This window comes from Dactylosporangium sp. CA-092794, from assembly GCF_050948465.1.
In the GTDB taxonomy this organism is placed as follows: Bacteria; Actinomycetota; Actinomycetes; order Mycobacteriales; family Micromonosporaceae; genus Dactylosporangium.
Map to the genome: position 1 here is coordinate 2,920,716 of NZ_CP192044.1, position 230,686 is coordinate 3,151,401.

Sequence of the window (230,686 nt, forward strand, 5' to 3'; positions counted from 1 at the left end):
CCACGGCGCGGTCGCGTCGCCGTACGCGCTGATCAGCTATCCGGTGCTGCTCGTCCTGCTGCTCGTTCCCGTGGTGTACGCGCTGTTCGTCATCGGCGCCGCCGCCCGCGCGTACTGGCGGGACACCGGCGGTGGCCGGCTGCGCGTGCGCGGGCTGCGCTCGGCCCTGTGGCAGGCCGCTTCGCTGCGGTATCTGCGCGGCGGTGGCGGCGAGTGTTACTACCCGGAAGACGAGCGGCCGTCGCGGGCGCGCTGGTGGTTGCACATGTCCGTGGCGTACGGGTTCGGGTTGTGCACGGTGTCCACGCTGGCGGCGGCGGTCCTGCAGGATGTGCTGGACACGCCTCCGCCGTACCCGTGGCTGTCCGTGCCGGTGCTGACCGGTGTGGTGGGCGGTGTGGCGATGGTGGTCGGCTGCGTCGGGCTGATCGGGCTCAAGGCCCGTTCCTCCGAGCTGACGTCCTTCTCGGCCATGACGGTGAAGGACTACGGATTCCTGGCGGCGCTGGCGTACCTCGCCCTGACCGGCCTGGCCACGCTGCTGACCCGCGGCACCGCGGCGTACGGTCTGGTCTACCTCCTGCACCTCGCCTCGGTGCTGGTCGCCTTCGCCGCGACGCCGTACACGAAGTTCGTGCATATCGTCTACCGCCTGCTGGCGCTGGTGCGCGACAACATGGAGCGGGGGGCGAACGGGTAGATGTGGGCGTACCAGCTGTCCGGGCCGTGCCGCCTCGAGCGGGTCGACGTCGAGCGGCCGCTCGCCGAGGATCTGGCCGAGGACGAGGTCCTGCTCCGCACGCTGGCCGGCGGCGTCTGCGGCAGCGACCTGCCGAAGTTCCGCGGCGGCAAGGGTGCCGTCATCACCCCGGACGGAGGCTGGCAGGCGGGGCGCCCCGGCTTCCCGATGCACGAGGTGGTGGGGGAGGTCGTGGCATCGCGGCACCGCGCCGTCGCGGTCGGCAGCCGCGCGGTGGGGTGGGCGGTCCGGTCCGACGCCCTGGCCGAGTTCGTGACGACGGACGGCAATCAGCTGCAGGCCGTTCCGCCGGGCCTGCGGCCCGAGCAGGCGGTGCTCATCCAGTCACTGGCCTGCGTGTGGTACGCCGTCGAGGGGCTGCCGGTCGCGGGCGCTCGCGTCGCGGTCGTGGGCCTGGGCGCGATGGGGCTGCTCCTCGCCCGCATCCTCAAGGAGCGCGGCGCCGCCGAGGTGATCGGCGTCGATCCGGTGGATCGCACCCCGGTCGCGCACCTGTTCGGCCTCGACCGTGTGGTGGTCGCGCCGAGCGGCCCGTGGTCCGCCTCGCTCGCCGATCGGGACCGCCCGGCGATCGTCGTCGAGGCGGTGGGACATCAGGTCGGCACCTTGCAACACGCCATCGACGCGTGCGCGGTCGGCGGCCAGATCGTGTGCTTCGGCATTCCCGACGACGAGTACTACCCGCTGGACATGGAGCGGCTGATGCGCAAGAACCTGACGCTGTGCGGCCGGGTGACGCGACGACGCCGGGAGATGCTTGCCTGCGGCGCGCAGTACCTTCTGGACAGTCCCGAATTGTTCGAGAACCTGGTGACCCACGAGGTGCCGGTGGCGGACGTGCAGCGCGCGTTCACGCTCGCCCTCGACCCCGCAGCGCGGCTCAAAGTGGTCGTCCGGATGGGTTGACCTTGCTCTTTTCAGTGCTGCATACAGTCGCCTACCATCACATACAGCTGTCGGCAGAGCCCGGCGGCCTCGCTGCAAAGGGAGAGACAGCATGGACGACCCGACGAGCCCGAGGTTTCCCGGGTATGCGCAGTCACGTCCGGAGCGGGTCGAGGACCTGGTCGCCGCCGTCGAGAAGGCGGTCGGCCGAACGAGTGGCCGCGGTGCGCTCGGACCGATCGCGTCGGGCGCCCGGGTCCTGATCGTCACCTGGGACCACCAGGACCCGGAAATTCTGCAACTCATCAGCGAGGCCATGCTCCGGGCCGGCGCGGCGTCGGTCGACTCGGTCCGCTGGTCGCAGATGGGCCTGCCGGTCGGCCGGTACTCCGCCGCCGACGGATGGCGGGAGCTGTCCGAGATACGGATCGAGACCGTCGTCCGCGAGGGGGAGCGGGTCGAGCAGCGCGCGCTGAAGCGGTACCTCGAAGAGCACACCGGCTACACGACCGTCTACGCCGGCGACGCGGGCGAAGGGCACTACCGCATCTCCATCGGCGACGCGTTCAAGGCCAACTGGATGTACCACACGTTCGAGGAACTCGCCGCCCGGTACCCGAACATCCCGGGCGAGCTGCAGAGCCTGATCGAACGCAAGATGCTCACGCAGTTCGCCCGGGCCGAGGAGGTGCGGATCACCGACCCGGAAGGCACCGACATCGGCTGGACGGTGACCGCCGAAGAGGCCGAGCTGTGGGCGCGGGGCGCGTGGATTCCGTGGCACATGATCGGTTCGACCATCGAGGGAGTGCGGTTCGCGCTCGTCCGCCCGGCCTTCGGCGGCACGATCGCCAACAGCCTCGAGGGTTTCGAGCGCCACGCGGCGCGCAACTTTCCGACCGTGAACGGCGTCGTCGCCGGCACCGTGAACCACAGCGGCTTCATGCCGCACATCCGGGTGACTGTCGAAGAGGGACGGATCAGCAACGTCGAGGGCGGCGGCGAGTACGGCGAACGGTTGCGCGCGGTCATCGAGCGGTACAAGGACGTGCAGTACCCGGGCTATCCCAAGCCCGGATACCACTTCTTCAACGACGCCACGATCGGCAGCAACGTCAAGTGCTTCCGCAACGCCGAGACGTTGTGGAACACGGGGATCCCGTGGACCGGCCTCGGCGCCGAGCGCTACCGCGCCGGGGTGATCCACTTCGGCTTCGGTGCCGAGCACGAGGATCCCCGCTTCGTCGAGTTCGGCCGCAGCAACGGCGTTCCCGTGAAGCACATGCCGCACGTGCACGCGTACTTCGCGACCTACCGGATCAAGGACCGCGCGACCGGGCAGTGGTTCGACGTGGTCAAGGACGGCTGGCTGACCGTCCTCGACGACCCGGAGGTGCGGGCGCTGGCCGCCTCGCTCGGCGATGCCGAGGACCTGCTGTCCTACGACTGGGTGCCGACGATGCCCGGCATCAACTACGACGGCGACTACCACAAGGACTACGGCGCAGACCCGGTCGCGTGGGTCAAGCGAGACATCGCGGGCGAGTTCGCGAAGCGGGTGGAGTAGCGCCGCGCGCGACTGGCACGCGTACCTGACCGGCACGTCCCTGACCCGGCCGGTCCCGGCCGCCCGGGCGGTGGGCGCCCCGACCCGCGCATCTGAGTGCCGCTGCGGGCGCTGTTCGAGGCGCACCGCAGCGGCGCGGATCGCCGCGGACCTTTCCGGGTTCCGGGACTCGCGGGCCAAGCCCCGCGGGCTTACCGAAAAGCAGCAGTAACGTGGGGCCTGCACCTAGGGCGTCGCCGCGACGGTAGTGTATACATGGGTATGCAGTCATCGGGAGGTGGAGGTGGCACGGCGGTGAGTCCGACCAAGTGGGACCGAGAGGTCGACATCATCGTTGTCGGTGGGGGCAATGCCGGGCTTCCGGCGGCGATCGTCGCGCACGACAACGGGGCCGAAACGATCATCGTCGAGTCGAATGACTTCCTCGGCGGGCTGATGCGCGGCTCCGGTGGGTTCATGTTCTTCTGCTGCTCCCACGTGCAGGAGAGCCTCGGCATTGAGGATCGGATCGAGTGGGGCGTCGAAGACGAGATGATCCTCAGCGACTTTCGCGCGGTGCCCGAAATCGTCCGCGCCTACGTCGAGGAGGGCAGGCAGACCTGTCTGTGGCTGGAAGAACTCGGCCTGACGTGGGCGCAGGACGTGCGCGACGGTCAGTTCGGCACGGGGGTCCGCGGTGGTCGCAGCGTGCCCCGCACTCACGTCGCCGCGGTGTCGCCGCACGGTTACTACCCGGGAGGGGCCCCTCAGGGACAGAACGGCTACGCCGTGACGGTCGTGCTCGAGAAGGCGGTCGAGCAGCGCAAAATCCCCGTTCTGTACCGGCATCGGATGGTACAGCTGTACCGGGAACCCGACGGCCCGGTGGTCGGGATCAAGGCGACCACTCCCACCGGAGAGGTGAACATCCGCGCGCGGCGGTCGGTCATTCTGGCCAATGGCGGGGCCACCACCAACGAGCGGTTGGTCAAGGCCTTCGATCCTCGGCTGGTCAACGACGCGGTCTATTCCGACGGGTTGCCGTACATGACGGCGATGGGCGACGGCCTGATCGCCGCCCAGGACGTCGGCGCCGGCTTGAGCGACATGTCCTTCTTCTGCTACACACCGATCCGATACGGATCCCACTACTACAGCCTCTCCCTGTCGGCGATTGCGGGAGAGCAGAACATCGCGACGCGCACCGGAGTTACGATCAGCGCGATCAAGGGTGGGTACCAGCGGATCATTCTGGTGGCCAATGACGGCCGCAGGTACATCAACGAGGCCACGGCGGCGTACCGCAATCCGGCGTTGGCGCGTGATGTGGCCAGCCTGCCGCCGGCGGAGTACCCGGAAGAGCAGTTCATCCGCACCTTCCTCGGCCTGCCGAACCCGAAGAACGTCTGGGCGGTGGCGGACTCGGTGGGTGCACGGGAGATGAACTGGCCCATCGACGAGATCGCGGCCCCGGATCCCATGCACGGTCGCGCCCTCCACCCGGACAGCGTCGCCGTAGCCGCGACCATCGAGGAACTCGGCCAGCGAATCGGCGTCGACGTGACAAACATGATCGCCACGGTCCGCGACTACAACAAGTACGCGGAATCCGGCGAGGACCCCGAGTTCGGCAAGCCGGCCCCGTTCAGCCCCATCAGTACCGCACCGTTCTACGCGGTCAAGCTCAACATCATCCGGCACACGCCGTCGGGCGGGCTCAGGATCAACTCGAAGGGGCAGGTGCTCGATCGGTCGCACCTCTGGGACGGCCACGAGGCGCTGTCGATCGATGAGGAGAAGGTGATCCCGCACCTCTACGCGACCGGCGAAGTCGCGGCGTTCGTAGGCTTCCGCCGAGCACACCGCAAGACCGGCCCCATCCTTTCCATGGGGCGCATCAGTGGCAGGGCGGCCGCGGACGAACAGCCGCTCTGAGGAGCCGGTGTGCCGGGTTGCCCATCGGGACGCAACCCGACCACTCGGGTGCCTTCGGGGAGTCCGTCGAGATGGCGGGACTCCGGGTTTGCCATGATCCCGGAGACTTGTGGTACACGGGGGTACATCAGCATTCCGCGATCATGAAAAACCGTTGGTGTCGATGCGCGTGTGTGCATGATCACGGAGACTTCCGGTCCCTGTGCCGTGCCCCGCGGCGTGCAGCCGCACGACGGGTAGGACGTGATCGCCGACCGTTCCCCACCCCGGGGCGTTGGGACGCGCCGCCGGGCACCGCTTGGTCGCCGGCGGGCATGGCGGCCAGCGGTGCCGGTTCCCGCGCGGCGCTGGAACGGCGGTTGCGATCAACGGCGTCCACGACCTGTGGCGGTTGACCATCGCCGATCGCAGGCTGGTCCGCATAGGCAACGAACAGGGCGGCGGGACCGCCAGCGTTCAGCCCCGACGGCAGGCTGCGACCCGGGCGGCTGGGATGGCTGTATGGGCTATCCGCGCCTGCTGTCTGATAAATCCGGCTTGGCCAGGATGGCGATCACGTCGTTGCTGGTGAGGACCCCCAGCGGCCGGCGGTGGGGGTCGACGACGATGACCGCGTCCGTGCCGCAGTGACGCATCACCCGGGCCGCGGTTGCCACGGTCGCGTCCTGGTTGACCAGAGGTGGGACGGCGTCGCAGGTGGCGCCGACCGTGCGATCAAGAAACGCCGTCGGGTGGCTCACCCACTCGGCGGCCACCGTCCGGTCGGTGAGCAGGCCGACGCACTTTCCGGTCGGCTCCACGACGGCCAGGTGGCGGAGCCGGCGAGTGATCAGCATGGTCAGTGCCTCATCGAAGAGCGCGGTCGCGGCGACGGCCTGGACCGGGTGGGACATCACCATCGTGACCAGGACGTCGCGCAGGTCGCTGCGGTGCGCGAGCCCGGAGTCTGTACGCATGTCGTGCGGGCGGTCCGAGGACTGTCGGGTCGTGTGATGCATGACGACGCCCCCCTTTTCGATTACCTGCACTCACTGTGCGGCCGGGCCTGGACGGGCGCCAGAGCCGTTCGGCATCATCCCGTCGGGACGTCGGTCCGCCGATGTACGTGCGTGACGGCCGTCCGCACACGACAACGCCGGGGCCCTGGCTATATATCGGACGAACTTACAACCACGCTGCCCGGCTTGCTCCCATCGGTTCCAGAACAGTGGTGCCGAATCCCTGCGGAAGTGAGGAGAACTCGATCTGGTCGGTCATGCCTTGATAGGTGCCGAATGGAGTCTGGGCGGTGAACAGTTCGGGTGCGATGGCCGAGTGCTCCGGGACACTTCCAGCGGTGCTGGCGGCGAAGTTCTTGTCGAGGATCCCGAGCGAGATGAGCCACAGACAGACGCGGGTCAGTGAGACCTGGACGCGGTAGGACCCGCCCTCGGAGGCGCGGCGACGCAGCGCCTGCAGAACTCCGACGGTTCCGAACCAACCGACGATATTGTCGACGATCGGGAGCATCGGCGGCTGCTTGGGGTTCTCGAGCGTACCGCCGAGCGCGAAGATGCCGCTGACACAGGCGCCAATTTCGTCGAATCCCGGACGCGTGGCCCACGGTCCTTCGGCGCCGTGCAGGAGCACCTGCGCGTGAATCAGGCCGGAGTGCTGAGCGCAGACGTCGTCGGCTGTCAGCCCAGCCCTCTCCAAGTAACCAGGGTGGCGGTTGGAGAAGAAGACATCCGCTCCTTGGAGGAGCTCGTCCAGCTTGGCGCGGTCATTACCGGCGTCGGACAGATACGTCGATCGCATCCCAACCTGGGTGTCCCAGTAGAAGGGCTCGATCTCGCTGTCGTCCGGGCGCCACACGTTCAGGACTTCGGCTCCGAACGACGCCAGGTCCCGGCCGATCCCGGCGCCGGCAATGACATGACCCATGCCCAAGGCCCGGATGCCGGCCAGCGGCCTCGAGGCGCCGGTCGGCAGCGGCTGCGGATCCCCGTCAGCGATCTTGACGACGGAGATGAGCGGCATGTGCTGCAGCACCTGCTGATACTGCTGTTCCTGGAAGAACTCCTCGGTCGAACGCACCTTTGCGATGATGACGCCGGCGGCGGCCGCCGCCTCCTCGAGTTCGTCGGCGTCACGTCGCGCGATGGCTTTGTTGATCGACTCGCGGTTGTCCGCACAGTCGAGCAACGTCAGCGCCTTCTGGTGCAGCCCTGGATACACGTTGAGGGCGACCACGTGCCGACCGTCCCGGGTGGCGCGGAAGAAGGGTACTTCGCCGAACGGGTTGTACTTGTTCCACTTGAACGACGGCGGCCGTCCGTTGATCTGCTCCCAGAGTCCGTCCTGGAATCCCATGAACCGCTTGAACGCCTTCCGGACGTCGATGGCGATGTCCTGATCGCTGCCACCGCGTTCGCGCCAAATCGCCGAGGCGGCGACGCCCTTCGCGGCGAGTGCCACCGCGGCCGCATTCGCGAACAGAAACGGACTGTCAATCAGCGGATCCGTCCCGCCGTAGAAGTGAACCTTGCCGCCCGCGTCCGTGACTTTCAGACCGACCGCGTCCAACACGTCGCCGAGCACCGCGTCGAATGCGAAGTCAGTCGTGGTGAGCGGGTTGTCGACGCTGCGCCTGATCTGGTCGGTGAGATGGCTCTGGCTTGCCGGGTCCCGAGTCATGAGGTTCCTCACTGTGCGTCCGGTACGGATAGGCGAGAGTGGTTGAAGCGAGATTCTTTCACCGACGGGTCTGCCAATCTTGTGGCTTCGTGCCGTGATTTGGCCGGATATTGCTCCGAATCGGGTCCGAGCACCGGCCGACACCGCGCCGGCGTTGGGGTGAACGGCAGCAGGATCCGGCCGATCGCCGCACGTTCGTTCAAGCTCGGGGCGTACGCCATCCGCGACGATGGCGGTGCCCGGCCCGGAAGACATCGCCGGCGGTGAGGAGTCGCGGAGATGCGGGACCGGCCGGAGTCGCAGCTGTCGCGTGTCGTCTCGACGGTCATTGCCCAAGCCCTCCGCGGCGTCGGCCGGGCCTACTGGCTGCTCTGGCGCAGGCACACGTACCGCGGTTAGCCGGCCGGGCTGAGTTCCGCGCGGGCGATCCGGGCGAAGGTGTCGATCTCGGGCATGGTGCGGTGCCGGCTGTAGGCTAGGGCCACCACCCGCGTCGCGACGCCGGTCAGCGGGATGTAGCGGATGTCGGGGCGGCGGTAGTAGTCGGCCAGCCCAGCGGGTACCACGGCGAAGCCGAGCCCGGCCGCCACCGCCTCCAGGCTCTCCTCGATCACGCGCGGCAGGCGGAAGTTGGCGTCGTGCGCGTTGCCGTGCCACTCGGGCACGTCGTCGGGGGCCTGTAGGAGCGGGAACTTGGTCAGGGCCTCGATGTCGAGCGTGTCCGCACCGGCCAGCGGGTGGTCGGTCGACAGTGCGGCGATCCTCGGTTCGGGGAACAGCGGCACGACCTCCAGGGCCTTGGCCTGGATGGGCAGCCGGACGAAGCACACGTCGACTCGGCCGTCGAGCAGGTATTCGACCGGGTCGGTGAAGGACGTGAACAGTACGTCCACGATGACGCCGGGAACCAGTAACCTGAACCGCCGCACGATGTTGGTGACGATCACGCCCGGCATGAACCCGACGGTGAAATGGCTCTCCTCCCGCCCGGCGAGCCGGACCCGGCGCACCAGCGCGGTGGCGGCGGCGAGCATCGGGCGCGCGTCCTCCAGCAACTGCTGACCGGCCCGGGTGAGCGTGGTACCGACCGGACCGCGATCGAACAGCGACACCTCCACCTCGTCCTCGAGCGCCCGGATCTGGCGGCTCAGCGCCGGCTGCGTCATGTACAGCCGGGCGGCGGCCCGCATGAAGCTGAGTTCGTCGGCGACCGTGACGAAGTACCGCAAACGCCGCAAGTCAAGATCCATGGTGTCGATGCTGTCACTTCACGGTCCCCGATCGAGGCATCGCTGCAGGGCGGGTCGACGATTCTGCACGCAGGATCTATCGGCGGTGGGCGCCCGCCGTCACGGCGCGGTGCCGACTCGACAGCACGATCCGGCTGGTCCGGCGCACGTTCGTGCAAGCTAGCGCCCTCAGCCCGGTGGGACGCTGCGCCCGTGCCACATTCCGAGGTCGCCGAACTGGACACCTGGTTGTTGCCTCGCCACGAGCGACAGGACGCGGTGTGCGAGTTCGTCCACCGCGAGGTGATCCGCAACCGGATCGAACACCCAGGGACGATCTCCAGTCGGTGGATCGCCAGCAGCCTCGGCGCCGTGCGGATCACTCGCTTCTCGGCCGACGTTCCCTGCGGCAGCAGCCCGGGGATCTCTGCCCGCACGGCGCGGCACATCCGCGAGGACGACGGCAACGCGGTGATCCTGAAGGTTCAACGATCCGGCCGGTCGGTCGCCGAGCACGGCGGGCATTCCGCACGAGATGCTGGATCTGCGCCGGCACGATCTGGCCAGCCTCGCATTCCGCCCGGTGGGCCGCGACAACCCGATCGCGGACGTGGCGTCGGCCTTACTGGTCCAATTGGCCGCCGACGCGCGGCTGCGCGACGACCCGCACGCCGATCTGGCGATGAGCGCCGCGCTGGGTGTGGTCCGTGCCGCGCTGCTGTCGGAGCTTTCCCCCATGCGGGTGTCCGTCTCGGCCGGCGATGACCTCCGTCAGCGCATCGTCGGCTACGTCCGGGCCCGGCTCGACGACCCGGAGCTCTCACCGCAGCGTATGGCCGATGCGCACCACATCTCGCTCCGCCAGCTCTACACGGTGCTGTCCTGGATCGGCACCACCCCGGCCCGACTCGTGCGCCGGCTGCGCCTCGAGGCGGCCCGGGAGGAACTCGGCCGCGGGGTGGACCTGCCGGTCGCGGCGGTGGGGCGGCGCTGGGGATTCGTGGACCCGACGTCCTTCGGCCGGGTGTTCCGCCGTGAGTACGGCATGACGCCGATGGAGTACCGCCGCATGCATGCCGGGAACGGCACGGTTCGGCGCCCGTAGCGATGGCGTTGTACCCCGCGACAATCCGGCGCCGGCGATCGTGTGGCGCCGGCCAATGACGCCTGCCGCCCTAACCACAATCCTCTATGGGCGACGTATTCCTGGTCCATGCCTGGGCCCGGCCGCACTCATGCCGCCTTGGCATGGCGGTGGCCGGAATAGGCATTGGCGTGGCCGTGCCGGCGCGGCACAGAATCGGGCTGATCGATTTGGCAGGAGGCAGCGGCCTTGCGGGGCAACGATTGGCCGACATTCGACACGGGGTCCGGCGTCGCTTGTGTCCCGGTGCGTTTCACCGGTTCCAGCGGTCCCATGACGGGCGTGTTCCGACCCTGGTGGCGCGGCGCCAGCTCGGTGCCGGACTCGAGGCTTCCGGCACCACTCTGTGGCGGGGTTCCTGCACCGGTGGATCGAAGCCACTTGCGGCGCATCGCCGCTCGCTACGCAAGCGGTTTAGCCTCGCCGCTCTCGACGACGGCAAGCCTGTCCGGGTGATGCGGGTGTCCGTCCTGGATGGACGGTTGATCGGCTGGGCGGAATGCCGTGCTGGAAGCCGTCCGCGCGCCGGCTTCGGCATCGGTTGGCCGCCTGCTGCGCATGCTGCTCGTCCGTGGGTTGGTGCCGACGTTCGTAATTCGTCGATGTGAATGTCGAACCTGGTGTGTGTGCGCAGAATGGGGTTCCGATGAGCAATATTGGCCTGCTTGGACGTGACGAGAAGATTTCGGGGGTACCGTCCGCAGCGCTCGGAGCCGGTCGCGACATCGCCATCGAAAAGCTGGGCGCCTATCCGCCGACCGGCGCAGGCCCGCGTGTCGCCGACCGCCACGTGATCATCGTTTGCTCCGGCCACATCGACCACCTGGCGCCCCGGCCGGCGGTGGCCGCCGCCGACGAGCCGCTCCTGATCGGCGGATCCACGATCATTCCCGCGGGCGTGTTCTTCCGGTGGCGGTGCGCATTTCCGGCGCACCTGTGCATTACCGTCGCGCCGGCCGCGCTGGCGCGGGTTGTCGGCTACGCGGCCGGACCGGCACCGCGCGCACTGCGGGTCCGCGACGCGCTGATCGAGCAGATCGCATCCGTCTGCGATACCGAACTGCGCCGGCGCAGCCGTCATCCCGCCCAGGACATCGTGCTCGACCTCATGGCCGCGGCGCTGCTGGCCCACCTCGCCCGGGTCATGGGCGGACCGGATCGCGACCCGGGCGCCGGGGGTCAGGCGATGACCTCGGCACCCGTACGCCGCGCGCTGGACTACATCAACGCCCGTCCCACCGAGGCGCATCCGCTGGAACGGCTGGCGCAGGCCGCCGGGATCAGCCGGTCCCACTTCGCGCGGCAGTTCTCCGCCCAGGTCGGCATCAGCCCCGTCCGCTACAGCGAGAAGGTGCGCATCGCGTATGCGAAGGACCTCTTACGGGCGGGCAGCGTGCACATCGCAGCGGTGGCCACGGCCGTCGGCTTCTCCGACCAGAGCCACTTCGCGCGGCGCTTCCGGCAGGAGGTCGGGTGCACCCCGTCCGCCTACGCGCGCTGGCTGGGCGACTGATGGTCCGCGACGACAGCCAGCTGCGCGGCCTTTACGATGCCTACGGTCCCGTGCTGCTTCGGTTTCTGACCCGCATCACGTTCGGTGAGTGGCACACCGCGGAGGACCTGCTCCAGGAGACGCTGCTGCGGGCGTGGCGCCACCTCGACGTCCTGCCCGACGAGCGAGATCTGGTGCTGCCGTGGCTCTTCACCGTGGCGCGGCGCGTGGCCATCGACGCGGCCCGCAGCCGGCAGTCGCGGCCCAGGGAAGTGGGCACGGTCGATCTGACGCTGCTGCCCGAGCCGGGCGGCGACATCGTCGATGTGGCCGTCGCCCGGCACATCGTCCACGCGGCGCTGCCCAAGCTCAGCGAGGAGCACCGCAGCGTCATCATGGAGCTGTACTTCGGCGACGCCTCGACAACGGAGGCCGCCCGCCGTCTCGGCATCGCGCCCGGCACGGTCAAGTCCAGGGCCTTCTACGCGCTGCGGACACTGAGGGCGATCGTCGGGCCGGCCGAGGTGCCGTGACCGTCGTCCACATCGGACGCGAGCAGCGTGCGCAGGTCCGCGACCGTGGGCGCGGTCACCGCCCGCAGCCGGCCGGCCTGCCGGGTGACCGCGTCGTCGAGCACCTGCCGCGCGTAGCGGCCGTTGCCGAATGTGGCGTCCTTCGCCACCCGGTCGAACCGGGCCCGTAGCACCCGCCAGGCGTCCGGGTCGCACTCGTAGCCGGCGGCGTTGGCCAGTTCGGCGAAGATGGCGACCAGCTCCTCCGTGGTGTAGCTGACGAACTGGATGTGCCGGGAGAAGCGCGACGCGAGCCCCGGGTTCACCCCCAGGAAGCGGGCCATCTCGTCGTCGTAGCCGGCCACGATGACGGCCACCTCGTCGCGGTGGTCCTCCATCAGCTTGAGCAGCGTGTCCACCGCCTCCCGCCCGAAATCCTGGCCCGCGTCGGGCGGGGTCAGCGTGTATGCCTCGTCGATGAACAGCACTCCACCGCGGGCCCGCTCGAACACCTCCCTGGTGCGCTGGGCAGTGTGCCCGATGTACTCGCCGACCAGGTCTGCCCGGGCCACCTCGATCACCTGGCCCGAGGGCAGCGCACCCAGGGCGGCCAGCAGCTGGCCGTACATCCGCGCCACCGTGGTCTTGCCCGTGCCCGGTGGTCCGGTGAACACCAGATGCCGCGACACCGAGGGCGCCGGCAGTCCCGCCGCGACCCTGGCCCGCACCAGCACCAGCAGGTCGACTAGGCTCGCCACCTCCTGCTTGACCGCGGCCAGCCCGATCATCGAGTTCAGCTGCGACAGCAGCTTGTCCACATCGGACCGGCTGCGCGCGCCGCCCCGCTCCTCGTCCTGCTCGCGGACGTCCTCCGGCAGCAGCCGCGCCAGCTCCGCGCTGCCCGCCGCGCCGGCCGTCGACAGTCGCAGCGCCTGGCGCGAGACTAGTTCCTCGAACAGGCCGCGGGCCACCCGGGCGTTGCCGAACGTCTCCGTCCGCGGTATCCCGTCGAAGTGCTCCGCCAGGGCGACTCGAGTGTCGTACTCGAGCGCGTAGCTGTGCGTCCGGCACAGCCGCTCGACGATCGTGACCAGCTCAGCCGTGCTGTAGCTGTCGAACTGGATCGTCTTGGCGAACCGGGACGACAGGCCCGGGTTCCCGGCAAGCAGCCCCTGGATCTCCGCCGAGTAGCCGGCGATGATGACCACCGTCTCATCGCGGTGGTCCTCCATCAGCTTCACCAGCGTGTCCAGCGCTTCCCGGCCGAAGTCGTGGCCGACCGCGCCCTCCAGCGGGGCGAGCGCGTAGGCCTCATCGATGAACAGGACGCCGCCGATCGCCTCGGTGAACCTCTCGGTGGTCTTCACCGCGGTACCGCCGACATACTCCGAGACCAGGTCGGCGCGCGAGACCTCGACCAGCTGCCCGCTGGGTAGCACCTGCAGCGCGGCCAGCATCTTGCCGTAGAGGCGGGCGACGGTCGTCTTGCCGGTGCCGGGCGCGCCTGCGAAGACCAGGTGCCGGGAGATCGGCGGCACCGCCAGCCCGGCGGCGGCCCGGCGCCGGCTTACCCGGTGCAGTCCGATCAGCGCCGCGACCTCGCGCTTCACCGCCGTGAGGCCCACCAGCTCGTCGAGCTCGGCCTGCAACGCCGCCACCCGATCGGCCCCGGCGTCGCCGACCGGCTCCAGCGCATCGGACGCCGGGCCGTCGCGCGGCTCCGCCGCGGGCGCGTGGGCAGCGTCGCCGCGGTTGCGGCGCAGGGCGGTGTCGCCGCGGTTGCCGCGCAGGGCGGTGCCGGTGATGCGGACCGGCCGGGTGGTCTGCACGCGGATGCCCTCGCTGGCGTTGTCGAGCACCTCGCAGCCGACCACGGATCCGCTCGATCCGGCGGCGAAGCTGATGCCGGGCCCGGCGCACCCGTGCACGCGGCTGCGGCGCAGGGCGAGCTCGCCGTCCAGCCGCACGTCGATGCCGGTCTGCGTCGCGCCGGCGACGTCGGTGTTGTCCAGCTCCGCCGATCCTCCGCCGCCGACCTCCACGCCGACGGGGCCGCCGCGCACCGCCAGGTCGTCGGCGACGACCCGGCCCCGGTCGCGCACCGCGATGCCGGCGGTGCCGCAGTCGCGCAGCTCGACGCGGCGCAGGACGGCCCGCGCGCCGTCGGTCACCTCGATGCCGTAGCGGGCCGGTGCGGTGACGCTGACGCCGGTCAGCTCGGGCTGCGCCTCCGCGCGTACCAGGACGCCGGTGCCGGCCGCATCGATCCGGCCGGAACGCAGCAGGCCGCCGCCGGTTCCGGCATACTCCACCGCGACCGCACCGCCCCGCACGCGACAGCCGTCCACAGCGGGCGTCGCGGCGCCGACCAGGATCGCCGGGGCGGCCTCGCCATCGAGCTCGCAGTCCACGACGCTGCCGCCGCCGGACTCCAGGCGCAGCGCGGCGCCGGAGGTGGACGAGATCCGGCTGCGGGTGAGCATGGGCGCCGCCGCGGTGACGACCACGCCGTCGCCGGCCGTGGTCACGTCGCAGTCGTCGACGGTCAGCTCGCCGCCGTCGGCCCAGATCCCCGGGCCGGTGGTGTCCCGCACGATGGTCCGCGACACGGCGAGGGCCGCGTCCTTGTGGACCGTCAGCGCCGCACCCGCGACCGCGCTGAAGTCGCAGCCCTCCACCCGGCCGCGCCCGCCGTCCACGCACACGATGCCGGGCCCTTGTACGTCGCTCAGGGCCGACTCGCTGAGCACCGACTCGACGGCGGCGGTGAGCACGACGCCGGCCGTGGCGATGTCGCGCAGGTGGGTGCGGGCGACGGTGACGCGCGCGACGCCCTGCACCAGCAGGCCGGCGCCGGCGCCGTTGGTGATCACGCAGCCGTCGATGTCCAGCTGACCGTCGGCCGCGTGGATCGCGACGATGCCGCCGCCGTGGACCTCGCATCGCGCGAACTGCACCGAGCCGGCCGCGACCTGGACCGCCGGCATCTCCGGGTCGCCGCCGCGGATCGTCAGCCCATCGAGCCGCGCCGTGCCGCCGACGGCGAACACGGCCACACCGGCGCCGCCGTCGACGATCACGGTGCCGGGGCCCTCCTCGGCCATGACGGTCACGCCGGTCGCCAGCCGGAGCTGTTCGTGGTACGTCCCCGGCTGCACGACGACCGTACCGCCGGGCGCCACTCTGGCCAGTGCGGCGGATATCGACGGAAAGCAGTTCTGGTCGGTCAGGGACACCGACAGCAGTTGGTGGGTCACGTCGCTCCTTCTGGCTCGTTGAACCGGGCGCCGGCACGGTCGAGCCCCACCGCGTCGGGGGAGGCGTAGACGGCGAAGCGGGGCGGCAGGGCGGCCGCGTCGGCCCGCAACCGGCCGGACGCCCACTCCAGGTAGTCGCCGGCCGTCTGGACCTCCCCGGCCCGGTCGACCAGCAGCACGACGGGCGGGGCGTGGCCGGGTCGCAGCACGTCCACGACCCGGAACCGGCTGCCCGGCGGAAACAGCACGCGGGATCCCTCGCCGCAGTCACGGGCGCTGATCGAGAAGATGGCCAGGATGGCGGTGTACGGCCGGTCGGCGCGATCCGGCTGCTGTCCGGGCTCGGTGTCGGCGTCCACGAACCCAGGCTCGACGAGGCCGTCACCGGGCCGGTAGCCGTCCACGATGGACGGCTCGGCCGTGACCGCCCGGTACACCGTGCCGATCATCGGCGGCATCCGCGCCAGCCCGTAGTCCGCGCAGCGACCCACGACGGCGGCGACCGCCGGCGCGTCGCGGTCGGTCCCGCGCAGATGGCCGTTCACCGCTTTGCCCGCGCCGGCGAGGTATGCCCGCAACCCGACCAGCCCGGTGACCAGGTCGGCCGGCTGCCCCGCGGCGCGCAGGCCGGGCTGCTCCGCGAGCAGGCGGGCCACCGTACGCCCGTGGGCGTCGTAGCCGCCGGCGAGGGCCGCACGCAGGCCGTTGCGGTCGGCCGGGGTGTACCGGCCGACGGTTGTCCACGGGCCGGCGTCCAGCGCCGTGCCCACCGGTGCCGGCGCCGCCTCGGGGGAACGGGTTGCCGGCGTCGGCACCGGATCGGCCGCCCGGGCCGGCCGGCCCAGCAGGGCGGCGACCTCGGCCGGCAGCGGCGATGGGTGCCGCAGCGGACGCGGTTCGATGTCCGACGCGTGCCCGGTCTCGCCCGAGGGATCAGGCTCCTCCGGCTGCGACGCGTGGTCGCCGCGGGCGGTTCGGGTGCCGCCGGTCGCGACGACCGGGGGAGGCGTTACGTCCGGGGCGGGCGCGACCATGCCGCGCCGCCCGGACGCGACTGATTCGCCCGGGCCCAGCGTCACTTCGGCCGGGCCCAGCGTCACCAGACGGAACGGGAACGGCGCCCGCGCCAGGATCTCCTCGACTGCCGGGTCGGCCGCCGGGTCGTGGGTGACCAGGGTACACACGTCGGAGTCCGGCGAGACCGCCTCCGCCTCGGCGGCCACGTCCGGCGCACCGGCGCCCAGAGCGATCCACAGCCCCGCGGGAATCGCGACGACCGTGCCTGCCGGCCCCCACCACCGCCCGGCGGGCACCGACGCGGCCCAGGCGGGCGCCGGGTGCCACGGCGCGGCTTCGTGCACGGTGGCACCGTCGGCACAGCGCAGCCAGCTCGCCCCCCGCCCGGACACGGCGGTGGTGTAGGACGGCCCGACCACGAGCCGCCCGGCCGGAGCGATGACCTCACCACCTATCGCCGCGGACAGCGCCAGCACCCGCGCGGCGACGAGCTTCGCCTCATCCGGGACGCCGAACGTGAACAGCCGCACCCCCATTGCCGACCCGCCCAGCCGTTCGGCGAGGATGCCCGGCAGTACCCGGTAGAGATCCCGCCGTCGCGTCACGTCGGGCGTGCAGACAACCGCGGTCGTGGCGGGTTCGGCCGGCAGCCGCGCCGCCAGCCCCGACAGCGACGCCGTGTCACGCCGGTCGCGCAGCAACAGCGCACTGCCGACCGTCTCGACCACGATGCGCCCGCTCATCGCCCGCCCCCGCCGGGGTCTTCTGCCGGGTCGGCCCCGCCGACGCGGATGGACCAGCGGGCCGGCGGGACGTCTCCGCAGACGATGACGAGCGGCCGGGGTCGCGTGCCGAGGGCGCGGCGCACCTGGGCCAGCTCCGCCCGGGCTAAGGGGCCGGTGATGACAACCCGCCCGTCGGGGCCGCGCCGGGCGAGGGCATCGGCCAGGTCGTCGGCCACGGCACAGCCGGCGGGCAACGCCGTGCGCACCGCGCCGTCGAGCACGATAACCGTCGCACCCCCGGCCAGCAGCCGGCCCGACAGGGTGGCCACGTAGCGATCGCGCGGCCGGGCGGGTCCGCTGACCGTGAGGACGTCCGGCGCCGCGGCGAGGTCCGCCCACAGGTGCCAGCCGTCGTGGGCGCCTAGCACGAGCGGAAACCCCGGCGCGGCCGGGGTCTCATCCGCGGCGAGCCAGCCGTACGGCCGCGCGGCGCGGCAGCCGACGAGTCCGGCCGACAGCCGATCGCCGTTCGCGTGCAGCTCGGCTGTGAACACCGGCGAGATCACGTCCACCTCGATCCGCGGCCGCGCGATCCGCAGCGCAACTGCCGGCGACACCGGCGCGGCAGGCGCGGTGGGCGTAGGCGCAGGCACACCGGGAACGGGCGCGGCGAGAACGGGCGCGGCGAGAACGGGCGCGGCGAGAACGGGCGCGGGCACGCTGGGCGTGGGCGCGGTGGGCACCGCCGCGGCGGCCACAGCAGCCGGAGACAGCGGGATGATGGGCAGAGCCGCGACGGGGGCGGGTGAGGTCGGTATCGGTAGGGGCGCCGGCGGTGTCGTCGGGGTGGCGGCGCCCCGGTAGGTGCGGGTGAGACGTGCGGTGGGGGGCGCGGTCCGCTGCGGGCGTCGTTGCCGCCGGGACGATCCGACCAGCGCCAACCCCGACACCGCGACCACCGTGATGCCCGCCGCGATCGCCGCCGCCACCGGGATCGGCACCGCCGGCTGTCGTGGTGCGGCCGCAGCCGGTTGGTCGTCCTCCGCCGCGCTTGGTTTCGGTGGGGTGACCGCCGGCGGCGTCCCGGTGACGACCCTCGGGCCGTGCGCGTCGGGCGGCAGCAACAGGATCCAGCCCGGACGGAGGTCCGCCGGGTCGGTGAGCACGCCGCCGTCCGGCTGTAGCCGGCCGCGGTTGAGCTCGAATATTTCGCGGTACCGGTTGCCGTTGCCCAGCGTGTTCAGGGCAATGTCGTAGAGGTACTCCCGGCCGCCGTCGGGGGCGCGGCCCACGACGTAGTACTTCACCGGGTCCGCCCAGCCCGGTGCGGCGATGGCGACGCCGATCAGCGCCGCCGCCAGCACGCCGAATGCACGACGCGCGAACCGCCCGCAGGCCATGGCACCCCTCCGCACCGGTCGTGGTTCCGTCGAGCCCCTTACGCGCCTGTCGGCCGGTTGGTTCACGGCAATCTGCTGCGGGGCAGGCGAACGGCCGGACGTGGAGTGCCCGGCAAAGAGGAGACTTGTTCCTTCGGGCGGCGGATGCGGCTGGCCGGTGAACCGAACCGCGGCGCCGTCCGTGAAGGGGCCGGAATCCGTGGTGAAGGCTGGTGAGGATGTTCGTCGGTACCGTCAGGGCGGCGCTGCTGCTCGCCGTGCTCGTCCTGGTGCCGGCCGCTCCGGCGGGCGCGGCGCCGGTGACGCCCTCGTCGTCGGCCGCCGCGGGGAAGTACTGCGTCGTGGGCACCAACCCCGACGGCCGGCCCGAGTATCTGTTCCAGATCGCGGCGCGCACGCTCGGCGACGGCAACCGGTACCCGGAAATCATGCGGCTCAACGCGGGCCGCGCGCAGCCGGACGGCGGCCGGCTGACCGACGCGGTGGTGCTGCAGCCGGGCTGGATCCTGCTGCTCCCAGACGACGCGAGCGGTCCCGGCGTGCGGGTCGGGCCGCCGTCGCCTGCGCCGACCACGGCGCCGGCGGGGGACACCGGCGGCCAATGGCTCGTCACCGGTGGAGTGACCGCGGCCGCGCTGGTCCTCGCGGCCGCCGCGGTGTTCGCGTGGCGGCGCCGCACGCGAAGCCTGTACGCGGTGCTCGCCAGCGGCGACGCGCGGGTCGAGGTGCGGCTGAAGTCCCGGGACCGGCGGGCCTTCGCCTGGCTGGGGGCGGGCGAGGCCATGCGCGGCGCCCGGCTGCCCGTCTCGCTCGGCGAGCGCGGCGGGCGGCGCCTCGTGGCCGACCTGGCCCGCGCGCCGGGCGTCGTGACGGTACACGGGCCCGAGCTGGCAAGCCGGCGGTGGACGGCGCACGCCGTCGAACGGCTCGGGCCGGCGGCGGAGGTGGTGGTCGTGCGCGAGACGGTCGGGCGGCGGCCGCCGGCGGGCAGCACGCCCAGCCCGGCGCTGCCCCGCCTCGACGGGCGGGACCGGCCGCTCGTGGTGCTCTGCGACGGCTGGCGCGACGCGCGCGAGCTGGACTGGGCGTGGCAGCTCGGCGCCGCGCCGGGGACGGCGGTGGCGATCGCGATCGGTCCCGTGCTGCGGGGCACCTGGTCCGTGCGGGTCGACACCGCCGTTCCGACGGGCCGGGGTCAGTAGCCGAGGACCTCGAAGTCGTAGAGCGAGAAGGTGAGCTCCGCGACGCCGCGGGTGATGCACCACAGCCGCACGTAGCGGGCGGAGGTGACGGGGACCGCGATGTGGTCGCTGCCGCCGTTGCCGTTGGCGTCGGCGTAGATGTTCGTCCACGTGCTGTTGTCCGGCGAGGCCTGGATCACGTACCGCTTCGCGTAGCCGTCTTGCCAGCGCAATATCACACTGGTGACCGTGCGCGCGCTGCCCAGGTCGACCGCGATCCACTGGTTGTCGGCGAGCCGGCTGGCCCACCGCGTGTCGGTGTAGTCGGTGTCGAAGGCCCACTGCGGCTCCAGGCCGGCCTCCAGGACGCTGGAGGCGGTGCTGGGACGGTTGACCGACAGCTTCTCCGTCGGTTTGCGGGGCGCCTCCGACGTCGGCCCGGCCGGCGGGAGGGTCGTGGGCGGCGCGCCGGTGACCGGCGCGGCGGACAGGGAGACCGGCGGCCCGGCCGGGCTCGCGGCGCCCCGGCTCGACGGCCCGGCGCTCGGCGGGGCGGAGGAGGGCTCGGCGCTCCCCGCGGCGGAAGGTGGGGCAGAGGCGGCCACGGCGAGCACCGAGGGGCTCGGCGCCGAGCCGTTCAGCCCGGGCAGGCTCGCATACCACTCGGCGTAGTCGGCCACCTCGTCCACATAGGACCGCGCCGAGTCGGGGATCGTGCCCGTGGCGCGCACGGTGTCGAACGACGTGTTGTAGGCGGCCAGCGCCGTGCGCCACGGGTCGCCGCCCACGCCGGCCAGGCGCAGGTTGCCGACCAGGTCGCACATGGCGTGGGCGAGCGCCGTCGTGTTGGCCGCCTGATCGCCGCGGTTCGCATCGGGCCACGGCGCCCACCGCGTCCACACGGCCGGGGTGAGTCCGGCGATGCCCTCGCCGCCGTCGGCGTTGCGGGCGCCGGCGTCGAAGCGGGAGTTCACCATGATCTGGCCGGCCAGCCGGGCCGGCGTAAGCGCGGGGCACGACAGCGCCGCCGCGTTGATCTCGGCGATCGATGCGGCCGCCGGCACCCGGCCGGGGTGCCCGCCCTGCGCGGACGCGGCCCGCAAGCCGACGATGATGCCGGCGACACACACCGCCGGCAGGCCCCAGGCGATGACGCGACGGCCGGTGACGCCGCGATCTTGACAGAACTTCACGGCGCCACGCAATGCCGTGCGCCAGTTGGCGGCACTCACGGGATCTCCTTCGGTGTCGAGGTTCCCGCCCTTCACGGACGCGCGGCCGCAACGGTTCATAGGCGGCCCGGCCCGAAGCCCGGCTGAACCGGTTGCGGGCCGCCTTCGTAAACGCGGCGGACGCCCGCGAGGCGGGCAGGATTGCTGGGAGGCGGTCGGCGTGACGCGCATGCGGCAGCTGATGTACAGGGCGGTGGCGGTGACGGCGGTGGCATCGGCGACGGCGCTGCCGTGCGGTGTCGCGGCGGCGGACACGCACAAGGAGTACGTCAAGTATTACGTGACCGTCGCGACCTATCATGAGGCGCCGGAGAACATCGCCGAGATCGCCACCCGGTTCCTCGGCTCCGACGCGCGCGGCCAGAGCGTCGTCGACCTCAACGCCAACCGGATCCACCCCCAGGGCGGCGAAGCGCTCACCGCGGCGAGCCCGCTGGCCGACGGGACGGCCGTCGTCCTGCCCTGGGACGCCGCCGGCAGCGGCGTCCAGTACGGGCTGCTGCCCGCCCAAGGACAAAGCCGCGCACCGTCGCCGGGCGCGCCGGCCGCCGCGGCCGCCCGGCCGAGCGCTCCGGCGGCTCCCGTGCCCACAACGCCCGCGAGCCCGCCCGCCCCGGCCCAGCCCGGCCCGCCGCCCGCGGTCACCGCGAACTGCACGCCGCCGCCGGCCGTCGCGGGCGCCTCCGACTGGGCGCAACGCCGGCTGGCCGCCGACGCGGTGTGGAGCGTGAGCCGGGGCCGCGACGTGCTCGTCGCCGTGGTCGACTCGGGCGTGGACAGCACCACCGCCGCGCTGGCCGGGCACGTCATGGTCGGCGGCAACATCACCAGCGGCACCGAGCGCGGCGACATCGATTGTCTCGGCAGCGGTACCGCTATGGCCGGCCTGATCGCGGCGTCCCAGACGGACGGCCAGCCGGCCGGCGGCGTGGCGCCCGACGCGACCGTCCTGCCGTTGCGGATCGTCACCACCGGCTCCTCCGCGAAGCCGTCCGACATCGCGACGGCCATCGAGGTGGCGGTGTCGGCCGGCGCCCGCGTCATCGCCCTCGGCGGGTACGTCGACCCGGACGACCCGGCCGTCGCCGACGCCATCGCGAGCGCCCTGCGCCACGATGTGGTCGTCGTGGTGTCGGCGCCGGCCGACACCGGGCCGGCCACCCCCGCGTCCGCCCCCACCGGCACCGGCCCGAGCGCTTCCGGCCCGGCCGCGACCGACGGTCTGGTGCGGGTGGCCGGCGTCGACGAGCAGGGCCGTCCGACCGCCGCCTACCGCCCGGGCGGCGCCGACATCGCCGCACCGGGCTCCGACGTGGCCGTCGTGGCGGGCTCGGGCGCGCGGTCGGTCACCGGCACGCAGTATGCGGTCGCGCTCGTCGCGGGCACCGTCGCCCTCATCCGCTCGGCGCAGCCCGGACTGACCGCGCCCCAGGTCGCCGGCAAGATCCGCGACACCGCAGCCCCCGCCGGGCCGGGCCAGGACGCCGGCGCGCCGCGGCTGATCAACCCCCGGGCGGCGGTCACCGACGGTCTGCCACCGGTGGGTCGGCCGAAGCCCGCCAATCCGGTGTGGACCCTGGCCGTCGTCGGCGTCGTCGTGCTAATCCTGGTCGTCGCGGTGCTGCTGCTGATCCGGCTGCGCCGGCAGGCCGCCGCGCGGGACGACGACCCGCTCGCCGAGCCCGCCGGCGAGCCGCTGACGCCCGCCGGTCAGTAAGCCGGGGCGGCCGGATCACGGGGCGGACCACGCCAGCTGTACCAGGTGGCTGCCGCGCCGCGTGCACACCAGCGCGCGGCCCGGCGGCAGGATGCGCGGCTTCGCCCCGCCCAGCAGCGGCCCCTCCTGGGGAGCGCACGACAGCGCGAACTCCGGACTGTTGGTCTCGGAGACCCGCCGAATGACCGGGTCCATCGCCGAGCGGATCACGTTGGCCGCGCTGCGGGCCACCACGAGATGGAAGCCGATGTCCGTGCCCTGAGCCAGCAGCGGTACCAACGGCGACAACGGACTGTCCATCCCGGACAGCAGCTCGTAGTCGTCCACCAGGACATACAGCCGCGGACCGCTCCACCAGTCGCGCCGGCGTAGCTGCTCGGGGCTCACGTCGCTGCCGGGCAGCCGGGGGGTGAGGCCCGCCACCGCGTCCGCGACCGTGTCCTTGGTGGACGTCAGGGACACCGAGTAGCCGAGCCGGTATTCGGCGGGTACGGCGTCGAAGAGTTCCCGCCGGTAGTCGACGATCATGATGCGGACCTCGGTGGGCGTGAACCGCGCCGTCAGCGACCGGGCGATGTGCCGCAGCAGGCTCGTCTTGCCGCTCTGGCTGTCCCCGAGCACGCTCAGATGGGGCGTCTCGGCGAAGTCGTGCCAGGCCGGCGCGAGCCCGTGCTCGCTCAGGCCGAGCGCGATGCGCAGGTCGCCCTCCGGCTCCGGCAGCTCGGCGGCCTCGACGGTCGCGGGCAACGTGCGCACCGCCGGCGCCGGCGCGCCCGGCCAGAACCGCGCGACCAGCCCGGCGAGCTGCCGACCGGCCTCCGCCAGGTCCGGGCCGTCGCCGTACCGCCCAAGGCGCGGCATCCCGGCGAGGAAGTGCAGCTTGCCGGTGGTGAGCCCGCGGCCCGGCACGTGCGGCACGGTGGCCGCGAGCCGCATGTCGACCACCGAGTCGACCGGGTCGCCGAGGCGTAGCTCCAGCCGGGTGCCGATCTGGTCGCGCATGCCGTGGTGCACCTCCGACCAGCGCGACGTGCTCAGCATCAGGTGGACCCCGAAATTGAGTCCCCGCGCGGCGACCTGCCGGATCGCGAGCTCCAGCGTCTCGAACTCCTGGCGCATGGTGAACCATCCGTCGACCACCAGGAACACGTCGCCGTAGGGGTCGTCGGGCACCTCGCCGGCGGACCACAGCCGCCGGTACTGCGGCATCGCGTCGACGCCCAGCTCGACGAACATGCGCTCGCGCCGCGTGATCAGGTCGGTGATCTCGGCCACGGTGCGGGCCACCCGGTCGGTGTCGAGCCGGGTGGTGACCCCGCCGACGTGCGGCAACGCGGCCAGGGCGGCGAGCGCGCCCCCGCCGAAGTCCAGGCAGTAAAACTGCACGTCCCGGGGCGAGTGCGTGAGCGCGAGTGCGAGGATGAGCGTGCGCAGCAGCGTGCTCTTGCCGCTCTGCGGGCCTCCCGCCACACCGACGTGCCCGCCGACCCCGCCCAGGTCGACGCTGAGCAGGTCCCGGGCCTGCTCGAACGGCCGGTCGACAAAGCCGATCGGCACGACCAGCTGCCCGCTTCCCGGCCAGCCCGCGGCCCGCAGCCCGCCGGGGCCGGGCGCCAGCGTCGGCAGCAGCTCGTCGAGCGACGGCGACGCACCGAGCGGCGGAAGCCACACCTGGTGCGCGGGCGGCCCCTGCCCGACCAGCTGCGACACCGCCAGCGCCAGCACCGTCGACTGCGGCACCGGCGCATCCTCGACCGGCTCCGGCGCCGGGCCGGACGCCTCCACCGGCACGTGGGCGAGCGTGAACGGCGCGACCCGAAGGTCCACAGTGGTCTGCTGCGCCTGCCGGCGGCGGCGCCGGTACGGGCCGGAGACGTAAGCCGCCTTGAACCGGATGAGCGTCGATACGTCCGTCCGCAGGTATCCGTTGCCGGGCGACGGCGGCAGCTCGTAGGCGTCGGGGACGCCGATCACGGCCCGCGACTCCATCGCCGAGAAGGTGCGCAGGCCGATGCGGTACGACAGGTGCGACTCCAGCTGGCCCAGCCGGCCGTCGTCGATGCGCTGGCTGGCCAGCAGCAGGTGCACGCCGAGCGAGCGGCCCAGCCGGCCGATCATGACGAACAGGTCGATGAAGTCCCGGTGCGCGGACAGCAGCTCGCTGAACTCGTCGACGACCACGACCAGCGTCGGCAGCGGGTCCAGCGGGGCCCCGTGCGCCCGCGCCTGTTCGTAGTCCAAAGTGGAAGCGAATCCGCCCACCGCGCGCAGCAGCTCCTGGCGCCGCACCAGCTCGCCGCGCAGCGCGTCGCCCATCCGGCCCACCAGGGCCGCCTCGCCGGCGAGGTTGGTGATCAGCGCCGACGTGTGCGGCAGCGCGTCCAGCCCGAGGAACGTCGCACCGCCCTTGAAGTCGACGAGGACGAAGTTCAGCGTCTCGGAGGAGTGGGTGAGGGCCAGCGCGGTCACCAGCGTGCGCAGCAGCTCGCTCTTGCCCGAGCCGGTCGCCCCGATCAGCAGGCCGTGCGGGCCCATGCCGCCCAGCGCCGACTCCTTGAGGTCCAGCTCGACCGGCGCGCCCGAGACGTCGATGCCGATCGGCACCCGCAGCCGCTCCGACTGGCCGCGGGGCAGCCAGGCCCGGGCCAGGTCGAGTTGCTCGATGTCGGCGATGCCCAGCAGGGACGGCAGGTCGAAGTTGGCGGTGAGGCGATCGGGCGCCGCCTCGGAAACCACCGTGAGCCGATAGGGCGACAGGATCCGGGCCAGCGCCGCGGCCCGCCCGACGGTGAGCGCGTCGGCGGTGGCGAGCCGGCTGCGTACGTCGTGGCCGACGTGGTCGCGGCGCACCATCACCAGGTCGGTGTCCTCCACCTCCAGCCGCAGCGCCGAGCGGTTCGCCGGGTCCACCGTGCCGTCCAGGTCGATCAGCAGGCAGTTGCGGTACCCCGTCGTCATCAGCCGCGCCGCGCCCGGCATCCGGCCGCCGTCGCGGATGATCACGACGAACGGCTCGTCGGGCGTCGGCGCGGACGACTTCTCGAACCGCGAACGGCCGGTGAAGCCTTCACCGAGCTGCTGCTCGACGGCCTCGATGCTGTCGCCCGCCAGCCGTACCGGCCCGGCACCGTCAAGGCGCTGCGGATGCTGCACGTGCGGCAGCCACTTGGCGAAATCCCACTCGGCGGCTCCTTCCCCGGCCACACACAGCGCGATGAGCACCTCCTCGGGCGCGTGCATGGTCGCGATCTGCGCGATCATCGCCCGAACGAGCGCCCGGACCCGCGCCGGCTCGCCCGACAGCGAGATCTGCGGGAACCCGCGCAGGTACAACGCCACCGGCTGGTCGGCCACGGTGGTGTACGCCCGGATGAACCGCCGCAGCGCCAGCGCCGACACGGGCTCCAGGTCCTCCACCGGCTTGGTCTGCATCGGCGCGATCCGCACGGCCATGCGCTGCTCGGCCGCGCCGATTCGGACCTCCAGGAAGTCCGGGTGGCTGGCCCGCCGCTCCCAGCGCCGCGGGGTCGACGCCACCACCCACAGCGCGCCCGGCGCGGGGTGCCGCCACGCGTTGGCCTCGCGGTGGCGCTCGACCTGGCCGCGGATGCGCCGGCGTTGCTGCGACAGGTGGCGCAGGTAGTCGCGGCGCTCGCCGCGCAGCCTGCGCTTGCGGTCGCCGCCGCCGAACGCCATCTGGCCGGCGAACATCGCGCCGGTCGCGACGACGGTCATGCCGGCCATGAGGTACGTGGTCGCGGTACCGCGGGCCGGGCCCACGAACATCAGCGTCATCACGCCGGACATGAGCGCCATCGGCAGATAGGTGAGCGCCGACCGCATGCCGCCGCCCTGCACCTGCGGCAGCACCGGCGGCTCCTGCAGGGACAGCTCGCCGCTGGGCAGTTCGGGTCCGGTGCGCCGCGCCGGGCGACGGAACGGGACGGTACTCAGGACGGTCCTCCTCGTGACCGGTGGCCGGCTCGCCCCGCCACCGGCTGCTTTACGCACGGCGCGCCGAACCGGCTCACCGACGCCGGAGAAAAATTGACGGTGAACCGAGCCGCGCCGACATGCGTAAGGGGGGCATGTCATCGCCGGTTGCGGGCTCCTGCCGCCTGGTCGTGCGCGGGCCGAGCCAGGTCCTGGAGGTGGCCGTGCCCGCACAGGCGCTGGTCGCCGACCTGCTGCCGGTGCTCCTGACGCATCTCGGTGACGATGTCGCGGAACAGGGCCTCGATCACGGCGGATGGTGCCTGCAGCGCCTCGGTGGCGAGCCGCTCGACGAGGACCGCAGCGTCGCCGAGCACGAGCTGCACGACGGTGAGACGGTGTACCTGCGCCCGGCCTCCGAACGGTTGCCGGCAGTCCACTTCGACGACCTGGTCGACGGGCTGGCCACCGGCCTGCGGTCCCGCGCGGGGCTCTGGACGCCGGGCCTGGTGAGCTGGACGGCGGCCGGTCTGCTGCTCTACACGGTGGCGCTGGGCCTGCTCGTGCTTGCGCTGCCCGGGTCGGCGGCGACCGGTGCGCTCGCCGCGGCCGGCTCCGCCGTGGAGTGTCTGGTCCTCGCCCTGGTGGTCGCGCGGTCGGCCGACCCGCAGCGGCTGCTGTTCATCACCGGCGCGGGCGCGATCGCCTTCGCGGCGCTGGCCGGCTTCCGCGCCCCGGAGGCGACCGGCGCCCCGCCGCCCGGCCCGGTCCACGCGATCGACCTGCTGTGCGCCGCGGCTGCGGCGCTGGTCTGCGCCGCGCTCGTCGCCGCCGCCCAGGGCGGCGTGTCACCGCCGCTCGTCGCGGCCATGAGCGCGTCCGCCCTGACCGCCGGCGGCGCCGCGCTGACCGTGTTCACGACGCTCACCGTGGCGCAGGCGGCCGCGATCGTCGCCGTCGCGTCGACCGTGCTGGCCGAGGCCGTGCCACTGCTCGCGTTCCGCATGACCGGCCTGCGGCTCGTGCCGCTGCCGACCGGCGCCGAGGAACTGCAGCGCGACATCGATCCGGAGCCGGGCGACACGGTGCTGGCCGACGCGGCCCGCGTCGACCGGTACATGACCGCGCTCTCCGTCGGCGGCGCCGCGGTGAGCATCGTCGCGCTGGTGCTGACCGCGGGCGGCCCCGGCTGGGCGCCCGCCGTGCTGGTGGTGCTCGTCGCCTCAACCCGGCTGCTGTCCGCCCGCGCGATGACCAGCGCCTGGCACCGGCTGGCCGTCGCGGTACCCGCGTTTGCCGGTCTGACCGTCGTCGCGCTCGCCGCGGCCGCGGACGCGCCGCCGGCGGCGCGGGCCGGCGTTGTCGTGGTGGCCTTCCCGCTGGCCGCCATGCAGCTGCTGCGGCTGTCCCGCAGTGACCCGCAGCGCCGCGCGATGCCGCACTGGGGGCGCGCCGGCGACCTGCTGCAGTCGGCCACGATGATCGCGGTGTTCCCCGTCCTGCTCGCCGTGCTGGGCGTCTACGGCGACATGCTGGCGATCGGGGGCTGAGCGCCGTGCAGTCGCGCCGGGACCAGGTCGAGGCCTACTCGTACACGACGGGCCGGCTCAACGCCGCGCTCGTGTGCGGCGAGCCCGACACCGGCGAGCGCCCGCACCAGCGCGTCGTCGTGAGCGTCACGGCGAGCGTGCTCCTCGGGCTGCTCATCGCGGCCGGCTTCCTCATCTACGGCTTCGTCGTCCCCGGCGCGTCGACCGGCTGGCGCACCCCGGGCACGCTGGTGGTGGAGAAGGAGACCGGGGCCCGCTACCTGTTCGACGGCGTCGCGCTGCGGCCGGTGCTCAACTACACGTCCGCGCGGCTCGCCCTCGGCAAGGCACCCACGATCGCCTACGTGTCCGCGTCGGCCCTGCGCGGGCTGCCCGTCGGCGGTCCCGTGGGCATCGCCGGCGCGCCCGAGTCGCTGCCGGCTTCGGCCGCCGGCGACTACTGGACGGTGTGCGCACCGCCGGCCGGCGGAAAGTCCACGGTGGACACGACGCTGTCGATCGCGGCGCTTCCCGACCCGGCCGGGACGACCCCGCTGTCCGGCGACCGCGCGGTGCTTGTCAGCGCGAAGGACGGCACGCGGCACCTGATCTGGCGCGGGCGGCGGCACCGGATCGCCACGGACTGGGTGGCGCGGGTGCTCGGCTACGACGGCGACAGCCAGCCGGTCAGCGACACCTGGCTCGGGCTGGTTCCGCCCGGATCCGACCTGGCCGCGCCGTCGATCGCGGGCCTGGGCGAACCGGGGCCGCAGGTCGACGGCAAGCCCACCCGGATCGGCGAGATATTCGCCGCCCCGGCGGCCGGCGGTTCCCGTTTCTACGTGCTGCAACGCGACGGCCTCAGCCCGCTGAGCGACACCGCCTACCCGATCGTGGCGGGCGATCCGGCGGCAGCGGCGGCCCGGGGCGGCGGCACCGGACCCGTCGAGCTGAGCCCCGCCGCCAAGGTGAGCCTGCCCGTTTCCGCGGCGAGGGTACTGCCCGACGACCTCCCGCCGGTGCCGCCGATGATCGCGAACCCCGGCGCCGGGCAGGCGTGGTGCGTGCGGACGGCCGTGACGACCGGCCGGGCCGACATCGTCGCCGCCGCGCCCCCGCCCGTCGGCTCGCCCCAGCCCGGCGGCAACGCCGTCCTGCGCACATCCCGCACCGTGGCCGGGGTCTCCGTGGCGGCGGGCGCCGGCGGCCTGGTGTCGCCCGACGGCACCGGCACGGCCTACTCTGCCATCAGCGACGCGGGTGTGCGCTACCCGCTCGCCTCCCGGGATGTCCTGACCGCGCTGGGCTACACCCCGTCGTCCGCGCTGGTCGTGCCGCCTGCCCTGCTGGAGTTGCTGCCCGTCGGGCCGCTGCTCGACCCCGCGCGGGCCGCGGCGGGGTGAACCGCAAGCGACCGGCCGGTGGGGCCGGTTGGCAGTCAACGTCAGACGTGAGGAGCGGCAATGGCACAACAGATCCAAGTCGACGAGGCGAGTACCGCCGGTCTGCTCAACGCCTTCAACACGGCGATGGGCGACCAGCAGAGCGCCCATCAGGCCGCGAACGGCGCGCACTCCGAGCTGATGGGCGCCTGGCGCGCGAACTCCGCCACCATCTTCGGCGTGAACATGACCGAGTGGATGGCGGGCCTCAGCGAGGTCACCGCCGGGCTCGAGATGATCAGCGGGCAGATGAAGGGGTTCGCCCAGGACACCGACAACACCGAGGGCCAGAACCGGGCCGGCGCCGCCGGCAGTTGGGCGCTGTGACCCTCCCGAGCAATCCCACTCCGGCGCGTCCGGGCCGTCCGGATGCCGCTGCCGATCGAACGGTAGGTCAAGCATGGCAACGTACATGATGAATCCGGACGGCGCCTCCGACGTGGCGACGTCCCTGAAGGCGATCACCGAGCGGCTCGGCGAGTCGCTGCAGGCCCTCGGCTCTCAGGTGTCGGCCTTCAACCAGGCCAACGCCGGTAACGCCATCCAGAGCTACGACGAGGCGCATGCCACGTGGACCCGGGGGTACCTGCGGATGCACGCGGCGATCCAGAACGCCACCCCGATCCTCACCGGGATCGTGGACCGCACGGTCGCGACCGATCTGAGCGGTGCCCAACGGTTCGCGTCCCTGGCGTAGGCGCCGCGATGCCCGAGAAGATCGTGGTCGACGACCAGTTCCTCGACCAGTGCATGAACGTCATGACCGCGGTCGCGGCCCAGGTCCCGGGCGTGATCAGCGGATCGGGCGCGGGCGGCGGGTCGGTGGCGATGCCGCTCACCGCCTGCGACGTGACCGCCGGCGCGCCGTCCTTCAAGCCCGGCGCCGAGCTCAAGACCATGGTGAGCACCCGGGGCGCCGACGTCGGCAAGCGGCTCGTCGACCTCGCGCACACCCTGGAGGCGCGGGTCAACGGCGTGAAGAACTACCTGACGGACACCAACTCGACGGAGTCGCTCAACCAGGTCTCCGCGTCCGAGTTCACGCCGTACATGCAGACGTCCGGCGGCATGTGAACACCCGGCGGCGGCCGGACACCGGCCGCCGCCGGCCCATCGGTGAGGTGAGGGGGTGAGTGCGATGACCCAGCCGGCCGCGGCGCCCGGCACCCCGGGCTCCTGGAACTGGGAACAGACCATGCAGCAGGTGCTCGGTGCCGCCGCCATGGACCGCAATCAGGTCGCCGGGTCCGGCGCGCGCTGGTTCAGCTTCATCAAGCGGGACTCGTCGCCGGGCAGCGACGACCCGTGGAACGCGTCCACCCCCAACAAGAACCCCGGCAAGAACACGATCACCATCTACCGCAAGACGCCCGACGGCGACGGATACAACTTCCTGCTGGTGAAGGCCGTCGTGTCGTTCTACGAGGGCGACGAGGGCTCCCGGCCCTCGGACCACTGGCACGACTTCGAGAACAACACGATGGCGGTCACCGCCCCGTTCCCCGGCGTCAACCCGATCATCGACTACACGACGCTCGAGGCCGCGGCGGCCACGCTGCGCGCCGCCCGGCAGTGGATCGAGGCCAACGCGGCCACGGTCATGCAGGGCCTGGCCGAGCAGGTCGACACCGGATCGTCCGGCTTCGAGGGCTCGGCCGCCGACGCCTTCCACAACGCCGTGCGCAACCTGCAGCTGGACTTCACCACCCTGTCGGCCGACATGAACTTCTCCACGTCCTGGGCCGACCAGCTCGACGAGAGTGCGCGGCAGATCCGTGCCTTCGGGGAGACGGTGAACTCCGCCTGGCACGCCTACTACGACCCGCCCGACATCGATCCCGCCCAGATGATCCTCAGCGTCGCCACGCAGATCGAGCAGCAGGTCGACGCGCTCGACGCGACGCTGGGCGCCGGCAACGCCGTGGCGGCCGGCGACTCGTGGCCGATGAGCATCACCATCGGCGGCGAGACGCGCACCTTCGACTTCGCCCAGGCGGCCGGCTGGGACGGGCTCGACGCCTTCGTCAAGGGCCACTGGCTCAACGCGGTGACCCGGCTCGACGAGGCGGTGCGGCCCGCGGTCGCCAGCCTCGTCAACGCGTTCCAGGCCGCCACAGCCGCGATGGCGCTGGGCGTTTCCACCCCGCAGGAGATTCCGTTCACAACGCCCGGTGCCGCCGGCGCCGGCGGTCTCGATGGGCTCGGTGGCGGCGCGGGCGGTGGCCTGGACGGGCTCGGTGGCGGCGCGGGCGGTGGCCTGGACGGGCTCGGTGGCGGCGCGGGCGGTGGCCTGGACGGGCTCGGTGGCGGCGCGGGCGGTGGCCTGGACGGGCTTGGCGGTGGTGCGGGTGGTGGTCTCGATGGGCTCGGTGGTGGTGGTGCGGGTGGTGGTCTGGACGGGCTCGGTGGTGGTGGTGCGGGTGGTGGTCTGGACGGGCTCGGTGGCGGTGGTGCGGGCGGTGGTCTGGGCGGGCTGGGTGGTGGCGGCGCGGGCGGTGGTCTCGATGGGCTCGGTGGCGGCGGTGCCGGTGGTGCCGGTGGCGGGCTGGACGGGCTCGGCGGTGGTGCGGGTGGTGGCCTGGGCGGGTTCGGCGGTGGTGCGGGTGGTGGCCTGGGCGGGCTCGGCGCCGACGGCGGCGGTGGTGACGCGGGCGGCGGGTTCGGCGGATTCGGCGGCCTCGGGCCGATCGGGGGGCTCCCGGGCGGCGGCACGGCCTCGGGCGGCACGATCGGCCGCGGCACCGGCGCGCCGGGCGGGGCCGGTTCCGGGCTAGGCGGCCTGCTCGACCCCGGCGGGGCCGGATCCGGCGGCACGTTCGATCCCGGCGAGGAGCCTCTCACGCCGAAGCCGATCGGCGCCGCGGGCGGCGGACTGCTGTCCCCCTCGACGGGGCTGCCCTCCGGGGGGTCCTCGTCGGGCGCGGGCCTCGGCGCGCTCGGCCCGGGCGGCGTCCGGGCCGGCGGAGCCTCGGGCGTCGACAGCGCCCCGATGGGCAGCGGCGTCACGATGGGCCGGATCGGACCGTCCGGCGCGGCGGGGACGCCCGGCGGGGCCGCCGACGGCGCCGCGCTGAGATACCCCATCGCCGCGGCCGCCGAGGAGAAGGCCGCGACGGGCGGTTACCCGCCGTTCATGCCGCCGATGGGCGGCGCCATGGGCGGGGCCAAGGAACGAGAGCAGGAGCGCACGACGTGGCTGCAGGAGGACGAGGAGGTCTGGGGCACCGACCCGGACGCGGTGCCGGCGGTGATCGGCCGGGAGCCGCTGGACGGCCTTGACGTCGAGGGCGACCCGCGCTGGTACCGGGACCGCAGGGCACCGGCCCGGACCGACCAGGGCGGCGACCGCAACCGGCAGCGGCCGCGCTAGCGGCCCGCGACGCGAGAACGAGAGAGCGAGACACCGATGGCTGAATGGTTGTACGCGGACTCGGACCTGCTGAAGTCAACGGCGTTCCAGCCGTTCCAGGAGGCGCTGACGGCCGCCTACCGGCATTACCGCACCGGCGCGGACGCGGCCGTGCCGGTGGTGCAGGACCCGCGGCGATCGTGGAACTGATGGCGGAGTTCGCGGTGGACCGGGTCACGGCTCGGGGCTATGCCGTGGAGCTGGTGAAGCCGCGGTGAACCGGCCCGTGGTGCTGGACGCGGGTCCGCGCGGGAGCGAGCGTGACGCGGATGCCGTCCGCGCGGCCCGGGCCCGTCCGGTGGCCGGGCTGTTCGAGCTGGCGGTGGTGACCGCGCCCGACGGCGGGTTCGCCGCTGCGGGCGAGCCCGGGCGGTCGCTGAGCGCGACCGAGCTGGCCGCGATGGTGCGCGCCGGGGGCGGCGCGGCGCAGGACGTGCGGGTGCCGGCGGTGGCCGGCGAGCAGAACCTGCCGACGCTGACGGCCCTGGCCCGCGAGCTGGGCCGCGATGTGCTGGTCGGCCCGGCCGGCAGCGAGCTGCGCGCTGTCCCGGGCGCGGACGGCGACGATCCGGCGCTCGTCGATCCCGCGACGGGGCTGCCGGTCGACTGGATCGCGGTGCAGCCGTCGGGCGCCGTCGGCGCCGCGCCGACCTGGTTCCGGCTGGCCGGCGGGACGGTCCGGGCGCGCACCGGGGCGGTGGTGCTGCCGATGCCCGGCGGCGGGATCTCGTTCGCGACCCGGCCGGACTTCGTCACCCGGCGCGCGGCCGCCGCCGCGCTGGGTGCGGGGCCGGCCGGTGTCACGACGGTCGCCGTGGGCACCGAGGCTGGCGACTTCGTCGTGGGCGACTACGACGGCCGCGACCATCGCTGCGACGGCCGGGCGCTGGCGGCGGCGCTCGGCGAGCTCCCGCTCTACGGGACCGACCTGCGGGTGTGGCTCGACTGGCCCGGCGGCCCGCGCATGCGCCGGCGGCTGCGGCGCAACCTGACCGAGCTGGCCGAGGCGACCGGAGCCTCGGTCTGGGCGCCGGCCGAGGGAGGCCGGGTCACGGTGCTGCACGGCTGCCGGGACCTCGGCGTCGTCGACCCGGACGGCCGCCCCGGCCGATGGGAGCGGTTCGGCCCCACCCCGGCCGGCGGCGACGCCCCCGGCGGTGGCGGGGACGCCGCGGACGGCGGGCTCGAATCTGACGAGGACGGCCGGCTCGTGCCGGCCGGGGGCGTCGTGGTGACCAGCTATCCGGGCGTCGAGCTCGTCAGCGTCCCGCCGTGGCGGGAGCGGGAGTTCGCCCAGCGGCGGGAGGCGCCCGAGCGGGCGCCCGAGGGCGGGTTCCGGGCCGACCTCGGCGTGCTCGCCGACGGCCGGCTGGCGCTGCTCTACCACGACGGTTCACTCGTGGCGGCCGGGGGCCGGCAGCTCGCGCTGCTGCTGCGCCGGGCCGGCTGGCGCGGTGGCGAGCTGACCCTGGTGTCGGGCGTCGCCCCGGAGCGGCTGGCCGGCGCGCGGGAGCACGCCGCGCGCCTGGCCGAGGAGCTGGACTGCGCCGTCGTGCTGAGCCCCGTGCCGGCCGTGGCGGGCGACGACGTGGCCCGGGCGCTCGGGGCGGGCCGCCCGGCGGCGCGGCCGCGGCGGGGCGACGCCGCGCAGTCCGCCGCGGGCCGGCGGGGCGACGCCGCGGAGGCCGGCGAGGAGCCGCCGGTGCGGCTGCCGCTGTCCCGGTTCATCGACGGGCCGCGGCTCGGGCCGGCGGCCCGCAACGCGCCGCCGCCGGGCGTGCCGTGGCTGCCGGCCCAGCTGCAGATCAACGCCGAGGACTGCGAGCTGTTCGTCGAGTGCGCGACCGAGCCGGACCGGGCCGTCGCCGACGGGGTACCGTCGCCGCACCTGTTCCTCATCGCCCACCTCGACGGCGAGCGGCTGGCCGCCCGGACCGCCACGGCCCATCTCCTGCGGCTGCGCGTGCCCGCGGGCGCCGCGGTCGACGCGATGGCCTCCGACGCGGTCCCGCCCAGGGCGCTCGCGGCCGCGCTGCGCGAGCCCGACGCCTACCTGCTGCCGGCTGGCTGGCTCGACCGGTGCCGCGTCCTGGCCGGCTACCGGGCCGGCCCGGACGGCCGGCTGCTCGACGAGCGGACCTTCGACGCCGCCCCGGTCGTCATCCGCAGCCTCGGCGCGCGGCACGGCGTGCCGGGGCTGCCGGACGACGTCAAAGGCTGGCCGCACGGGCGGATGCGCCGGCGGGTGACACGGTACGTCGCCGTCCGCCCCGGCGCGCCGGACGGCCTCGGCGCCTGGCAGCCGCTGCACCACCGCCGCCCGGATCCCGCGCCCGGGCTCAGGGTGCTGGCCGTCCGGGTGGAGCGCGGCCGCGCGATCGACGTCGCCGCCACGCTCGGCGCGCTGCACGGGCTCGCCACGGTCCGCACCCGCCTGCCGCAGCTGATCGCCGACGGCGTCCGGCACCTGCTGCCGGCCGCCTCCTACCGATCGGCGGTCGTCGAGCACGAGTATCGCCACGACGGCGGCCGATGGCACCACAAACGGCCCGCGGGCGGGCTGACGCTGGACCGGTGGTCGCCGACGTGATGCGGCCATGCCCGGGCGACATGGAGACGGCGCGGATCGGCATTGGCGGGCGGGGCACCGGCGCGACGACGATCGACACGTCATGTTCGTGTCGAAAGGAAACCACGCACTCATGAGGAAACTGACCCGGCTCTGGGCGGTGGCGGTCGCCGCGGCCACGGCGACGGCGGTCCTCGGCGGTGGCGCCGTCTACGCGTCCGTCGCGCAGGGCCACCCGGCCGCCCGCCCGAAGCCGACCGTCGTGCTCGTGCACGGCGCCTTCGCCGACTCGTCCAGCTGGAGCGGCGAGATTCCCGCGCTGCGCAAGGCCGGCTACCCGGTCGTCGCGGTCGCGAACCCGCTGCGCGGCCTGCCGTCCGACAGCGCCTACCTGAGCAGCATCCTGGCCACGATCCAGGGCCCGATCGTGGTGGTCGGGCACTCGTACGCCGGGATGGTCATCAGCCAGGCCGCGGCGACCGCGCCGAACGTCAAGGCGCTGGTCTACGTGGCCGCGTTCATCCCGCAGGTCGGGGAGAGCGCCGGCGCGCTCAACACGAAGTTCCCCGGCTCGCAGCTGGTCGACGACAACTTCGTCGTCCGCGACGGGCCGCTGGGCACCGACATCTACCTCAAGCAGGACCGCTACGGCGAGGTCTACGCCGGCGGCCTGTCCGCGGCGGACATCCAGGTCGCCTCGGTCACCCAGCGGCCGATCACCGTCGCCGCGCTGACCGACCCGGCCACGGCCGCGGCCCCGGCGGCGACGCCCAAGTGGATGGTCGTCGCGCTCGACGACAACGCCGTGCCGACGCAGCTGCAGTTCTTCATGGCCAAGCGGGCCGGGGCGCGGATCACCACGGTGCACTCGGGGCACGACGTCCCGGCCACCAGCGCCCGCACCGTCGACCGGGTGATCCTCGAGGCGGCCTCCACCGTCCACTGAGGACGATGAGAGCGCTGAGGACGCAGCAACCCGCCGGAAGGCGGCCCGCTGGTAGCATTCGCGCCATGGATCTGGACCTTCGGCGACTGCGATACTTCGTCACGGTCGCCGACGAGCTCAGCTTCGTGCGGGCCGCCGACCGGCTGCACATGACGCAGCCGGCGCTGAGCCGTCAGATCCGCACGCTGGAGGACGAGATCGGCGTCGTCCTGTTCGACCGCGGCCCGGTGGGTACTGTCCTGACAAGGGCCGGCGCGCAGTTGCTGGAGGACGCCCGCCCGATGCTCGAGGGCGCCACCGAGCTGCTGCGCCGGGCCCGGCTCGCGGCCCGGCCCGACCGCCACTTCACCGTCGGGTTCATGCCCGGCGTGATCGTCACGCCGATCGTGCGGCGCTTCAAAGCGCTGGCCCCCGACATCGTCGTGGGCGTGCTGCACACGTCGATCACCGACCAGGTGGACTACCTGCTCGACGGCCGGGTCGACGTGTGCTTCGTGCGGCTGCCGATCCCGACCAACTCCATCGAGGTCGTGCCGCTGTTCCCCGAGCCCCGGGTCGCCGCCCTGGCCGCCGACCACCCGCTCGCCGAGGCCGATGTGCTCGACATCGAGGTGCTGGCGAAGTACCCACTCCTGCAGGACCCGCGGGACGTGCCGGAGTGGCGCGGCGATCCCCGCGACGCGGCCGGCTATCCGGTCGGGGGCGTCGAGGAGAGCCTCGAGGCGGTCGCGTCGGGCCATGGCTTCATCGTGCTCGCGGCCGGCATCGCCGGCTTCTACCGCCGCCCCGACATCCGCTACATCCCGCTCACCGGCGTGGCGCCCCGCATGGTCGCCCTGGCCTACGGCAAGCAGCGGGCCATGCCGGCCGTCGAGGCCTTCGCCCGCATCTCCCGCGAGGAGCTCGCCCCCGCGTCCTGACGGGCGCGGGCGCTTGAATAGGCCGGGCACCGCTTGCTCGACGTCCTCGGCCAGGCCGGTTGGATGCACGAGTGAGCGTACCGGCTCACCGGCGGGGAACTGGCGGTGAACCGCCCCGCGCCGACGTGCGTAAGGAGGGCATGGCACTGCCGGCTGCGGGCTCCTGCCGCCTCGTCGTGCGAGCCAGGTCGTCGAGATCGTCATGGAGATCGAGGCCAACCCGGAACGAGGAGTGACGCTTAAATGCCCGAATGGTTGTACGCGGACTCTGACCTGCTGCGGTCGACGGCTCTGCAGCCCTTCCAGGACGCGCTGTCGACGGCGCATGAACACTACACCTCGGGTGCAGACGCGGTGATGCCGGTGGTGCAAGGCCCGCGTTGCGCGGTTGACGAGTACGCGTTGCAGTACACCAACATGGTCCACGATTGGGTGGGGGCGATCCTGACCGGTCTCCGTGACCTCCCCGACTCGGATGGCGCAAAGGTCGACGAGTTCGGCGCGGACGTCGAGTCCACCGAGGCGCTCAACGGCGAAGACGCCAGGAGCTGGGACGTCGGCCGCGTCACCGGGGCCTGAGTCATGGGCGACATCGAGGCGTCGCGCGTGGTCGCAGGGATCCTGAAGTGGATTACGGGCGAGGAGTTCCCCGCGACGAGGGAGACTCACCTGTTCTCCTACGGCTCCACGCTGCAGTCCGCGGCAGGCAGCGTTGAGGCGGCCCATCCACACCTGGTCGACGGCGTCCGGCAGATCAGCTCAGGGGTCTCCGGCCAGGCACAGCACGCCTTCGTCGCATCAATGCAACCCTACGTCAACCACAACCCCGGCTACCTGCGGTCGGCGGCCACGTCGATGCGTCGCGCGGGGCGCGACATACGGGATCTGGGGACTCAGGTCCAGTACGTCAAGATGATGATCATCGCGACGATCGTCGAGCTGATGGCGGAGTTCGCCGCCGCCATGGCGTTCTCGTTCTTCAACCCCGGCCTGGCGATGCACTGGCTCGCGGCCCGGGTCGCGATGGTACGCCTCCTGGTGCGCACCTGGCTCGGCCGGCTGATCCTGCAGATCGCGCTGAACCAGATCATCGGCGTTGGCCTGCAAACGCTGATGGACGCGATCATCCAGCGGTTGCAGATCGACGGGGGCACCCGCGACCACTGGGACGGCCGGCTGAGCAGGCAGGCGGCCAGTGCGGGCGCGCTCGGTGGAGCCGTGGGCACGGGCCTCGGCATGGCCCTGGGCCGGGTGATAGGCCGCCACGGCGCCGAGGCCGGCGCCCGCGAGCTCGCGGACGCGATGCCGGCCGCACCCGTCGGGGCCGCCGGGTGGCGGCACGCGACCGAGGAGGTCGCGCAGGAGGTCGGCACCGAGTACCTGACCGAGGGGCTGTACGGCGCGATGACCGGCCAGGGCTGGTCGGTAGGCCTCGCCGCGGCGTCCTCCGGCCTGGTGTCCGGCGGGTTCAGCGCAGCCGGCAGCCGGCTCGGCGACGGGCTGCGCGGGACGACGCGCGGCAACGCGTCCGGCGCCGAGCAGAGCAGCGGGGCGGGGTCCTCCGGCCCGGCTGAGGAACCGCGCCGCGTGGCGCGGCCGTACACGTTCGCCGCATCCGGGTCGTCCAGTCCGATCGGTGTGGGCGACGGGGTGCGACCTCCCTGGTACTTCCGGCAATTCCGGTCGTTGGGCGACGGCGGCATCAGTGCGCCCCCGGCCACGGCGACCGGCCACGGCAGAGCTGCCGAGGAGCTGAATCGCTTCGCCGGCCAGGTTTCCGGATCGCTGGCCGGTAAGCACCAGGAACGCGCTCGGCAGTGGGTGGTCGCGCAGCTCTCCCAGAGCGACCCGCGCGAATGGGAGCGGCTGCTGCTGCGCGGCGCCCAGCTGAGCTTCGGGAACCATCGCGTCGACCTGCAGCTCGCCGTTGGCGAACTCACCCACCACCCGTCTTCGTATCACGAGCCGGACTATGAGGAGTACAAGAGCAAGTACGGCGACAGCACCGTTGCCCGGTCCATGGGACGGAGCCGCAGGCTGGGCCTGCAGGGGGTGCTGGACCCGTTGCTGTTCGTCGGCCACATGCCCCTTTCCCATGTCGGTCCGGCGCTGCGGGTGGGTGTGCTCGGTGAGCAGGTGGAGCACCACGGCACGGTCAACGAGGTGCAGTCGGGCAACCGGTTGCTGGCCAACCCGGTCCATGAGTTCCGGTCGGCGCTGGAGGCGACCGCGACCGTCACCGGGCCGGGTGGGGCAGGCGGGCCGTTCACGCTGAGCCTGCCGCAAGGCGACGGGCCGACCTTCAGCTTCCCGCAGGCGTTCACCACTACCGGGCCCGAACCACAACGGCAGCATCCGAACCTCGACGTGTCCAATCCGAACGCCCTGCACAGCGTCGACTACGCCATCAACGCGGTGCGGGTGAAACCGATCGTGAGCGAGGTGCGTGCGGCGCTCGGCAGCGCGGGTCTGCCGCAACCGTCGATCGACAAGCTGATCCGCGAGATGAGCGACGAGATCCTCAATGAGAAGACCCTGCGGGACCGCAGCCAGTATCTGCTGGGCGGCGGGCTGGCGTCGCAGTACTTCCATGACGGGCGGTCCGGGTTCGCCGGTCACATCGACATCAATGCACGGCTTGACCGGCTGCAGTACCTGGAGACGACTGCTGCGCCGATGAAGATCCGCAACGACATCGCGGACACCTTCACGATGAAGGACGGCTTTCAGCACACCGGGGGAGCCAGCGCCGCCGTCGTCGTCGATCTCGGCTTCCCGCGTGGCGACCACCTGGTGTCGCCGAGCATCGATGTGGTGTCCGTCCAGGCCGCCACATCCCACACGCGCACGACGCAGCTGCAGGGACAGGCGAAGACCGCCCTGATGCGCGAGGACCACATGGTCCGCTACGCCGGCACCTTCGAGGTGACGCTCGACCTTCGCTCGACCACCCACGGCGACCGGAGGATACGGGCGGAGGTGCAGGCCGAACTGGCCATGGGGGAGCAGCACGCGGCGCTGTTCGAGGAGGCGGCCCTCGCGCTGCCACGGCGTGCCGGCGGCAAGCAGCGGGCCACGCCGGCCAGCGGCCGGGTGCCCGTCCGGGCCACCACCGCACCGGGAATTCCCTTGCCCGTGCCGGACACCGCGACATCGATGGTCGTCCAGCCGTTTGCGGCGCCGCTGCGCCTCGATCCGCGCAAACCGATCCACACGCCGTCGGACCTGCTCCGCCTGTCCCGCGCATATCGCCCCGAGCCCTCCGCCGGACGGCGCACTCCACCCGGCTCCCTCCAGGGCAGACTTGTCCGGCCCTTCCGCGTGCTCGCGCACCGGGTGGCGCCGCTCAGGGTGACGTTGCCACAGGCCCGCCCGGGTCACCGGCCCGAAATCCGTCTACATCTGCTCGACGGCGCCCGGCAGACATCGGCCGTGCGGCGTCTGCTCGCCAAGGATCACGTCACGCGGGTTTCGGCCGAGGGCGCGGCCTCGTTCCGGATCGTCCGCGATGAGCGGCGGGCCGGCCGTACGCCGTTGGCCGTCGCGCGCCAGGTCGCGTCGGTGCTCCGGCACGGCAGGCGTGGCGACGTGCGGGTGACGAGAACCGGGGTACAGATCGATCAGCCCGGCACGCTGCGTTGGCTGCCGTTCTCGCGGTCGGGCGCCACCGGGCCATGGGACCTGTTGTCCTATGCCGAGCGAGGCCCGATCGAGGTCGAAGCGCCGCCCGAGTTCAACTGGAGCGCCGACCAGGGCCGGCAGCGTCTGTTCAACCATCCGAACGTCGTTGTGGTCGCTCCGGGCGCTGGCCGGACGGAATCAGGAGCGCTGTTCCGCTACGTGATCGAAGCCAACGGCGCCGTGGCCGGCGCACGATCGGTTGCCATCGCCGATTCCAGCGATCGGGCACCGGTCAGGTGGATCCCGAACCCGGCGTGGACGGACGTGCCCACCGAACCGGTGACCGACACCGGAGGCGAGGACGATCCGGCGCCGGAACCCACGTCGGGGCCGGTGGTGTGGCCCGAGGACCGGGAGCCGATCGTGCTGGCCGCGCGCAAAGGACTCGGCGCAGGTGTCGTCCGGGAGATCAGCGGCGCCGAGCTCCTGCTGCCCGCGATCGTCGAGAACCTCCACCATCAACTGCGGGTAGCCGGCGTCGGCGCGTCGTTGACCGCCCGCGACCTGGCACATCTGCATCGGGCGCTGGCCGTTCGCTTCTCCGTGCCGGGGCTGCGAGCCGGCTTTCGCGGCCTTGCCGCGGGCGGCAGCATCGACCACGTCTTCTCGTTCTCGGGCCGCACCTTCACCGTCGCCGTTGTCGCCGACCTGCTCGATCGCGTCGCGCCGCCGGTCGACGAGGAGGGCGTCTCCGTCGATGTCCAGGCGAAAGGCAGCGCGGGCGTCGACGTCGGGGAGCGCCGCTCGCGCCGGTTCGGCGGCGGCGGTGACCTGAGCACCCGGCTCGACGCGTCGACCGGGTTCGCGGTCGAGGTCAACGCGCCCAGGATCGAGGGCGGATGGTCGGTCGACAACCGTCACACGGCGAGCTCCGGGGTCAAGGAGTACAAGCGGCGCCGTACGGCCGGGACCGTCCGGCGGTTCGAGTACCACACCGCCTACACCGCCTCGGTGATCTCGCAGCATACCGACGGCCGGGTCAGAACGGCGTGGCGGCAGCGCTTCGACGGCCCGCAGGTGCGCACGGCCGTCATGGTCAGCGCGGCGTTCCTGCCGGAGCGGGGGTTCACCGAGGAGCAGGTCCGGGCGTTCGGCGCAGTGGAGACCCGGGACGGCGACCTTTCCGAAGCGGCCATCCACGAATGGGTGGGCGGTGACCGAGACCAGCCGGTGTTGTTCGACGCCGGCGACCTCAACGGGGTCTTCGTCACGGTGCACGGCACCAAGGCGCTCACCGATGAGATGGCGCGACTTGTCACCGAGCACAGCGGCGAAGATGTAGCCGCGGGCCGCCGCGACCTGTTCGTCACCGCGCTGCGGTCCCTGGTGAGCCTGAGTCCCGTGGCGCCACAATCCGGCGAGTCGATGCGCCGCCTCGGCCGGGCAATACGCCACGAGGACCGCGCCGGCCACAACGCCCGGCTCCGCGCGACGCTCAGCGGGCTCGCCGCGTCGCCGACCAGCCATGGCGTGCCCGAGCAGATCCTTCGCTCCGGGACACCGACGTTCCTCGACGCGAACATTCGCCGGCTGGCCAGCGCGGACGGATTGCGGATCCCCCTGCCGCCGACCCGCGATGGCCACCTGCACGCGTTGGTCGTCACGCTGCGGCCGGTCAATGTCGTTGCCACCGGCGACAGCACCGACGTGTCGCTCGAGCAGTACACCGAGGCCGACACCCGGTTCGTGACCGAGCGGGAAGCGGGCTGGGAATTCGCCGCCGAAGCCGGTCTGGGCGCTGTCGGGCGACTGGAGGGCCGGCAAGCCGAAGAGGCGCAGCAGGATCACGGCACGTCGAGCCGCAAGCTGGGCAGCCAGATCGGCGCGGGCGTCGGCGCCGGTATGCACCGGGCCTGGAAGCGGCAGACAAGCGAGCTGACGGGCGGCATCGACCTCAATCTCGCGACCTACCGCGGGCCGGAGCACCCGGCCCACACGTACACCGCGGACGGACTGTTCACGATCAAGTACGTGCGGTGGAAGCAGGGGGTCGTCCGCGGTACCCACTCTGTGTCCACCTCCGTGCGCCACGTCCGGATCGGGAGTGCGGTCGAGGCCACGCTGCCGCATCAGCGCGCCGTCGACCGCGGGCTGGTGGCCGCCGAGCCGGCCGCCGGCGCCGAGCCGGCCACGCTGCACGTCATCGATCCGGAACTGGCGTTGGGCATCGGGCAGCTCGAGCAGATCTCGGCCGCCGGTGTGCTGCCCGAGATCGTTGAGGAACTGCGGCGCCGGCAGGTCCTGCCGGACTTGCCCTACGACGAACAGGTGCCCTCCGACGTCATGTGGGCGCTGCAGGTGATGTTCTCCGAGGAGGCGATCCGGGCGCACTACGGCGCGGTGCGCAGCACGGGCCTCCACCTGGTCGTCAAGACCCCGGGGTGGGGTGGCGGTACCCTCCGCACCGGCATCCGGGTCGTCGCGCGGGAATCGGGTGACCTCACGTATCGACGCGCTCGTCCGGACGTGACGATCACTAGCGGCGGACAGCTCTTCGACCAGCGGACCGATGCCGAGATGCGGCACCAGGGCACCCGCTGGGACGTGCATCTGGGCGGCCGATGGGCCGACGTGAGCGGGGCGCGGCTGCCGCTGTCCGCACACATTGGCGGCGAGCGGGGCAGCGTCACCAAGACCGGCGAGAAGGCGACCAGCCGGATGATCGCCCGCGCGACGCCGAAGGACCAGTCCCAGGAATTCGCGGTCGACGTCCAGTACACCTGGGAGATATTCCAGACCCGCGACCTGGCCGAGATCCTGCGCCAGGCCGGCCGCCCGCTCGGGCTGCTGCCCCGCGCCGCGCGGATCCTCACCCGCGGCAGGAGTCGCCGGCTGTGGCGCAAGTACTTTCCGCCCGGCACCGCCCGTATCGGTCACGGCACCGTGGACGGCTGGGCCCGCCTCACTGTCCCGTCGCACCTAACCCAGCTGGACAGGCCCAGCGCCACGATGAGCCGGTCCGTCACGCCGGCGTTCGCACCGACGGTGCGGCACAGACATGGGAGTGCCCCCGAGCCGGGCACTGCGGCGGTCTTCGCCGCGGAGATCGGCGCCTATCTGCAGGCGCTGGCGATGCCCGAGTCGAAGCGGGTCGCCGCCTGGGTGCCGGCCGTCATGCGATCCGCGAGCCGATTCGACCAGTTCGACGTCACCCGTCCGTACGGTGCCGACCCGGGGATCGCCAACGACTCGGAGAAACTCATCTTCAGCACCGGCTACAGCCCGACCGGCACCGACCGGGTCGGGATCGAGTCGCTGCTGAACGAGCGAACGCTGCGCGCCAACCTCCAGCGCCTCGTCAACGGCTCTTATCCGTTGGCGAAGCTCGGCGGTGAGCCCGTCATGGTGCGGCTGACACCGACGAACGGGCGGTTCGTGAAGCGCGCCGAGTTCGGCAGCGTGCTCAACTTCCCTGAGACGAGCGTCGAGCCGGAGATTGAGCACGAGACGTACCGCGGCCACGGCATCGCCCTCGACGCGGCCTTCGGCGCCCATGCCGGCCAGCCGTTGCCGCACGCCTCGGAGCCCACCCTGTTGACCGGTGGCGCGCTGCCGACCTTCAGCCGGTTGGACCGGATCAGAGACGTCATCAGCTCCGCCGGCGACTACGTCGAGAGCAACCGCCAGCGCAGCGGAGAGTTCGACTACTACACCTTCGACGTCGAGTACACCGTGACCGGGCCCGAACTGACCATGACGGCTACCGTCGCGGAAGGGCTCAAGGGCGTGCTGCCGGCCTACCACAGCCAGCGGCTGGCCGAGGAGTTCCCGGACCTGATCGCGTCGCCGCCGGGTGTCCTGGCCGGTCAGAAGGTTCCGGCGGGCACGGGCCGGGCCTTCATCTCCGACGAGAAGCTGCCGATCAACCTGATCAACCCGGCGGCACCGTACTTCGCCCACGTGAGCGGTTCCGGGGACGAGGCCGTGTGGAACCCGAGCAGCGACGTCCACGAGGTGCCGTGGCAATTGTCCGGCGCCAGCGTCTACGTCGCCGCGGTACACGGCGAACCCGGCCGGGTCCTGCTGCCCGGTGCCGCCGGGCAGACGGACGCGCCGGGAACGACCGAGCCCGCGGGCCAGTCGGCGACGCGGCTCGGCCGGGCACTGCGCCGCCGGCCGAGCCTGCTGCGGCTCGACCAGGATGCGCCGATTGTGATGGTCGCCTGCGACGCCGCGACACCGGGCGACGACGGCGTGACCGTCGCGCAGCGGGTCGCGGACGAGACCCGCCGGGATGTCTGGGCGCCCACGGGGCAGGTTGTCCTCATCGGAGACGAGGACGTCTCCTTCGGTCTGCGCCCGCGCGCCGACGGGGCACGGGCCGAGTGGATCCGCTTCAGCCCCTCCTCCGGGCCGCACCGGGCAATGCAGAGCACCGGTCCGGCCGCGGCGGCTTCCGCATCCGCTGCGGCGACCGGCGGCGGCCTTCGACAGAAGGAACGGGTCTACTCGTTCACCTCCCGCGGTGGGCTCGTCGGACCGTCCTCCCCGACGGCCGGAACCGGCTACCTGGGGCCTACCGCCACCCACCCGCTGGCACCGGCAACGCCCGCGCCGCAACTCGGCGAGTGGGCGGCTGCGGCCGCGCCGGGATGGCCCCGCGAGTACCTGAACGCGAGCCTCTCGCTCGGCGACGCGATCGAGGTCGTCCCAGGCTCGGCCGATCAGGTCGCGGAGGCGGTACGCGCAGTCGTAGACCGCGCGGCGGGAGGTGGATCGATCAGTGGCCTCGACGAGTTGCTGCAGTCGCGCGTCTTCGACGATGTCGACGCGCTGCTCGGCCGTGGCGGGCACTATGAGATCCGGATCGGGGGCACCGTCCATGAGCTGCGGGTCCGGGTCACGCTGGGCCCGGTTCACGCGGTGAGCACAACCCCGGGCAACCACAACGACGTGTCCGTGTCCACCTCCGCCCGCAGCGCGGCGACGAAGACGGTCACCAGCGCACTGGATCTGAGCTTGACCGCCGGTTTGGGTGGGCTCGTCGGGCCGCCCACGGGGATCACCGGGACAGTCCGGGGCGTCGTCAGCGCGCGGGATCTCACCCACTCGGCCACGGCCGCGACGGTGACCCGGGAGGAACGCCGAGGGCGGGCCCCGGCCGTAGCGACCACCACCGTCGGGTCCACGGCGACCTACGACATCAGCCTGTGGCGCCGGCAAGGCGCGGAGGAACAGGGGGTGCAGGACAACGCCGGCCAGCTCTTGCAGAGACCGATCCAGCTCGACGTGCCGTCTTTCCCGCCGGTCGCCGGCCGAACGGCGACGACAGAGTTCCCCGCCGGAGCTGACACGCTACGCCGCCAATCGCACCTGCATATCCCGGAGGCGGTGGCGACACAGGAGCTTTGGACGCTGCTGCAAGCACAGCTCCCCGTCGGCCTGTTCGAGATCGGTACAACCAGCCGGCGGCGCTTGCTCGCCGTGGCCGACGCCCGCGCCATCAAGGCAAGCCTCGACCGATATGCCGGCGGCCTGCCCATCCCGGCCCTGCTGGATGAGCGTACCGGCGAACTCGCCGGGCCGTACGTCATCACCGCGGTCGCCGAGCGCTACACCGAGCACCTACCCGCCGCCGACGTCGAGTTCCGGATCGTGGATCACGGTGGGCATGACGTCAGCCACACGACCGGCGCGGGCCTGTCGCTCGGCGTCAGTGCGCGATTCGGCGTCTCGGCCGGTGCCAGCGGCGCGGGTGGTGGCGCGCAGGGCGTGTTCACGGTCGAAGGCGGCAGCCGGCGCGTGCAGACTGCCATGTTCGGTGGCGCCGGCGCGCGTACCCGCACCGTCGTCTACAAGGGACCGTCGGTGCTGCGCGAATATCAGATCCGCTGGACGCTGCGCCGGGAGGGAGGTGACGCGGAGTCGCGGTCGGAGGGCACCGACCGGGCCTACGTCCGATTGCCGGCCGCCGACATGACTACTCTTGCCGCGCCGGAGCAGTTGAGCGACGGCATGTCCCTGCTGCGGGGCCCGCTCGGCGACGGTGCCGTGGTGTCGGTCACCGGCCTGGAGCAGGTCAGGGATGCCGTGAAGGAAATCTTGCGCGCCCATCCGGGCCTCCTGCCCGACGCCACGCATTCGAGCCCCACCCGGGCCGGCCTCACCAGGGCCGCTCGGATGCGGTTGGCCGAGGCGCAACAGCGTGCGGACATCGTTGAGGCTGCGCTGTCCGAGCCCAACGTGCGCGGCATGGTCGACAGCCTGCTCGACACCGGCCTGTCGTTCACGCTCACGCAGTACGAGAAGTTCCGCGTCAGGCATTTTCGGGTCTCCGTCACCGCTCGGCGCACCGGTGGCCGGCTGACCGGGCAGTCCAGCACCGTGATGTTCCGGTCGAACAGCTCGGGTGACCGGCGGGCTGCGGCAGAGCTGGCCGCGGTTCGTCAGTTCCGGGTGGGTGCGCTGGTGGGATACATACGCACACTCCAGGCCCCGGACCGGACCACGCTCGGCACGATCGGTATCGACAGCAGTTACGGCTACACCGCCGACCGGCGCTCCAATCTGCAACTGCAGTCGAGCGAGGCGTCGCTGCTGGTGAGCACCCCCGGGGCGGCCAGCGGCTCGGACGGGCGCCCGGTCACCGCGCACGCCTACGACCTCGACGTCGAATTCGACGTCGAGGTCACCGGCCACACCCGGCCGCGCGCCTGGGCCCGTGGCCTGGCCCTGGGGCTGTTCGACACCTCGGCTGATCGACGGTGGCCGATTGGCCGGGACGCCGGACGCGGCCAGATCGAACCCTTCACCCGGACCGGGGCCGGAAATGGGACGTTGACGGTGTGGATGTCCACGGAATGGTCCCGGGTGGCCCGCGGTGAGCTCGTGGCGTCGCCCGGGCCGGGGACATCCGTCGAAGCCGCCGGGTCGGCGGTGCGCGCCGCTGCCCCGGTGCCGGCGTCGCAGGCGCCGGAACCCACACGGGCGCTGCTCGCACAGCTGCCGCTGCGGTTGCACGCGACCGCGGTGAGGGACATCGCGGCGCTGCGTAGCGAGGCGCTGCGCCTGTTCAATGAGACGCCGACGGGCCGCACGATGGTCCTGCCGGGGTCGCAGCTGGACGCCGAGCTCGACGCGTTTCTGCGGCCGGAGTACCTGGTCGGGCAGCTGACCTCGCTCATCCAGCCGGGGCAGATGACGGGTGCGATAACGTGGCGGGGGGTATTCCTCAACTATGAGGCGGACCTGTGGCTCAGCTTCACGCCCACCCGGCTGTATGACCCGGTGCTCATCTCGTCGGGCCTCGAGCACGCTCTCGTCGCGCGCTACACGCAAACGTTCCAATCCGGTGCCACGCATCGGCTCGGGGCCCGTCTGGCCGGCGTCAGCCAGCAGCAGCTCTCGCGGTATTACGGCGTCGCCGGGGGCGGTGTCGGCTTCACGACCGGGTGGGGGAGCCACCGGGACATCGCCCGCACCGCGTCGGTGGAACGCAACGTCACACAATCGGGTCCGTTCGTTGTGTACCGGGTCGACGGCGAATGGACGTTGACGGCCAGCACCAGGCGCGTGGGGGCCATGGACGTGTTCGCGGGTGCTGTCGAAACCCGCGGGAGCACGATCCCGATATCCGATGCGGTGCGCCTGGCGATCCCGCTGGCGGAGGTGCACGCGGCCAACGCCCGGGTCGAAGCGGCCAATCAGCGCCCGGATGGCGCGCCTGGTGACCGGCTCGACCCGCTGGAACTGCCCGCAGGAGCGGACCCGGATGGCAGCAAGGCCATCAGCGTCAGCGCGCCGGAGCAGCCGTGGCGGTCGCCGGAGCTGCCCGGCCTGGGCGCCGGATTCGTCGACCACATCGCCGATCCGTGGCCGATTCTGGCCCTACTGCACGACCGCCTCGACGAGGCCGGGATCACTATCGATCTCGACGGCCAGACGTCATTCACCGACACCATGGGCAACACCGCGCAGCTCATGGCGGTCTTCAGCCGGCGGGGCCTGGCCGGGTTCATCGACAGTGCGCTGGCCGGCGGCATCTTGCTCCGGCTGCACCGGCGCGGGCCACGGCCGTACACGCTCGGCGTGATCCGTACCACCGATGGGGTCTCCGTACGGATCCAGGCGATCCTGCGCGACGTCCGCGCTGTCGATGTCGTCGACGACGGCACCGCGAACGAATTCGGGATCCGGGACGTGATCCGGACGAGCGTCGATCGGACCCGGCAACGGGCATTCGAGGCCGAGGCGACCTACGTGCCGGCCGCCGATCGGGACGGCGTGGTCGCGGTCGGCCTCGGCCCGGGCGTGGCCATCGCGGGGCGCGCCGACACGGTCGACGCGACGTTCGAGACGCGCACTCGTGACCGGGTCGTCATCAGCGAGGGACCGACGGTGCGCTACACCGCTCAGCTTCAGGTGACCGCGACGGTGGTGTCGAGCCGAGTCCGCGATCGGATCGAGCCGGTCACTCAGGCGCTCGACATCGCTTTCCGGATGCCCGAATTGAACGTGCGGGTCACGCCCCCGCCGGAACGACCCGAACCGGAACATCCTGTGCGCCGGGAGATAGTGCCGGAGCGAGCCGCCGCGATCGAGTGGCAGGCGAGCGGGACGTCGCTGCCTGACGCGGCGGTCATCACGAGCTTCACGGGATCGTCTGCCGCCGAGGCGGCCGCGCTGGCCGCGCTGCGAGCGCAGGGCACCGCCGGCTCCGCGATACAACGATTGCGGCACGGGACGCCGATGGCCAGCGCCCGGGACCTGACCGAGGCATTCGTCCACGCGATGGTCAGCCCCGAGGCATCGATGGCCTTCTACCATGACATCGCCGATGGCGGCCACGTGGCGCAGATCGTGGGACCGGCGATGACCGCCGTCACGGTGATGTCTCTCGCGCGGTATGCGCGTCTCGACCCGCCGCGGCTGGTCCGCGTGGGTGCGACCACCAAATTCGACCACCCTCGCCAGGACGCGCGGGGCTCGACGACGACCACCGCTCGGCAGGGCGAGACCACCGGTCGCCTGGATCTGCGTGCGCAAGCGTCCGCCGACGTGCAGGAGACCGGACTCGGTGGAGTGCCCGCCCGCGTCGGTGCCACCGGTCGCGACACCCGGACCATCGAGGGTGCCGCGGCCCGGACGTCGAACCCTCGGCAGGGCCAAACCTCGTTCCTGTTCAGCTTCGACAGCACGGAGTTGTTCGTGGCCTCCCCTCACCACCGTACGGGCGAGCCGACCGCATACGAGGTCAGTCTGCGTGACGCGCTGATCGTCGAGGTCCCCGAGTCGGTCGCCCGTGCCGCCGGCTGGCTCGGCAGCGACAACCCCGAACGGGCGCAGGCCATCCGGTCGGTCGAGGCGGCGTGGCAGGACGCCTTGGCAAAACGCGTGCCGTGGCTGGAAGCCGGCGACGCGGAACGCGCGGCCGCACAGGAGACATACCTGGCCGCACGGCGGGAGGCCGAGAGGGCGACTGATGCGCTGGCCGCGTTGGACTCCGGCATCGCCGGGCCGGCGGGAGCGCCGGAAGCGGTCCCCTCCGCCGCCCCTGGGCCCTCGGCGATGGTCTCCTGGTCCACGCCCAGCGCTTGGCGGCCGGTGGCGAGGACCGAGCAGGGTGTGCGGCGGCTGGCCGATGAGCTGCATCGGCAGGTCCCACGGGGTGAGGGCGAGGAGTACTGCGTCGCGCTGATGGTCGCCGCGCGGGAGCGCCTGATCAGCAGGCCGTCGTTCGGCGGTGTGCCGGGCAGCCTGTTCGCCTTGGACGACTCGGCGACCGGACTGGGGTTGTGGTCGGGGTGGGGCAAGGCTTCGTCGTGGCCGCGGGTGCCCGGTTCGAGCGTGCTGCATGATCTGGTGGCGCAGGTGCCGGGGCGGATGGCATTTGTGCTGATGGACCGGGCGGGTGTCGTCGGACATGCGTTTGTGGCGGTGCACACCGAGCAAGGCGTGCTGGTGCTCGACCCCGCCGCGACGGATCCGATGATGCGCGTGCACGCGTTCGGCTCCGAGGCTGTGCGTCGAGTGCGCGGACTGGATTCCGGAGTGGCATGGCGCGCTCGTGTCTATAACGCGGACGGCAGCGTGGTGCCGGTGCCGGCGGGGTCGGTGGAGTCGGCGGATGCGGTGCTGCCGTTGCTGTCCGCGTCGGAGGGACGCTATGCGGGCTCCGGCATCGAGGACGAGGAGACCGTGCCCGTCTATCTGCCGGATCCCGAGGACCCGGACGTATTGCTCGGCGATCCGTTTGAGCACGACGGGGACATTCTGGCCGACGCCGAGGACGAGTCGTTCCGTATCGAGGTGGAGACGAAAGAATTTTACCGAGGGAATGTGGACGGTCTGCTCTATCGGACCCGGGATGCCGCAGCCGCTGCCGGCAACGAGGATCCGGAGGAGGAGACGCTCGCGATGATCGAGAGGGTGGGTGGCATCTTCTCGTATCACCCGCACGAGGTGGGGCGGCACGATCCGGAACGGGCGTTCGGGGCGTTCCGGGAGATGGCTGACCGCGCGAGCCGGCTCACCGCTCCCTCGGGGACCGGCCCCGCCGTCTCCTTGCCCGCCTTGTATGACGGGCTGCCGCTGAACTTCACCGAATTGGGTGAGGGCGCCCACGTGGGGCCCCGGCCGATCGGTGACTGGCCCGGGTCGCACTTCCACTTCACGCAGGGGGTGGTGCTGGAGGGCATGCGTGATTTTCTCGAGTTCGCCCGGGACAATGTGTGGCGCGACGAGTCGCACAACTACCGCACCAAGACACATCTCTCCGACGCGCTGGCCTTCGGCGATGATGTCGCCGCTCGGTTCCTGGAGTATGCCGAGACCGGCCGGCTGCCACAAGCCATGGATGCCCGGCGGCAACGCGCGGCGGTGATGGTGTCCGGGCATGCCGCGCTGCTGTACGGCAACGTCGCCGGGGCCGCACAGCACCGCGTGGACGGCGGGCTGGCCAAGGCTCACGTCGCAGTGCTGTCCCGGGTGGACTTCGCGCTCCTGCTGCGTGCGTTGCCGGAAGAGGCGCGCGTGTACCTTGCCCTCGATGCTGGGCACCTCCTCGACCGGTTCGAGCAGAGATTCCTCGGACGCCAGCCGAGCTTTCTCGCCGGACTGGCCGAACCGGGACGCGGACCTGCCCCGGCCGGCCTCCTGGACCTCGGAGTCGGTGTCCATCACCGATCACTGCGGGATTATCTGACGAGCGGGCTGGCGGACGACTTTCCGAACCCGTTGGGCCAGGACGATGCCTTCGGTGGCATGACGGTACTGCCGGGGCTGGACCTGAACGCCGGGGGGTTGCTGCTGCCGCACGTGGTTGTCGAGGTCCGTTCGCACGGCAGGCGGCACATGCCGGTCGCGGACGCCGAGCGTTACCACCGGGAGATCGCGGGCCGGGCGGCCGAACTCTACGACGCCGCCCTGCGCGTGGATCCCGATGTGACCTACGCCGATGCGGCCGCCTGGTCCGAGAATGACCGGACCGGCCTGGCCTCCGCCGGTCTGCACTGGCTCGGCGATGGAGCCGATCCGCCGCAGTGGGCGGCCTCGCTCGGCGAGACCGCGATGTCTCGCGACCGGCCGGTCGTGGTTGTCGAGATTTCCGATGGGAATGCCGCCCCGGCGCTGTCGTCGCTGCTGGCCCGCGATCCCGCGCTGGCTCGTCGTGCCGTGTTCGTGCTCCAGAGCGGATACGTCGACCTGTACCAGATCGCTCGGACGCAACGCTTGGTCACCATGTATCCGATCCGCACCGAACGCGAGGAGCGGCTGCGGCTGATATCGATGGGCAACGACGTTCATGACTTCCCGGATCTTCCGGATGTCGCGGTGACGCCCGACGTCCTGCGCCGCGCGTTCGACCGGGTCGACGATCAAGCCGGTCGCGTGCTCGCGGCGCGTGCGGCGGATGTTCCGGCGATGAGCGGCGCGCGTCGACCCGTGGCGATGACCGCGAACGGTATGCGGAGCCTGGCGGATCGGGTGCGTAGCCGGGTCCAGCGGGATGACGGTGACGAGTATTGCGTCGCGTTGATGGTTGCCGCGCGGGAGGAACTGTTCGCCGAGCCGTCGTTCGGTGGCGCGCACGGAGGCCGGTTCGCGTTGGACGACTCGGTGGTGGGTCTGGGGTTGTGGTCGGGGTGGGGCCGGGCGTTGTCGTGGCCGCGGGTGTCCGGCTGGACGGAGGTGCGCGCGTCGGTGACGCAGGTGCCAGGGCGGGTGGCGTTCGTGTTGATGGAGCGGGCGGGCACGGTCGGGCATGCCCTTGTGGTGGCGCACACGGAGCAAGGCGTGCTGGTGGTCGACCCCGCCGCGACGGATCCGATGCTGCGGGTGCACGCGTTCGGTTCGGAGGCTGCGGGTGAGATCGCGCGGGGGTTGCGTTCGGGGACGGCGTTGCGGGTCCGTCTGTATGAGGCGGATGGTCGTGCCGTGCCGTTGCCCGGACTGCTCGAGTCGGCGGATCCGGTGCTGCCGCTGCTGTTGCCGCCGGACACGCGTTTCGCGGGCTCCGGTGTCGAGGACGAGGAGACCGTGCTCGTCTATCTGCCCGATCCAGACGACCCGCAGGGGATTCTCGACGATCCTGACGAAGTTCGAACAGCGATTCTCGCCGAGAGCCCAGACCGGGCGTTCCACATCGAGGTGGAGACGAAGAGGTTCTACCGCGGCGGCGATGACGATCTTGTCTACCGAACCCGTGAGGCGGCGCTCGCTTCCGGCAATCGGTCGGTCACCGGGGAGAGGCTCGGAATGATCGAGCGGGTGGGTGGCATCTTCTCCTACCACCCGCACGAGGTGGGCCGGCACGACCCGGCTCCGGTGTTCGACGCGTTCCAGGCGATGGCCACCAGTGCGGAAGCTCTCAAGCCGGCAGGCAGCGGTCCCGTCGTCGCGATGCCGGTCCTGTATCGCGATCTGGGTCTGGAGTTCACCGAACTCGGCCGCACCGCCCGGGTGGGTCCGCGGCCGCTCGGCGACTGGCCCGGATCGCATTACCACTTCACGCAGGGGGTGGTGCTGGAGGGTATGCGGGAATTCCTGGAGTTCGCCCGGGACAACGTATGGCGGGACGAGTCGTACGGCTATCTGACCAAGACGCACCTGTCCGACGCGCTGGAATTCGGTGACGATGTCGCCGCACGGTTTCTGGAGTATGCCGAGACCGGTCGGTTGCCCCGTCGCGCTCGTGGCGCGGCAGGGCAACCGAGGGAGGTGAGTGCCGGACGGCGGCGCGCCGCGGCGATGGTGTCCGGGCATGCCGCGCTGCTCTACAGCAACGCGGCCGGCGCGGTGCAGCACCTCGTGGACCGGCGGCTCAACAAAGCAGAGGTCGCGGTGCTGTCCCGGGTAGATTTCCCCGATCAGCTGCGCGGGTTGCCGGACCTTGCGCGGGAGTATCTCGCCCGCGACGCCGAGAACCTTTTCGACCGGTTCGAAGCGAAGTTCCTGACCCGGGTGGCGGATCTCCCCACGAAGATCGAGCTTCCCCGCGGCTACGCCCCGAGGACGCTGCTGGACGTGTCCCTCAGGCGCGGCCGCGCCCGACTGAGGGACTACCTGATGGGCGGACTGGTGCAGGGCTATCCGGCCCCATCGAGCCAGAACGACGTCTTCGGCGGCGTGAATACGCTGGACGGGCTGGACCTGAACGACGGTGGGCTGCTGCTGCCGCATGCTGTTGTCGAGGTTCGTTCACACGGTCGGCGACACATGCCGGTCGCGGAGGCCAGGCGGTATCACGCGGAGGTGGCGGCCACGGCGGCGCGGCTGTACGACGCGGCCTTGGACGTGGACCCTGATGTGCAGTATTCCGACGCGGTGGCCTGGTCCGCGGATGACCGGACCGGCCCGTCTCCGGTCGGCCTGTACTGGGTCAGCGATGTCGGCGAGCCGTCGGAGTGGGCGAACGAGCTCGGTGACGCGGCCGAGTCTCGCGTGCGGGCGGTTGTGGTTGTCGACCACGCCGACGAAGACATCGCCGCCGCTCAGTTGGCGTCGTTGCTGGCCGACGAGCCGGCGCTGGCTCGCCGTGCGGTCTTCGTGTTCCAGAGCGGGTACGTCGGCCCGCACCGGATCTCGCGCGAGCACCGCCTGGCAACGCTCTACGCCATTCGGACCGAGACCGAGGATCGGCTGCGGCTGATCTCGATCGGAAACGACGTCCATGACTTTCCGGATGTCCACGATCTCCCGGATGTGGCGGTGACACCGGAAGTCCTGCACCGGGCGCTCGACCGGATCGACGATCTGGCCAAGCGCGCGATCCGCGAGCGCGCCGCGAACGTCGAGGTACCACACCTGGAGGCGCCGGTCGAAGTCCTGCGCAAATGGCCGGGGATATCGGCGATACGCGGTATACGCCGCTCGGCCGAGCTGGGGCGGATCGATCAGGCGGTGGAGAGCTGGCGCGCGAGCACGCTCGCCCGGCCGGACGACACCGCGGGTCACGCCTCCCGGCTCGACGACGTCCTGTCGGCGATCGCCGCCTGGCGGGAGCAGAAGCCGGGCGGCAGCGTCCGTTTGGAAGTCGTCGGACTGCTCGAGGACCAGGTCCGCCGTGAGCTGGCGCAGCTGCGCCGCGCCGACGCGGTCGTCGCCGCCGGAGTCCTGGACGATGCCGTCTCGGCCGCGGACATCGCCGCCGCGATCGATGGCCTCGAGCTTCCCTGGTCAAACGGTGACGTGCGCGCCGCCTATGGCGTGCTCCGCCTGCATCTGCCGCTGGGCCGCACGGTTCGGCTGGTCAGGCTGGGGGTGCGGGCGGCCGGTGAACCAGGGGCCGCCCGCACGTTGCGGGACCGGTTGCCCGACTTGTCGGCCGGCATGAACGGCCGATACCGCCTGGCGGACGGAGACCAGCTGCACGTCCTGGTCGAGTACGACGACTTCGCGCCGAGCGGAATGGCCGTCGCCGTGCCGCGAGAGAGCGCCGGAGCCGAGCTCACCATGGCCCTCCGGACGAGGCTGTGGCACCTCCTCGGCGTCGACGATCCGCCGCACGAGCGGACCCTGGACAGCCACCATCTGCTGCAGCTCGACCACGCTCACCGCGGTCAGGGGCCGCTACCCATCGTCGAGCGCACCGTGGTGAAGGAGCCCGAGGCCCCGGTCCTGGACATCCGCCGTCCGGTCGATCCGGACTCCGGCGTCGTCCAGGCATTTGCCGACGAGGTCGCGCGATATGCCTACGCCTCCGCGGTCAGCACCGATGCCCGCGTCCGCTTGGCTGTGCAGGGTCCTCCCGCGGAGCCGGTGGTCGCCAGGCTCGGCGAACTGCTCAGGCAACGTCTCGGGGGGATGACCGGCTTGATGGAAGGCCCGAACCGGTGGGAGCATGTGCCTTCGGCTTCAAGCGACTCGCTGGTGATCGCCGCGCTGCCGCGCGTCGCCTCGCAGCCGGCGTCGCCCGGTCTCGGGTCGTTCTTCGTCGATCTCGGCCGGGACGGGGCACTCGCCGGCGCATCCGCCGCTCGTCTGTCGGCGCGTCTCGCCGAGGCGGTCGCTGCGCTCACCCCGGCTCGCGGTGGGCCCATCGCACCGGTACAGGTCCAGATCGTCGTCTTCCAGGTGGGCGGGGACGCGGTTGATCAGGCAGCCGCCGGACGCTTCGTCGGCGCACTGCGCGACCGCGTCATCACGGAGTGGGCCTCGGCGGCAGCGACGATGGGGCCCGGAATGATCGGCCGGATGTCGATCGGTCGGCAGCACATCCGGATGAGCCTCCTGAATTCGCCCGTCCTGGCCGGATCGGCGAGCCCGGCGTGGGCGTCCCAGGTGGACGTCCGAGTGAGGGACATAGCGCGCGGCGCGGTGGTCCCGGCCGGCTCCGCGACGCCGTCGCGAGGGCCGGAGGCCGACGCCGAGGCGATCGTGGCAACGGGCCTGAGCCGGCTCTGGAACGATCGGCCGGCCGCGGCGACATTGGCCCAGTACGATGCCGCTGACGCCGCCGACGTGGTGGAACGGGTGGAGAGGCGACTCGCCGAATGGACCCGGAGGTTCGCGGCGCGCGGCCTCGCCGGTCCGTTCGCACCCCTGACCGCCCGGGTCGGTCAGCCGGCGGGCGGCGACGACGCGCAATCGCCGGGATGGTCCTTCCCGGAAGGCGGTGTCGTGCGCGCCGCCCACCCGCTCAGCCGTCGCCCGTTTCACGCGCGACTCCCGCTGGTCGGTGGTGAACTCGGCACGGCCGCGATCGCAGGCCTGGCCCGATACGCCGAGTGGGCGACCGCGCCGGAACGCATGCATCTGGTCGATCGCAACGGAGGGGACCGCCGCCCTCCGCGGTTTCATGTGGTCACCTATGCCATCGGTGGCGGGCCGGCGCGGCAATGGCGCGACGACGGCCTGCGGCTCGCGAACACGTCCGCCCAAGTGCTGGGCCAACTGCTGGACCGATCCTGGCCGACCGGGTCCGGCAGACCCGTCGTTCACGTGGAAACACTTGGTTTGGCGGCGCGTCTTCCCGCCGGGCCGGCCCGGCGGACGCAGTGGGGAGTGGCTGTCTGGCATGGGGGCCCGGCCGCCGATGGTGTCGCCGCGAGCGGCCCGCCGGACCCGGTCTATCGCGCGGACCGGGTGGGCGAGGTGCTCTGGCTGCGCCGCGGAACCGACGATACGACGGACGAGGAGATGATCGACGTGCTGCGGTCGGTTCAGCCCGGATCCGCCGACGTGGTGCTCGGCCGGCCGGGCCGGGAGCTCGACTTCGCCGATCTGCAGTCCTTACGACTGCGGATCGGCGAATACGCCGCCGAATACCCGCCGTCCACCATGACCGTGGTCCTGCTTTCGCCGCTCGTGGTGGACATCGGGCCGGCCGTAACCGACCTTTTCGGAGCCCTGGACGGGCGGGTGGTCGTGCCCACCTCCATGCCGATCCTCGTCGCCGGACGGCTGGTCGCCGACGACTGGATGCTGTACCAGCACGGAACCGGAGGTTCGTTCGGATCGGTCTTCCCGTCGCGTGCGATCCCGGTGGTCGCTGGCTTGCTGGGATCCGCGTCGGCATACCGCATCCATGACGCCGGCCGGGTCGTGCTGGTGGGTCCCGATGGCGGGGACGGCCCGCGCCGGCCGACGCTACCGCCAGGGACGCGCAGGGATTTCCTGAATCTTGGCGTGGGCGACGATGAGAGCGCACTGGTGGTGGCGGGCCAGCCGGACCCCGAGCTCGAGCGGTTGGTCCTGCGGATGTTGACCCAGATGATGCCCCAACCGGGCGAAACCCTTCGCGTCCGGGTGATCTGCGAGCAACTGCCCGGTGCGGAGTGGGTCGAGTACGTCCGCGCAGCGGGATACGTCGTGCAGTCGCTGAGCCGCGATGCCGCCCATTGACCCCGCCCGCGCCCCGGCGGTGCGCGGTCAGGGCGGCGCGGTCACAGGCCGAGCAGCGCCTGCTCGACGACCTCGGTCAGGGCCGGGTGGATGTAGAGCACGTCCTTCGCGACCTGGTCCACGGTGTTGCCCAGGGTCATGGCCTGGATCAGCGGCTGGATCAGCGTCGCCGCCTGCGGGCCGATGATGTGGGCGCCGAGGATGGTGCGCTCGGCCGGGTCGGCGAGGACCTTCACGAAGCCGGTCGTGTCCTCCAGCGCCCAGCCGTAGGCGGCGTCGGCATACCGCCGCACGCTCACGACGTGCTCGATGCCCCGGGCCCGGGCGTCCTGCTCGGTGAGGCCTACCGAGGCGATCTGCGGATCGGTGAAGACCGCGTGCGGCGCGGCTCGGTTGCCCAGCGTCCGCGTGTCGTGCGGATGCACCAGGTTGTGCCGGACCACCCGGACCTCCGCGTTGGCCATGTGCTTGAGCTGGAAATGGTTCGCCGCGTCGCCGAGCGCCCAGACGCCGGGCACCGACGTGCGGTATTCCGGGTCGGTGGCGATGTGGCCGTGCTGGTCCAGCGCCAGCCCGCCGGCGGCCGCGTCGAGCCGGTCGCTGTTGGGCCGGCGGCCCACGCACACCAGCAGCGTCTCCGCCTCGAGGACTTGAATCCCGGCCGGGCCGTCGACCGTCACCGCGACACCGGCGGCACCGGGGGAGACGGCGGTGACGGTGGCGTCGAGCAGCACCCGGTGCCGCTGGGCGGCCAGCTCGGTGTACCGCGCCGACACCTGCTCGTCCTCCGCCATGAGCAGCCGCTCGCCGCGCTGCACGATGGTCACCGGGCAGCCGAACGACTCGAACACGTGGCTCAGCTCCGCGGCGATGAACCCGCCGCCGATCACGATCATCGACGCCGGTAGCTCGTCGACGCGCAGGATCGTGTCCGAGGTGTGATACGGCACGGTGTCGAGGCCGGGGATCTCGGGCACCACCGGACGCGAGCCGGTGGCGACCACAAACGTGTCGGCCGTGATCTGTTCCTCGCCGATCTGCAGCACCTTCGGCGCGACGAAACGGGAGGGTTCGGTGTAGACGTCGATGCCGTTCTCGCGGCGGTACCGCACGGCCGCGTCGTGCAGCGGGTCGATCCGGCCGAAAATCCGCTCCTGGATGGCCTTCCAGTCGACCCGCTCCACGGTGGCGTGCACCCCGAGCCGGGCGGCGTTGCGGGCGCCGGCCGCCGCGTCGGCGGCGACGACCAGCATCTTGGTCGGGATGCAGCCGCGGTTGAGGCAGGTACCGCCGAAGCGGTCCTGCTCGACGATCGCCGTGCGGAGTTTGAGCAGCTCGCCGTCCGGCAGCATGTTGCCGCTGCCCGCACCGATGATCACCAGGTCGTAGTGCCGCACGATGTCCGCCCCTCCGTCAGGTCGAGTCGACCCTGCATCACGACTCGGGTGCCTGGCCAATGCCGATATTCCACCACGCCATGCCGGTCCGGCATGGCTCAGTAGCCGAGCGCCTCGAAGTCGTAGAGCGAGAATCCGAACTTGGTGCCGCGCACGTGGCAGCGCAGCCGGACGAAGTGCGCGGCGCTGGGCGGAACGGCGATGTGATCGTCCCCGCCGTTGCCGTTCGTGTCGGTGTAGATGGTCGTCCAGGCGGTACCCTCGACCGAAACCTGGACGTCATATGACTTCGCGTAGGCGTTCTCCCAGCGCAGGATCACGCTCGTGACCGTGTAGGTGCCGCCCAGGTCGACCCAGAGCCACTGGTTGTCGGCGTAGGCGCTGGCCCACCGGGTGCTGGTGTAGTTGGTGTCGAACGCCCACTGCGGCTCGGTCCCGGCCTCCTGGATGCTCGACGCCCGGGAGGGCCGGTTGACCGACAGCTTCTGTGTCGGACCCCGCGTCGGGGTGGTCGCGGGCGCCGCCGCCGCAGCGACCGACGACGGGCGAGCGCTGACAACCGCGGGCCGGGACGGCGAGGGGCCGGCGGTCGCGGGGCCGCGGCTCGCGTCGGCGAGCGCCGTCCTCCCGGCGGCGGCCGAGGCCGGACCCGGGACCGACGGGGACGGGCCGGGCGTGCCGTGTAGGTCGGTCAGGGCCCCGTACCAGTCGGCGTACGCGGCCACCTGGTTCACATACGCCCGCGCGGACGCGGGCACCTCCGCGGTGGCGATGACGTCGTCGAACGAGGTCCGGTAGGCGGCGAGGGCCATGCGCCACGGGTCGCCGCCGACCCCGGCCAGGCGCAGGTTGCCCACCAGGTCGCACATCTGGTGGGCCAGCGCCACGATGTTGGCCGCCTCGTCGCCCCGGTTGGCGTCCGGCCACGGCGCCCAGCGCGTGAACGCCGCGGAGTTGAGCCCGGCGATGCCCTCCCCGCCGCCGTTGCCGCGGGTCCGCGCGTCGAACCCGGAGTTGGCCATCACCTGGCCGGCCAGCCGGGCCGGCGTGAGTGCCGGGCAGGAGCCGGCCGCCGCCGCGATCGCCTCGGCCTGGCCGGGCGTCGGGACCCGCCCCGGGTGACCGCCCTCCGCCGAGGCCACGCTCAGCCCGATCACCGTGCCCGTCAGGCACAGCGCCGGCAGGCCCCAGGCGATCGCACGCCGGGTCCCGATCCTGCGGTTTCGGAAGGCGTCGTGCAGCCGACGCCACGGGTTGGTGCCGCTCACCGTGTCTCCTCGGGTCGATGTCCGTGCCCTTCACGAGCGCCGCGCGCGATCGGTTCAGTCCGGTCGGCGTGAACCGGTCTGCCCGCCACCGCGTAAGGGGGGTGCAATCAGGCCGCCCCGGAGAGGAGACACGGTGAGCGATCAGGTGGAGCAGGCTCTCGCGGAGTTCGAGGCGACCATGAAAGGGGTACGGGCGGCGCAGCGCGACCTGGAGGCGGTGCGGACCACGGTCACCGCCAAGAGCCGGGCCGTGACGGTCGTCGTCGACGCGGGGGGCGACGTCATGGAGGTCAGGTTCCCGACCCACGCCTTCCGCACGATGCCACCGGCCGAGCTCGGCCGGCTGCTGGTGGAAACCATCGCCGACGCGCGGACGCAGGCCCGTCGCGCGGCCGTCGCGGCGTTCGGCGAATTCCTGCCCGCGGGCGCGGCGGCGCATGGGCTCTTCGACGGCGGCGTCGACTTCGAGCGGGTCGTCGCCGAGGCCTACGAGCGGGCCGCCCAGCCGCTGCCGCTGGCCACCGACCCGGACCGGAGCGACGAAAGCTGAGATGAACCGGTCTGCCGGGCTCCACGTAAGGGGGGCGTGGCGACGTCGGACCGCAGGCTGCTCGACCGGCACGAGGAGCGTGGGGCGATCGACCGTGTGCTGGCCGGGGCGCGGGCCGGTGCCGGCGGCGTGCTGGTGCTGCGGGGGGAGCTGGGGATCGGCCGGACCGCGCTGCTGGAGCACGCGGTCGGGCGGGCCGCCGGCATGCACGTCGTCCGGCTGGCCGGTATCGAGTCGGAGACGGAGCTCGACTTCGCCGCGCTGCACCGGCTGCTGACCCCGTTCGCCGCCGAACTCGACCGGCTGCCCGCGGACCGGCACGACGCCCTGCGGGCCGCCTTCGGCCTGATCGCCGCCCCGAGCCCCGACCGGTGCGTGGTCGGCCTCGCCGTGCGCGCCGCGCTCACCGACGCGGCGGCGGACCGGCCACTGCTGGTGGTGGTGGACGACGCGCACTGGCTCGACCGGGCCACGACAGAGTCGCTCGCTTTTCTGGTACGCCGGCTGACGACCGAACCGATCGCGTTCCTGATCGCCGTGCGTGAGCCGGCCATGCGCGGCCGGCCCCTGGACGGTCTGCCCGACATCCGGCTGCGCGGCCTGCCCGAGCGCGACGCGCACCGGCTGCTGGCGTCGGTCGCCGGCGGCCCGCCGCACCAGCGCGTCGCCCGGCGGATCGTCGCGGAGGCCGGCGGCAACCCCCTGGCGCTCGTCGAGTTCGGCCGGCGGCTCGTCGGCGACCGGCCCGCGCCCGCGCGGGGGCCGCTGCCGATCAGCGGCCGGCTCCAGCGGCAGTTCCTGCGCCGGATGGGCGCGCTGCCGCCCGACACCCGCACGCTGCTGCTGCTCGCCGCGGCCGAGCCCGAGGGCGGCCCGGCCCTGCTGCCCGGCGCGGCCGCCCGGCTCGGCCTCGGCCCCGGCGCGGCCGGCCCGGCCGAGGCCGCCGGGCTGCTGGCGGGCGGCGAGACCGTCGCGTTCCGCCACCCGCTGGCCCGCTCGGCGATCTACCACGGCGCGTCTCCCCACGACCGCCGGCGCGTGCACGCCGCCCTGGCCGCCGTCGTCGACCCCTGGCAGGACCCGGACCGCTACGCCTGGCACCTGGCCGCGGCCACCGCCGGGCCCGACGAGCGGGTGGCGGCCGAGCTCGCCCGCTCGGCGGCGCAGGCCCGGGGGCGCGGCGACCACCCGGCCGAGGCGGCGCTGCTCACCCGGGCCGCCGAGCTGACGCCCGACGAGACCCGGCGCGCGGGCCGGCTGCTCGACGGCGCCGTCGCCGAGCTGTCGGCGGGCGCGCCGGTGCGCGCGGAGGCGCTGCTGGACCGGGCCGACCCGGCGGTGGCGGGGCCGCCGGGACGGGTCCGGATCGTAGAGCTACGGGCCGCCGTCAGCCTGGCCCGGGGCCGGTTCGACGAGGCGCCGGCGGCGCTGCTGCGGGCCGCCCGGCAGATCGGGGCCGCCGATCCCGCGCGGGCGCGGCGCACCCTGCTGGACGCCATGTACGCCGGGATCGTGGCCGGCACCGGCGCCCTGCCCGACATCGCCGCGGCGGCCCGGAGCCGCCCCGTCGCCGCGCCGTCGCCGCCGACCGTCGAGGACCTGCTGCTGTGCGGCTTCGCGACGCGGCTGACGGTCGGCTACCGGGCGGCCGTCGCGGACCTGCGCGAGGCCGTCGCGCGGCTGACCACCGGCCCCGGCATGGGTTCGGACATCGGCTCGGGCATGGGCTCGGGCATCGGTTCGGGCGCCGGCGGCCCGGCGCCCCGGCTCCTGGCGATGGGCGGCTGGGCCGCCGGCGAGCTGATGGACGACGAGGCGCAGCGGGCGCTCGCGATCCGCCGGCTCGCGGCCGGCTGGGACGAGCCACCCGGCGCCGCGGCGGCCGGACTCGGCGGCGGGTCCGGCCGGGACCTGCTGGTGCTCGCCTGGCACGGGCGGGAGGCCGAGACCCGGGCGGCGGCCGCGGAGCCGGTCACCGGGCTCGGCGGCACCGTCGCGCGGTGCGCGCTGACCATTCTCGAGCTGGGCCTGGGCCGCTATCAGGCGGCGCTGACGGCCGCCCTGGAGGTGTACCGGGACGACGCCGTGTGCTTCGGCACGCTCGTCCTGCCCGATCTGGTGGAGGCCGCCGCCCGCGCCGGGGACCGCGCCGCGGCCGGGTCGGCCCTGGAACGCTTCGCCGGCCGGGCCCACGCCGCCGGGACACCGCTGGCGGCCGGGCTGCTCGCCCGCTCCCGCGCGCTGCTGGCCGGCGCCGCCGACGCCGAGGGCCTCTACCGGGAGGCGATCGAGCACCTGGGGGACGGGGCGGCCCAGCTGGCCCGGGCCCACCTGCTCTACGGCGAGTGGCTGCGCCGCCGGCGCCGTCGCCGCGACGCCCGCGAGCAGTTGCGCACCGCCCGGGACATGTTCGGCGCGCTGTGGTTCGAGGCCTTCGAGCGGCGGGCGCACAGCGAGCTGCTGGCCACCGGCGAGCAGGTCAGCAAGCGCACCGGCGCGGCCACCGAGCGGCTCACGCCGCAGGAGGCGCAGGTCGCGCGGCTGGTCGTGGACGGCTTCGCCAACCGCCAGATCGCGGCCCAGCTCTTCATCAGCCTCAACACCGTCGAGTATCACCTGCAGAAGGTCTACCGCAAGGTCGGCGTGACCTCCCGCACGCAGCTCGTCCACGCCGTGCTCGACGAGCCCGCCGCGGCGCCGTCCTGGGGTGTTCGGTGATTCGAGCGGTCCGCCGCGCGCTTTAGCTTTGCCTCGCGGCGACCTCGGGCCGCGACCGGGAGGTTGGGCAGCGATGGCGGACGACGAAGACCCGGCGACGCCGCCGGCCGCGCGGGTGCCACCGGGCGTGGTGTTCCGCTGGGCCGCCGCCGGCACGTGCGGCGTGCTCCTGGTGCTGCTGGCCGCATACGGCGTCTACATCGTGCGCACCATTCTCGTGATCGTGGTGCTGGCCCTGTTCCTGTCGGTCAGCCTCGATCCGCTGGTGCGCTGGCTGATGCGGCGGGGGATGCCGCGCTCGAGCGCCGTCGCGGTCGTCTTCGGGGCCCTGGTCCTGCTGACCGCGGCGTTCATCTGGTCGGTCGTGCCGCCGATCATCGACCAGGGCAACCGGCTCGTCCACGACCTGCCCGGGTATCTGCAGCAGCTGTCGGACGACTCCAAGGCGGTCCGGGAGGTCACCGACCGCTACCACCTGACGGACCGGCTGACCGGGCTGGCCGAGGGCCTGCCGGGCATGCTCGCCGGCGGCGCGGTCGGCTTCTTCCAGCAGTTCATCGGCACCCTGGCATCCGCCGGCACGGTGCTGGTCCTGACGATGTACTTCATGGCCGACATGCCGCGCCTGCGCCGGTATCTGATCAGGTCGTTCCCGCGCCGGCGGCGCGGCCGGGTCGGCGAGATCGTGGACATCATGGTCGACAAGGTCGGCGGCTACATGATCGGTAATCTCACCATCTCCGCCTTCGCCGGCGGCGCGAGCTTTCTGTGCCTGGAACTGCTGCGGGTCCCGTTCGCGCTGCCGCTGGCCGTGACGGTGGCGATCGCCGATCTCATCCCGATGATCGGCGCGACGCTCGGCGCGACCGTGTGCGTCCTCGTCTCGCTGCTCACCGTGGGGCTGTGGCCGAAGAGCATCGTCCTGGTCGCCTTCTTCATCCTGTACCAACCGGTGGAAAACTATCTGCTCGTCCCGCGGATCTTCCGCAACACCGTCGACATGCCCTCGGCCGCGGTGCTGCTGGTCGCCCTGCTCGGCGGGAGCCTGCTCGGCCTGGCCGGCGCGGTCATGGCGATCCCGATCGCCGCGACGATCAAGGTGGCCATGTCCCCGACGATCGTGGCCCTCGAAGCGGACGCGGAACCGGATGAACGGGAAGCGGAAGCGGTCCGCGCCGGTCCCGCGGGCTGATCCCGAGGAGGCCGGCGACTGGGCATCTCCGGGATGCGACGCGGCGGCCGCCCTGCCGAGACTGCCCGGTATGCTTCCACTTTCCGATGGCATGCCGGCCCGGCGCTTTCCGGTCGTCAATGTCGCAATCGTCGCCGCGAATTTCATCGTGTGGTTCTTCTACGAGATCCCGGATCTCGACGGGGCGGTCAGCCACGCGTCGTTCTACCCGTGTGCGGTGGTCCGGGCCTGCCACAGCCCTGAGCCGTGGGGCATCAGCTGGTTGACGGCGATGTTTCTGCACGGCAGCTGGGACCACATCCTCGGCAACATGCTGTTTCTGGTCATCTTCGGCAAGAACGTCGAAGACGCCTTCGGCCGCCTCGGTTACCTGGCCTTCTATCTGGCCGGAGGGCTCGTCGCGAGCGCGACCCAGACGGTGATGACGCTGCTGGCCGGCTCGGCGGCCGACGCCCAGGTGCCCAACCTCGGCGCGAGCGGGGCGATCGCGGCCGTCCTGGGCGCCTACGTCGTGCTCTACCCGAGGTCGCAGGTGCGGGGGCTGTTCGGCATCTTCCCGGCCCGGCTGTCGGCGTGGGTCTTCTTCGGCGCCTGGTTCCTGTACCAGCTCATCGAGGCGAACTTCGGCCTGTTCAGCGCGCCGGCCCACGGCGGCGGCGTGGCCTTCTTCGCCCACGTCGGCGGCTTCCTGTTCGGCTTCCTGCTCGTCCTGCGCCGCCGCCGCGGCGCCGCCGAGGACGTGCCGCGCGGCGCCCCCGCCTGAGCTCAGCGGGGGGCCTGTTCCACGAGGTGGCGATGCATGCGGCCCGCCCTCGGCGAGGTTCCGCCGCTGCGGGCGGCGGTGCGGGGCGCATCGCCCTCCACCGCCACCCGGCAGCGAATCAGCCGGCGGCCTCGGCCGCCGTGTCGGCGTCGGCCCGGGAGAGCACGGCGTCGAGGACCGCGTACTCGGCCTCCTCGATCGCCGAGTAGGCGAACTCGATCGCGAAGTCCGCGTAGTCCTCGGCGTCCTCCGCGTCGCGCTCGGCCACGTTGGCATCGTGGCGGGCCTTGCGCGCGTCGATGCGGGAGCGCACCTCGGCGAGGTGCGCGGACCACGACTCACGCAGGCCGGTGGCCGCCGCATCGGCCCGCTCGGTGGCCGCCGCCGAGTCCGTGCGGAGCTTGTCCGCCGCCGCCTGGGTCTGCTGGCGGGCCTGTGCGACGATCTGCTCGAGCCGGTCCCGGGCCTCGGTCTTGGCCTCCGCGACGTGGTCCTCGGCCTGCTTGGCCCGCACGGACAGCCGGGACAGGTCATCCGACAGTGCCATGACAGCCTCCTCAATTCAGCGTGGGTACGGACGTAACGGCCATCAACGTAGGGAGCGGCGACGGACCCCGGCATCCCGGAAATCCCTAGTCACGCCGCCGCGACACGGCCGGAACGCGCCGCGACTAAGGAATTCGGTGATTCGACGGCCCGTCGCCGTTCCTAGGGTGATGCGGGCGGCTTCAACCGACAGCGCAAGGAGTGTTCCCGATGTCTCTGTCATCCTCATTGCTGTGGCGAGGGCTGATCGCCATCGTCATCGGCGTCGTCTCGGTCGCCTGGCCCGGCATCACCGTCGGCGCGTTCGTCATCCTGTTCGCCGTGTATGCGTTCATGGCGGCCGCCATGGAGACGCTGCGCGCCTTCAGCAGCACCCGGGTCGGCCCGGTCTTCGGCTACCTGCTGCTGGCCGTGCTGTCGCTCATCGCCGGGATCGTCGCGCTGGCCTGGCCCGGCATCACCGCCCTCGTGCTGGTCGTGTGGGTCGGGAGCTGGGCGGTCATCACCGGTGTCGTCGAGGTGGCGCTCGGGTTCCGCCGGGGCGAGTCGGCCGGCGAGCGCACGATGTGGGCGATCACCGGGCTGGTGTCGCTGGGCTTCGGCATCGTGCTGTTCATCCGGCCCGACATCGGCGCGGTGTCGCTGGCCACGGTCTTCGGTCTGTTCAGCATCTTCTACGGCACCTCGGCGGTGGTCCTGTCCACGCAGACCCGCAAGGTGGAGGCGGCCGCCAACAAGCTCATCGACTCCGCGGCCTGAACCTGAACGGGCCTGCCTCCCGGCTCACGCCGCGGGAGGCCGGCCGCGCAGCACGACGACCGAGCGCGGGCGGACCGCGAGCCGGTCGCCGGCGGCGCCGAGACCGGGCCCGTCCTCGGCGCCGCCGTGGCCGGACGGCTCGTAGGTGTCGAGCACCGGCTCCCAGGCCTGGCCCGCGCGGGCCGCCGGCAGGACGAAGTCCAGCGGCTCCCACCAGGCGTTGAACAGCAGCAGGAAGTCGTCGTCGACGAGCGGCACGCCGTCGGCGCCGGCATCGGGGTCGTCGGCCCCGTCGAGATACACGGCGACGCATCGGGCGCCCGGGTCGCGCCAGTCCTCGGCCGTCATCGCCGTCCCCGCCGGGGTGTACCATCGCAGCGCGTCGGCCTCGGCTCCGGCCAGGAAGCGCCGCCGGCGAAACACCGGGTGCTCGCGGCGCAGCCGGATCAGCGCGCGGGTGAAGCCCAGCAGCCGCCGGTCCGGCGCGGACCAGTCGAACCAGGTGAGCTCGTTGTCCTGGCAGTACGCGTTGTTGTTGCCGCGCTGCGTCCGGCAGATCTCGTCGCCGCCGAGCAGCAGCGGTACCCCGCAGGACAGCAGCAGCGTGGCGAGGATCGCCCGGCGCTGCCGGTCGCGCAGTTCCACCACGGCTGGGTCGGTGCTGGGCCCTTCGGCGCCGCAGTTCCACGAGCGGTTGTCGTCGGTGCCGTCCCGGTTGTCGTCGCCGTTGGCCTCGTTGTGCTTGCGGTCGTAGGACACCAGGTCGGTCAGCGTGAATCCATCGTGGACGGTCACGAAGTTGACCGACGCGGTGGGGCGCCGGCCGCCGGCCCGGTAGAGGTCCGCCGATCCGGCGAACCGGGTGGCGAACTCGCCGATCAGCCCGTCGTGGCTGCGCCAGAAGTCGCGCATCGTGTCGCGGTACCGCCCGTTCCATTCGCTCCACAGTGGAGGGAACCGGCCGAGGTCGTAGCTGTCCATCGCTCCGACGTCCCACGGCTCGGCGATGAGCTTCGCGCGGGAGACCACCGGGTCCTGCGCCACCAGGTCGAAGAAGGCCGACAGCCGGTCGAAGCCGCCCTCCTGGCGGGCCAGCGTCGGGGCCAGGTCGAAGCGGAAGCCGTCGACGCCCATCTCGGTGAGCCAGTACCGCAGCGAGTCCATGATGAGCTGCAGGGTGACCGGGCTGGCCGCGTTGAGCGAGTTGCCGGTGCCGGTGGTGTCGACGTACCGGCGCGGGTCGGCCGGGTCGAGGCGGTAGTAGGCCGGGTTGTGCAGCCCGCGGTGGCACAGCGTGGGGCCGAGGTGGTCGCCCTCCGCGGTGTGGTTGAACACCACGTCGAGGATGACCTCGATGCCGGCGGCGTGCAGGGTGCCGACCATGGCGCGGAACTCGGCGACCTGCCCGCCGGGCCGCCCGGCGCGCACCGCGGCCGAGTAGCCGGCGTGCGGCGCGAAGTAGCCGATGGTGTTGTACCCCCAGTAGTTGGTGAGGCCCCGCCCGGGCAGGAACGCCTCCGGGACGCTCTGGTGCACCGGCAGCAGCTCCACCGCGGTCACGCCGAGATCGACCAGGTGGCCGAGCGCGGCGTCGTGCGCCAGCCCGGCGTAGGTGCCCCGCAGGTGCGCCGGCACGCCCGGATGGGCCGCGGTGAAGCCCTTCACGTGGACCTCGTAGATGACCGAGTCGGCATACGAGTGCCGCGGCCGCGCCTCGGGCCGGCCGGCCGGCAGGTCCACCACGAGGCTGCGCGGCATGTGCGCGGCCGAGTCGAGCGGGCTGGGCGCGCCGGGGTCGTCGGCCGCGTGGCCCAGCAGTTCGGGCCCGAAGCGCACGGCGCCGTGGAAGGCCCGCGCGTAGGGGTCCAGCAGCAGCTTGGCCGGGTTGCAGCGCATCCCCCGGCCGGGGTCGTAGGGGCCGGTGACCCGGTAGCCGTAGGCCTGGCCCGGACCGACCCCCGGCACGAATCCGTGCCACGTCTCGCCGTCCCGCTCGCGCAGCGGCAGCCGCGTCTCGGTGCCGTCGGCGTCGAACAGGCACAGCAGCACGCCGTCGGCGGCCGACACGACGGCGAAGTTGGTCCCCTCCGGGCCGGGCGTGGCGCCGAGGGGAGCGTCGGTGCCGGGGCGTACCGCCGGGATCGCCGGGGCCGCGGTCACGCCGGGTCCGGCCCGTGCAGGATGTCGTCGATCGACGGCACCAGCCCGTGACGGCGCCGGATGACGTCGGCCACGAGCCCCGTCCATCCGGTCTGGTGTGCCGCGCCCAGCCCGGCGGCGTCGTCGCCGTGGAAGTACTCGTGGAACATGAGGTTGTCCTTCCAGTTCGGGTCGCGCTGCAGCCGCTCGACCCCGCCGAAGCAGGGCCGCCGGCCGTCCGGGCCCACGGTGAAGATCGACACCAGCCGGGCCCGCAGGTCGGCGGCGACCGCGTCAAGGGTCAGCTCGCGGCCCGAGCCGGTCGGGTATTCGACCGTCAGGTCCGCGCCGAAGAAGCGGTGGTAGCGCTCGAGTGCGCCGATCGCGAGGTAGTTCAGCGGGAACCACACCGGCCCCCGCCAGTTGGAGTTGCCCCCGAACATGGCGGTGGTCGACTCGGCGGGCTCGTAGTCGACGGTGGCCCGCACGCCCTGCACCTCGACCGTGTAGGGGTGGTCGCGGTGGAACGCCGACAGCGACCGCAGGCCGTGCGGCGACAGGAACTCGCCGGGGTCAAGGAGTGTGCGCAGCAGCCGCGTGACCCGCTCGACGCCGACGGCGCTCACCAGCAGCCGCCGGCGGCCGGGCTCGCCGCGCAGGACGCCCGCCTCGGCGAGCTTCTCCGGGTCGAGCAGCCCGTGCCGGTCGAGGAACGCGGCGAACTGCTTGCCCGCGGCGATCGCCGGGTCCACCATCCGCTCGTCGACGACGGCGACCGCGAGCATCGGGATGATGCCGACCATCGAGTGCACCTTCACCGGCACGGAGGCGCCGCCGGGGGCGACGATCCGGTCGTAGAAGAGCCCGTCGGCCTCGTCCCACATGCCCTGCTGGTCCATGGCCTGGCGGATGCCGGCGAAGTGTTCGAGAAACTTCAGCGCCAGGTCGAATCCGGGCCGCTGCCCGCTGCGGTGCAGGATCACCGCCATCGTCGTCATCGCCAGCGCGTAGCCGGCCATCCAGCCGGTCGCGTCGGCCTGCTCCAGGCTGCCGGCGACCGGCAGGTGCGATCGGTCCAGCGGGCCGATGTTGTCCAGGCCGAGGAAGCCGCCCTCGAAGACGTTGGAGCCGTCGGCGTCCTCGCGGTTGATCCACCAGGTGAAGTTCACCAGCAGCTTGTCGAAGACCCGGGCCAGGAAGTCGATGTCGCGCCCGCCGTCGATGGCGAACACCTCCAGCGCCGCCCACGCCTGCACCGGCGGGTTGACGTCGCCGAAGTCCCACTCGTAGGCGGGCAGGGCGCCGTTGGGGTGCTGGAACCACTCGCGGCAGATCAGCAGGATCTGGTCCTTGGCGAAGGCCGGGTCGACATGGGCCAGGGCCACGCAGTGGAACGCGAGGTCCCAGGCCGCGAACCACGGATACTCCCACTTGTCGGGCATCGACATGATGTCGAAGGCGTCGAAGCTGCGCCACCGCGCGTTGCGCCCGCCTCGCCGGGCGTCCGGCGGCGCCGGGAGCCCGTCGTCGCCGTCGAGCCAGCGGGCCACGTCGAAGTGATAGAACTGCTTGCTCCACAGCAGGCCGGCGAACGCCTGGCGCATCACCGCCGCCTCGTCGGCGGACGCGCCGACGGGGGTGAGGCCGGCGTAGAACGCGTCGGCCTCCGCGCGGCGGGCCGCCATGACCCGGTCGAAGTCCGGCCCCAGCGCCGCCTCGCGGTCCGGGCCCGAGCCGGCCGGCCGCAGCCGCAGGCGCACCTCGGCCGTCGCGCCCGGCGCGACCTCCAGGCGATACCAGGCCGCGCACTTGGTGCCCCGGCCCTGCGGGTTGACGGTGGCCGTGCCCGACACCACGTGGTCGTTGATGCCGTCCTTCGGGTAGGGCGCACCCCCCACCCCGTAGAGGCGACGCGTATTGGTCTCGTTGTCGCAGAACAGCAGCGTCGGGTCCGACCCGGCGAGCAGCTCCAGCTCGCCCAGGCGCGGGTGGGCGACGGCGACGGTCGCGGGCCCGGCCGCGGAGAGCTCCGGCTTGCCGGCCTCCGGTTGCCAGGCCCAGGTGTTGCGGAACCACGCGGTCGGCAGGGCGTGCAGGACCTGCGGGTCGGGGCCGGCGTTGGTGACCCGCACCGACACCAGCAGGTCCGACGGGCTCGCCTTCGCGTAGCACACCTCGACGATCCAATACCGGTCCTCGTCGAAGGCGCCGGTGTCGAGCAATTCGTACTCCGGATCGTGCCGGCCCCGCCGCCCGTTCTCGGCCACCAGGTCGCCATATGGGAAGGCGCCCTGGGGATAGTGGTACCGCCACCGGTTCCAGGCGTGGCTGGGCACGGCATCGAGGTACCACCAATAATCCTTGACATCCTCGCCGTGGTTGCCCTCCGGGCCGGTCAGCCCGAACGGCCGTTCCTTCAGGATCGGGTCGTGCCCGTTCCACAGCGCGAGCGCCAGGCACAGCCGCTGCTCGCGATCGCTGAACCCGGCCAGCCCGTCCTCGCCCCACCGGTAGGCCCGCGACCGGGCGTGGTCGTGCGGCAGGTAGCTCCAGGCCTCGCCGCCGGCGCTGTAGTCCTCCCGGACCGTGCCCCACTGGCGCTCGCTCAGATACGGGCCCCACTGAGACCAGGCGGCGTCCTGCGGATCGACCGGCGGGAGTGGTGGCACATCGTGTCCCTTCGTCAGGCGGGCCCGCTGCCACCGTGGCGCCGCCGCCCGGCCCGTCGCATCACGGAAAACCCTAGTCCCCGCCGCGCGCCTTGGCCTCGCTGATCCGCGTGGATAGCCTGGTCACGGCGACGGAAGTAGCCCGCGCCGGCTTGGGGTGAAAGCGTGCTGGTGGGTCGGGAGAGTGAGTCGGACGCCCTCGACCGGATGCTGGCCGGCGTGCGCGCCGGCGGCAGCGGCGTGCTGGTGCTGCGGGGCGAGGCCGGCATCGGCAAGACGGCCCTGCTGGACCGGGTCGCCGAGCGGGCCGCCGGCTTGCGCGTGGCCCGGGTGGCCGGGGTCGAGTCCGAGATGGACCTCGGCTTCGCCGGCCTGCACCAGCTGCTCGCCCCCTTCCTCGACGGCATGCAACGGCTGCCGGCCGCCCGGCGCGATGCCCTCGGCGCCGCGTTCGGGCTGGCCGGCGCCGCGCCGGACCGGTTCCTGGTCGGCCTGGCCACGCTGGCGCTGCTGGGCGAGGCCGCGGCCGGCTCCGGCGTGCTCTGCGTGATCGACGACGCGCAGTGGCTCGACCGGGTCTCATGCGACACGCTGGGCTTCGTGGCCCGGCGGCTGCGCTCGGACGGGCTCGGCATGGTGTTCGCGGTCCGCGACGACGAGCCGCGCGCGGACCCCCTCGACGGGCTGCCCGAGCTGGTCGTCGGCGCCCTGCCCGACGCCGCCGCGCTGGAGCTGCTCGCCGCGTCGGCCGGCCACCCCGTCGCCCCGCGGGTCGGCGCCCGGATCGTCGCCGAGACGGGCGGCAACCCCCTGGCGCTGCGCGAGTTCGGCGCCGAGCTCACCGCCGCCGAGGCATCTGGCGCGGTACCGCTCACCGAGCCGCTGCGATTCTCGCGCCGCCTGCAGGAGCGCTACCGGTCCCGGGTGCGGGCCCTGCCCCGGGCCGCCCGGCTGTTCCTGGTGCTGGCCGCCGCCGACCGCACGGGCGAGCCGGGCCGGATCTGGCGGGCCGCCGCGAAGCTCGGCATCGACCCGGAGGCCGAGCCCGTGCCCGCGACGGACCGGCTGCTGACCTGGGAGCCGAGGATCCGGTTCCGGCATCCGCTGATGCGCTCGGCCGCCTACTACGCGGCACCGGCCGCGGCCCGGCGGCGGGCCCACGAGGCCCTGGCCGCCGTCATCGACCCCCGGCTGGACCCGGACCGGCGGGCCTGGCACCTGGCCGCTGCCGCGTCCGGCCCCGACGAGGACGTCGCCGCCGAGCTGGCCCGCGCCGCCGACCGGGCCCGCGGGCGCGGCGCCTGGGCCGGCGCCGCCGCCTTCCTGGAGCGGGCGGCCGCCCTCACCCCCGACCCGGCCCGGCGGGCGGAGCGTCTCCTCGACGCGGCCGACGTCCGCTGGATGGCCGGCGACGCCGTGGCGGTGCGCGCCCTGCTCCGCGCGGCGACGTCCGAGCCGGCGGACTCCGGGGCCCGGGCCCGGGTTCGGCGGCTGGAGGGCCTCACCTTGTTTGCGGCGGGCAAGTTCGCCGCCGCCACGCCGGTCCTGTTCGACGCCGCGGCGCGGCTCGGCCCCCACGACGCCCGCCTGGCTTGGGACACCACACTCGACGCGGTCAACGCGGCCTACTGCGCCGGCCCGGCCCGGGCCCGGCGCCTGCTGCGGCGGCTGCCGGCGCCGGACCAGCCGGGCCTGCTGCCCCTGGCAACGGCCGCGCCGCTGCTCTACGACGACGCCGCCCGGCGCGAGCTGGAGGACGCCGGGGTGCCCGGGCTGCGCGCCCGCGGCGCGCTCGCCACCCTGCTGGGCGCCCTGCTCGCGCTGGCCGGCATCCAGGTGCAGGAGGGGCGGCTGGCCGACGCCGAGGCGACCGTCGCCGAGGGCCGGGCACTGAGCGAGGCCGCCGGCCTCCGGGCCTACCTGGGCCTCTTCGCCGTCGTCGACCTGGAGATTCTGGCCTGGCGCGGCGAGGAAGCGGCGGCCCGGGCGCTCGGCGCGCGGCTGATCCGCGACCTGACCGCCGCCGGCCACGGCCTCGGCGCCCACCTGGCCCGCGGCGCGCTGGCGCGGCTGGAGGCGGGCCTGGGCAACTACGCCGCGGTGGGCCCCGTCGCGCCGGACCACGACACCGTCCTCGCCCTGGTGGAGGCCCAGGCGCGGGGCGGCCGCGCCGCCCTGGAGGCCCTCGCGCCCCTGGCGGTCGCCGCGGGCACGCCCGCCGCCCTGGGCCGGCTCGCCCTCGGCCGCGCCCTGGCCGCCGCCGACCAGGCGGCCGAGGCCCACTACCGGCTGGCCGTCGGGCACCTGCGGGCCGCTCGGCACACCCCGATGCTGGCCCGCGCGCACCAGCTCTACGGCGAGTGGCTGCGCCGCCAGCGCCGCCGCCGCGAGGCCCGCGAACAGCTCGACACCGCCTGCCGGCTGCTCGCCGACCTGGGCCTGGCCGCCCTGGCCGAGCGGGCCCGGGCCGAGCTGCGGGCCACCGGCGCCCGCGCGCCCAAGCGCTCCGTCGACACCCGCGACGCGCTCACCGCGCAGGAGGCCCGGATCGCCCGGATGGCAGGGGAGGGTGCCACCAACGCCGAGATCGCGGCCCGCCTGTTCATCAGCCCCAGCACGGTCGAATACCACCTGCGCAAGGTGTTCCGCAAGCTCGGCGTCACCAGCCGGGTCCGGCTCGCGCTCGCCCTGCGGGACCGGCCGGGGAGCCCGCCGGCGGCGGGCGGTGCCGTTGGTCGGTGAATCCCCGGGCCTCGACGGGCGAAAGCGGCAGATCCAGGCCGCAGCCGAGCGGCAGACCGCACCGTCCCCTACCGGGCGACGACGACCTTCCCGATTGCCGGCCCCTTCTCCACGAGGGCGTGTGCCGTCCGCAGCGTCCGTGCGTCGAATCCGGTGAGGTGGGTCGCCATCGTCGTGCGGAGGCGTCCCGCGTCGACCAAGGCGGCGACCTTGTCCAGGACGTCCTGCCGGGCGACGCCGTCCGGGATGCGCTCCAGCGGGCGGGTGAACATGAGTTCCCAGTGCCAGGCGACGCGGGCGGTGACCTGTGGCGCGACTCCGGGCGTCCCTCGCCGGCGGCGTGCCCGCTCGTTGCCGAAGGGCTTGAGCACCGTCGCGTTCGCGTCGCTGAGCCCGCGTGCGTGGGGGGTGAAGATCCAGTCGATCCCGTCCGGGGCGGCGTTGTCGACTTGTTCCACCAGGCCGAGGCGCGAGTCGACGATCGCGTCGGTACCCAGGGCGCTCACCCACGCCGCCTCCTGGTCACTTGACGCGGTCGCGATCGTGCGGACGAGGGGCAGGAGTGTGCGGGCGAGCTGGATCATGATGGAACCGACGCCGCCGGACGCTCCCACCATGAGGATCGTCCCGGTGGAGGTGCCGGTGAGGTGGAGGCGGTCGAACAGCGCCTCCCACGCGGTGATGGCGGTCATCGGCATGGCGGCCGCCTCCGCCCAGGACAGCGTGACGGGTTTCAGCCCGACGTTGCGTTCGTCGACAAGCTGGTAGTCGGCGTTGCTCCCCGGGCGGTTGACCTCGCCCACCCACCACACGCGGTCTCCCGCCTTGAACCTCGTCACGTCGGGTCCGACCGCCACGACCGTGCCCGAACCCTCGCCGCCGAGGATGAGGCCTTCGGGCGTGGGCAGGCGGTGGGTGCGGGCCCGGACGTCGACGGATGTGACGGAGACTGCTTCGACGCGGACCAGCACGTCGCGGCCGGCCGTCACGGGCGCCGGAACCCGAGCTTCTACGAGCGACCTCGGGTCTGACGGCGGTAGGCCCTGGTAGCGGACGATGGCGCGCACGAGGTCTCTCCTTTGTCGAACTCCCGCCGACGGTAGGGGTGGCGGCGCCGCCCGTCTTGAACATCGCTGCAGGCGTTCCTTGACCGGGAGTGCAATTCACGTGGCCGGTACCGTGCAGACATGAGAACGCGTGGCTTCCGTGAGAGCGTGGCGCATGCATGATTGAGCCCATGGTCGAGACATCAGCCGCGACGCCGGCGGTCAGCCCGCGAAACCGGGCTTGACCGGCAAAGATGCGGTTCACACTTGACGGCGTGCCCCGTGCGGACCGAGGCGACGCACTCGCACAGCGGTTCGCGACCGGCGCGGTGCCCCTCGCGGTCCGATTCCAGGGCGTCCCGACCGTGGACGTCGAGATCGACGCGGGCACCTTCGGCGCGGACGTTCACTCCATAGACGTGCGCATCGACTCGAGTCCGCTCGAACTGCGACACACCCAGGTGTCACCCGATGCGGCTCCCGCACAACTGGTCCTGGTCATGCAGAGCCATGGTTCGTCGAGGTTCGAACAGCAAGGGTGGCAGCTTTCCGCCGGGCCGGGCGAGATCTTCCTCGCGACGACGGAGTTCGCGCTGACGGCCTCCGCGGCCGGGAAGCGCAGCTGGATGAGCCTGACGATCCCCTACGACGATCTGCATCTCCCGCGTGCCGTGATCCGCGACGCGCTGGGCCGGCGACTGGGCGCGGACCATCCGGTCGCGCCCGTTGCCGCCCGCTACCTGCGCGACCTGCCGATCGACGGCTCGGCCCCGGGCGTCCTTCCGGCCTTTCGCGATCCTACGGTCGCCCTGATCCGCGCTCTCGTGGCGACGACCGCCGGCGATGAGTTCCGCGCCCGCGAGCCGCTCGGCGAGACGATCTTCGACCGGGCGATGGCCTACGTACGCCTGCACGCGACCCAACCCGGCCTCACGCCCGACCATGTCGCGACGGCCCTCGGCATCTCGAAGCGATACCTGTACCTGATCCTTGCCCGCCATCAGGTCTCGCTGAGCGACACGGTCCGCGACCTGCGCCTTTCCGCAGCGAAACGGATGCTGTGTTCCACGACGCTCACCGTCAGCGCGGTCGCGCACGCCGTCGGGTTCGCCGACCACGCGCACTTCACACGTACCTTCCGCCGGGTCTACGGCCGGACACCCAGCGACTGGCGCCGGGCCCGGCCGGACGCCGGCGCCGGGAGCTAGCATCACAACGTGGACGTTGACCTGCGCCGCCTCCGCTATTTCCTGGAGGTCGCCGATCAGCTGAGTTTCGTGCAGGCCGCCGCGAAGCTGTACATCACCCAGCCTGCCCTGAGCCGCCACATCGCGACGCTCGAGTCCGATCTGGGCGTGTCGCTCTTCCACCGGTCGAGGAACGGCACGACGCTCACGCCACAAGGCGCGGCGCTGGTGGACAACGCCCGCACCCTGCTGCGCAACGCCGCCGACTTCGAGCGGCAGGCACGCCTGCTGGGCCGATCACCGGTACGCTTCGTGGTCGGCTTCATGCCGGGCGTCGACGCCGGCGCGTTGATAGCCGAGTTCGCCCGAACCTATCCCGAGGTCGATGTAACCCCCATCTTCACCTCCACGACAACGCAGGCGCCCTTCCTCATCGACGGTCGTGCTGACATCGTGTTCTGCCGCCCGCCCATCGCGGTGGAGGGCGCCCGGATCATCGACCTCTTTCAGGAACCTCTCGTCGCGGCGGTACCGCGGGACCATCCGTTCGCCGCCGAGCACAGCCTGTCGACCGTCGATCTTGAAGCCGCCGGCGAGCCGATCCACGGCCGCGCCGGCAGCGGCCTGCCGGGAAGCGGCGCCGGGTTCGACGATCTCGAGCCGCAGGAAGCGATCATGGCCGTCGCCGCCGGGCTCGGGCTCGCGATACTGCCCGCGGGCGTCGCGGCGTTCTATTCGGATCCCGGTGTCTGCTACATCCCGGTGCCGGACGCCGTGCCGCAGTACGTGTCGCTCGCCTACCTCCCGGATCGTGCGATGCCGCACACGACGGCGTTCGCCGACCTGTGCCGAGCCGCGCTCGAGCCGCGCGTTCGCCTCCTGCCGGACCTGCTCGCCGACGGTGTCCGGGCGACCGGCCAGACTCCGTAGGACGCTGCGCCGCGGCGGGCGGGCCAGGTCGCGAACGACCCGGCCCGCCCCTTTCACACGACGAGCACGCCCGCGGCCTCGGTGATCGCCTGGACGACCGCGTCCGGGCGCGCGGCGGGCACGTCGTGGCCGCTGTCGGCGGTGATCACGGTCGCGCCCGCCCGCGCGGCGAGGAACAACTGAAGCTCGGTCGGGACGGCGTGGTCCTTGCTCGCCACGACCTGCCACGAGGGGAGCTTGCGGACGGGGGCAGCCGTCAGCGCGCCACCCAACGCCTCCGCCGTGATGGGACGCTGGGCGCCGGCGGCGACCTCGACACCCTCGGGCGACACGCCCCCGGCGTAGACCTCCCCGAATCGGTCGGCGCGGATGTACAGGTCGGTCCTGCCGTCGGCGGTCGGCCGGGCGATCAGGTTGTCGGGGGTGAGCAGGGAACCCTCGAACTTCGCATTCAGCTCGCCCGAGCTCTCACCCACCTCCGGGATGAACGCGGCAACGTACACGAGCGCCTGAGTACCCGCGTCGTCGGCGGCCGCTCGCGTGATGACGGAACCCGCGTACGAGTGCCCGACGAGAATCTTCGGGCCGTCGATGGTGGCGAGGACGCTCGTCACGTAGGCGGCGTCACTCTCCAGATCGCGCAGGGGGTTGGCCACGGCGATCACCGGGAACCCGCGCGAGGTGAGTTCGCGGGTCACCTCGGCCCAACTGGTGGAGTCGGCGAACGCCCCGTGCACGAGGACCACCGTGGGAAGCCCGCCGGTGCGGGCGCTGTCGAAACCGGTCATTGGTGCTCTGCCTCCGTCTGGGAAATGCCGTCCGCCTGGGCCCAAGCGATTCCTCTGCAATGCTGTCGTACGCCGTGGCCGGTGCTCCAATGCCGATTGCCCGGGTGCGCATGCCTTTCGCTTATGACCCCCGCCGGGGCGCAGGATCCGGCGCGACGCGGGTGAGGATGTTGCTCCACAGGCGCTCGAGGCTGGGCAGTCCGCCCGCGGTGGAGCTGAACAGCGTCGCATCCCCGACGACGAGGTCACCGGCGAACACGCCCGCGCGGGACTGCAGCAGCGCGTCGAAGGTGCCGCCGGCGTTCCGCATGAACGGATGCGGCGGGACCGCCGGGTCCAGGCGCTGACGGGCGAGGACCGACAGGTCGCGGACGGCGTCGCCGCGGCGCTCGAGATGGGGCAGGTGCGCATGGAGATTGAACGTCAGGACGCCGTCGAGCAACCCCAGCCGGTCCTCCTGCCGGTTGACGAGGACGGGGGAGGGCGAACCGTCCGGCTCGGCCGAAGGACGCAGACCGAAGCGGTTTTCGACGGGCACGCCGAGCGCGCCGAGCAGTGACCTCGCGAACCCGCCGAATCGTTGCTCGGGAGGAATCGTCCGGTCGCCGTGGTGGCGGAACTCTCCTTCGGGTGCGTCGCCGATGTCGTGGTGCGGAGCGACGAACAGCAGCCTTCCGGGTACGTCCAGGAAAGCCGCCACCGCCGCGGCCTCCTCCGCCGTGACCGTCTGGGCGGTGCGCACGGTGTCGAAGCTGATGATCACGAGAGTGTCGACGTCGTCAGCGAGCACCCGGGACACCGGCGTCACCACGCCGGCGTCGTCGACACGCTCGAACTCGGTGACCGGCCGGCCGCTCGCGGCGGCGGCCCGCGAGACGAAGCCGGCGAAATTGCTCCGCAGCACGTGATCGATGAAACCGGCTATGCCTTGGTCGTACCGTGCCGTGTCGGCCAGCTCGAGGTAACGCGGGTACAGCATCCGCCGGCTCTCGAACAATGCCGGGAAGCGGTTCTCGATCGTCCCCAGCGGCGCACCCGTCTCGCCGGGCCGGCTCCACGCGTAGTAGACGGCGATCCGTCGCCCGTCGGCTGACGTGCGTGGCCGGCCTGGGTCGTCCTCCGGGCCGGGCCCGTCGGTTTCCGCACGCTCCGGACTATTGCGCATAGGATCCCTCGGCGAGCCATTGCAAGGCGCGGAGTCCGGGCATGAAGAAGTATTCCCCGCCGCGGGCCCGGACGAAGGTGGGCGAAACACCGAGAATGGTGCCGGCAGTGGTTTCCGGGGAGATGGGCAGATATTGCTCACTCATGCTGCGTTGCCTCCCGACCTCGAAAACAAGATCACTGATGTGAACGTATTTGACCGTGGGGCGGTGCGCTAATGCCGTCTGGGCATCGCGGTGACCAGAATCGGCATGTGCCGGGTGCACCGGGAGGCTCCCTCAGGATCAGTGTCGGGGGCACGGACGGAGCCGCCGAGCGACGAACGGCGGACGGATAACCGTTCGGTCCTGATTGCACTGGCTGAACGTATGACCTTCGCAGCATAGCCGATGCTCGATGTGCTGCTCGGGGCCCTGGGTCGACCGGTGGCTACCGCATTCATGGACGTTCGTCAACCCGTTGTCCGGCTGCGGGGGCTGGCCTACCTTAACTGCAGCTTCGACACGGGGGAGGCTGCTGTGGCGCTGTTGCGCGATCGTTCGCATGGATGGGCGCGTTGGCGGGTGGCCGTCGGTACCGTCGCCGTGGTGGCCGCGAGCCTGCTCGTGGCGCTGCCGGCGGCCGGCCCGGCGTATGCCGCCCCGGCCAAGGCGCCGGTAAAGGCCCCGGCGAAGCCGGCGTGTCCGCCCGATCGGCCGGACGAGGTCTCCGCGGCCGTTGCGGCGAAACTGTGCGGCGGACGCGTCGAGGTGACCGGCCTTCGTTCGGAGACCACCCAGGTGTGGGCCAACGCCGACGGGACGATGACGGCGGAACAGCACCTCGCGCCTGTGCGGTTCCGCCAGGCCGGGCAGTGGGTGCCGATCGACGTGACGCTGGCGAAGCAGCCGGACGGATCGGTAGCGCCCAAGGCACACCCGGGTGGGCTGCGCCTGTCCGGCTCGGCGAGTGGCGACGATGAACACGACGTGGTCGTTATGGGTACGGGCGACCAGCAGACCGCGGTCGGCTGGCGTGGTCGGCTGCCCGAGCCGGTGCTCGCGGGACCGACCGCCACCTACGCTGAGGTCCTGCCGGGCGTGGACCTGGTCGTCACGGTGCATCGGACAGGTTATGAGCAGTCGTTCGTCGCGAAGGACCGCGCCGCTCTGGCCCGGATCGGGCGGCTCACGCTGCCGATGCGGACCGGCGCGCTGACCGCGGTGCCCGACGCCGCGGGCGGTCTGGCGTTGCGGGACAAGAACGGCCGGCAGGCCGCGCGGACGCATCCGGCCGAGATGTGGGACGCGGTCGTGGCGCCGAACTCGCTCGAGCACGTGCGGCGGGCACCGGTCGGCATGACCGTCAAGACCGCGGGTGCGGGCCGGGCCAGCCTGGAGCTCGTGCCGGACGCGGCGTTCCTGGCCCGGTCGGATCTGCAGTTCCCGGTGACGGTCGACCCGCCCGCCTCGATCGGCGCGGCGTTCGACACGTTCGTCCAGACGGGATACACGTCCGACCAGTCGGGCGTGGACGAACTCAAGCTCGGCTATGCCGACGACGGCGGCACGTGGACGGCACGGTCGTACCTGAAGTTCGACACCTCCGGCGTCTGGGACCAGGGGGTGCTCAACGCGACGCTGAACCTGTGGGAGTGGCACTCGTGGTCGTGCACCGCGGCGTCGTGGGAGGCGCGCCGCTCGGATCCGCCGAGCACAGGCACGCGATGGACGGCGCAGCCCGGTTGGTACGAGACGCTGGGCACCTCGAGCCAGACCAAGGGGTACAGCTCCTCGTGCAACGACGGTTGGGTCGGCATCGAACTGACCCCCGGTTTCCAGTCCGCAGCCACCAACCACTGGTCGAACTTGAGCGTGGTACTGAAAGCGGTCAACGAGACCAACCACAACGGCTGGAAGCGATTCGACTCCACCGAGGGCACGCACGACCCGTACGTGACGCTGACCTACAACAGCCCGCCGTCGGTTCCCTCCGACCTCGCGGTCGCGCCGTGCTACACCTCGTGCGGCAGCGGCGCCGCGAGTTCGTCGCTGCGCCCGACCCTGTCGGCGAAGCTGGCCGACGTCAACGCCGGGGACAGCCTCAGCGCGCAGTTCGAGGTGTGGAACGCCGGCCACTCCACGCTGATCGCGGCGTCCGGCACGCGATCCGGCGGGCCGAGCGGCAGCACCGCGACGTGGCAGGTCGGCACCGACCTGACCAACGGCACGGGCTACGAGTGGCGTGTGCGGGCCAGCGACGGCCGCAACTTCAGCGCCTGGTCGTCGTGGACGGCGATCACGGTGGACACGGTCAAGCCGGGCGTGCCGTTCGTCTCGGCGAACCTGTACCTCAACGACGGCCAGCCGCACGGCGGCGCCAACGTCCCCGGCACGTTCACGTTCACGCCGGCCGGCGGTACGGCCGACCTGGCGGCGTTCGTCTACCAGCTCGACACCGACACGGCGCAGACCACGGTGGCGGCCACCGCCGCGTTGACGGTGACGGCCACGCCGCCGAGCGACGGGCACCGCAGCATGACCGTCTGGGCGAAGGACCGTGCCGGCAACCTGTCCAACCCCAACGTGTACGCGTTTCAGGTCGGCTCCGCCGCCCTCGCGCAGCCGCTGCCCGGAGCGAACATCATCAAGCGCACCAAGCTGGCGGTGGACTCGGTCGTGCCCCAGTACACCCGCGCCTACTTCGAGTACCGGCGCGGTCCGGGCGGCGCGGTCCTGCCGGTACCGTCGGCGAACCTCACCAGCGCCACCGGCGGGCCGATCACGGCGACGGCGAGCAGCCCGGTCGACTGGACCGCCATCGGCGGATACGCCATCTGGAACGCCACGGACACACTCGGTCTCGTCGGCGGCGCCGTGGAGGTCCGCGCCCAGCTGTACACGGCGACCGGAACCACCCCCGCGTACGCGACCGCATGGGTGCGGGTGACCGTCGATCCCAACGGCGACGGCTCGGCCACCACCGACGTCGGTCCTGGCTCGGCGAACCTGCTCACCGGTGACTACTCGCTCTCGTCCACCGATGCCGACGACCTGGGACTGAACGTCAGCCGCACGGCGTCGTCCCGGTCGGCGTCCGACGGGTGGCTGCCGATGGGCGAGCGGCTGACGCCGAACCAGCAGCAGGTGTCGACCGACACGGCCGGGTTCATCGTGCCCGGCACGTCCGGCGGCGCCCGGGTGACCAGCCTCGGCCAGGGCGAGACCACGCCCGTCGCCGCGCTCGAGATCACACCGACCCTGTCCACCAGCAACGACACGTACATCGCCGTGGGCGGCGACAACGGCGGCCTGCGGCTGGGCATGCAGCCCGGCAAGACGTACCGGATGACCGGCTGGATCTACGTGCCCGGCTCGACCGGCCTCGTGCCCGGCTTCACCAGCCGGAGCCTGCGCATCGTCGGCTTCACCAACGTCGGCGGCGTGTACACCGAGGTCGCCTCGGCCAAGGCCGGATACACCGACGCGTGGCAGCAGCTGTCGGTCGACCTGTTCGTGCCGTCCGGGGCCACCGAGGCGTTCTTCCGGCTGTACAACGGCATGCAGGGCGGCTCGGGCAAGAAGGTCTACTGGGACCACCTGTCGGTCACCGAGATCGTGGCGCCGTTCGGCCCGTCGTGGCGGGGCAGCGCCAGCGGCGGCGCCGCCGACGTCGACTACACCACCATCGCGTTCCCCGAGGCCTCGCTGGCGCAGGTCAACCTGATCGGCGGCGGCTGGGTCACGTTTTCCAAGAACGCCGACGGCGTCACCTACACGCCGGAGCCGGGCTCGGAGGGACTGATCCTGTCGAAGGTCGACGCGTCGACGTTCCGCCTCACCGAGCTCGACGGCACGGTCAGCGAGTTCGTCCAGCAGGGCGCGGTCTTCGCCGTCACGTCCACGTGGACGCCGGAATCCAACACCACCGCCCGCTACGTGTACGACACCACCGACAACCGCGTGCTGCTCAAGAAGGTGATCAACCCGGTCGAGCCGGGTGTGGACGACGCCAACCACTGCACCACCGCCACCCCGGCCCGCGGCTGCGAGGTCCTGGAGTACATCTACGCCACGGCGACCACGCCCGGGCTGAGTCAGACGGTGTTCGGCGACGTCACCGACCACCTCAGCGGGGTGCGGCTCTGGACATGGGATCCGGTCGGCGCCGCCGAGACCGCGGTGGAGACCGCTCACTACGCCTACGACAACCAGGGCCGGCTCCGCGAGGTGTGGGACCCGCGGATCTCACCGGTGCTCAAGACGGCTTACGACTACGACGGTGGTGGCCGGGTCACGAAGGTCACCGTGCCGGGGCAACTGCCGCACATGTTCGACTACGGCGCGCCGGACGCCGATCCGGGCGCACTGATCCGCTGGGACTTCGACGAGGGCAGCGGCGCCACGGTCGCCGACGCCTCGGGCCACGGCCGTGCCGGCACGCTGAGCGGCGGCGCCGGCTGGGGTCAGGCCAACGATCCGGCCTACGGCAGCGACCGCGCCACGGCGATGTCGATGAGCACCGGGCAGCAGGTGGCGGCTTCCGGCTCGGTCGTCAACACGACCCAGTCGTTCACCGTCTCCGCCTGGGTCAACCTGACCAACGACACCGCCAACCGCACCGCGGTGTCGCAGGACGGCAACCGCACGAGCGGCTTCTTCCTCAACTACGTCCAGGCCCTCAACCGCTGGAGCTTCTCGCAGGTCACCGGCGACAACGACAGTGCGACCGCGGTCCGCGCGACGTCGACCAACCCACCGGTCCTGGGCCAGTGGACCCACCTGACCGGGGTGTACGACGCCACGGCCGGTGAGATGCGCCTGTACGTCAACGGCGTGCTCCAGTCGGCCGTGTCACGTCCCGCCAACTGGTCGGCCACCGGCGCGTTCGTCGTGGGTCGCGCCAAATGGGCCGGCGCGGCCACCAACCTCTGGTCGGGTGGCATCGACGACGTGCGCGCCTACCAGAAGGTGCTCACGCCGGACCAGGTCGCGACCCTCGCCGGCGACGAGAACCCCGGCCGGCTCCTGCGCGTGCGCCGGGCCGCGCTGATGGAGGGCAGCAAGACCGTCACCGACGGCGAGGTCGCCACCAACCTCGTCTACCACGTGCCGCTGTCCCAGAGCGCCGGCGGGCCGTACAACCTGGGCGCCGTCACTATCGGCTCCTGGGGCCAGCAGGACCTGCCCACCGACGCGACCGCCGTGTTCGGTACGGAGGGCGTGCCGTCGGTCAACAGCGCGACGGCGACGGCACCCGGCCCGAACGGATACCCCTACGCCGACGTGCACTACCTCAACGCGGGCGGGCTGGAGGTGAACACCGCCGCACCCGGCGGCCACATCGACACCACGGAGTACGACAAGTTCGGCAACGTCGTGCGCGACCTCCAGGCGAGCGACCGCGAGCTGGCCCTCGGCACGCTGCCGAACGCCGGCGAGCACCTGGCGAGCCTCGGACTGTCCTCGATGGACACCGCCGCCCGGGCCATGGCGTTGTCCACGCTGAACACGTACAGCAGCGACGGCACCGACCTGCTCGACGTGCTCGGCCCCACCGTCAGCATGGTCCTCGAGCACGACCTCGCCGACCCCGGCGGCGCGCGACCGACGCTGACCGCCGGCTCGATCGTCATCGGCCGCGCGCACACCGTCAATGTGTACGACGAGGGCAAGCCCGACGGCGCGACGTACCACCTCGTCACGACCACGACGACCGGCGGGCGGGTGACCGGATACCCGGATGCCGACACCCGTGTCACCAAGAACGGCTACGGCGCCGAGAAGGGCGGCACCAGCGGCTGGAGCCTGAAGAAGGCGACGTCCGTCAACGTGGACGCGGTGGCCGGCGGGGCCAACCTCACCTCGTTCACCGTCTACGACAGTGCGGGACGTACGACCGAGTCCTGGACGGTGGGCGCGAACGGTTCGGACGCGCGCACCACGCGGTCGATCTTCTACACCGCCGGCGCCAACGCGGCCGACAGCGCCTGCGGCGGCAAGCCGGAGTGGGCGGGGGAGCTGTGCGTCAGCCTGGCCGCCGGCCAGATCACCGGCCAGCGCGCGGACATGTCCTCGGCGCTGCCGGTCAAGCGGATCGAGTCGTACAGCAGGTACGGCACGGTCGCGCAGGTGCTGGAGACGGCCGACGGACACACCCGCCGGACGACCCGCACGTTCGACGACGCCGACCGGGTGCGGACGGCCGGTGTGGTGTCCGACGTCGGAACGGCCGTGCCGATCGTGACGACGAACTACGACGCGAGCAACGGCCAGGTCGCTTCCACGACGTTCGGCGGTGCGACGCTCACCCGCGAACAGGACCTGCTCGGCCGTCAGGTCACCTACAGCGACGCCGACGGCGGCACCACCCGCTACACGTTCGACCGCCACGACCGGCCGATCCGCGTCGAGGACAACACCGCGGTCACGACCCTCACCTACGACCTGAGCATCGAGCCGCGCGGCTTCCTGACCAGCCTCACCGACTCCGTCGCCGGCACCTTCACCGCCGGCTACTCACCCGACGGTCAGGTGATCCAGGTCGGCTACCCGGGCGGCCTCACCCGCCGCGACGTCCTGGACGCCTCGTTCAACCCGCGGCAGCGCAGCTACACCCGCGACAGCGACGGCACGGTCGTCTTCGCCGAGTCGGTCGTGGAGAACACGCAGAGCCAGCGGGTCCAGCACACCTACACCGGGGGCTCGAAGACCTACGCGTACGACCGGCTGGGCCGGCTCACCTCGGTGTCGCAAGTGGACGCCGCCGCCACCTGCACGACCCGGGAGTACACCTACGACCAGCGCACCAACCGCAGCGCCAAGAACGTCTACGCGCCGGCAGCCGACGGCTCCTGCCGCACCGGCACGCCGGACGGCACCGAGAACCACACCTACGACAGCGCCGACCGGTTGACCGACACGGGCTACGTCTACGACGCGTTCGGCCGCGTCACGGCACAGCCGGACGGGCTGCAGAACACGTACTTCGTCAACGACCTCGTGGCCTCACAACAGCTCGGCGACACCCGGCAGTCCTGGACGGCGTATCCGGACCAGCGCCTCCGCGCGGCCACCAGGGAGGTCCTGGCGTCCGGTTCGTGGACCTCGGCGCCGCCGATCGTCAACCACTACGGTGACGACACCGACCGTCCCCGGTGGATCACCGACAGCGGGACCGGTGAGGTCTCCCGGAACGTCTCGGGGGTCGACGGCGAACTGGCCGCGGTGACGTCGGCGACGGGTGATGTCAGCCTCAAGCTGACCGACCTGCACGGCGACGTGGTGGTCTCCATCGACACCGCGCTCACCACGCCGGAGATCTACTCCTACGACGAGTTCGGCGTCGCGGCGCCGGGCACGGCCGCGCCGCGCTACGGCTGGCTCGGCGGTGCGCTGCGCTCCGCGGAGGCTCTCGACGGCGTCATCCTGATGGGTGTCCGGCTCTACGCGCCGTCGCTGGGCCGGTTCCTCCAGGTCGACCCGCAGCCCGGCGGCAGCGCCAACGCCTACGACTACTGCGCCGGCGATCCGGTCAACTGTTCCGACCTCGACGGCCGCTGGCCCAACTGGGTGAAGAAGGTCGGCAACGGCGTCAAGGCGGCCGCGTCGTGGACCTACAACCACGCCAGCGACATCGGCACGGTCGTCGGCACGGTCTCGCTGTTCCTGCCACCGCCCGCGAACGTCATCGGCGGTGCCATCGCCATCGGGTTCAGCGCCGTCGGCGCGTACCGGGATGCCCGGCAGGGCAACTGGGGCAACTTCGCGCTGGGTGTCGCGGGTGCCATCCCCGGTGTCGGCGCCTTCGCGAAGGGCGTGCGGGCGTACAAGGCCGGAAAGACCTTCCTCGGCGCATCCCGCGCTATCGGCAGGTACGCGCCGCGGGCCGGCTCGAAGGCGTGGAAGATGAAGAACCTCGTCCGGCCGATGCGGAAGGCCCGCAGTGCGGCCGCTCGGGCGAACCGCGCACTGCGGCCATGGGAGCGGACCGCCAACGCCTTCGGCGCCTTCGACGCCGGCCGGATGGGCTGCAAGTACTGGTCGAGTTGCCGGAAGCGGGTGCCGTACTCGAAGCACTGGCTGTAGCAAGGCAAAGGCGGTACAAAGGTAGCCGTGGATCGTCGGCTGGGCGGGGCGGGCGCGTTCGACCTCGGATCGTGGATCACGAGGGCGCTCGCCCGCCCCATGGCCGCGTTCGCCGGCGACTCACCCGACGAGCTGGTGGCGAAGGTCCGCGCCCCCGGCGACACCGTCCGGGACCTCGGCATCAGCAGCGTGATTCGAGCGGTGGCGTGGCTGTTCGCCGGGGTCATCTGCCTGGGTCTCGGCGTCGTCGCGATGGCGGTCGAGGACGCGGTGGCGGGCCGGGAATCCGACGTCGTCGGACCGTATGCCTGGCCGCCGATGGCGCTCTGCCTCATCGCCGGAGTCCTGAACGCGGGCCGGGCCGGCGTGGCGTGGTACGTGAGCGAGGACCGCTGGCGCCGCGCAGGCGGCGCGCTGCGCTGGCTGGTGACGCCGGGCAACCGCGACGTGCTGCTAGCCGTTGCGCTGATCCTGATCGGCGTAGCGGTGGCCAACGCGTAACCGTGGCCCTGTCCTTTCGAGGCGGCGGGCCGCATGCCTCGGCCAGTGACGGGCCGAACGCGGCCGACGGCGGAGGAGCCATTGCGACACGCAGCGTGATGCGATGCAGGCGACACGCCGACACACCATCTGGTGTTTCCAATTCTCAGTGAATCCCATATATGGTGTTGCCCGCAGCTGGTTCGGCCGGCCCTCCGGGGGCGGCCGTGGCAACAGGGAACCCGGTGTGAGTCCGGGACTGCCCCGCAGCGGTGAGTGGGAACGAAAGCCGTCAACGAAGCACTGGACCGCGAGGTCTGGGAAGCGACGGCCGGTAGGCGACCAGCCATGGTCATGCCCACGAGTCCGAAGACCTGCCAGCGCACCGCACGCCAACCGGTGTGCGGTGGTCGGAGGCCGCGCGGGACGGCCGACGCCATCGACCGGGCGTTGCCGCCTGGTGGCGTCCCCCTGCGCGCTCGTCCGACGTCGGTCAGCGGGTGAGGAGGGGGAAACACATGACGGTCACGCACGAGCAGGTCACACCCGGCACGGGGGCACCGGAGCAGCGCCGGCACGCGATGCAGGTCCGCAAACGCAACGGCGACCTGGAGCCGGTCGACGTGAACAAGATCGTCAAGGCGGTCGAGCGGTGGGTCGGCGATCTCGACGAGATCGACCCGCTGCGGGTGGCCACCAAGACGATCAGCGGCCTCTACGACGGCGCCACCACCGCCGAGCTGGACAAGCTGTCGATCCAGACCGCGGCCGAGCTGATCGGGGAGGAGCCGCAGTACTCCCGCCTCGCCGCCCGCCTCCTCGCCGCGTTCGTGGACAAGGAGGTCCGCGGGCAGGGCGTCGCCAGCTTCAGCCAGTCCATCCGGTACGGCCACCAGCAGGGCCTGATCGGCGACGACACGGCCGCGTTCGTGGCCCGCAACGCCCGCAAGCTCGACGACGCCGTCGACCCCGACGCCGATCTGCGCTTCGAGTACTTCGGGCTGCGCACCGTCGCCGACCGCTACCTGCTGCGGCACCCCGTGACGCGGCTGGTCGTGGAGACGCCGCAGTACTGGCTGCTGCGGGTCGCCTGCGGGCTGTCGCAGACGCCGGGCGAGGCGATCGGGTTCTACCGGCTGATGTCGTGCCTGGCGTACCTGCCGAGTTCGCCGACGCTGTTCAACTCGGGCACCCGGCACACCCAGATGTCCTCGTGTTTCCTGGTCGACTCGCCGCGCGACGAGCTGGACTCGATCTACGAGCGGTACCACCAGGTGGCGAAGCTGTCGAAGTTCTCCGGCGGGATCGGGATCTCATGGTCGCGGGTGCGCGGGCGGGGAGCGCTGATCCGCGGCACGAACGGCAAGTCGAACGGGATCGTGCCGTTTCTCAAGACCCTCGACGCCGGTGTGGCAGCGGTGAACCAGGGCGGGCGGCGCAAGGGCGCGGCCTGTGTGTATCTGGAGCCGTGGCACCCGGACATCGAGGAGTTCCTGGAGCTGCGGGACAACACGGGCGAGGAGTCCCGGCGCACGCACAACCTGAACCTGGCGAACTGGATCCCGGACGAGTTCATGCGCCGGGTCGAGGCCGACGGCGACTGGTCGCTCATCGACCCGTCCGACGCCCCCGACCTGCCGGACCTGTACGGCGAGGCGTTCGACGCGGCGTACCGGGCCGCGGAGAAGCAGGCGGTGCGGACGGTCAAGGCGCGGGAGTTGTACGGCCGGATGATGCGCACCCTGGCCCAGACCGGCAACGGCTGGATGACGTTCAAGGACCGGGCCAACGCGCTGTCCAACCAGACCGGGGCGCCGGGCAACACGATCCACCTGTCGAACCTGTGCACCGAGATCCTCGAGGTCAACCGCGACGACGAGACCGCGGTGTGCAACCTGGGCTCGATCAACCTGGGCGGGCACGTCACCGCCGACGGCGTCGACTGGGAGCGGCTGCGCGACACCGTGCGCACCGCCGTGGTGTTCCTCGACCGGGTGATCGACATCAACTACTACCCGTCGGCGCAGGCGGCCGCGTCGAACCCGCGCTGGCGGCCGGTCGGGCTCGGGCTGATGGGCCTGCAGGACGCGTTCTTCACCCTGCGGCTGCCGTTCGACTCGGCCGGGGCGCGGGAGCTGTCCACCCGCGTGCAGGAGGAGATCTTCCTGACCGCGCTGGAGACCTCCGCCGGCCTGGCCGAGCGGTTCGGGCCGCACCCGGCCTTCGCCGAGACCCGCGCCGCCCGCGGCGAGCTGCATCCGGATCTGTGGGGCGCCGAGCTGTCGCAGCCGGACCGGTGGGCGGCGGTGCGCGGGCGGGTCGCCGAGCACGGGCTGCGCAACTCGCTGCTGGTCGCGATCGCCCCCACCGCGACGATCGCCTCGATCGCGGGCTGCTACGAGTGCATCGAGCCGCAGGTGTCCAACCTGTTCAAGCGCGAGACGATGTCCGGGGAGTTCCTGCAGATCAACTCGTACCTCGTCCGCGAGCTCAAGACCCGCGGGCTGTGGACCGCCCCGATCCGCGAGCGCATCAAACGGGCCGAGGGCTCGGTGCGGGACCTCGCCGAACTGCCGGCCGACGTGCGGGAGCTGTTCCGCACGGCGTGGGAGTTGCCGCAGCGCTCGCTGATCGACCTGGCCGCGGCGCGGGCTCCGTTCATCGACCAGTCGCAGTCGCTGAACCTGTTCCTGAGCGCCCCGACGATCGGCAAGCTCTCCTCGATGTACCTGCACGCCTGGAAATCCGGGCTGAAGACCACCTACTACCTGCGATCCCGGCCGGCCACCCGCATTCAGCAGGCCACCGTATCCATCTCCGCGCCGGCCGTCTCCGCTCTCGTCGCTCCCGCGGAGGCCGTCGCGTGCTCCCTGGAGAACCCCGAGTCGTGCGAGGCGTGCCAGTGAGCCTCCTCGACCCCGGCCTGGACCTGACCCTGCGGCCGATGCGGTACCCGCGGTTCTTCGACCGGTTCAAGGACGCGATCAAGAACACGTGGACGGTCGAGGAGGTCGACCTGCATTCCGACCTCGCCGACCTGCCCAAGCTGTCCCCGGCCGAGCGGCACCTCGTGTCGCGGCTGGTCGCGTTCTTCGCCACCGGCGACACCATCGTCGCCAACAATCTCGTGCTCAACCTGTACCAGCACGTGAACTCCCCGGAAGGCCGGCTCTACCTGTCCCGGCAGCTGTTCGAGGAGGCCGTCCACGTCCAGTTCTACCTGAATCTGCTCGACACCTACGTGCCGGACGATGCCGAGCGGTTCGCCGCGTTCGCCGCGGTGGAGAACATCCCGTCGATCCGGCGCAAGGCGGAGTTCTGCTTCACGTGGATCGACTCGGTCTTCGCGTTGCGGGAGCTCAAGACCCGCGAGGACCGGCGGGCGTTCCTGCTCAACCTGATCTGCTTCGCCGCGTGCATCGAGGGCCTGTTCTTCTACGGCGCCTTCGCCTACGTCTACTACCTGCGCTCCCGCGGCCTGCTGCACGGCCTCGCCTCGGGCACCAACTGGGTGTTCCGCGACGAGTCGATGCACATGGCCTTCGCCTTCGACGTCGTCGACACCGTCCGCGCGGAGGAGCCGGAACTGTTCGACGAGCGGATGGAGGAGCAGGTCCGGCGGATGCTGGCCGAGGCCGTGGAGTGCGAGGTCCAGTTCGCCGAGGACCTGCTCGGCCAGGGCGTGTCCGGGATGTCGCTGGGCGACATGCGGGAGTATCTGCAGCATGTGGCCGACCGCCGGCTGGCCCTGCTGGGCATCGCGACGATGTACGGCAGCAAGAATCCGTTCGCGTTCATGGAACTGCAGGACGTACAGGAGCTGTCGAACTTCTTCGAGCGGCGGGTCTCGGCCTACCAGGTGGGCGTGACCGGCACGGTCAGCTTCGACGACGACTTCTGACCGGCGGTGTGCTGCTGTCCGGCCCGGCCCCGCCGTGCCGGACAGCAGCGACGTCCGCACAGGCACAGCCGGCCGGGCCGGCGACGAGCACGCCATCCCGTACTGCGGGCGCCGCAGGTGGACAGCGCCGCCGGGCCGCTACGATGAACGGCAGTGCTGGTTCGCCTGTCCCGCGAGGGCCGGGCGTCGTAAGAGGGAACCCGGTGCGAGACCGGGACTGCCCCGCAGCGGTGAGTGGGAACGACCGCCGTCAACGAAGCACTGGGTCGCAAGACCTGGGAAGCGACGGCCAGTAGGTGACCTCCGGGTCGCGCCCGCGAGTCCGAAGACCTGCCCGCACCGCGCACACCGACCGGTGTGCGCCGCCGACGACCCCTCGGGAGGGTCAGGGCGGAAGCCGGTGCTTCCTCCCTGGGTGTCGTCGGGCACTTCGAGGGAAGGACCCTTTTGGTGAGCACTGCATTCGGGCAGAGCACCGTCCTGGGCTATCCGCGCATCGGCGGGAACCGGGAGCTCAAACAGGCCGTCGAGGCGTACTGGGCCGGCAAGGTCGACGCCGGCGCGCTGGCGCGGACCACCGCCGGGTTGCGGGCCGGGGTGTGGCAGACGCTGCGCGACGCCGGGCTGGGCGCGATCCCGTCCAACACGTTCTCCTACTACGACCACGTCCTCGACACCGCCGTCGCGGTCGGCGCGATCCCGGCCCGGTTCGCCCGGCTCGGCCTGTCCGAGCTCGACACGTACTTCGCGATGGCCCGCGGCGTGGACGCCGAACCGGCCCTGGAACTGACGAAGTGGTTCGACACCAACTACCACTACCTGGTGCCGGAGATCGGCCCGGACACCGTCTTCGCCGCCAACCCGGTCAAGGCGCTGGGCGAGGTCGCCGAGGCGAGTGCCTTGGGCATCGCCACCCGGCCGGTGCTGGTCGGCCCGGCCACGTTCCTGCTGCTGGCGAAAGGGGAGGACCCGTTCGCCCGGCTCGACGACCTGGTCGAGGTGTACGCGCAGATCCTCGCCGTGCTGGCCGTCTCGGGCGTGGCCTGGGTGCAGCTGGACGAGCCGGCCTACGCCGCCGATCGCACGCCGGAGGAGATCGACGGGCTGCGCCGGGCGTACACCCGCCTCGGCGAGCTGACCGACCGGCCGAAGCTCTTCGTCGCGACCTACTTCGGCGAGCTCGGCGACGCCCTGCCCGCGCTGCTGGCCACCCCGGTCGAGGCGATCGGCCTGGACCTGGTCGCCGGGCCCGGCAACCTGGACCGGCTCGCCGCCGCCAGGTCCCTGGCCGGCAAGACGATCGTGGCCGGGCTGGTCGACGGGCACAACATCTGGCGCACCGATCTGCGCGCCGCCGCCGCGCTCGGTGGCCGGGTCGCCGAGCTCGCCGACCACGTCGCCGTGTCCACCTCCTGCTCCCTGCTGCACGTGCCGGTCGACCTGGCCGCGGAGACCGGGCTCGACCCGCGGCTGGCCGAGCGGCTCGCGTTCGCCCGGCAGAAGGTCGACGAGGTGATCCTGCTCGGCCGGGCCGTCCGCGACCGCATCGCCGACCTGCCCGCGCCGCTCCCGCCCGCCCCGGCCGCCTGGCGCAACGACCAGGTCCGGGCCCGCCTGGCCGGCCTCACCCCGCAGGACCGGCAGCGCACCGGCTACGCGGCCCGGGCCGCCGCCCAGCAGCAACGGCTCGGCCTGCCGGAGCTGCCGACCACCACGATCGGCTCGTTCCCGCAGACCGCCGAGCTGCGCCAGGCCCGCGCCGCGCTGCGCGCCGGGAGCCTCGACCAGGCCGGTTACGTCGAGCGGATGCGCGCCGAGGTGGAGCACGTCATCCGGCTGCAGGAGGAACTCGGCCTGGACGTGCTGGTGCACGGCGAGCCCGAGCGCAACGACATGGTCCAGTACTTCGGCGAGCAACTCGACGGGTTCGCCGCCACCGAGCACGGCTGGGTGCAGTCCTATGGCTCCCGCTGCGTGCGCCCGCCGATCATCCACGGCGACGTGGCCCGGCCCCGGCCGATGACGGTCGAGTGGTCCACCTACGCGCAGTCGCTGACCGCCAAACCGGTCAAGGGCATGCTCACCGGCCCGGTCACCATCCTGGCCTGGTCGTTCGTGCGCACCGACCAGCCCCTCGCCGACACCGCCGACCAGGTCGCCCTCGCCCTGCGCGACGAGTGCCGCGACCTGGAGGCGGCCGGGATCCCGGTCATCCAGGTCGACGAACCGGCCCTGCGGGAGACGCTGCCGCTGCGCACGGCAGCCCAGAAGGTGTACCTGGACTGGGCGGTCGGCGCGTTCCGGCTGGCCACCAGCGGCGTCGCCGACGACACCCAGATCCACACCCACCTGTGCTACTCCGAGTTCGGCGAGGTCATCACCGCGATCGACGCCCTCGACGCCGACGTGACCAGCATCGAGGCGTCCCGCTCGAAGATGGAGATCCTCGCCGACCTGGCCGCGATCGGTTACTCCCGCGGGGTCGGGCCGGGCGTGTGGGACATCCACTCCCCGCGGGTGCCGTCCCACGACGAGGTGGCCGAGGCGCTGCGCCGCGCGGTCGCCGCCGTCCCGGCCCGACGGCTGTGGGTCAACCCCGACTGCGGCCTCAAGACCCGCGGGTACACCGAGGTCGAGGCGTCCCTGCGGCACCTCGTCGCGGCCGCCGCCGAGGTCCGCGGCTGATCCTTGCCACGCCGGGTGGTCGCCTCCGCGCGGCCCCCGGCGCCTGACCTGGCAGTGACCACGATGTGTGTCGCCGCAACGACTGCCGCACCGGGCCGGGCGGGCCGATCCGGATGATGAATCATGGTGCTCAGACCGCCGCGGGATCGGCCGGTCGCCGGTCCGGAACAACCGCGATCTTTAGACGATGGTGACTCAGCCGGGCGGGCCACAACGGTTCGTCCGGCCACGTCGGACCCCGGAATGGACCGGCCGAAATCCTGGTTAATTTCGTCTTGCCGGCTCCTAGACTCGCAGCGTCCGCGACGGGAGGAGGAGCGATGCCGACACGCTTGCAGGACGACCGTTTCCGACGACTCCTGCGCAAGAGCGTGGTGTTGCTGCCGATCTACTTCGCAGTATTGGCGATGCTGTTGTATCTCGTGGCGCAGAACGTGCGCACGGCGATAGCCGGCGCGGCCGCCATGTCCGCCCTGGCTGTTGTCGCCGGCGCGGTTCACGCCTGGGGAATTTACTCGGCGCGGCTGGTCCGGTCGCGGCTGCTGCGGGCGCTCCTCACCCTCTGGGGCCTCATTCCCGGGCTTGCCGCCGTAATCCTTCTGCTCGTCTTCGGAATGGGCCCTGCGGTGACGATTGTCGTGGGTCTCGCGGTGGCCGTCGTCGGATCCGCCGCCTATCGCCCGATGCTCCGACGCGTCCGCCAAGACCAGTTGTTCGGTCCGGTGGTACCCGAAAGCCTCAGCGACGCGGAGCTGATCCGGCTCGCGTCTGCCCGTCCGGTGTACCGGCGCGGTATCGATCCCTACCGGTACGTGGTGGCGCGGATCAACTACGCCCGGGCCTTGATCATGCTGGCCATGCGGGAGAGCGACTACGACCGGGTCACCGAGGCGCTGCCGATCCTGCGGCAGGTGATCGAAGACGCGCGGCTGATGCCGGCGCTGGCCCTCGATGCTGCCGACGATCTGGTCAATGCCGAAAGTACGTTGGCCGAGCGGTCGCGTGACGGCCGTCGCTACGCCCAAGCGGTGGACCTGTACGCACGGCTGGTCACCGAGGTTGGCGCGAATGCGGTGCAGCGGGCTCGGCTGCACTACCACCGCGCCGGGTACGACCTCTTCGTTCTCCGTGGCGCCTCGGAGGAGTTCGAGACCGTGGGACCAGCTGACTCGGACGCTGCGCGGCGCACTACAGTCCGAGCGGCCGCGGCGTATGAGGGGTTGCTGCGGAACAGTCATGCCGCGATCGACCTCGTCCCGCATGGGACGGACGCGCACGCCGAGTACCTTATGGCCCTGGGCAATGCGCTGGTGGTGGCCTCCGCTGTGCAGGAGGACACCAGCGACGAAGGTATCGCGTTGATCCGCCAGTCGCTGGCGATGCGGACGCCGTACCGGCGCAGTCGTCGGAATTATGGTCGGCTGATGCTGGCCGGATGTCTCCTGATGCGGGTCGACCTGCGTATCGCGGATCCGGCCAGGAGGGAGGAACTCTTGGCGGCTCTCGCGGAGATCGAACAAATCGCCTGGGCGTTGGTGAAGGCGGGCGACCTGTACGAGGTGCGGGCGCGGTGGCTGCTGGCCGAGGTCGCGGTGCGCCGCGACCGCCTGCGGTGAAGCTGCCGTGGCGCCGTGGCGGCCGCGGCAGTGCGGCTGACCATTTCCGGGCGGCGTTCCGCGCGGGCATGTCGAGCTCGACGTTCAGCCTGACCCAGCTGGCGGCGGGTTATCAGGCGTGGGCCGAGCAGCACGGTTCCGCGCAGGAGCAGGCGGAAGCCGCTTGGCTGGTGGTTGTCGGCGCGGCGCGAGACTCGGCGCACCGCCGGCTGCCAGCGGATCGCGACCGTTTGCTTGCCACGGCCCAGTCCTCCGCCGCTGAGGCGGGACTCTTCTTCAGCAGCACCCGACCCGAGCGGTTCGAGGACGCGGTGGTCGCCCTGGAACACTCCCGGGCGGTCGTCCTGACCCGGCAGCTGGGGCATCTCGAACCGGCAACCAGAGATCTGCTGCTGCAGCGCGGCGACCGCCCGCTGCTCAACGCGTATCTCGCCGCCTTGCGTCGGCGCGGTGATGCGCTGCGCCGCCAGTACCGCGACCAACCCGAGGCGGAATTCGCGATCCGGCGCGGTGATGCGGCGTACGGCACGGGCACGCTGTCCCCTTTGGAGCAGGCGCAGGCCGAACTGGTGGGGCTGATTCGCCGCATCCAGGACGCGGTCGGCGACGAGCACTTTCTCGACATTCCCAAGTACGCCTCGATCCAGGCGGCCGCCCGATACGAGCCGCTGCTGTACATCGCGACGACGGCGTCCGGCGGATATGCCTTGCTGGTGCCCGCCACCGGCCGTCCAGAGTTCATTCCGTTGCCGTCGCTCACCGACGATTGGCTCCATGCGCACGCCGAAGCGCATGTCGACCCAGAGCCCTGTATCAATGACCTGGCGGAAGCGCTCGGGCCGGCGCTCCGCTCGGTTCCTGCGGCGGGCATCGCACTCATCCCGATCGGTGGCCTCGCCGCACTTCCGGTGCACGCAGCCGTGCTGCAGGCGACCGCGCAGCGACCAGCCGGGCCGCTCGCCCCCCGCTACCTGCCCAATGCCCGCTTCAGGCAGATCGCAGCGCCGAGAACGGACGGGGGCACACTCATCATCGGGGTCGGCGTGGCGCCGGGTGTACCTCCGCTGCCACGCGCCGCCGCCGAAGCGCGATACCTACAGGCCCGCTTCGGCGGCGTGGTGGTTCCCTCGCCCACGACGGCTTCGGTGCTGCAGGGACTCGGCACGGCGGACCTCGTGCACTTCATCTGCCACGGACTGAGCCGGATCGACGACCCGCTGGCCGGGGGACTGGCGCTGACGGACGGGCTGCTCAGCGTACAGATGATGATGGCCCAGCCCCCGTTGCGCAGTCAGTTGGTGCTCATCGCGGCCTGCGAGGTCGCCCAGTCCGGCCGCAGGTTGCCCGACGAGGTCGTCGGCCTGCCCTCCGCCCTGCTGCAAGCCGGCGCGTCGGCGGTGGTGTCAGCGCTGTGGCCCGTTGACGACGCCATGGCCTTCACGCTGCACCGGCGCGTGCGTGAGCTGCTTCGTGCCGGCCGGCGACCGGCCGTCGCACTGGCCCAGGCCCAGCTCTGGCTTCGCGTGGCGAGCCGCGAGGAGCTCCAAGCGTTGTACCCCGACCTGCACCGACCTCGCCGAGCCGCCGCGAACCCGCGTATCGCGGCCGGTCGGGCGGCCGACATTCCGTACCGCGCCAGCCGGCACTGGGCGGCGTTCACGTACACCGGACTGTGAGGAGAGACGCATGGACTACGTCGCGCTCCGCGTCGAGTTGGATCACCTCGGCGACCAGGAAACCGATCGACTCGCCGCCGAAGCGGCCAGGTACGACATCGATATTGACGATTTGCCGACGGAGATGGCTGTCGACCGCATCAGGATCGTGGTCTCGACGTTGCTCGCGTTGCTCATTCGTCGTCTTGGGCCGGAACCGGACCAGCCGAGCCAGCTCTGGGGGCTGCTGCGCCGGCCGATCGAGAGCCGGTCCGGGGACGTCGGGGTGCTGGACGAGGAGACGCGAGTGACATTCGTCTGGGATCAACAGGCTCGCAGAGACTCCAAGCATGCTATTGCGGCCATGGTCCAAACGGGTCAGGCGATCGCCGAGATGCGCCGTGGCGCCGTTCTGCGGTGGAGCTCGGACCGGCGCGGCTGGACCAGCTCGGACCAGCCGACCATCGTGATCCTGACTGCGCTTCCACTGGAGTACGAGGCGGTCCGTCGGTACTTGCCGGGCACCGTTATCAGGTCCGTCCATCCGGCCGGAACCGTCTTCGAGATAGCGGCGATCGCGGAACCGTGGCGGCTGGCGCTGAGCTTCGTCGGTCGCGGCGGCTACGGAACCGCCGTCTACGCGGAGCGGGCCATTGCCGCCTTCGCACCGTCGGCCGTCTTGTTCGTCGGGATCGCCGGCGCACTCCGGGAAGACCTTCGGCTGGGCGACGTCGTCATCGGCACCCACGTCCATCCATTCCAGATCGGCCGGGAGGAAGACGGCGGATTCAAGCCCCAACCGCGCACCTGGGCGGCATCGGCGGCCCTCGTCCAGCAGGCCAACCAGGTCCTGCAGGACGGTGCGTGGCGCAGCGGCCTTTCGTCCACCGGCGCGCGGGCGCCGCGCGCCGTGCTCGCGCCACTCGCGGCCGGGGAGATCGTTCTGAATGCGAAGAAGTCGCCGAGTGCCCGTGTGCTCCGCGAGCAATACTCCGACGCCGCCGCGGTCGAGATGGAGAGTGCCGGGCTCGCCGCCGCGGTCGAGCGCAACCCGCTTGTCCATGCGTTGCCGATCCGCGGGCTGAGCGACTACGCCGACGGGAACAAGGACCTCACCGACCGCGATGGCCGCAACCAACCGCGCGCCGCCGAACATGCCGCTTCCTTCGCGTACGCCCTGGTGCAGGCCATAGTCACGGCAGGGGCCAAGCTGTAGGCGAGGATCGGCGTCCAGCACGGCGTAGGCGACGGACCGCTCCTCATGCGTCAGAACGAGGGTGTAACTCGGTCAAGGAGAGGCACGTAGGCTCGCAACTATGGACCAGGTGAGACAGGTCGTCACCGAACAGCTCGTCGAGGGTCGCCGGCCGGCCGGTCAGGTCATCGCCTCTGATTGCTGGAACGCCTCGGTAGGACGGCCGATCAGTCAAGCGGGTCCCAGTGTCCGGCGTACCGCAGCAGCGAGCGCGCCAGGTCCGGATGTGCGGCCGCCCAGGCGGTGTCGAACAGGAACCATTGCTGGAAGCCGAACGGCTCGTTGCAGTGCATCGCCAGTTGGGCGAGGTGCTCGGCGACCTGGAGCAGGGACGCGTCGGGGTTTCGCGCATGGGTACACTCGCCGGCCTCGATCAGTTCGACGGCCTCACGGTGCACGGCGGCGTGCGCGTCTGGCATGCCCCGCGGCCACGGGGTGTCGTTGAGGTTGAAGCCCGGCCAGTGGTTGCACCGCCGCAGCGCCGGCTCGATGGTGGTTTCGTCCGGCGCGACGAGCGCCCGCAGCACGAGCAGTTCCTCCGGCCAGTCGTCGCCGGGGCCGGCGGTGCGCAGGTGACCGGCCACGCCCGGCAGGTCGACGCCGGGGAACGCGAGCGGCGCCAGGCGGGCCAGGGTCCTGCCGTCGTAGTGGGTGAGGAACACCGCGTACGTCGTCGCGTCGCCGCGACCGGCCGGTGTCGCGACGGTCACCGCGCAGCCCGGGTCGAACGCCGCCGGCGCGCCCGCGTCGCCGGGCAGCGGCCAGGAGTGCAGCGGGTAGGCGAGCCCTCGTAATGCGTCCGGTAGACGAAGAGCACGCCCGCGACAGTACGTCACGGCGTGGTAGAAGCGGGCGGACCCGATGGCACCGCGATGTCGATGCCCAGTTCCTCTCGAAGCTCTCGAGCAAGTGCCGCGCCACGCAGTTCCCCGGGCTCTTCGTGCCCGCCGTGTGGCACGGTACAGGGCACACTGACTGGTGTGAGGCGCATTCTGGCGTACGCCGTAGCCGCGGTCGTGCACGTGCTGTCCATCGGATGCCTGGTGTTCGGCGCATGGCTGTGCACACGAGACTTCCCTGCTGTCTGGCTGCTGCCCGGCGTCGTGGTGCTCGCGCTCGGTGGGTTGACGATCCCGCGTCCGCCGGCCATGCCGAAGCACGCTGTCCGGCTCTCCCGCGTCGAGTCGCCCGAACTGCACGCCCTCGTCGAGCGGGTCTGCGCCGCGCTCGGTGTACGCCGGCCGCGGGTCGTGGCCGCCGACGATCGCTTCGACGCCACCAGCGGCGTTGCGGGGCTGCTGCGCCGGCGGTACCTCGTCATCGGCGCACCGCTCTGGGCGTCCCTCGACGCGCGGGGGCGTGTGGCGCTGCTCGCGCTGGAGCTGGGCCGCTTCGCCCCGGGCGATCCGAGCCGCTCGCCCGTCACCGGGTGGGTGGACCACAGTCTCGCCGAGCTGGAGAGCATCCTGGAGCCGCAGCGCGACAAGTCGCTGCGCGCGCTGCAGGACCCGGCGGTCCTCACCGCGATGGCCATCCGGGGCGCCGGCCCGGCCGCTGGGGACCAGTCGCTCGTCTGGATCGTCGAGCTGCTGCTGTTTCCGGTCACGTGGGTGCTGCGTGGCGCGGTGGCGCTGCTGCGCCGCGCCTATCTCGCGCTGCTGCGCCCGGACACGATCCGGGCCGTACACGCCGCCGACGCCACCGCGGCGCGGGTCGCCGGCTCGGCCGCGGTCGCCGAGGTACTCCTCACCCGGTGGCTGACGCCGTCGATCGTCACCGTGCTGCGCCGCGACGCCAGGGCCGGCGACCACGCGGGCGCTGCCGCCTGGGCGCACCGGCGGGAGCCGGTGCTGCCGCTCGTGGCGGCCTGGCCGGCGCTCGCCGCCGAGGTCCGCGCCGCCCACCCCGTGGCGCCCGCCGGCGGCGACGGTGGCGCGGGCGAGTACCCGCCCTCGCTCGGCCAGCGGATGGCGGCGCTGACCCCGGCGGAGCCGGGCGAGCTCGACCTGGACCCGTCTGGCACCGACGCCGAGCTGGAGCCGGTCTACCGGCGCATCGTCGGCGACCTCAGGGCCGGCTGAGCGGGGCTACCACGCGCGGTGCCCGGGCTACGGTGCCGGCCATCGACGGACGCTCTGAGACGCGGACCGCCGACGAGCATCGATCAGCTGCATGGCCGTCGACGGCACGCGTCGGCGGCGGCGAAGACGTCCTTGACGTGTAGTGGGAGCTCGTCGGCCAGGAGCTTCGCGGCGCCGAGGGCCTCAGCGGCCCCGCGTCGGCAGCCGGACGCTACCGGCCGGTCGCCCACTTCCGGCACTCACGACATCGCCGTGAATTGTGCCGCGGCCCGGACGTAGCCGCATGCCGCCAAGCATGGCGCAGTGACCGGAAGTCTCCGTGATCATGCACAACCGGGCACCGGCACCAACGGTTTTTCATGATCGTGGAGTGCTGATGTACCCCCGTGTACCACAAGTCTCCGGGATCATGGCAAACCCGGTGTGCGGCCACCGCGGGCATCATGATCACGGAGACTTTCATCCGGCCAGGCCGCGCAGACCAGAGCACCTTCGCCGCCTCCGACTGCAACGGGGCCCGCCGAGCGCGAAGCGGCAGGAGTTGGCGGCCTCGGGTGGGTCGCGCCGAGCGCTCGCGTGACGTGCGATGTTGTCGACCGTAAGGAAGCCAGCGGCCCCGGCGCCGCCCGGGGCCGCTGGCATGCCGTCGGTCGAACCAGGGCTCAGCGCAGGTGCGCGGGGCCCGCCGTGGTGGCCTCGCCGACGGCGTCGGTGCGGCGGCTGGCCGCCCGCTGGTCGCCGGTGCCGGCCCGTTCGGCGGTGGTGGCGTCGCGGGCCATCGCGGCCGCCGGTGCCTGCGCGCCGGAGACGCCGCCGCGGATCCGGTTGTTCGCCGCGACCCGTGCCGCGGGGTTGTTGCTGGCGAGCTGGAGCTGGCCGTTGATGATGTTGTCGTCGAGTGAGACGCCGCCGGTGGTGTTGGTGATGCTCACGTCGCGACCCCAGTATCCGCCGGAGGCGCAGCTGTCGAGGGTCCCGTTCGGACCGAGTTGGACGCCGCCGAGGTTGCCGGCGAACGTCGCCTTGCCGCCGACCGCGCTGCCGCACACGACACTGCCGGTTGCGTTGTTGAGCACCGAGAGCGTCCCGTCGACGAACGAGTCGTGGACATCGGTGTAGTAGGCGCCGCTGCTGCTGAGGTTGCCGGTGACCTGGGTCATCTGGTCGAGCCGGACCTCGCCGACGCTGACGTTGACGTTGCCGGCCACCGTCGTGTCCTCCACGAACAGGAAGCCTTCGATCGTGGCCGAACCCTTGGGCCGCAGGATCACCGTGCCGCTGCTGGCCTGGCGCAGGTAGACGCCGAATCCGCCGGCGGCCAGGGTTACCGGACCCATGCTGGTGCTGGTGGCGTCCAGGTAGCCGTCGGCGGCGACGCGGACCTCGCCGCTGATGGTGCCGCCGTCGACGACCAGGTTGGCGCCGCTGGCCACCTGGACGTTCCCGGTGATCGTCGTGCCTTCGAGCGAGCACGACTCACCGGCGGGCACGTAGAGGTCGTTCGGCACGGTGACCGCGCCGCCGGTGCCGATGCAGTACGTCACCAGGGCGGCGTTCGCCTCGTGGGCGGCCACGCCGGCGAACACGGTGGTGGCGGCGAGGGTCAGCGCGGCGAGCGTGACGGTCGGCCGGAGAGGCGTCAGGCGTTTCGCTGGCACGGTGGCGGGCATCACAGATCTCCTCGCGGGAAGAAGGCGGTGGTTCGTGCGGTGCCGATGTCCGACCGGGCGGCGGCGCGCAGGATCGCGCCCTGGTCCCGGTGGGACAGCACGCCGTTGGTCACCAGCGGGCCGGTGACCGCGTCGACGTGCCGGACGAATGCGGAGTGGTCGGGGTAGTCCGCGTTCTCGGCGATCAGGTCGTTGATGGTGCAGCCGTTGCCGGTGTCGACGTTGGCGACGCCGGAGTCCTCGGCGCCGATGACGACCGTTGGGCGATCGTCGGAGTTGGGGCAGGCATCGGCTCCGGGCTCGACGACGGTGAACGACACGGACTGCTCGGGTGCGACGTTCTGCTCGTTGTCGGTGGCGCGGTACCGCACCGTATGCGTGCCGGTCGCACCGACCACGACCGGTGCGGTGTAGGCGGTCCAGGCGCCGCCGTCCAGCGCGTACTCGATCGAGCGCACCCCGGACTGGCTGTCCGTCGCGGTCGCCGTCACGGTGGCGGTGCCGATGTAGCCGCCGAGCTCGTCCCGGTTGCCGGTGACGGCGGCCGTGACGGAGGGCGGGGTGGTGTCCGGCGCCGGCGGTTCGGCGACGGTGAACATGGCCATACCTATGGGCGAGGTGTTGCCCGCCACGTCGGTGGCCCGGTAGTGCACCATGTGCGGGCCGGGTTGCGTCACCACGACGGGCGCGGTGTACGGCAGCCAGGCCCCGCCGTCGGTCTGGGTCTCGATGCTCGCCACGCCCGACTCGGCGTCGGCCGCGGTGACGGTGACCGTCGCGCTGCCGACGTAGTCGCCCGCACCGTCCCGCGTTCCGGAGACGGTGGCGGCGACGGCCGGCGGCGTGGTGTCCCCGGGCTCGGGCGCGACCACGCGGAACGCGACCGAGCCGACCGCGCTGACGTTGCCGGCGTTGTCGGTGGCGCGGTACTGCACCGAATGGTCGCCCGGCGCGGTCACCTGGACCGGCGCCGTGTACCGGGCGAAACTGGTGTCGTCGACCTGGTACTCGACGAGCGCCACGCCGGATCCGGTGTCCGAGGCGGTCAGCGTCACGGTTGCCGATCTCAGATAGTTGCCCTCGGCGTCGCGTTCCCCCGTCACCGCGGCCGTCACCGTCGGCGGTGTGGTGTCCTCGCCGCCCCCTCCGCCGTCGGTCACCACGAGCTCGCCGACCATCTGGTGGCCGGGGATCGCGCAGAAGTACCGGTAGCGGCCGGGCGTCAGCGTCACGGTCGTGGAGTGCCGGCCGTTGTTCGCGTCGAACGGGTTGGCCAGGATGTTGACGTTGACGTCGTGGTTGTACCCCTCCGTCGTGGTGTCGAATGTCAGCGTGTGCGGCATCCCGATGGTGTTGCCGGTCGCCGCGCTGTTTTCGAAGACGATCGTCGCCGGCCCGGCCACCGCCTGGGTCGGCGCCGTCTTGTAGCGCGTGATGTCGCCGTCGGTCGTCCAGGTGAGGGTCTGGTCGGCCGCCGGCGTCGCCGCCGCGGCCCGGGGCGCCGCCGACGCCGGAGTGACCAGCGTCGACGTCGCCACGAGCACGATACTGAGCAGGGTGGCCGTCCTGCGCCGCAGCCCGGTCACAGCGTGCGCACCCGGACGTTGCGGAAGTCGGCCAGGTCGTTGTCCGAGTGGTTCTGCAGGCCGATGAAGCCGCTGGCGAACTGCCGCAGGTCGGTCGGCGGGTCGCCGGCGCGGGAGGACACCTTGCCGGGCAGGTTGTCGAACTCGTTGATCACCACGCCGTTGCGCGTGATGGTGTAGTGCTGTCCGACGACGCGGATCTCGTAGTCGTTCCACTGGCCCTTGGGGGTGACACCGGCACCGCTCAACGGCACCGGGTCGAAGTTGTAGATCGAGCCGGTCTTCTGCGGTTCACCGGTATCGCCGTCGTAGATCTGGATCTCGTGCCCGCAGTAGATCGCCACCCACGCCTGGGAGGTCCGGGCCGAGCCGACGGTGCCGCAGCTGCCCGCCGGGCGCTGGTCCAGCGGTATGCGCGGGTCGGGGAAGCGGGTGAAGACGCCGGTGTTGGCGCGGCCGTCGCCCGGTGCCACGTCGCGGAACTGCAGTTTGAGTGAGAAGTCGCCGTACTGCTTGGCGGAGTACCAGAGCATGCCGAGGCCGCCCGAGGTCCGCAGCGTGCCGTCCGGCTGGAGCACGAACTGTCCCGACGGTGCCATCGCCCAGCCGCGCAGCGACTCGGCGGTACCGTCGAAAATGGACTCATATCCGGTGTATCCACTCCGGCCGATCGGGGACGCGGCCGCCGCCCGGGTCAGCGCGCCGCTTTCCCGGCCGTTGACCACGCCGGCGCCCTGCAGCCGGTCCGCCACCGCGCTGACGTGCCGCACGAAGCTGTCGTGGTCGGCCCAGGTGCTCTCGTCGTCGATGAGGTCGTTGATGGTGCAGTGGCCGCCGGCGTTGCGGTTGGCGACGCCGGTGCCGGCGTCCCCGACGAACACCTCGGAGCGGGTGTCCGGCACGGCGCAGTCGACGGTGACGGTGGTCTGCACCTCGGCCGTCTCGCCGTCGGCATAGGTGACGGTGAGGCGGGCGGTGAAGGTGCCGGTGCGGGGGTACGTGTGCCGCGGGTTGGCCTCGTCCGACGTGCCGCCGTCACCGAAGGCCCACCGCCACGCGACACCGCCGGCGCGGGAGCCGTTGAACGCGTAGGTGAGCGGCGTGTTCTGTACCGCCACCGACGTCGCCGCCGGCACCGGCGTCGCCGGCCCGCCCTGGTACGTCACGCGGATCAGCTTCTGGTTCGGGTCCAGGCTGAAGAAGCCGCCGCCGTAGTCGAGCATGTAGAGCGCGCCGTCCGTGCCGAACTTGGCATCCATCCAGCTCTGCACCCGGTTGTTGCCGTTGCCCGACGGAATGATCGCGCGCAGCGACTCGGCGTACACCGGCGGCGCCGCGGTGGGCACTCCGGCGGGGTCGACGGTCAGCGCGACCCGGTTGCTGCCGTTGGACTCGTCGCCGATGAACCACTTCCCGTCCCAGTAGGCCGGCCACGCGACACCGCTGTTCTGGTTCACCAGCTGCCGGTGGTAGGTCGGGCCGGACATGATGGCCTGGCTGCCGCCGCGCAGGTAGGGCTCGGTGTAGGTGGCGTCGGCCGCCACGTACGTGGGGATCCCGCTGCCGTCGGCGCGCAGCGGGAAGACCGGGCCGCCGCCGTCGGGGGAGTACCAGACCATGTTGTCCTTGACCGGCGGCAGATCGACCAGGCCGGTGTTGCGCGGCGAGGTGTTCTTCGGGTTGTCGCAGTCGTACCAGCCGGTGAGCACCGACGCGTCGGTGTTGCTGCGGTCGCGGTACGGCTGCCGGTTGCCCATGCAGTACGGCCAGCCTTGATTGCCGGGGCCGGTGATGACCGTGGCGGTCTCGTACTTCGCGGGGCCGAGCTGCGGGCTCGGCGATGCCGCGTCCGGTCCGACCCAGCCGGCGGTCAGCCAGTGGTTCACCGGGTCCCACTGCAGGCGCGCGATGTTCCGCACGCCCATCACGTAGATCTCGGGGCGGGTCTTGTCGGTGCCGGGCGGGAACAGGTTCCCGGCCGGGACGGTGTAGGTGCCGTCGGTCTCCGGGTGGATCCGGATGATCTTGCCGGCGAGGTCGTTGGTGTTGCCGGCGGTGCGGCGCGCGTCCTGGAACGAGGTGCCCGCGTACTCGGCGGTCCAGTTGTTGCCGGAGTAGCCGCTCGATCCCTCGGAGGAGTTGTTGTCGCCGGACCCGACGTACAGGTTGCCGGATTCGTCGAACGTCATGCCGCCGCCGGCGTGGCAGCAGCTGTGGATCTGCACGGGCCACTGGAGGAGATCCTTGCGGGTGCCCTGGTCGATCGTCTGCGCGGCCTTGTCGTAGGTGAACCGCGAGATGGTGCGCTGGCCGATCCGCGTCTCCCGGTTGATCGACGCGTGCGGCATCCAGTAGACGTAGATCCAGCCGTTCTGGGCGAAGTTCGGATCGGTGACGATGCCGAGCAGGCCCTCTTCGTCCTTCACCAGCTCCGAACCGCTGCCGCGGTTGCCCATCACCGGCAGGGTGGTGAGCAGCTTGGTGGTACGCGTGGCGGGGTCGTAGCGGTGGATGGTGCCGCAGCCGAGGCCGACGTTGGGGTCGGACCAGTCGACGATCGGCCCGCTCGGGCAGGCGGCCTTGCCGACGTAGAAGATGGAGCCGTCGGGTGCGACCGTCAGGCCGTGCGGCTCGCCGATCTGGTCGAGCTGGCCGGTCTGGTTCGCGGTGGTGAGCCGCTCGATGCGGTAGTTCGCGGCGATCGTCGCCTGGCAGTCACCCCGTTCGATGCCGGTGGTCCAGCGCAGTGCTCCGCCGAGATGCGCGCGGAAGGCGCTCTCGTCGTAGCTGCCCTCGGTGTGGCCCATGCCGGTGTAGAAGGAACGGCCGCCGTCGTAGTCACGGCACCATGACACCGGGTGGAACGCGCCGTTGGCGCCGGCGCCGGGGTTGTGCTTCCACTCCTCGACCTGCGCGACGGTGTGCACGGTGCCGACCGGGTTGGGGTCCCAGTTGTACCAGCGGTCGGAACGGGTCAGCTTGAGCGGCAGGGACGCGGTCGACGGATGCTGGCGGTCGAGGATGTCCACGACGCTCTGCTGCACGGCGGGCGGCTGGGGCGGCGCCGCGTCGCCGGCGAAGAGTCGCAGGTCGGCGAGCTGGATGGCGGGCTCGCCGGAGTTCGCCGTGATGTTCAGCCGATAGTACGGGTACGCCTGGGTGTTGGCGAAGTCGAACTTGCGGGTCTGGAACCGTTCCGCGAACGTCTGGCCGGCGCGCTGGTCGAGGTCGGTCCAGGACTGCCCGTCCGCGGAGCCCTGCAGGGTCCAGTCGCGCGGGTCGCGGCCGGGGAAGTCGTTGGCGGAGGTCAGTGCGTAGCTGTTCACAGCCGCCGGCGTGGTGAGCCGGAACGTCACCCAGCCGGTACGGGCGAAGGTGAGCCACTTCGTGCCCGAGTTGTTGTCGGTGAGCTTGTCCTTGGTCTCATTCGGCGGGTTCTCCCCGTTGACCGTCACGGCGGCGACGGGCAGGGCATTGGGGATCGCACCGACCGGGCGGGTGCCGATGAGACCCGTGAACCACGTCGAGTCCGGTTGGGCCTTCGCGGCGTCGGCGATGCCGAGGAAGCCGCCGCCGGCCTTCACGTAGTTCTGCAGCGCGGTCTCCTGCTCGCCGCTCAGCGCGGCGCCGGCGGCCGAGAGGAACACGACGCCGCGGTACTTGGCGAGGTTGTCGGCGGTGAACACCGCCGGGTCGGACGACGCGGTGACGCCGACGCCGTTGTCGCGGCCCACCTCGGTGATCTCGGCGACGGCGCGCTCCACCGGGTCCTGCTGCTCGGCGGCCGGCCCGTGGAAGACGAGAACGGACACGCCCTGCGCCGCTGCGGCGGGAGCCTGACGCGTGACACGCGAAGCGGCGGCGACGGGTGCCGGCGTCGTGCTGAGCACCAGCGCCAGCACGGCCACGCCAACCGTCGCGGGCCGCCATCGTGCGAACCGATACGAGCTCATGGAAGCTCCTTTATCGTCGTGTGCGGTTCAGCCGCCGTGCGTGTGGCTCAGCGACTGGTTCGATGCCCCCGCGGCCGTCTGGGCCGCGCTGTGGGCGTGTCCGTGGAAACGGTCGATCGCCTCCTGGGCGCCGGCCGGCATGCTGCCGTCGGCGTTGCGCACCAGGAACAGTCCGACCATCCCCCCGTCGGAGTGGGACTGCACGTGGCAGTGGTACATCCACACGCCCGGTCCCACGCCGTCGCCGGCAAGCACCTGAAACCCGAATGAGCTGCCCGGGTTGAGGTCCTTGTTGTCGATGGCCCGGCTGGGATCGCCGGGACCTTCCAGCATGCCGGTGCGGTTGTCCGCCCAGCGGTGGGCGTGCAGGTGGAAGGTGTGGAACAGGCTGCCGTGGCCGATGACGTGCCACTCCACCCGCTGCCCGAGATTCGCCTCGAACATCGGCGTGTCCGGAGCGGCCTTGTTGTTGATCGTCATGTCGTTGAAGACGACGGTGAACTGCTTCTCGGGCAGGATGTCACCGCGGCGGCGGACGACCAGTGCACCGTAGAGCCCACGGATCAGGCCGGCGGTGCCGTGGTCGGTGCCCATCGCGTGGTCGTGGTAGTGCCAGTAGCCGGCGCTGCCGGGCATGAACCGGCGCCCCTCCGCCGCGGACATCTCGTGCGACCGCCAGACGTACGTCTTGGTTTCGCCGGGGTTGTTGAACGAGTTGTTCAGCGGGGTGCCGTCGGAGTCGGTGCTGTAGTCCACGCCGTGCGGGTGGATCGACAGGCGCTGGTTCGTGGTGTTGACGAGGGTGATCTCAAGCGTGTCGCCCTCGTAGATCTCCAGGACCGGTCCCGGGATCGTCGCCTGGCCCGGGGCAAGGCCGTAGCCGTAGAGATTGCCGGGCAACGCCTCGGCGTAGATGGTCACCTGGCGGGTGACCCCGGAAGCCAGAACCGGGGCGCGGCCCGGCTGTCCCGGTGACCGTACAAGGCCCGGGGCGAACGTGGTGCCGAACCCGGCCGCCGAGGCCGCCAGCGCGCCACCGACGAGCATCGATCTGCGCGTGGTGAGCCGGCGTAACAGTCCGGATGCGACGTTGTGTCCCATCCCTCCCCCTTCGATCATCGAGAAGCTCGCTCGGGGAGGCCGCCGTGCACCAGGCAGCGCCGGGCAGCGATGCATGACCAGGGTTGCCCGTGCTGTGGCGGCAGCAGCTTCCCCCATTGGGATAAGTCGATATAGACAAATGTCGACCAAAGGCCAACTTATGCAACGGGCAAACGAAAGTAAAGCCTCGGGTCACAAAAGTTCGGCTCCGCCCGAACGAAGTCCGGCCCTGCCAAGCCCCGGTGGACCGCCCGCTGACGGGCCGCGGCCAGATCCGCAGCCGCCCCGCGTGGGCGCGTCCGGGGATCAGCCGCCGTCGGCACCGGCACGGCGTCGCGGATGTCCGCGGCGCGGCCCGGCCGGGTATCGCCTACACTCGATGACGGTGGACGCGCTGCTGCTCGAACGCGATGCGGAGCTCGACGCCATCGCCGCCGTGATCGCCGCCGCGCAGAGCGGCTCCGGCGGTTTCGTCCTCGTCGAGGCGCCGGCCGGGATGGGCAAGACGAGCCTGCTCGCCGAGGCCAGGTCGCGGGCCGCCCACGAGGGTCTGCAGGTGTTCCACGCCCGGGGCACGGAGCTGGAGCGGGACTTCGGATTCGGCCTGGTCCGGCAGCTGTTCGAGCGCAGGTACGTCACCGCCGACGAGCCGGCCGATGAGCCGGCCGCCGAGGCGGTGCAGCTGCTGCGGTCGCCGGTTGCCGCCTCGACGGCCGGCGACTTCGGCCTGCTCCATGCCCTGTACTGGCTGACCGTGAACCTCTGCCAGCGCGGGCCGGTGGTACTGGTCGCCGACGACCTGCATTGGGCCGATCCGGCCTCGCTGCGGTTCCTGGCCTTCCTGCTGCCGAGACTCGACGGCCTTGCGCTCGCGGTGATCGCGGGCACCCGCCCGCGCGAGGCCGGCGACCGGCAGCATCTCATCGACCTGCTGGTCACCGACGCGGCGACCAGGGTGCTGCGGCCGGCGCCGCTGACCGAGCGTGCCTCGGCCCGGCTGGTCCGCTCCCGGCTCGGACCGCAGGCCGGCATCGCGTTCTGCCGGGCCGGGCACCGGCTGGCCAGCGGCAATCCGTTGCTGCTCAACGAGTTGCTGACGGCCGCGCAGGCCGAAGGCGTCCCCGCTACGACCGGTGGCATGGCGGCGCTGGAGGCGCTCGCCGGCGACGCGATCGCCCGCCGGGTCGCGGTGCAGCTCTCGTCGTTCCCCGCACAGGCCACCGCCGTCGTACGCGCGGCCGCGGTCCTCGACGATCAGGCCCGCGTCCGCGACGTCGTGGCCTTGGCCGGGGTGGAGGCGGCGCTGGCCGCGCAGACGATCGACCGGCTCGCGGCCGCGGGCATCCTGGCGACCGGCGACCGGCTCGGGTTCGTCCACCCGCTGATCCGGCTGGCGGTGTACCGGGGCCTGGACGCGGCCGAGCGCACGAGGCTGCACGCCGCGGCCGCCGACGTGCTGGCCCGCGCCGGCGCCCGCCCGCAGCAGATCGCCGAGCACCTCATGCGGGTGCCGTCGCCGGATCAGGGGACCGCGCGGGTGCTGCGGCGGGCCGCCGCCGACGCCGCCGGGAGCGGAGCGCCCGAGGCGGCCCTGGCGTACCTGCGCCGATGCCTGTCCGACGTGGTCGACGGCGACGAGCGTCGCACCCTCCTGACGGAACTGGGCAACATCGCGATCCGGGTGGACCTGCCGGCGGCCGTCGGCTACCTCACCGAGGCCCACGAACTGGAGCGGCGCCCGCCCGACCGGGCGAAGCTGGCGTACCTGATCGGGACCGTGCTGTACCACCTCGGCCGCTTCGGCGAGGCGACGGCCGTCCTGCGGCAGGCGAAGGCGGCCCTGCCGGGCGGCGACACCGACCTGCGGTGCCGCATGGACGCGTACATCCTGAACATGCACGCCTACGGGCGCCGGGACGTCGAGCTGACCGAGGACGAGCGGGAGCCGTGGCCGGCGCCGAGCGGCACCGGCCCGGGCGCGGGCCTGCTCGACTGCGCGATCGCCACCATCGACATGATGCGGTGCGATCCGCGGGCCGTCGCCCGGGCCCGCCGCGGGCTGGCCGGTGGCGCCCTGTCCGAGCGGGCGCAGGGCGAGGCGCCGCTGCACAGCGGCTGGCTGGTCCTGCTGGCGGCCGACCGGGACGAGGTGATGCCCATGCTCGACGCCGCGATCGGCCTGGGACTGCGGCGGGGCGCGACGCGGGACGTCGCGCAGGCCTACCAGCTTCGATCGCTGGGCTGGCTGAACCGCGGCCACCTCGCCGAGGCGGAGGCCGACGCGCGTGAGGCCTGCCGGGCGATCGACACGGCCGGTGTGGACCTCGGGCGGCAGTGGACCGCGCCCATGCTGGCGTTCGCCCACCTCGAGGCCGGACGGCCCGAGCCGGCCCGGGCCGCGCTCGACTGGGCCCGCGCGCCGGGCGGCCGGGCGCGGGCGGACGCGAACTACCGGATGCTCGAAGCTCTGGCGCACGTGCTCGGGCTGGAGAACCGCCACGAGGAGGCGCTGCGCACGGCGGTCGCGTGCGGCGAGCGGGCCGGCGAGGTGAACGTCGTCAATCCGGCGCTGGTGGCCTGGCGCTCGCAGGCCGCGTTGTCGCTGCATGCACTCGGCCGTGTCGAGGAGGCCCGGGAGACCGCCGCGGAGCAGCTCGAGCTGGCCCGGCGGTGGGGGGCGCCGCGGGCGTACGGGCACGCGCTGCGCGTCAGCGGGCTGGTCGGCGACGGCGGGGACGGCCTGGCCGCGCTGGAGGCGGCGGTCGACGTGCTGGCGGGCTCCTCGGCGCAGCTCGAGCAGGCCAAGGCGAGGCTGGGCCTGGGCGCCGCACTGCGACGGGCCGGCCGGCGCACCCAGGCCCGGCACCACCTGGCGCTGGGCATCGACCTGGCCGAGCGGTGCGGCGCGCCCACGCTGGTCGCGGCGATCCGCGCGGAACTGCTGGCCAGCGGCGGCCGGGCCCGACCGGCCGGGCCCGGCGGCGTCGAGGCGCTCACCCCCAGCGAGCGACGGGTGGCCGAACTCGCCTCGTCCGGCCAGACCAACCGGGAGATCGCGCAGGCGCTGTTCGTGACGCCGAAGACGGTCGAGGTCCACCTGAGTAGCGCGTACCGCAAGCTCAACGTCAAGAACCGGACCGAGATGGCGGCGCAACTGCGCCCGCCGCCCGGGTAGCGGCTCAGCCCCACTCCAGCAAGGTGGCGGCGAGGGCGGTGCGGTTCGCGCTGCCGGTCCGGTGGAACAGCCGCTCGACGTGCTTCTCCACCGTCCTGGCGGAGATCCGCAACCGCTCGGCGATCTGCTTGTTCGCCGCGCCCGTCGCGACGAGCAGCGCGACCTGCCATTCCCGGTCGGTGATGCCCAGTGACCGTCGCTTGTGCGCCCCGCCGGCGGGGGGCGCGGCCGCCGGGGCGGCATCGGGCGCGGGCGCGGCGAGGAGCCGGGCCGCGCCGAGCGGATCGAGCGCGCTGAGTTCGTCCAGTGCCTTCGCGGTCAGTACCGCAAGGCCGCGCGCCTCGGCGAACGCCACGACGCCGCGGAAGGTCGACCGGGCAGTGGCGCCGCCCGCCGCCCGCTGGCACCGGCCGATCAGCAACGTCAGCTCCCCGCGGGTCTCATCGGACTCGGTGGCCTCCGCCGCGGACCGGGCGATCTCGGCCGCGTCGGTGAACCGGCCCTCGCCGTAGGCGATCTCCGCCGTGACGCGCGCGAGCTCGGGGCCGAGCGGCGGCCCGGCGACGCCGAGGCGCCCCACCGCGGCCAGGGCCAGCCGGACCATCGCGCCGTCCGGGCGGCCGGCGGGCGCCGGTGGCGACGCCTGATTCAGCAGGTGCTCCAGATCGAGCAGGCCGGCGAGCGCCGGGTCCGCGGTGAGGGCGCGGGCCCGCTCGGCGGCCGCCTCGGCGACGTCGAACGCGCCGCCGGAGCGGGCCTGCTGGGCCAGCGCGAGCAGCAGGCGTGCGCCGCGCTCGGGCGAGGCGGCGAGCGCGGTGAGTTTCGCGATCCGCGCCACCAGGTCCATGGACGGCACCCCGGACAGCGACATGACGTGGTACAGCGCGCGCCCGGCCAGCACGCGGAGCTCGTGGTCGCGGCCGGTCGGCCGGACGGGTTGCGGCTTCACCCGGTCAGCATCGGGCCGCCGGCGGCGCCCGCGCCTCAGGGCAATCCCTAATCCCTGGCCCAGTACGTACTTTCACGCTGTTTCGTCGCGAGCGCGCCGCCCCATCCTGGGCCCCGGCCAATCGGCACTCGACCCAGGGAGCAATGAGATGCACAGACGAACGAGATGGGTACTGCCGCTGGCGGTGCTGCCCGTGGTGGCGGCCCTGCCGCTGCTCACGGCCGCACCGGCGGCGGCCACGGGGTTGGTGACGCGGGTCATCAACATCGCCTCGATGGGTGACTCGGTCGCCGCCGGCGTCGGCGTGGCCGGAGACCGGCTGGACACGGCGTGTGACCGGCACTGGAATTCCGGCGTCAATCTCGCGGTCAACGCGATCAAGGTGGGCAACCCGCAGTTCGAGGTCAACCACGTGAACGTGACGTGCACCGGCGCGAAGATCGACGGCACGCCCGCCGATTACAGCGGGGGTATCCTGTCGCCTCAGGTCGATTCGTCCGGCGCCGTCACCCACCCGGCCCAGCTCGACCAGGTCAACACCCGGTTCCCGGCCGGTTCCGTCATCGATGCGCTGACGATCGGGGCCGGCGGCGAGGACGCCGGACTCAGCCGGCTGATCAATGACTGCGGCGACGGCTGGGACGCCGACTCCGGCCGGGTCGAGCTCGGCTGCCAGCGGACCAAGGCCCAGCAGTTCGAGGACGACCTCGCCCAGATGCGGGCCAACTTCCGAAAGCTGATCAACGCCGTACAGGGGAACGGATCGGCGGGAGCCACCGGCAAGCAACTGCGGGCCAAGGCGCGCGCCGTGTTCCTCACCGCCTATCCGGATCCGGCGCGCAAGAACGGCTCGACGTCCTGCCACGACGACCCGTGGTGGGACGACATCATGGGCGACATCATGAACTGGGAGTCGTCCTGGCTGTCGGAGACCGTCATTCCCCGGATCAACCAAGTCATCGACGAGGCGGCGGCCGAGGCCAACGCCCGGCCGGGCGAACATCCGTTCTGGCAGGTCGTCCACGCTTCCCCGGACTGGGCTCAGCACGGGTGGTGCGCCGGCGACCAGCGCTGGGCCAACACCTATGGTGACGTGCACCGGTTCGACGCGACCGGGCTGCCGAATCTGGCCGGCCAGATCTCGCTGGGCACCGCGATCGGCGACGCGCTGGCGTACCTGTCGAACCCGGTGCCGACCTGGGGCGTACGGCTGGTGAACGCGGCCAACCTGCAGGGGCTCGACGTCGGCTGGCGCCCGGCGTCCGCCGGGGTGCCGGTCATCCAGGCGGCGGCCGGCTACGAGACGTTCTGGTTCGAGCGGTCCTTCGACCCGTTGTCGACCCAGGTCAAGTCACGCAGCTCCGGCGCCTGCCTGGGCCGCGACGCCGCGGACGCCGGCCGGGTCGCGCTGCGTCCGTGCTATGAGGCGGGCACCGACTGGCACGTGGTGCCGGCGCCGTTCGGGGGGTGGTCGATCGAGAACAGCCTGACCGGCCAGTGCCTGGAGCTGCCGGGCGGCGGCGAGGGCACGCCGCTGCGGCAGAACCCGTGCCGCTGGGACCCCAGCCAGAAGTGGTGGCTCGACTGGAACACGTCGCTGGAGCTGTCGAAGACGGGCTGGACCGCGTGGGCCGACTCGAGCGAGACCAGCAGCCAGTACGCCGCGCCGGCCAGCCACGCCATCGACGGCAACCCGGACACGTTCTGGCACACGCAGTGGACCACCGCGACGGCGCCGATGCCGCACTGGATCACCGTCGATCTCGGCGCGACCACCACGATCGACGGCATCGTCTACCAGCCGCGGCGGGACGGTTCCGTGGTCGGGACCATCCGGGACTACGAGGTCTGGACGTACTCCGGAACTGCCTGGGAACGGCGGGCCACGGGCACGTTCCAGGCCGGCTCCGGCGGGTCCGAGCGGATCGGGTTCGGCCCGACGCCCACCCAGTACGTGAAGCTGGTGGCCCTGAGCGAGGCCAGCGTCGGCGGCCCGTGGGCCAACGTCGCCGAGCTCGGGGTGACCGTCCCGGACACGTCGGCCGAGCTCCCGAGGTCCGGGTGGCGGACGACGGTGGACAGCGAGGAGACCACCGCGTGCGCCTGCGACGGGGCCAAGGCGGTGGACGGCGATCCGCGGACGACGTGGTTCAGCCGGTGGACGGGGACGACCGCGCCGCTGCCGCACTCCATCAGCGTGAACCTCGGCGGCAACTACGTCGTGGACGGCATCGTCTACCAGCCGAACCTCGCGGTCCCGAGGCCGGTGGGGGCGAACGCCGGCAGCGTCGGACGCTTCGAGGTGTACGTCTCCACGGACGGCACGACCTGGGGCGACCCGGTGGCGGCCGGAACCCTGGCCGACGTGACCTCGGCGCAGCGCATCCGGTTCGCAGAGCGACCGGCCCGGCACCTCAAGGTCGTCGCCCTCTCGGAGGCCGGCAACCGGGGCCCGTGGACGGCGGTCGCCGAGCTGGGCATCACGGGTAGGCCCGCCTCCTAGCCAGGCTGATCCACCCGGTAGCCAGTGGTTCGAGCCCGTCCGCATCGGAGATGCCGGACGGGCTCGAACTCGATGGATATGACTTCCTCGTTTCACGGCGGCGATCCTGCCGCTCCTGTGGACGCCGGTGACCGCCGTGCCGGAGCCGGTCGCCGGCATCCAGCGGTGACGGGTGGCTCGTCGATGAGCAGACAGGCATCAGCAGCCGTTGGTTGGACGTCTCAGATCAGCGGTTGCTGATAGCGGTGGGACAGTGGTAGTAGGTCTGGCTCACCGAACTTCTCCACCAGCGCCGCGAACCGGACCGCCTTGTCCTCACCGAACCGCTGCACCCCGGCAGCGTAGGACGCCGTGGTCACGAACGTAGGCGGCGTCGTCTTGCTGTGGAACTTGTCTGCGTACATCACCAACTGCTCCTCCACGGTGTCGGCCGTGTAGTCGCACGCCGGCAGCGGCAGGCCCTGCCGCAGCACGTCCTCACGGGTGAGCCCGACACCCGTGTGGTGGGAGCAGAACCTGCCGATGAACTCGGGAAATCCAAGGTCACGCAGTAGCGCATGTCCCAACACCCCGTGACGGATGTAGTGCTCGTGATCGAGTTGCCCCGCGTCGTCGTACAGGCGATAGACACCGATGTCGTGCAGGAGGCTTCCCGCGCGCACCAGAGCGACGTCCACGGCCGGGCGGTGCCGGTCGAGCAGTTGCTCCGCGACGGCGCAGATGATCTGGCAGTGGGTGTAGACGAGCTCGAAGGCTTCCTCGGTCGGCGCGTGCCGTTCGTGCAGCGCCCGGATCTGCTCGTCGGTCGGGATCGCCAGCGTGTGATCGATCGTCATGTGCCCGCCGCTGCGCCGGGCCGCCACCAGTAGCCGGCGGCACCGTTCGTACCGAGGTTTCGGTAGCGACCGCCCTGATCCGATGCCGTCTTCAGCCGCGCCACGTCGAGCCACCGCACCCGGTGCCGCGGCTGCAGAAAAGAGCCAGGGGTTTGGGGATCAATCCGCCAGATCTGGCCGGTCCCTGTTACGCGGGGTTGGTCCCGATCCCCGAGAGGCCGATAGAACGAGGTCACCAGCACCAGGGTACGACACCGGCCCTCAGCAGGGGGACGGCGAGCGCGTATGCGGTCAGGTTGACCGCCACCGCCACACCGGCCTCGGCGTCGGCGACGGCCTCGTCGAACTGACACGCCCCTTCGGTCCGGTCGCACGGACGCGGCGAGATCCAGCGGCCGGCTCAACCCCGTCGATCCACAGCGGCGCGCCCCCCAGCGGCCCGCCCGCCGCGCGCGGCGCTGGTGACCCCTGCGGCCGGTGCGGCGTGCGGCCGGTGCGGCGTTTTGCTTCCGTGATCATGCACCGGAGGCGTCCACTGGCCGGGATCCTCATGATCGCGGAGTGATAGTGCCGCTCCTGGTACATCATCGCTCCACGATCATGGAGATCCCGCCATTCGGGACGCTCCTCGGCATGATCGCGGAAAGAAGGCGCCGCCGGGGGCCGTTCACAACGACCGGAGACCTCGCTCATTGTCGATCTCGACACACCCGAACCTCGGAGCGGTCCGCCACCACCGGCCGACTTCGACACAGGCCGTAACGCGTACTACGAGGAGGCGGGAACCCCACCGGGCTACTGGCTCGGGAGCGGGTTCACGCCTTCGGTGACGGTGAGCTTGCGCCTGGTGCGACGGCGGGGGAGGGCCAGCTCGCGCTACTGCTCGGTCAGGGGCGCGACGCCACCAACCAAAGCATCGACGTGGACACCCCTCGACGCCACCGCCGAAGCCCAAGGCGTCAGCCTCCAACCAGGCGACATATTGATGATCCGTCACGGGTGTCTTCAGGGCTAGCCCTGATGACCCGGCCCGGCCACCCGGGGCACCCTGAGCCGTGACGCGATCCGTCGTGGTCGCAGACTGGGGGTGCACGTGCTGTCGCAGCTGTTCGCCGGCGACCCGCTCCTGCAGGCCATCGCCGAGGACCGGGACCGGATCTCCCGCACCCGTCATGCCGACGATCCCGCCGTCGCCAAGGTCCAGGCCGCGCTGCTGCTGTGGGATCCGGGCGCGCTGCCGGTCTACGGCGCCGACGGCCGCTACGGCGGGGAGTGCGCCGCGGCCGTGCACCGGTTCAAACGCGACGAGCTCGGCGTGGCCGAGGGCGACATCGTCGACGACATCGGGCCCGGCACCGTCGAGCGGCTCGACCAGATCGCCCGCGCCGCCGAGGAGGTGGCCGCGCTCGGCTTCGTGTTCGTCGCCGCGCCGCAGGCCACCGACGCCGACTTGGACGCCGTGCTGACCCTGGTCACCGACACGGGTGGCGACGTGCTGCTGGGGCTCGGCGACCGGGCGGCCGCGGTCGTCGGCGGGCCCGCCACCGGCGCCGCGCTCGGCGCGCTCGTCGGCACCACCCTCGCCGGGATCGTCACGCCGGACGCGCCCGAGCCGCCGCCCGGGACCGACCCCGGCACCGCGGCGCTCATCGCCGTCTGGGCGGCACAGGCCGACCCGGCGTTCATCCTCGCCCAGGCCGACCCGGCCAGGTTCGGGGTGTCCTTCGTCGCCCTCGGGGACTGCTTCAGCGAGGAGGAGCTGGGATGAGCGTGCCGGACAAGCTGCGCCCGATGCTCGGGCACGTGGTGATCCTGCTGGTCATCGTCGAGGGCCCGCCGGGTACCTCGGCGGAGTTCCCCCGGGCCGAGCAGACGGTCGCGCTGCGCGAGGCCTACGCCGCCCTCGCCCTGCTGCGCCGCCTCGCCGTCGAGTGGGGCGCCGCGCAGCCGGTGCCGGTCCGCGACGTCGTGCGGTTCACCGTCGGCCAGCGGACGGTCCGCCCCCGGGACCTCGACCTGACGGCGATGCTGCGGACATCGTCGACGACCGCCCGGGACGTGCCTCTGCTGCACGGCGCCCTCACCGAGCTGGGCGAGCCGGACGACGCGCTCATCCTGCGGATCAACGCCCTGCGGCGCCGCCTGGTCGCCGGGCAGTTCCTCGGCCGGGCGACGGCGGACGCGGTGCCGGTCTTCATCACGAAGTACCCCTCCTTCCACATGTCGCACGCCGAGTTCCGCTCCGTCGTGGTCAGCCGGTCCGAGGTGACCCCGAGCGTCGTCAACGACGTGACGCTCAAGGACAACATCGACGGCGTCATCGCGCACGAGATCGGCCACGTGTTCGGCGCGCCCGACGAGTACGGCTTCGACCTGGCCGGGCGGCCGCACTGCCGCATCGGCGACACCGCCGGCTTCTTCGCCACGCCCAACGCCAACTGCGCGATCCTGCCGGACGGCTCCGGCAACCCGGCCCACGTCGAGTGCCTCATGTCGTTCAACGAGCACCGGTTGTGCGACGCGACGCCGGTGCACTGGGGCTGGGTCGACCGCGACCGCGACGGCGTCGCCGACCCGGCCGCCCGGGCGGTCATCCGGCTACGCGACCGGACCGCGACCCCGGGCCGGCCGTTCCTGATCGAGGGCCGCAACGTCTACGACGCCCGCCTCGCGACCATCGGCGGGGTCCTCGCCGCGCCGTCCGCCGAGCCCGCCACGCCGGACGCCGTCGAGGTCCTCGTGCCGGCCGGCACCCCCGCCGGCATCGCGACCGTCTCCGTGGTCACCCGCGCCGGACCGTCGACGGGGACGTTCGAGGACTCCTGGGTGCTGGTCTCCGCCGCGGCGCCGCCCAACCCGGGCAACGGGCCGGCGGTCTTCGGCGTCGTCCCGGCGAGCGGCCCGCCGGGCACGGTGGTCCAGGTGCTCGGCACCCGGCTGACGCCCGTCACCGGCGTCACGTTCGGCGGCGTCCCGGTCGACATGGCGACGGTCGACCCCCTCGGTGACGGGCTCGGCGAGTCCGTGCGCATCACCGTGCCGCCGGGGCCGTCCGGGACGGTGCCCGTGGTGCTGAGCACGGCGCTGGGCAGTTCGCCGCCGTTCCCGGGCTTCGCGCAGTTCACCTACCGGTGAGGAGGGAACCGTGGAGGAGTACCTGTTGCTGCGCCCCGACGACCAGCTCGTCCTCGGCGTGGCGTGGTCCGGGCTGACCGGCGCCCCGCGGCTGGAGGCCGGCCCCGGCGCCGTCATCGAGCTGACCCTGCCGCCGCAGCACACCGGCGAGCAGGTGTCCACAGTGGACTCCGCCGGGGTACTGCGGGCCGTCCTGGCCGGGCCCAGCCGGGTGACCTTCGCGATCCCGGCCGGGACCCGCGTCGAGCCGACCGCGGCCGGGATCCTCGCGCTGCTCGACGGGCTCGGCGTGCAGCCGTCCGCCGTCGAGCTGCCGTGGCGGTTCGCGGTCAGCCCCACCGGCCCGGACGGGCGGCCCGCCCTCGCCGCGCACGCCGCCGCCCCCGTCACCGCCGAGGGCGTGTCCGGGCTGTGGCGGATGCGCCTGCACGCCGACGGCGGGCTGCGGCTCGTCCCGGTCGACCGGCACCTCGCCGAGCTCGACGACCCCTTCGCCGTACCGCTGCACCGCGACCTGCGCACCCGCCTGTTCCGCGAGGCCGCCGCCGCGCCGCCGCCCGCCGAGCGCCTCGAGCTCGGCCCGCTCGGCGGCAGCCTGCGCGCCGCCGGGACCTGGCCCGCCTTCCACTGGGCCCACGAGGCGGTGCTCGGGCGCGACATGCGGGTCGAGACCGTCACCGGCGGCATGCTCTTCCCGACCGGGCACCGGGCCGTCGTCACCGAGCTCGTCCAGCGGGTCGTCGATCCCGGCGGGGCGGCCGTCCTGCGGCGGCTGCGGGTCGTGGCGGTCCAGGACCGGGTCCGGTCCGCGCCGGCCGAGCCGCGGCTGCGCCGGGCGTTCCCGTTCGACGCCGTCGAGCTGGCCGAGGCGGCCCGGGAGGTGCCCGGCGAGATCCGCTGGCAGCGCCACGCGTTCGGCGGCGCGGAGCTCGACGCCTTCTTCCGGATCGAGGACCAGGGCGGGGACGCGCTGCCGTTCACCGTCGTCTGCACGGCGGGGGCCGATGAGGTACACCTCCGGCTGCCCTTGCTCTTCGTGGCGGATCTGCGTCCCGCCGTGGACTCGCTGTCCGACCCGGCGCTCGCCGCGCGGCTCGCCGAGGTCTACGGGGCCGTGCGGGTGCCGCTGCCCGGCACCGGCCTGGATCTCGCCCGGTCGGATCCGCCGCGCGACGGCGACCGGCACGAGGTCCACGAGCTCGCGGTCGGCGGCAGCCCGGGCGGCGACGGGTACCGGCCCGTGCTGCGGTCGATGTCGGTCGCGCTGCCGGCGCTGCGGGTGCTGCTCGGCGACGACCGCCGCCTGGCCGTCAAGTACGGCGACGGCTTCCTCGACGACACCGACGACGTGCTCCTCGAGCTGCTCGGCGCCGCGTCGCTCGTCGTCGGCTTCGGCGGCGCCGCGGAGCGCAGCGGCGGCCTGGCCGTGCCGCAGTACGCGGCGAACGCGCTGTCCCGCGGCTTCGGCCCGGTCCGGCTCGGCGCGCTGCCCGACGCCGCCGGCACCGTGCCGTCCCGGCTCGTCCTCGGGCCCGCCGCCACCCTGTTCGGCGTGCCGCTGCTCGACCTCATCGCCGAACGGATGCCCCAGCCCCGCACCGTCGCCGTGCCGCGCCCGGGCGCCGCGCCCGCCGTCACCATGAGCTGGCCGGACGTGCGGCTGGCGGACCGGGCGCCGTTCGAGTTCGGGGCCGGCAGCCGCCTCGCCGTCACCGCCGAGCAGACCGGTGACGGCGTGCGCACCACCTGCGTCCTGGAGCACTTCGCGCTGCGGCTGCCGCTGGGCCGGCCGCTGCTGCGCCTGTCGTTCGCGGCGGTCCGCTTCACCCAGGAGGGCTCCGGCCCGCCCCGGCTGGAGATCGAGGGCCTGGCCGCGGAGTTCCTCAACGAGCTGCAGCTGCTCGAAGAGCTCGGCAAGGCCGTCGACCTCGCCGGCGCGGGCCTCACCCTGACCGCCGGCAAGGCCGAGATCACCGCCGCCTACCGGTTGCCGCTGCCGCCGGTCCGGACGGGCGCGTTCGTGCTCAGCGGTGCGGTGCTGCGGGCCGGGCTGACCGTACCCTTCGACGCCCGCCCGGTCACCGTCTCGCTCGGCTTCGCCAGCCGGGAGGCGCCGTTCGCCGTCGCCGTGCTGATGTTCGGCGGCGGCGGCTACGTCGATGTCGAGCTCGACCACCGCGGCCTGCGCCGCATGGAGGCCGCGCTGGAGTTCGGCGCCCTGGTGGAGCTCGACTTCGTCGTCGCCCGCGCGACCGTGCACGCCCTCGGCGGCGTGCGGTACGTCCTCGCCGCCGACGGCTCCGTCGAACTCGCCGGCTACCTGCGCATCGGCGGCTGCGTCGACGTCCTCGGCCTCGTCTCGGTCTCGATCGAGCTGTGCGTCGCCCTGGCCTACCGCAGCCGCGACAAGGCCCTCGTCGGCCGGGCCACCCTGGTCGTCGAGATCGACCTGACGCTGTGGTCGCAGAGCGTCGAGCTGGACAGCGGCGCGTGGGTCCTCACCGGCGGCTCCGCGCCGCCGGCCCAGCTGCACGGGGCGGGCGGCCGGTCGCCCGCCGACGAGGGCCTGCGGCGCTGGCAGGCATACCGGGCCGCGTTCGCCGGGGAGGCATCACCATGACCATCACGCCCACCGGGGCCCTCATCCCGTCGGCGCACGGGCCGATCGCGTGGAGCCCGGACGGCCGCAAGCTGCTCGTCTCCGGCTCGGTCGCGGCTCCGATCGCGCTCGCGCTGCCGAGCGGAACGGCCGCGACGGTCCTCATCGACGCGGAGTCGTGCTCCGTCGACTGGCGGCGCGAGGACCCGACGTCGACCTCGGCCCTCGCCGTGGCCTACGCCCCCGACGGGGCCACCGCGGCGGTCTTCGCCCAGCAGGGGGTCGTCGGCTGCCGCCTGGACATGCTGACCATGCCACTGGGCGGGGCGCTGGCCTCGGTGGCGACGGACTGGTGGTACGACGCGGTCGTCTACGCCCCGAACGGCCGGCTCGTCGCGCTCAGCGGCCAGTACGGCGCCGCCGTGCACGAGGTCGCGACCGCCGCCGAGCGGCTCCGGCACCGGCCGCCCGGCACCGGCAGCGCGGCCGCCGCGTTCTCCCCGGACTCCCGGCACATCGCCATCGCCACCGACGCCACCTGCACCCTCTTCGACACCGCCGACGGCCGCCAGCTGTGGGCCGCGACGGGCACCGGCCTCATCACGCGGCTGGCGTTCAGACCGGACGGCGACGCCGTCGTCCTGGTGCACGAGCCGCCCGGGACCGCGCCGCGGCTGCGAACCCTCGCCGCCGCCACGGGCGCGACCATCGCCGACGTCACCGGCGAAGGCCCGGTGGCCAGCGGGTACAACTACCGCCCCGATCCCCGGTCCCGGCGGCTGAGCCCGGACACCGGACGGCTCGCGACGGCCGGCCGGTCCCTCGCACCCCCGCTCATGGCCCCGGATGCGCTCTCGGCCGCCGTCCTCTGGACCGTGGCGGACGGCCGGTCGCGCGTCACGGCACTGCCGCCGATCACCGACATCTACGCGCCGGGCGCCTACCCGGTCGTGCACTTCGCTCCGGACGGCCGCCTGCTCGCCGTCGGCTACGGCCGCACCGGCCCCGGCGTCCTCGTCCTCGACACCGGCGACGGCGGCGTGGTCCTCGAGAACGACACCCGCTACGCCTGGGACGTCGCCTTCAGCCCCGACGGGGGCCGGCTCGCCGCCAACTTCGGCGCCGACCTGCGCCTGTACACCGTCACCCAGGCCGCCCCGCCGCCCGACCCGGCCGCGCCCATCGCCGTGCGCGACCTCGGCGGCCCGGTCCGCGCGGTCGCGGTGACCGCCGGCGGCCTCGGCCTCGCCGGCGCCTGCGCAGGCGACAAGGTCACCCTCCTGCACGCCGAGTCCGGGCAGCCCCTGACCGTCCGGGCGCTGCGCGGGGTCCTCGCCGCGATCCGGTTCACCGGCGACGGCCGCCGCTTCGTCGTCGCCGGATCCGACGGGACCGTCTCCCCGTTCGACGTCGTCACCGGCGCGCCCGGCCGCACCGCCACCTACCGCGGCGCCGTCGCCGCCCTCGCCACCGTCCCTGGGGAGCGCGAGGACCTCGCCGTCGCCGTCGGTCTGCCCGACCGCCTCGCCGCCCTCCTCGACGGGGTCACCGGCGATCCACTGTGGACCAGCCAGCACCCGGGTCCGGTCACGCACCTCGCCCCCGACCCCGGCGGGCGCTGGATCGCCACCGGCTGCACCGACGGCGTGACCCGCATCCTGGCCCGCGACACCGGCGTGCCCCGGCCGTCGGCGGTACCGGCCGGCGGCGGCGCGGTCACCGCCCTCGCCGCCGACCACACCGGCGCGACCGTCGCCACCGGCAACGAGGACGGCGGCGTCACCCTCATCGACCCGGCGACCGGCGGCCGGCTGGCCGGGTTCACCCACCCGTTCCCCGTCACCGCCCTCGCCTTCGCCGCCTCGGGCGGACCCCTCGCGTCCGGCGACGACGACGGCACCGTCCGGCTCAGCGATCTCCGCGACCTCACCACCGGGTCGCCCGTCCGCATCGCCGAGCGCCGGTTCGCGGCCCCGGTCCTGCAGATCGCCGCCGACCCGGGCGGCGGCCGGTTCGCCGTCGTCACCGACGACGGCCTGGTCTCCATCGTGGACGGCCGGACCCTCGCCACCGTCGTCGCCCACCCCCACCCGGGCGCCGTGCTCGCGATCGCCTACCGGCCCGACGGCGCGCTGCTCGTCACCGGCGGCGACGACGGCGCCGTCCGGGTCTTCCGGAGGCCGTCATGAGCCGCCTGCTGTTTGTCGCCGCCCCCAACGGCCACACCGCCGCCGGCCAGGCCCGCCTCCGGGTTCTCGTCGTGCCGCAGCTCGACGGCGGGCCCCTCGCCGAGTACGGCCTCGACGACTGGCCGGCGCTGCTGGCGACCGTGAGCTTCCGGGTCCGGGTCAAGACGGCCGCCGGCATCCGCACCGCCTGGTCCGGCCCGCAGCACGCGCCCGCCGCCCGCAGCGACGTCTGGCGGGCGTTCTTCGCCGGCCCGGCCGGCATCGCCGCGCCCTGGTCCGCGGGCGAGCCCCGCCGGGCCGAGGTGCGCCGCCAGTACGGCACCGCCGCGGCCGTCACCGGCACCTACCGGGCCTCGGCCGGCGAGCTGGGCGCGAACCCGTCCGCGCCGGGCCGGGTCGGCGAGCGGATCGCCGCCTGGGGCCGGCCCGCCGCCGCCACCGCGGTCCCGGCGCCGGACCCGGGTGACGCCCAGCCGCCGTGGCCGGACTTCCACCAGGCCGTCGCCCTGCTGCGCGACCACCCGGCCGTCCTGCGCGACCTCGGCCTCGTCTTCGAGCTCGCCGTCGACCACACCGCGCTGGAAGACGGCGGTGGTGGGGCGGAGCGCTGGCTCGCCGTACAGTCCCGCGGTCCGCTGCCCGTCCCCGTCACCTCCCCGTGGAGCGCCTACGACCTGACCCCGGACGCGTTCTGGCCCGCGCCCGGCGCCCCCGCCGCCACCGCGGCCCGGCACGGCCTGCTCGACCTGTCCGCCGCCCGGATCGTCGCCCCCGCCGGCCCCGACCCGGCCGCCGCGGCGGGAGCACCGCCCGTGTGGGCCATCGCCACCTTCGACGTCGACGCCGCCGAGCAGGGGCTGCGCGACGCGGCGCGGAGCCTCGCCGAGAACCCCGACCGGCGGGCCGCGCTGCCGGGCCTGCGCTCCGCCGGACTCCAGCTGATCCGGCCGGGCCGCCAGGCCGACTACGACCGGCGGGCCGACTCGGCGCAGCGGCGGGCCGGCGCCCCCGACGAGCAGCACCTCACGGCCGAGGAGCTGACCCTGGGCTACCGGGTCGACATCCGCGCCGGCACCGAGTCGCGGTGGCGGTCGCTGTGCCGCCGCCGCGTCGCCTACACCCTCGGCCGGCCGGGGGAGCCGGATCTCACGCTCGGCGGGGCCGCCCGGGTCGTCGACGAAGGACACGTCAAACCCTTCGCGGCGGTACGGCAGTCCGGTGCCCTGACCGCGGACGAGATCGTGCTGCGCTGGAACGGCTGGAGCCTCGTCCTGCCCCGCCCCGACCTCACCGGCGCCGCCCCGCCCGGCCGGCCCGCCGACGCCCGGGCGGCGCTGCCCTACGACCTGCGCTGGGAGTACGCGGTCCCCGGCGACGACCCCGCCGTCGACGACCGGCTGCCGCGGCTGCGCTTCGGCACCGACTACCGGCTGCGGGTGCGGATCGCCGACGTGACCGGCGGCGGCCGGGAGCTCGACGACGTCGCCGGCGACGAGGGTGCCAGCCACGCCCTCGTCTACGCCCGCCACGACCCCGTCCGGCCCCCGACGCTGACCGGGCCCCCGCCGCCCTACGGCCCCGGCGGCGCCCTCGACCGCCTCGTCCTGCGCAGCGACGAGGGCCTCACCGCCGAGGACTTCGTCGCGGCCGAGCCCCGCTACGCCGCCGACCTCACCCGCACCCTGCACCGCCCGGCGGTCAGCTATGAGATCGCCGAGCAGCACGGCGTCTTCGACGCGATGCACGACGCGGCGTCGTGGGATCTGGCCCGGCGCGCCCTCGACCCGGCGGGCCTGCCCGACCCGGCCGCCAACGGCGTCCACGCCCACCTGCCCGTCGCGGACGGCGGCCTCGACGAGGAGACCGGCGACTTCAGCGTCTGGCGCGACTGGCCGGACCCGGCGCCCAAGACCGTCGTGCTGCAGGAGCAGACGAACCCGGCCGGGCCGCGGATCTCCATGCGGTGGGAGCCCGACCGTCTCGTCGTGCGGCTCGCCAAGGGCGAGCGGGCCGAGCTGGAGCTGTCGTCGCGGATCGACCCCGACCTGCAGGAGGACCTCGTCTGGTACCAGTGGCTCGCCGAGGACCACGTGCCGTTCGCCGACAGCCTCAACGGCCGCAACCCGGTGATGACCCCGCCCCGGGTCGTCGAGCTGGTCCACGCGGTCCGCAAGCCCCTCGCCGACCCGGTCTGGTCGCTGCCCGCCGCGAAGGTCGGCCGGGCCGAGCACGCGACCACGGCGCAGCTGCAGCCCACCTTCACCGCCCTCGACACCGACAGCACCGGGCGGATCGAGGTGACCGCCGGCTGGACGGAGCCCGGCGACGGCGCGCCCGTCCCCGTCGCCGGCCGTGTCGTCCACGCGCAGGCCCTCGACCGGGGCGCGCCGCCGGAGCCGCTGATCCGGCACGAGTTCGGCGACACCCGGCACCGGCTCGTGCGGTACACGCTGCGGGCGGTCAGCCGCTACCGGCACGAGTTCCACGCCGACGAACCCGATGCCGCGTTCGAGCGCGTCCGCGAGCAGGCCGAGCCGGTGAACATCCGCTCCAGCGCGCGCCCGCCCGCCGCGCAGATCCTCACGGCGGGACCGTCGCTGCACTGGCGCACCGAGACCCGGCCCGGCGCGATCGAACGGGTGCGGACCGGGCGCGTGCGGGTCGAGGTGGGGCGGCCGTGGTACCGCACCGGCGAGGGCGAGCGACTGGCCGTCATCGCCGCCGTCGTGCCACCGCCGCCCGGCGCGCCCGGACCCCTGGAGAGCGAGCTGAGCCGCGACCCGGTCCTGGCCACCGCCGCGCCGGTCCGATTCCCGCCCGCGGCGGCGTTCGCGGCCGCCGCGGCCGGCCCCGCGATCGTGCTCCCCGCCGCCGAGCTCGGCCGGGCGGTCGCTGTCGTGCCCTATGCGGTACACCCGGCCGCCGGGTGCTGGTTCGCCGACGTGTCCGTCGACGACGGCACCTACCGGCCGTTCGCACGGCTCGCCGTGGCCCGGTACCAGCCCGACAGTCTCGACGGGCTGTTCCTGTCGCCGACCGAGACCACCGACCTGGTACCGCTGCTGCCGCCGCGCCGGGTCACCGTCGAGCGGGCCGCCGGCGGCGTGCGGGTCACCGTCACCGGCCCTGGACCGAGCCAACCCAACCCCGTCGCGATCACCGTCGAGACGGGCGGCGCGGCGGCCGCCGACCTCATCGCCCTCGGCGGCGACGGCCGCCCCGATGCCTGGCGCCCGGCCGGCCCGCCGGTCACCGTCCCCGTGGGCGCGACCGCCACCGTCGCCCTGCCGGCCGGCCCGGACCGCGTCCGGCTGCGCATCCGCGAGACCGAACCCCTCGCCGCCGCCGACGGGGCCGCCGGCCCGCCCGAGCTGACCGGCCTCACCGCCCTGCTCGACGTGATCGAGATCCCGGCGGACTGGCGGCCCTGACCCCCCGACGACACGTAGGAGCAGTCATGTCCGACCACAGCCATCTCCACGGCGGCCTCGGCGCCCACCTCCCGCCCGGCACCGGCGACCCGCTGTCGGCGTTCGTCGAGCCCGCGTTCGCCGCCGCCCGCGACGCCATCGCCGCGAAGGCCGCCGCGCTGCCGTTCGACACCGGCGCCCGGGTCGGCAACCTCGAGTCCGGGCCCGGCGTCTTCGCCGACGAGCGCGTCTTCCACCAGCGCTACGAGCACTGCACGATCTACTTCGGGCCGCGCACCGGGGCGCACGAGATCCACGGCGGCATCCGCGACAAGTACGACAGCGCCCGCGGTCCGGAACTGCTCGGCATCCCGGTCACCGACGAGTCACCGTGCGCCGACGGCACCGGCCGGTACAACCACTTCGACAAGGACGGGTCGATCTTCTGGCACCCGGACACCGGCCCGTTCTGGATCAACGGCGCGCTGCGCGACGAGTGGCGCCGCCGCAACTGGGAGCAGGGCCCGCACGGCTACCCGCTGCGGGACCAGTTCGGCCCGGTGCCGGGGCAGAGCGTCGTGCTCTTCCAGGCCGGCGCGCTCTGCTTCGACGGGTCCCGGGTCACGGATGCGCCGTCCGCGACGCTGGGCCGGGAGCCGCTGCTGACCTACGTGTGGCGCACCTTCGAGCGGCTCATGCGGGAGAGCCCCGACAACGTCGGCCTGTACCCGGACCGCTCCATCGACGCGGTCAGCCACTCCTACGGCGACTTCGTCCGCGCCCGCAACCGGGTCGTCACGTTCACCATCAACGGCTTCCACGACGCCGGTCTCCTGCTGCCCGACCAGCACTGGTCCGCGCACCTGCAACTGCTGATCCAGGAGATCGACGCCGCCCAGGCCGGCGGGCACGACATCGGCGTCTCCGAGGTGCACATCGAGGTCCAGGCCGACGGCGTCGGCGCGCCGATCCTGGCCCGCACCCTCTCCGCGGCCATCGCGCGGGCCCTGCCGCTGCGGGTCGCCGCGCCCGCCGGCGGGGCGCAGGCCACGTTCCCGCCCGAGTCCGGCCTCATCGGCGTCGTCGTCGGCCCGGACGCCTCCGTGACGCTACTGTTCTGCGACACGGCGACGGGCCGGATCGCCGCCGAGATCGCCCGCCGCCGTATCGAAGCGCTCCTCGACTGAGCATGCCGTGCCGGTGCGCGTCTTCGTCGTCGATGACCGCCCGGAGTCATACGAGTACCTCCAGGTCGCCGCCGGCAATCCGGTCGGCGGTCTCGGTAATGGGGACGCTGCATCAGTTTCAGCTGGTTAGGCGGTCGCGGGCGACGAAGTTGGCGAGTTCTACCCGGCTGCGGATGCCGAGCTTGTTGAAGATCTTGCGCAGGTGGCTGTCGACGGTGTGCCGGGACAGGAAGAGTTCGGTGGCGACCTGCCGGTTGGTCCGCCCGTCGGCGACCTTCAGTGCCACGCTCCGCTCGGCGGGGGTGAGCTGGCGCAGCGGTGAGCCGGGGCGGAACAGTTGCTCCTCGGCGGGGGCGTTGGGGCCGCCGAGGGCGAACTCGAGGCGGTGGCGGGCGCGTTCGGCGCGGCATTCGGTGACGATGTGGATCGCTTCAGTGGCCCAGGCGCGGCTCTGGCCAAGGTCGGCGGTGTCGAGGGCGGCGTCCTCGAGGGCGGCGGCCAGTGCGAGGCGGCGGGGGGTGCGGCGGAACCGTTCGACGGCGCGGCGCAGCTGCGAGGGGTCGCCGGTGAGGATGCCGTCGGCGTGGTCGGCGGCGGCGGCGAGCGACAGGATCCGGGGGTTGCGCTCGGCGAGGGCGCGGGCGGCGGCGACGACGGTGCGGGCCCGGGCGGCGTCGCCCGCGCGGACGGCGATGTGCACCAGGGCGGCTGCGGCGGCTGGGTCCTGGCTGATCAGCAACGCACGTCGGGGTAGTTGGTCGTAGATCACGCGAAGGGTCCGCATCGCCGCCTCGGGGCCGAAGACCGCATCGTGGAGTACCCCCTCGGACCAGACAACGTCCTCGGGCGCGGCGGTGATGCCGGCCGCGGTGCGTCGTCGCAGGTGCGCGAGATGGGCCTCGGCCTGTGGCAGGTCGCCCTGCATGACGGCGAGGCGGGTGAGTTGCCCCAGCAGGGGGACGGCGAGCGCGTATGCGGTCAGGTTGACCGCCACCGCCACACCGGCCTCGGCGTCGGCGACGGCCTCGTCGAGCTGACCGCGGGCGATGAGCAGGCCGGCGTTGTAGTAGTGCCACAACGGCGTGGACCAGGCGGTGCCGAGCCGTTCGGATTCGGCGCGGCCGCGCCGGAGGGTCTCCTCGGCCTCGTCGAACCGATCCAGCGCCGCCTGCGCCTCGGCCAGCCAGATTCGTGGGTGGCGGTGTGCGGCCGAGCCGCGGACCCTCTTGGCGATGTCAGTCGCGCGATCGGCGTGGCCGTAGGCGTCGTCGAGGCGGCCCTGGGCCTGCGCGACGAGGCTGCGGGCGCACAGGCCGAAGACGGCCGCGTCGTACTCCCCGGTGGCCAGGCCGGACTTGGCGGCTTGGGCGCCGTCGTCGTCCGCGCCGGCCAGGTCGTCGTGGTAGAAGCGGGCGTGTGCGCGGATGGCGTGTAGCTTGGCCTGGACCGACGTGGGGACGTCTGGGTTGTCCAGCCCTCGATCGGCGTATTCGACGGCCGTGCGGTTCTGCCCGGCGTGCTTGAACGCCTCGGCCAAGCCGAGCAGGAGTATGGCCTCGGTGCGTGGGTCGAGCCCGGCCCGCAGTGCGGTCTCGCCCAACTCGACCGCTTGCTCCAGGCGGCCGGCGGAGGCGAGCAGGCCGACCGCGTCGGCGGTGAGCTCGACCCGGTGCGGGTCGGCCTCGGTGAGTGTTTCCAGGGCGTGGACGATCAGGTCGGCGGCGGTGCTCGGTGCGACGGGGGCGACCGCGAGGGCCGACTCGCGCAGCAGGGTCACCGCCTCGCGGCTGCCGAGGCGGCCGGTTTTGAGCAGGTGGCCGGCGACCTCGATGGGGGAACGGCCCTCGGCGCGGGTGACGACGGCGGCCTGCCGGTGCAGCATCGTGGCGACGGGGTCGCCGAGCGTGTCGTGGATGGCGAGGCGGACCAGGTCGTGGACGAATTCGAGCCCGTCGCCTTCCTCGATGAGGATCCGGGCGGCCTTGGCCTCCTTGATCGCCTTGAGCAGGGTCGTGGGGCGCACCTCGAGCAGCTGCGCCACGCCTTCGATGCTGAACGGGCGGGCGAAGATCGATGCGGCCTGCAACATTTCCTGGGTCTCGCTGGACAGGCCGTGGAGCATCTGGTCGATGATGGTGATGAAGCTGGAGGGCAGTTCCTCGCCCACGACGGTGGCGATGCCGTCGGCGACGACGAGTTGGCCGGTGAGGTACAGGGTGCGGACGAGCTGTTCGACCTGCAGGGGGTTGCCATCGCAGCCATCGGCCAGGGCGAGCACGGTGTTGTCGACGTCGGCGCCGACGACGTTGATGCACAGCTGGCGGACGGCGTCGTCGTCGAGCCTGCCCAGGGTGAGCTGGTCGTGGCCGTCGCGCATCAGCCGCTCCAGCAACTGCTGGCCGGGCGTGCCGGCCGGGGCCGGACGATGGGCGAAGATCCAGCGCACCGGGGAAGAGGCCAGGGCCGGCACCAGCTCGGCGACGGCGAGGGCGGACAGTTCGTCCATCCACTGGGCGTCGTCGATGGCGATGACCAAAGGCTGCTGGGCGGCGTAGTCCTCCAGGGCGGTGCCGAGGCGCTCCAGCGACCGGTACTGCGCGTCGTCTTCCTGGCGCAGCCAGCCCACCGAGGGCTCGGGCGGGGTCAGCTGCTGCAGGGTCGAGGCCAGGGTGATCAGCGGGGCGGCCCGGTCGAGCTCGAACGCGGCCCGCATCGCGACCGAGACGCCCCGCCGCTGCGCCTCCGCGGTCGCCGCGCGCACCAGATGGGACTTGCCGATCCCGGCCGCTCCGGTCACGATCGTGCAGCCGCCGATGCCCTTCGCGGCGGCGGACACCGCTGAGTGCAGCACCGCGAGTTCGCGGTCCCGGCCGAGGGTGGCGAGTTCGTCCATCGCCATTGTGCGCACTCCCGGCCGCGGCGGCCCCGCAGGCTGGGTGGGCGCGTGCTCCAGACGTTGCCCTGCCGCGAGGCCTGTGTCGTCGTCGGAGGCCATGAGGCGTGCGGCCACGCCCCGATACTGCGAGCCGAGCCGGTGCAGGATCATTGCCGTCACCTTTGCCAATGCAGGGACGGTGGTGTACTCGGACACGTCCGCCCGCGTCGGATCCGCGAGTAAGGCGGCTACGTCAAACGTGCGCCCGAGCTGCTTGCCTTGGTGGTCCGAGACCAGCTGCAGCACCTCGACGGTCTCAAACCGTGAGGCGAGGTCCAGCAATGTTTCCCGCACACCAGGGGCGAACTCGTACGTCGTGGTGTCCGGGTCCGGTCGGCTGGACGCCGCGGGGTGCTCCTCAAGGAGGCCACCGAGGAATACCTCAGCCAGGTGCGATACGTCCGAGTCCGGCAACATCGTCGTCCGGATCATCTGCATGACCGGCAGGGTGAGCGGTGCGGCCGCGGCCAGGTAGCGGGCCAGGCGCTGGGCGATCGGTGTCGCCGTCGACCGGAACTGGCGAACGACCGTCGGTCCGTCCGGCCCGGGGGTTGCCGGCGTCTGCGGGTCCGGCGGCTCGAGGATCAGGAACCCGTCCTGGCTGGACCCGCTGACGGCGGGACTGGCCAGGCGCTCGAACGACTCCGCGTTGAGCTCCAGCACCTGAACCGGGTTGCGGTCCGAATCCGGCACCTGTCCGGCCGGAACGTACGACGTGCGGATGCCGCTGCCCGGCCACATGCGATGCGGCAAGACGGTGAGGACCACCACTGCCGACTCGGCGGCCCACTCGTGCAGCAGCCGATGGGCACGCCCGTCCCACCAGGCCGTTCCGATGCCGTCCGTCACGACGAGTACCAGGTACGGCCCGGTCGCCGGCGTCACCGCTGTGCGCCCCACCGCGGCGGTGGCCTCAAGCGAACCTTTGTGATCGGCGTCAAGCGAGCACGTGGTTAGCTCCCAGAACGTGCTGGCGCCCCGGATTTGGGCCAGCAGGTCATCCACGCGGGGGCGGAAGAGTGCCATCGAACGGCTGTTGTCGACGACCACGGTCAGCGATGGCCACCGCTGGGAAAAGCTCATCAACGCGCTGGACCCTGCCGGCTTCTCCGAGCCGGTGGTACCCGAGAAGAACATTCGCCGTTCCATCGGCGTCAACCCGCCCTAACCCGTGGTGCGCTCCAGGTCGGTGGGACGGGCGGCAATCTGGTGGGATCGTCCCAGACCAATACCAGGTCTCGCAGATCCCTCGATTGGTCTTCTGCCCATGCCACTTGTCGCATTCCGCGTACTCGCTCCGGAATCTGGTTGACCTCCCAAGCAGTGATCGTCTCGGTGAGCTGTCGTTGCGCTGCCTCAAGGTCCCGGCTACCGCGTACCCAGAGCGCGACGGGGGTTCCCGGGCGGAGCAGGGAAGCGATCGTGTCGGCCGAGCAGCTGGCCTCCGGGCAGGTCACCGCCATGAGCGCCCACGTCTGGTCAAGATCGATATCTCCGATCTTCTCGGCCGCCGACTCGGGCACCCACAACGTCACGGTCTCCGCCCCGGCGTTGCGCGCATGCTTCAATACCTGCCACCGGCGACGCCACGGCTCGACCGCGTCCCGGTCGTCCGGGCGCACCACGACCACGAAGCGCACGCCCGCCGGTACCCACCCGCCGCGCCCGTCCGGCACGAGCCAGGAATCGACGCCGAGGTCGAGTTCCTGGTCCGTCAGCAGGAACTCCACCATCGGCGAGCACTCGTCTGCCAGGGCGCCGTCACCATACTCAGCGACAAGCTCCGCGAACCACGTTCGCGCCTGCTCCAGCGAGACCGGGCCGTCCGGCTCATGGTGTATTGCCGAGCCGTCGACGCCGACGAACATCCAGCTCTGGATCCGGTACGGCAGGTCGGCGCCCCTCACGGGAGACAACTTGACCAGAACGTGCGTTCGCCGCCCCAGAACGGCGTTGCCGGCAGCGACTTTGTCGCGCAGCCGTCGCAGGTCGGCATGCCGCTCGGGCGGAACGATCGCGAGATGCTCATCCACCCAGCTGTGCAAGTTTGCCCGGCCCGTCCGCGTAGCAACGCCGGCAACCAGCTCGACGAACGCGAACAGCGGATACGGCGAGACGTGCGTCTCCAACTCGGCCACCACCGCTAGCATCGTCTGAGCGCATCGCAGCGGTTCACCGAACTCGGTCGCGTGTTCGTAGAGTTCCGGCAGGCTCACTCCAGCCAGCGAAACCTGACGCAACGCTTGCAACAGCCGCGTCCGCTGCTCTTCGGCCAGGATGGCCGGGGTAGGTGCCAGCTTCGCCGTGACTTCAGCGAAGGCCATTGCGTGCGGATCATCGGGGAATGTCTCGCCGACCGCCGCGGCCAAGGCGGCGACTCCGCCCCGTCTCGGCGCGCACGCCTCCACGATCGCGATGAGATCTAACCGCGATCCATCGACCCGGCGGACCGGCAGGCGTTCACCCAAACGCAACGTCACAGCGTCCAGAACAGCGTCGCGGGCCGATCGCTCGTGCAGACTCGCGATCCGGTGCAGGGCCTGCGTCAGTCGGAGCACGATCCGGTCGGCGGGCTCTTCCCCGTTGTGCACCATTGCCGCCGCTGGACCGGATGCGCGATCACGCCGGCTTTCTTGTTTTTGGCTCCAAGCGCGATCACGCATAGCCAGCCACGACGCCGGCTCGCGAGGCTGATGGCCGGGTTGCTGCGCCGCCCGTTTCTCGAGCGCGGCGACGAGGAAGGCGAATGCGTCCCGGTCGGCGGGCACCGATTTGCCATGCAGCCAATCGGACAGGGTAGCCACGGATAGCCGGAGCCGGTGCGTCTCGCCCTGTTTGACCAGGGACGCAAGCGTCGGCCGGCCCGCATGCGCATACAGGCCGCCCAGGGCTTTTGCGAGCAACGCCGCAGAACCGGCAAGATCAGTCACAGCGCTGGCCCCAGCGAGGACCCGTTCCGGTCCGTACATCGAGCCGAATCCGGATCGGAATGTTGATCACATGGGGCGGCCAGCACACCCTCACACCGTAGCCGACTGACGCATCGCCGGAGATGGACCGGAGTGGCACAACGAAGGGACCAACCTGCAATTCAGGAGTCCCCGTGCCAAGCTTCCCCGCATTGACCCATGTCACCTCGATCATCTCCGGCGTAGCCCTGCTGCTCTACACCACGATCATCGCTATCGCCGCGCTGGTCGCACTGCTCGCCCGCACCGCGCCACGGCGGCGGGCCGCCCGCCGCGTGCTTACGATCCTGCTCCGCGGCAACCACGGAAGTGAATAGGAAACCCCGCCTTCCCGCAACGCCCGCTCGCGGCCGCGCCGAAACGGCGCGGCCGGGGCTGTACCGAGGTGTACGTGGTTGCGGCCGGCGCCGACGCACGCTTGCCGAGTCGGCTCGTCGCGGCAGCCGCGAGAGGGGCTGTCCCCGAGTTACTGCTGCGGTTCGTCGGGCGTGCACATCTCGTCCGGGTCGGTCTCCTCACATCCCCCGGCACCGCCGCCGCCACCGGGGTTACCGGCACCGGGATCCGGCTCGCCGGGATCATCCGGGTAACCGGGGTCATCCGGGACGCCGGGGTCGGGTGGAAGACCCGGATCGGACGGGCCCGCAGTGGGGTAGTCGACAACGCCGCCGCCGGACCCACCGCCGCCGCCCCCCGTGCCCGGGCCGGCCGGCGCCGAGCACACGTCGCCGGTGCCTTGACCGGACGCACACAGGTCGTTGCGGGCCTGCGTCCGCCACGCCGCGAGGTCGGCGTCACTGATGGGGACGTCGGTGTAGGCCGCTGGGTTTGTGATGATGTGGTTGGTGTTGTATCCGCGGGGAAACAGGTCGGGGAATTCGGCGGCGGTGAAGGCGGCCAGCGCCTGACCGATCGCCACACCCGCGAACTGGTTGGGGTGGAAGCTCTCCTGAGCCGCGCGGAACCCGCCGATCTTCGGGATGTCCGAGAACCGTATCGTGAGCCCGTTGAAATAGCTCTGCGGCTGGCCGAGCTCATGGCCCGCGACGAGACTGGTTCCGCCCGGGCCGGCGGTGTTCGGGTCGAAGATCCTGATCCGGGGCGCGCCCGGGTGGTCGGCCTGGAATCGCGTCACACCGTCGCGGATCGCCGCGTTGAGGGACTGGGCGAAGAAGTACATCGCGTCGAGCGCGGTCCCGGCGACTGCCTTGATGTCCGGGTTTCCCGTTGGTTTGACGCCAATGGGGTAGAGCGAGACCACGAACTGCGCGTTGGGAGCACGCTCCCAGGTGACCGCGAGTGCGTTGGCGATGTTGTTCGTTACCCCGGGCAGGACGGCCAGCAGCTCATTGACGCGGGTCCGTACTTCGTCCGTCTGAACGGCCCGCCACCCGATGCCCTCCGGGTCGGTACTCAGGATTGCCGTGGTCAGCAGGGACGCATAGTGCGCGTCGTTGCCGCCGAAGCCGAAGTAGATAAGGTTGGTGCCCGGGTCGAGGGCGTCGAGCTGAGGTGCGGCGCGGACCGTGGCGCCGTCCATCTGCGGATGCGTGAGATCGTTGGTATCCGCTCCGGATGACGCCAGGAACTGCAGCGTGTCGAAGAGACTCCCGGTCCAGACAGGCCACGGGAAGACCGTGTCGTCCGAGGGCGTCGGGCGATGACCGTTCGCCAGGTATCGCCAGGCCAGAGCCTGGGCGCTGTAGTTGCTCTGGTGCCGGAAGTCCTCATCGCCCGAAGGCGTCTTCGGATAGGACCCGAGCCCGGAGCCTTCCCCGGACGAGAAGCTGTCGCCCAAAATGGCGACCTTGGTCAGGGTCGGCCGGGGAAGGTCGGTGGGGTTGAGCGTGGGGGTTCCCCTGGTGCACGAAAAGCCCGTGCAGGCCAGCGCCGGGCTGGGGCTGGGGATGATGAGCGTCGCGGCGACCGTGAGCGCGGCGACCACGCCGGCGGCTGCTCGCGCCCAGAACAGAGGGGCACGCCAGCGGCGGGGAACGGATCGGCCTGCCGGGGCGTCCACGGCGGCGGTTGGGTCGTAGCTGCGCACAGATGAGCCTCCCGCGATACCTATGACTGTCATCAGTATCAATGACATGACCGCCGGGCGACGGCTGCCGCATCGGGCGACGATCTGAACCCGATCGATTGATTGACGACCCGCGCGGCTGAGCTTGTTGCCGTTCTGGGTGAAGAACTGTGCGCACCGCCTCGCTGCGGGATACCTGCGACAACACAGCCGGTCGTCGTGCGCCGTACCACCAACGCCCCGTCAACGAACTGACGGGCCAAACGAGAGTCCGCCGCTGGCCAGGTCGCAGACTTCAACTGGACCGGACAGTGACCTCGGTGACGGCCAGGCCGTCAAGGCCCAGCAGCAGCGCCGTGACCCGTTGACCACAAGAGCATCGGGGCTGCCAGGCTTGGGGGGTTGCCACGTCCGTTCACTGCTTGAGCGCGTTGGTGAGTTGGTTGCGTACGAGGTGGGCGAAGCGTCCGTCGCGGGCGAGGAGGTCGTCGGGCGGTCCTTGCTCGACGATTCGTCCGTGGTCGAGTACGACGACGCGATCGGCGGTGCGGATGGTGCTGAGGCGGTGGGCGATGACGAGCGTGGTGCGGCCGGTTTTGGTGGCGGCGATGGCGGTGGCGAGGCGTCGCTCGCTTTCGGTGTCGAGGTTGGAGACGGCTTCGTCGAGGACGAGGATCGGGGTGGCGGCGAGCAGCGCGCGGGCGATGGCGAGGCGCTGGCGTTGGCCGCCGGAGAGCAGGTTGCCCAGTTCGCCGGCGATGGTGTTGTAGCCGTCGGGCAGGTCGGTGACGAACTCGTGGGCCTGCGCGGTGCGGGCGGCGGCCTCGATCTGCGCCTGGGTGGCGTCTGGGCGGCCGAGACGCAGGTTGTCGGCGATGGAGAGGTTGAACAGGTGGACGTCTTGCGGTACGTAGGCGATCAGCCGGCGTAGGTCGGCGTCGGCGATGGTGCGCAGGTCGTGGCCGCCGATGGTGATCGAGCCCTGGTCGACGTCCCACAGGCGCAGCAACAGGTGCGCGGAGGTGGACTTGCCGGCGCCGGAGTGGCCGACCAGGGCCACCGTCTCTCCGGGTTCAACGGTGAAGCCGAGGTTGTGGACGGCGGGCGGCAGCGTGGGGCCGTAGCGGAACGTGACCTGGTCGTAGCGGACCCGGGGCTCCACGTTGGTCACGTCGGCCGGTTGTTGTGGCTGTGGTACTGCGCGGGGCACGGCGAGCAGGTCCAGGACGCGGACGGCGGCGGCGGAGACGATGCCGACCTCGCGGGCCACGTCGACGACGGCGGTGACCGGGGCGAGGGAGAACGCGGCCAGCACGACCGCGGCCGGCAGCAGGTTCGCGGCGAGGTCGCCGGCGGCGACGAGGGCGCCGCCCGTGACCAGCGCGGCGAGGACGCCGAGGGTGACGATCGCGTCGGTGGCGGCCAGTTCGATGCCGGCGCGGCGGCTGTGCGCGGTCCGGGCGGTGTCGAGGGCGCGGGCGTGGGCCCGCAGGCGGCGTGCCTGGGCGTGGCCGGCGCCGAAGGTGAGTACCTCGCGGAGTCCTTGGAGGGCGTCGACGGCCTCGGCGTTGAGCTCGCCGGCGGCGGCCCGCACGGCGGTGCCGTCGGTCTCGGCGCGGCGGCGCAGCCAGACGGGGACGCTGGCGAGCGCGATCAGCACGGGTAGCAGCGCCAGTGCGAGGGCGGGGTCGAGGAAGGCGAGCGCGATGAGGGCGCCGGCGGGGACGATGGCCGCGGAGACCAGTGGGCTGAGGGTGTGGGCGAAGAACGTCTCGAGCAGTTCGACGTCGCCGATGGCGGTGGAGCCGAGCTCGCCGGAGCGGCGGGCCAGCAGGTCGCCGGGGGACATGCGGGCGAACGCGTCGTAGACGCGGCCGCGGACGTCGACCAGGACGCGGAAGGCGACGACGTGGGCGAGCTGGGTCTCCGCCCACGGCGCGACGACGAGCGGGACGACGAGGGCGAGCAGGAGCAGGAACCCGCCGCGGAGGTCGGCCGGGGGAGTGCCGGTCAGCGCCCGGCCGACGAGCAGCGCGCCGAGCACGGCGCTGGCGATGGTGAAGACGTGGTTGGCGATGCCGCACAGGATGGCGACCGCGATGACGCGGCGGTGTCCGCGCAGTAGCCGCAGCAGGGGTAGCAGCCGGGTCATGGTTGGGGCTCCTCTGCGCTGCCGCTGCCGGCGGCGACCAGGCGGGCGAACGCCCCGGACCGGGCTATCAGCTCGTCATGGCGGCCGGTCTCGGTGATCGCGCCGTGGTCGAGCACGACGATGCGGTCGGCGGCGCGCACGGTGGACAGCCGGTGGGCGATGGTCAGGGTGGTGCGCCCCTGGGCGGCGCGGTGCAGTGCCTGGGCGATGGCGCGTTCGTTGGTGCCGTCGACGCTGGAGGTCGCCTCGTCGAGGATGAGCACGGGTGCGTCGGTGAGCAGTGCTCGGGCGATGGACAGGCGCTGGCGTTCGCCGCCGGAGAGTTTCATGCCGCGTTCGCCGACGACGGTGTCGAGCCCGTCGGGCAGGGCGGTGACGAAGGCGGTGGCGTTGGCGGCGTCGAGAGCACGGGCGAGCTCGTCGTCGTCGGCGTCGGGCCGGGCGAGGGTGAGATTGTCGCGTACCGATCGATGGAACAGATAGGTGTCCTGGGAGACCACGGCGACCCGTCGGCGCAGCTCGTCGAGGGGCCAGTCGGTGACCGGGACGCCGCCGAGAGCGACCGCGCCGTGCTGCGGGTCGAACCAGCGCAGCAGCAGCCCGATGAGGGTGGTCTTGCCGGCGCCGGAGGGGCCTACGACGGCGACGTGTTCCCCGGCGGCGATGCGCAGGGTCAGGTCGTGGATGGCGGGTGCGGTGCGGCCGGGGTAGGTGAAGGTGACCTGGTCGAAGTCGAGCGACAGCGATCGGCCGGTCGGCGTGCGTGGCTGCGGGGGCTGCTTGACGGGTGGGTCGGCGTCGAGGATCTCGAAGATGCCGGTGGCCGCGGAGAGGGCGGGAGCGCCGGCGTGGAAGGCGTTCTGCAGGTCGCGCAGGGGCCGGAAGCATTCGCGGGTGAGCAGCAGGATCATCAGCAGGGACAGGTCGGGCAGGGCGCCTTCGGCGTGCCGGAGCGCGCCGAGCCCGGCGGCGAACGCGGTGCCGACCCCAACGGCGAGGCCGACGATGCCGACGTAGAGGACGGTGACGGCGCAGAGCCGGATCGAGACGCGGCAGAAGTCTCTGGCCCGGCCGGTGAGTTCGATGCCGCGGCGTTGGGCGGCGCCGAAGACCGTGAGGGTGGCCATGCCCTGGATCGCGTCGAGGTTCTCCGCATAGAGGGTGCGGTAGGCGGCCATCCACGGGTCCATCCGGGAGGCGAGGGCCTTCTGTGACAGTTGTGGCACGAGGGGTACGACGAGCGCGCAGGCGAGCACGACGGCGCCCACGACCGGGTCGAGGGCGAGCAGGAACCCGGCGACGGCGGTGGCGCCGATGACGGAGGCGAGCGCCTGGGGCAGGAACCGGCCCACGTAGGCGTCGAGGGCCTCGACGCCGTCGACGAGTGCGGACTGCACGGCGCCGGTGCGGCGGCGGCGCACGTCGGCCGGGCCGAGGCGCAGCAACTGGGCGTAGAGGTCCGCGCGGACGGCCTCCTTGACCGCCGCGGCCGCGCCGGCCGCGGCGACCTCCCGCCGCCACTGGGCCCAGACCCGGGCGGCCTGCACCGCCACGAGGCCGGCGAGGGCGGGCAGGGAGCCGGTCAGGCCGGCGCCGCCGATGACGTGGTCGACGATGACCGCGAGGAGCAGGCCCTGCGCGGCGTAGGTGGCGGTGATGGCCACGGACAGCCCGACGAGCTCGGCCATCCGCCACCGGGCCCGCAGCGACCAGCGCAGCAGCCGTGCGCCGGTACTCATCGGACGGCGAGCAGGACGCGGTCGTCCAGGTCCTGCCAGATCGTGCCGATCTGGCCGAACCCGGCCTCGGTGAGGGCGGTCACGTGGGTCGTGAGGGAGGTGAGCCGGTCGCCGTCGCGTGGGCCGTATCGTTCGTCGGCCCGCGCCCGGCGCTCCAGGCGCTCCCGTGCGGCGTCGGCCAGCGCGTCGCCGGCCGTCGTCCACCAGCGGTCCCAGTCCGGGACGCCCGCCACGGTGAACGCCTGGTGCGTGGCCCGTTCTGTGGCGGCGTCGGCGAGGCGCTGATGGATCGTGTGGCCGGGGTCGTAGGGCAGGTTGTCGCCGTTGAGCAGCACCCCTCCGGGCCGGACCAGCTGACCGGCGCGGCGGTAGAGCGAGAACAGCGCGCCGGGCTCGAGCCAGTGCAGGGCGGTGGTGGAGACAGCCGCGTCGACCGCGTCGACGCCGAGCCGCCCGGCCCAGGTGGGGTCGCGCAGGTCGGCGTCGACCCAGCGCAGCCGGTCGCCGTAACCGGCAAGGGCGTTGCGGCCCAGCTGCAGCAGCAGGGGGTCGGCGTCGACGGCGATGACGGTCGCTTCCGGATAGGTGTCGAGGATGCGCTGCGACAGGGAGCCGGGTCCGCAGCCGAGGTCGACGACGGTGAACCGGTCGCCGAGCACGGCACCGAGTGCCTGCACCATCGCGGCGAAGCGCTCCTCGCGGCGGGGCAGGTAGCCGGTCTGCTGCGCGTCCCAGGCCGACAGCAGGTCGGCCCAGCGCGGTTCGGTGTCCACAGTGGTCATGACGGGGCTCCTTCGACAGCGATGAACGGGTGGTGGAAGAAGTCGCGGGCGGCGAGCAGGTCGCGGGTGACCGGATGGCGGCCGGGCCCGGGCAGCGCGCCGACCGGCAGCTCGTCGACGATCCGTCCGGCGTGCATGACGGCGATGCGGTCGGCGACCTGCTCGACCACGCCGACATCGTGGGAGATGAGCAGCATGCTGGGGCCGGTGCCGCGCAGGTCGTGCAGCAGGGTGACGAACTCGGCACGGTGGACCGAGTCCAGGGCGCTGACCGGTTCGTCGAGGATGAGCAGGTCCGGGTCGCCGGCCAGGGCGCGGGCCAGGACGGCCCGCTGGCGTTCGCCGCCGGAGAGCTGCCAGGGCCGCCGTGCGCCGTGCTCGGCGGTCAGTCCGACCCGGCCGAGCAGTGCGGTCCGTCGCCCGGGGAGGTCGGCGGCCGGTACCCGATGCAGCCGGAGCGCCTCGTCGAGCGCGGCGGCGATGGTCTGCCGGCGGTCGAGCGCGGCGGAGGGGTCCTGGAAGACGAGGTGGACCCGCTGCGGGCGGACGAGGGCTCCGTCGAGCGTGACGGTGCCGGCCAGGCGGGGTTCCAGGCCGGCGATGGCCCGGGCCAGCGTGGACTTGCCGCAGCCGGAGTTGCCGACGATCGCGAGGATCTCGCCCCGCCGGACGGTCAGGTCGATGCCGGCCAGCGCGGTGACCGGGGCACGGCGGCCGCGGCCGGGATAGGTCACCCGCAACGCGCGCGCGGCCAGCAGTGCGGGCCCGGGCGGCACCGGGCGGGGAGCGGGGGAGGGCAGGTCGGCGGCGGCGATCAGGCGCCGGGTGACGGGGTGTTCCGGCCGGTTCAGTACGGTGGCGAGCGGCCCGGACTCGACCACCCGGCCGGCGTCGAATACCGCGACCGTGTCGGCCAGCCGGGCAGCCAGCCCGAGCTCGTGGGTTATGACGACGAGCGTGGTGCCGAGTTGCCGCCGGATCCGGCCGAGCAGCTCCACCACGCCGACGGCGGCGGTGGCGTCCAGCGCGCTCGTCGGCTCGTCGGCGATGAGCACCGCCGGCTCGCCGGCGAGGGCGAGCGCGAGCAGCACCCGTTGCCGCATTCCGCCGGACAGCGCGCCGGGGCGCTGCCGGGCGACCCGGTCCGGGGCGTCGATGCCGACCAGCTCCAGCAGTTCCCGGGCGCGGGCCGCCGCGGCCCGGCCGCGTGTGCGCTGATGCATGGCGATCGCGGCGGTCAGCTGGGCACCGACCCGCCGCATCGGGTCGAGGGTGCCGCCGATGTCCTGCGGGACATAGGCGACGACCCGTCCCCGGACCGCGCGCAGGCCCGACTCGTCCAGCCCGACCAGCTCCCGGCCCGCCAGCCGCGCCGAACCGCGGACCCGGGCGGTCACGTGCGGCGGGAACAGGCCCAGCACCGCCAGCATCGTCAGCGTCTTGCCGCTCCCGCTCGGGCCCACGACGGCCAGGGTGCCGCCCGCGGGTGCGGTGAGGGTGGCGTCGCCGACGACCCGGGCGCCGCCCAGTTCGACAGACAGGCCGGTGATTCGCAGGCCGCCGTCCTGATCGTCCACCGTGGCCGGTGGCGTTGCCGTCACGGTCCGGCTGTTCTCCCGGGTACGGGTGGTGCCGGCACCGTGCGTGAACCAACCGCCCAGCCGGTCGGCGATCAGGTTGCCGGCCACGGCGACGGCGGTGACCGCGGCGGCCGGCGCCACGAACAGCCAGGGAGCCGCGGACAGGTACGGCCGGGACTCCACCAGCATCGTGCCCCACTCCGGCGTCGGTGGCTGGGCGCCGAGCCCGAGGAAGCTCAGCGTCGCCACACCCACGATCACCTCGGCGGCGGTGATGCCGAGCAGCACGAGCACCGGACCGCCGAGCCCGGGCAGGATGTGCCGCAGCAGGATCCGGGCCGGCCGGGCCCCGAGGAGCCGCAGCGCCTGGCTGCTCGGTTCGTCGCGGCGCAGCCGGGTCTCGGTGCGGATCACCCGCAGGTACGGCGGCCACAGCGTGAGACCCAGCGCCAGAGCGACCTGCCAGGAGCCGCCGCCGAGCAGCCCGGCCAGGACCAGCCCGAGCAGCAGGGTGGGCACGCTGGTGACGACGTCGACCAGCCGGAGCAGGGCCCGGTCGAGCGGGCCGCCCCGCCAGCCGGCGAGCATCCCGAGTCCGCCGCCGAGCAGCAGGCACGTGACCAGCACGACGCCGGCGGCGATCACCGATCCGTGCGCGCCGGCGACCAGCCGGGTCAGCTCGTCCCGGCCGAGCTGGTCGGTGCCGAGCCAGACGCCTGGGCCGGGCGGCAGCAACGCGTGCGCCAGGTCGGTCTGCCGCTCCCGGCCGCCGGTCCATAGCGGACCGGCGACGCCGGCCAGCAGCAACCCGGCGCCGGCGGCGGCCGCCAGCGCGTGCCGCGGTCTCACGGCGCGCTCCGGGCGCGGGGGTCGACCAGCGCGGCGAGGGCCAGGCTCGCCCCGCGGGCGACGATCACCACCACGCAGAGCAGCAGGATACTGGCCTGCAGCGGCTGCCAGTCCCGGTAGCGCAGGGCGGCGATCAGGTACGAGCCCAGGCCGGGCCAGCCGAAGACCTCCTCGACCACGAGCGTGCCCGTGCCGAGCGCGGCCAGGATGTCGCCGGCCACGACCAGGCAGGTGACGGCGGCGTTCGGCAGCGCGAACCGCAGCAGGCAGGCGGTCCGGGAGAACCCCTGCGCGCGGGCCATCACCAGGTACGGCTCGGCCCACACCTCCCGCAACCGGGTGGACAGAACCCGGCCCAGCGCGGCCCCGGCCGGCAGCCCCAGCACCAGCGCGGGCAGCACCAGCGCCCGCAGGCCGCCCGCCATGCCCCGGGTGGGGAACCAGCCCAGCCGGACGGAGAACTGCTCGACCAGCGCGAACGCCAGCGCGAACGCGGGCACCGACACCAGCAGCAGCGACAGCCCGCGGGACACCGCAGGCACCAGCCGGCCGGTGAACGCGTGTTCGGCGAGCCCGACGCCCAGCCCGACCAGCAGCGCGACCAGGCTGCCCGCGGCCGCGAGGGTGAGGGTCGGCGCCAGCCGCTCGGCGACCTCGCCGGCGACCGGGCGCCCGGTGCGGATCGACACGCCGAGGTCGCCGGTCGCGGCGCGGCCGAGCATGTCGAGGTACCGCTCCTGGATGGGCAGGTCCAGGCCGAGACGGTGTCGCTCGGCGGCGATGCGCTGCTGGGTGACCGGGCCGCCCTGCTCCCGCACGACCGAGGTCGCCGCGTCGCCCCGGGTCAGGCAGAGCAGGGCGAAGCTGGCCAGCGAGACCACCAGCACCAGTACCGCCATCTCGGCGATCCGGCCGGCCACCGCCACCGCCGACCCGCCCCACCGACCGGGCCGCATCGCTACCGGGCCACGCCGACGCCGGTCAGCGGCAGGTCGTACTCGGTCACGCCCAGCGTGAAGCCCCTGACCGCCGGGCCGATCGCCCAGACCCGCGGCAGTTCCACCACGGGGGCGACCGCCCAGTCGTCGTTCAGCCGGGACCACACCCGCTCGTAGGCGGCGGCCCGGGCGGCGTCGGTCGTGCCGGCCAGCGCCGCGTCGATGAGCCCGTCGAGATCGGGGGCGGTGTAGAGGAACGTCGGCTCGGTGCTGCGGAAGTTGGCGTTGAGCATGGCGAACGGGTCGTACGGCGGACCGTAGGTGAGATAGAACAGCAGGTCGTAGTCGCGCTTGGAGGCGGCATCGGCATACGCCGCCGAGTCCAGCTGGTCGATGTGGACCTGGATGCCGATCTTCGCCAGGTCGGCCTGGATCGCCTCGCTCAGCGTGCGCGCCTGCGGCAGCAGCCCCGGATCCAGGATGAGCCGCAGCGACAGCCCGGTCGCGCCGGCCTGGCTCAGCAGGTCCTTCGCCCGCTGCTGGTCCAGGGTGACGTCGCGGGGCTGCTGCGGCGCATACGGGATCGACGCCGGGAACACCTGCGTGGCCGGCTTGGCCAGGCCGTTGAAGAGCGCCTTGGCGTAGGCGTCGCGGTCCAGCGCACGGTTGACCGCCTCGCGGACCCGCGGATCCGCGAGAGCCTTGTTCCCGGTGCTGGTGTTGAACCCGAGCAGCAAGTTCGTCGACGACGGCTCGCTGAGCACCGTGATGCCCGCCTGACCGCGCAGGTCCAGGGTTTCCTCAGGGGCCAGGGGCGCCAGGTAGTCACCGCCGATCATGTCCGCCTCGCCGGCCTTCAACGCCGCCAGCCGGGCCTGCGAACTCGGGATCACGGTGAAGACGACCTTGTCCAGATTCGGCCGGCCACCCCAGTAGCTGTCGTTGCGCACCAGCACGATCTCGGTCGCCGACGACGACTCGAACTTGTAGGGCCCGGTGCCGATGGGCTTGACGAACGTGCCGGCCGCGTCGAACGATGCCGGGCTGCGGAACCGGACCGGCCGCATCAACGTGAGCTCCTGCAGCGCCGGGTAGTAGGGACTCTTCAATCGCAGCACCAGCGTCCGGTCGTCCGGCGCCTCGATCGACTGCGTCTGCCGCGAAATGCCCAGGAACGCCGTACTGCCGATCCACCGCTCCATGTCCGTCTTTGCCACCGGGGCGGTGAACGCCACCCCGTCGGAGAACGTCACGCCGCCGCGCAAATGGAACGTCAGCGTCAGGCCGTCGGGGCTGACCTCCCACCGCTCGGCCAGCCCGGGCCGTAACTCGCCCTTCGGCCCGTACCGCACCAGCGGCTCGTACAGCTGGTCCAGCACGTTGAACGAGTGGGTCTTGTACTGCAGGCCGTTGAGGTCCGCCTCGGGCTGCCCCAGCGCCACCCGCAACGTGCCGCCGACCGGCACCGGCCCGCCGGTGGAGGCCGGGCCGCCGGGATTGCCCCCGCCGCACGCCGCGAGCGACACGACCAGGACGGCGCCGGCCACCGCGGCCCGCCACCCCCGGCCACCTTGACCTCGCACGATCATGCCTTCCTCCAAAATGAAAACGGGAACCATTGCCAATAGTGCGAGACTAGTGGCCGGTCCGCGGAGTGATCAAGATGCGTATCTTCTGGCATAGTGTTGCAGTTGCAAGATTGTGGCAACTATCGCGCAGGCTAGCGGTCGTCGATCGTCTCGGACAACGGTCGGGTGAAGAAGGTCACCGGCTCCGTCGCTTCAGGTGCCGTAGACGACCACGCCGCCGTCGCGGCCCTCGGCGTCGGTGGTGAACGTGCCGTCGGCGGTCGCCGCCGCGATCACGGCGGCGACCGCCTGCGGGCTCAGCTGCCGCACGGCGCCGCAGCCGCGGCACACGGTGTGGTGATGCGGTAGATCGGCCATCCCGTAGGTGACCACGCCGGCGACCGGTATCGCGTGCACGACGCCGAGACCCGTGAGTGCGGTCAGTATCCGGTGCACCGTGGACAGATCGAACTGGGCGCCGCCCGCGGCGAGCCTGGCGTGCACCTCCGCGGCGCTCAGATGTGCGGCACCGGCCAGCATCCGCACCACGGCCCCGCGGGCGCTCGTGGACCGGCCGCCCGCGGCCCGGATGATCGCCATCGCCGCCGCGATCCGCTCTTCTGCGGTCTGCATCACCCTCCCGTCGGTACGCCGTCACCATCTATTGCAAGATAATGGCAGAAACCAGATTCTGGCAGAACACGGAGAGGACCGCGAATGGCTGTCTACACGCTGCCTGACCTGCCTTACGACTACGGCGCCCTGGAGCCGGCGATGTCGGGGCAGATCCTGGAGCTGCATCACGACAAGCACCATGCCGCCTACGTCAAGGGCAGCAACGACGCCCTGGACCAGCTCGCCGAGCTGCGGGAGAAGGGCGACTTCGGCGCGCTCGTCGGGCTGGAGAAGACCCTGGCGTTCAACCTGTCCGGGCACGTGCTGCACTCGATCTTCTGGAACAACCTGTCCCCCGACGGCGGCGACCGCCCCGACGGCGACCTCGCCGCGGCGATCGACGAGCACTTCGGCTCGTTCGAGGGGTTCGCCGGCCAGCTGTCCACGGCGACCAAGGGCGTGCAGGGCTCCGGCTGGGGCGTCCTGGCCTGGGAGCCCCTCGGTAAGCGGCTGCTGGTGGAGCAGGTGTACGACCACCACGGCAACGTCGGGCAGGGCAGCACCCCGCTGCTGGTCTTCGACGCGTGGGAGCACGCCTACTACCTGCAGTACAAGAACGTCCGCCCGGACTACGTCGACCGGCTCTGGAACCTCGTCAACTGGGCCGACGTCCAGGCCCGCTACGCCGCCGCCGTCGCGGCACCGGCTGTGTAGCGGGATGAGCGCACCGTCCCCGGCCCGCACGGCCGAGGCGGTCCAGCGCGCCGCCGGGGTCATCGCCGCCAGACAGCGCGGTGACCTCGACGGCGCCGAGGCCCTCCTCGCCGCCTTCGCCGGCCCGGCCGACCAGGCCCGGGCCTTCTGCCTGCTCGCCGAGCTCGCCCTCGGCCTCATCCGCAGCCAGACCGGCCAGACCATGGACGAACTCGTCCAGGAACTGGCGATGCTGATCGAGCAGGCCCTGGGCGCGCCCCCACCCCGGCCCGCCGGCGGCACCTAGCCGCAGCGCCCGCAGCGGCCGGTGAGGGTCAGGCTGCCGGCGTCGAAGCGGTAGCCGACCGCGTCACCGGCCGTGTCGATGAGCCGGCGCATCACCTCGGCCGGGATCTCGGCCACCCGCCCACACCCGGCGCACACCGCGTGGTGGTGCGGCCGGTCGGCCAGCCCATACCGGGCCTCGCCGTGCTGGCCGAGCACGTGCACCAGGCCCTCATCCGCCAGGGCCAGCAGGACCCGGTGGATCGTGGAGCGGTCGACCTGCGGATAGCGGGCGGCGACCGCCTCGTGGATCTCCTGCGTCGACAGATGGCCATCCCGGTCGAGCAGCACGTCCACGATCGCGCCCTTGGCCACCGTCCACCGGCGCCCACCGGCCCGGACCTGGTCCCGGATCCGGTCGACCCGCTGCCGGTCATCCGGCCGAACGTCGGTGCCCCGCATCGCCACCCCCTACTGTTCGCCGTCCCGCCGTCTCTATCACAACACATGCACGCCGCAAGTTCTTGCCAGGAACTTGCGATAGCCGCAGACTGCCAACAAGGGCCGCGCGGCGGCACGTGGTGTGGGGGAGGACATCATGCACATTCCGGACGGATACCTCAGTCCGCAGACCAGTGCCGTGTTCGGCGTCGCGATGCTGCCGCTGTGGTGGCAGTCCGCCCGGCGGGTGAAGAAGGTCGTCAAGAGCCGCTACGTGCCCCTCGTCGCGCTCGGCGCCGCCTTCTCCTTCGTGGTCATGATGTTCAACGTGCCGATCCCCGACGGCACCACCGCCCACGCCGTCGGCGGCGGCCTGATCGCCATCCTCTTAGGGCCATGGGCGGCCTGCATAGCTGTGTCCATAGCTCTGCTCATCCAGGCGTTGTTCTTCGGCGACGGCGGGATCCTGGCGTTCCCGGCCAACGCCTTCAACATGGCGGTGGTCCTGCCCTTCGTCGCCTACGGGGTGTACCGGCTGCTGACCCGCAACACCGCGCTGACCTCCGGGCGGCGGATCTGGGCCGGCGCGGTCGGCGCCTACATCGGCCTCAACGCTGCGGCCCTGGCCGCCGCGATCGAGTTCGGCATCCAGCCCGACCTGTTCCACAAGGCCGACGGCACCCCGCTGTACGCACCGTTCCACCTCTCCCAGACGATCCCGGCGATGCTGCTGGCCCACCTCGCCGTGGCCGGCGTCGTCGAGGGCGTGCTCACCGGCGGCGTCGTGGCCTACCTGCAGCGGGCCAACGTGCCGCTGCTGCGCATCAACGCCCCGGAGGTGCCGCTCACCGAGGCCGAGGTCCAGCGCAAGCCGGTCAGCCCGCTACGGGCCGCGCTGGTCACGCTCGGGATCATGGCGGTCATCAGCCCGCTGGGCCTGCTCGCACCGGGCGGAGCGTTCGGCGAGGACGCCCCCGATGACCTCGACCTGGCCAAGTACCACCTCAGCGCGGTGCCGGAAGGGCTGCAGCAGTACACCGACTTCTGGGGCAACACCCTGCTGCCCGGCTACGGCGACGGCAGCTGGTGGCAGTACATCCTCTCCGCCCTGATCGGCGTGGTCGTCGTCGCCGCCCTCGTCTTCGGCATCACCTGGCTCATCGGCAAGGTCCGCGGCGGCGAACGCGAAGCCGAAGACCTCGACACCCCGCCGGTCGCGACGGCCGCGTCCCGGTCATGACCGCGCCGGCTCAGACCCCGGCCTGGCTCCTGCAGCCGGAGCTCGGCCTGTGCCCCTGCGGCTGCATCGGCAAGCGGCGCAAGCGCAGCTTCGTCGCCAAGACCCTGGAGGGTGCCTCCGGCATCCTGCGGCAGGCGATCTTCAGCGACGACATCGCCGCCGGGCGCGGCCTGCTGCAGCGGCTCGACCCGCGGGTCAAGCTGATCACCATGATCGGCCTGCTGATTGTGGTGGCGCTCGTGCACTCCCTGCCGCTGCTCGTCGGCGCCTACCTGGCCACGGTCGCCCTCGCCGTCGCGTCCGGGCTCTCGCTGGGCTTCTTCATCAAGCGGGTCTGGCTATTCATCCCCATCTTCACCGGGATCGTGGTGCTGCCAGCCACCTTGTCGGTCGTCACGCCCGGCGACGTGCTGCTGCCGCTGTGGCACTGGCACGGCCATACCCACGGCGTCACCGAGCAGGGGCTGCACGGCGCCGGGCTCATCGTGGCCCGGGTCGCGACGTCGATCTCCCTGGTCGTGCTGCTGACGCTCACCACGCCCTGGGTGCGGCTGCTCGCCGCGCTGCGGGCGCTCGGCGTGCCGAAGATCTTCGTGCTCATCATCGGCATGGCGTACCGGTACCTCTTCCTCCTGCTCGACGCCGTCGACGACATGTACACCGCCCGCAAGGCCCGCACCCTCGTGGCCGACACCCGCAAGAACGAGGTCCAATCGGGCCGCCGGTTCGTCGCCGCCGGCGCCGGAACGCTGTTCGGCAAGGCCCACCAGCTGTCCGAGGAGGTACACCAGGCGATGGTCGCCCGCGGCTACACCGGCAACGCCCGCACCCTCGCCGGATTCCGGCTGCGCCCCGTCGACGCGGTGTGGACGGTCGCCGTCGTGGCCCTCGCGGTCGCGCTGCTGGTCGCCGACGTCAAGGTGGGCCGATGAGCGTCTTCGAGTGCACCGACCTGCACTTCGCCTACCTGGGCCGGTTTCCTGCCCTCGATGGGGTGAGCCTGCGGGTCGGCTACGGCGAGACCGTGGCCCTGCTCGGCGCCAACGGCTGCGGCAAGTCCACCCTGCTCAAGCTCCTCGACGGGCTGCTGTTCGCCGACCGCGGCACCTTCACCGCGTTCGGCGAGCCGGTCACCGAGGAAAACCTTGAAGACGAACAGTTCAACCAGGGCTTTCGCGCCCGGATCGGGTTCGTGTTCCAAAACTCCGACGCCCAGGTCTTCTCCCCGACGGTACGGGAGGAGATCGCCTTCGGCTGCCTGCAACTCGGCCTGGACCGGCACACCGCCGATGCCCGGGTCGACGACGTCCTGGCCATGCTCGACATCACCGAGCTGGCCGACCGGGCACCGTTCCAGCTCTCCGGCGGGCAGAAGAAACGCGTCGCGATCGCCTCGGTGCTGGTCATGAACCCGGAGGTGCTGCTCTTCGACGAGCCGACCGCGGCGCTGGACCCGCGCACCCAGTTCTGGCTCATCGAGCTCCTCGAACAGCTCCGCGCGGCCGGCAAGACCATCGTGCTGGCCACCCACGACCTGGACACTCTGCCCGACCTCGCCGACCGCTGCGTCGTGTTCAGCGAGGAACACCGCATCGTCGCCGACGCCCCCACTGCTGAGATCCTCGACAACCACGACCTGCTGCTGTCCGCCAACCTGATCCACAGCCGCGCCGCCGACCGGATAACCACCACCGTCCGGGCGCCCCGCCGGGCCACAACGGTGAGCGTCTACACCGTCGACGGCATGACCTGCGCCGCGTGTACCCAGAAAATCGGCAAAGCCCTGCGCGGCCTGCCCGGCGTCACCGCCGTCGGCGTCGACCTCGCCACCGCAACTGCCACCGTCACCGCGACCGAACCGCTCAGCCCTCCGACGGTCCGCGCCGCCGTCACCGCCGCCGGATACGACACCAGCGGCATCGCCCGGAAACCGGCGGCGGCTTAGCTGCTGCGCCCACCCGCACTGTTCACGCGGGCGACTTCTGTAGATCACCGACCACACCCTGCGCGTGTCCGGGACGGCCGAGAGACTGAGCGCCGTTTGGCAGTACCGGCACCGCCAGGAGTGTGGTCCCTTGGACTTACGACGCAGTCGCGCGTTGGTGGCGTTCGCTCTGGCCGGAGTCGCCATCGGGTCCGCCGTGTTCACGCCGACCGTGGCAGCGGCGCACCCGTTCGGCGATCCGCAGACGGTGGACGTCGCGCTCGACGCGCAGCGGCCCGAGGTCGTCCGCGTGCACTGGCGGGTCGGCGGCCCGGACGATCTCACCCTGCTCGGCGTCTCCCTCGGTGTGCTGCCCCAGGACCGGGTCAGGGCCGACGGCACCGTCGACTACCAGTACACCGACCCGGACACCGTCGGTGCCTCCGAGCAGTTCGCCGGCTACCTGCTGCAGCGCATCACCGTCACCGCCGAAGGCCGGTCCTGCGCCGGCGCGGTCGAGCGGCCGATCCGAGCCCTCGGCCTGAAGGGTGCCACCGCCGACTACACCTGCCCCGGCCCGGTCGCCACCGCCACCGTCGCGGTGCGGATGCTCACCGACCTCAACCCCGCCTACAAAACCCTCGCCACCGGCCCCGCCGGGCAGCGGACCGTCTACCAGGGCGACAACGACAGCCACGACTGGACCCTCACCGGCCCGCCCGCCACCGACGGCGCGGGCCTGGGCCGCAGCGCCGCCGTGCAACTCGCCGCCGTGATCGGCGGCCTGCTGCTCGCCGCGGCCGGCGGCCTCGCGGTGGCATACCGCCTGCGCCGCGCCCGGCGGCAGGTGGCCGCATGAACGGCCTGGCCGCCTTCGCGACGTCCCTGTCCGACCGGCTCCAGGACCTCATCAACACCCCGGGCATTACGCCGCTGGCGTTCGCGCTCGCCTTCCTCGCCGGCGCCTTCCACGCCGTGCAGCCCGGCCACGGCAAGACCCTGGCCGCGGCCTACCTCGCCGGCTCCCGCGGGCGTATCCGCGACGCCGCGTGGCTCGGCGGCTCGGTCGCGGTCATGCACACCCTGTCGGTGCTCGTGATCGGCGTGGCCTGGACCTTCCTGTCACTGTCCGACGTCGTGCGGATGGAACAGCTCACCACCTGGCTGCAGATCGCCGCCGGCGTGCTCGTCGCCGCCACCGGCGTGTGGATGCTGCGCCGCCACCTGCGCGGCGGCGGCCACTCCCACCATCACGGCCACAGCCACGGCCAGGATCACAGTCATGGGCCAGACCACGATCACGGGCATGACCACGATCACGGCCACCTCCATGACCACGGCCACGCCCATGATCACCAGCACGCGCCGGCGAAGCGACCCGGTCTGCTCCTGCTCGGCATCTCCGGCGGCCTGACCCCGTCCCCGTCCGCGTTCCTCGTGCTGGCCGCCGGCCTGTTCCTCGGCCGCGCCGGCTTCGCGCTGCTGCTGGTGATCACGTTCGGCCTCGGCATGGCCGTCGTGCTCTTCACCGTCGGCGTCCTCGCCGTCGCCGGCAGTTCGCTGCTCACTCGCAGCGTCCGTTCCCGCACCGCGCTCACGCTCGCCAGCCGGATCACCCCGGTCCTCGCGGCCGCCGGCATCACCGTCTTCGGCGCCGGCCTCGTCACCGTCGCTGCGGTCCACCTCGCCACCGTCGCCTAGCTCGTCGCCCCACGACGCGGGGTCCACAATCGTTGCAGGGTGGCGGCGCCCAGACTGGCTGAGGACCATCGCACTGGGCGCCGCCAGGCCCGGCCGGCACAGCCACCGGCCGGACGCATCCGAACGAAACGGCCACGCCCGTCGCGGTCGCCTCACTTCACATCTGCCACTGTGCTGTATTTGCCATAGAGTTGCAACAGCAGCCGGCCAGTTGACGCCTGCTGGAGACACCGCTCGACGACGCGATCGAGCACCTCGACGCGCTCGTCGACGCACAGTTGCTGATGCTCGCCCGCACCGACCGGGTCGGGCAGGTGCGCTACCGGCTGCACGACCTCGTCCGGCTCTACGCCCGCTCGCTCGCGGAGCCGGCCGAGTCCGCGGACGCGCTGACCCGCGGCCTGGGCGCGTGGCTGGCCCTGGCCGAACGGATGGCCGGCGCGGTGCCCGGCCCGTGCTTCGCGGTGCTGTCCGGCCCGGCCGCGCGCCCGCGTTCTCGACGTCTCCCACAGCCGAGAGTTCGCGAGGGAGGGCTGGCTCCTCGCTCGGCGGGGTGGTACGCGGCGGTCAGTCAGGCGGTGGTGGCAGGTTTCGGTTGGCCATCGCCGTCCAGAAGTTCTCCAGTTCGTGCCGGCTGATCCAGCGTTGCCATCTGCCCCCTATCCGTCCCGGCCGGTGCTTGGCGAGTTGGCGGCAAAGCCCTTCGCTCACCTCAGCCTGGTAGGTCTTCTCGCCGATGGCGGGGTAGGGGCAGAGCCGGAACGGGCAGTTGTCGGCGCAGTTGTTGCCTGGCTGGGGCTGATTTACCGAGCCGATCGTGCGGCTGACGTCGAGATACTGACGGGATTGGGTGAGGCATGGTGGCAGGTCGGACCGGGCGGCGCGGCGCATGCGCTCGTCTCGCTGCTCGGGGTCTTCCCCGCGGTCGGCGAGGTTGAGTATGAGCAGCACCTCGGCGACCAGAAGCTGGGCGCGTGGATGCAAGGCCGCCCAGCCGACGGACGGTTGGATCCACTGCTGCAGCTCTGACGCTCCGCCGTATGGTGTGCCGCTGGAGCCGACTTGGCCCACGACCCCGCTCTCGTCGATCCAGACGAAGTGTTGCGGTTCCCGGCTGGTCAGTGCCAGTGCGGCGAGGTCGGCTGCCTCGCGGACCAAGGGATGGGGATGCTTGTCGTGGCCGGGGACGGACGTCGGGGACAGGCTGCCAGCAAGGTCCAACCAGTACGTCACCATAGCGCCCGGGTCCGCAGCGTGCCCGACCCGCGGCGACGCGGTGCTCGGGTTGTCGGGCAGGTTCAACAGTGCCAAGGCCTGAATCAGGATCAGATGTGAGTACCAGAATCGCGCGTGCGCGAGTGTCGACTCGGCCAACTCGATGAGCGCGTTGCGTCTGCGGCAGAAGTCGTCGTGGCGTACACGTTCGCGCGTCTGCGGTTCCCCGCGGTTGTTGGCAGCGTATCGGAAGCCCTGCGCCAGCGCGATTTCGGACTGGATGTTCGGCTGGCGTTCTGGATGACTGGGATCCACTGTGGTAAGGCCGTCGATCCATCGTTGGAGGTTCTCTTCCGGACCGTTGTCCCCGCTCTGACCGGAGGGGTCGTCCTGTCTGCTCTCGCATGAGAGGTAGAGCAGAGGAGCGAGCCACGCACACATCACACGCTCCCGCGCCTCGTGTTCTGGTGTCCCGTTTGGGTGCGAGGCTACGAACTGCTGGGGATGGTCACGGTTCCACCGCCTGTCGAACTCTTGATGTAGGTGCGCGAACGCCAGGTCGCCGCCTGCGCCGATCTGCTGGGCCAGGGCGATCTGTTGCGGAAATGCCTTCTCGCAGCAAGCAATCTCGTAGTAGGAGACATAGAACTTGTCGGTTTGCCCCGGTTCGCACCGTAAGGTGCCCTCAGTGCGACGCTCCTGGTTCGTGGCACGGGTTGTAGGTGACTTGTGGCTCACCACCCGCCAGCGCATCCAACCCAGCCAGCTTGACTTGGCGGCGGGGAGTACGTGCCGCGCGGCTATGGTCCGCGCCGCGTCGCCCATTCGGGTGACCAAGACCGTTCGGGCGTCGACCAGATCCCGGTCGAGCAGGTCCTCGGTCTCGTCCTGCACGTCTTTCCAGATCTGAGCCACGCTCGCCGCCAGCTTGGCGTGGTCCTGACTTTCGAATCTTTTGCCGCTGTCGACTCCGAATGCGGCGGCGTACAACGCGAGGGCATGAGATTTGTCGTACCTCACAAGCTTGTCGGCGTTGCCGGCGAGCTGCAGCGGCAGGCTCCTATCGTCGATCGTTTTTGGCAGCGGCCTTTGGTCTAGGTCCGGCTTACCCGCTTTCGGCAGCGCATCGCGAGACTCGCTAACGCCCCGGCGGGAGGCGAGCACCAGGGCGATAAGGAAGGCCGTAGTCGGGTCGCCCATAGCCTTGCTCCAGTAGGTTGTGTCGCCCCGTTCAGCCTCCTCCAGGAGAATCGGCAGATAACGCGACCCGAGGTATGCCTGCAGTTGGCTGTGGTTGAATCGCATCGAGTCTCGCCTTGCTTCCACGATGCCTAATTCACTGCCCATGATGGCCGCTTCGCGGAGACGTTTCATCCATGATCGCCGGGCATTTCTATCAAGATCGTTGTTGCTGATGTTATCGTTCTGCTTGATCTGTCCGGCCAGGGTACGGATGAGCTGGCACTGATAGGCGGCCATCCCGGTGGCTCCAGATTGGTTACCTTTATCGTCGCTAGTCTCGGTGCCGACCAGGTCGCTGAATCGGGTCTCTGGGCTGTCCTTCAGCAACCCTACGCAGGCAAGCGCCGACAGGACCTCCAGTGTTGTTTCTCGTTGGCCCTGCTTCAACGCGAAGTCCTGGTAAAGGTAGCCATCGCAGATCGCCTGGCGCCAGGCGTCAAGTATCCGAAGGCGTAGTTTGGCCTTGTCCGCGTATTGCTCCGCTGACGGGTCATGCTTGCCGCTGGACACGCCGACCAATTCGAGCCAGAGTGGGTGAGCATTGTGGTAGAGCCGGCGGGTCAGGTTCAGGTATAACGGCGCGGAGGAGACTTCAGCGCTGCTGATCATCCGGGCGAGTTGTTTGTAGTCCTGCGGCCCGGCGTCTCTCTTCAGATAGTCCAGTGCCGGCTTCTCACCCAGCGGCTCCAGCTCGACAACGGCGGCGTTCATGGCCCGCAGCGGGTCATGTGGGCGGGTGGCGATGACCAGCGGGAGCCGCTCCTCCTCAGCACGCCTGATCGCGAGTCGGATGATGTTGTCACGGTCCCGGCCATGGTCGCCTTCGGTGGAGGCGGCTCGGTCCTTCAATGCCTCTTCAAGGCCGTCGGCGAGCACAACGATCCGGTCGGCGCGCCGTAGCATCCGAAATGCCCGTTCAGACTCGGTCTCGGAGAATGAGTCGGTGCCGACTTCTTGTTGAAAGCACTTCAGGGCTAGCATGGAGAAGTCGAGATTTCCTTGCGCATCGCTGAGCCGAATGTTGATCGGGATGGCGTCCCGTCGGGCCAGCTGCTTGGTCAACTCCACCATGACGGCTGTCTTTCCAGATCCGATTCCTCCCTGGATTATGTGCACTCTCCGATTCTCGTCGTGCAGTTCTTCGATGAGCGTGCTGCACAACTCATCCCGGCCGACCACCTCGTCGAGGATGCTGCCTGCTGTCTTGATCAGTTCTTTAGGTCGATTGATGGCCTTCTTGCGGTAGTGGTTCGCGATGTCCCGCCGACGCCAGGAATAGAAGAGGGTCGTGGCGGCGGCGACTGCGAGCAAGGGTTGAACGAAGGAGGCAGAGTCCCGCCAAATGTGCAGGACTTGTTCGGGGATCTTCACGATGTGCACCCAGCGGCCGGCGACGAGCCACGCAATCCACGCGATAAGGATGATGTCGCCCACGGCGACGAGGCAGAATACCGGCGTTAGATGTGGCCACCAACGGGAAGGTCGGCCGGCGCCTCGGCGCGCGGATCGGATCTGTCGTTTCGCGACACCTTGGCGAATGTTCAGGAAGAGCCTGTCGGCCACGTGACGCAAGGCCACGCGGATCTGCCGGACCGGTTGGATAGGATTCCTGCGGAACACCATCGGACGGGCCTCCCGTATGCACGTGAAGAGCTGGTTTGTCAGCGGCAGCGCCCGAATGTCGGACTGTATCTTCGTCCTTATTCAGCCTACTACGGCAGCCGTACTTCGTAATTTGATCATGTAGTCGGACTCGGTAGTGGTACCAGGGGCGGGCCGGATGCCGCCGTCTGCGCCATCAGGACCAATCCAACTCAGGTGGTGTTTGACCGATGGCCCGTCATCCGGTGCGGAGATTGGGGTAATCCATGTCGGCATCGATGTCCGCACCTGCCAAAGTTGGTGCTCGTGCTGGGCCGTCGGGGCGTTTCAGCCGCTCGCGGATCTTGCCTTTTGATCGGCGGGCGTGATTGGCCAAGATGATGGCCAGCAGCGCGATCACGCTTCGGGCTCGGTCCCGGACCCCGCAGGGCTCGGCGGCCTCGCGCAGGCGGTGCGCAGCTCTGTACAGCCGACAGGGTATGGTCGCGGACCACCCCGCCTTTATCGAGGGGGCATCGGGCACGCGTCGACGATGATGGGGGCAAGCGTAAGCAGCCCGATGCTCAGCACCGTCGAACCGCAATGCGGCGGTTCCAGAGAGGGCTGCCGCCCGTGGGCTCGGCGCGGGGCTCCGGGAGCGGGCGCCGGGTACTGCGAAGGCTGCGCGCCCGCTCGCGCCCGTCGGGCCAGGAGCCACGTTGCCGCTGTCACGGCGACGAGTGCGCCCTTCATCAATGCCGGTTGTCGCATCGTTTCCTCGGGTGAGGGGAGGGATCACTCCGCGCTCGCGAATCAGCGCACCGAGTGGACGCGCGAAATCTGCAGGTCCTCGATGTCGGCCGCCGCCACGGTGAAGCCGCCGGGTCTCGCTGTTCGGGACCGTCGCTGGCCGTTCCGCGGGAGTCGCATCGGGACCTCTCGTCGCGTTGTCTGTCGAACTCATCCTCGCGGCGGTGCGGAAAGTTTTGGCGTGGGGACGTACTGGGTTGGCGGCTGTCGCGCCGTGTGTGGGCTCCTGGAGTCTCCTTGTTGTCCGTTCGGCGGTCTGGGCAGCAGCTATCCCGGGGTTGGGACCATGATTCGCTCGGGGCCCTGTCCCATGCCTCCACCCTGCCCGGCATCCACCAGGCATGCCACGCCGAAGACCGACACCGCCGCAGCCAGCGCGGCGGCCCAGCGTTCAACCACCCTCGGTTATCCCCCGTTACCCCCTGCGCGAACCACCCCCCCCCCGACAACAGATGCAGCTTCCTCCGGAGAGCGCAACTATGGGTTGTGGGGGCAAAGCTCCGGGGTCGTCTCCGGACCAGTCCGAGCCGCACGGGGTGAACGAGCCGTTGCCGACGGTTGCGACGCCCGGCGCTGGGTAGGCCATGCGCCGATGCTGTACGACCTGGCGGACAGAACCGCACGGGAGGGTCTTCGATGAGACCGCTGGTACTGGTCCGCGGGTTCGGCGGGCCCAGCGTCACCGATGAGCAGGCCAGCACCTACCAGGGGTTCAACGATGGCAGTGTCTATCCCGGCCGCCGTGGCGACAATTACATCTACGAGGGCTTCGTCCTGCGCGCGATGAAGTCGGAGCGGTACCCGTACCGTGACGCCACCAATGTCGTCGGTTACTACGCCGAAGACGTCCCGGCGCCCCCCGATCCGATGGGGTTCGCCGACGACATTGTCAAGGGTTCGGTCGTGCTTGACCCGCCGGTCGCCAAGCGCATCCTCGACCGCGGGGTGAACGGCACGATGTGGATCTACCGCTACTACGATCTCAAGCCAAGAGCGATCGTCCGGTACGGCCAGGGCCTCGCCCGCCTGATCGACATCATCCGGCAGGGTGCCGAGCGGCGCGGCGAGGCGTTCGCAGGGGTCGACATCGTCGCGCACAGCATGGGCGGTCTGATTGTGCGAACCGCGCTGCGACACATGAAGGACAACGGCATCGACACGCTGGCACACGTGCACCGTGTGGTCACCCTCGCCCAAAGCCAAAAGCTGATCCATGCCCAGCCTCGCAGCAGGGCCGTGAGATAGCCCCGGAGTGGGTCTGCCGCTCGGTTGGGGTGCCGCGAACGGCCGTGGAAGGGGGCCGCCGTGCGATGATAAGTACGGCCTGCCTCCGGTTCCGGGAGGGACGATGAAGGTCCGGGTCCACCACAACGGCGACGATGTGTTCATCGCATGGAAGCCTGACGGGTTCATCGCCAGGTGCCGTGGCTTCGCCCTGCTGCGCCGGCGCAACGGGGTCGAGGAGGTTGTCAGCACCTGGGTCGGATTCGAGGGGGACCAGGCCGCCGACGGCGAGCGCCGGGCGTCGACCAACTGGCCGATCCAGAAATACCAGTGGACCGACTACATGGCCTCGCCGGGCGACCGGCTCGCCTACCGGGTGCTCGCCATGGTCGGGCCGGACAAGGCCAACCTGCGTCCCGACCCGGCGGCCTGCAGCAGCTGGACACCGGAGGTGACGTTGAGCCACATCGTGGAGCCCGGGGTCGAGGTGCTGTTCAACCGGGGGATCGTGGCGTCGCAGTGGGTGGCGCGGCGGCTCGGTGTCACGGACCACGACCTGCAGAACGCAGCCCTGGACAAGGTGATCGCCACACCCGGCGACCCGCTGCGCGACTACCTCGCCGGGCCGCTCGGCGCACGCCTGACGGAGCTGCTGGTCTCCGCCGCGAAGCAGCGCCGGCACGTGTACGCCGCGCTGTACGAGTTCGACGACCCCGAGCTTATGGCCGCGCTGCTGAAGCTGCGCAAGCGCGCACACGTGGTGCTGGCGAACGGCAGTGTGAAGAAGAAGGGTGAGGACCAGAACGCCGAGGCGCGCGGGACGCTGGCCGCGACCGTGGACCTGCACGACCGGATGTGCTCGCCGCGGGCACTGGGGCACAACAAGTTCCTCGTCGTGTGCGACAAGGACGGCACGCCGCGTTGGGTGTGGACCGGCAGCCAGAACTGGACCATGACCGGGCTGTGCACCCAGGCCAACAACTCCGTGCTGATCGACGACCCGGCGCTGGCGGCGGAGTATCGCCACCAGTGGGACCTACTGCGCGACGCCGGGGACGCGACGCCGCAGAGCCTGCGGGACTCGAACACCACGGCGCACGACCACGCCGTCGGCGCGGTCGGGGTCCGGTTGTGGTTCACGCCCACCACGGAGTTCGCCGACCTCGACGACGCGCGGCAGATCGTCGCCGACGCGCAGCGCGCGGTGCTGTTCCTGATGTTCAACCCGGGGTCGCGCGACTCGCTGCTCAACGCGATCATCGACCTGTCCCGCACCGAGCACGCCGCCGGCCGGCTTTACATCCGCGGCGTCGTCAACCAGGACCCGAGCACCACCGCCAACCCGGTGCAGCTGTTCGACCAGCAGAACCGCGAGAAGGCCGACTACGAGGTCGTGCTGCCGGCGGCGATCGACACGCCGACCGAGTTCTTCCGCAAGGAGATCAAGAAGCTCGACCGCGCGTTCGCGATGGTGCACAGCAAGGTGATCCTGGTCGACCCGCTCGGCCCGAAGCCGGTGGTACTCACGGGTTCGCACAACCTGGGCCCGAAGGCCAGCAACGTCAACGACGAGAACCTGCTGGTCATCCGCGACGCGCCAGGGCTGGCCTCCGCCTACGCGACGAACATCATGGCCGTCTACAACCAGTACCGCTGGCGCTTCCGGCGGCACCTCCAGCCCCCGGCGCGCCGTTGGAAGGGCCTCGTCGACGCCGACGGCTGGCAGAACGGCTATCTGAAGCCGGGCGGCGCGGCGCTGCGTGAGATCGACTTCTGGGTGGGCGCGTAACCCTTCGCGCCGCACGTTGATGGCGACCTCGTTGGTCGACCAGGACATGATGTCGTCGAGGCAGCAGAGCTGTGGTTCGGGCGGGGTGGCCGATTTGAGCGTGCCGAGGAGTGTCTTTCGCGCCTTCGGGTCCTGCAGGTCGGTATTGGGCCCGCCGGCGATCGAACCGGCCGGCGGGGGGACTGGTTGAGGGCGTTGCGTCCGAAGATGTAGTCGAGCCCCTCCAGCACCCCGTCGCGGTAGCGCTGTTCGCCGGTCAGGTCGAACGCGACATGCATTGAGGGGCTGGGAGGCTCGGTGCCGGTCCCTGGTACGGCCGGGCAGATCTGCCGTTCACCGCCGTCCTGCCGTGACGGTCAGTCTCCGGCCAGCGTGTGCAGGAACCAGGCGGCGACGACCCCGCCAGGGTCGGCGGTCAGAAACACCTCGCCGCCAGACGTGAAGGCGCCCACGGCCAGGCCCTCGACCGAGGTCCAGCCGATCTCGCCGGTCGAGCCGTCCATGAGCACCGCCCGCTCGTCGTCGGAGGCGAACACCCACGGCCGGCGCCCTGTCCAGCTGGCCCGGGTCGACCAGCAAGCGAACGGCGCCCACGAGTCCAGCACGGCGTCCGGGTCCGCCGCAACGACCACGGGACCGGCCGGTCCTCCGTCGGCGACGGACAGCACGCGGGCCGCGGGCCGCTCGCCGGTCGGGTCGGCACCGCCCGCGGCGAGCACGTACGCGCTGTCCGGCGCGAAGGCCAGCGCGTTGACCCGGGCCAGGCCGGCGCCCGCGGTGGCTATCAGCCGCCCCGAGGCGACCTCGCGGACGCACACCTGCCCGGCGGCGTCGGCGTATGCCACCAGGCGGCCGTCGGGGTCCAGGGCCACCGGGCCGGTCGCCCCGGCGGCGGTCATCAGCACCCGGCCGGTGGCCACCTCGGCGACCGCCACCGCCTGCGCCGGGCCGCCGGCGCCGGCGATCAGCCGCCCGTCCCGGCTCTGCGCGAGCCGCAGGAACGGCAGGTCGGGCTCGTCGGGGTCCGTGGCGCCGGCCGCCCGGACGGGGACGGTGTGCCGGCGTTGACCGTCCCGCCCGTACACCACCAGACCGGGCTCCGGCGACGTGACGGCGTCGAACCCGGCGACCAGCCGGGAGCCGTCCGGGCTGAACAGCGCCTCCCAAGCCATCCCCGCGACGTCGAGAGTGGCCAGCACGGCCGGGAGCTCGTCGTCCTCCGGCATCTCCTCGGTGTCGGCGGCATCGATCTCGGCCTTGGGCACCACCAGCTCCGTGGATCCCGGCCAGTTGTTGCCCTCCGGGCCCGTGCCCAGCAGCAGCACGCTCAGGTCGTCGGGGCACGCCAGCGCGCTCACGCCGCCTTCCGGATGGTTCCAGCACAGCAGCCGGTGCGTCGCCAGCCGGTGCCACGGCCGGTGCTCGCCCGCCTGCCGCTGCGCCCACCATCGGTCGGGCATCCGGCGAAGCCGATACGGCCAGGCGCGCAACCGCAGCGCCGCCTCGGCCACGTCGGGCTCCGACGCACCCTCGGCGGCGGAGCAGATCTCGTCCCAGGCAGCCGGTCCCGGCTCGGCCGCCAACGCGGCCCGCAATGCGATCACGGCGACATCCTGCCAAAGGCTATGCAAAGCCTGCTGCAGTACCGCCGGATGCAGGTCATCGCCCGGCGCGGCGGCCCATGCGATGACGCTGTCGGGCCGCAGCAGCACGGCGCGGGTTCGTCATCGTGCATCCGAGTCTGCGTTGCGGGGCTGCGGGGAGGGGGCGAGTTCGGGCGGCTCCGCCATGTCGAGCATGTTGAGGGACAGCTGCCATAGCTTGGTGGCCACGGTGGGATCGCCGGTGGTGCGGCGGCTCGGTCGTTGGCTGACGGGGCCGCCGAGGACGCCGAAGGCTGGGGCGTACAGTTGCCCGCTCCGCACGGCGGGATCGAGGGCGGCCCGTAGCGTCGGTTCGGCGCCGCGGTCGGCTGAATGTGACGGCACGAGCAGGTAGCTGATCCGCATGACGGTTCGCTGGGCTCGGCTGGCCTGTTTGGTACCGAGTTCGGTGCGGGCGAAGCCGGGGTCGACGGCGACGGAGATGGTGTCGTGTCCGGCCGTGGCCAGGCGCCGGCCGAGTTCGGCGCTGAAGAGGTAGTTGGCCAGCTTCGATTGGGCGTAGGCGGGGAAGGCCCGGTATCCGCCGCGTTGGTAGTTGGGGTCGTGGAACCGGATGCGGCCGAAGCGGTGCGCGCCGCTGGACAGGGTGACCACGCGGGCGTTCGGAGTCGTCACGACACGGTGGAGCAGTCGCAGGGTGAGTGCCATGTGGCCGAGGTGGTTGACGCCGAACTGCGTCTCGAACCCGTCGATGGTACGGCCGTATGTGGTCCCGCTGAGGCCGGCGTTGTTGACGAGCAGGTCGAGGCGGTCGTGCTCGTCGGTGAAGCGGTCCGCGAACCGCCGGACGTTGTGCAGGTCGGCGAGGTCGAGCGGCTGGACGGTCAGCTGCCGCGGGTCGGCGCCGGCCGATGCGATCGCCCGGCGGGCGGCCTCGCCCTTGTCCTCGTTGCGGCAGGCCAGGACGACGTGCGCACCGAGGGCGGCCAGGGCCTGCGCCGTCGACCGGCCCAGGCCCGCGTTGGCGCCGGTGACGATTACGGTCCGGCCGGACTGGTCGGGCATGTCATCGATCGACCATCGATGCATCGGACTCCTCCTAACATGAACTACGGTTCACGATCTATCATGAACTGTAGTTCATGTTGATGGCAAGGGAGGAATCACGGTGACCAGGCCACTGCGGGCCGATGCGGTCCGGAACCGATCGCGCATCGTCCGGGCCGCTCGGAAGCTGATCGCCGGGGTCGGGGCCGAGGTCGGGATGGACGAGATCGCCCACGAGGCGGGCGTCGCGGTCGGCACGGTGTACCGGCACTTCCCGGCCAAGGCCGACCTCATCGCCGCCATCGTGCAGGACCGGGTCGAGGAGATCTCGTCGATCCTGGAGGGCGGCCGCGCGGCCATTGCCGCGGGCGGCAGCGCCCGGGACGAGCTCGTCGCGGTGGTCACGGCGGTCGCCGAGCGGGTTGGCGAGGACCGCGCGCTGAAGGCCGCCGCGGGTGGCATCGTCGCCGGGTCGCTGTCCGATGTGGAGCACCGGGCCCTGACCGTGCTGGCGGACATCGTCGCGGCCGGGCATCGCGAAGGCAGCCTGCGGCCGGACGTGACGGTTGACGACGTGGCCCTGATCCTGACGCTGTTGCCGGGCGACGACATCGCGGAGCCGGGCCGGCGGCGTTGGCTCGTGCTGACCCTGCGTGGCATCCTCCGGGAGGACGACCGGCCTGGCTGACGGCCCCGGCGACGAGGCGCTCGGCTTCACGTTGACGCCGAGGGCACTCACCCGTAGGTCCTGTTCCAGAGCGGAAGGCTCGTGAAGGGCGCGCTCTGACCGCTGCGAGAGCGCGGAGCCCGGGCGCACGACGCGTCGCGTCCCGGGCTCTGCGCGTCCGGTCGTCACTCCGGGATGAAGTCAGCGGGTGGTCTCTGCGCGAGCAAGCTCCGGCCGAAGTGGTCCCAGAACGTCATCTGGGCGTAGGGGCCGACGGCGTAATGGTTCACGCCGGGCCAGATCTTGAAGTCGAAGCGCTTGCCCGCCTTGATGAGCGCGTCCGCCAGGGCGTAGGAATGGTCGACGGTGGCGTTCTCGTCGATCTCACCGCAGGTGATGAGGAGGTCGCCGGCGAGCCGGTCGGCGAGATGGACGTTGCCGAGCTCGGCATACGCGGTGCTGTCCCGGTCAGGATCCGCTCCGAAGTGCCAGTTCCACTGGCCGTACGCCATCTTCTTCGTCACGTGAACGCCCGCGACGTAGCCGGCCTCCAGCAGCGGTGCGTTGTGGGTCGCGCCGCGGTCATGCCAGCTCCGTCCGCACGTAGTCCGCGACCATGGGCAGGGGCAACCCGGCTGCGCGCAGCACGGCGTCGTGGAAGTCCGCGATGCGGAAGTTGTCGCCGTGCACGGCGCGCAGCTCTTCGCGCAGGTCGTAGAAGAAGTCGTCGCCGAGCTTATAGGCCAGTGCCTGGCCCGGCAGGTCGCACGAATAGCGCAGCGTCTCGGAGTCGACCTCGGTCGGCCCCATGAAGGAGTGCTCGCGCATGTACTCCCGTGCCCGTTCCAGGCTCCAGCCCAGGGCGTTCATCCCCGTATCGACGACGAGGCGCGAGGTCAGGAACGCCTCCATCATGAGCCGCCCGAAGCGCTCCTCCGGCGCGCGGTACATTCCGATCTCACCGGCCAGGCGGCCTGCGTACTCGGCCCACCCTTCCGTGAAGGCCGTCGCGACGGCGTGGCGTCGCAGGGGGTGCGCATCGGCTGCCTCGTGCTGCAGCGCGAGGTGCAGATGGTGGCCGGGAACGAGTTCGTGGTAGTTGAGCGCAGCGATCATCGGCAGCGCGGTCTGCGAGAGATTGGCGCCGTTGAAAAGGTAGATGCCGCGGTCGCGATCGGGTTGTGGTGCGGAGTAGTAGCCGAAGGTCATCGACCCCGACACGGCCGCGGGCAGCGGTTCGACGCCGTACGGGGCACGGGGCAGCCGGCCGAAGTAGGCGGCCGTCTCGGGGGCGAACCGGTCGATGTAGCGCTGGAAGTGCGCGGCGATGTCCTCGTCGGTCGCCGCGCGCCATGCGGGGTCTTCCGCGAGCGAGGCCAGGTACTCCGCAGGGGTACCCGCGAAACCTTGACCGGCCATCAGCTCACGCATCTCGTCTTCGATCCGGGCCATGCGTGCGTGCCCGCGGTCGTGGACCTCCTGCGCTGTCAGATCGAGCGTGGTGTGGATCTTCACGAGCTCGTCGTAGATCTCCGCTCCGCCGGGGTAGCTGGCGAGCCCGACCGAGTCGGGTGCCGCGGCGGCGTAGTCGGGGTTGGTGAGCAGGGCCAGGAGTTCATCGAAGGCGGGCTCGACGTCGCCGGTGATCCGATTGCGGATGCGCTCTCGATCCGATGCCGGCAGCCTGCCGGCCGAGCGCTCGGCGACGGCGTGCAGGGTCTCGAGTCCCGCGGCCTTGAGGCCGGTGACGAGCGCGACGGCGTTGGACAACTGGAGCGCCGGCATGTGGATGCCGCGCTCGGACTGCCCTGCCGTGCGCTCGGTGAATTGACGGATCAGGCGGGCGTAGCCGCCGATGGTGTCGACATGGCGATCGATGGCTGCCGCGCCGGCGAGCGACACCTGTGCGAGTGCCTCATGGATGATGCTCAGCAGGAAGCCACCGGAATACGCCGACGGCGCGAACATCGCGAAGTACCCCTCGCCGAGAGGGTCGAACGTCAGCCAGTACCAGTCCTCTTCGTGAGACCACCCCTCCGCCAGCCTGCGCGCGGCCGAGAGGGTGAGGAGGAGATCGGACGACAGCCCGGCGACGTCGAGCGCATCGAGTCGGGCAAGGATGTCCTGCCCCGCGTGTGCCCGCCGCGACACCGCCTCGAAGCTCACATCGGGGATCTCCAGCGCGTGACTCAGGTGGCGCGCGGTCATGGGGGAGCGCGAGGCGACGCCCCATGTCGCGTCGAGGATGTCGTGCGCGTCCGCCGCGGGGCGGGTCGGGGTCATCGCGGTGCGATGCGTCATGATGCTCCTTCGTCGCGACGAGTCGTGCCTGGCGGCAGGGACAGGTCGCGGGTTCCGGCACAGGCTAGGACGGATCCTTCCCGCCGTCATCGCTGTGGGGTCGCAGAGACGGCGACGGGTTTTCGGCAGGTGTCGAAAGGCCTCAGCCCGCGTGTCGATGGACGCCGGTCAGGCGGGCGATCCGCAAGCCCAGGTGCGCGATGAACCGGTCATCGCCGTTCGACAGATCGAGGCCGGTCAGCTCCTGGATGCGGCGGAGCCGGTAGTACAGGCTCGTCCGGTGCGCAAACAGCTGCTCTGAGGCGGCGCGCACGTCTCCGGCGTTGTCGAGGAACACCTCGAGCGTCTGCACCAGCGAGTCGCTCTTGGCGCCCTGAGTGATGAGGTCGCGCAGGCCCGGATGGATCATGACGGCGAGCGCGGCATCCGGAACCTGATCGAGCAGTTCGTAGACCCCGAGCGTCTCGACCGCCGTGACGTCGTCGACGGTGCCGACGCGGCGCGCGACCCGGACGGCGCGCCGGGCCTCGTTCGCGGCGACCCCGGCGTCGGCGAGGTCGTCGCGCGACCGGCTGAGACCGACACGGCAGTTCGCGGCATCCGTCGACGAGAGGACGGCGGCGCGCAGCGCGCCGCCCAGGGCGAGGAGCTCGGCTCTGCTCGTCGGGCCCGGCGGCTCGGCGATGACCAGCAGCGCCAGGCCCGGTCGCTCGAGCGTCAACAGGTCCTGCGGCAGCCGCCTGCTGCGGATCGCGGCGAGCCCGGAGGCGAGGGCGAGCTGATCCTGTTCGGTCGGCCGATCGTCGGGGCGCTCGATCTCGGCGGCGATCACGGCATAGGTCGTCGCGGTGAAGAGCGATTCGGCGCGAATCGTGCCGGCGGCTGACGTGCGAGCCGAGTCGTCGTCGCCGAGCAGACGATCGACGAGGTCGGTGAGATGCTCGCGCGCCGATCCGGCACGCAGATGCTCGCGATGGATGAGGATCGCAGCCTGTGCGGCGGCCTGCTCCGCAGCTGCGAGATGCGCCCCGTCGGTGGGCCCCTCCGATCCCAGCAGCCAGACGAACCCCAGCAGCGAGCCCTGGTGGAGGATCGGGCAGCCGATGCGGGCATCCGTCAGCCCGAGGCCGGGCCGCGGTGTCACGAGGTATCGGCCGGTCGCGTCGTCGCGGCACGTGTAGACGTGATCGACGAGCTCTCGGGGAACCTGGCGGCGCAGGATCGACTCCGCGCGGGCGGGGTCGACCTCGCCACGGTGGGGGCTGTGGGCGAGCAGGTGCAGACGCGCATCGTCGATCGCCACAGACCGACCTAGCCTCGCGCCCAGCTCCTCCACGAGTTCCTGGAGGTGTGACGCCATGTCGAGATTGTACGTGGGTGTCTCTGCGCTCTCAGCCGGTGCAGGTACTCGGCGAGGAAGCGCTGCAGCCGCAGGGGCTCCTTTCGACTGGTGTCGGATGCTGCCGCGGCGCAACCCTCAGCGCTCGAGATAGCCCGTCACGACATCGACGATCCGGCGTCTCGCGTCCGGGTGCGAGAACCCGTTGTGCCCGTGGGCGAACTCGTGGAACCGCGCGTCGGGATTGCGCTGCGCGAGCACCCGCGCGAACGGACCCTGGATGTCGTGCTCGCCGCAGAAGAAGTCGAGCGGCGCCGGGATCGCGCAGTGGTCGAAGCCCCAGTCGCGGCTCGCCCATGCGAACTCCGCGAGGAGCCCGTCGCGCCCTGCCCGTTCGACCTCGGTGCGGCGATGAAGCGCGGCGACGTCCGGCTCGGTCCCCGGAGGGGGCCCGACGAGGTCCGCGGGGGAGACGCTTCCGGGGCGACGCGGGGGTGAGGCATCCCCCTGCTCCGACTCCACCCGGTGACGTCGTTCTGCACTCTTCACCGCGTGATCGGCCAGCGAGGCGACGAGCCTCGGCGCCCGTTTCATGAGCTGATACGCGATCGCGGCGCCGGCCGAAGAGACGCGGCGCGCTTCGCGATCGAACCAGGGGAGCGTGGGATTGATCGGCGCTGCGCCCCTCACCCGATCGGGCATCATCGCGGCCGCGGCCATCGTGATCATCCCTCCGTTGGACTCGCCGAAGCACGCGACGGCCTCGATGCCGAGCTGATCGAGCAATTCTCGAAGGTCGTCCGCGTAGGCGGCCACCGGTCGCCCTGGCCGCAGGGTCGATCCGCCGGCGCCGGGACGGTTGGTCGCGATGACCCGCAGTCTGTTGCGAACCGCCTCACCGTGGAAGATTCCGCCCTCGATGCTCGTGCTGCCGCCACCGTGGAAGTAGAGGACAGGGCGCCCGTCCGGTACGCCGAACTCCTGCCAGGTGAGCGTGCGTCCGTCTGCCAGCGTCGTCGACCGCAGCGGCGGATCGATCAGCGGGACGTCCGTCGAATCAACCATCAGGTTTCGCTCGACGTCGGACGGTCGGCGGGCGCCAGGTTGCCGGCGGCGTGGCCCGAGGCATCCAGCGGCATCGGCATGGCCCCGGCCGTGTCATGACGAGCGCTGTCCCCGTCTCGTACGGCCAGCTCGGCCTGGATCTCGAGGACCTTGGCGCGACCGAGTGGGTAATTCCAGATGATCGCCGCGGCGCCGAGCAGGCCCAGCGCAGGGGCGATCGCGAACCCGAGCTTGACGCCGATGACGGCGGAGACCGTCTGCGTCGCGGCGGTCGCATCGAAGCCGAAGGCGGCGACGACCGCGAGACCCAGCGCCGACGCGACGCCCATGATGGACTTCTGGAGGAACGCGAACATCGAGCCGTAGAGGCCGCCATGGTCCTCACCGGTGTGGAGCCGACCGTAGTCCACGATGTCGGCCGACATCGCGTAGACCGCGACCGAGCCGGCGAGCACGAGCGTGACGATCGGGTAGAGGACGAAGGCGGCGATGGCCGCACCGTCTCCCGGCGGAATCAGCGCGAACAAGGCGCACACGACGCCGCCCAGAACCAGCGCGATCGCCCACACACGGTGGCGCTCGAAGCGACCCGACAGCGCGGTCCAGACCGGGATGCCGATGATCGCTGTGAGCAGTGCCGTCCCGAGGATCGCGGGCAGCGCTTCACCCAGGCCGAGGTAGACGTCGAGGTAGAGGTACGCCAGACCGCTGCTCATGCCCGTCAGGAGGTTCACGGGAAGGAAGGCCACCAGCAGGCGCAGCAGTGGCGGGTTCTGACGCACCGCATGCCACAGTTGCCGCAAGCGCAGGCGCGGCCTCGTCGGTCCGGTCGGCGCGGAGCGAACGACGACCTTCGCCGGCACACGGACGATGAGCAGCAGCGTCGCGAGCGGAAGTGCCACGGCGCAGACGATCGCGACCAGGCCCAGGCTGCCGAAGTCGACTTCGGTGGTAGCGGACACGCCGATCTGCATCGCGAGCACAGGCAGCAAGAAGAAGAGGAGCTGCCCGATGATCTGGGCCATGCCGCGCCACCCCTGCACGCGGGCGCGCTGCTTGTAGTCGCCTGTGAGCACATAGCTCCACGCCTGCAGCGGGATCTCGATGACCTTCCAGCCGAGATAGGTCACGGCCATCCAGATGCCGAACCACCACACGTTCACGTCGGACGGTGGGCGCAGCAGGAACCACACGCCGACGACCGATAGCGCCGTTCCCGCGATGAGCCAGCTCGCCCGTGACCCCGTGCGGACATACGTGCGATCCGACAGATAGCCGATCAGCGGATAGGTGACGGCATCGAACACCTTGGTCAGCAGCAATGCCAGGGCGAGTGCACCGAGCGAGATGCCGGCGTGCTTCGCATACACGCCCTGGATCAGTCCTTCGGGCCCGTGCATGACGCCGAGGATCCCGGTCGGAAGCGTGAACGCGATGAGGAGGTCCCGCCGCAACGGACTCGCGGAGCTGCCGGCGGCATCGACGGTCTCGCTGTGGCGAGCGCGCTGCAGTCGGTTCGGCATGGGGCCTCCGGCTCAGGGGACAGGATCGGGTGGGGGTCAGCGTAGGTGGATGAGCAGTCTGCCGATAGCGCGAACGGTCGGAATGGGAATGCCGGGCATTCGACTCATGTCGAAAGAGCTCGGGCGCGCGTCGGCCCGCATGTTGGTTGCACGTATCAACTGTCATCATTGCGCCCATGACGCGGTTGTTGTTCGTCTCCGTTCCACTGTTGGGTCACGTGACGCCGCTGCGGGAGGTCGGCGCCGAGATGGTGCTGCGCGGTCATGACGTGACGTTCCTGACGCACGAAGTCTTCGGTCCGTCGATCGAGGCGGCCGGGATGCGGTTTGTGTCGTTCGCCGGGGACGCGGCGGTTCACCCGTCGGTCTTCGCCGAGGAGCAGGGGCGCTACGCTCCTGGACCGGCTGCTGCAGCTGTGCCCGCCCGGCTTTGAATACCCGCGGGCCGACCTGCCCACGCTCGTGCGTTTCGCGGGGACGCCGCGGCCGCCCATGCCGGGCGGGGACCTGCCCCCGTGGTGGCCGGAGCTGCCCGACGCCAAAACGGTGGTCGTGGTGACCCAGGGCACCCTCGCCAACGAGGACCGCACCGCGTTGCTGGAGCCCGCGATGCGGGCCCTGGCCGACCTCGACGCCCTGGTCATCGTGACGACCGGCGGTTCCGGCGCGCCGTTCGCCGAGGTGCCGGACAACGTGCGGGTGACCACGTTCGTGCCGTTCGACCTGCTCCTGCCGCGCGCCGACGTCCTGGTCACCAACGGCGGCTACGGCGGCGTGCTGAAGGCTCTCAGCCACGGCGTGCCCCTGATCGTCGCCGGCGACTCGGAGGACAAGCCGGCGATCGCCTTGCGCGTGGAGTGGTCCGGCACCGGCATCAACCTGCACACCGGCCACCCCACCGCCGACGCGATCCGCGCCGCCGTCATTCGGGTTCGCGACGAACCGTCGTTCCGCGACGCCGCCGCCCGGTTGCAATCCCAACTCGCCGACCTCGACCCGGCCGACGCACTCGAGGCCGCGATCGCCGAGCTGACCTGACCGGCCGGAGCCGGAGGAAGGCCCCTGCATTCGCACGTGTAGCTGATCGGACCCTACGGTGTGGTGGCGTGGATGCCGGCCAAGACGATGTCGACAATCTTCTCGGCCACCTCGCGGGTGAAGGGGCGGCGTCGCCGGTTGATGTATAGGTACACCGGCCCGGACAGCAGTTCGGTGAGGAAGTAGGTGTCAACAGGGGGGATTTCGCCCTTGTCGACGGCGCTGTCGAACCGCCGGCGGACGGTGTCGAGCCGTTGGTCGTAAGCAACCCGAACGGCCTCATCGAGATCCGAGTTCCCGGGAGCCGCGATGGCGGCCTGCGACAGGGCCCGGCCGATCGAGCTCGACAGACGCTCGGAGAACACCATCAAGAAGTCGACCAGGTCGCGGCGGAGGTTGCCGGAGTCGCGCAGAGGTGCGAAGTCCTCCGCGTACTGCAGCAGCGCGTCGCTGACGAGTTCGGCGCGGTCCGGCCAGTTGCGGTAGACGCTGTTCTTGTTGACTCCGGCGAGTTCGGCGATCTCTTCGTAGCGCAGGCCAGCAACGCCGTTTCGGGCGACGAGCTCCGTCGTCGCCGCGAGGATCTGCGACCGCACCCGAGCGTTGCGGCCGCCCGGTCGGGCTGCCGGGCGTGTGCCGGCGTCGGTCGTCTCTGCGGTCTCCACGTTCTCCGGCACGCCTCTGATTTTCACATCTGCCTCTCTGTAGACACCAGGGTGGATCGCGGCTAGTTTAAAAGCGACTATCAGTCTCTTTTAAGGATGTGAGCGTTGTGGAATCCACCTATCCGAGCGCCCCGGGCGACACCCTGGTGTTCGAGGACCACCCCGTGCGCGTCTGGTCGATGACGCGCCGGCCCGGGGAGACCAACGGCCGGGGAACGTTCGTCGACGGGAACTGCGGGGCGCAGGCATGACCACCGCGCTGAACACGGTAAAGGCCGGCGAGATCGAGATCGCCTACGCGGAGTCCGGTGCCGGCGAGCCGGTGATTCTGCTGCACGGCGGCGAAAGCACCCACATCCAGTACGACACGTTCCGGCCCCTGCTCGGTGACGGCATCCGTGCGATCGCCTACGACCAGCGCGATTCCGGAGCGTCGGTCAACCCGCCCGACCCGTACGGCTTCCCCGACCTGGCCGAGGATTGCGCCGCGCTCATCAGGGGACTCGGGTACGAACGAGCGCACATCTTCGGATCCTCGTTCGGTGGCTTCATCGCCCTGCAGGTCGCGGTATCGGCGCCCGACGTCGTGCAATCGCTGACGGTCGGCGCCACCTTCTCCGACGCCTCGGCCCTGCAAGCACCGGTGGCCTCCGAGATCATGGAGTTGTCGCCGTCGCAGCGCGATGCGCAGATGCTCGCCTTCGCGCTGTCCGAACGCGGGCAAGCGGACGAGAAGTTGGTGGCCGAACTCCGGTCGATATTGGTCCACCGCTCACCGGAGGCGGATGCGCGGCGACTGGCCGCGATCCCAGGCTTCGACCTCACCGAACGCCTACCCGAGATCACGGCGCCGACACTGCTCATCTACGGCGAGGACGATCCCGCGGCTCGTCCCGAAATCGGACAGAAGATCGCCGACGCGATCCCTGGGGCGAGGCTGGAGGTGATTCCGGGGGCGCGCCACGGAATCACGATGGAGTTCGCGCGAGAAACCGCCCAGTTGCTCCGCGATTTCGTGCTCGCCCACCCGTCGCAGTCAGCGCGGTAAGTGTCCCCGGCTCATCATCACTGTTGTGGAGATCGCATGAAAATTCTTGTCTCCGGCGCGGGCGTCGCCGGCCTGTCACTCGGCCGTGATCTCGGGATGCGAGGTCACGACGTCACGATCGTCGAGCGGGCGGATCGGCTCCGGGGCAACGGTTCGCCCATCGACGTCCGCGGCGATGCGATCGAGGTCGCCGAGAAAATGGGCATCCTGCCCGCGGTCCGCGACGCGCGTATCCGAATGACCGAGCAGGTGCATTTCGTCGACGAGGACGGCGCGGCCGTCGGCCGGTTGCCCGACGACATCGGCGACTCGCCCGACGACATCGAGATCGCCCGCGAGGACCTGTCCCGGATCCTGGCCGACGCGCTGCCTGAAACCGTGGACCTGCGGCTGGGCGAGTCGGTGAACTCGATCGCCGAGCACGACGACCGGGTGGATGTCGGGTTCGCTTCCGGCAATTCGGAGAGCTTCGATGTCGTCCTCGGCGCCGACGGTATGCACTCGGTGGTGCGGCGGCTCGTGTTCGGTCCGGAGCAGGACTGGATTCGGTATCTCGGTCTCTACGTCGCCATCGTCGACATGCCCGGCGAGGCTGATGCCGAAGCCGAGCGGATCAGTCCCATGTACAGCTATCCCGGGCACCTGGCCGGCATCGGCCGGTTCAAGGACAGGGCAATCGGTATCCTGATGTTCGCGTCGGATCCCATTGCCTACGACTACCGCGACGTCGAAGCGCAGAAGACTATCCTGCTCGGCCAGTTCGCCGAATGCCGCTCGTGGAAGGTCCAGACGATCCTCGACGCGGTGCGCGCCGATCCCGATATCTACTTCGATTCGATCAGCCAGATTCACATGCCCACCTGGCACCGGGGCCGGGTCGCGCTCGTGGGCGATGCCGCCCACTGCGCATCCCCTCTCGCGGGCCGGGGCACGTCCCTGGCGATGACCGGGGCTCAGTTCCTCGCTGAGGAGCTCGAGCGATCGGACGGAGACCACGTCACGGCGTTCCCGCGATACGAGGCCCGCCAACGGCCTTATGTCGAATTCGCCCAGGGCACGGTCAAGGGTGGTGGTGCGCTGCTCGTGCCACCCACGCAGGAGGCGATCATCGCGCGGAACCAGCTGCTCCAGCCGGTCGCGGTCGGTCAGTAGCGCGCCGATGGGGCCCGATACCGAATACACCCGGCCGCTGACGCGTGTGTGCGAGGCTGCCGATGAGCTCGCCGGATCGACGATTCCAGACCCTTACCGCTGGCTGGAGGACGACAGCGATGAGACCCGCCAGTGGCAGGCGGAACAAGCAGCGCTGGCGGCACGCTACGTGCGGGACAGGGGACAGCTGGACGCCGTGCGCGAGTCGGTGCTGCGGCATCGGGCCCCACGGTTCGCCGACGTTCCGGTTCAGACGAAGTCCGGATGGTTCCGATCCGAGGTCGTGGAGGGCGTGACCCGCGTGGTGGTCGGGCGCGAGCCGTATCGGGACGAACGGATCGTCGTCGAGTTCCCTGCCGAGGAACTCGGCTCCGAGCCCCCGTCCCTGCCGTGGTTCGCCCCGTCCCCGGACGGCGAGGTCCTGGCCGTCGGCATCTGCCGGGACGGGAGCGAACACAACCAGATCGCGTTGTACGACGTGCGCACCGGGGCGCGGCTCCCGGACAGCATCGAACGCGTCCTGCACGACGGCTGGGTCGGTGGCGTCGTGTGGCTTCCCGACTCCAAGGCATTCTTCTACCTGGCCCTCGTCGGTCCGCTGTCCGATTTTCGGCAGGAGGTCTTCTACCACCGGCTCGGCGAACCTGCCGCAACGGAACCCGAGAAGGTCCCGCTGCCGGAGGACTTCCGGGAGTACATCCTCGTCCAGATTTCCGACGACGGACGCTGGGCAACCGCAGTGGGTGGCCGGCGCGCACCCGTTGCCCTCGCTCGCTGTCGGCTGACCGCCTCGGGACGAGAGTGGGAGCCGTTCGTCACGGTGGCGGACGGCGCGTTCTACGGACACATCGTCGGCGACGACTACGTGGCGGTGACGACGGTCGGCGCCGACCGAGGCCGAATGGTCTCGGTCGCGATGGATTCCGTCGCCCCGGCCGATCCTGGAACGTGGCGCGAAATCGTCCGAGAGTCGGATGCGGTCATCCGCGGTACGACCCGCGTGGGCGGTGAGCTCTACGTGTCGGAGTGGATCGACACCTACTCACGCGTGCGGGTGATCTCGCCTGACGGCGCCGAGGTGTGCCGTCTGGAACTCCCCGGCAAGGGTGCGGTGGGCGAGCAGGCGCAACCGTTGATGCAACTGGTGGCCCGCGCCGGCCAGGAGCACTTCGTTTTTCCGTTCGCGACCTTCACGGCGTCGTGGGGTGTCTATCGGCATGACCGCTCCGCCAACCGGCTCGACGTGCTGCGCGAACCCGCGGTGCGGCTCGACGGCGTGACCGTGGAGGATCGGTGGGTCACGTCGGCGGACGGGACTCGCGTCCCGTACCACGTCGTCTCGCGGTCCGACGTGGCCGGACGGCCGGACCGGCCGGCGCTGGTCTACGCGCACGGTGGCTTCAACGTTGGTCTCTCGCCGGTGTACCAGATGCAGGCGGGGGTCATCGTCGACGCAGGTGGGACCTACGTGCACGCACACCTGCGCGGCGGGGGAGAGTTCGGCCTCGCCTGGTGGAACGCAGGGCGCCGTGACTGCAAGCAGAACACGTACGACGATCTCTACGCGGTCGCCGAGGACCTCATCGCGAGCGGTACCACGTCGAGTTCCGCGCTCGGGTTGACGGGCTTCTCCAACGGAGGACTCACCGCGTGCGTCGCGGTGACCCAGCGACCGTCGCTGTGGCGGGTAGCAGTTCCCCGGGTACCGATCACGGATCTCCTCGGCGCATTCCGGTCGTCGTATCTCAGCGTCACGGTACGGGAGTTCGGCGAGACGGCCGACGCGGACGGCGTCGCGCATCTGATGTCGATATCGCCGTACCACCTCGTCCGAGATGGCACCGACTATCCCGCCGTGTACGTCGATGCCGGCGTCAACAATCCGCGGTGCCCGCCGTGGCAGGCCCGGAAATGGGCCGCCCGGATGCAGGCGGCGCAGGCGGGGAACGCGCCGATTTTGCTTCACATCTGGAACGACGCGGGACACGGCTGGGCAACGCCCGTCGCGGTCGAGATCGCGCAAGAGACCGAATGGCTGGCCTTTGCTCTGAACGAACTCGGTGTCCGCCTGTAAGGGGCACTGCACCATTCGAGAGTGAGGAGCGCCTCTACTGGTCAGCGGCCGCGCTGCAGGCTGCGGCTGATGACGAGCCGCTGAATCTGGTTGGTGCCCTCGAAGATCTGCATCACCTTGGCCTCGCGCATGTACCGCTCAACCGGGAAGTCCCTGGTGTAGCCGGCGCCGCCGAGGACCTGCACCGCGTCGGTGGTCACCCGCATGGCGTTGTCGGTCGCGACGAGCTTCGCGATCGACGCCAGCCGGCCGAACGGCTGCCCGGCGTCCTTGGCCCGCGCTGCCGCCAGGTAGGTCGCGCGGGCGGACTCGACGGCGGCCGCCATGTCGGCCAGCAGGAACGCCAGGCCCTGGTGCTCGATGATCGGTCGGCCGAATGCCTCGCGATCCCGCGCGTAGCCCACCGCCACGTCCAGGGCCGCCTGGGCAACGCCGGTCGCGACGGCGGCGATACCGAGGCGTCCGCAGTCCAGTCCGGCCAGGGCGATCGGCAGGCCCTCGCCCTCCGCGCCGAGGCGCCGTTCGGCCGGCACCCGGACACCGTCGAACACCATGGTCGCCGTCGTAGAGCCGGTCAGGCCCATCTTGTCCTCGGCGGTGTCGACGCTGAGTCCGTGCGCGTCGGCGGACACCAGGAAGCAGGAGATGCCCTTGCCGCCCGTGTCGCTGGTGCGGGCCATGACCGTGTAGAAGTCGGCGTGTCCGCCGTGGGTGGTCCATGCCTTGGCGCCGGTGATGACGTACCCGTCTCGGTCGCGGACCGCCCGGGTGCGCATCGCCGCGGGGTCGGAGCCGGCGTGCGCCTCCGACAGGCAGTAGGCGCCGAGTTGCTCGCCGCCGATCAGGCCGGGTAGCCAGCGCTCCCGCTGTTGCGCGGTGCCGGCGTGGAACAGCCCGAAGCAGGCGAGGGTGTGCACGCTCGCGCCCACGCCGATGCTTGCCCACCCGGCGGCGATCTCCTCGATGACCTGGAGATAGACCTCGTACGGCTGGCCGCCGCCACCGTAGGACTCCGGATACGCCAGGCCGAGCAGACCGGCTCGGCCGAGGGTGGTGAAGACCTCCCGGGGAAAGGTCCCGGCCCGTTCGGCGGCGTCGGCCCGCGGCCGGAGTTCCTTGTCGACGATGCTGCGGGTCAGCTCGATGAGCGCGGCCGACTCCTCGGTCGGCATGAGCCGCTCAACGGCCATGGTTCTGCCCTCCGTTGCTGTGATGGGTTGCCGTCAGAGGATGGCCAGGCCGGGCTCGGTGAGCATGGCGGCGGTGTCGGCGAGCAGCGCTGAGCCCTGCTGGCCGTCCATGATCCGGTGGTCGAAGGAAAGCGCGAGCTCGGCCACCCAGCGGGCGGCGAGTTCCTCCGTCCCGTCCCGCTCCACGACCCACGGCCGGCGGCGGATCGCGCCGATGGCCAGGATGGCGGCCTCGCCCGGGTTCAGGATCGGGGTGCCGGTGTCGACGCCGAACACGCCGACGTTGGTGATCGTGAGGGTGCCCCGTGCCATCGCCGCCGGTGTCGTGCGGCCCGCCCGCGCCTCGGTGGCCAGCTCCTGGATCGCAGTGGCGAGCCCGTGCAGGGTCAGCCGCTGCGCGCTCTTGATGTTCGGTACGACGAGACCGCGGGGCGTGGCGGCGGCGATGCCCAGGTTGACCTCGCGCAGCTGGACGATCTCCTGTGCCGCCTCGTTCCAACGGGAGTTTGCCTCCGGCGTCCGCGCCACGGCGAGCAGCAGCGCCCGGGCGACGAACACGAGCGGAGTCAGCCGGACGTCGGCGAACTCCGGGCGGCGCCCGACGGTGGTCCGCAGTTCCATCGTCCGGGTCACGTCGACGCTGACGAACTCGGTGACGTGCGGCGCGGTGAAGGCGGAGGCGACCATCGCGGCGGCGGTCTGCCGGCGCACGCCTCGCACCGGGATGCGCACCTCGGCGGCCACGTCTGCCGATGGCGGGCCGGCGTCACGACCGGTGGCGAACTCGGTGACGTCCGCGCGGGTGACGGTTCCCTCCGGTCCGCTGGGCGGGACGAGCAGCAGGTCGACACCCAGCTCCTTGGCGAGGTTGCGCACCGGTGGCTTCGCCCGTGGCCGGCGGTGCCGGCTCCCTGACTCCTTCGGGCCATAGCCGACGAGGAGCGTGGGTTCCTCGGGGCCGGCGTCGGCCGGCTTCAGCGGTTCGATGGCGTCAGCGCTGATGCTGATGAGCGGAGCGCCGACGGCGATCGTGGTGCCGGCCGCCGCGTGCAGCTCGGCGACCCGGCCGGCGTACGGGCTGGGCAGCTCCACCGCCGACTTGGCCGTCTCGATCTCGACGACGACCTGATTGACCGCCACGGTGTCGCCCGGTGCGACATGCCAAATCAGGATCTCGGCCTCGGTGAGCCCTTCGCCGACATCGGGCAGGCGGAACACCTGGAGGGTGGACATCGCTCAGGGACTCCTTCAGTAGCTCAGCACGCGGTCGACCGCGTCGAGGATCCGGTCGACGCTCGGCAGCCACGATTCCTCGAGCCGGCTCGGTGGGTAGGGCGTGTCGTAGCCGGTCACCCGGACGACCGGCGCCTCCAGCGAGTAGAACAGCTCGTCCTGCACCCGCGCGGCGATCTCCGCGCCGAGCCCGGCCGTGCTGGACGCCTCGTGGGCGACGATCAGGCGGCCGGTCTTGACCACCGACCCGGCGATGGTGTCGTCGTCGATCGGCGACAGCGACCGCAGGTCCACGACCTCGATCGAGCGGCCCTCCTCAGCGCAAACGGCGGCGACCTCGACCGCCACGGGCACCAGCGCGCCGTACGCGACCAGGGTCACATCGTCGCCCTCTCGCACGATGCGTGCCGCATCCATCGGCGCTGGGGCGGGCCGCTGCTGCAGCGGACCTTTCAGCCAGTACGACCGCTTGGGCTCGAGGAAAATCACCGGATCGTCGCTGCGGATCGCCAGTCCGATGAGGTCGTACGCGTCCTGGGCCGACGACGGGCAGACGACCCGCAGCCCGGCGGTGTGGGCGAAGTACGCCTCCGGGGACTCGGAGTGGTGCTCGATCGCCCCGATGCCGCCCCCGACCGGGATGCGCACGACGACCGGCAGGCCGACGCGGCCCTCCGAGCGGTGCCGGTACTTCGCCAGCTGCGTGATGATCTGGTTCGCTGCCGGGAATACGAACCCGTCGAACTGGATCTCGCAAACCGGCCGGTACCCGGCCATCGCCAGGCCGACGGCGCTGCCGACGATGCCTGCCTCCCCCAGCGGCGCGTCGATCACGCGGTCACCGCCGAAGTCCTTCTGCAGCCCGTCGGTCACGCGGAACACGCCGCCGAGGCGGCCGATGTCCTCGCCGATCAGCAACACGCGCGGGTCGGCCTCGAGCGCCGCGCGCAGGCCACGGTTCAGCGCATGAGCCAGCGCCACGCCGCTCATGCCGCGCTCCCGTCCTGCGCCGCCAGGTGCGCCAGATGTCCCTGCAGCTGGCGCCGCAGGTGCGCGGTCATGTCGGTGAGGGTGTGCCTGAACGGGGAACGCGGATCGGGCTCCGGCAATGCACGGCACCCGGCGCGCAGCCGCTCGGCCAGTTCTCGTTGCTCGCCGTCCAGGCCCCGCAGCAGGGGTGCCTCCGCCTGGCCGGTCGCTTCGAGGTGGCGGCGCAGGCGCACGATCGGGTCACGCGCCGCCCACGAGGCGTTCTCCGCGGCGGTGCGGTAGCGGCCGTCGTCGTCAGAGGTGGTGTGCGGGTTGCGCCGGTAGGTGAGCGCCTCGATGAGGGTCGGGCCGCCGCCGCCGCGCGCGCGGTCGAGGGCCTGCCGGGTGGCGGCGAGGCAGGCGAACACGTCGTTGCCGTCGACGCGGAGGCCGGGAAAGCCGAATCCCTGGGCCCGCACCGCGGCGGGCACGCGGCTCTGGATGCTGTACGGCGCCGAGATCGCCCACTGGTTGTTCTGGCAGAAGAACACCACCGGTAGGCCCTGCGCGGCGGCCCACACGAACGCCTCGTTGGTCTCGCCCTCGCTCAGTGCACCGTCGCCGAGGAATGCCAGCACCGCGCGGTCCCGGCCCGGGTCGCCGGTGCCCGCGTCGCCGTCGCGGACCACGCCCATCGCGTATCCGACGGCGTGCAACGTCTGGGCGCCGATGACCAGCGTGTAGAGGTTGAAGTTACGTTCGGCCGGATCCCAGCCGCCCAGCGTCGTGCCGCGGAACAGGCCGAGCAGCAGCACAGGGTCCACGCCCCGGCACCACGCCACCGCGTGCTCGCGGTACGTCGGAAAGACAACGTCGCGCGCCCGCAGCGCGTGCGCGGCGCCGACCTGGGCCGCCTCCTGCCCGAGCAGCGAGGGCCACAGGCCGAGCTCGCCCTGGCGCTGCAACATGATCGCCTCGGCGTCGACGACCCTGCTCAGCACCATGTCGCGGTAGAGGGCCGGCGCGTCGACGGGCTCTGGGCCGAACGGTAGCGCGGCCTCGGCGACGAGCAGGTGGTCCGGTCCGAGCAGGGACAGCGGCTCGGGCTGTTCGCTCATCACGCGTTCTCCAATCGTGCACGAATACGCAGATGGAACGGGCAGGCGTGCGTCTAGCACAACTGTCGTCAACAAATTTGGGCACAGTGCACGGTGTCTGCCTCTTCGGCAAAGGCCATACTTGGCGTCATGCCCACGCTCGACAGCACCGACGCGAGACTGCTGCTGGACCTCAACGCCCACCCGGCCGCCACCCGCCTGGATCTGGGGCAACGCCTCGGACTGTCCCGCAACACCGTGCACGCGCGCCTCGCCCGCTGGAACGAGCGCGAACTGCTCGGCGGGTTTGAGCGGCGCGTCCTGCCCGAATCGCTCGGCTACGGCGTCACCGCCTTTATCAGCGCGCGCGTCGACCAGCATCGGCTCGGCACCCTCGGCCGGCACCTGGCCGAGATCCCGGAGGTGCTCGAGGTCCATGGCCTGGCCGGGGAGACAGACCTGGTGATCCGGGTGGTCGCGCGGGACACCGAGGACATGTATCGCATCGCGGGGCTCGTGCTCTCCGTGCCCGGGGTCGAGCGGACCAGCGTCGGCATCTCGATGTTCGATCTGGTGCCGTACCGCATCACGCCGCTACTCAGGCGCGTCGCCGAGGGCGCCGATCGGCGGGGTTGACCTCCCGCCCGTGGCGTCGAACTGTCTCACGGTTCCACCGGTTGCATGAGGCGCCTGCGCCGCGTCAGGATCGGCTCGTCGCGGCGGTCACCGCGCCGCGGAGAGGCCGAGCAAACGCGCGATCTTGAGGCTCTGGTGCAGGGCGAGGCGGTCTTCGCCGTTGTCCAGGTCGACCTCGGCGATCTCCTGGATGCGGCGCAGCCGGTAGTACAGGCTGGCGCGCTGGATGCACAGCAGCTCCGCGGTGCGTTTGGCGCTGCCGGCGTTGTCGAGGAACGTCTCGAGCGTTGACGTCAGGCCGTCGTTGCCGGAGTCGTGATCGCGGAGCTTGTGCAGTCCGGGGTGCAGGCTGAGGCGCAGATCCTCGGGAGTGACCCGGGCGAGCAGGCTGTAGACCCCGAGTTGCCGGTGGTGCACGACGCTGCCGAGCACCCGGACGACAGCGGCGACGTCGGTGGCCCTCCTCGCCTCGACGTAGGAGGCATGGCAGTCAGCGAGCGCCTTGCGCTTGTCTCCGATGCCGACCCAGCATTCCGGCCGCGCCCGTCCGGTCTCGCGGACGACGGTGTCGCGAAGTATCGTGCCGAGGTCGGTGAGTCCGGCTTCGGATCTCGGGCCGAGGTGCGACACGATCAGCACGCCGTGATCGGGCCGCTCGAGCTGGATGGCGTGGCCCGCCGGAAGCCGCCGCCGCGCCCGGTCCAGCCCCACGGCGATGGCCAGCCGGTCCTTGTCGGCCAGCGGCTCCGCGGCGGGGTGCGGCAGGGTCACGGCGAGCACGGCGACGGGCCCGGCGGCGAGCAGGTCCTCGTCGACGAGGCTGGTGGCCGCCTCGCAGCGCAGCTGCGGGTCAGTGGTGAGCAGATCGCGGGCGAGTTCCCGCTCCCGGCGGCGCTCGAGCTCGCCGAGCAGGAACCGGCGGTGCAGCACCAGCGCCGCGTCTTCGGCCGTCTCGCGCAGCAGGTCCGCGTGTGTCTCGCTGAGGGGCCCTTCCGATTCCAGCAGCCACAGGAAACCTTGCAGGACGTTCTCGTACCGCACGGGAATCCCGATCCGCGCGATGGCGATGCCGAGTTCCGGCCGTGCGGGCAGGGTGAAGATGTCGCGGGACTCCCAGGCCCCGAAGCTGGCGACGTACTGCAGGAATGCTTTCGGGAACGCCCGGCGCACGAGCGACTCGACCCGCGCCTGATCGACCTCTCCCGGATGCGTCGTTGTGACGAGAATGTGGAGGTTGGAGTCGTCGAGCGCTACCGATCGGCCGAGGCGGTCGCCCACGCTGTCGACGAGCTGCTGCAGGTCCGCGATCATGGACCGAGGCTAGTCTCATTGATTTGACAAAAACAACCACCTCACATTTTGACGTTTCTCGGTTATCCGCGGCGGACCCGCCTGGCTACGTTGGCCTGGTCAACATAACGGCCGACCCATGAGTGCGAGGCAGTGGCGATGTCCGGAGACGGAGGCGGGAGCGCGGGGCGCTCGAGCGCGCTCGTGAGCGAGTTGCCTGAGCATGCGTCATCGCTGTGGCGCAATCCGGACCCGAAGCCGTCGTACGACGTCGTGATCGTCGGTGGTGGCGGGCACGGCCTGGCGACCGCCTACTACCTGGCGAAGCGGCACGGCATCCGCAATGTCGCGGTACTGGAGAAGGGGTGGCTGGCGGGTGGCAACATGGCCCGCAACACCGCGGTGATCCGGTCGAACTACCTATGGGACGAGAGCGCCCGCATCTACGAGCATTCGCTGCAGCTGTGGGAGACGCTCGAGCAGGAACTCGAGTATCCGTTGCTGTTCAGTCAGCGCGGGCTGCTCGGACTCGCGCACAACGTCCAGGACGTCCAGGAGGGCAAGCGGAGGGTCTACGCGAACCGGCTCAACGGCATTGACGCGCAGTGGCTGGAGCCGGGCGAGATCGCGGAGGTCTGTCCGATCGTCAATCTGTCCCAGGACATTCGTTATCCGGTTCACGGTGCGACGTACCAGCCGCGGGCCGGCATCGCCAAGCATGATCATGTGGCGTGGGGCTTCGCTCGGATGGCGGACCGCCTGGGCGTGGATCTCGTGCAGAACTGCGAAGTCACCGGCATCGATGTCCGCCGGGGCCGGGTGATGCGGGTACAGACGACCCGGGGTGCGATCTCGGCGGAGAAGGTGGCGTTGGCGACGGCCGGCCACACCTCGGTGGTAGCCGGCCTGGCCGGCATCCGGTTGCCGCTGCAGAGTCATCCGCTGCAGGCGCTCGTGTCGGAACTGCTCGAGCCGGTGCATCCGACGGTGGTGATGTCGGGTTCCGTGCACGTGTACGTGTCGCAGGCCCACAAGGGCGAGCTCGTCATGGGAGCCGGCATCGATGCCTACACCGGGTATGGCCGCCGGGGAGCGTTCCACATCATCGAGCGGCAGATGGCCGCCGCGGTGGAACTGTTCCCCGTGTTCGCCCGGGCGCATCTGTTGCGCACCTGGGCGGGCATCGTCGACGTGTCACCGGACGCGTCTCCGATCGTGGGTCTGACCGACGTCGAGGGCCTGTATCTGAACTGCGGCTGGGGAACCGGCGGATTCAAGGCCACGCCCGGTATCGGCTGGTGTCTCGCCGACACCGTTGTTCACAACGCGCCCCACCCGTATGTCGAGCCGTTCACTCTGGAGCGGTTCACCACCGGTGCGCTGATCGCCGAGCACGGCGCGGCCGGTGTCGCGGGCGTCGCGCACTGACCGCCCGACCGGCGCAATCTGTTCTGTGGAGTTGTGTGATGCTGCTGATCGAGTGCCCGTGGTGCGGGCCCCGCGACGAGGTGGAATTCCGTTACGGAGGTCAGGCCCATCTTGCGTACCCGCCCGACCCGTCGCGGCTGACGGACGCGCAGTGGGCGCATGTTTTGTACTTCCGGGACAACCCGAGCGGGCCGTACGCCGAGCGGTGGCTGCACCTGGCGGGATGCCGTCAGTGGTTCAATGCGGTACGCGACACGGTCACCTACGAGATCCTCGCGGTGTACCGGCCGGGCGCGGCGGCACCGCTCCTGACCGGCGCGGCCCCCGGCGGCCCACGCGCGACGGACGCGGCTCGATGACGCCGGCGCTGCGGGTACCGGGCCGCGGCCGGGTCGTTTCCGGCGAGACGCTGCGATTCCGCTATGACGGTCAGGACTACACCGGCCGCCGTGGCGACACGCTGGCCTCGGCCCTGCTGGCCAACGGGGTGCACCTGGTGGGGACCAGCATCAGGTACGGCCGGCCGCGCGGCATCTTCGGCGCCGGTGTCGAGGAGCCGAACGCCCTCGTCCAGATCGAGCAGCCGTTCGGCGAGCCAATGCTCACCGCGACCACGGTTGAGCTGTACGACGGGCTGATCGCGCGCGGCCTGCGGGGCCGGGGCCGGCTGTCGCCGGACCCCGACCCGGCCCGCTACGATGCGATCCACGCGCATTGCGATCTGCTGGTCGTCGGCGCCGGGCCGGCCGGGCTGCTCGCCGCGCTGACCGGGGCCCGCGCGGGCGTCCGGGTGGTGCTGGTCGACGACCAGCCAACGGCCGGTGGCGCCCTGCTCGGCGGTACCGAAACGCTCGACGACGCCCCCGCGGCGGACTGGGCCGCCCGGGTGGTCGCGGAGCTGGCGGCGCATCCGCTGGTCCGGGTGCTGCCGCGCACGACCGCGCTCGGCTACTACGACGGGCTCGTGCTGGCGCTGGAGAAACGGACGGACCATCTGGGCGCGTCCGCCCCGGCACGGATGTCGCGGCAGCGCGTCTGGCGGATCCGGGCCCGGCACGTCATCGTGGCCACCGGGGCGCACGAACGGCCGATCGCCTTCGCCGACAACGATCGGCCGGGGATCATGCTCGCCTCCGCCGCCCGCGGCTACCTCAACCGGTTCGGCGTACTGGCCGGGCGGCGGGTGGCGGTGTTCACGACCAACGACAGCGCCTATGCCGCCGCGATCGACATGGCCGACGCCGGGGCGCGGGTCGCCGCGGTGATCGATGCTCGCGCCGCCGCGCCGGCCGCCTGGGTCGTGCAGTGCCGGCGGCGCGGCATCGAGACCCGGCCCGGTCAGGTGGTGATCGGCACCACCGGCCGGACCCGGATCACCGACGCGCACGTGGTCGGCTGGGCGGACGGGAAGCCGAGCGGCCCGCGCGACGGCGTCGCCTGCGACCTGCTGCTGGTGTCCGGCGGCTGGAACCCGGCGGCGCACCTGTTCAGCCACGCCGGCGGCGCGCTGCGCTACGACCCGGCGATCGGTGCCCTCGTTCCGTCGGGCCCCCGGCCGACCGTCCGGGCCGCCGGCGCGGCCAACGGCGTGTTCACGCTGTACGGCTGCCTGCGCGACGGGGCCGAGGCCGCGCGGGCGGCGCTCAGCGCGCTCGGGCGCGGCGGCAGGGAGGCGACATTGCCGGCCGCACCGCCATCCGGGCCGGGAGCTCCGGCTCAGGTGCTGTGGTCGGTACCCGATCCCGACGACGAGGCGTGGGGTGCGACCGCCTTCGTCGACCTGCAGCGCGACGCGACCGTGGCCGATGTGCTGCGCGCCGCCGGGGCGGGTATGCGCTCGATCGAGCATGTCAAGCGGTACACCACGATCGGCACCGCACATGATCAGGGAAAGACCTCGGGCATGCTCAGCACCGGTGTGCTGGCCCGGTTCCTGGGCGTTGATGTGGCGGAGCTCGGCGCGACCACGTTCCGCCCGCCGTACATGCCGGTGGCGTTCGCCGCGCTCGCCGGGCGGGACCGGGGACAGCTGTTCGACCCGGTCCGGTCCGGGCCGCTGCAGGCGTGGCACACCGCCCGCGGCGCGGTGCTCCAGGACGCGGGGCAGTGGAGGCGGCCCCGCTACTACCCGCGGCCGGGCGAGGACATGCCGGCCGCGACGGCGCGCGAGTGCCGGGCCGTGCGCGAGCAAGTCGGGCTCACCGACGGTTCAACGCTGGGCAAGATCGCCGTTCACGGGCCCGACGCTGCGGTGCTGCTCGACCTGATGTACACCAACCTCATCAGCAGCTTGAAGGTGGGCTGCATCCGCTACGGCGTGATGTGCGGTCTCGACGGGGTCGTCATCGACGATGGCACCGTCGCGCGGATCGCCGAGCACGAGTATCTGCTCACCACCACGACCGGCGGTGCCGCACACGTCCTCGACTGGATGCAGGAGTGGTCGCAGACCGAGTGGCCGCACCTGCGCGTCAGCCTGACCGCGGTGACCGAGCACTGGGCGACCTTCCCCCTGGCCGGCCCGCGCTCCCGGGACGTGCTCGCCGCGGTCGCGCCCGGGCTCGCCCTGTCCAACGGGGCGTTTCCCCACATGACCTGGCGCGACGCCGAGGTGGTGGGAGTGCCGGCCCGCCTGAGCCGGATCAGCTTCTCCGGCGAACTGGCCTACGAGGTCAGCGTCGCCTCCTGGCACGCGCAGTCCGTGTGGGAGGCGCTGCTCGCCGCGGGCGAGCCGTTCGGGATCACCCCCTACGGCCTGGAGGCGACGCTCGTGCTCCGCGCCGAGAAGGGCTTCCCGATCATCGGCCAGGACAGCGACGCGACCACCACGCCCCACGACCTCGGCCTGGCCTGGGCCGTGTCGGACAAGAAACCCGACTTCATCGGCCGGCGGTCGTTCGCCCGCCCGGAGAACCGGCGCCCCGACCGCAAGGGCCTCGTCGGCCTGCTCCCGGCCGACCCGCGGGTGCTGCTGCCCGAGGGCGCTCAGCTCATCGCGACGAGCGTCGTGCCCGAGCCGCCGGTGCCGATGCTGGGCCACGTCACCTCGAGCTACCACAGTGCCGCGCTGAACCGCTCGTTCGCCCTGGCGCTGGTCCGCGGCGGATCCGAGCGGATCGGCGAGACGCTCTACGTGCCGGTGGAGGACACCGTCATCCCGGTCACGGTCACCGACCGGGTGTTGTACGACAAGGAGAACGCCCGCCGTGACGGCTGATCTCATCATCGCTCGCAGCCCGCTCGAGGAGTGGACGTCGGCCTTCGCCCGGTTGCCCGCCGGTATCGCCCTGCGCGAGGTGCCGCTGCTGACGCAGCTGTCGTTGCACCTGTTCGCGGACGGCCCGGCCGCCGAGGCCGTCGCCGGGGTGCTCGGAACGGCGCTTCCGACGACGCCGTGCACCTACCGGGCCACCCCGGACATCGCCGTGCTCTGGATGAGTCCGCGCGAGTGGCTCGTCCTCGCCCCGCCCGCCGGCCGGCCGGAGCTCGCGCGGTCGCTGCGCGCCGCCGTCGGCCCGGATGCCGGCGCGATCGTCGACGTCTCGGCCCAGCGGACCACCCTGGACCTCTCGGGGCCGCTGGCGTCCGAGGTGCTCGCCCGCGGGTGCTCGATCGACCTGCATCCGAGCGTCAGCCCGGCGGGGACGTGTGCGCAGACGCTGCTCGCCCTCGCCCGCGTGGTGCTGCTCGTCCGGGACGACACGGCGACCGATTTCCGGCTGCTGGTCCAGTCCTCCTACGCGGCCTACGCGGCGGCGTGGTTGTTGGACGCCTGCGCCGAGTACCGGGACGACGAGTCATGAGCGGCGCGCCCACGGACTCCCACTTCGTGCTGACGGTGCGGTGCCCGGAACGGCCGGGAATCCTGCACGCGATCACGTCCTTCGTCGTCGAGCACGGTTGCGACATCAGCGAGCACCAGCAGTTCGACGACACCGCCCATGGCCAGGTGTTCCTGCGCACCGGCTTCACCGGACCGCCAGGCGGGATCACGGTGGAACGGCTCCGCGCCGCCTTCACCCCGACCGGCGATGCGTTTCAGATGGCCTGGCAGCTGTACGACGCGTCGCGGCGGCCCCGGGTGTTGATCATGGTCTCCCGGTTCGACCACTGCCTCACCGATCTGCTCTATCGGTGGCGCACCGCCTCGCTGCCCGCCGAACCGGTCCTGGTGGTGTCGAACCACACCGACCTTCGCGCCCTGGCCGAGGATGCGGGCCTGCGATTCGTGCATCTTCCGGTAACGGCGGCGACCAAGCCGGCCGCTGAAGCCGAGCTGCTCCGGCTCGTCGAGACCCACCAGGTCGAGCTCGTCGTGCTGGCGCGTTACATGCAGATCCTCTCCGACGACCTCTGCAAGCGCCTCGACGGGCGAGCGATCAACATTCACCACTCGTTCCTGCCCAGCTTCGCGGGTGCACGCCCCTACCATCAGGCCTACGACCGGGGCGTCAAGCTCGTCGGCGCCACTGCGCACTACGTCACCCCGGAACTGGACGAGGGCCCGATCATCGAACAAGAGGTGATCCGAGTGGACCACCGACTCTCACCCGAGGGCCTCGTCGCCGCGGGACGCGATGCCGAACGCGTCGCCCTGGCGCGCGCCGTCACCTGGCATTGCCAGCGCCGGGTGCTGCTCAACGGCAACCGTACCGTGATCTTCGACTGACACTGAACGCGAACCTGGAACGAAGGAGCACAGCATGAGCGAGCAGACCTATTCACCCGCCGTCGGAGGGGTGATTCTGTACGAGAACGCGCGGGTCCGCGTCTGGGAGATGACGCTCCAACCCGGTGGGCAGTGCGAATTCCACCAGCACCATCACGACCACATCATCCTGTATCCGCAGGAGGGCACCCTGCAGGGGCAGGAGGCGGGCGACGCCGACTGGGGCATCATCACCGAGCCCGTGCCCGGCTTCGTGCTCTTCCGCACCGTCGGCACCACGGCCTTGCTGCCCGCGCACCGGCTCCGGAACATCGGCGACGCGCCGGTCGTGCATTACATCATCGAGCTTCTGGAAGAGTCACCGAGCACCGAATCGCAGCCGTATGAGCACAACGGCCGCGGCCGGTTCGAGTTGCCCTCCCGCACAGACTGAACCGGAACGAGAATCCGTTGGGGTACACCGTCCGCGCCGGGACGCTGTTCGACGCCATCCGTGACGAACCCGAGCGCAACGTCATCATCGCCGTCCAGGGCGAGCGATTCGGGACGATCTCGCCCGGGCCCGCGGACCCGGGTCCGGGCGACGACCGTGACCTGGACCTGTCGGGTTACTTCGTGCTGCCCGGGTTGATCGACGCCCACACGCACCTCGGGCAGGCGCTACCGGTCGCGGCCATACGCGACGAGGGCCTGCTGTCGGTGGCCAGCATCGCGGCGGGGATCTTCCGCAACTGCGGGCTGTGCCTGGACGCGGGCGTCACCACCGCCCGCGACCTGGCCGGTCTCGACGGAGGCATTGTCCAGGCGGTTGACGCGGGCCTCGTGCGGGGACCGCGGATCTTCCCCTCCGGGCCGGCGCTGGCCCAGACCGGCGGCCACGGCAGCGGCCACACGCCCTACCGGATGACCGACGCCGCGCTGTGCGTACCGGGCCTGTTCCAGCGAGCACTGGTGTGCGACGGCGCCGACGGTGTCCGGCTCGCGGCGCGGACCGCCCTGCGGCGGGGCGCGACGCAGCTCAAGGTGTACGGCAGCGGTGGCGTGGTCTCCTTCGCCGACGGCCCCGGAGACGTCCACTTCACCGTTGACGAACTGCGGGCGGCGGTCGAGGAGGCCGAGGCGCGCGACACGTACGTGACCTCGCACGCCCACAACGTCGAGGCCATCCGGCGGGGGCTCGCGGCCGGAGTCAGATGCTTCGAGCACGGCACCTATCTCGACGAGCCGGCCGCGCAGCTGATGGCGCGTCACGGCGCGGCGCTGGTGCCCACGTTCATGGTGGTGGCGGTGATGCACGAGCGCAGCGACGCCTGGGGGCTGAGCGCCGAGGTGCTCGACAAGCTCGCCGGCGTCGGCGAGGCGATGGCGAATGCGCTGCGTCTCGCCCGAGCGGCGGGAGTGCGCATCGGATCCGGGTCGGATCTGCTCGGTCCCGAACAGGCCGGCCGGGCGCTGGAGATCGAATTGAAGTCGCGCGTCATCGGCTTCACGGAGGCGCTGCGCGCCGCGACCCTCGGCAACGCGCAGATCATGGGCATTGACGGCGACCTCGGCTCCGTCGAGCCCGGCAAGCTGGCCGACCTGATCGCCGTCGACGGCGATCCCCTTGCCGATCCCGCCGTGCTCTCGGATCCGGACCGGGTGAAGCTCGTCATGAAGGCGGGCCAGGTCGTCAAGGACATCAGGTCTCAGAAGTTTGATGATGAAGCTGCACCTGCGAGGCGAACAGGCGGCGCCGGTCGAAGACACCGGACATGATCACGCGCATGGGTGTGGTCGTTGACCAGGACGCCGTTGAGGCCGAGCGATTCGACGGCGGCGGGTTCCGCGGCTGACGGGCCGCTCGGCGGCGCCGGCCTGGCCGATCGTGAATCAGGTGTTGATGGCTTTGCGTAGCGAGGCCAGGGCCTCGGCGAGCAGGTGCCGTAGCGAGGCGGACCCGCCGCCGGGCTCGGTCCATCGGCGCTCGGCGGTCTGCTGCACGAGTAGACCGGCGCCGGCGGTCAGCCGGGCGGACTCCTCGTCCAGGCCCCGCTCGCGCAGGGCGTCGGCCATCGCGACCGCGAGCGCTGCCCGTTTGCTCTCTTCGCGTTCCTGCAGTTCGGGCGTTGCTTCGATGACCTCCCGGCGGCGGGTGGCCGGCTCCTGAAGCCCATCGAAGAGCTCATCGGCGGCAATCTGGAGCCCGTGGAGGACGGCCTCCAGCGGCGGGGTGCCAGCCGGACTGGCGGCGATCTCTCGCGCGGCGATCTGCATGAGCAGGTCGGAGTTCGGGCCGAACAGCACGTCGCGCTTGTTGGTGAAGTGGTTGAAGAAGGTCCGCTCGGTGACGCCGGCCCGCGCCGCGATCTCGGCGACCGTGGTCCGCCCATAACCCTGCTGGGTGAACAGGTCGAGCGCGGCTTCCTGGAGGCGCCCGGCAGCGTTCGGTTCCCAGCGTGGCATGCACCCAGCCTAGCTATTGCAGTTTCTGAAGTCAGCTCGTACGATGATTACATAAACTGCAATCAAGGAGCCCTTGCGTATGCGTGTCCTCGTCACCGGAGCCTCCGGGGCCATCGCCTCGGCGGTTGTACCCGAACTCCTCGCCGCCGGGCACACCGTGATCGGCCTGGCTCGCTCCGACCGTTCCGCCCAGGTCGTGGAAGCGCTCGGCGCGCAGGTCCACCGCGGCGACCTCGCCGATCTCGACGGCCTAAGCGCCGCCGCCCGCAATGCCGACGGCGTCATCCACCTCGCCTTCGACCACACGCTCCAGGCCGCGGGCGACCTGGCCGGCGCTGTCGAGGCAGATCTGCGCGCGATCAAGGCCATCGGCGCGGCGCTGGAAGGCACCGGCAAACCCTTCATCGGTACGAATGCGACCGGCGCCCTCGCGCATGCCGGATTCACCGGCGTGCTCACCGAAAACGACACCCTGCCCGGCGGTCCCCGCATCGACGCCGAGAACGTCCTGATCGCGCTCGCCTCGCGGAGCGTCCGCACAGCGGTGATCCGCCTTCCCCCGGCCGTGCACCACAACGGCCGCTACGGGTTCGTCTCCAGCCTGATCGACATCGCTCGCGCCAACGGCGCCTCCGGCTACGTGGGCAATGGCCGCAACCGGTGGCCGGCGGTCAACACGCTCGACGCCGCCCGCCTCTACCGGCTCGCTCTCGAGTCCGCGCCGCCTGGGTCACGCCTGCACGCCGTCGCGGAGGAGGGCGTCGCGCTGCGCGACATCGCCCAGGCGATCTCCGGCCGCGTGAACGTGCCCAGCACCGAGGCCGCCCCAGAGCAGTTCGGATTTCTGGCCGAGCTCATAGGACTCGACAACCCCGTCTCCAGCCGCGCCACTCGGGACGCCCTGGGCTGGGTGCCATCCCACTCGGGGCTGATTGCCGGGCTCAGGCAGCCCACCGTGCTCAACGTCGGACTGGACCCACGTGTCGTCGGCGACCCGGCCGCGCCGAGCCAGGCGTTCCCGAAGGTCGACGCGGCCATGGTCCGTGCCGGGCTCGACCGGGCAAAAACCGAACTGGCCGGCATGGGGCTGGGTTTCGAAACCTGCCTGCTCGACCGGAACGAGGGCACGGAGAAACTCTTCCGCGACACCGTGAGCCGAAAACACTACGACGTCATTCTGATCGGCGCCGGCGTACGTCTCGACCCGTCCATGACACCGCTGTTCGAAAAGCTGATCGGCATCGCGCGCACCCACGCCCCCGAGTCCGCACTCTGCTTCAACACCAGCCCGAACTCCATCGTGGAGGCCGTCCAGCGGGTCCTCCCGAACCGGGCATTCCCGCACCCGAGCTGAGCCGGCGGCTCGGTCTCGGCGACCCGTGACGATCCTGTCGCGACGGTCCCGCTGCGAGGCATGACGCTCGAGCCGGTTGACCGGCCGTCATCCGCCCAGTGCGGCCAGCAGTTGCGTGGTGCGGGCCCGCTCCTCGTCCGAGCCCAGCGGTACCGCCACGAAATCGGTCGCGCCCGCGTCGAACAGGCGCCGGATTTCCCGCTCGACCCGGCTCTCGTCGCCGAGGACGACCGTGTCCTCGGGGCCGGCGGCGCGGCCCCGGTCGAGAATGGCGCGATAGCTGGGCAGCTGGCCGACCATCGCGAGGTCCTGCGCGAGCTGCGCGCGCACCCGGTCCTCGTCGGAGGTGAGGCAGACCGGCGCGGAGGCGACCACGCGCGCCGTGCGTTGCCCCGCCGCCTTGGTGATCACCGGCACGATGTGCTCGGCGAGGGCCGTCGCGGTGGCCCACGTGGTGATGGTTCCGTCGGCCAGTTCACCGGCCACCCGCAGCATCGCCGGGCCGAGCGCGCCGACCAGCACGGGCGGGGGCGGCGCCGGCACCTGGACCGCGCCGGCCGCCGTGAGCGTCTCGCCCCGGTAGGACACGCTCTCGCCCCGCAGCAGCGGACCGAGCACCGACAGGTATTCGCGGAGATGGCGGGCGGGACGCTCGAAGGAGTAGCCATACCACCCTTCGACGAACGGCCGGTGGCTGACGCCGAGGCCCAGCACGAGCCGGCCGCCGGCGGCTTCCTGCACGGTCAGCGCCTGCGCGGCGAGGGCGAGGGGATGCCTGGGGTAGGTCGGGATCACCGCGGTGCCGAGCTCGATGCCGCGCACCTCCCGGCCGGCGACCGCCAGCGCGCTCAGCGCGTCGCGGCCCGTGCGCTGGGCCAGCCAGACCCCGCCGAAGCCGGCCGCGGCGGCGGCGCGGGTCTGATCGACCACCGCCTCCAGCGACGGTCCCATCTCGTCCACGACAATCCCGATGCGCACGCTGTCTCCCCGGCGGTGCCGACGGCTCGCGGCGCCGCCGGACGTTCGTCGGTGATTCAACCCGCCGATCGGTCGCGCCGGAAATGCCGATGCGGCAGGGCTCCCCATGCCCGGTGGGCATGGGGAGCCCGGTGCTGCCCGGAGCGCGATCGACGGCCGACGGGCTGCGGCGCGATCAGCTCTCCTCGGGCGCCCAGCGGCGCCGCACATGCTCCACGAACCGCTTCGCGGTCGAGGACGCGGACCGTGCCGGTATCCCGATTTCCAGGCGGCTCGCGGAGAGGCCGTCGACCGGCCTGATCCGGATCCCCGGCAGCGCGCCCGGCAGCGTCGAGCCGTGGGCGAACGCGATGGCCCGGCCCAGGACGACCGCGGCGAGGACATCGGCCGTGCTGCGCACGGCCGGGCCGGCCCGTCTCGGGCGCCCGTGGACGTCCGCGCCGGTCCAGTGCTCCGCCTGCCCCGCGGTCATGCCGGCCCAGTGGGTGACGGGCTCGTCGCGCAGGTCGGACACCGCCAGCCGCTCCCGGCCCGCCAAGGGATGGTCGGCCCGCAGCATGACCAGGCGCGGCTCCTGCGCGAGCCGATCGACGACCAGGTCGTGCCGGTCGTAGCTGTCGCGCAGGAACGAGACGTGCGCCGCGCCCGCCCGCAGCTCATCCGGCTGGGACACGAAGTCGCGCGGCACGACATCCACCCGTACCCCCGGATGATCGATCTCGAAGGCCCGGCCTGCCGCCGCCACGGCCACGACATCACACTCGGGGGCCGTCACCGTCAGCGTCTCGGCGCCGGGTCGCGCGCCACGGGCCCGCTCCAGCGCCGTCCGATTGCGCTCCATCATCTCGTACGCCTCCGCGAGCAGCGCCGATCCCGCGGCCGTGAGCCGCGTGCTGTGCGGGCCGCGCACGAACAGGTCGACGCCGACCGTGCGCTCCAGCGCCCGGATCGCCCGCGACAGCGCCGGCTGTGTGATCAGCAGCCGCTGCGCGGCCCGCGTGATGCTGCCGGTCTCCGCCACGACGATGAGGTACCGGAGGTGGCGCAGCTCGAGATCGGACATAGCCCGACAATAGCCCAGCGCCTCGGCCGGGCCGCCCAGTCACTCGCGTCGATCGCGTTGCTTCGCTCGGTTGCGCCCCGGGGCCCTCGTGACTCCGCTGAGCTTCCGCGGTACGTAAGTGGTGCGGTGGTGCCGGTGCCGGGCCACGTAGGTGGGGATATCCGTGGCGCACCGGATGTGCCGCCGGGCGGGAGCGGCCATGCTGAGGCGATGGACGTGGGGCCGGCGCTAGGCGATTCTCTGCTGAGGCTCCAGCTCGCGGGCGACCAGGCTGGCGAGCGTCACCCGGGACGGCACGCCGAGTTTGCGGTACACGTTGGCGAGGTGCGCCTCGACGGTGCGCTCGCTCAGCCGCAGGCGCCCGGCGATCTGGCGATTGGAGCGGCCGACGCCGGCCAGGATCGCGACCTCGCGTTCCCGGTCGGTCAGCCCGGCCAACGGTGGCTGCGTGGTGCGGGCGGCCGCGGCGCCGGTGCGGGCGGACCGGGCGGGGCCCTGCTCGGTCAGCAGCGCGCGGACCCGCTCCAGCTCGTCGCGGACCCACACCGCGCCGCCGGCCGCGGCCTGCTCGGCCGAGTGGGTCAGCGCCCCCACCGCCTCGTCGAGCCGGCCGAGGTGGGCCAGCGTCCGCGAGGAGAACACGGCGGTGCGGGCCTGCTCGACCGGCCGGCCGGCCTCGGCGAAGCACGCGTCGGCCCATTCGAACTCGGCCCGCGCGGCCTCGTGGTCGCCGCCCAGCGCCAGCAGCAGACCTTGGGCCCGGGCCGCGTGGGCGCGCTGGCCGGGCAGGTCGAGCTGCTCCGCGAAGTCGACCGCGAGCTTGGCGAAGGTGGCCGCCTTCGTCAGCTCGCCCAGGTTGATGAAGGCGCCGATGAGGATCTCGGCGTACTCCGGGAGCAGGGGCGCGCCCACCAGTTGCAGGTCGGGGCCGCCACCGCGCAGGATGAGCTCGACGCAGGCGCGGGCGTCGCCGTTGGCCAGCTCGGCGTGGCCGCGAATCATCAGCGCGTTGCGGGCCCACCAACTGTTCACGGCGCTGCCGGTGAACAGCGCGGCGGCCTTGCGCGCGCCGGACAGTGCCGCGTCGCCCTGGCCGAGCGGAGACACCCAGATCTGGATCGGTGCCTTGATCGCGAGCACGATGCCGAGCAGGTGCTCGCTGCCGACCAGGTGCGCGGCGTCCTCGGCCTCTTCGGCGTGCTCCAGGGCCTCGGTCATCCGGCCGGTGAACATGTGCACCAGGCTCTGCCCGAGCAGGACATGCGGCAGGCCGTGGCTCTGGCCGGTGCGGCGGATGATCGCCCGGCCGCGGGCCAGGTGGCGCTCGGCGTCGGCGAAGCGCTCCAGCAGCATCTCGGCCCAGCCGAGCATGCACAGCGCCTCGCGCTCCCCGGCGAGCGCGCTGTCGGGCAGCCCGTCAACCAGCGCCCTGGCCTCGTCGGCCGCGGCCCGCGCGACCGCCGTACGCCCCAGACAGATCTCCCCGAACGCGCTGAACGCCAGCGCGGTGGCCTGGCCGAGCACGTCGCCGGCGGCCTGGGCGGCGGCGTGCGCCCAGGAGATGTCGGCCCGCGCCGCCGCGTAGTCGTTGGCCAGCAGCGTCGTCAGCCCGAGCTCCAGGCACAGGCCGACGCGCTGCGGGGACGTCTGCTCGCCGAGCCGGGCGACCTCCGCGCGCAGCAGCGCGATTGCCTCCGGGTATCGGCCGAGACGCTGCTCGGCGTGGGCGCACAGCACGACGGCCTCGGAACGCTCGACCGCGTCGACCGCGGCGCCGGTGTGCAGGATCTCGTGCAGCAGGTCGCGGCTCGCGGCGAACTGGCCGCCCAGACCCAGCGCCCGGGCCAGCCGGAAGCCGATCTCGAACCGCTGGTGGGCGAACTCCGCCGTGGCGGGCACCAGCCGCAGCGCGACCTGGAACCAGTGGGCGGCGGTCAGCGGGGAGGTGCTCATCGACTCCTCACCGGCCTGGCACAGCACCGCCACGTGCTCGGGCGACCAGGTGTCCACGCAGTGCTCGATGTGGTGCCCGCGGGCGGCGGCCGGGCCGCCCTGCGCGGTGAGCAGGGCCAACGCCCGGCGATGGACCCCGACGCGCCAGGCCGGCGCGGCGCGGTCGTAGACGGCCCGGCGGACCAGCGGGTGGCGGAAGGCGAGCTGCGAGCCGTAGGGGCCGGGCCGGATCAGGTCCCGGGCGATCAGGTCGGCGAGCGCGTGCTCCAGCCGCGACGGGTCGAGGCCGTCGACGACGGAGGTGAGGGTCTGCACGGAGAAGGGGTCGCCCAGCACGGCGGCGGTCGAGGCGACGGCCAGCTCATCGGGCGACAGCGTCAGCGTCTCGCCGAGGATCAGCGACTCCAGCCGGCTCGACCGGTCGCCGCCGGTCTCGCCGGCTCTGCGGGGCACCTCGCTGCGGTCCAGGGTCAGCAGGTAGAGCGGGTTGCCCTGGCTCTCGGCGTAGAGGTTGGCCAGCCGGCGGCCGCGGGGCCGGCCGCCGATCAGCTCGGCCGACTCGGCCCTGGTCAGCGGGCCGAGCTCGATGCGGGTCACGGCGCCGTGGTCCATGTTGCGGGCCAGGGCGTAGCGCAGGTGCGGCGGTGCCTGCCGGTCGCGGTGGGCGACCACCACGAGCAGCGGTTCGGGTATCGGCCGCCGGCTCAGGAAGTCGATGAACTCGATCAGGCCGGGGTCGGCCCAGTGCACGTCGTCCAGCAGCACGACCAGCGGCTCGGCGGCCATCGCGACCAGGAGCTCCCGCAGCGCGCGGAAGAGCCGGAAGCGGTCGATGTCCGGCTGGGCGTCCACGTCGGGCCGGTGCAAGAAGGGTATGGCCGAGTGCAGCGTCTCGGCGGTGGCCGGCGGGACCAGGTCCTCCAGCCGGGCCATGCCGCCGTAGCCCTGTAACGCCTCGATCAGCACCTGGAACGGCATCTGCTGCTCGAACTCGGCCGCCCGGCCGGCGACCACGGCCAGCCCGGCGTCGGTGGCCAGGTCTCGCACGGCGCTCAGCAGCCGGGTCTTGCCGATGCCCGGCTCGCCGACGACCTGCAGGAACCCGCCGGTGCCGGCCCGTAGTGAGTCGAGATGCGTCGATATGATGCGCATCTCTGCTTCCCGCCCGACGAAATGCGCGCGGTCAAGGGCGGGATTGCCAGGATTGGACATGGCTCGACCACTTCCTGCTCGGTCGTTCCCTGCCGAATCGACCTCCGTTGATCGTACGATTACGGACCGCCACGCGACAGGGGGTAAAGAGGCACCTGTCGATGATTCCGACAGAGATTTCCGGCCGAAGGGAGGTGAAACGAAATCCTCCGTCCGTGGCGGCTCAGGGCGCTGGAATCGCCAACAGCCGGTGCAGGCTCGCCGCCAGCTGCAGCGCGGCCGCCCGCCCGTCGGCGTCCAGTCCCAGGCCGGCCGGCCCGCGCTCGCCGGACGGGGGATGCCGGTCGACGACCACGCGCAGGGCGGCGGCGGCCTGGCGGGCGAACAGTGCCAGCAGGTCGAGCTCGTTGAGGTTGGAGCGGGACTGCGGCGCGGGGTCGAGGACCTCCAGCACGCCGAGCATCCGCTCGTCGTGCACCAGCGGCGCGGCCATGAGGGAGTTGGGCATGTACCGGGTGGACTCGGCCAGCTCGCGGTCGAACGTCGCGACGCTGGACAGGTCGTCGACCACCATCGGTTCGCCGGAGGCGACGACCCAGCCGGCGATGCCGCTGGTGGCGGGGAAGCGCCGGCCGACCAGGAAGCCCTCGCCCTGACCGGAGACGCTGTAGAAGATCAGTTCGTGGGCGAGTTCGTCCAGCAGGAACACCGAGCTGGCCTGGGCGCCGAAGATGGCGCGGGCGACGTCGACGACGGACTGCATGAGCTCCGCGGCCGACGGGTCCGTCTCGGCGATGGTGGCCGCGGACACGGCCCGTGCGCTGTTCTCGATCACGAGGCACCTCCGGTACCGACGTGCACGTTGGCGGCTGACAGGTAGAGGGCGTTTTTCAGCTGGAAGGTGGTCATCCGGGGATGCTTGGCCAGGATGCGCGCGCACAGGCCGCTGATGAACGGGGTGGCGAAGCTGTTGCCGGTGCTGCGGATGCTCGCGCCGCCCAGCCAGGCGACCGGCACGTTCTGCCCGGCGGCGAAGAACTCCACCGGAGGTGCCGGGTTGTAGAGGTAGAGCTCGGGGTCGTCCTCCTCGCGGTGGCTGCCTACCGAGATGACCGAGGCGAACCGCCAGGGGAAGCTCTCCACCGGCGTGTTGTGTGCCGAGGCAACGATCGCGATCCGGCGGAAGAACGCCTCGTCGGCGAGGGCGCGAAGCTCTTCGACGTAGCGTGGCCGGGTGGTGGACAGGCTCAGATTGATCACGTCGAAGTCCTGCTCGATCGCCCACCGCAGCCCGGCCAGCAGCATCTCCCCGCTGCCGGAAAAGCGCTCGCCGAGCACCCGGACGCTGAACAGCTCGCAGTCGGGTGCCGTGCGCCGGATGATGCTGGCGCACGCCGTACCGTGCCCGCAGACGTCGCCGCTGGTGGTCTCCTCGACGGCGAGGCCGGTTCCGTCCCGGTTGACCACCGTCCAGGAGCCGGTCAACGGCCCGACCAGCGGATGATCACGTTCCACGCCGGAGTCCACGACGCACACCCGCACGCCGTGACCGGTTGATCCGCCCCACGCCCAGGCGGGATCCACCCGCTCCCCGTCGGCGGACACCCCGATGTCCTTGGGGCCGTCATCCACCAGACGCCAGGTCAGGCTCATCCGTCCGCTCCTTCCGACGCCGCCCGGCGTAGCCCCGGCCGGTGTCCTTTCGTGTGGAAGCGCTCGGCCGCCGCGGTGGCCGAGCGCGCGGCCTGCTCGGCACGCCCCAGTCGGCGCAGCGTGGCGGCCTGATCCAAGGCGGCGACGGCCTGCACGATCGGTGAGTCGGTCGCCGCGGCGGCCGACACCGCGCGCTCGGCCAGGTCGATCGCCTCCGCGGCGCGGCCGTCGGCGGCCGCGAGCCGGGCGCGAAGGCCGTCGAGATCTGCGGTGTCGGAGCGCAGCAGCCCACTCGACGCACCGATCTGCGCGAGCCGGGCGGCGGCCTCGACCGGGCGGCCCTGGTCCAGGAGCAGCCGGGCGGCCTCCCGAGCGACGGTGCTCAGCAGCCCGCCGGCGCCCAGCCGCCCGGCCGCAGCGGCCGCCTCGTCCAGCAGGCGAAGCGCCGGACCCGGCTGGCCCGCCAGCGACTCCACGGCCGCTGCGAAGATCGGCAGAACCGCCGCGCCCTCGGCGTAGCCGAGCTCCGCACCGAGCCGGCGTGCCACGTCGAGCTGCGCGCGGGCCGGCGCCCACTGCTCGTCGAGCGCGAGCAGCACCGCCAGCGGACAGCTGAGGGTGAGCCGGACCACCGGCCGGGGGCCGGCGTGCTCGGAAAGCAACTCCCGGCAGCGGGCCACGGCCACGGGCACCGGTGTCGGTCCCCGCCACAGCGAGACGCCGATGGCACCCAGCGCCAGCGCCAGCTCGGGCTCCGCGCCTCGGCGTACGGCGTGCTCCAGCCCTATCATGAGCAACTCGTCGGCCTCGGCGTGCCGGCCGTGCAGCTGCCGCGCCTGCGCCATCCTGATCCGGGCCCGCGCCTGCCCCAGGTCGTCCCGCATCACTTCGAAGATCGGCAGCGTTTCCCGGGCGACCGCCGCGGCGGCTTCGACCGCCGGCTCGGGGTCCACCACGGCCAGCGCGAGCCGCGCGTGCGCGGTCTCGACCGGGTCGGGCGACGCGTCGAGCACCGCGCGCAGCAGGGACCTGCCGTCGGCCGCTTGCCCGGTGGCGACCCGGATCTCACCGAGCTGGCGGGTGGCCGCGGCCCAGCCGGGCTCCCCAGCGACGAACAGGGTCACCGCGCGGTCGAGCAGCGTGCCGGCCCAGGCCAGGTCGGAGCGGGCCAGCGCCTGCGAGCCGGCCGCGGTCAGCAGCTCGGCGGCCCGTCGACGCAGGTCGTCGGTGGCCTGGGTGGACAGTCCCAGCTCGGTGCGGTACCGGTAGGCGCGCTCCAGATGATCGGCGACGGTGACCGTTGTGGTGCGCGACGCCGCCAGCAGATCGGCGGCGCGTTCGTGCCGCTCGGCCCGCGTGCGTTTGACCATGGCCTGGTAGGTGGCCTCGTGGATCAGCCCGTTGCTGAAGCGCAGCCCCGGCCGATCCGAGGCCGCGCCGGTCGGTTCGACCAGGCGCCGCCGGCCCAGCCGGGTGAGCGCGGTGCGGACCGGATGATCGTCGTCGCCGGCGGCCAGCGGTCCGCCGTGGGTACCCTCGGGTCCGGCATCGGCCAGGTCGGTCACCTGCTGCGCCGCGAACTCCCGGCCCAGCACCGCGGCGAGGTCCAGGGTGGTGCGCTCGACATGATCGAGCGCCCCGATGCGCGCGCCGAGCAGGGCTTGCAGGCTCAGCGGCAGGTCATCGGCGTGTTCGCCGGCGCTGAGCGCGGCGAGCAACTGCTCGAGGTAGAACGGATTGCCGCCGGCCGCCTCCAGCACCCGCGCCGGGCCGGTGGTCAGGTGCGCGCCGACCTCGACCAGGGTCGCCGCCATGATTTCGCTCTCCGCCATGGACAGCCCCGGCAGGACCAGCTGCGGCCGTCCCGCACCCCAGCCAGGATGCCGGTCGATCAGGTCCAGCCGGGCCAGGCAGACGATCAGGACCGCGGCCTGTTGGGGCAGGTCGACCAGCCGGTCGAGGACGTCGAGCAGCGGGTCGCTCGCCCACTGGCAGTCGTCCAGGATCAGCACCACCGGGTGCTCGCTGGAGACTGCGTCCAGCAGCCGGGCGAGGGCCGCGCAGGTGCCCTCGACCGACGGTCCCGGGCTGCCGTCCTGCAGCAGGCCGGCCGACAGGACGGCCAGCGCCTCGTCCGCGTGGTCGGGCCGTCCTCCTGATCGGGCCAGCACCTGGTGGACGACGTCGGCCAGCGGGGCCAGGCTGCCGTCTTCGCCGTACGGCCGGCACCGGCCCGTGCCGTGGATGACCGGCCGGTCCAGGCGGTCCAGCCAGGCGCGCGCCAGCCGGGTCTTGCCGATACCCGGCTCGCCGTAGACGGTCAGCAGCCGCGGGCGGCGACCCGTCGCGACGATGCCGAGCGCCAGGTCGAACTCGTCGAGCTCCCGAGTGCGGCCCACGAACGGCAGATCGAAGCGGCGCGACAGCTCCGAGGCGTCCTCGTCGATGCCGAGCAGGCGGTAGGCGATCACCGCCGACTCCTTGCCCTTGAGCCGCAGCGGGCCGACCAGCTCGGTCCGGGCTGCCGGCCCCACGGCCTGCTGGGTCAACGACCCGATCAGGATCTCGCCTTCGGCGGCGTTCTGCTCCAGCCTGGCCGCGACGTTCACCGTGTCGCCGGACACCAGTGCCTGCCGGGTGGAGACGTCCGTGCTGGTCACCGCGGGTCCGGTGTTGACCCCGATCCGGACCCGGAGGCGCACCCCGAGGGTGGCTTCGAGGTCGAGGTTCAGGCGCGCCAGCGCGGCACGCATGCCGAGGGTGGCGGCCACGGCCCGGTGCGCGTCGTCCTCGTGCATGGTGGGGACGCCGAAGACGGCCATCACCGCGTCCCCGATGAACTTCTCCACGGTACCGTCGAAGCGCTCGATCTGCCCGCGCATGGCGGCGAAGTACCGCAGCACCACGGACCGGAGGGTCTCCGGGTCCAGCTTCTCGGACAGCGCGGTGGAGCCGACGAGGTCGCAGAACACGACGGTCACCAGCTTGCGCTCCTCCAGGGCGACGGTTGGCGTGTTCTGCGCGCCGCAGGTTGGACAGAAGCGTGCGTTCGACGGCAACACCCCGTCGCACGAGGCACAATTCATGATGACTTCCTCATTCAGAACAGCAGCGGGCCGGCGATTTCGCTGTGCGCCATGACGTCCGGGCCTACCTCGTCGAGCCTGGTCTTGATGTCGACCAGGATGGCCAGCTCGTCGGGGGTGAGATCGCGCAGGACGTCCTGCTGCTCAGGGGTGAGCTCGCGGATCGCGAGCCCCTTCGCCTCGAGTTCGCTCAGCGTGTACCGGTGCTCAGCCATACCCTGTCTCCCTTTGTCATGCGCGCGAACAGTCCGACCAGACTGTCTATTGTGTAGAGTCCGCTGACCGCGACCGCGTGCTGCAGGGCGGTGGGCAGTTCGAGCGAGTCCAGCAGGTCGAAGACCGCGTCGGCGTGCCCCCGGTCCAACTCGGCGTGCGCGCGCACCGTGCGGACGGCGGCCTCTGGAACGTCCGAAGTGGACACTATCCAGTCGGCGAACCAGCCGGCCGGGGCGTTGTCCTCCAGAACCGCGATGTACCCGAGCAACACGACCGGGTGGTAATGCGCGATCCAGTAGTACTGCGCACCTACCAGGCTGGCCACGACCGGTGGTGGCTGGTCCCGCAGCGGCTGCCCGGGGTCGGCGCCCAGGGCGGCCAGGTCGGCCAGCAGCCACTCGTCGTGGTAACGCTCCTCGGCGATGTGCTCCGTCAGGTAGGCGTGGAGCCGGCCGGCGACCGGGTCACTCGGGCCCAGCTCGACGCAGCGCCGCGCGGCCAGCTCCATCAGCGGCACCGAGGCGCGGATCACGGTGTGCATCGTGCTGAGGTATGCGGGAAAGCTTTGGCCCAGCCCGTCCGGCTGCCACAGCCGCGCGGCGGCCGCGCGCAGTGCCGGTGCCGCCAGCGAGAACTTGGTACGCAGCGCGGCGGAGTTGGTCATCATGCTGCCTCCTCGCTCGCCGGCAGGGCGACCAGCTCCGCGTAGCGGGCGCACCCGTGGCGGCGCACGAGCGTCACCGGGCCGGATGCGACCTGGACGCGGGCGGCCTGCCGGTCCAGCAACGCGCCGGCGGCACCGGATGCGAAGCCTTGCACCGCCTCGATCACGTCGGGGTGCTCGCCGAGCCGCCGGCACGCCGTGCAGTAGCCGGCTGCGGGCTTGCCTTGGCTGGCCAGCAGGTAGACCGGCCCGGTGACGCGGATCATCCGAAGCGTCGGGGATGCCAGCGCCCGGGCCCGCGCGCCCGCCCAATCGTCCGTGCCGATGTGTCCCAGCCGCAGGTGTTCGGGCGCCGGTCGAGCGTCCACTGTGGTCTGGTTGCAGCAGGCCAAGATCATGCCGTCGTGGGCCACGACCGGCCAGGCGGCCATGGCGCAGGGCAGTACCTGCCGCCGCTCGGCCGGTGCCGGCTGTGCGGCGAGCCACGCCGCGGCCCGGCCGACCGGCCGGACCGTGTTGACGAGCATCGGCACCTGGTCCCCGAAGGCTTGGCGCGCCCGCGCGGTCAGCTCGGCCAGATAGGGATCGTCGTCGCCGAAGCCGGCCACGTGCAGGCTGACCGGCACGCCCGCGTCGAGCGCCCACCGTAGCAGCCGGAACACGTCGTCCCTGGGGATCTGTCGCTCGTGAAAGGCGTCGATGCTGACCGAGAAGTGGTCGACCGCGCCGATCGCGCGCATGATCCGGGCCGGCGGCCGGGATTGTCGCGCGAAGTAGGCGCCGGTCAACAACGCGCTGCGAGTCCCGGCGCGGCGCGCCGTCTGCGCCACCTCCGTTGCGAGTTCCGGCCGCAGCAGCGGTTCACCGCCGGTCATCATGACGACTTCGGGGTGGTTGTCGTCGGTGAAGGAGCCGACGAACCGCAGCAGGTCGCCAGGGTCCGGCTCCTGACCCACCATTGTGGAGCCTGACGAGCAGTGCGCGCAGCGCAGCGGGCACCGAGAAGTGAGCGTCACGAGGAGTCCGGCGCAGGGCACCGGGCGCATTCCCACGAGCTCGGCGAGGCGCATGGCCGGCCCCCTTTCGTCACCCGGTCCCGTGCACTTGAGCAGAGTGTTCGGCGATCGGGTTCAATGCCGGGTGGCGGTCGGTTCGAAATCGGTATATCGATCGAATCGACCTGCGTGGATACCATTCACATACCGGCAGCGAACCGTTCTCGCAGCACCGCCGCCTAGCGTCCAATGCATCGGCGAAATCAGCCGTTGCAGGCACCGCGACACAAAGGAGATCGGCCGTGACCGAGAACATCCAGCCCACCCCGGACCAGGACCCCGACGAGATCATCGCCCTGCAGGAGACCGCCTCCGAGGACGGCGACGTGGAGGCGCACAGCGTCGCCGGCAGCAGCGTCAGCCTCACCCTCTGCGCGGCGGAGAGCTGACCCAGGGTCTGGGCGATTCGACGGCGGGCCCGGTCGCACGCGACGCGGCCGGGCCGACCGTCACTGCGCCGGTGGTCAATGCCTCTTCTCATTAGGAGATGTCCGTGACGCATATCCCGATCGAATTCAGTGTGGCGCATCCGGAGTTCTACGCGCCGCTGGAGACCGCGCGCGACGGCGACGGCGTCCTGCGGCCGCAACGCGTCCCGGATGGCTGGGGCCGCATCGAGTCCGGACTGTGGACCGTATGGCAACGGCCGGGAACCGCCACCGTCGTGGATGTCGACGACGGCTGGAAGGTGCACGTGTCGGCCCGCCCGAACCGGCTGCAGCGCGTCCTGGACGTGGCCGCGGACATCTGTTTCGCGCAGGCGGTGCCCTTCAAGCACCTGTCCACGAGGCTCTTCTACTGGTGGGCCCACCAGAAGTACGCGCAGCGCCCGCAGAGCGGCAAGTTCATCGCGGCCTACCCCGAGGACGTCGACGCCGCGCGCCGGCTCATGGATGCGCTGCGGGACGCGCTGGCGGACGAGGACGGCCCGTTCGTCCTCACCGACCGCCGCTACCGGGACTCCCGTACGGTGCATTACCGCTACGGGGCCTTCACCAGCCGCCTGGAGATGCAGGCGGACGGCACGCGCAGGTCGCTGGTGAGCGACGGAAACGGTCGCGCCGTCGTCGACCGTCGCGGTGTCTCCTTCCGCTTGCCGGACGGCGTCGTCGATCCCTTCGTGGACCCGGCCCCGCATGCCCCGCGCCCCGCGCGCCGCGGCGGGTTCGGCGGGTTCGCGGTTGATTCGTCCGTTCGGTTCACCAACGCCGGCGGCACGTACCGCGGCCATGAGGTCGCCACCGGTCGGCGGGTGTTCATCAAGGAGGCCCGGTCATGGACCGGCCTGAGCCGGGCCGGCGCCACCGCGACGGAACAGCTGCGCGCGGAGTGCCGGACGCTGGAGGCGTTGCACGCGCTGGCGCCGGGGCTGGCTCCGGAGCCGATCGCCTACTTCCGGGCGTGGGAACACGAGTTCCTGGTGACCGAAGAGGTGCCCGGGGTTCCGTTGACGCACTGGCTCGCCACGACGTTTCCCCTGATCACCGTCGGACCGACCGCGGCTGACATCGCCGCCTACTACGACCGCTGCGAGAAAATCATCTCCGGGGTCGAGCAGGCGCTCGCCCGGCTGCGCGCGGTGGGCTACCTCTTCGTCGATGTCAGCCCCGGCAACGTGCTGATCGCGCAAGACGACACCGTCCGGCTGGTCGACTTCGGTGGGGCGCACCGCCTGGGCGACACCTTTACGCTCGTGGGCACGGAAGGCTACTCGCCGCCGCAGCATCTCGTCGGTGACGACCTGACCGTGTACGACGACTACGGCATTGCGAGCCTGGCGCAGCTGCTGCTGGGGCCGCTGAACCATACGGCGCAGCGCGACCCGGGTGTGCTGGCGCACATGCACTGCGACCTGAACGAACTGGCGCCGGTCCCACCGGCCCTGTGGCGGCGGGTGACCAGGTTCCACCAGCCCGGGACCAGCTCGCTGCCGCGGCCCGAACAGGTGGCCGCCGACCCGATCCGGTACCTGACCGAGCTGCGGGACGGGGTCGCGGATGCGCTCGTGGCGATGGCGGACGTGGACAACCCGGAAAGGGTCTTCCCCACGATCGCCGAAGGGTACGCGGCCAACACCGTGTGCGTGGCCTACGGGACCGCAGGAGTGGTGCACGCGCTGCGCCGCGCCGGGCGGCCCCTGCCCGACGGCCTGCTCGACCGGCTGCGCCGCGACGCGCTGGACAAGGCGGCCGATCTGGCTCCGGGACTGTACGTAGGTACCGCCGGCATCGCGTGGGTGCTCGCCGACTGCGGCCTGCTCGAAGAGGCGGCGCACCTGCTCGCCATGGCCGAGCAGCACCCGGTGACCGGGGACTGCGCGACGATGTTCGGCGGATCGGCCGGCGTCGCCCTGGCCCACCTGGCCTTCTACGGCCACACCGGGGACCAGCGCTACGTCGACCGGGCGCTTGCGCTCGCCGCGGCACTCCCGCCGGATGATCAGCTCACCCCATACGTCGGGCCGAACAACGCCACCGGGCTGATGCACGGTCGCTGCGGAGTCGCGCTGATGCTCCAGCAGTTGGCGGGCGTCACCGGCGACGACCGGCACCTGGCCCGCGCGGTCGGGCTGCTGCACGCCGAGCTCGATCGGGCCATCGATCCGGACGCTCCCGGCCTGGTCTTCCCGCCCGCGGCGGCGGACAACCGGGCCTGCCCGTATCTGTTCACCGGCTCGGCCGGAGTGGCCTATACCGCCACTCGCTGCCTGCGCGACGGCCCGGACGAGCGGCTGGCCGAGGCGCTGCCCCGGTTGCTCGCGCCGCTTCGGCTGTCGTACACCATCATGCCGGGGCTGTTCCAGGGGCTGGCCGGCTTCGCCTTCACCCTCGCCGACCACGCCGCCCTCGCCCACGACGAAGCGGACCGCCAGTCCGCGATCCGCAGCGCCCGGCGGTTGTTCAAGTTCGCCGTACCGCACCCGACGGGTGTCCGTTTCCTCGGCGATCACCTCTTGCGGTTCAGCGCCGAACTGTGGAGCGGGTCCGCCGGCATCATGCTGGCCCTGTCGCAGGTGCTGGCCCCGCGTCCCGATGCACTGTTCACTGTGGACACTCTGATCGACGACTCGCGGTCGGCTCGGTGGCTTGCGGGCGAGCGCCGCACGTCCACCGTCCACGAACTGGCGGGCTAGCCGGAGAGGCGGAACAGACCATGCGACGCGACCTCAACCTGTACTGGTGGGGGCAGACGACCTCCGCCTTCGGCTCGGTCTTCACCCTCATCGCCATGCCCATCATCGCGGTCACCCACCTCGACGCATCGCCGGGGGAACTCGGTTTGATCAGCGGGGCGGGGATCCTGCCGATCCTGCTGTTCGGCCTGCCGGCAGGCGCCATCGCCGACCGGATCGCCCGGCCGCGGCGGGTCCTGATCGCCCTCGACTCGACCTCCGCGCTGGCGGTCGGGGTGGTCGCGCTGGGGATGGCGAACAACGCCGTAGCCGTCCCCTGGCTGATCGTCCTCAGCTTCATCAGCGGCTGCGTGACGATCCTCGCCGAGGTCATCTACTTCATTCACCTGCGGCAGCTGACCGGCGCGGAGGGCATCGGCAAGGCCCGGGCACGCCTGCAGGCGGGACAGTACGGCGCGGGGTTCGCCGGCCGGCTGCTGGCCGGTCCCATCATTGTCGTGCTCGGTGCCGGAGCGGCGCTGGCCGTTGACGCGCTCAGCTACGTCCTCAGCGCCGCGGCGTTGTTGAGCATGACGCCGGCCGTCGCCGTCTCCCGGGAGCCATCGCGCGACCCGGCGCCGAGGGTGGCCGGTCTGCTCCGCGGCATGGGGGCCGGCCTGCGCTTCTTTGCCGGTGACGCCTTTCATCGGGCGCTGATGGTGGTCATCATCGTGCCGATCGCCACCATGGCCGGCATCGGCGCGCTCACCGCGCCGTTTCTGCTCAACGTCGTACACGTACCCACCGCGGCGTACGGCCTGCTCTTCGCTGCGACCGGCCTGATGGGCCTGGCCGGATCGGCGGTGGCCGGGCGGCTGCTACAGCGGGATCCGCGGCTGCTCACCCTGACGTCGTTCGCCGCGGGGACGGCATGTGCGCTGCTGCTGCCGCTGGCCGTCGGACCGCTCCCGCTGGCGGCCACGTTGGCCGCGCTCGGCATCAGCCTGCCGCTGTTCTTCGGCGCCATCGCCAACGTCACCCTCGGCCCGGTCATCGTCGCCGATGTCGCCGAGGATGCCATGGGGCGTACGGTGGCCATGCTGCGCGTCCTCGGGGCGGCTGCGGGGCTGATCGGCGCCTTGGCCGGCGGCTTCCTCGGCGACTGGATCGGCGTCCGTCCGTCCATCCTGCTGCTGGAGGCGTGTGCCCTGGGAGCGATCGCGATAACCCTCCCGCCAGCCGTCCGCGCGGTCCGTCACCTGCCCCCGACGTCCTCGCCGGACAAGGTCGTCGAGGCTGGCGAGCGGGAAGCGGCGCCGCTGTGACGCTCCCGCAGGAAGACGCGGATCAGCGGGGACAGCGAATAGCGGGTACCGCCGGAGTGCGCCTCGACGTCGTCGGCCTCGACCGCCTCGACGAGATGCGCCTCGATGAGGCGTTCGATCGTCACCTCGGCCCGCGAAACGTCCGTGCCGAGGGAGCCGGCGATCTCCGGGACCGCGAACGTCGGGGCGGTCAGCGCCGCGAGGAGGTCCAGCGCGGCGCGGTCGTCGGGGGTCAGATCCTGGTAGGACACCGCCAGCCGGGGCCGCAGCTGGAGGTCTCCGGCGACCAACTCGTCCAGTAGCCGCCGCTCGTCGGTGAGCCGCTCGGCGTAGCGGGCCAACGTCAGGTGGCGCAGCCCGGCGAGCTTGGCGCCCACGATCCGGATCGCCAGGGGCAGCCCGCAACAGACCTCCGCCAGCCGCCGGGCCGCTTCCGGCTCGGCGGCGACCCGCTCGGGTCCGATCAGCAGGCCCAGCAACCGCACCGCCTCGGCCTCGGGCAGCGGCTCCAGGACGAGGTGTGTCGCCGACTCCAGGCCGCCCAGGTGCCGGCGGCTGGTGACCAGGACGACGCTGTCGCCGGCGGCCGCCAGCACCGACCTGACCTGGGTCTCGCTGACGGCGTCGTCCAGCACCAGCAGCATCACCCGGCCGGCCGTGGACTCTCGCAGCAGCGCCGCGCGTTCCTCCTCGGTGTCCGGCAGGGCCCCGGTCAGGCCGATCCCGCGCAGCAGGTCTCCCAGCACATCGGCGGCGGCGCGGGCCCGGCCGTCGGACGCGCGCAGGCAGCCGAGGATTCGGCCGTCGGGGAAGCGCTCGCCCAGCCGGTGCGCGCAGTGCACGGCCAGCGCCGTCTTGCCGACTCCGGCCGGCCCGCTGATCGCCGCGATGCCGCGGTGGTCCGCCCTGGTCACCATGTCGAGCAGGGTTTCGACCTCGTGCTCGCGCCCGGTGAAGTCGCCGACATCGCGGATGAGGCTGCTGCGCTCGGCGGTGGTGGCCCGCACGCTGGCCGGCCGGAGCCGGCCCAGCGCCGCCACGTGCAGGCTGGGGTCGCCGGTCAGGATCGCCTCGTAGAGCCGCGCCAGCACCGGACTCGGCCGCAGCCCCAGCTCCCGGGCGAGCAGTTGGCGCATCGTGTCGAACTGGGCGAGCGCGTCGGTCTGCCGGCCCGAGCGGTAGAGGGCAAGCATCTGGGCGTGACGCAGCCGTTCGCGCAGCGGGTGGTGACGGGCCAACCCGTTCAGCTCCTCCACCAGATCCGTGTGGTGGCCCAGCGCGAGCTTCGTCTCGGCCCAGTCCTCATAGGTGGACAGGTACTGCTCGCCCAGCTGCTCCGCCTCGTCCGCGACGGCCTGCGCCGAGCTCAGCTCGGGCAGGACCGGCCCACGCCACAGCCGTACGGCCTGCCCCAGCAGGTCCGCACCGGCCGCGGCGTCACCGCGGCGTAACTCGATGCGCCCGGCGCGGGCGAGCTCCGCGAATTGCAGCGCGTCCAGCTGATCGGGCCCGATCTGGATCAGATAACCGGGCGGGTTGTGCCGCAGCCGCGGGCCGGCACCATCCTCCGCAACGAGCAGCTTGCGCAGCGCCGATCCGTACACCTGGATGTTCTTGTGCGCGGTGCGCGGCGGTTCGTCGTGCCACAGCGCCTCGGTGAGCACGGCCACGGATACGGTCCGATTGGCCCGGCACAGCAACAAGCCGAGCATGATCCGCTGTTTCAGTGGCCCGAGTTGAAGGCGCCGGGTTCCCTCGTACGCCTCCAATGCCCCCAGAATTCCCAACCTCACCTGCATACCGGTAGCCTGATTGCCGCGGCTGCGCGGCCACATCCGGTCCAGCACGGACAACCCCACCTAGGTGGCATGCCGCCAGATCGCCGCCCGGCACGTAGGTGGATGATCGACGTCGTGCTCGGGAGGGCACCGCACGTGGGACCCGCGGCGATCAAGAGGATTGCCAGGAGCCCGAGCAAGAGAAAAGTGGAGGGCGTGCTCCAGGGATCGGGTTCGATGTGACGGTGGTGTTCATGGTCTTCCTCGTCAGAGCCCGGCGAGAGACACTCGTCGCCCTTCGGCGGCCGACCGGCCGATCGCGTCCAGGAGCCGGTGACGTTTGACGGCGTGGGTGAAGTCAGGGGCGGTCGTGGTGCCTTGGTTGAGATCGCGCCGGATCGCCGCGTATGCGTGCACCAGGGTGTGAATCGGTGTCCCGGCCAGATGGGGGTAGTCGTCGTAACCATCGGGCTGGGTCAGCTCCGACAGCCGGTCACGACCTCGTGAGCCGCGTACCGTAACGGGACCGAGGTGCGGATACCCGGCGGCGGTGACCTCCAGGGTGCCCTCAGTGCCGTCGATGAGCAGAGAAAAACCGGGTCCCGACAGCGTTCCGCCACGGTGATGGGCGCAGAGAACGGCTCCGCCCGGCAAGGTGCCGGAGACGGCAATCTGATCCTCGGCGGTCATGTGGACCGTCCGATCGGTGCGGCCGAGAGGGACGAGCGGCCGCCGGACCGCTGTCGAAGCGACCACGTCTTGCAATTCGCCGACGATCATCGACACCAGGTCGATGGCGTGCCCGAATGCGATGGTGAGCATCGTGGCTCCGAGTGAGCGGTCGAGCGTGTACCGCATGCGCTCGGAGACAGGGGTGCCCCATTCGATGGACGACGCCAACACCGTCGCGGAAAGCACCTCTCCCACGTATCCGTCGGCGACGAGATCAGCCAGCCAGCGTGCGGTGGGCGAGGAACGCCCTTGGAGACCGATAAACGTACGCTTCCCGCGGCCGGCTTGCGCCATCTCCTCGGCCTCGGCCAGGTCGACGGCGAACGGCCACTCGCTGAGCACCGGAACTCCCGCCTCCAGCGCGGGCAAGACCAGTTCACGGTGCCGAGGCACGTTGACCGCGACGACCACAAGGTCGACATTCTCGTCCTCGGCGAGCTGCTTGACCGATGCGTAACCGGGCACCCCGAATGCGGCGCCAGCAGCGTCCGCCGACGCGCTGGAACTCGTCGCCAGAGCCGTCAGTTCCAGGCCGTCGACGGCCGACAATGCGGGTAGGTGTGCTCCGGCGGCCCACCCTCCCGACGCACTCAGGCCCACGATCCCGACGCCGATCGGACGTCCCCTCGGCTCTCCCATCGCTTTCCTCTCGCGTTGCGCGCTCCCGCGTGGCGGGCGGCGAACCTGCCAGTTATATTCTTATCGGTACAGAAGTGAGCGCAGCCGAAGCAGAGCAACCCCGAAGCCGGTCTTCAGATCAGGCGCAGGGGCGCTAGTCGGGCCATGCGAGCAGCGCCGTGGCGGCGATCTCATCGAGTTCGTCGGTCCCCAGGCCGTTCGCGGCCTGGACCGCGATGCCGAATCCCATCGTCATGATGTAGCGGGCGAGGCGCCTCGGATCGGCATCCTGCCCAAGATCACCCTCTTCGACGGCCCGCCGGAAACGCTCCTCGAGGCGTACGCCCGCGTCGTTGCGCCAGTCGACGAGCACATCGTGTGCCGGGCGGCCCTGCTCACTCAACGCCAGCGCACCCTGAACGGACAGGCACCCGGCAGGGGCGCCGGGTGACGTCGTGGTCCGGACGGCCCCACGAAGGAACGCCTCGGCGACCTCGCGCGCCGTGGGTTCACGCAAAGCGAGCGTCGCGTAGGAGGCCGGACCTTCGGCGTAGCGCTCCACGGCCTTGCGGAAGAGCTGCTCCTTGTTGCCGAAGGCGGCATACATGCTCGACTTGGTGATTCCCATGGCGCCGGTCAGATCCGTGAGGCTGGTGCCGTCGTATCCTCGCGCCCAGAACACCTGCATCGCGCGTTCCAGCGCCTCGTCGATGTCGAACTCCCTGGGCCGCCCGAAGGCCGCACTCCGCGAAGCACCCATGGCGGCATCCTCCTAGCTCCAGAGCTGACGTTGCCGACCCCGTGGCGCGGCTCACAGCCTCCTCGAACTCAACTTTAGTACCGATCGGTCCCAATGTGCTAGCGTTCTGGACCGATCGGAACTTAAGTTGGCCGGGTTCACATCAGAAAGAGGACATCACGATGAAAACCGCCTCCCTCGGTGGGCTGGAAATCTCCCGCATCGGTCTCGGCGCCATGGGAATGTCGGCCTTCTACACCGGAGCCGGACGGCTGGACGACCAGTCGATCCGAACGATCCGGCACGCCCTGGATCTCGGGGTCACCCACATCGACACCGCCGAGGTCTACGGACCCTTCACCAACGAGGAGCTGGTCGGCCGGGCCATCAAGGGGCGCCGGGACGAGGTGGTGCTGGCCACCAAGTTCGGTCTCGTCTCCCACACCGGCCGGCCGGGGCCGGACAGCACGCCGGCCAACATCCGGCTCGCGGTGGAGGGATCGTTGCAGCGGCTGGGAACCGACCACATCGACCTCTACTACCAGCACCGTGTGGACCAGGACACGCCGATCGAGGACACCATCGGAGCCCTGGCGGACCTGGTGGCCGAGGGCAAGGTCCGCCACATCGGCCTCTCGGAGGCGGGACCCGCGACGATCCGGCGGGCACACGCCGTTCACCCGATCGCCGCAGTGCAGTCCGAGTACTCGCTGTGGACCCGCGACCCCGAGGCAGCGGTGCTGCCGGTCCTGCGGGAACTGGGAGTGGGCCTCGTCCCGTACTCACCGCTCGGCCATGGATTCCTCACCGGCAACATCCGCACGCTGGACGGACTCGACCCCGACGACTGGCGCCGCACCAACCCCCGCTTCACCGGCGGCAACCTCGAACGCAATCTGCGCATCGTCGACGAGGTCCGCGCCGTCGCCGCCGAAGCCGGCGCCACACCCGCACAGGTCGCCCTCGCCTGGCTGCTCGCCCAGGGCGACGACATCGCCCCCATCCCCGGCACCACCCGCATCGACCGGCTGGAGGAAAACACCGCCGCCACCGGCCTCGGGCTCACCGATGGCCAGGTCGCCCGGCTGAACGGCCTTGCCTCGGCCTCCGGCGAACGTTACGACGAAGCGAACATGGCGGCCATCGACCACTAAGCGATCCTGAGCCAGACGCGCTGCCGAGCTCGTCAAGCTGCCTCAACGCCGCCTCCGTCCTCCCGGGCCTCAACCCCGCGCCTCACCTCTGCTCGATGCGATTGCGGCTCCGCAAGAATCCCGCCTGTCGAGAGACCTGACGCGGCGCCGTGCTCACCGTCGCGAACGTACGGCTGGAGCCATATCGATCGGCACAAGACCGATCATGCGTTTAGGGGAAATCATGAGAAAAAGAATGACCATCCTGACCGGAGCCGTCGTTGCCGCCATCACCGGTGCCACCGCCCTCCTGGGGACGGGCCCAATTCCGGCTGATGCCGCCGCGACCTCGAGGTCGGAGCCCGCCTTGGTGCAGAGCGCCGCCACCCGGACCAACGAGTCGTCCGAACGGCTACCGAACGGCTACCACTCGAACTACGCGAGTGTGAACGGTTTCCGGATGCATTACCTCCGCGGGGGCAGCGGCTCACCGGTCGTGCTTCTGCACGGCTTCCCGCAGACGTCCGCCGAGTGGCAACCGCAGCTTGAGGCACTCGCCAAGAACCACACGGTGATCGCGGTCGACCTGCGCGGGACCGGCGACTCCTCCGTGCCGGAGCGCGGCTACGACACGGCACAGCTGGCTGACGACGTGCACGTGCTGCTCGCCCGTCTCAACCTCAACAAGGGCGTACAGATCGTGGCCCACGACATCGGCGCGTGGATCGCCTACCCGTACGCCGCGATGTGGCCCACCGAGGTCAGCCGAATGGTGGTGATGGAGGGGCCCATCCCCGACCGATCCCTCTACACGTTCCCCGCCTTCTCGCCCGAGGGTGAGCTGTCAACGTGGCACCTTGGATTCTTCCAGGAGGACTTCGCTCAGGATCTGGTCCGTGGGCACGAGCGTGACCTGGTCAAGGGGTTCATCGAGCAGTATCTGGCAGTGGACAGTGCCTTTGACACCAGCGACTACGAGTTCTACGCCCGATACCTGCGCGAGCCCGGCCGGTTCAAGGCATGGATGAACATGTACCAAGCGCTTCACACGGACATCGCCCAGAACGAGAACTTCCGCAAGACAGGGCCGCTGCGGATGCCCGTCCTGGCCGTCGGTGGCGAAGAAGCGCTAAGCAGTGCCGTCGGTAATCAATGGCAGAGCTACGCCTCGAACGTCGAGACCCAGGTAATGGCCGGCACCGGCCACTGGCTCACCGAAGAACGACCGCGGGAACTCACCGCGCTGCTGCTCGAGTTTCTGCGCTGACGGCGGGAGACGCTGACACCCACCGTCGATCGCCAGGGCGTGCACTGTCCTCGGACAGCGCACGCCCTGGCCCTCTGCTGCTGACGCCGGGTCAGGCCCGGCCATGCACGACGTTCGCCCGCCCGGGAGCGGGCGTCTCCATGCGGCTCACCTCGTCGGCCAAGAGCTCGTAGAACGTGTCACGGTGACGGGTGACCGCGGTTGACAACCGAGAAGTCCGACGCAATACTCACGCTGTCCAGATTGGTGTGCCGAAGCAAGCGATGTTCCAGGGGGCCTGGACGGTTTCGTGCCCGCTAGCTGCGTGGCCGGCTTCGGTCGAGGGCAACCGTCGACGCGCGGCCCTGCTGGCCGGCATCGCGTGCGGCAAGTGTCCTCCAAGGCGCAGATCCTCGGTGCGGTGGCCCGAAGACCATCAATGAAAATCCTGCGGCCACGCGTACCGTTCGCAGGGTCGGCTGGGACGAGAGGCAGCAGCGCGTGAATGGAGCTTCGGAACCCGCGCCGCCGGGCCAGCCGTCCCACCCGGAGGACCGGCTGATGACCTTCGGCCCGAGTCCTGAACGCGTCGGGCGCGCCCGGCCCTCCTCGGCGGCGTTGCCCTTCTGGGCCTGGTGCGTCATGGCCCTGTTCTGCACGACGTTGTACACCGTCTCGGTGCCCCTCACGAGCTCCGTGTACAAGCTGGATCTGGTCATCGCCTTCACCGTCGCCACCGTCCAGTGCGGCTCGCTCGTGCTCGCCGTCTTCCGGCCGCGGCTCGCTGCGGCGGCGCATCTGCTGTCGATCGTGGCGCTGGTGCTCGCCACCCGGGGCTCGGGCGGTGAGCCCTGGCCATTGCCCGTCACGGGGCTCATCTCGCTCGGCGCCCTCATCCTCGTGCTGGGCATCCGCGAGCGGTGGATCGTCTCGGTGGCCACGTGGTGGTTGAGCATCGTCGTCCTGGTCGCCCTCATCGTCACGGCTCCGGGGCGGTACCCGCTGCGGGACCAATGGGGCACCAACCTGACGATCTACGCCAGCTACACGGCCACCGTGCTGGCGGCGGCGATCGCCATCGGTCAGCGCCGCCGGATCCGGGCCGACCTGGCCGAGGCGCGGCGCGATGTCGAGCTCGAGCAGGCCCAGCGGCGGTACGTGGAGGAGCGCGCACGCATCGCGCGGGAGCTGCATGACGTCGTCGCGCACAGCATGTCGCTGATTCACATGCAGGCGCTGTCGGCGCCGTTCCGGCTCAGCGAGGCGACCCCGGCGGCGGTGAACGAGGAGTTCCAGGACATCGCCCGGTCCGCCCGCACCGCGCTCGCCGAGATGCGCCGGCTGCTGGGCGCCCTCAGGTCCGACGACGACGCCGACCTCGTGCCGCAACCGCAGCTGAGTGACATCCGCGACCTCGCCGCCGTCACCTCCCGCGCGGACATCCCGATCCGGCTCGACATCGACGCGGCCGCGGCCGCGGCGAGCCCCGTCGTCCAGCTGACGACCTATCGCATCGTGCAGGAGGCGCTCAGCAACGTCGTGCGTCACGCGCCCGCCGCCGCCACCGACGTGACCGTCCGGGCGGCCGGAACCTCGCTGCACGTGTCCGTGCGCAACGCGCCGGCCCCGGCCGGGTCGAGCCCGGCCGGCACGCCCGGCCCCGACCGCGGCGGGCAGGGACTGCGCGGGATGCGGGAGCGTGTGCACCTGCTCGGCGGCCGGCTCACCACCCGGCGCACCGGCGACGGCGGCTACCTCGTGGACGCTACGATCCCCGCGGCGATCGGTCGGGAACGGGAGATCCAATGACCATTCGCGTGCTCGTCGTCGACGACCAGCCCATGTATCGCGTGGGACTGGCCGCCATCCTGGGCGCCGAAGCGGACATCACCGTGGTCGGCGAGGCCGGCGACGGCGAAGAGGCGGTGGCCCGCAACCGCTTCCTCCACCCGGATGTCGTGCTGATGGACGTGCGGATGCCGAAGATGAACGGCATCGACGCGACCCGCCGGTTGACCCGCCCGGCCGGCGCCGCGAACGTCCCCCGCGTGATCATGCTGACCACCTTCGACATCGATGAGTACGTCTATGCCGCGCTCGAGGCCGGTGCCAGCGGATTCCTCCTCAAGGACGCGGACGCCCAGCAGCTCACGTCCGCGGTCCACGTCGTCGCGAACGGCGACTCGCTGCTGGCCCCACGGGTCACCCGCCGGCTCATCGAGAACTTCGTCGCCAGCAAACCGGCCGGCCTGAAGTCGACGACCGTGTTCAACAGCCTCACCGACCGCGAGCGGGAAGTCTTCCTCCTCATCGCCACCGGCAGGTCGAACGCCGAGATCGGCAAGGAACTGTTCATGGCGGAGCAGACGGCGAAGAGCCACGTCAGCCGGATCCTGACCAAGCTGCAGCTCCGCGACCGCATCCACGCGGTCATGCTCGCCTACGACACCGGGCTCGTCACCCCCGGGTCGTCCGCCTGACGCGATCCGGGCGCCCCGGCCCGGGCGAGCACCGTCCACAGGGGAGCACCCGCGGGTCCGATCCGGCCCGTACGCGGGTACTGGTGGCCGGCACCGCCGGAGTGATGCCCCGCCCCTGAGTGCCCTCATACGGTCTGTGCGCCGCCGAACGAGCGGCACCGGCAACGAGTCAGGAGCACAGACATGACCACCACCACGAACACACCCGGCAAGGCCCGAATCTTCACCCGCCGGCAGCGGAAGGCTCTGACCCTCACCGGGATCGTCGCGGCCGGCCTCGCCGTGGCGAGCTTCGGGTCCTACGCCGTCGTGCGGGCCGTCCCGCCGAAGTTCCCCCTCGTCTACTCGGAGCGACTGCAGCCGGGCGCGACGGAGGGCGTCACTGTCGCTGACCCCGCGACGGCACTGACCTTCGCGCGGGTCGACACCGGACACGGTCCCACCGTGCTCGCTGTCACGAAGTACAACGGAGGAACCATCACCGGGGTGGACATCAACGCCGCCGCCGGCACGGCCTTCACCGAACCGATCGCCGCGTTCAACCGGCTCGGATACGCGGCGATCCAGGCGATCGCCAGCGACACCTCCCGGCCGCGGGTCACGACGAAGGCCTCCGACACCCTCACCTCGCTGGACACGCACTCCCACCACGTCGGTATCGGCACCAACTACATCGAGCACCAGGCCGAGGCGACCATCGAGGAACCGTTCGTGTTCCCCAAGATCGCAGCACCCACCGACTCCGATGAGCCCCTGCGCGCCGGAACCCACGGCCTCCTCGACTACGAGGTGGAGCTCGGCATCGTCGCCCTGAACGACATCACCACGCAGACGGGCATCCCGGAGCATCTGGGTCTGGTCCTGTCCAACGACTGGACCGACCGCGAACTGCTGGTGAACCAGATCGAGGTGGACAACCTCACCAGCGGCGCCGGGTTCACCAACGCGAAGAGCCAGCCCGGCTTCCTCAGCACCGGTGACCTGTTCGTCATCCCCGCCGACTGGGAGTCGTACTACAAGCAGTTGCAGCTCGACCTGTTCGTCAACGGCGACCTGCGCCAGCGTGCGCACCCGTCGAACCTGATCTGGGACGTCCGCACGATGATCGAGAAGGTCCTCGCCGCCGGGGACCGGACCTGGGACAGCGACGGCGTGCCTACCCACCTGACGGCGCAGCCCGGCGTGATCCCGCGGGGAACGATCCTGCAGACCGGGACCCCCGAGGGCGTCGTGTACCGCGCCCCCGACACCCGGCAGCGCTTCCTCGGGTTCATGGAGTGGGCCGGCAGCTTCGGCACCAACGCCGACTCGATCGTCGACTCCGCCCTCAAGGTCTACGTCCGCGAGGCGCACGAAGCCAACGTCTACCTCAAGCCCGGCGACCAGATCGTCACCCGGGCCGAGGGGCTCGGGCAGATCTTCACCACCATCATCCCCGGGGAGCGCGCCGAGACCGAGTGACCCGGCCCGACACCAGCGGTTGCCCCCTTCGTCCACGGACCGAAGGGGGCAGCCGAACTCTAGGTGAGCTCGCCAGCTCGAGCGGCCCCGGCGGCGTCCCGGCGCTAAAGATCGCGGCTGAGTTCCCAGAAGGCGACCGCGGCCGCGTTTGCCATGATGAGCGAGTCGACGCCGCGGCTTAGGCGATGCGGGTGGCGAGCTCGTCCCGGACCGCGGCCGGGGCAGGGGTGGCGTTCAGCCGGTCGGCGGCTTGGGCGGCGGCGCGGCGGTAGCGTTCGTCGCCCAGGGCCAGTCCGACGGCGGTGCCCACGTCTTCGGGCTTCTCCGTGACGATGCCCGCGCCGATCGCGGCCACCCGTTCGGCGATCATCGGCTGGTCGGTGACCTGGGGGAGCAGCACCAGCGGCAACGCGCTGGCGAGCGCCGCGAGCACGCTGCCGGCCCCGCCGGCGCTGACGACGAGCGACGCGTGCGGTAGCAGCCCGGCGAGCGGAACGAAGCCGACCGGTAGCACCCGGTCGCGCGGCATGTCCACGGTGGACGGATCCGTCTCGTACGGCAGCGTGACGATGACGTTCACGTCCTGGTCGAGCACCGAGTCCAGTGCCGATCGCTGCACTTGCGCGTCGTTCGCTACGGTGCCGAACGTGAACAGCACTGTGGGGCGGTCTTCCCGGCCGGGAAAGCGCGGGGTGAACGGCTGGTCGGTCGGCACGTGATGCGGCTGCGGCCGGATCGGCAGGGCGTCGGCCGGGGCGGTGACGCCGTCGGGCTGGAGGAACGCGGGCCAGGCGTCGACGAGGGCGACGCGCGGCACCGGGGGTAGGCCACGCGCCTGGTATTGGCGTTCCAGCGCTTCGGCGAAGCCCTGCACGACCGGTGGCAGCAGTGCGATGGACATGTTGAGCGCGGCCCAGGGTACGCCCAGCTCCGCGGCGACCATCGGGGCGACGAAGTCGACGACGTCGCCGACGATCAGGTCCGGGCGGTGCGCCTCGGCCACGGCGTGGACGCTCGCCAGGTCCAGGTCGAGGCGGGTGTCGACGAAGAACTCGATGATCTCGCCGAAGTCGGTGTGGCTGAGTGTGAGGCGCCCCTCCCGTCGGCGCGTGGTCTCGGCGAGCAGGTCGGGCAGCGCCGAGCCGGACGGTGTGAACGGCAGGCCGGCCGCGGTGCCGGCCAACGTGGCGTGGGTGGACACCAGCACGTCGTCGCCGGCGGCGTGGGCCGCCCTGGCGAGCGGCAGCAGCGGCAGCAGGTGGCCGTAGGCCGGCACGGCTGTGAAGAGGATGCGCACACGTGCTCCAGTGATAGGGATCGATTTGTCAGAGTTAACTCTATCGAGTAGACCACGGTCTGTCGAACTGACTGGGCTTTCGGTCGGCCTAGGAGTGTTGGGTCGTTGATCCTGCAACGCCCCGAAGAATCGGTGGAGCTTTGACCAAGGTGTTACCCACATCGAGTGGTAGCGCGGCATGGGAGATTCCGAGCCCGTTGCGGCGTCCAGCACTCGGAGGTCCGCGGGGTCTCCCGGCTCACCCACGAGCATGAAGCCGAGTGCTTCGTCGGCCCGCCGGCGGCCAGGGCCGGGGTCAGGCAGTCCCGCAAGGCGGTGCGCCAGGTGCAGTTCGTGCTCCGATTGTCCCCAGCGCAGCGCGAGGCCGACCGGATACCGCCCGCCGTTGTCCTGCTTGATCCGTACGATACGCAGGCTCCCGTCGCGGCATGACCGCGCACATGATCAGGCCGGATCGTCGCCGGGAGCCCGATCCGCTTGCTTCATCCACGGGCCGGGTAGCAACGGCACGATGTCGGCGCCCTCGTTGCCAGATGGGTCCAGGCTCAACAGGTCCTCGAACAACGCACCCAGCACCTGTCCACTCGGCGGCTCACCAGCTCGAGTCTGCACAAGAGCCCACGTCGGTAAGTCAGCGCAATCGTCGCGGCCGTCGTCCTCAAGGTAGTACAACATCGAGAACACGGTGTCGTAGGCAACCGACCGTGCGAACTGGATGAGTTCCTCGCGGTTCGCCCCATCGGCCAGCAGGCTGCGGGCGATCCTGTTCCGATCGGTGTCGCTACGCCACGTATCGATCATCTTCGGCCACAGAGCACTGAGAAACCGATACCGAGCCAGCTGGGGCATGCCCTCTTCCGCTTCCGCCGCAACCCAGAGCTCAAGCTCGTCGTCCAGTCCCAGCCTCCGAAACGCACCGCGCAGGGCGGCGCGATCGACCGAACCACCACCGGCCGTATCGCCCATTTCGTGATCATCGCACGGCGGCGGCGTCCAGTCCGCGACGGAACACCCGCCCTGTCGTGGTTGCTCCGACAGTGCTGCGCGAGCTGGTCGCGGCATGAGCGTGCGCCATTTGACATTCTTCGTCGATGGTCGGGGCGGTGGTTGCGGCGGGGTTCTGGGAGAATCAATGAATGGCGCAGCTACAGCTTTTTACCAGGAGCGAATTGGCTGCCATGCGCGACCGGACCAGGTCGCGCCGTTATTGCCCGGCAAAAGAAGAATTCCGCCGGGAACACGAACGACACCGGGCCTGGGGGCTGGCCAGACGTCACGCCGACAAGCTCCGCCGCATCCACGGCACCACTCCACCGGCGACCACCGTCGAGGATCGGCGGGACGACACGGCGCCCGAGACGGCGCCCGTTCCGGCCCCGGAAACAACTACTGAACAGGCCGGACCTCGCGCGCGTGACACCAGTCCGGACCGCCACACCACCGTGCCGGACCAGACGCCTGGCGCCGATCGACCCAGCCCGGTCCGCCAGCCCCGGTGCACACCCGGCCCGCCGCGCTGGCCCGCCACGGCGGCAACGAGCGGACCTGTAGGCAGCGGCACATCGCACCCGCCGACGCGTCAACGCTGTCGCTGCGAAATGTCAGGCGCGAAACGCTCCACCCATTATCCGAACGAGCCGCCGGCGCCATTCTTGCGAACGTTTTCACAACGACGCTGCACGCGCGCTCATCGGCAGAACCGGAAGCACGGTCCGCGTCCTGTAGGCCATCTCGTGATGAGGTCGGCCGCTGTGAACCTTGGCGCCCGCCTCCCCGTACCACCCGGTGGATTACTCGAGGATTGGGGCTGCTGTCATGACCGTGCGCCGTTCGTCGGCCGTGATCGCCGCGGCGGTCGGTGTGCTGGCGGCCCTGGCCCTGCTCTCAGCTCCGGCGCAGGCGCACGGCGCGCCGTCCAACCCGGTGAGCCGGGCGTACGCGTGTGGCGCGGGCACGTCCCAGCAGAGGAGCTCAGCTGCCTGTAAAGCCGCGATCGCTGCCGGGGCGGACGTCGCCGAATGGGACAACATCCGGGTGGCCAACGTGAATGGCCGCGATCGGCAGCTCATCCCCGACGGCAAGCTGTGCAGCGGCGGTATCGACGCGTACAGGGGCCTCGATCTGGCCCGCGCGGACTGGCCCTCGACCAGGCTCACCGCCGGGGCGGGCTTCACGTTCCGGTACACCGAAACCATCCCGCACAAGGGCACCTTCCGGGTCTACGTGACCAAGGACGGCTACTCGCCGAGCAGGGCGCTGCGCTGGTCGGACCTGGAGACGGCGCCGTTCGCCACCGCGACCGATCCGGCGCTGCAGAACAATGCCTACACGATCAAGGGCACGCTGCCCGCGGGCAAGTCCGGCCCGCACCTGATCTACACGATCTGGCAGAACACCAGCACCGCGGACACCTACTACTCGTGTTCCGACGTGGTGTTCGCCGCCGCCGGCACCACGTCGCAGGCGGGTTCCCCGGCGGCCCCCGCGGGCGGCGGCAACCGCTCCTCGGCCATCGCGAGCACCGCCGCCGGCGACGTGCCCGGCTCCGGTCGACTGACGTCTTCCGGCAGCGCACCGCAGCTCACCGCCACATCCGAGATCGCCTCGACGCCGGTCCTCGCCGGAATCGGCGGGGCGACGGGGCTCGCCCTAGCCGGCGTCGCGTTCCTCCTTTTGCGGCGCAAGCGCGCCCCGGGCGTCCATGCCGGCCGCTAACCCGGGCCGTTTGTCGGAGGCCGCCCACATAGGGGATCCGAGAGACTCGGACGTCGGCCTGACCGGGAGCCGATTGGTCGTATGAGGTCGCGCAGTACTCTTCTGGGGTCCGTGTCGAGCCGGACGGGCGGAGCGGCCGGGCTGAAGCAGCGATCGGCAATCAGCTGCAGCAGTGCGCGTTGGGCGGGATCGAGCGGCCGTGCGGATGGGAAGCCGTCCGGAAATGCCTTCGCCCGCAGCCGTGCGCCCCAGTCGCCGGCGTAGGTGCCGGCCGGCGCGTCGGCCAGCAGTGGCGTCAGCGCCGCGATGAGCTCGTCGAGCGTCGCACGGTCGATGGCGGCGGGCAGGAGCCGGAACGGGAAGAGCCGCCCGAAATGCGGAAACACCTGCTGACACCAGGCGGCGTCGATCGGGGCCGACAGCACTTGGAGGATCGCCTGGGTGCCGGCCGGCGTTCGGGCATTCGCGGCGGACAGCGCGGCGGTCGCGCGTACGACGGGATCCGGATCGTGCTGCAGCACCGGCGCGGTGTCGTAGCCCCATGAGGCGAGGATCTGGACCGCCATGACCCGCACACCCCGATCGGGCGAAGCAAGGGCACCCTCGCGCCGCCGACCAATCGGTCTCCGCGAGAAGATCCTCGTAACGTATCGCCCGAGTATCGGCCACCGGCCCGGGTCGGGCTGCCTCTCTTGGTCATCGATGTGTCGGCGGGGCAGGGTCCGTGGACGCAAGCCGTCGCAGTTCGGTCATCGGCACGGTGGGTCGTATTGGCGGCCGGGCACGTAGCGGTCCCATTCGGCCCGGGTGATGGAGCTTCCGGTGCTGTCGCAGATCTGGGTCGCGGTCCGCTCCGGATCGGTGGTGAGGATGGTGGCCATGCCGGCGGCGCCGCCGGCGGCGAGCGTGCTGCCGTCCGGGTGGAAGCCGACCGTGTAGAGCGCGTCGGCAGAAAGCGCGATCGCGGCCCGGAGGGTGGGGTGTCGTGGGTCAGTGGTGTTCCAGAGCCAGACGCCGCCGTCGGTGGTGGCCGCGGCGAGGGTTTGTCCGTTGGGGTTGAAGGCGAGGAGGTAAACGTAGTCGGTCGGGCCGGCGAGCGGGGTAGTAAGCGGTCTGGGCTGCGCCGGGTCGGTGATGTCCCAGAGCCGGATGGTCGAGTCGGCGCTCCCGGCGGCGAGGGTGCGGCCGTCGGGGCTGATCACGACGCTGTAGACGTAGTGGTCACCGGCTTGCAGTGGTGTGCCGAGCTGGGCCGGCCTCGAGGGTTGGCGGATGTCCCAGAGCCGGACGCTCTTGTCGGCGCTGCCGGCGGCGAGGATGCGTCCGTCAGGGCTGAACGTGACGGACATGACGTAGCTGGTGAATCCGCTCAGCACCGCGATCCGGGCCGGGCGGGTGGGCGTTGCGACGTCCCACAGTTGGACCGTACCGTCGTTGCTGGCGGTGGCCAGCAGTCGCCCGTCGGGGCTGAAGGTGACTGCCTCGGTCAGTTGCGGGCCGGTGTCCAGCGGCGGTTCGAGCGGTGCTGGCTGGGCCGGGGCGGTGATGTCCCAGAGCCCGACGCCGTGACCGGCGCCGTAGCTGACCGCGAGCGTGTGGTCGTCGGGCGTGAAGGAGAACGTGCCGGCGAAGCCGCCGGGAACGGCGGTGACGGGGCCGTAGGGTGCCGGTGACTGCGGATCGATGGTGTTCCACAGCCGCATGTCAGCGGCGCCGCCGACGGCAAGGATCGCGCCGTGCCGGCTAAACGCCGCGGAGCTCAGCACGCCGTATGCCGGGAGTTGTGGGCCGTGGACCGGCCAGCGTCGGGTGATGCCGTCGTTGGCCGAGGTGAGGACCTGTGTGCCGGTGGCGTCGAAGGTCACGGAGGTGACCGGCGCAGGGTGCGGCAGGGTGGCGACGAGCTGTCCGTTCGTGGCGTTCCACAGCCGGGTGCCGACGGCGGTGTCGGAGCTGCCGGCGGCCAGCAGCGTGCCGTCGTTGGTGAAGGCAACGGCGTTGATCCAGCTCTTCGCGCCGGTCAGGCGGTGCTGGAGCCGAGGGTGGGCGGGATCGGTGATGTCCCAGACGAACACGATGTTGTCGCGGCCGCCGGCCGCGAGCAGGTGGCCGTCCGGGCTGACGGCGACCTGGCCGGTTTCGGCCGTCGGGCCGGTGGCGGTGCCGACCTGTAGCGGATGGTCGCGGTCGGTGAGGTCGAAGAGTAGGACGCTGCCGCGGGCGTCACCGGTAGCCAGGACTCGGCCGTCAGCACTCAGAGCGACTGATTTCAGCACTGCGGTACCCACGGGGATTGCTGTTGTGGGGATGAGGGCGGCGGCGGTCGTGTCCCAGAGCTGCGCGGTGTCGTGGCCGGTCGTGGCGAGCGTCCGCCCGATGGCATCGAAGACGGCCCCGAAGACGGCGCCGGGTGGCGCAGCGGTGGCGGCGCGCACGAGCCGGGGAGCTGCCGGGTCGGCGACATTCCACAGTTGGACGGAGCCGGTGTCCGTGCCGGCGGCGAGCAGTACGCCGTCCGGGCTGAACGACACGGCGGTGAAGGAGCCGGGCACCGGCGTCTGGGCGGTCGCGGCGAGGTGGGGGTGCTGTGTCGCGTCGAACCTCCAGACGCGCAGGGCGGTGTTGCGCAGTGTGACCGCGGTGCGGCCGTCGGGGCTGAGCGCGGCGGCCGGGACGACGCCGTTACCGTCGGGATCGACGAGCCGGCTCGCGAGTGCGGTCCCGGTCGCGCCGATCATGCTGGACCGCGCCTCGGTGGTTGGTGCGATCCGATAGGCGGCGAGCGCGAGCTGTGCGGACAAGGAGCTGTCTCGGGTGCGCAGCTCGTCGGCGCGGTTCGCCACGAGGCGGGACAGCGCCTCGTTGCGTTCGCTGACCGCGGTCGCCCGCAGCGTGTCGGCGGCGTTGCGGGCGGCGACGGCGCTCATGGCGCCGGCCGCGGCAAGGAGGACGAGGGCGACCAGCACAGCCAGGGCCTGCCGGAGCCGGCGGATGCGCCGCTGCTCGTGGCGAGTGCTCATGTCGAGGAACTCCTGCAGATCCTGCGTCCCGTCGTGCGGGTGGTCGCGGATCCACGCCTGCGCCGAGGCGAGCCGGGTGCCACGCAGCAGTGCATCGGGGTGGCGACCGTCCTCGCGCCAGTCCCGGGCGAGCTGGGCGAGCTGCCGCCCGGTGAGCAAGTCCGCCCGGCCGGCGTCGATCCACGCGGCCAGCTGCGGCCATGCGGTGAGCAGCGCCTCATGGCTGAGCTCGACGGCGTCGACGTCGGCGGTGATCAGGCGCTGCGCCACGAACTGGTCGATGACGTCGGCCGTCGCGCTGGCCTGCTCGGTCTCCAGGTGCGCGACCAACGCGTCGCGGCCGACCCGCCGGCGGGTGCTAGCGCCCTCGGCGTCGACGTGGACCAGGTTGAGGAAGATCCGCCGGGCGTACTGCTTCTCCCGGGCCGTGAGCGCCTGGTAGACCGCGTCGGCGCTCTCGGCGACGGCACCGCGGATCCCGCCGGCCGCCCTGTAGTCCGCAACCTTGAGCCGGCGGCCTCGTCCGGTGCGCCAGGTGACGAACAGGGCGTGGGACAGCAGCGGCAGAGTACCGGCGACATGGGTGTCGGACGGTGCGAGGTCGTGCAAGACGGCCTCAGCGAAGCCGTCCTCGATGTCCAGGCCCGCCTTGCGGGCTGGGTCGGTGATCGCCGCGCGCAGTTCGGCCGGGCTCATCGGCCCCACCGCGACCTGCCGCCGCTGGGCGGCATCGCGCAACGCCGGGAACTGCAGGGCCTGGGCGTAGAAGTCGGCGCGCAGGCCGAGGACGACCGTCGAGGACTGCGGCCCGCTGGCCACCGCGGTGACAGCGTCGATGTATGCCTCGCGTTCCGCCGCGCTGGGACAGCCGGTGAAGATCTCCTCAAGCTGGTCGATGATCACGATCGGGCGGTCGCCGGCCGCGCTCACCTGCCGGCGCAGCTCGGGCAGTGCTGTGGCGGCCGGTGTGGTGAGCACGACGGTACGGTTGTGCCCGCTGGGCCACCGGCCCGACCGCACGGCCGCGACCACGCCGGCCCGCAGGACGGAGGACTTGCCGGCGCCGGACGCACCGACGACCAGCAGCAGCCCGCCGCCGTCGCGTTCAAGGGCCGATAGGTCCTCCAGCAACCGGGCCGTGAGGGCCTGCCGGCCGAAGAACCAGTCAGCGTCTTCCGGTTCGTACCGGCCGAGCCCTCGGTACGGTGCGGCGGTCGCGCCCCGGCGCCCCGGCGCACGGCGCACCCGCTCCCAGGCGCTCAGCCACTGCTCGCGCTCCTCGCCGGTGTCGACGCCGCAGGCCTGCAGGACGTCGACGAGTACTCCGCGCAGCGCGACGGACGGCAGTCCGTGTCCGGCGAACCAGCCGCCGACCGTGGTGTGCGGCACGCCTGGACCGACCTTCGCGGCGACCTGCCGGATCGTCAGCCCGGCCGCCTCGCGCAACGCGGTGAGTCCGCGGGCGAACCCGTCGGCGTCGTCGATATCGTCCGGCTGGATGAGCATGATCGGATCCCTCTCCCGGCGGCTACCTTTCGTAGTGGACAGGCCGCTGATTGATCTATGTACGGCCCTGATCGCGGCCTGTACGTGCTTGTCCGGACAATTTCCCGGCGCTGTCGGACGACGGCGACGGCACGCATCGTGAGGACAGCGGGCCGATCCGGACCCGCGAAACCACAGTGCGGAGGGCTGGAATATGAAGAGAGCGTTCGATCTGGTGAAGCGATCCGCGGTCGTGCTCGCCCTGGGGCTCGCCGCCGTCACGGCGGTGGCGGCGCCCGCTCACGCGGTGTCCGCCTACAGCGGCGGCAACCCGTACTCCTCTGGCTGCGCCGGCAACGGCGCGCAGTGGGCGTCGTCGTCGGTGGACGTCTGGGATGGCTCGACGTACGTCGGATACGGCTATCTGCGCTACTCCTACGGCTGTCAGGCGAACTGGAGCGAGTTCCGGTACGCCAACAGCGCTGCCTACAACAACTACACCGTGGGCCCCTCGGCCTGGGAGAACGGCACCACCGGTACCGACCAGTACTCGCCGGACCTCGCAGCGAACCCGGTCTACTCCCGCATGGTCGACGGCCGCAGTACCGCCTGCGCAGGCGCCCAGATCTACCGCTATCCGTCTGGGCAGCACGTGACGTGGGCGTTCTTCGCCTGCGCGTGACGAAGCCGGTGCCGGGCCGTCGTTCCAGCGCGGACGACGGCTCGGCGCTCGCGTCGCGCTCCGTACCGGATGCCGTCGCCCCCGCAGTCCTGCGACCTGCCCTGCGTCGGCACCGCCCAGCCGCTCGGCAACGGCGAGACCTGGCGTATGACCGCGAGCTCGTTCGCAATCGACACCCGGATCGACCAGGTGTTGTTGCCGCCGCCAGCACGGTCGGTCGACGTGGCCTAGGCGAGGATGACCCAGCGGGTCGAGCTCGGCGTCACATCCTCGCGCATGACGGTGACGGCGTTGGCGATCGAGATGCGAATCTGCCAGCTGCTCAGGAGGACGCAGACGATCCGCACAGCCAGGAAAACGCGCCGACACGGTCCTTGTCGAACCGGTGGAATTCGGACGAGCAGGTGCTGACACAGCATTCATGCTCGACGATCGAACTGCCGGAACGGTATCGTCGTTCGGATTGCATCGAACCTGGACGATGTTATCCAGGTCCGATGTGGGTCACGGAGGTAGACGCAGGACTTCGGTGGCAGAACCCGTGTCCCGCACCGGGTTTGATGGAGACATCGAACACCCGGAGGATTGACCGTTATGCCGG

The 230,686-nt window shown here is 71.8% G+C and carries 153 protein-coding genes and 2 riboswitches (1 of these 155 running past the window's edge); of the genes, 85 read left to right on the forward strand and 68 right to left on the reverse strand.

All coding sequences use genetic code 11. From position 1 onward, the window contains the following. The 4 genes from tcuB to ACQPXD_RS12820 all read left to right on the forward strand — a co-directional run. On the forward strand, nucleotides 1-700 hold the 3' portion of the coding sequence (tcuB, locus tag ACQPXD_RS12805; RefSeq protein WP_432837988.1) for a tricarballylate utilization 4Fe-4S protein TcuB. 440 nt of this gene lie to the left of the window's left edge; the window shows 700 of its 1,140 coding nt (coding positions 441-1,140); its start codon lies off the left edge, out of view; its stop codon occupies nucleotides 698-700. Then, nucleotides 701-1,666 (forward strand): zinc-binding dehydrogenase, encoded by a 966-nt coding sequence (locus ACQPXD_RS12810; RefSeq protein ID WP_432837990.1) that lies wholly within the window; start codon nucleotides 701-703, stop codon nucleotides 1,664-1,666. 91 nt (nucleotides 1,667-1,757) lie between these two features. After that, nucleotides 1,758-3,212: a hypothetical protein gene (locus ACQPXD_RS12815; RefSeq protein ID WP_432837992.1), complete on the forward strand. Its 1,455-nt coding sequence runs from the start codon at nucleotides 1,758-1,760 to the stop codon at nucleotides 3,210-3,212. Nucleotides 3,213-3,506: 294 nt separating this feature from the next. Further along, nucleotides 3,507-5,126: an FAD-dependent oxidoreductase gene (locus tag ACQPXD_RS12820; RefSeq protein ID WP_432837994.1), complete on the forward strand. Its 1,620-nt coding sequence runs from the start codon at nucleotides 3,507-3,509 to the stop codon at nucleotides 5,124-5,126. Between the two features lie 506 nt (nucleotides 5,127-5,632). Here the strand turns inward: ACQPXD_RS12820 and ACQPXD_RS12825 are convergent. The 3 genes from ACQPXD_RS12825 to ACQPXD_RS12835 all read right to left on the reverse strand — a co-directional run bounded on the left by ACQPXD_RS12825 (nucleotide 5,633) and on the right by ACQPXD_RS12835 (nucleotide 9,052). Beyond that, nucleotides 5,633-6,082 (reverse strand): CBS domain-containing protein, encoded by a 450-nt coding sequence (locus ACQPXD_RS12825; protein ID WP_432837996.1) that lies wholly within the window; start codon nucleotides 6,080-6,082, stop codon nucleotides 5,633-5,635. 208 nt (nucleotides 6,083-6,290) lie between these two features. Beyond that, on the reverse strand, nucleotides 6,291-7,802 hold the full coding sequence (locus ACQPXD_RS12830) for a CoA transferase (RefSeq protein WP_432837998.1): 1,512 nt from the start codon (nucleotides 7,800-7,802) through the stop codon (nucleotides 6,291-6,293). A gap of 395 nt (nucleotides 7,803-8,197) precedes the next feature. Continuing rightward, a complete protein-coding gene (locus ACQPXD_RS12835; protein ID WP_432838000.1) occupies nucleotides 8,198-9,052 on the reverse strand; it encodes a LysR family transcriptional regulator in 855 nt (284 codons plus the stop codon). Between the two features lie 514 nt (nucleotides 9,053-9,566). Here ACQPXD_RS12835 and ACQPXD_RS12840 point away from each other — a divergent pair. The 4 genes from ACQPXD_RS12840 (at nucleotide 9,567) to ACQPXD_RS12855 (ending at nucleotide 12,200) form a co-directional block, all read left to right on the forward strand. Continuing rightward, complete coding sequence (locus ACQPXD_RS12840; RefSeq protein ID WP_432838002.1) at nucleotides 9,567-10,136, forward strand: helix-turn-helix domain-containing protein; 570 nt, start codon at nucleotides 9,567-9,569, stop codon at nucleotides 10,134-10,136. An 86-nt stretch (nucleotides 10,137-10,222) separates the two neighbouring features. Continuing rightward, complete coding sequence (locus ACQPXD_RS12845) at nucleotides 10,223-10,783, forward strand: hypothetical protein (protein ID WP_432838003.1); 561 nt, start codon at nucleotides 10,223-10,225, stop codon at nucleotides 10,781-10,783. 38 nt (nucleotides 10,784-10,821) lie between these two features. Beyond that, nucleotides 10,822-11,688, forward strand: a complete 867-nt coding sequence (locus tag ACQPXD_RS12850; RefSeq protein WP_432838005.1) for a helix-turn-helix transcriptional regulator — start codon at nucleotides 10,822-10,824, stop codon at nucleotides 11,686-11,688. Between the two features lie 50 nt (nucleotides 11,689-11,738). After that, complete coding sequence (locus ACQPXD_RS12855) at nucleotides 11,739-12,200, forward strand: sigma-70 family RNA polymerase sigma factor (protein WP_432838007.1); 462 nt, start codon at nucleotides 11,739-11,741, stop codon at nucleotides 12,198-12,200. Here the strand turns inward: ACQPXD_RS12855 and ACQPXD_RS12860 are convergent. The 3 genes from ACQPXD_RS12860 to ACQPXD_RS12870 are packed head-to-tail and all read right to left on the reverse strand — an operon-like array spanning nucleotide 12,149 to nucleotide 18,593. After that, nucleotides 12,149-15,436, reverse strand: a complete 3,288-nt coding sequence (locus tag ACQPXD_RS12860; protein ID WP_432838009.1) for an AAA family ATPase — start codon at nucleotides 15,434-15,436, stop codon at nucleotides 12,149-12,151. The two genes, ACQPXD_RS12855 and ACQPXD_RS12860, sit on opposite strands and share 52 nt — an antisense overlap. Continuing rightward, entirely contained in the window at nucleotides 15,433-17,196 is a 1,764-nt protein-coding gene (locus tag ACQPXD_RS12865; RefSeq protein ID WP_432838011.1) for a hypothetical protein, read from the reverse strand. Before ACQPXD_RS12865 ends, ACQPXD_RS12860 begins: the two co-directional genes overlap by 4 nt. Continuing rightward, nucleotides 17,193-18,593, reverse strand: a complete 1,401-nt coding sequence (locus ACQPXD_RS12870; protein ID WP_432838012.1) for a hypothetical protein — start codon at nucleotides 18,591-18,593, stop codon at nucleotides 17,193-17,195. Before ACQPXD_RS12870 ends, ACQPXD_RS12865 begins: the two co-directional genes overlap by 4 nt. Nucleotides 18,594-18,790: 197 nt before the next feature. Here ACQPXD_RS12870 and ACQPXD_RS12875 point away from each other — a divergent pair, with 197 nt between their 5' ends. Beyond that, the gene (locus tag ACQPXD_RS12875; RefSeq protein WP_432838014.1) at nucleotides 18,791-19,780 is read left to right on the forward strand and encodes a hypothetical protein; all 990 of its coding nucleotides are present in this window, start codon (nucleotides 18,791-18,793) and stop codon (nucleotides 19,778-19,780) included. Here the strand turns inward: ACQPXD_RS12875 and ACQPXD_RS12880 are convergent. Beyond that, the gene (locus ACQPXD_RS12880) at nucleotides 19,774-20,991 is read right to left on the reverse strand and encodes a discoidin domain-containing protein (protein ID WP_432838016.1); all 1,218 of its coding nucleotides are present in this window, start codon (nucleotides 20,989-20,991) and stop codon (nucleotides 19,774-19,776) included. The two genes, ACQPXD_RS12875 and ACQPXD_RS12880, sit on opposite strands and share 7 nt — an antisense overlap. Nucleotides 20,992-21,160: 169 nt before the next feature. On the opposite strand from ACQPXD_RS12880, the gene ACQPXD_RS12885 reads away from it, so the two are divergent. Beyond that, complete coding sequence (locus ACQPXD_RS12885) at nucleotides 21,161-22,708, forward strand: S8 family serine peptidase (protein WP_432843822.1); 1,548 nt, start codon at nucleotides 21,161-21,163, stop codon at nucleotides 22,706-22,708. Nucleotides 22,709-22,723: 15 nt separating this feature from the next. On the opposite strand, the gene eccCa is transcribed toward ACQPXD_RS12885, so the two are convergent. Continuing rightward, nucleotides 22,724-26,578: a type VII secretion protein EccCa gene (eccCa, locus tag ACQPXD_RS12890; protein WP_432838018.1), complete on the reverse strand. Its 3,855-nt coding sequence runs from the start codon at nucleotides 26,576-26,578 to the stop codon at nucleotides 22,724-22,726. Nucleotides 26,579-26,796: 218 nt separating this feature from the next. Here eccCa and eccD point away from each other — a divergent pair, with 218 nt between their 5' ends. From eccD to ACQPXD_RS12950, 12 genes are all read left to right on the forward strand, one after another. Next, nucleotides 26,797-28,191: a type VII secretion integral membrane protein EccD gene (gene eccD / locus ACQPXD_RS12895; RefSeq protein ID WP_432838020.1), complete on the forward strand. Its 1,395-nt coding sequence runs from the start codon at nucleotides 26,797-26,799 to the stop codon at nucleotides 28,189-28,191. 5 nt (nucleotides 28,192-28,196) lie between these two features. Beyond that, nucleotides 28,197-29,573: a type VII secretion protein EccB gene (gene eccB, locus ACQPXD_RS12900; protein ID WP_432838022.1), complete on the forward strand. Its 1,377-nt coding sequence runs from the start codon at nucleotides 28,197-28,199 to the stop codon at nucleotides 29,571-29,573. Nucleotides 29,574-29,633: 60 nt separating this feature from the next. Next, complete coding sequence (locus tag ACQPXD_RS12905; RefSeq protein ID WP_432838024.1) at nucleotides 29,634-29,939, forward strand: hypothetical protein; 306 nt, start codon at nucleotides 29,634-29,636, stop codon at nucleotides 29,937-29,939. A 73-nt stretch (nucleotides 29,940-30,012) separates the two neighbouring features. Continuing rightward, entirely contained in the window at nucleotides 30,013-30,309 is a 297-nt protein-coding gene (locus tag ACQPXD_RS12910; RefSeq protein ID WP_432838026.1) for a hypothetical protein, read from the forward strand. Between the two features lie 8 nt (nucleotides 30,310-30,317). Further along, nucleotides 30,318-30,686, forward strand: coding sequence for a hypothetical protein (locus ACQPXD_RS12915; protein ID WP_432838028.1), 369 nt, complete (start codon nucleotides 30,318-30,320; stop codon nucleotides 30,684-30,686). A 55-nt stretch (nucleotides 30,687-30,741) separates the two neighbouring features. Next, entirely contained in the window at nucleotides 30,742-32,982 is a 2,241-nt protein-coding gene (locus ACQPXD_RS12920; protein WP_432838030.1) for a hypothetical protein, read from the forward strand. Nucleotides 32,983-33,018: 36 nt separating this feature from the next. Beyond that, nucleotides 33,019-33,171 carry a hypothetical protein gene (locus ACQPXD_RS12925; RefSeq protein WP_432838032.1) on the forward strand — a complete coding sequence of 51 codons (153 nt, stop codon included), beginning with the start codon at nucleotides 33,019-33,021 and terminating at the stop codon, nucleotides 33,169-33,171. Between the two features lie 64 nt (nucleotides 33,172-33,235). Further along, the gene (locus tag ACQPXD_RS12930; RefSeq protein ID WP_432838034.1) at nucleotides 33,236-35,611 is read left to right on the forward strand and encodes a hypothetical protein; all 2,376 of its coding nucleotides are present in this window, start codon (nucleotides 33,236-33,238) and stop codon (nucleotides 35,609-35,611) included. 112 nt (nucleotides 35,612-35,723) lie between these two features. Further along, a complete protein-coding gene (locus tag ACQPXD_RS12935) occupies nucleotides 35,724-36,536 on the forward strand; it encodes an alpha/beta hydrolase (protein WP_432838036.1) in 813 nt (270 codons plus the stop codon). Nucleotides 36,537-36,601: 65 nt separating this feature from the next. After that, on the forward strand, nucleotides 36,602-37,456 hold the full coding sequence (locus tag ACQPXD_RS12940; protein ID WP_432838038.1) for a LysR family transcriptional regulator: 855 nt from the start codon (nucleotides 36,602-36,604) through the stop codon (nucleotides 37,454-37,456). A 243-nt stretch (nucleotides 37,457-37,699) separates the two neighbouring features. Further along, complete coding sequence (locus ACQPXD_RS12945) at nucleotides 37,700-38,035, forward strand: hypothetical protein (RefSeq protein ID WP_432838040.1); 336 nt, start codon at nucleotides 37,700-37,702, stop codon at nucleotides 38,033-38,035. A 3-nt stretch (nucleotides 38,036-38,038) separates the two neighbouring features. Next, nucleotides 38,039-58,420, forward strand: a complete 20,382-nt coding sequence (locus ACQPXD_RS12950) for a hypothetical protein (RefSeq protein ID WP_432838042.1) — start codon at nucleotides 38,039-38,041, stop codon at nucleotides 58,418-58,420. A 41-nt stretch (nucleotides 58,421-58,461) separates the two neighbouring features. Here ACQPXD_RS12950 and ACQPXD_RS12955 read toward each other — a convergent pair whose 3' ends face one another. Both ACQPXD_RS12955 and ACQPXD_RS12960 read right to left on the reverse strand, forming a co-directional pair. Then, on the reverse strand, nucleotides 58,462-59,817 hold the full coding sequence (locus tag ACQPXD_RS12955; RefSeq protein ID WP_432838046.1) for a mycothione reductase: 1,356 nt from the start codon (nucleotides 59,815-59,817) through the stop codon (nucleotides 58,462-58,464). Between the two features lie 98 nt (nucleotides 59,818-59,915). Beyond that, nucleotides 59,916-61,085: a discoidin domain-containing protein gene (locus ACQPXD_RS12960; RefSeq protein ID WP_432838048.1), complete on the reverse strand. Its 1,170-nt coding sequence runs from the start codon at nucleotides 61,083-61,085 to the stop codon at nucleotides 59,916-59,918. Between the two features lie 133 nt (nucleotides 61,086-61,218). Here ACQPXD_RS12960 and ACQPXD_RS12965 point away from each other — a divergent pair, with 133 nt between their 5' ends. The 4 genes from ACQPXD_RS12965 (at nucleotide 61,219) to ACQPXD_RS12980 (ending at nucleotide 66,308) form a co-directional block, all read left to right on the forward strand. Continuing rightward, nucleotides 61,219-61,635, forward strand: coding sequence for a YbaB/EbfC family nucleoid-associated protein (locus tag ACQPXD_RS12965; RefSeq protein ID WP_432838050.1), 417 nt, complete (start codon nucleotides 61,219-61,221; stop codon nucleotides 61,633-61,635). A 36-nt stretch (nucleotides 61,636-61,671) separates the two neighbouring features. Next, complete coding sequence (locus ACQPXD_RS12970) at nucleotides 61,672-64,353, forward strand: ATP-binding protein (RefSeq protein WP_432838052.1); 2,682 nt, start codon at nucleotides 61,672-61,674, stop codon at nucleotides 64,351-64,353. Nucleotides 64,354-64,426: 73 nt separating this feature from the next. Beyond that, complete coding sequence (locus ACQPXD_RS12975; RefSeq protein ID WP_432838054.1) at nucleotides 64,427-65,545, forward strand: AI-2E family transporter; 1,119 nt, start codon at nucleotides 64,427-64,429, stop codon at nucleotides 65,543-65,545. 70 nt (nucleotides 65,546-65,615) lie between these two features. Further along, on the forward strand, nucleotides 65,616-66,308 hold the full coding sequence (locus tag ACQPXD_RS12980) for a rhomboid family intramembrane serine protease (protein ID WP_432838056.1): 693 nt from the start codon (nucleotides 65,616-65,618) through the stop codon (nucleotides 66,306-66,308). Between the two features lie 118 nt (nucleotides 66,309-66,426). Here ACQPXD_RS12980 and ACQPXD_RS12985 read toward each other — a convergent pair whose 3' ends face one another. Continuing rightward, nucleotides 66,427-66,855: a hypothetical protein gene (locus tag ACQPXD_RS12985; protein ID WP_432838058.1), complete on the reverse strand. Its 429-nt coding sequence runs from the start codon at nucleotides 66,853-66,855 to the stop codon at nucleotides 66,427-66,429. Between the two features lie 209 nt (nucleotides 66,856-67,064). Here ACQPXD_RS12985 and ACQPXD_RS12990 point away from each other — a divergent pair, with 209 nt between their 5' ends. Continuing rightward, a complete protein-coding gene (locus ACQPXD_RS12990) occupies nucleotides 67,065-67,613 on the forward strand; it encodes an HdeD family acid-resistance protein (protein WP_432838060.1) in 549 nt (182 codons plus the stop codon). A 24-nt stretch (nucleotides 67,614-67,637) separates the two neighbouring features. Here the strand turns inward: ACQPXD_RS12990 and glgX are convergent, their stop codons facing one another. Next, nucleotides 67,638-69,773 (reverse strand): glycogen debranching protein GlgX, encoded by a 2,136-nt coding sequence (gene glgX / locus ACQPXD_RS12995; protein ID WP_432838062.1) that lies wholly within the window; start codon nucleotides 69,771-69,773, stop codon nucleotides 67,638-67,640. Further along, the gene (locus ACQPXD_RS13000) at nucleotides 69,770-72,421 is read right to left on the reverse strand and encodes an MGH1-like glycoside hydrolase domain-containing protein (protein WP_432838064.1); all 2,652 of its coding nucleotides are present in this window, start codon (nucleotides 72,419-72,421) and stop codon (nucleotides 69,770-69,772) included. Before ACQPXD_RS13000 ends, glgX begins: the two co-directional genes overlap by 4 nt. A 165-nt stretch (nucleotides 72,422-72,586) precedes the next feature. On the opposite strand from ACQPXD_RS13000, the gene ACQPXD_RS13005 reads away from it, so the two are divergent. Beyond that, nucleotides 72,587-75,163: an AAA family ATPase gene (locus ACQPXD_RS13005; RefSeq protein WP_432838066.1), complete on the forward strand. Its 2,577-nt coding sequence runs from the start codon at nucleotides 72,587-72,589 to the stop codon at nucleotides 75,161-75,163. 68 nt (nucleotides 75,164-75,231) lie between these two features. Here the strand turns inward: ACQPXD_RS13005 and ACQPXD_RS13010 are convergent, their stop codons facing one another. Continuing rightward, nucleotides 75,232-76,230, reverse strand: coding sequence for a zinc-binding alcohol dehydrogenase family protein (locus ACQPXD_RS13010; RefSeq protein WP_432838068.1), 999 nt, complete (start codon nucleotides 76,228-76,230; stop codon nucleotides 75,232-75,234). Between the two features lie 344 nt (nucleotides 76,231-76,574). On the opposite strand from ACQPXD_RS13010, the gene ACQPXD_RS13015 reads away from it, so the two are divergent. Further along, nucleotides 76,575-77,417 (forward strand): helix-turn-helix domain-containing protein, encoded by an 843-nt coding sequence (locus ACQPXD_RS13015; RefSeq protein WP_432838070.1) that lies wholly within the window; start codon nucleotides 76,575-76,577, stop codon nucleotides 77,415-77,417. Nucleotides 77,418-77,426: 9 nt separating this feature from the next. Next, a complete protein-coding gene (locus tag ACQPXD_RS13020; RefSeq protein ID WP_432838072.1) occupies nucleotides 77,427-78,326 on the forward strand; it encodes a LysR family transcriptional regulator in 900 nt (299 codons plus the stop codon). Between the two features lie 53 nt (nucleotides 78,327-78,379). Here the strand turns inward: ACQPXD_RS13020 and ACQPXD_RS13025 are convergent, their stop codons facing one another. The 3 genes from ACQPXD_RS13025 to ACQPXD_RS13035 all read right to left on the reverse strand — a co-directional run bounded on the left by ACQPXD_RS13025 (nucleotide 78,380) and on the right by ACQPXD_RS13035 (nucleotide 80,544). After that, nucleotides 78,380-79,114, reverse strand: a complete 735-nt coding sequence (locus tag ACQPXD_RS13025; RefSeq protein WP_432838074.1) for an alpha/beta fold hydrolase — start codon at nucleotides 79,112-79,114, stop codon at nucleotides 78,380-78,382. A gap of 121 nt (nucleotides 79,115-79,235) precedes the next feature. After that, the gene (locus ACQPXD_RS13030) at nucleotides 79,236-80,279 is read right to left on the reverse strand and encodes a hypothetical protein (RefSeq protein ID WP_432838076.1); all 1,044 of its coding nucleotides are present in this window, start codon (nucleotides 80,277-80,279) and stop codon (nucleotides 79,236-79,238) included. Further along, nucleotides 80,269-80,544, reverse strand: coding sequence for a hypothetical protein (locus ACQPXD_RS13035; RefSeq protein ID WP_432838078.1), 276 nt, complete (start codon nucleotides 80,542-80,544; stop codon nucleotides 80,269-80,271). Before ACQPXD_RS13035 ends, ACQPXD_RS13030 begins: the two co-directional genes overlap by 11 nt. 297 nt (nucleotides 80,545-80,841) lie before the next feature. Between ACQPXD_RS13035 and ACQPXD_RS13040 the strand changes: the two genes are divergently transcribed. The 8 genes from ACQPXD_RS13040 (at nucleotide 80,842) to ACQPXD_RS13075 (ending at nucleotide 99,897) form a co-directional block, all read left to right on the forward strand. After that, the gene (locus ACQPXD_RS13040; protein ID WP_432838080.1) at nucleotides 80,842-88,344 is read left to right on the forward strand and encodes a LamG-like jellyroll fold domain-containing protein; all 7,503 of its coding nucleotides are present in this window, start codon (nucleotides 80,842-80,844) and stop codon (nucleotides 88,342-88,344) included. A 27-nt stretch (nucleotides 88,345-88,371) separates the two neighbouring features. Next, complete coding sequence (locus ACQPXD_RS13045) at nucleotides 88,372-88,845, forward strand: hypothetical protein (protein WP_432838082.1); 474 nt, start codon at nucleotides 88,372-88,374, stop codon at nucleotides 88,843-88,845. A gap of 161 nt (nucleotides 88,846-89,006) precedes the next feature. Then, nucleotides 89,007-89,220, forward strand: a riboswitch (cobalamin riboswitch). A gap of 122 nt (nucleotides 89,221-89,342) precedes the next feature. Next, entirely contained in the window at nucleotides 89,343-91,730 is a 2,388-nt protein-coding gene (locus tag ACQPXD_RS13050; protein ID WP_432838084.1) for a ribonucleoside-diphosphate reductase subunit alpha, read from the forward strand. Further along, nucleotides 91,727-92,725 carry a ribonucleotide-diphosphate reductase subunit beta gene (locus ACQPXD_RS13055; protein ID WP_432838085.1) on the forward strand — a complete coding sequence of 333 codons (999 nt, stop codon included), beginning with the start codon at nucleotides 91,727-91,729 and terminating at the stop codon, nucleotides 92,723-92,725. Before ACQPXD_RS13050 ends, ACQPXD_RS13055 begins: the two co-directional genes overlap by 4 nt. Nucleotides 92,726-92,865: 140 nt before the next feature. Beyond that, a riboswitch (cobalamin riboswitch) is annotated at nucleotides 92,866-93,077 on the forward strand. A gap of 98 nt (nucleotides 93,078-93,175) precedes the next feature. Then, nucleotides 93,176-95,410, forward strand: coding sequence for a 5-methyltetrahydropteroyltriglutamate--homocysteine S-methyltransferase (gene metE / locus ACQPXD_RS13060; protein ID WP_432838087.1), 2,235 nt, complete (start codon nucleotides 93,176-93,178; stop codon nucleotides 95,408-95,410). Nucleotides 95,411-95,730: 320 nt separating this feature from the next. Continuing rightward, complete coding sequence (locus tag ACQPXD_RS13065; protein ID WP_432838088.1) at nucleotides 95,731-97,026, forward strand: hypothetical protein; 1,296 nt, start codon at nucleotides 95,731-95,733, stop codon at nucleotides 97,024-97,026. Continuing rightward, entirely contained in the window at nucleotides 97,023-98,702 is a 1,680-nt protein-coding gene (locus ACQPXD_RS13070; protein ID WP_432838090.1) for a CHAT domain-containing protein, read from the forward strand. Before ACQPXD_RS13065 ends, ACQPXD_RS13070 begins: the two co-directional genes overlap by 4 nt. A 10-nt stretch (nucleotides 98,703-98,712) precedes the next feature. Beyond that, nucleotides 98,713-99,897 (forward strand): hypothetical protein, encoded by a 1,185-nt coding sequence (locus ACQPXD_RS13075; protein WP_432838092.1) that lies wholly within the window; start codon nucleotides 98,713-98,715, stop codon nucleotides 99,895-99,897. A 206-nt stretch (nucleotides 99,898-100,103) separates the two neighbouring features. On the opposite strand, the gene ACQPXD_RS13080 is transcribed toward ACQPXD_RS13075, so the two are convergent. Continuing rightward, nucleotides 100,104-100,772 (reverse strand): hypothetical protein, encoded by a 669-nt coding sequence (locus ACQPXD_RS13080; RefSeq protein WP_432838094.1) that lies wholly within the window; start codon nucleotides 100,770-100,772, stop codon nucleotides 100,104-100,106. Nucleotides 100,773-100,916: 144 nt separating this feature from the next. On the opposite strand from ACQPXD_RS13080, the gene ACQPXD_RS13085 reads away from it, so the two are divergent. Further along, nucleotides 100,917-102,017 carry a M48 family metallopeptidase gene (locus tag ACQPXD_RS13085; protein WP_432838096.1) on the forward strand — a complete coding sequence of 367 codons (1,101 nt, stop codon included), beginning with the start codon at nucleotides 100,917-100,919 and terminating at the stop codon, nucleotides 102,015-102,017. Between the two features lie 662 nt (nucleotides 102,018-102,679). On the opposite strand, the gene ACQPXD_RS13090 is transcribed toward ACQPXD_RS13085, so the two are convergent. The 4 genes from ACQPXD_RS13090 to ACQPXD_RS13105 are packed head-to-tail and all read right to left on the reverse strand — an operon-like array spanning nucleotide 102,680 to nucleotide 110,327. Then, entirely contained in the window at nucleotides 102,680-103,687 is a 1,008-nt protein-coding gene (locus tag ACQPXD_RS13090) for a hypothetical protein (RefSeq protein ID WP_432838098.1), read from the reverse strand. Beyond that, on the reverse strand, nucleotides 103,687-105,210 hold the full coding sequence (locus ACQPXD_RS13095; RefSeq protein ID WP_432843824.1) for an OmpL47-type beta-barrel domain-containing protein: 1,524 nt from the start codon (nucleotides 105,208-105,210) through the stop codon (nucleotides 103,687-103,689). Before ACQPXD_RS13095 ends, ACQPXD_RS13090 begins: the two co-directional genes overlap by 1 nt. Before the next feature lie 59 nt (nucleotides 105,211-105,269). Further along, nucleotides 105,270-109,226, reverse strand: a complete 3,957-nt coding sequence (locus ACQPXD_RS13100; RefSeq protein WP_432838100.1) for a ThuA domain-containing protein — start codon at nucleotides 109,224-109,226, stop codon at nucleotides 105,270-105,272. Between the two features lie 27 nt (nucleotides 109,227-109,253). Then, nucleotides 109,254-110,327 (reverse strand): multicopper oxidase domain-containing protein, encoded by a 1,074-nt coding sequence (locus ACQPXD_RS13105; RefSeq protein WP_432838102.1) that lies wholly within the window; start codon nucleotides 110,325-110,327, stop codon nucleotides 109,254-109,256. Between the two features lie 385 nt (nucleotides 110,328-110,712). On the opposite strand from ACQPXD_RS13105, the gene ACQPXD_RS13110 reads away from it, so the two are divergent. After that, nucleotides 110,713-113,502: a helix-turn-helix transcriptional regulator gene (locus ACQPXD_RS13110; protein ID WP_432838104.1), complete on the forward strand. Its 2,790-nt coding sequence runs from the start codon at nucleotides 110,713-110,715 to the stop codon at nucleotides 113,500-113,502. A gap of 4 nt (nucleotides 113,503-113,506) precedes the next feature. Here the strand turns inward: ACQPXD_RS13110 and ACQPXD_RS13115 are convergent, their stop codons facing one another. Then, nucleotides 113,507-114,451, reverse strand: coding sequence for a response regulator transcription factor (locus ACQPXD_RS13115; RefSeq protein WP_432838106.1), 945 nt, complete (start codon nucleotides 114,449-114,451; stop codon nucleotides 113,507-113,509). A 148-nt stretch (nucleotides 114,452-114,599) separates the two neighbouring features. Here ACQPXD_RS13115 and ACQPXD_RS13120 point away from each other — a divergent pair, with 148 nt between their 5' ends. Beyond that, nucleotides 114,600-116,954, forward strand: a complete 2,355-nt coding sequence (locus ACQPXD_RS13120) for a discoidin domain-containing protein (RefSeq protein WP_432838107.1) — start codon at nucleotides 114,600-114,602, stop codon at nucleotides 116,952-116,954. Nucleotides 116,955-117,175: 221 nt separating this feature from the next. Here ACQPXD_RS13120 and ACQPXD_RS13125 read toward each other — a convergent pair whose 3' ends face one another. Continuing rightward, nucleotides 117,176-117,790, reverse strand: a complete 615-nt coding sequence (locus tag ACQPXD_RS13125) for an HDIG domain-containing metalloprotein (RefSeq protein WP_432838109.1) — start codon at nucleotides 117,788-117,790, stop codon at nucleotides 117,176-117,178. Nucleotides 117,791-118,883: 1,093 nt separating this feature from the next. Here ACQPXD_RS13125 and ACQPXD_RS13130 point away from each other — a divergent pair. From ACQPXD_RS13130 to ACQPXD_RS13155, 6 genes are read left to right on the forward strand one after another with little or no spacing between them, the layout of a single operon-like run. After that, a complete protein-coding gene (locus tag ACQPXD_RS13130; protein WP_432838111.1) occupies nucleotides 118,884-119,558 on the forward strand; it encodes a hypothetical protein in 675 nt (224 codons plus the stop codon). Next, nucleotides 119,555-120,925 (forward strand): hypothetical protein, encoded by a 1,371-nt coding sequence (locus tag ACQPXD_RS13135; protein ID WP_432838113.1) that lies wholly within the window; start codon nucleotides 119,555-119,557, stop codon nucleotides 120,923-120,925. Before ACQPXD_RS13130 ends, ACQPXD_RS13135 begins: the two co-directional genes overlap by 4 nt. Before the next feature lie 10 nt (nucleotides 120,926-120,935). Beyond that, nucleotides 120,936-123,545 carry a hypothetical protein gene (locus tag ACQPXD_RS13140; RefSeq protein ID WP_432838115.1) on the forward strand — a complete coding sequence of 870 codons (2,610 nt, stop codon included), beginning with the start codon at nucleotides 120,936-120,938 and terminating at the stop codon, nucleotides 123,543-123,545. Next, nucleotides 123,542-125,713 carry a WD40 repeat domain-containing protein gene (locus ACQPXD_RS13145; RefSeq protein ID WP_432838117.1) on the forward strand — a complete coding sequence of 724 codons (2,172 nt, stop codon included), beginning with the start codon at nucleotides 123,542-123,544 and terminating at the stop codon, nucleotides 125,711-125,713. Before ACQPXD_RS13140 ends, ACQPXD_RS13145 begins: the two co-directional genes overlap by 4 nt. Continuing rightward, nucleotides 125,710-129,144, forward strand: a complete 3,435-nt coding sequence (locus tag ACQPXD_RS13150; RefSeq protein ID WP_432838119.1) for a hypothetical protein — start codon at nucleotides 125,710-125,712, stop codon at nucleotides 129,142-129,144. Before ACQPXD_RS13145 ends, ACQPXD_RS13150 begins: the two co-directional genes overlap by 4 nt. A gap of 26 nt (nucleotides 129,145-129,170) precedes the next feature. Then, nucleotides 129,171-130,310, forward strand: a complete 1,140-nt coding sequence (locus ACQPXD_RS13155) for an LGFP repeat-containing protein (RefSeq protein WP_432838121.1) — start codon at nucleotides 129,171-129,173, stop codon at nucleotides 130,308-130,310. Between the two features lie 118 nt (nucleotides 130,311-130,428). On the opposite strand, the gene ACQPXD_RS13160 is transcribed toward ACQPXD_RS13155, so the two are convergent. Further along, nucleotides 130,429-134,130, reverse strand: coding sequence for a helix-turn-helix transcriptional regulator (locus ACQPXD_RS13160; RefSeq protein WP_432838123.1), 3,702 nt, complete (start codon nucleotides 134,128-134,130; stop codon nucleotides 130,429-130,431). Between the two features lie 151 nt (nucleotides 134,131-134,281). On the opposite strand from ACQPXD_RS13160, the gene ACQPXD_RS13165 reads away from it, so the two are divergent. After that, nucleotides 134,282-134,413, forward strand: coding sequence for a hypothetical protein (locus ACQPXD_RS13165; RefSeq protein WP_432838125.1), 132 nt, complete (start codon nucleotides 134,282-134,284; stop codon nucleotides 134,411-134,413). On the opposite strand, the gene ACQPXD_RS13170 is transcribed toward ACQPXD_RS13165, so the two are convergent. Next, nucleotides 134,400-136,175 carry an effector-associated domain 2-containing protein gene (locus ACQPXD_RS13170; protein ID WP_432838127.1) on the reverse strand — a complete coding sequence of 592 codons (1,776 nt, stop codon included), beginning with the start codon at nucleotides 136,173-136,175 and terminating at the stop codon, nucleotides 134,400-134,402. The genes ACQPXD_RS13165 and ACQPXD_RS13170 overlap by 14 nt on opposite strands. A gap of 173 nt (nucleotides 136,176-136,348) precedes the next feature. Between ACQPXD_RS13170 and ACQPXD_RS13175 the strand changes: the two genes are divergently transcribed. Continuing rightward, nucleotides 136,349-136,531, forward strand: a complete 183-nt coding sequence (locus tag ACQPXD_RS13175; RefSeq protein WP_432838128.1) for a hypothetical protein — start codon at nucleotides 136,349-136,351, stop codon at nucleotides 136,529-136,531. Nucleotides 136,532-136,680: 149 nt separating this feature from the next. Here the strand turns inward: ACQPXD_RS13175 and ACQPXD_RS13180 are convergent, their stop codons facing one another. The 8 genes from ACQPXD_RS13180 to ACQPXD_RS13215 form a co-directional block, all read right to left on the reverse strand. After that, nucleotides 136,681-138,159 carry a hypothetical protein gene (locus ACQPXD_RS13180; RefSeq protein WP_432838130.1) on the reverse strand — a complete coding sequence of 493 codons (1,479 nt, stop codon included), beginning with the start codon at nucleotides 138,157-138,159 and terminating at the stop codon, nucleotides 136,681-136,683. A 496-nt stretch (nucleotides 138,160-138,655) separates the two neighbouring features. Then, on the reverse strand, nucleotides 138,656-140,392 hold the full coding sequence (locus ACQPXD_RS13185; protein ID WP_432838132.1) for an ABC transporter ATP-binding protein: 1,737 nt from the start codon (nucleotides 140,390-140,392) through the stop codon (nucleotides 138,656-138,658). Next, complete coding sequence (locus ACQPXD_RS13190; protein WP_432838134.1) at nucleotides 140,389-142,131, reverse strand: ABC transporter ATP-binding protein; 1,743 nt, start codon at nucleotides 142,129-142,131, stop codon at nucleotides 140,389-140,391. The genes ACQPXD_RS13185 and ACQPXD_RS13190 overlap by 4 nt, the downstream gene beginning before the upstream one ends. Next, nucleotides 142,128-142,913: a class I SAM-dependent methyltransferase gene (locus ACQPXD_RS13195; RefSeq protein ID WP_432838136.1), complete on the reverse strand. Its 786-nt coding sequence runs from the start codon at nucleotides 142,911-142,913 to the stop codon at nucleotides 142,128-142,130. Before ACQPXD_RS13195 ends, ACQPXD_RS13190 begins: the two co-directional genes overlap by 4 nt. Continuing rightward, nucleotides 142,910-145,342 (reverse strand): ABC transporter ATP-binding protein/permease, encoded by a 2,433-nt coding sequence (locus tag ACQPXD_RS13200; protein ID WP_432838137.1) that lies wholly within the window; start codon nucleotides 145,340-145,342, stop codon nucleotides 142,910-142,912. The genes ACQPXD_RS13195 and ACQPXD_RS13200 overlap by 4 nt, the downstream gene beginning before the upstream one ends. Further along, entirely contained in the window at nucleotides 145,339-146,298 is a 960-nt protein-coding gene (locus ACQPXD_RS13205; RefSeq protein WP_432838139.1) for an ABC transporter permease, read from the reverse strand. Before ACQPXD_RS13205 ends, ACQPXD_RS13200 begins: the two co-directional genes overlap by 4 nt. A gap of 2 nt (nucleotides 146,299-146,300) precedes the next feature. Further along, a complete protein-coding gene (locus tag ACQPXD_RS13210; protein WP_432838141.1) occupies nucleotides 146,301-147,869 on the reverse strand; it encodes an ABC transporter substrate-binding protein in 1,569 nt (522 codons plus the stop codon). 192 nt (nucleotides 147,870-148,061) lie between these two features. Continuing rightward, nucleotides 148,062-148,481: a Fur family transcriptional regulator gene (locus tag ACQPXD_RS13215; RefSeq protein WP_432838143.1), complete on the reverse strand. Its 420-nt coding sequence runs from the start codon at nucleotides 148,479-148,481 to the stop codon at nucleotides 148,062-148,064. Between the two features lie 84 nt (nucleotides 148,482-148,565). Here ACQPXD_RS13215 and ACQPXD_RS13220 point away from each other — a divergent pair, with 84 nt between their 5' ends. Next, complete coding sequence (locus tag ACQPXD_RS13220; RefSeq protein ID WP_432838145.1) at nucleotides 148,566-149,177, forward strand: superoxide dismutase; 612 nt, start codon at nucleotides 148,566-148,568, stop codon at nucleotides 149,175-149,177. A gap of 4 nt (nucleotides 149,178-149,181) precedes the next feature. Next, nucleotides 149,182-149,463 (forward strand): superoxide dismutase, encoded by a 282-nt coding sequence (locus ACQPXD_RS13225; RefSeq protein WP_432838147.1) that lies wholly within the window; start codon nucleotides 149,182-149,184, stop codon nucleotides 149,461-149,463. Here ACQPXD_RS13225 and ACQPXD_RS13230 read toward each other — a convergent pair. Beyond that, complete coding sequence (locus ACQPXD_RS13230; RefSeq protein WP_432838149.1) at nucleotides 149,460-149,903, reverse strand: Fur family transcriptional regulator; 444 nt, start codon at nucleotides 149,901-149,903, stop codon at nucleotides 149,460-149,462. The two genes, ACQPXD_RS13225 and ACQPXD_RS13230, sit on opposite strands and share 4 nt — an antisense overlap. A 136-nt stretch (nucleotides 149,904-150,039) precedes the next feature. Here ACQPXD_RS13230 and cbiM point away from each other — a divergent pair, with 136 nt between their 5' ends. The 5 genes from cbiM to ACQPXD_RS13255 all read left to right on the forward strand — a co-directional run bounded on the left by cbiM (nucleotide 150,040) and on the right by ACQPXD_RS13255 (nucleotide 154,747). Beyond that, nucleotides 150,040-151,122 (forward strand): cobalt transporter CbiM, encoded by a 1,083-nt coding sequence (gene cbiM, locus ACQPXD_RS13235; RefSeq protein ID WP_432838151.1) that lies wholly within the window; start codon nucleotides 150,040-150,042, stop codon nucleotides 151,120-151,122. Beyond that, nucleotides 151,119-152,054: a cobalt ECF transporter T component CbiQ gene (gene cbiQ, locus ACQPXD_RS13240; RefSeq protein WP_432838153.1), complete on the forward strand. Its 936-nt coding sequence runs from the start codon at nucleotides 151,119-151,121 to the stop codon at nucleotides 152,052-152,054. The genes cbiM and cbiQ overlap by 4 nt, the downstream gene beginning before the upstream one ends. Then, a complete protein-coding gene (locus ACQPXD_RS13245; RefSeq protein WP_432838155.1) occupies nucleotides 152,051-153,067 on the forward strand; it encodes an ATP-binding cassette domain-containing protein in 1,017 nt (338 codons plus the stop codon). The genes cbiQ and ACQPXD_RS13245 overlap by 4 nt, the downstream gene beginning before the upstream one ends. Nucleotides 153,068-153,221: 154 nt before the next feature. Continuing rightward, nucleotides 153,222-153,905, forward strand: a complete 684-nt coding sequence (locus ACQPXD_RS13250; RefSeq protein WP_432838157.1) for a hypothetical protein — start codon at nucleotides 153,222-153,224, stop codon at nucleotides 153,903-153,905. Next, nucleotides 153,902-154,747: a cobalt transporter gene (locus ACQPXD_RS13255; protein ID WP_432838159.1), complete on the forward strand. Its 846-nt coding sequence runs from the start codon at nucleotides 153,902-153,904 to the stop codon at nucleotides 154,745-154,747. The genes ACQPXD_RS13250 and ACQPXD_RS13255 overlap by 4 nt, the downstream gene beginning before the upstream one ends. A 152-nt stretch (nucleotides 154,748-154,899) precedes the next feature. Here the strand turns inward: ACQPXD_RS13255 and ACQPXD_RS13260 are convergent, their stop codons facing one another. The 3 genes from ACQPXD_RS13260 to ACQPXD_RS13270 all read right to left on the reverse strand — a co-directional run bounded on the left by ACQPXD_RS13260 (nucleotide 154,900) and on the right by ACQPXD_RS13270 (nucleotide 159,206). Next, the gene (locus tag ACQPXD_RS13260; protein WP_432838161.1) at nucleotides 154,900-155,079 is read right to left on the reverse strand and encodes a hypothetical protein; all 180 of its coding nucleotides are present in this window, start codon (nucleotides 155,077-155,079) and stop codon (nucleotides 154,900-154,902) included. Nucleotides 155,080-155,314: 235 nt separating this feature from the next. Further along, entirely contained in the window at nucleotides 155,315-158,638 is a 3,324-nt protein-coding gene (locus ACQPXD_RS13265) for a hypothetical protein (RefSeq protein WP_432838162.1), read from the reverse strand. A 406-nt stretch (nucleotides 158,639-159,044) separates the two neighbouring features. Further along, nucleotides 159,045-159,206, reverse strand: a complete 162-nt coding sequence (locus ACQPXD_RS13270) for a hypothetical protein (RefSeq protein ID WP_432838164.1) — start codon at nucleotides 159,204-159,206, stop codon at nucleotides 159,045-159,047. 1,025 nt (nucleotides 159,207-160,231) lie between these two features. Between ACQPXD_RS13270 and ACQPXD_RS13275 the strand changes: the two genes are divergently transcribed. After that, nucleotides 160,232-160,840, forward strand: a complete 609-nt coding sequence (locus tag ACQPXD_RS13275) for an esterase/lipase family protein (RefSeq protein WP_432838166.1) — start codon at nucleotides 160,232-160,234, stop codon at nucleotides 160,838-160,840. 103 nt (nucleotides 160,841-160,943) lie between these two features. Next, a complete protein-coding gene (locus ACQPXD_RS13280; protein WP_432838168.1) occupies nucleotides 160,944-162,608 on the forward strand; it encodes a phospholipase D-like domain-containing protein in 1,665 nt (554 codons plus the stop codon). A 356-nt stretch (nucleotides 162,609-162,964) separates the two neighbouring features. Here the strand turns inward: ACQPXD_RS13280 and ACQPXD_RS13285 are convergent, their stop codons facing one another. Together ACQPXD_RS13285 and ACQPXD_RS13290 are read right to left on the reverse strand one after the other, a co-directional pair. Further along, a complete protein-coding gene (locus ACQPXD_RS13285) occupies nucleotides 162,965-164,212 on the reverse strand; it encodes a WD40 repeat domain-containing protein (RefSeq protein ID WP_432838170.1) in 1,248 nt (415 codons plus the stop codon). 120 nt (nucleotides 164,213-164,332) lie between these two features. After that, entirely contained in the window at nucleotides 164,333-165,301 is a 969-nt protein-coding gene (locus ACQPXD_RS13290; RefSeq protein WP_432838172.1) for an oxidoreductase, read from the reverse strand. A gap of 79 nt (nucleotides 165,302-165,380) precedes the next feature. On the opposite strand from ACQPXD_RS13290, the gene ACQPXD_RS13295 reads away from it, so the two are divergent. Then, nucleotides 165,381-165,947 carry a TetR/AcrR family transcriptional regulator gene (locus ACQPXD_RS13295; protein WP_432838174.1) on the forward strand — a complete coding sequence of 189 codons (567 nt, stop codon included), beginning with the start codon at nucleotides 165,381-165,383 and terminating at the stop codon, nucleotides 165,945-165,947. A 164-nt stretch (nucleotides 165,948-166,111) separates the two neighbouring features. On the opposite strand, the gene ACQPXD_RS13300 is transcribed toward ACQPXD_RS13295, so the two are convergent. From ACQPXD_RS13300 to ACQPXD_RS13320, 5 genes are all read right to left on the reverse strand, one after another. Then, nucleotides 166,112-166,450: an alpha/beta hydrolase family protein gene (locus ACQPXD_RS13300; protein ID WP_432838176.1), complete on the reverse strand. Its 339-nt coding sequence runs from the start codon at nucleotides 166,448-166,450 to the stop codon at nucleotides 166,112-166,114. Between the two features lie 58 nt (nucleotides 166,451-166,508). Continuing rightward, nucleotides 166,509-168,227, reverse strand: a complete 1,719-nt coding sequence (locus ACQPXD_RS13305) for a DUF885 domain-containing protein (RefSeq protein WP_432838178.1) — start codon at nucleotides 168,225-168,227, stop codon at nucleotides 166,509-166,511. 142 nt (nucleotides 168,228-168,369) lie between these two features. Further along, nucleotides 168,370-169,530 (reverse strand): PucR family transcriptional regulator, encoded by a 1,161-nt coding sequence (locus ACQPXD_RS13310; protein WP_432838179.1) that lies wholly within the window; start codon nucleotides 169,528-169,530, stop codon nucleotides 168,370-168,372. Between the two features lie 174 nt (nucleotides 169,531-169,704). Further along, nucleotides 169,705-170,631, reverse strand: coding sequence for an alpha/beta hydrolase (locus ACQPXD_RS13315; protein WP_432838181.1), 927 nt, complete (start codon nucleotides 170,629-170,631; stop codon nucleotides 169,705-169,707). Continuing rightward, a complete protein-coding gene (locus ACQPXD_RS13320) occupies nucleotides 170,631-172,154 on the reverse strand; it encodes an MFS transporter (protein ID WP_432838183.1) in 1,524 nt (507 codons plus the stop codon). Before ACQPXD_RS13320 ends, ACQPXD_RS13315 begins: the two co-directional genes overlap by 1 nt. Before the next feature lie 176 nt (nucleotides 172,155-172,330). Between ACQPXD_RS13320 and ACQPXD_RS13325 the strand changes: the two genes are divergently transcribed. After that, nucleotides 172,331-172,588: a glycosyltransferase gene (locus tag ACQPXD_RS13325; RefSeq protein ID WP_432838185.1), complete on the forward strand. Its 258-nt coding sequence runs from the start codon at nucleotides 172,331-172,333 to the stop codon at nucleotides 172,586-172,588. Nucleotides 172,589-172,616: 28 nt separating this feature from the next. Next, a complete protein-coding gene (locus tag ACQPXD_RS13330) occupies nucleotides 172,617-173,192 on the forward strand; it encodes a glycosyltransferase (RefSeq protein ID WP_432838187.1) in 576 nt (191 codons plus the stop codon). Nucleotides 173,193-173,245: 53 nt separating this feature from the next. Here the strand turns inward: ACQPXD_RS13330 and ACQPXD_RS13335 are convergent, their stop codons facing one another. Beyond that, nucleotides 173,246-173,869, reverse strand: coding sequence for a TetR/AcrR family transcriptional regulator (locus ACQPXD_RS13335; RefSeq protein ID WP_432838189.1), 624 nt, complete (start codon nucleotides 173,867-173,869; stop codon nucleotides 173,246-173,248). Nucleotides 173,870-173,964: 95 nt separating this feature from the next. Between ACQPXD_RS13335 and ACQPXD_RS13340 the strand changes: the two genes are divergently transcribed. Genes ACQPXD_RS13340 through ACQPXD_RS13355 form a run of 4 tightly spaced genes read left to right on the forward strand, consistent with a single transcriptional unit; the run spans nucleotide 173,965 to nucleotide 178,131 of the window. Further along, on the forward strand, nucleotides 173,965-174,108 hold the full coding sequence (locus ACQPXD_RS13340; protein ID WP_432838191.1) for a hypothetical protein: 144 nt from the start codon (nucleotides 173,965-173,967) through the stop codon (nucleotides 174,106-174,108). Beyond that, nucleotides 174,105-174,905: an alpha/beta fold hydrolase gene (locus ACQPXD_RS13345; RefSeq protein WP_432838192.1), complete on the forward strand. Its 801-nt coding sequence runs from the start codon at nucleotides 174,105-174,107 to the stop codon at nucleotides 174,903-174,905. Before ACQPXD_RS13340 ends, ACQPXD_RS13345 begins: the two co-directional genes overlap by 4 nt. A 36-nt stretch (nucleotides 174,906-174,941) precedes the next feature. Next, the gene (locus ACQPXD_RS13350) at nucleotides 174,942-176,057 is read left to right on the forward strand and encodes an FAD-dependent monooxygenase (protein WP_432838194.1); all 1,116 of its coding nucleotides are present in this window, start codon (nucleotides 174,942-174,944) and stop codon (nucleotides 176,055-176,057) included. 7 nt (nucleotides 176,058-176,064) lie between these two features. Next, nucleotides 176,065-178,131 carry a prolyl oligopeptidase family serine peptidase gene (locus ACQPXD_RS13355; RefSeq protein ID WP_432838196.1) on the forward strand — a complete coding sequence of 689 codons (2,067 nt, stop codon included), beginning with the start codon at nucleotides 176,065-176,067 and terminating at the stop codon, nucleotides 178,129-178,131. A 41-nt stretch (nucleotides 178,132-178,172) separates the two neighbouring features. Here the strand turns inward: ACQPXD_RS13355 and ACQPXD_RS13360 are convergent, their stop codons facing one another. The 4 genes from ACQPXD_RS13360 to ACQPXD_RS13375 are packed head-to-tail and all read right to left on the reverse strand — an operon-like array spanning nucleotide 178,173 to nucleotide 182,641. Continuing rightward, a complete protein-coding gene (locus ACQPXD_RS13360) occupies nucleotides 178,173-179,321 on the reverse strand; it encodes an acyl-CoA dehydrogenase family protein (protein WP_432838197.1) in 1,149 nt (382 codons plus the stop codon). A gap of 33 nt (nucleotides 179,322-179,354) precedes the next feature. Further along, a complete protein-coding gene (locus tag ACQPXD_RS13365; RefSeq protein ID WP_432838199.1) occupies nucleotides 179,355-180,554 on the reverse strand; it encodes a dihydrolipoamide acetyltransferase family protein in 1,200 nt (399 codons plus the stop codon). Nucleotides 180,555-180,569: 15 nt separating this feature from the next. After that, nucleotides 180,570-181,544, reverse strand: a complete 975-nt coding sequence (locus ACQPXD_RS13370; RefSeq protein WP_432838201.1) for an alpha-ketoacid dehydrogenase subunit beta — start codon at nucleotides 181,542-181,544, stop codon at nucleotides 180,570-180,572. Beyond that, nucleotides 181,541-182,641 (reverse strand): thiamine pyrophosphate-dependent enzyme, encoded by a 1,101-nt coding sequence (locus ACQPXD_RS13375; RefSeq protein WP_432838203.1) that lies wholly within the window; start codon nucleotides 182,639-182,641, stop codon nucleotides 181,541-181,543. The genes ACQPXD_RS13370 and ACQPXD_RS13375 overlap by 4 nt, the downstream gene beginning before the upstream one ends. A 129-nt stretch (nucleotides 182,642-182,770) precedes the next feature. On the opposite strand from ACQPXD_RS13375, the gene ACQPXD_RS13380 reads away from it, so the two are divergent. Continuing rightward, a complete protein-coding gene (locus ACQPXD_RS13380; protein WP_432838205.1) occupies nucleotides 182,771-183,256 on the forward strand; it encodes an Lrp/AsnC family transcriptional regulator in 486 nt (161 codons plus the stop codon). A gap of 87 nt (nucleotides 183,257-183,343) precedes the next feature. On the opposite strand, the gene ACQPXD_RS13385 is transcribed toward ACQPXD_RS13380, so the two are convergent. Then, nucleotides 183,344-184,567 (reverse strand): PucR family transcriptional regulator, encoded by a 1,224-nt coding sequence (locus ACQPXD_RS13385; RefSeq protein ID WP_432838207.1) that lies wholly within the window; start codon nucleotides 184,565-184,567, stop codon nucleotides 183,344-183,346. A gap of 183 nt (nucleotides 184,568-184,750) precedes the next feature. Between ACQPXD_RS13385 and ACQPXD_RS13390 the strand changes: the two genes are divergently transcribed. The 7 genes from ACQPXD_RS13390 (at nucleotide 184,751) to ACQPXD_RS13420 (ending at nucleotide 192,401) form a co-directional block, all read left to right on the forward strand. Further along, the gene (locus ACQPXD_RS13390) at nucleotides 184,751-185,974 is read left to right on the forward strand and encodes a sarcosine oxidase subunit beta family protein (RefSeq protein ID WP_432838208.1); all 1,224 of its coding nucleotides are present in this window, start codon (nucleotides 184,751-184,753) and stop codon (nucleotides 185,972-185,974) included. 38 nt (nucleotides 185,975-186,012) lie between these two features. Then, nucleotides 186,013-186,333 carry a sarcosine oxidase subunit delta gene (locus ACQPXD_RS13395; protein ID WP_432838210.1) on the forward strand — a complete coding sequence of 107 codons (321 nt, stop codon included), beginning with the start codon at nucleotides 186,013-186,015 and terminating at the stop codon, nucleotides 186,331-186,333. Continuing rightward, nucleotides 186,330-189,191, forward strand: coding sequence for a 2Fe-2S iron-sulfur cluster-binding protein (locus ACQPXD_RS13400; RefSeq protein WP_432838212.1), 2,862 nt, complete (start codon nucleotides 186,330-186,332; stop codon nucleotides 189,189-189,191). The genes ACQPXD_RS13395 and ACQPXD_RS13400 overlap by 4 nt, the downstream gene beginning before the upstream one ends. Further along, a complete protein-coding gene (locus ACQPXD_RS13405; RefSeq protein ID WP_432838214.1) occupies nucleotides 189,181-189,777 on the forward strand; it encodes a sarcosine oxidase subunit gamma in 597 nt (198 codons plus the stop codon). The genes ACQPXD_RS13400 and ACQPXD_RS13405 overlap by 11 nt, the downstream gene beginning before the upstream one ends. Next, nucleotides 189,774-190,643, forward strand: coding sequence for a formyltetrahydrofolate deformylase (purU, locus tag ACQPXD_RS13410; protein ID WP_432838215.1), 870 nt, complete (start codon nucleotides 189,774-189,776; stop codon nucleotides 190,641-190,643). Before ACQPXD_RS13405 ends, purU begins: the two co-directional genes overlap by 4 nt. A gap of 34 nt (nucleotides 190,644-190,677) precedes the next feature. Beyond that, nucleotides 190,678-191,076 carry a hypothetical protein gene (locus tag ACQPXD_RS13415; protein WP_432838216.1) on the forward strand — a complete coding sequence of 133 codons (399 nt, stop codon included), beginning with the start codon at nucleotides 190,678-190,680 and terminating at the stop codon, nucleotides 191,074-191,076. Between the two features lie 194 nt (nucleotides 191,077-191,270). Further along, entirely contained in the window at nucleotides 191,271-192,401 is a 1,131-nt protein-coding gene (locus tag ACQPXD_RS13420) for a metal-dependent hydrolase family protein (RefSeq protein ID WP_432838217.1), read from the forward strand. 114 nt (nucleotides 192,402-192,515) lie between these two features. Here ACQPXD_RS13420 and ACQPXD_RS13425 read toward each other — a convergent pair whose 3' ends face one another. Beyond that, nucleotides 192,516-193,088, reverse strand: a complete 573-nt coding sequence (locus ACQPXD_RS13425) for a helix-turn-helix domain-containing protein (RefSeq protein ID WP_432838218.1) — start codon at nucleotides 193,086-193,088, stop codon at nucleotides 192,516-192,518. Between the two features lie 79 nt (nucleotides 193,089-193,167). Between ACQPXD_RS13425 and ACQPXD_RS13430 the strand changes: the two genes are divergently transcribed. After that, nucleotides 193,168-194,442: an SDR family oxidoreductase gene (locus tag ACQPXD_RS13430; protein WP_432838219.1), complete on the forward strand. Its 1,275-nt coding sequence runs from the start codon at nucleotides 193,168-193,170 to the stop codon at nucleotides 194,440-194,442. A gap of 87 nt (nucleotides 194,443-194,529) precedes the next feature. Here the strand turns inward: ACQPXD_RS13430 and ACQPXD_RS13435 are convergent, their stop codons facing one another. The 9 genes from ACQPXD_RS13435 to ACQPXD_RS13475 all read right to left on the reverse strand — a co-directional run bounded on the left by ACQPXD_RS13435 (nucleotide 194,530) and on the right by ACQPXD_RS13475 (nucleotide 206,166). Beyond that, a complete protein-coding gene (locus ACQPXD_RS13435; protein ID WP_432838220.1) occupies nucleotides 194,530-195,420 on the reverse strand; it encodes a TIGR03564 family F420-dependent LLM class oxidoreductase in 891 nt (296 codons plus the stop codon). Between the two features lie 175 nt (nucleotides 195,421-195,595). Beyond that, on the reverse strand, nucleotides 195,596-196,483 hold the full coding sequence (locus ACQPXD_RS13440; protein ID WP_432838221.1) for a LysR family transcriptional regulator: 888 nt from the start codon (nucleotides 196,481-196,483) through the stop codon (nucleotides 195,596-195,598). A gap of 228 nt (nucleotides 196,484-196,711) precedes the next feature. Then, nucleotides 196,712-199,588: a helix-turn-helix transcriptional regulator gene (locus ACQPXD_RS13445; protein WP_432838222.1), complete on the reverse strand. Its 2,877-nt coding sequence runs from the start codon at nucleotides 199,586-199,588 to the stop codon at nucleotides 196,712-196,714. Between the two features lie 223 nt (nucleotides 199,589-199,811). Then, complete coding sequence (locus ACQPXD_RS13450) at nucleotides 199,812-200,423, reverse strand: GAF domain-containing protein (protein WP_432838224.1); 612 nt, start codon at nucleotides 200,421-200,423, stop codon at nucleotides 199,812-199,814. Then, on the reverse strand, nucleotides 200,420-201,241 hold the full coding sequence (locus ACQPXD_RS13455; RefSeq protein ID WP_432838225.1) for a S8 family peptidase: 822 nt from the start codon (nucleotides 201,239-201,241) through the stop codon (nucleotides 200,420-200,422). Before ACQPXD_RS13455 ends, ACQPXD_RS13450 begins: the two co-directional genes overlap by 4 nt. After that, nucleotides 201,238-204,327 carry an adenylate/guanylate cyclase domain-containing protein gene (locus ACQPXD_RS13460; protein WP_432838226.1) on the reverse strand — a complete coding sequence of 1,030 codons (3,090 nt, stop codon included), beginning with the start codon at nucleotides 204,325-204,327 and terminating at the stop codon, nucleotides 201,238-201,240. The genes ACQPXD_RS13455 and ACQPXD_RS13460 overlap by 4 nt, the downstream gene beginning before the upstream one ends. Nucleotides 204,328-204,341: 14 nt before the next feature. Beyond that, nucleotides 204,342-204,542, reverse strand: a complete 201-nt coding sequence (locus ACQPXD_RS13465; protein WP_432838227.1) for an aroma-sacti cluster domain-containing protein — start codon at nucleotides 204,540-204,542, stop codon at nucleotides 204,342-204,344. Continuing rightward, nucleotides 204,518-205,210, reverse strand: a complete 693-nt coding sequence (locus tag ACQPXD_RS13470; protein WP_432838228.1) for an iron-containing redox enzyme family protein — start codon at nucleotides 205,208-205,210, stop codon at nucleotides 204,518-204,520. Before ACQPXD_RS13470 ends, ACQPXD_RS13465 begins: the two co-directional genes overlap by 25 nt. Further along, nucleotides 205,207-206,166, reverse strand: a complete 960-nt coding sequence (locus ACQPXD_RS13475) for a radical SAM protein (RefSeq protein ID WP_432838229.1) — start codon at nucleotides 206,164-206,166, stop codon at nucleotides 205,207-205,209. Before ACQPXD_RS13475 ends, ACQPXD_RS13470 begins: the two co-directional genes overlap by 4 nt. A gap of 338 nt (nucleotides 206,167-206,504) precedes the next feature. On the opposite strand from ACQPXD_RS13475, the gene ACQPXD_RS13480 reads away from it, so the two are divergent. The 3 genes from ACQPXD_RS13480 (at nucleotide 206,505) to ACQPXD_RS13490 (ending at nucleotide 210,699) form a co-directional block, all read left to right on the forward strand. After that, on the forward strand, nucleotides 206,505-206,651 hold the full coding sequence (locus tag ACQPXD_RS13480) for a hypothetical protein (RefSeq protein WP_432838230.1): 147 nt from the start codon (nucleotides 206,505-206,507) through the stop codon (nucleotides 206,649-206,651). A gap of 104 nt (nucleotides 206,652-206,755) precedes the next feature. Continuing rightward, on the forward strand, nucleotides 206,756-209,395 hold the full coding sequence (gene lanKC, locus ACQPXD_RS13485) for a class III lanthionine synthetase LanKC (RefSeq protein ID WP_432838231.1): 2,640 nt from the start codon (nucleotides 206,756-206,758) through the stop codon (nucleotides 209,393-209,395). 20 nt (nucleotides 209,396-209,415) lie between these two features. Continuing rightward, nucleotides 209,416-210,699 (forward strand): MFS transporter, encoded by a 1,284-nt coding sequence (locus ACQPXD_RS13490; RefSeq protein ID WP_432838232.1) that lies wholly within the window; start codon nucleotides 209,416-209,418, stop codon nucleotides 210,697-210,699. Here the strand turns inward: ACQPXD_RS13490 and ACQPXD_RS13495 are convergent. From ACQPXD_RS13495 to ACQPXD_RS13505, 3 genes are all read right to left on the reverse strand, one after another. Next, nucleotides 210,630-212,411, reverse strand: a complete 1,782-nt coding sequence (locus ACQPXD_RS13495; protein WP_432838233.1) for a BTAD domain-containing putative transcriptional regulator — start codon at nucleotides 212,409-212,411, stop codon at nucleotides 210,630-210,632. The two genes, ACQPXD_RS13490 and ACQPXD_RS13495, sit on opposite strands and share 70 nt — an antisense overlap. A gap of 333 nt (nucleotides 212,412-212,744) precedes the next feature. Next, nucleotides 212,745-213,848 carry a Gfo/Idh/MocA family protein gene (locus tag ACQPXD_RS13500; RefSeq protein ID WP_432838234.1) on the reverse strand — a complete coding sequence of 368 codons (1,104 nt, stop codon included), beginning with the start codon at nucleotides 213,846-213,848 and terminating at the stop codon, nucleotides 212,745-212,747. Between the two features lie 133 nt (nucleotides 213,849-213,981). Continuing rightward, nucleotides 213,982-214,587 (reverse strand): TetR/AcrR family transcriptional regulator, encoded by a 606-nt coding sequence (locus ACQPXD_RS13505; protein ID WP_432838235.1) that lies wholly within the window; start codon nucleotides 214,585-214,587, stop codon nucleotides 213,982-213,984. A gap of 161 nt (nucleotides 214,588-214,748) precedes the next feature. On the opposite strand from ACQPXD_RS13505, the gene ACQPXD_RS13510 reads away from it, so the two are divergent. The 5 genes from ACQPXD_RS13510 (at nucleotide 214,749) to ACQPXD_RS13530 (ending at nucleotide 220,886) form a co-directional block, all read left to right on the forward strand. Then, the gene (locus ACQPXD_RS13510; protein WP_432843826.1) at nucleotides 214,749-215,720 is read left to right on the forward strand and encodes an aldo/keto reductase; all 972 of its coding nucleotides are present in this window, start codon (nucleotides 214,749-214,751) and stop codon (nucleotides 215,718-215,720) included. Nucleotides 215,721-215,955: 235 nt separating this feature from the next. Further along, nucleotides 215,956-216,966: an alpha/beta fold hydrolase gene (locus tag ACQPXD_RS13515; RefSeq protein ID WP_432838236.1), complete on the forward strand. Its 1,011-nt coding sequence runs from the start codon at nucleotides 215,956-215,958 to the stop codon at nucleotides 216,964-216,966. A 540-nt stretch (nucleotides 216,967-217,506) separates the two neighbouring features. Continuing rightward, nucleotides 217,507-218,754: a histidine kinase gene (locus ACQPXD_RS13520; protein WP_432838237.1), complete on the forward strand. Its 1,248-nt coding sequence runs from the start codon at nucleotides 217,507-217,509 to the stop codon at nucleotides 218,752-218,754. Next, on the forward strand, nucleotides 218,751-219,425 hold the full coding sequence (locus ACQPXD_RS13525; RefSeq protein ID WP_432838239.1) for a response regulator: 675 nt from the start codon (nucleotides 218,751-218,753) through the stop codon (nucleotides 219,423-219,425). Before ACQPXD_RS13520 ends, ACQPXD_RS13525 begins: the two co-directional genes overlap by 4 nt. A 183-nt stretch (nucleotides 219,426-219,608) precedes the next feature. After that, nucleotides 219,609-220,886 (forward strand): fumarylacetoacetate hydrolase family protein, encoded by a 1,278-nt coding sequence (locus ACQPXD_RS13530; RefSeq protein ID WP_432838241.1) that lies wholly within the window; start codon nucleotides 219,609-219,611, stop codon nucleotides 220,884-220,886. Between the two features lie 178 nt (nucleotides 220,887-221,064). Here the strand turns inward: ACQPXD_RS13530 and ACQPXD_RS13535 are convergent, their stop codons facing one another. Beyond that, nucleotides 221,065-222,183, reverse strand: coding sequence for a glycosyltransferase (locus tag ACQPXD_RS13535; RefSeq protein ID WP_432838243.1), 1,119 nt, complete (start codon nucleotides 222,181-222,183; stop codon nucleotides 221,065-221,067). Nucleotides 222,184-222,627: 444 nt separating this feature from the next. After that, the gene (locus tag ACQPXD_RS13540) at nucleotides 222,628-223,149 is read right to left on the reverse strand and encodes a hypothetical protein (RefSeq protein WP_432838245.1); all 522 of its coding nucleotides are present in this window, start codon (nucleotides 223,147-223,149) and stop codon (nucleotides 222,628-222,630) included. A gap of 849 nt (nucleotides 223,150-223,998) precedes the next feature. Here ACQPXD_RS13540 and ACQPXD_RS13545 point away from each other — a divergent pair. Further along, complete coding sequence (locus tag ACQPXD_RS13545; RefSeq protein ID WP_432838247.1) at nucleotides 223,999-224,898, forward strand: lytic polysaccharide monooxygenase auxiliary activity family 9 protein; 900 nt, start codon at nucleotides 223,999-224,001, stop codon at nucleotides 224,896-224,898. On the opposite strand, the gene ACQPXD_RS13550 is transcribed toward ACQPXD_RS13545, so the two are convergent. Both ACQPXD_RS13550 and ACQPXD_RS13555 read right to left on the reverse strand, forming a co-directional pair. Continuing rightward, nucleotides 224,895-225,464 carry a hypothetical protein gene (locus tag ACQPXD_RS13550; protein ID WP_432838249.1) on the reverse strand — a complete coding sequence of 190 codons (570 nt, stop codon included), beginning with the start codon at nucleotides 225,462-225,464 and terminating at the stop codon, nucleotides 224,895-224,897. The genes ACQPXD_RS13545 and ACQPXD_RS13550 overlap by 4 nt on opposite strands. Before the next feature lie 183 nt (nucleotides 225,465-225,647). Next, the gene (locus ACQPXD_RS13555; protein ID WP_432838251.1) at nucleotides 225,648-229,424 is read right to left on the reverse strand and encodes an AAA family ATPase; all 3,777 of its coding nucleotides are present in this window, start codon (nucleotides 229,422-229,424) and stop codon (nucleotides 225,648-225,650) included. Nucleotides 229,425-229,617: 193 nt separating this feature from the next. Here ACQPXD_RS13555 and ACQPXD_RS13560 point away from each other — a divergent pair, with 193 nt between their 5' ends. Together ACQPXD_RS13560 and ACQPXD_RS13565 are read left to right on the forward strand one after the other, a co-directional pair. Further along, nucleotides 229,618-230,085, forward strand: a complete 468-nt coding sequence (locus ACQPXD_RS13560) for a DUF2690 domain-containing protein (RefSeq protein WP_432838253.1) — start codon at nucleotides 229,618-229,620, stop codon at nucleotides 230,083-230,085. A gap of 69 nt (nucleotides 230,086-230,154) precedes the next feature. After that, nucleotides 230,155-230,316, forward strand: coding sequence for a hypothetical protein (locus ACQPXD_RS13565; protein WP_432838255.1), 162 nt, complete (start codon nucleotides 230,155-230,157; stop codon nucleotides 230,314-230,316). Nucleotides 230,317-230,686: the final 370 nt, after the last annotated feature.

What these genes read in the sequence shown, in the direction of transcription:
- ACQPXD_RS13350 (WP_432838194.1), top strand. Translation starts at nt 174,942, where the DNA reads ATGAAAATTCTTGTCTCCGGCGCGGGCGTCGCCGGCCTGTCACTCGGC.
- ACQPXD_RS13030 (WP_432838076.1), bottom strand. Translation starts at nt 80,279, where the DNA reads ATGCGCAATAGTCCGGAGCGTGCGGAAACCGACGGGCCCGGCCCGGAG.
- ACQPXD_RS13465 (WP_432838227.1), bottom strand. Translation starts at nt 204,542, where the DNA reads ATGGCTGAGCACCGGTACACGCTGAGCGAACTCGAGGCGAAGGGGCTC.
- ACQPXD_RS13505 (WP_432838235.1), bottom strand. Translation starts at nt 214,587, where the DNA reads ATGGGTGCTTCGCGGAGTGCGGCCTTCGGGCGGCCCAGGGAGTTCGAC.
- ACQPXD_RS13365 (WP_432838199.1), bottom strand. Translation starts at nt 180,554, where the DNA reads ATGTCCACCCTCCAGGTGTTCCGCCTGCCCGATGTCGGCGAAGGGCTC.
- ACQPXD_RS13555 (WP_432838251.1), bottom strand. Translation starts at nt 229,424, where the DNA reads ATGCTCATCCAGCCGGACGATATCGACGACGCCGACGGGTTCGCCCGC.
- ACQPXD_RS13385 (WP_432838207.1), bottom strand. Translation starts at nt 184,567, where the DNA reads ATGATCGCGGACCTGCAGCAGCTCGTCGACAGCGTGGGCGACCGCCTC.
- ACQPXD_RS12915 (WP_432838028.1), top strand. Translation starts at nt 30,318, where the DNA reads ATGCCCGAGAAGATCGTGGTCGACGACCAGTTCCTCGACCAGTGCATG.
- ACQPXD_RS13425 (WP_432838218.1), bottom strand. Translation starts at nt 193,088, where the DNA reads ATGCCACGCTGGGAACCGAACGCTGCCGGGCGCCTCCAGGAAGCCGCG.
- ACQPXD_RS12845 (WP_432838003.1), top strand. Translation starts at nt 10,223, where the DNA reads ATGGGCGACGTATTCCTGGTCCATGCCTGGGCCCGGCCGCACTCATGC.
- ACQPXD_RS13475 (WP_432838229.1), bottom strand. Translation starts at nt 206,166, where the DNA reads ATGGTGGGTCAGGAGCCGGACCCTGGCGACCTGCTGCGGTTCGTCGGC.
- ACQPXD_RS13355 (WP_432838196.1), top strand. Translation starts at nt 176,065, where the DNA reads ATGGGGCCCGATACCGAATACACCCGGCCGCTGACGCGTGTGTGCGAG.
- ACQPXD_RS13025 (WP_432838074.1), bottom strand. Translation starts at nt 79,114, where the DNA reads ATGACCGGTTTCGACAGCGCCCGCACCGGCGGGCTTCCCACGGTGGTC.
- ACQPXD_RS13395 (WP_432838210.1), top strand. Translation starts at nt 186,013, where the DNA reads ATGCTGCTGATCGAGTGCCCGTGGTGCGGGCCCCGCGACGAGGTGGAA.
- ACQPXD_RS13305 (WP_432838178.1), bottom strand. Translation starts at nt 168,227, where the DNA reads ATGACGCATCGCACCGCGATGACCCCGACCCGCCCCGCGGCGGACGCG.
- ACQPXD_RS12950 (WP_432838042.1), top strand. Translation starts at nt 38,039, where the DNA reads ATGGGCGACATCGAGGCGTCGCGCGTGGTCGCAGGGATCCTGAAGTGG.
- ACQPXD_RS12810 (WP_432837990.1), top strand. Translation starts at nt 701, where the DNA reads ATGTGGGCGTACCAGCTGTCCGGGCCGTGCCGCCTCGAGCGGGTCGAC.
- ACQPXD_RS13375 (WP_432838203.1), bottom strand. Translation starts at nt 182,641, where the DNA reads ATGAGCGAACAGCCCGAGCCGCTGTCCCTGCTCGGACCGGACCACCTG.
- ACQPXD_RS12975 (WP_432838054.1), top strand. Translation starts at nt 64,427, where the DNA reads ATGGCGGACGACGAAGACCCGGCGACGCCGCCGGCCGCGCGGGTGCCA.
- ACQPXD_RS12980 (WP_432838056.1), top strand. Translation starts at nt 65,616, where the DNA reads ATGCTTCCACTTTCCGATGGCATGCCGGCCCGGCGCTTTCCGGTCGTC.
- ACQPXD_RS13195 (WP_432838136.1), bottom strand. Translation starts at nt 142,913, where the DNA reads ATGACCACTGTGGACACCGAACCGCGCTGGGCCGACCTGCTGTCGGCC.
- ACQPXD_RS13325 (WP_432838185.1), top strand. Translation starts at nt 172,331, where the DNA reads ATGACGCGGTTGTTGTTCGTCTCCGTTCCACTGTTGGGTCACGTGACG.
- ACQPXD_RS13380 (WP_432838205.1), top strand. Translation starts at nt 182,771, where the DNA reads ATGCCCACGCTCGACAGCACCGACGCGAGACTGCTGCTGGACCTCAAC.
- ACQPXD_RS13370 (WP_432838201.1), bottom strand. Translation starts at nt 181,544, where the DNA reads ATGAGCGGCGTGGCGCTGGCTCATGCGCTGAACCGTGGCCTGCGCGCG.
- ACQPXD_RS13565 (WP_432838255.1), top strand. Translation starts at nt 230,155, where the DNA reads ATGCCGTCGCCCCCGCAGTCCTGCGACCTGCCCTGCGTCGGCACCGCC.
- ACQPXD_RS13225 (WP_432838147.1), top strand. Translation starts at nt 149,182, where the DNA reads ATGAGCGCACCGTCCCCGGCCCGCACGGCCGAGGCGGTCCAGCGCGCC.
- cbiQ (WP_432838153.1), top strand. Translation starts at nt 151,119, where the DNA reads ATGACCGCGCCGGCTCAGACCCCGGCCTGGCTCCTGCAGCCGGAGCTC.
- ACQPXD_RS13210 (WP_432838141.1), bottom strand. Translation starts at nt 147,869, where the DNA reads ATGATCGTGCGAGGTCAAGGTGGCCGGGGGTGGCGGGCCGCGGTGGCC.
- ACQPXD_RS12990 (WP_432838060.1), top strand. Translation starts at nt 67,065, where the DNA reads ATGTCTCTGTCATCCTCATTGCTGTGGCGAGGGCTGATCGCCATCGTC.
- ACQPXD_RS13105 (WP_432838102.1), bottom strand. Translation starts at nt 110,327, where the DNA reads ATGGGACACAACGTCGCATCCGGACTGTTACGCCGGCTCACCACGCGC.
- ACQPXD_RS12935 (WP_432838036.1), top strand. Translation starts at nt 35,724, where the DNA reads ATGAGGAAACTGACCCGGCTCTGGGCGGTGGCGGTCGCCGCGGCCACG.
- ACQPXD_RS13255 (WP_432838159.1), top strand. Translation starts at nt 153,902, where the DNA reads ATGAACGGCCTGGCCGCCTTCGCGACGTCCCTGTCCGACCGGCTCCAG.
- ACQPXD_RS13445 (WP_432838222.1), bottom strand. Translation starts at nt 199,588, where the DNA reads ATGCGCATCATATCGACGCATCTCGACTCACTACGGGCCGGCACCGGC.
- ACQPXD_RS13360 (WP_432838197.1), bottom strand. Translation starts at nt 179,321, where the DNA reads ATGGCCGTTGAGCGGCTCATGCCGACCGAGGAGTCGGCCGCGCTCATC.
- purU (WP_432838215.1), top strand. Translation starts at nt 189,774, where the DNA reads ATGAGCGGCGCGCCCACGGACTCCCACTTCGTGCTGACGGTGCGGTGC.
- ACQPXD_RS12825 (WP_432837996.1), bottom strand. Translation starts at nt 6,082, where the DNA reads ATGCGTACAGACTCCGGGCTCGCGCACCGCAGCGACCTGCGCGACGTC.
- ACQPXD_RS13075 (WP_432838092.1), top strand. Translation starts at nt 98,713, where the DNA reads ATGGACTACGTCGCGCTCCGCGTCGAGTTGGATCACCTCGGCGACCAG.
- ACQPXD_RS13520 (WP_432838237.1), top strand. Translation starts at nt 217,507, where the DNA reads ATGACCTTCGGCCCGAGTCCTGAACGCGTCGGGCGCGCCCGGCCCTCC.
- ACQPXD_RS13440 (WP_432838221.1), bottom strand. Translation starts at nt 196,483, where the DNA reads ATGTCCGATCTCGAGCTGCGCCACCTCCGGTACCTCATCGTCGTGGCG.
- ACQPXD_RS13495 (WP_432838233.1), bottom strand. Translation starts at nt 212,411, where the DNA reads ATGCTCGGCTTGTTGCTGTGCCGGGCCAATCGGACCGTATCCGTGGCC.
- ACQPXD_RS12815 (WP_432837992.1), top strand. Translation starts at nt 1,758, where the DNA reads ATGGACGACCCGACGAGCCCGAGGTTTCCCGGGTATGCGCAGTCACGT.
- ACQPXD_RS13275 (WP_432838166.1), top strand. Translation starts at nt 160,232, where the DNA reads ATGAGACCGCTGGTACTGGTCCGCGGGTTCGGCGGGCCCAGCGTCACC.
- ACQPXD_RS13120 (WP_432838107.1), top strand. Translation starts at nt 114,600, where the DNA reads ATGCACAGACGAACGAGATGGGTACTGCCGCTGGCGGTGCTGCCCGTG.
- ACQPXD_RS13135 (WP_432838113.1), top strand. Translation starts at nt 119,555, where the DNA reads ATGAGCGTGCCGGACAAGCTGCGCCCGATGCTCGGGCACGTGGTGATC.
- ACQPXD_RS13050 (WP_432838084.1), top strand. Translation starts at nt 89,343, where the DNA reads ATGACGGTCACGCACGAGCAGGTCACACCCGGCACGGGGGCACCGGAG.
- ACQPXD_RS12885 (WP_432843822.1), top strand. Translation starts at nt 21,161, where the DNA reads ATGCGGCAGCTGATGTACAGGGCGGTGGCGGTGACGGCGGTGGCATCG.
- ACQPXD_RS12925 (WP_432838032.1), top strand. Translation starts at nt 33,019, where the DNA reads ATGGCTGAATGGTTGTACGCGGACTCGGACCTGCTGAAGTCAACGGCG.
- ACQPXD_RS12865 (WP_432838011.1), bottom strand. Translation starts at nt 17,196, where the DNA reads ATGAGCGGGCGCATCGTGGTCGAGACGGTCGGCAGTGCGCTGTTGCTG.
- ACQPXD_RS13215 (WP_432838143.1), bottom strand. Translation starts at nt 148,481, where the DNA reads ATGCAGACCGCAGAAGAGCGGATCGCGGCGGCGATGGCGATCATCCGG.
- ACQPXD_RS13460 (WP_432838226.1), bottom strand. Translation starts at nt 204,327, where the DNA reads ATGAATTGTGCCTCGTGCGACGGGGTGTTGCCGTCGAACGCACGCTTC.
- ACQPXD_RS13220 (WP_432838145.1), top strand. Translation starts at nt 148,566, where the DNA reads ATGGCTGTCTACACGCTGCCTGACCTGCCTTACGACTACGGCGCCCTG.
- ACQPXD_RS13525 (WP_432838239.1), top strand. Translation starts at nt 218,751, where the DNA reads ATGACCATTCGCGTGCTCGTCGTCGACGACCAGCCCATGTATCGCGTG.
- ACQPXD_RS12830 (WP_432837998.1), bottom strand. Translation starts at nt 7,802, where the DNA reads ATGACTCGGGACCCGGCAAGCCAGAGCCATCTCACCGACCAGATCAGG.
- ACQPXD_RS13185 (WP_432838132.1), bottom strand. Translation starts at nt 140,392, where the DNA reads ATGACCCGGCTGCTACCCCTGCTGCGGCTACTGCGCGGACACCGCCGC.
- ACQPXD_RS12985 (WP_432838058.1), bottom strand. Translation starts at nt 66,855, where the DNA reads ATGGCACTGTCGGATGACCTGTCCCGGCTGTCCGTGCGGGCCAAGCAG.
- ACQPXD_RS13550 (WP_432838249.1), bottom strand. Translation starts at nt 225,464, where the DNA reads ATGGCGGTCCAGATCCTCGCCTCATGGGGCTACGACACCGCGCCGGTG.
- ACQPXD_RS13515 (WP_432838236.1), top strand. Translation starts at nt 215,956, where the DNA reads ATGACCATCCTGACCGGAGCCGTCGTTGCCGCCATCACCGGTGCCACC.
- ACQPXD_RS13150 (WP_432838119.1), top strand. Translation starts at nt 125,710, where the DNA reads ATGAGCCGCCTGCTGTTTGTCGCCGCCCCCAACGGCCACACCGCCGCC.
- ACQPXD_RS13100 (WP_432838100.1), bottom strand. Translation starts at nt 109,226, where the DNA reads ATGAGCTCGTATCGGTTCGCACGATGGCGGCCCGCGACGGTTGGCGTG.
- ACQPXD_RS13190 (WP_432838134.1), bottom strand. Translation starts at nt 142,131, where the DNA reads ATGAGTACCGGCGCACGGCTGCTGCGCTGGTCGCTGCGGGCCCGGTGG.
- ACQPXD_RS13545 (WP_432838247.1), top strand. Translation starts at nt 223,999, where the DNA reads ATGACCGTGCGCCGTTCGTCGGCCGTGATCGCCGCGGCGGTCGGTGTG.
- ACQPXD_RS13490 (WP_432838232.1), top strand. Translation starts at nt 209,416, where the DNA reads ATGCGACGCGACCTCAACCTGTACTGGTGGGGGCAGACGACCTCCGCC.
- ACQPXD_RS13065 (WP_432838088.1), top strand. Translation starts at nt 95,731, where the DNA reads ATGCCGACACGCTTGCAGGACGACCGTTTCCGACGACTCCTGCGCAAG.
- ACQPXD_RS13455 (WP_432838225.1), bottom strand. Translation starts at nt 201,241, where the DNA reads ATGAGCCTGACCTGGCGTCTGGTGGATGACGGCCCCAAGGACATCGGG.
- ACQPXD_RS12840 (WP_432838002.1), top strand. Translation starts at nt 9,567, where the DNA reads ATGCTGGATCTGCGCCGGCACGATCTGGCCAGCCTCGCATTCCGCCCG.
- ACQPXD_RS13230 (WP_432838149.1), bottom strand. Translation starts at nt 149,903, where the DNA reads ATGCGGGGCACCGACGTTCGGCCGGATGACCGGCAGCGGGTCGACCGG.
- ACQPXD_RS13245 (WP_432838155.1), top strand. Translation starts at nt 152,051, where the DNA reads ATGAGCGTCTTCGAGTGCACCGACCTGCACTTCGCCTACCTGGGCCGG.
- ACQPXD_RS13540 (WP_432838245.1), bottom strand. Translation starts at nt 223,149, where the DNA reads ATGGGCGATACGGCCGGTGGTGGTTCGGTCGATCGCGCCGCCCTGCGC.
- ACQPXD_RS13205 (WP_432838139.1), bottom strand. Translation starts at nt 146,298, where the DNA reads ATGCGGCCCGGTCGGTGGGGCGGGTCGGCGGTGGCGGTGGCCGGCCGG.
- ACQPXD_RS12835 (WP_432838000.1), bottom strand. Translation starts at nt 9,052, where the DNA reads ATGGATCTTGACTTGCGGCGTTTGCGGTACTTCGTCACGGTCGCCGAC.
- ACQPXD_RS13510 (WP_432843826.1), top strand. Translation starts at nt 214,749, where the DNA reads ATGAAAACCGCCTCCCTCGGTGGGCTGGAAATCTCCCGCATCGGTCTC.
- ACQPXD_RS13090 (WP_432838098.1), bottom strand. Translation starts at nt 103,687, where the DNA reads ATGCCCGCCACCGTGCCAGCGAAACGCCTGACGCCTCTCCGGCCGACC.
- ACQPXD_RS12940 (WP_432838038.1), top strand. Translation starts at nt 36,602, where the DNA reads ATGGATCTGGACCTTCGGCGACTGCGATACTTCGTCACGGTCGCCGAC.
- ACQPXD_RS13560 (WP_432838253.1), top strand. Translation starts at nt 229,618, where the DNA reads ATGAAGAGAGCGTTCGATCTGGTGAAGCGATCCGCGGTCGTGCTCGCC.
- ACQPXD_RS13470 (WP_432838228.1), bottom strand. Translation starts at nt 205,210, where the DNA reads ATGATGACCAACTCCGCCGCGCTGCGTACCAAGTTCTCGCTGGCGGCA.
- ACQPXD_RS13315 (WP_432838181.1), bottom strand. Translation starts at nt 170,631, where the DNA reads ATGGTTGATTCGACGGACGTCCCGCTGATCGATCCGCCGCTGCGGTCG.
- ACQPXD_RS13415 (WP_432838216.1), top strand. Translation starts at nt 190,678, where the DNA reads ATGAGCGAGCAGACCTATTCACCCGCCGTCGGAGGGGTGATTCTGTAC.
- ACQPXD_RS12850 (WP_432838005.1), top strand. Translation starts at nt 10,822, where the DNA reads ATGAGCAATATTGGCCTGCTTGGACGTGACGAGAAGATTTCGGGGGTA.
- ACQPXD_RS13155 (WP_432838121.1), top strand. Translation starts at nt 129,171, where the DNA reads ATGTCCGACCACAGCCATCTCCACGGCGGCCTCGGCGCCCACCTCCCG.
- ACQPXD_RS12910 (WP_432838026.1), top strand. Translation starts at nt 30,013, where the DNA reads ATGGCAACGTACATGATGAATCCGGACGGCGCCTCCGACGTGGCGACG.
- ACQPXD_RS13290 (WP_432838172.1), bottom strand. Translation starts at nt 165,301, where the DNA reads ATGCATCGATGGTCGATCGATGACATGCCCGACCAGTCCGGCCGGACC.
- ACQPXD_RS13500 (WP_432838234.1), bottom strand. Translation starts at nt 213,848, where the DNA reads ATGGGAGAGCCGAGGGGACGTCCGATCGGCGTCGGGATCGTGGGCCTG.
- ACQPXD_RS12905 (WP_432838024.1), top strand. Translation starts at nt 29,634, where the DNA reads ATGGCACAACAGATCCAAGTCGACGAGGCGAGTACCGCCGGTCTGCTC.
- ACQPXD_RS13320 (WP_432838183.1), bottom strand. Translation starts at nt 172,154, where the DNA reads ATGCCGAACCGACTGCAGCGCGCTCGCCACAGCGAGACCGTCGATGCC.
- ACQPXD_RS13145 (WP_432838117.1), top strand. Translation starts at nt 123,542, where the DNA reads ATGACCATCACGCCCACCGGGGCCCTCATCCCGTCGGCGCACGGGCCG.
- ACQPXD_RS13430 (WP_432838219.1), top strand. Translation starts at nt 193,168, where the DNA reads ATGCGTGTCCTCGTCACCGGAGCCTCCGGGGCCATCGCCTCGGCGGTT.
- eccD (WP_432838020.1), top strand. Translation starts at nt 26,797, where the DNA reads ATGTCATCGCCGGTTGCGGGCTCCTGCCGCCTGGTCGTGCGCGGGCCG.
- ACQPXD_RS13530 (WP_432838241.1), top strand. Translation starts at nt 219,609, where the DNA reads ATGACCACCACCACGAACACACCCGGCAAGGCCCGAATCTTCACCCGC.
- ACQPXD_RS13400 (WP_432838212.1), top strand. Translation starts at nt 186,330, where the DNA reads ATGACGCCGGCGCTGCGGGTACCGGGCCGCGGCCGGGTCGTTTCCGGC.
- ACQPXD_RS12945 (WP_432838040.1), top strand. Translation starts at nt 37,700, where the DNA reads ATGCCCGAATGGTTGTACGCGGACTCTGACCTGCTGCGGTCGACGGCT.
- ACQPXD_RS13125 (WP_432838109.1), bottom strand. Translation starts at nt 117,790, where the DNA reads ATGACGATCGATCACACGCTGGCGATCCCGACCGACGAGCAGATCCGG.
- ACQPXD_RS13345 (WP_432838192.1), top strand. Translation starts at nt 174,105, where the DNA reads ATGACCACCGCGCTGAACACGGTAAAGGCCGGCGAGATCGAGATCGCC.
- ACQPXD_RS13280 (WP_432838168.1), top strand. Translation starts at nt 160,944, where the DNA reads ATGAAGGTCCGGGTCCACCACAACGGCGACGATGTGTTCATCGCATGG.
- cbiM (WP_432838151.1), top strand. Translation starts at nt 150,040, where the DNA reads ATGCACATTCCGGACGGATACCTCAGTCCGCAGACCAGTGCCGTGTTC.